The 200,922-nt window shown below is 45.1% G+C and carries 193 protein-coding genes, 4 tRNA genes, 8 pseudogenes and 4 riboswitches (1 of these 209 cut by a window edge); of the genes and pseudogenes, 57 read left to right on the plus strand and 148 right to left on the minus strand.

Going from position 1 to position 200,922, the window contains the following annotated elements:
• Positions 1 to 215, minus strand: partial view of a PucR family transcriptional regulator gene (locus tag G4O42_RS18785; protein WP_032875645.1) — the start only. The gene continues 679 nt to the left of window position 1, outside the view; only the first 215 of its 894 coding nucleotides appear in the window; its start codon is at positions 213 to 215; its stop codon lies off the left edge, out of view.
• Positions 216 to 380: 165 nt separating this feature from the next.
• Entirely contained in the window at positions 381 to 1,217 is an 837-nt protein-coding gene (locus G4O42_RS18790) for a YitT family protein (protein ID WP_003150818.1), read from the minus strand.
• Between the two features lie 65 nt (positions 1,218 to 1,282).
• Positions 1,283 to 1,384, minus strand: a riboswitch (guanidine-I (ykkC/yxkD leader).
• A 347-nt stretch (positions 1,385 to 1,731) separates the two neighbouring features.
• On the opposite strand from G4O42_RS18790, the gene G4O42_RS18795 reads away from it, so the two are divergent.
• Entirely contained in the window at positions 1,732 to 2,271 is a 540-nt protein-coding gene (locus G4O42_RS18795) for a DUF4352 domain-containing protein (protein WP_119834765.1), read from the plus strand.
• Between the two features lie 46 nt (positions 2,272 to 2,317).
• Here the strand turns inward: G4O42_RS18795 and galE are convergent, their stop codons facing one another.
• A complete protein-coding gene (gene galE, locus G4O42_RS18800; RefSeq protein WP_014419237.1) occupies positions 2,318 to 3,334 on the minus strand; it encodes a UDP-glucose 4-epimerase GalE in 1,017 nt (338 codons plus the stop codon).
• A 210-nt stretch (positions 3,335 to 3,544) separates the two neighbouring features.
• Between galE and pepT the strand changes: the two genes are divergently transcribed.
• From pepT to G4O42_RS18820, 4 genes are all read left to right on the plus strand, one after another.
• The gene (pepT, locus tag G4O42_RS18805; protein ID WP_025285494.1) at positions 3,545 to 4,777 is read left to right on the plus strand and encodes a peptidase T; all 1,233 of its coding nucleotides are present in this window, start codon (positions 3,545 to 3,547) and stop codon (positions 4,775 to 4,777) included.
• 576 nt (positions 4,778 to 5,353) lie between these two features.
• Positions 5,354 to 5,521: a hypothetical protein gene (locus G4O42_RS18810; RefSeq protein ID WP_003150808.1), complete on the plus strand. Its 168-nt coding sequence runs from the start codon at positions 5,354 to 5,356 to the stop codon at positions 5,519 to 5,521.
• 103 nt (positions 5,522 to 5,624) lie between these two features.
• Positions 5,625 to 6,101, plus strand: a complete 477-nt coding sequence (locus G4O42_RS18815) for an LURP-one-related/scramblase family protein (RefSeq protein ID WP_032875642.1) — start codon at positions 5,625 to 5,627, stop codon at positions 6,099 to 6,101.
• An 83-nt stretch (positions 6,102 to 6,184) separates the two neighbouring features.
• Positions 6,185 to 6,271: riboswitch (SAM riboswitch) on the plus strand.
• Between the two features lie 78 nt (positions 6,272 to 6,349).
• Positions 6,350 to 7,486, plus strand: a complete 1,137-nt coding sequence (locus G4O42_RS18820; protein WP_029972954.1) for a 5-methyltetrahydropteroyltriglutamate--homocysteine S-methyltransferase — start codon at positions 6,350 to 6,352, stop codon at positions 7,484 to 7,486.
• A 35-nt stretch (positions 7,487 to 7,521) separates the two neighbouring features.
• Here G4O42_RS18820 and G4O42_RS18825 read toward each other — a convergent pair whose 3' ends face one another.
• Positions 7,522 to 8,403 (minus strand): methyltransferase domain-containing protein, encoded by an 882-nt coding sequence (locus G4O42_RS18825; protein ID WP_032875639.1) that lies wholly within the window; start codon positions 8,401 to 8,403, stop codon positions 7,522 to 7,524.
• Positions 8,404 to 8,766: 363 nt separating this feature from the next.
• Positions 8,767 to 8,867: riboswitch (purine riboswitch) on the plus strand.
• A gap of 135 nt (positions 8,868 to 9,002) precedes the next feature.
• Here G4O42_RS18825 and G4O42_RS18830 point away from each other — a divergent pair.
• On the plus strand, positions 9,003 to 10,196 hold the full coding sequence (locus G4O42_RS18830) for a NupC/NupG family nucleoside CNT transporter (protein ID WP_032875637.1): 1,194 nt from the start codon (positions 9,003 to 9,005) through the stop codon (positions 10,194 to 10,196).
• Positions 10,197 to 10,243: 47 nt separating this feature from the next.
• Here G4O42_RS18830 and G4O42_RS18835 read toward each other — a convergent pair whose 3' ends face one another.
• The 3 genes from G4O42_RS18835 to G4O42_RS18845 form a co-directional block, all read right to left on the minus strand.
• Positions 10,244 to 10,918 (minus strand): DUF3298 and DUF4163 domain-containing protein, encoded by a 675-nt coding sequence (locus G4O42_RS18835; RefSeq protein ID WP_032875635.1) that lies wholly within the window; start codon positions 10,916 to 10,918, stop codon positions 10,244 to 10,246.
• 140 nt (positions 10,919 to 11,058) lie between these two features.
• The gene (locus G4O42_RS18840; RefSeq protein WP_015418528.1) at positions 11,059 to 11,367 is read right to left on the minus strand and encodes a hypothetical protein; all 309 of its coding nucleotides are present in this window, start codon (positions 11,365 to 11,367) and stop codon (positions 11,059 to 11,061) included.
• 250 nt (positions 11,368 to 11,617) lie between these two features.
• Positions 11,618 to 13,669: a catalase gene (locus G4O42_RS18845; RefSeq protein ID WP_032875632.1), complete on the minus strand. Its 2,052-nt coding sequence runs from the start codon at positions 13,667 to 13,669 to the stop codon at positions 11,618 to 11,620.
• A gap of 200 nt (positions 13,670 to 13,869) precedes the next feature.
• On the opposite strand from G4O42_RS18845, the gene citH reads away from it, so the two are divergent.
• Positions 13,870 to 15,150 carry a citrate transporter CitH gene (gene citH, locus G4O42_RS18850; RefSeq protein WP_032875629.1) on the plus strand — a complete coding sequence of 427 codons (1,281 nt, stop codon included), beginning with the start codon at positions 13,870 to 13,872 and terminating at the stop codon, positions 15,148 to 15,150.
• 46 nt (positions 15,151 to 15,196) lie between these two features.
• Here the strand turns inward: citH and bglS are convergent, their stop codons facing one another.
• Together bglS and G4O42_RS18860 are read right to left on the minus strand one after the other, a co-directional pair.
• Positions 15,197 to 15,928 (minus strand): beta-glucanase, encoded by a 732-nt coding sequence (gene bglS / locus G4O42_RS18855; protein WP_032875626.1) that lies wholly within the window; start codon positions 15,926 to 15,928, stop codon positions 15,197 to 15,199.
• Between the two features lie 217 nt (positions 15,929 to 16,145).
• Positions 16,146 to 16,289, minus strand: a pseudogene (locus G4O42_RS18860) (CAT RNA binding domain-containing protein); the annotation flags it as partial.
• Positions 16,290 to 16,390: 101 nt separating this feature from the next.
• On the opposite strand from G4O42_RS18860, the gene G4O42_RS18865 reads away from it, so the two are divergent.
• Positions 16,391 to 17,641, plus strand: a complete 1,251-nt coding sequence (locus G4O42_RS18865) for an MFS transporter (protein WP_087920813.1) — start codon at positions 16,391 to 16,393, stop codon at positions 17,639 to 17,641.
• Positions 17,642 to 17,670: 29 nt separating this feature from the next.
• Here the strand turns inward: G4O42_RS18865 and G4O42_RS18870 are convergent, their stop codons facing one another.
• The 8 genes and pseudogenes from G4O42_RS18870 to G4O42_RS18905 all read right to left on the minus strand — a co-directional run bounded on the left by G4O42_RS18870 (position 17,671) and on the right by G4O42_RS18905 (position 23,737).
• Positions 17,671 to 19,110: a DEAD/DEAH box helicase gene (locus tag G4O42_RS18870; protein WP_015418533.1), complete on the minus strand. Its 1,440-nt coding sequence runs from the start codon at positions 19,108 to 19,110 to the stop codon at positions 17,671 to 17,673.
• A gap of 243 nt (positions 19,111 to 19,353) precedes the next feature.
• Positions 19,354 to 20,418, minus strand: a complete 1,065-nt coding sequence (locus G4O42_RS18875; RefSeq protein WP_032875623.1) for a polysaccharide lyase family 1 protein — start codon at positions 20,416 to 20,418, stop codon at positions 19,354 to 19,356.
• 141 nt (positions 20,419 to 20,559) lie between these two features.
• Positions 20,560 to 21,471 (minus strand): DMT family transporter, encoded by a 912-nt coding sequence (locus G4O42_RS18880; protein WP_004393303.1) that lies wholly within the window; start codon positions 21,469 to 21,471, stop codon positions 20,560 to 20,562.
• Between the two features lie 146 nt (positions 21,472 to 21,617).
• On the minus strand, positions 21,618 to 22,064 hold the full coding sequence (locus G4O42_RS18885) for a universal stress protein (protein ID WP_032875620.1): 447 nt from the start codon (positions 22,062 to 22,064) through the stop codon (positions 21,618 to 21,620).
• A 90-nt stretch (positions 22,065 to 22,154) separates the two neighbouring features.
• Positions 22,155 to 22,270: pseudogene (locus tag G4O42_RS18890) on the minus strand (family 1 glycosylhydrolase); the annotation flags it as partial.
• 93 nt (positions 22,271 to 22,363) lie between these two features.
• Entirely contained in the window at positions 22,364 to 22,510 is a 147-nt protein-coding gene (locus G4O42_RS18895; protein WP_024085986.1) for a hypothetical protein, read from the minus strand.
• A 41-nt stretch (positions 22,511 to 22,551) separates the two neighbouring features.
• Positions 22,552 to 22,731: a hypothetical protein gene (locus tag G4O42_RS18900; protein ID WP_032875617.1), complete on the minus strand. Its 180-nt coding sequence runs from the start codon at positions 22,729 to 22,731 to the stop codon at positions 22,552 to 22,554.
• Between the two features lie 829 nt (positions 22,732 to 23,560).
• The gene (locus G4O42_RS18905; protein WP_024085988.1) at positions 23,561 to 23,737 is read right to left on the minus strand and encodes a hypothetical protein; all 177 of its coding nucleotides are present in this window, start codon (positions 23,735 to 23,737) and stop codon (positions 23,561 to 23,563) included.
• A 133-nt stretch (positions 23,738 to 23,870) separates the two neighbouring features.
• On the opposite strand from G4O42_RS18905, the gene G4O42_RS18910 reads away from it, so the two are divergent.
• Positions 23,871 to 24,494, plus strand: a complete 624-nt coding sequence (locus G4O42_RS18910) for a hypothetical protein (RefSeq protein ID WP_032875613.1) — start codon at positions 23,871 to 23,873, stop codon at positions 24,492 to 24,494.
• A gap of 44 nt (positions 24,495 to 24,538) precedes the next feature.
• Here the strand turns inward: G4O42_RS18910 and G4O42_RS18915 are convergent.
• The 3 genes and pseudogenes from G4O42_RS18915 to G4O42_RS18925 all read right to left on the minus strand — a co-directional run.
• Positions 24,539 to 25,356 (minus strand): annotated as a pseudogene (locus G4O42_RS18915) (protein rep); the annotation flags it as partial.
• A 55-nt stretch (positions 25,357 to 25,411) separates the two neighbouring features.
• Positions 25,412 to 25,768: a YwqH-like family protein gene (locus G4O42_RS18920; protein ID WP_223204427.1), complete on the minus strand. Its 357-nt coding sequence runs from the start codon at positions 25,766 to 25,768 to the stop codon at positions 25,412 to 25,414.
• A 133-nt stretch (positions 25,769 to 25,901) separates the two neighbouring features.
• Positions 25,902 to 26,312, minus strand: coding sequence for a very short patch repair endonuclease (locus tag G4O42_RS18925; RefSeq protein WP_032875610.1), 411 nt, complete (start codon positions 26,310 to 26,312; stop codon positions 25,902 to 25,904).
• A gap of 169 nt (positions 26,313 to 26,481) precedes the next feature.
• On the opposite strand from G4O42_RS18925, the gene G4O42_RS18930 reads away from it, so the two are divergent.
• Entirely contained in the window at positions 26,482 to 27,588 is a 1,107-nt protein-coding gene (locus G4O42_RS18930) for a DNA cytosine methyltransferase (protein ID WP_032875608.1), read from the plus strand.
• 138 nt (positions 27,589 to 27,726) lie between these two features.
• Here the strand turns inward: G4O42_RS18930 and G4O42_RS18935 are convergent, their stop codons facing one another.
• The 3 genes from G4O42_RS18935 to abnB form a co-directional block, all read right to left on the minus strand.
• Positions 27,727 to 29,349: an AlwI family type II restriction endonuclease gene (locus G4O42_RS18935; RefSeq protein WP_032875605.1), complete on the minus strand. Its 1,623-nt coding sequence runs from the start codon at positions 29,347 to 29,349 to the stop codon at positions 27,727 to 27,729.
• Positions 29,350 to 29,369: 20 nt separating this feature from the next.
• Positions 29,370 to 29,813, minus strand: coding sequence for a hypothetical protein (locus G4O42_RS18940; RefSeq protein WP_049589291.1), 444 nt, complete (start codon positions 29,811 to 29,813; stop codon positions 29,370 to 29,372).
• Positions 29,814 to 29,980: 167 nt separating this feature from the next.
• Positions 29,981 to 31,387 (minus strand): arabinan endo-1,5-alpha-L-arabinosidase AbnB, encoded by a 1,407-nt coding sequence (gene abnB, locus G4O42_RS18945; protein WP_032875602.1) that lies wholly within the window; start codon positions 31,385 to 31,387, stop codon positions 29,981 to 29,983.
• A gap of 241 nt (positions 31,388 to 31,628) precedes the next feature.
• Here abnB and hutP point away from each other — a divergent pair, with 241 nt between their 5' ends.
• From hutP to G4O42_RS18975, 6 genes are all read left to right on the plus strand, one after another.
• Positions 31,629 to 32,075: a histidine utilization transcription antiterminator HutP gene (gene hutP, locus G4O42_RS18950; RefSeq protein WP_004393292.1), complete on the plus strand. Its 447-nt coding sequence runs from the start codon at positions 31,629 to 31,631 to the stop codon at positions 32,073 to 32,075.
• Positions 32,076 to 32,187: 112 nt separating this feature from the next.
• Complete coding sequence (hutH, locus tag G4O42_RS18955) at positions 32,188 to 33,726, plus strand: histidine ammonia-lyase (protein WP_032875596.1); 1,539 nt, start codon at positions 32,188 to 32,190, stop codon at positions 33,724 to 33,726.
• A complete protein-coding gene (gene hutU, locus G4O42_RS18960; RefSeq protein ID WP_032875593.1) occupies positions 33,723 to 35,387 on the plus strand; it encodes a urocanate hydratase in 1,665 nt (554 codons plus the stop codon). The genes hutH and hutU overlap by 4 nt, the downstream gene beginning before the upstream one ends.
• A gap of 1 nt (position 35,388) precedes the next feature.
• Positions 35,389 to 36,654 (plus strand): imidazolonepropionase, encoded by a 1,266-nt coding sequence (gene hutI / locus G4O42_RS18965; RefSeq protein ID WP_032875590.1) that lies wholly within the window; start codon positions 35,389 to 35,391, stop codon positions 36,652 to 36,654.
• The gene (gene hutG / locus G4O42_RS18970) at positions 36,647 to 37,597 is read left to right on the plus strand and encodes a formimidoylglutamase (protein WP_032875587.1); all 951 of its coding nucleotides are present in this window, start codon (positions 36,647 to 36,649) and stop codon (positions 37,595 to 37,597) included. Before hutI ends, hutG begins: the two co-directional genes overlap by 8 nt.
• A 70-nt stretch (positions 37,598 to 37,667) precedes the next feature.
• Positions 37,668 to 39,086 carry an amino acid permease gene (locus tag G4O42_RS18975; RefSeq protein WP_032875584.1) on the plus strand — a complete coding sequence of 473 codons (1,419 nt, stop codon included), beginning with the start codon at positions 37,668 to 37,670 and terminating at the stop codon, positions 39,084 to 39,086.
• A gap of 39 nt (positions 39,087 to 39,125) precedes the next feature.
• Here the strand turns inward: G4O42_RS18975 and G4O42_RS18980 are convergent, their stop codons facing one another.
• The 7 genes from G4O42_RS18980 to G4O42_RS19010 form a co-directional block, all read right to left on the minus strand.
• Positions 39,126 to 40,427, minus strand: coding sequence for a pyrimidine-nucleoside phosphorylase (locus tag G4O42_RS18980; RefSeq protein ID WP_007614811.1), 1,302 nt, complete (start codon positions 40,425 to 40,427; stop codon positions 39,126 to 39,128).
• A gap of 27 nt (positions 40,428 to 40,454) precedes the next feature.
• On the minus strand, positions 40,455 to 41,636 hold the full coding sequence (locus tag G4O42_RS18985) for a NupC/NupG family nucleoside CNT transporter (RefSeq protein ID WP_004393280.1): 1,182 nt from the start codon (positions 41,634 to 41,636) through the stop codon (positions 40,455 to 40,457).
• A 92-nt stretch (positions 41,637 to 41,728) separates the two neighbouring features.
• Positions 41,729 to 42,397 carry a deoxyribose-phosphate aldolase gene (gene deoC, locus G4O42_RS18990; RefSeq protein ID WP_032875581.1) on the minus strand — a complete coding sequence of 223 codons (669 nt, stop codon included), beginning with the start codon at positions 42,395 to 42,397 and terminating at the stop codon, positions 41,729 to 41,731.
• A gap of 90 nt (positions 42,398 to 42,487) precedes the next feature.
• Positions 42,488 to 43,429, minus strand: coding sequence for a DNA-binding transcriptional repressor DeoR (locus G4O42_RS18995; protein WP_032875578.1), 942 nt, complete (start codon positions 43,427 to 43,429; stop codon positions 42,488 to 42,490).
• A 70-nt stretch (positions 43,430 to 43,499) separates the two neighbouring features.
• Positions 43,500 to 44,312, minus strand: coding sequence for a sugar-phosphatase (gene yidA / locus G4O42_RS19000; RefSeq protein WP_015240895.1), 813 nt, complete (start codon positions 44,310 to 44,312; stop codon positions 43,500 to 43,502).
• A 68-nt stretch (positions 44,313 to 44,380) separates the two neighbouring features.
• Positions 44,381 to 44,905, minus strand: coding sequence for a hypothetical protein (locus G4O42_RS19005; RefSeq protein WP_015240896.1), 525 nt, complete (start codon positions 44,903 to 44,905; stop codon positions 44,381 to 44,383).
• Complete coding sequence (locus G4O42_RS19010) at positions 44,895 to 45,314, minus strand: lipocalin family protein (RefSeq protein ID WP_032875574.1); 420 nt, start codon at positions 45,312 to 45,314, stop codon at positions 44,895 to 44,897. The genes G4O42_RS19005 and G4O42_RS19010 overlap by 11 nt, the downstream gene beginning before the upstream one ends.
• 111 nt (positions 45,315 to 45,425) lie before the next feature.
• On the opposite strand from G4O42_RS19010, the gene G4O42_RS19015 reads away from it, so the two are divergent.
• Entirely contained in the window at positions 45,426 to 45,812 is a 387-nt protein-coding gene (locus tag G4O42_RS19015) for a hypothetical protein (protein ID WP_032875571.1), read from the plus strand.
• 160 nt (positions 45,813 to 45,972) lie between these two features.
• Positions 45,973 to 46,334 (plus strand): annotated as a pseudogene (locus tag G4O42_RS19020) (hypothetical protein).
• A 50-nt stretch (positions 46,335 to 46,384) separates the two neighbouring features.
• On the opposite strand, the pseudogene G4O42_RS19025 reads toward G4O42_RS19020, so the two are convergent.
• Positions 46,385 to 46,772: pseudogene (locus G4O42_RS19025) on the minus strand (hypothetical protein).
• 126 nt (positions 46,773 to 46,898) lie between these two features.
• On the opposite strand from G4O42_RS19025, the gene G4O42_RS19030 reads away from it, so the two are divergent.
• Entirely contained in the window at positions 46,899 to 47,861 is a 963-nt protein-coding gene (locus G4O42_RS19030; RefSeq protein ID WP_032875568.1) for an iron-hydroxamate ABC transporter substrate-binding protein, read from the plus strand.
• Positions 47,862 to 47,901: 40 nt separating this feature from the next.
• Here G4O42_RS19030 and G4O42_RS19035 read toward each other — a convergent pair whose 3' ends face one another.
• The 7 genes from G4O42_RS19035 to G4O42_RS19065 all read right to left on the minus strand — a co-directional run bounded on the left by G4O42_RS19035 (position 47,902) and on the right by G4O42_RS19065 (position 54,995).
• Positions 47,902 to 48,249 carry a YxeA family protein gene (locus tag G4O42_RS19035; protein ID WP_004393256.1) on the minus strand — a complete coding sequence of 116 codons (348 nt, stop codon included), beginning with the start codon at positions 48,247 to 48,249 and terminating at the stop codon, positions 47,902 to 47,904.
• Between the two features lie 13 nt (positions 48,250 to 48,262).
• A complete protein-coding gene (gene yxdM / locus G4O42_RS19040) occupies positions 48,263 to 50,131 on the minus strand; it encodes an ABC transporter permease YxdM (protein WP_032875565.1) in 1,869 nt (622 codons plus the stop codon).
• On the minus strand, positions 50,106 to 50,879 hold the full coding sequence (gene yxdL / locus G4O42_RS19045; protein ID WP_032875562.1) for an ABC transporter ATP-binding protein YxdL: 774 nt from the start codon (positions 50,877 to 50,879) through the stop codon (positions 50,106 to 50,108). The genes yxdM and yxdL overlap by 26 nt, the downstream gene beginning before the upstream one ends.
• A 144-nt stretch (positions 50,880 to 51,023) precedes the next feature.
• Positions 51,024 to 52,001, minus strand: a complete 978-nt coding sequence (yxdK, locus tag G4O42_RS19050; RefSeq protein ID WP_032875559.1) for a two-component system sensor histidine kinase YxdK — start codon at positions 51,999 to 52,001, stop codon at positions 51,024 to 51,026.
• The gene (gene yxdJ, locus G4O42_RS19055) at positions 51,998 to 52,687 is read right to left on the minus strand and encodes a two-component system response regulator YxdJ (protein ID WP_032875556.1); all 690 of its coding nucleotides are present in this window, start codon (positions 52,685 to 52,687) and stop codon (positions 51,998 to 52,000) included. The genes yxdK and yxdJ overlap by 4 nt, the downstream gene beginning before the upstream one ends.
• 149 nt (positions 52,688 to 52,836) lie before the next feature.
• Positions 52,837 to 54,276, minus strand: a complete 1,440-nt coding sequence (locus G4O42_RS19060) for a sensor histidine kinase (protein WP_032875552.1) — start codon at positions 54,274 to 54,276, stop codon at positions 52,837 to 52,839.
• Positions 54,273 to 54,995: a response regulator transcription factor gene (locus G4O42_RS19065; RefSeq protein ID WP_007614840.1), complete on the minus strand. Its 723-nt coding sequence runs from the start codon at positions 54,993 to 54,995 to the stop codon at positions 54,273 to 54,275. The genes G4O42_RS19060 and G4O42_RS19065 overlap by 4 nt, the downstream gene beginning before the upstream one ends.
• Positions 54,996 to 55,237: 242 nt before the next feature.
• Between G4O42_RS19065 and G4O42_RS19070 the strand changes: the two genes are divergently transcribed.
• From G4O42_RS19070 to G4O42_RS19080, 3 genes are read left to right on the plus strand one after another with little or no spacing between them, the layout of a single operon-like run.
• Positions 55,238 to 56,149 (plus strand): ABC transporter ATP-binding protein, encoded by a 912-nt coding sequence (locus G4O42_RS19070; protein WP_007614842.1) that lies wholly within the window; start codon positions 55,238 to 55,240, stop codon positions 56,147 to 56,149.
• The gene (locus G4O42_RS19075) at positions 56,146 to 56,904 is read left to right on the plus strand and encodes an ABC transporter permease (protein WP_032875549.1); all 759 of its coding nucleotides are present in this window, start codon (positions 56,146 to 56,148) and stop codon (positions 56,902 to 56,904) included. The genes G4O42_RS19070 and G4O42_RS19075 overlap by 4 nt, the downstream gene beginning before the upstream one ends.
• 16 nt (positions 56,905 to 56,920) lie before the next feature.
• Positions 56,921 to 57,655: an ABC transporter permease gene (locus G4O42_RS19080; protein ID WP_223204429.1), complete on the plus strand. Its 735-nt coding sequence runs from the start codon at positions 56,921 to 56,923 to the stop codon at positions 57,653 to 57,655.
• 314 nt (positions 57,656 to 57,969) lie between these two features.
• On the opposite strand, the gene iolJ is transcribed toward G4O42_RS19080, so the two are convergent.
• From iolJ to iolA, 10 genes are all read right to left on the minus strand, one after another.
• On the minus strand, positions 57,970 to 58,842 hold the full coding sequence (gene iolJ / locus G4O42_RS19085) for a 6-phospho-5-dehydro-2-deoxy-D-gluconate aldolase (protein ID WP_032875546.1): 873 nt from the start codon (positions 58,840 to 58,842) through the stop codon (positions 57,970 to 57,972).
• A gap of 20 nt (positions 58,843 to 58,862) precedes the next feature.
• On the minus strand, positions 58,863 to 59,699 hold the full coding sequence (gene iolI, locus G4O42_RS19090) for a 2-keto-myo-inositol isomerase (protein WP_032875544.1): 837 nt from the start codon (positions 59,697 to 59,699) through the stop codon (positions 58,863 to 58,865).
• A gap of 87 nt (positions 59,700 to 59,786) precedes the next feature.
• Positions 59,787 to 60,656: a sugar phosphate isomerase/epimerase family protein gene (locus G4O42_RS19095; RefSeq protein ID WP_032875540.1), complete on the minus strand. Its 870-nt coding sequence runs from the start codon at positions 60,654 to 60,656 to the stop codon at positions 59,787 to 59,789.
• Between the two features lie 19 nt (positions 60,657 to 60,675).
• Positions 60,676 to 61,710: a bifunctional inositol 2-dehydrogenase/D-chiro-inositol 1-dehydrogenase gene (iolG, locus tag G4O42_RS19100; protein WP_032875537.1), complete on the minus strand. Its 1,035-nt coding sequence runs from the start codon at positions 61,708 to 61,710 to the stop codon at positions 60,676 to 60,678.
• Positions 61,711 to 61,732: 22 nt separating this feature from the next.
• Positions 61,733 to 63,028, minus strand: coding sequence for an MFS transporter (locus G4O42_RS19105; RefSeq protein ID WP_032875534.1), 1,296 nt, complete (start codon positions 63,026 to 63,028; stop codon positions 61,733 to 61,735).
• A gap of 12 nt (positions 63,029 to 63,040) precedes the next feature.
• Positions 63,041 to 63,937 (minus strand): myo-inosose-2 dehydratase, encoded by an 897-nt coding sequence (iolE, locus tag G4O42_RS19110; protein WP_032875530.1) that lies wholly within the window; start codon positions 63,935 to 63,937, stop codon positions 63,041 to 63,043.
• Positions 63,938 to 63,952: 15 nt separating this feature from the next.
• Entirely contained in the window at positions 63,953 to 65,866 is a 1,914-nt protein-coding gene (gene iolD / locus G4O42_RS19115; protein WP_032875527.1) for a 3D-(3,5/4)-trihydroxycyclohexane-1,2-dione acylhydrolase (decyclizing), read from the minus strand.
• Positions 65,867 to 65,890: 24 nt separating this feature from the next.
• Positions 65,891 to 66,883 carry a 5-dehydro-2-deoxygluconokinase gene (gene iolC / locus G4O42_RS19120; RefSeq protein ID WP_032875524.1) on the minus strand — a complete coding sequence of 331 codons (993 nt, stop codon included), beginning with the start codon at positions 66,881 to 66,883 and terminating at the stop codon, positions 65,891 to 65,893.
• Between the two features lie 23 nt (positions 66,884 to 66,906).
• Positions 66,907 to 67,722 (minus strand): 5-deoxy-glucuronate isomerase, encoded by an 816-nt coding sequence (iolB, locus tag G4O42_RS19125; protein ID WP_032875521.1) that lies wholly within the window; start codon positions 67,720 to 67,722, stop codon positions 66,907 to 66,909.
• A 73-nt stretch (positions 67,723 to 67,795) separates the two neighbouring features.
• Entirely contained in the window at positions 67,796 to 69,259 is a 1,464-nt protein-coding gene (gene iolA, locus G4O42_RS19130) for a methylmalonate-semialdehyde dehydrogenase (protein WP_032875519.1), read from the minus strand.
• Positions 69,260 to 69,704: 445 nt separating this feature from the next.
• Between iolA and G4O42_RS19135 the strand changes: the two genes are divergently transcribed.
• From G4O42_RS19135 to G4O42_RS19145, 3 genes are all read left to right on the plus strand, one after another.
• On the plus strand, positions 69,705 to 70,460 hold the full coding sequence (locus G4O42_RS19135; protein WP_007614879.1) for a DeoR/GlpR family DNA-binding transcription regulator: 756 nt from the start codon (positions 69,705 to 69,707) through the stop codon (positions 70,458 to 70,460).
• A 77-nt stretch (positions 70,461 to 70,537) separates the two neighbouring features.
• Entirely contained in the window at positions 70,538 to 71,470 is a 933-nt protein-coding gene (locus tag G4O42_RS19140) for an aldo/keto reductase (RefSeq protein ID WP_032875516.1), read from the plus strand.
• Between the two features lie 124 nt (positions 71,471 to 71,594).
• A complete protein-coding gene (locus G4O42_RS19145; protein ID WP_032869301.1) occupies positions 71,595 to 72,983 on the plus strand; it encodes a sugar porter family MFS transporter in 1,389 nt (462 codons plus the stop codon).
• 42 nt (positions 72,984 to 73,025) lie between these two features.
• Here G4O42_RS19145 and htpG read toward each other — a convergent pair whose 3' ends face one another.
• Together htpG and G4O42_RS20050 are read right to left on the minus strand one after the other, a co-directional pair.
• The gene (gene htpG / locus G4O42_RS19150) at positions 73,026 to 74,906 is read right to left on the minus strand and encodes a molecular chaperone HtpG (protein WP_032875513.1); all 1,881 of its coding nucleotides are present in this window, start codon (positions 74,904 to 74,906) and stop codon (positions 73,026 to 73,028) included.
• A 171-nt stretch (positions 74,907 to 75,077) separates the two neighbouring features.
• Entirely contained in the window at positions 75,078 to 75,326 is a 249-nt protein-coding gene (locus G4O42_RS20050) for a hypothetical protein (protein WP_032875510.1), read from the minus strand.
• A 127-nt stretch (positions 75,327 to 75,453) separates the two neighbouring features.
• On the opposite strand from G4O42_RS20050, the gene G4O42_RS19160 reads away from it, so the two are divergent.
• On the plus strand, positions 75,454 to 76,275 hold the full coding sequence (locus G4O42_RS19160) for an SDR family oxidoreductase (RefSeq protein WP_032875507.1): 822 nt from the start codon (positions 75,454 to 75,456) through the stop codon (positions 76,273 to 76,275).
• A gap of 56 nt (positions 76,276 to 76,331) precedes the next feature.
• Here the strand turns inward: G4O42_RS19160 and G4O42_RS19165 are convergent, their stop codons facing one another.
• The 4 genes from G4O42_RS19165 to G4O42_RS19180 all read right to left on the minus strand — a co-directional run bounded on the left by G4O42_RS19165 (position 76,332) and on the right by G4O42_RS19180 (position 80,632).
• A complete protein-coding gene (locus G4O42_RS19165) occupies positions 76,332 to 76,931 on the minus strand; it encodes a response regulator transcription factor (protein WP_032875505.1) in 600 nt (199 codons plus the stop codon).
• The gene (locus G4O42_RS19170; protein WP_032875502.1) at positions 76,928 to 78,064 is read right to left on the minus strand and encodes a sensor histidine kinase; all 1,137 of its coding nucleotides are present in this window, start codon (positions 78,062 to 78,064) and stop codon (positions 76,928 to 76,930) included. The genes G4O42_RS19165 and G4O42_RS19170 overlap by 4 nt, the downstream gene beginning before the upstream one ends.
• A 118-nt stretch (positions 78,065 to 78,182) precedes the next feature.
• On the minus strand, positions 78,183 to 79,232 hold the full coding sequence (gene desA / locus G4O42_RS19175; protein WP_032875498.1) for a Delta(5) desaturase DesA: 1,050 nt from the start codon (positions 79,230 to 79,232) through the stop codon (positions 78,183 to 78,185).
• A gap of 242 nt (positions 79,233 to 79,474) precedes the next feature.
• The gene (locus tag G4O42_RS19180) at positions 79,475 to 80,632 is read right to left on the minus strand and encodes a TetR/AcrR family transcriptional regulator (protein WP_032875496.1); all 1,158 of its coding nucleotides are present in this window, start codon (positions 80,630 to 80,632) and stop codon (positions 79,475 to 79,477) included.
• A 141-nt stretch (positions 80,633 to 80,773) separates the two neighbouring features.
• Between G4O42_RS19180 and G4O42_RS19185 the strand changes: the two genes are divergently transcribed.
• A complete protein-coding gene (locus G4O42_RS19185) occupies positions 80,774 to 82,111 on the plus strand; it encodes an aldehyde dehydrogenase family protein (RefSeq protein WP_032875494.1) in 1,338 nt (445 codons plus the stop codon).
• Between the two features lie 37 nt (positions 82,112 to 82,148).
• On the opposite strand, the gene G4O42_RS19190 is transcribed toward G4O42_RS19185, so the two are convergent.
• Positions 82,149 to 83,396 (minus strand): outer membrane protein assembly factor BamB family protein, encoded by a 1,248-nt coding sequence (locus G4O42_RS19190; RefSeq protein ID WP_032875490.1) that lies wholly within the window; start codon positions 83,394 to 83,396, stop codon positions 82,149 to 82,151.
• A 103-nt stretch (positions 83,397 to 83,499) separates the two neighbouring features.
• On the minus strand, positions 83,500 to 83,919 hold the full coding sequence (locus tag G4O42_RS19195) for a DUF5391 family protein (RefSeq protein WP_007614895.1): 420 nt from the start codon (positions 83,917 to 83,919) through the stop codon (positions 83,500 to 83,502).
• 142 nt (positions 83,920 to 84,061) lie between these two features.
• Here G4O42_RS19195 and G4O42_RS19200 point away from each other — a divergent pair, with 142 nt between their 5' ends.
• From G4O42_RS19200 to G4O42_RS19210, 3 genes are all read left to right on the plus strand, one after another.
• Complete coding sequence (locus tag G4O42_RS19200) at positions 84,062 to 84,373, plus strand: ArsR/SmtB family transcription factor (protein WP_007407855.1); 312 nt, start codon at positions 84,062 to 84,064, stop codon at positions 84,371 to 84,373.
• A 78-nt stretch (positions 84,374 to 84,451) separates the two neighbouring features.
• A complete protein-coding gene (locus G4O42_RS19205; RefSeq protein ID WP_032875488.1) occupies positions 84,452 to 85,618 on the plus strand; it encodes an MFS transporter in 1,167 nt (388 codons plus the stop codon).
• Between the two features lie 69 nt (positions 85,619 to 85,687).
• A complete protein-coding gene (locus tag G4O42_RS19210; RefSeq protein WP_004393190.1) occupies positions 85,688 to 86,143 on the plus strand; it encodes an RDD family protein in 456 nt (151 codons plus the stop codon).
• A gap of 36 nt (positions 86,144 to 86,179) precedes the next feature.
• On the opposite strand, the gene G4O42_RS19215 is transcribed toward G4O42_RS19210, so the two are convergent.
• The gene (locus G4O42_RS19215) at positions 86,180 to 86,866 is read right to left on the minus strand and encodes a VOC family protein (protein WP_032875485.1); all 687 of its coding nucleotides are present in this window, start codon (positions 86,864 to 86,866) and stop codon (positions 86,180 to 86,182) included.
• A gap of 298 nt (positions 86,867 to 87,164) precedes the next feature.
• Here G4O42_RS19215 and ahpC point away from each other — a divergent pair, with 298 nt between their 5' ends.
• Together ahpC and ahpF are read left to right on the plus strand one after the other, a co-directional pair.
• The gene (ahpC, locus tag G4O42_RS19220; RefSeq protein WP_004393188.1) at positions 87,165 to 87,728 is read left to right on the plus strand and encodes an alkyl hydroperoxide reductase subunit C; all 564 of its coding nucleotides are present in this window, start codon (positions 87,165 to 87,167) and stop codon (positions 87,726 to 87,728) included.
• A gap of 13 nt (positions 87,729 to 87,741) precedes the next feature.
• Positions 87,742 to 89,271 (plus strand): alkyl hydroperoxide reductase subunit F, encoded by a 1,530-nt coding sequence (gene ahpF / locus G4O42_RS19225; RefSeq protein ID WP_007614902.1) that lies wholly within the window; start codon positions 87,742 to 87,744, stop codon positions 89,269 to 89,271.
• 45 nt (positions 89,272 to 89,316) lie between these two features.
• Here the strand turns inward: ahpF and G4O42_RS19230 are convergent, their stop codons facing one another.
• Both G4O42_RS19230 and G4O42_RS19235 read right to left on the minus strand, forming a co-directional pair.
• On the minus strand, positions 89,317 to 90,549 hold the full coding sequence (locus tag G4O42_RS19230; RefSeq protein ID WP_032875482.1) for a Fic family protein: 1,233 nt from the start codon (positions 90,547 to 90,549) through the stop codon (positions 89,317 to 89,319).
• Between the two features lie 139 nt (positions 90,550 to 90,688).
• On the minus strand, positions 90,689 to 92,035 hold the full coding sequence (locus tag G4O42_RS19235) for an amino acid permease (protein WP_032875479.1): 1,347 nt from the start codon (positions 92,033 to 92,035) through the stop codon (positions 90,689 to 90,691).
• A gap of 145 nt (positions 92,036 to 92,180) precedes the next feature.
• A riboswitch (glycine riboswitch) is annotated at positions 92,181 to 92,261 on the minus strand.
• A gap of 298 nt (positions 92,262 to 92,559) precedes the next feature.
• Here G4O42_RS19235 and fbp point away from each other — a divergent pair.
• Complete coding sequence (gene fbp / locus G4O42_RS19240) at positions 92,560 to 94,485, plus strand: fructose-1,6-bisphosphatase (RefSeq protein ID WP_032875476.1); 1,926 nt, start codon at positions 92,560 to 92,562, stop codon at positions 94,483 to 94,485.
• Positions 94,486 to 94,537: 52 nt separating this feature from the next.
• On the opposite strand, the gene G4O42_RS19245 is transcribed toward fbp, so the two are convergent.
• From G4O42_RS19245 to G4O42_RS19270, 6 genes and pseudogenes are all read right to left on the minus strand, one after another.
• Entirely contained in the window at positions 94,538 to 95,002 is a 465-nt protein-coding gene (locus G4O42_RS19245) for a (2Fe-2S)-binding protein (RefSeq protein WP_014419315.1), read from the minus strand.
• Positions 94,995 to 95,837 carry an FAD binding domain-containing protein gene (locus G4O42_RS19250; protein ID WP_032875473.1) on the minus strand — a complete coding sequence of 281 codons (843 nt, stop codon included), beginning with the start codon at positions 95,835 to 95,837 and terminating at the stop codon, positions 94,995 to 94,997. The genes G4O42_RS19245 and G4O42_RS19250 overlap by 8 nt, the downstream gene beginning before the upstream one ends.
• Positions 95,824 to 98,155, minus strand: a pseudogene (locus G4O42_RS19255) (xanthine dehydrogenase family protein molybdopterin-binding subunit). Before G4O42_RS19255 ends, G4O42_RS19250 begins: the two are co-directional and overlap by 14 nt.
• Before the next feature lie 5 nt (positions 98,156 to 98,160).
• Positions 98,161 to 98,781 carry an NTP transferase domain-containing protein gene (locus G4O42_RS19260; RefSeq protein ID WP_032875470.1) on the minus strand — a complete coding sequence of 207 codons (621 nt, stop codon included), beginning with the start codon at positions 98,779 to 98,781 and terminating at the stop codon, positions 98,161 to 98,163.
• A complete protein-coding gene (locus G4O42_RS19265; RefSeq protein ID WP_032875467.1) occupies positions 98,778 to 99,794 on the minus strand; it encodes an XdhC family protein in 1,017 nt (338 codons plus the stop codon). The genes G4O42_RS19260 and G4O42_RS19265 overlap by 4 nt, the downstream gene beginning before the upstream one ends.
• A gap of 69 nt (positions 99,795 to 99,863) precedes the next feature.
• Positions 99,864 to 100,871, minus strand: a complete 1,008-nt coding sequence (locus tag G4O42_RS19270; RefSeq protein WP_032875464.1) for an FUSC family protein — start codon at positions 100,869 to 100,871, stop codon at positions 99,864 to 99,866.
• A gap of 311 nt (positions 100,872 to 101,182) precedes the next feature.
• Here G4O42_RS19270 and G4O42_RS19275 point away from each other — a divergent pair, with 311 nt between their 5' ends.
• Both G4O42_RS19275 and G4O42_RS19280 read left to right on the plus strand, forming a co-directional pair.
• Positions 101,183 to 101,737, plus strand: coding sequence for a hypothetical protein (locus G4O42_RS19275; protein ID WP_032875461.1), 555 nt, complete (start codon positions 101,183 to 101,185; stop codon positions 101,735 to 101,737).
• Between the two features lie 58 nt (positions 101,738 to 101,795).
• A complete protein-coding gene (locus G4O42_RS19280) occupies positions 101,796 to 101,957 on the plus strand; it encodes a hypothetical protein (protein WP_017418518.1) in 162 nt (53 codons plus the stop codon).
• Positions 101,958 to 102,376: 419 nt separating this feature from the next.
• Here G4O42_RS19280 and G4O42_RS19285 read toward each other — a convergent pair whose 3' ends face one another.
• The 8 genes from G4O42_RS19285 to G4O42_RS19320 form a co-directional block, all read right to left on the minus strand.
• Positions 102,377 to 105,469, minus strand: coding sequence for a DEAD/DEAH box helicase (locus G4O42_RS19285; protein WP_032876905.1), 3,093 nt, complete (start codon positions 105,467 to 105,469; stop codon positions 102,377 to 102,379).
• A 345-nt stretch (positions 105,470 to 105,814) separates the two neighbouring features.
• Positions 105,815 to 107,191 (minus strand): SIR2 family NAD-dependent protein deacylase, encoded by a 1,377-nt coding sequence (locus tag G4O42_RS19290; protein WP_045555133.1) that lies wholly within the window; start codon positions 107,189 to 107,191, stop codon positions 105,815 to 105,817.
• Positions 107,192 to 107,218: 27 nt separating this feature from the next.
• A complete protein-coding gene (locus G4O42_RS19295) occupies positions 107,219 to 108,568 on the minus strand; it encodes an SIR2 family protein (protein ID WP_032875458.1) in 1,350 nt (449 codons plus the stop codon).
• Positions 108,569 to 108,687: 119 nt separating this feature from the next.
• Positions 108,688 to 109,167, minus strand: coding sequence for a 23S rRNA (pseudouridine(1915)-N(3))-methyltransferase RlmH (gene rlmH, locus G4O42_RS19300; RefSeq protein ID WP_025650077.1), 480 nt, complete (start codon positions 109,165 to 109,167; stop codon positions 108,688 to 108,690).
• 80 nt (positions 109,168 to 109,247) lie between these two features.
• Entirely contained in the window at positions 109,248 to 109,418 is a 171-nt protein-coding gene (locus G4O42_RS19305) for a CxxH/CxxC protein (RefSeq protein WP_004393147.1), read from the minus strand.
• Between the two features lie 94 nt (positions 109,419 to 109,512).
• Positions 109,513 to 109,728 (minus strand): hypothetical protein, encoded by a 216-nt coding sequence (locus G4O42_RS19310; protein WP_032875455.1) that lies wholly within the window; start codon positions 109,726 to 109,728, stop codon positions 109,513 to 109,515.
• A 289-nt stretch (positions 109,729 to 110,017) separates the two neighbouring features.
• Positions 110,018 to 111,181: a hypothetical protein gene (locus tag G4O42_RS19315; RefSeq protein ID WP_032875452.1), complete on the minus strand. Its 1,164-nt coding sequence runs from the start codon at positions 111,179 to 111,181 to the stop codon at positions 110,018 to 110,020.
• Positions 111,182 to 111,191: 10 nt separating this feature from the next.
• Positions 111,192 to 111,941, minus strand: coding sequence for a YiiX/YebB-like N1pC/P60 family cysteine hydrolase (locus tag G4O42_RS19320; RefSeq protein ID WP_032876896.1), 750 nt, complete (start codon positions 111,939 to 111,941; stop codon positions 111,192 to 111,194).
• A gap of 181 nt (positions 111,942 to 112,122) precedes the next feature.
• Between G4O42_RS19320 and G4O42_RS19325 the strand changes: the two genes are divergently transcribed.
• On the plus strand, positions 112,123 to 113,103 hold the full coding sequence (locus G4O42_RS19325; RefSeq protein ID WP_032875449.1) for an aldo/keto reductase: 981 nt from the start codon (positions 112,123 to 112,125) through the stop codon (positions 113,101 to 113,103).
• A gap of 29 nt (positions 113,104 to 113,132) precedes the next feature.
• Here the strand turns inward: G4O42_RS19325 and G4O42_RS19330 are convergent, their stop codons facing one another.
• The 8 genes from G4O42_RS19330 to G4O42_RS19360 all read right to left on the minus strand — a co-directional run bounded on the left by G4O42_RS19330 (position 113,133) and on the right by G4O42_RS19360 (position 119,964).
• A complete protein-coding gene (locus G4O42_RS19330; RefSeq protein ID WP_007614944.1) occupies positions 113,133 to 113,606 on the minus strand; it encodes a GNAT family N-acetyltransferase in 474 nt (157 codons plus the stop codon).
• Between the two features lie 47 nt (positions 113,607 to 113,653).
• Complete coding sequence (locus G4O42_RS20135; RefSeq protein WP_007407881.1) at positions 113,654 to 113,788, minus strand: hypothetical protein; 135 nt, start codon at positions 113,786 to 113,788, stop codon at positions 113,654 to 113,656.
• Positions 113,775 to 114,890 (minus strand): response regulator aspartate phosphatase, encoded by a 1,116-nt coding sequence (locus G4O42_RS19335; RefSeq protein ID WP_032875447.1) that lies wholly within the window; start codon positions 114,888 to 114,890, stop codon positions 113,775 to 113,777. The genes G4O42_RS20135 and G4O42_RS19335 overlap by 14 nt, the downstream gene beginning before the upstream one ends.
• Positions 114,891 to 115,021: 131 nt before the next feature.
• Positions 115,022 to 115,912, minus strand: coding sequence for an arginase (gene rocF / locus G4O42_RS19340; RefSeq protein ID WP_007407883.1), 891 nt, complete (start codon positions 115,910 to 115,912; stop codon positions 115,022 to 115,024).
• A 73-nt stretch (positions 115,913 to 115,985) separates the two neighbouring features.
• A complete protein-coding gene (locus G4O42_RS19345) occupies positions 115,986 to 117,386 on the minus strand; it encodes an amino acid permease (RefSeq protein ID WP_012118885.1) in 1,401 nt (466 codons plus the stop codon).
• 223 nt (positions 117,387 to 117,609) lie between these two features.
• Positions 117,610 to 118,815 (minus strand): ornithine--oxo-acid transaminase, encoded by a 1,206-nt coding sequence (locus G4O42_RS19350; RefSeq protein WP_032875444.1) that lies wholly within the window; start codon positions 118,813 to 118,815, stop codon positions 117,610 to 117,612.
• Positions 118,816 to 119,044: 229 nt separating this feature from the next.
• The gene (locus tag G4O42_RS19355; protein ID WP_032875440.1) at positions 119,045 to 119,680 is read right to left on the minus strand and encodes an SdpI family protein; all 636 of its coding nucleotides are present in this window, start codon (positions 119,678 to 119,680) and stop codon (positions 119,045 to 119,047) included.
• Positions 119,677 to 119,964, minus strand: coding sequence for an autorepressor SdpR family transcription factor (locus G4O42_RS19360; RefSeq protein ID WP_032875437.1), 288 nt, complete (start codon positions 119,962 to 119,964; stop codon positions 119,677 to 119,679). Before G4O42_RS19360 ends, G4O42_RS19355 begins: the two co-directional genes overlap by 4 nt.
• Before the next feature lie 174 nt (positions 119,965 to 120,138).
• On the opposite strand from G4O42_RS19360, the gene G4O42_RS19365 reads away from it, so the two are divergent.
• On the plus strand, positions 120,139 to 121,554 hold the full coding sequence (locus G4O42_RS19365) for a sigma-54 interaction domain-containing protein (protein WP_007614954.1): 1,416 nt from the start codon (positions 120,139 to 120,141) through the stop codon (positions 121,552 to 121,554).
• Between the two features lie 41 nt (positions 121,555 to 121,595).
• Here the strand turns inward: G4O42_RS19365 and G4O42_RS19370 are convergent, their stop codons facing one another.
• The 20 genes from G4O42_RS19370 to dnaB all read right to left on the minus strand — a co-directional run bounded on the left by G4O42_RS19370 (position 121,596) and on the right by dnaB (position 141,112).
• Complete coding sequence (locus tag G4O42_RS19370; RefSeq protein WP_032875434.1) at positions 121,596 to 122,315, minus strand: cupin-like domain-containing protein; 720 nt, start codon at positions 122,313 to 122,315, stop codon at positions 121,596 to 121,598.
• A gap of 13 nt (positions 122,316 to 122,328) precedes the next feature.
• A complete protein-coding gene (locus G4O42_RS19375; protein ID WP_007614956.1) occupies positions 122,329 to 123,954 on the minus strand; it encodes an ABC-F family ATP-binding cassette domain-containing protein in 1,626 nt (541 codons plus the stop codon).
• A 27-nt stretch (positions 123,955 to 123,981) separates the two neighbouring features.
• A complete protein-coding gene (locus G4O42_RS19380) occupies positions 123,982 to 125,172 on the minus strand; it encodes an MFS transporter (protein WP_012118887.1) in 1,191 nt (396 codons plus the stop codon).
• An 18-nt stretch (positions 125,173 to 125,190) separates the two neighbouring features.
• Entirely contained in the window at positions 125,191 to 126,513 is a 1,323-nt protein-coding gene (locus G4O42_RS19385; protein ID WP_032875431.1) for a periplasmic substrate-binding domain-containing protein, read from the minus strand.
• Positions 126,510 to 127,517: a ThiF family adenylyltransferase gene (locus tag G4O42_RS19390; protein ID WP_032875428.1), complete on the minus strand. Its 1,008-nt coding sequence runs from the start codon at positions 127,515 to 127,517 to the stop codon at positions 126,510 to 126,512. The genes G4O42_RS19385 and G4O42_RS19390 overlap by 4 nt, the downstream gene beginning before the upstream one ends.
• Before the next feature lie 231 nt (positions 127,518 to 127,748).
• Positions 127,749 to 129,167 carry a sensor histidine kinase gene (locus G4O42_RS19395; RefSeq protein ID WP_032875425.1) on the minus strand — a complete coding sequence of 473 codons (1,419 nt, stop codon included), beginning with the start codon at positions 129,165 to 129,167 and terminating at the stop codon, positions 127,749 to 127,751.
• Entirely contained in the window at positions 129,164 to 129,376 is a 213-nt protein-coding gene (locus tag G4O42_RS20300; protein ID WP_032875422.1) for a winged helix-turn-helix domain-containing protein, read from the minus strand. Before G4O42_RS20300 ends, G4O42_RS19395 begins: the two co-directional genes overlap by 4 nt.
• Positions 129,377 to 129,904: 528 nt before the next feature.
• Complete coding sequence (locus G4O42_RS19405) at positions 129,905 to 131,101, minus strand: S1C family serine protease (protein WP_007614967.1); 1,197 nt, start codon at positions 131,099 to 131,101, stop codon at positions 129,905 to 129,907.
• Positions 131,102 to 131,187: 86 nt separating this feature from the next.
• A complete protein-coding gene (locus G4O42_RS19410; RefSeq protein ID WP_007614969.1) occupies positions 131,188 to 131,982 on the minus strand; it encodes an MBL fold metallo-hydrolase in 795 nt (264 codons plus the stop codon).
• 14 nt (positions 131,983 to 131,996) lie between these two features.
• On the minus strand, positions 131,997 to 132,836 hold the full coding sequence (locus G4O42_RS19415; RefSeq protein WP_007614971.1) for a two-component system regulatory protein YycI: 840 nt from the start codon (positions 132,834 to 132,836) through the stop codon (positions 131,997 to 131,999).
• On the minus strand, positions 132,823 to 134,181 hold the full coding sequence (gene yycH, locus G4O42_RS19420) for a two-component system activity regulator YycH (RefSeq protein ID WP_032875419.1): 1,359 nt from the start codon (positions 134,179 to 134,181) through the stop codon (positions 132,823 to 132,825). The genes G4O42_RS19415 and yycH overlap by 14 nt, the downstream gene beginning before the upstream one ends.
• Positions 134,171 to 136,006 (minus strand): cell wall metabolism sensor histidine kinase WalK, encoded by a 1,836-nt coding sequence (walK, locus tag G4O42_RS19425; protein WP_004393106.1) that lies wholly within the window; start codon positions 136,004 to 136,006, stop codon positions 134,171 to 134,173. The genes yycH and walK overlap by 11 nt, the downstream gene beginning before the upstream one ends.
• A gap of 6 nt (positions 136,007 to 136,012) precedes the next feature.
• Positions 136,013 to 136,720 carry a cell wall metabolism DNA-binding response regulator WalR gene (gene walR / locus G4O42_RS19430; protein WP_004393104.1) on the minus strand — a complete coding sequence of 236 codons (708 nt, stop codon included), beginning with the start codon at positions 136,718 to 136,720 and terminating at the stop codon, positions 136,013 to 136,015.
• A 337-nt stretch (positions 136,721 to 137,057) separates the two neighbouring features.
• Positions 137,058 to 137,130, minus strand: a tRNA-Phe gene (locus G4O42_RS19435).
• 36 nt (positions 137,131 to 137,166) lie between these two features.
• Positions 137,167 to 137,243 (minus strand) — tRNA-Asp (locus G4O42_RS19440).
• Between the two features lie 84 nt (positions 137,244 to 137,327).
• Positions 137,328 to 137,399, minus strand: a tRNA-Glu gene (locus tag G4O42_RS19445).
• Between the two features lie 8 nt (positions 137,400 to 137,407).
• Positions 137,408 to 137,483 (minus strand) — tRNA-Lys (locus tag G4O42_RS19450).
• Between the two features lie 202 nt (positions 137,484 to 137,685).
• On the minus strand, positions 137,686 to 138,978 hold the full coding sequence (purA, locus tag G4O42_RS19455; protein WP_012118894.1) for an adenylosuccinate synthase: 1,293 nt from the start codon (positions 138,976 to 138,978) through the stop codon (positions 137,686 to 137,688).
• 238 nt (positions 138,979 to 139,216) lie between these two features.
• Positions 139,217 to 139,630 carry a VOC family protein gene (locus G4O42_RS19460; RefSeq protein ID WP_032875416.1) on the minus strand — a complete coding sequence of 138 codons (414 nt, stop codon included), beginning with the start codon at positions 139,628 to 139,630 and terminating at the stop codon, positions 139,217 to 139,219.
• Between the two features lie 117 nt (positions 139,631 to 139,747).
• A complete protein-coding gene (gene dnaB, locus G4O42_RS19465) occupies positions 139,748 to 141,112 on the minus strand; it encodes a replicative DNA helicase (protein ID WP_004393100.1) in 1,365 nt (454 codons plus the stop codon).
• Between the two features lie 170 nt (positions 141,113 to 141,282).
• On the opposite strand from dnaB, the gene G4O42_RS19470 reads away from it, so the two are divergent.
• The gene (locus tag G4O42_RS19470) at positions 141,283 to 141,480 is read left to right on the plus strand and encodes a DUF2188 domain-containing protein (protein ID WP_007407900.1); all 198 of its coding nucleotides are present in this window, start codon (positions 141,283 to 141,285) and stop codon (positions 141,478 to 141,480) included.
• A gap of 30 nt (positions 141,481 to 141,510) precedes the next feature.
• Here the strand turns inward: G4O42_RS19470 and G4O42_RS19475 are convergent, their stop codons facing one another.
• Complete coding sequence (locus tag G4O42_RS19475) at positions 141,511 to 141,720, minus strand: hypothetical protein (RefSeq protein WP_015418617.1); 210 nt, start codon at positions 141,718 to 141,720, stop codon at positions 141,511 to 141,513.
• A 118-nt stretch (positions 141,721 to 141,838) separates the two neighbouring features.
• Between G4O42_RS19475 and G4O42_RS19480 the strand changes: the two genes are divergently transcribed.
• Complete coding sequence (locus tag G4O42_RS19480; RefSeq protein ID WP_014306172.1) at positions 141,839 to 141,982, plus strand: YycC family protein; 144 nt, start codon at positions 141,839 to 141,841, stop codon at positions 141,980 to 141,982.
• Positions 141,983 to 142,064: 82 nt separating this feature from the next.
• Positions 142,065 to 142,289 (plus strand): annotated as a pseudogene (locus tag G4O42_RS20060) (mannosyltransferase YkcB-related protein); the annotation flags it as partial.
• A 79-nt stretch (positions 142,290 to 142,368) separates the two neighbouring features.
• Here G4O42_RS20060 and G4O42_RS19490 read toward each other — a convergent pair.
• The 10 genes from G4O42_RS19490 to G4O42_RS19535 all read right to left on the minus strand — a co-directional run bounded on the left by G4O42_RS19490 (position 142,369) and on the right by G4O42_RS19535 (position 152,476).
• Positions 142,369 to 143,661 (minus strand): glycosyltransferase family 4 protein, encoded by a 1,293-nt coding sequence (locus G4O42_RS19490; protein WP_032875409.1) that lies wholly within the window; start codon positions 143,659 to 143,661, stop codon positions 142,369 to 142,371.
• A 22-nt stretch (positions 143,662 to 143,683) separates the two neighbouring features.
• Positions 143,684 to 144,739 (minus strand): phosphotransferase, encoded by a 1,056-nt coding sequence (locus tag G4O42_RS19495; RefSeq protein ID WP_032875406.1) that lies wholly within the window; start codon positions 144,737 to 144,739, stop codon positions 143,684 to 143,686.
• Positions 144,732 to 145,919, minus strand: coding sequence for a carboxylate--amine ligase (locus G4O42_RS19500; protein WP_032875403.1), 1,188 nt, complete (start codon positions 145,917 to 145,919; stop codon positions 144,732 to 144,734). Before G4O42_RS19500 ends, G4O42_RS19495 begins: the two co-directional genes overlap by 8 nt.
• Entirely contained in the window at positions 145,909 to 147,243 is a 1,335-nt protein-coding gene (locus tag G4O42_RS19505) for a glycosyltransferase family 4 protein (RefSeq protein WP_032875399.1), read from the minus strand. The genes G4O42_RS19500 and G4O42_RS19505 overlap by 11 nt, the downstream gene beginning before the upstream one ends.
• Positions 147,240 to 147,896: a PIG-L deacetylase family protein gene (locus G4O42_RS19510; RefSeq protein ID WP_004393067.1), complete on the minus strand. Its 657-nt coding sequence runs from the start codon at positions 147,894 to 147,896 to the stop codon at positions 147,240 to 147,242. Before G4O42_RS19510 ends, G4O42_RS19505 begins: the two co-directional genes overlap by 4 nt.
• Before the next feature lie 87 nt (positions 147,897 to 147,983).
• Positions 147,984 to 148,682, minus strand: coding sequence for a protein kinase family protein (locus tag G4O42_RS19515; RefSeq protein ID WP_077723107.1), 699 nt, complete (start codon positions 148,680 to 148,682; stop codon positions 147,984 to 147,986).
• 6 nt (positions 148,683 to 148,688) lie between these two features.
• On the minus strand, positions 148,689 to 149,138 hold the full coding sequence (gene rplI, locus G4O42_RS19520) for a 50S ribosomal protein L9 (protein WP_004393063.1): 450 nt from the start codon (positions 149,136 to 149,138) through the stop codon (positions 148,689 to 148,691).
• On the minus strand, positions 149,135 to 151,114 hold the full coding sequence (locus G4O42_RS19525) for a DHH family phosphoesterase (RefSeq protein WP_007407911.1): 1,980 nt from the start codon (positions 151,112 to 151,114) through the stop codon (positions 149,135 to 149,137). Before G4O42_RS19525 ends, rplI begins: the two co-directional genes overlap by 4 nt.
• 30 nt (positions 151,115 to 151,144) lie before the next feature.
• A complete protein-coding gene (locus G4O42_RS19530) occupies positions 151,145 to 152,080 on the minus strand; it encodes a YybS family protein (protein WP_032875396.1) in 936 nt (311 codons plus the stop codon).
• Positions 152,081 to 152,323: 243 nt separating this feature from the next.
• A complete protein-coding gene (locus G4O42_RS19535) occupies positions 152,324 to 152,476 on the minus strand; it encodes a hypothetical protein (RefSeq protein WP_004393059.1) in 153 nt (50 codons plus the stop codon).
• 133 nt (positions 152,477 to 152,609) lie between these two features.
• Here G4O42_RS19535 and G4O42_RS19540 point away from each other — a divergent pair, with 133 nt between their 5' ends.
• On the plus strand, positions 152,610 to 153,095 hold the full coding sequence (locus G4O42_RS19540; protein WP_007407913.1) for a spore coat protein: 486 nt from the start codon (positions 152,610 to 152,612) through the stop codon (positions 153,093 to 153,095).
• Between the two features lie 36 nt (positions 153,096 to 153,131).
• On the opposite strand, the gene G4O42_RS19545 is transcribed toward G4O42_RS19540, so the two are convergent.
• Entirely contained in the window at positions 153,132 to 153,503 is a 372-nt protein-coding gene (locus G4O42_RS19545) for a winged helix-turn-helix transcriptional regulator (RefSeq protein ID WP_007615010.1), read from the minus strand.
• Positions 153,504 to 153,709: 206 nt separating this feature from the next.
• On the opposite strand from G4O42_RS19545, the gene G4O42_RS19550 reads away from it, so the two are divergent.
• The 5 genes from G4O42_RS19550 (at position 153,710) to G4O42_RS19570 (ending at position 159,863) form a co-directional block, all read left to right on the plus strand.
• Positions 153,710 to 154,639, plus strand: a complete 930-nt coding sequence (locus G4O42_RS19550) for a manganese-dependent inorganic pyrophosphatase (RefSeq protein WP_004393053.1) — start codon at positions 153,710 to 153,712, stop codon at positions 154,637 to 154,639.
• Positions 154,640 to 154,817: 178 nt separating this feature from the next.
• Positions 154,818 to 155,735 (plus strand): DMT family transporter, encoded by a 918-nt coding sequence (locus tag G4O42_RS19555; RefSeq protein ID WP_278251236.1) that lies wholly within the window; start codon positions 154,818 to 154,820, stop codon positions 155,733 to 155,735.
• Positions 155,736 to 156,082: 347 nt separating this feature from the next.
• Complete coding sequence (locus tag G4O42_RS19560; protein ID WP_032875393.1) at positions 156,083 to 157,504, plus strand: glycoside hydrolase family 68 protein; 1,422 nt, start codon at positions 156,083 to 156,085, stop codon at positions 157,502 to 157,504.
• A 73-nt stretch (positions 157,505 to 157,577) separates the two neighbouring features.
• Positions 157,578 to 159,122 (plus strand): glycoside hydrolase family 32 protein, encoded by a 1,545-nt coding sequence (locus tag G4O42_RS19565; protein WP_032875390.1) that lies wholly within the window; start codon positions 157,578 to 157,580, stop codon positions 159,120 to 159,122.
• A 78-nt stretch (positions 159,123 to 159,200) separates the two neighbouring features.
• Entirely contained in the window at positions 159,201 to 159,863 is a 663-nt protein-coding gene (locus G4O42_RS19570) for a GntR family transcriptional regulator (protein ID WP_032875387.1), read from the plus strand.
• A gap of 77 nt (positions 159,864 to 159,940) precedes the next feature.
• On the opposite strand, the gene G4O42_RS19575 is transcribed toward G4O42_RS19570, so the two are convergent.
• The 7 genes from G4O42_RS19575 to G4O42_RS19605 form a co-directional block, all read right to left on the minus strand.
• A complete protein-coding gene (locus tag G4O42_RS19575) occupies positions 159,941 to 160,450 on the minus strand; it encodes a DinB family protein (RefSeq protein WP_032875384.1) in 510 nt (169 codons plus the stop codon).
• A 50-nt stretch (positions 160,451 to 160,500) separates the two neighbouring features.
• Positions 160,501 to 161,718: an MFS transporter gene (locus G4O42_RS19580; protein ID WP_032875381.1), complete on the minus strand. Its 1,218-nt coding sequence runs from the start codon at positions 161,716 to 161,718 to the stop codon at positions 160,501 to 160,503.
• 348 nt (positions 161,719 to 162,066) lie between these two features.
• Entirely contained in the window at positions 162,067 to 162,435 is a 369-nt protein-coding gene (locus G4O42_RS19585; protein ID WP_004393040.1) for a DUF1304 domain-containing protein, read from the minus strand.
• Positions 162,436 to 162,465: 30 nt separating this feature from the next.
• Positions 162,466 to 163,092, minus strand: a complete 627-nt coding sequence (locus tag G4O42_RS19590) for a nitroreductase family protein (RefSeq protein ID WP_032875378.1) — start codon at positions 163,090 to 163,092, stop codon at positions 162,466 to 162,468.
• A gap of 13 nt (positions 163,093 to 163,105) precedes the next feature.
• On the minus strand, positions 163,106 to 163,540 hold the full coding sequence (locus tag G4O42_RS19595; protein WP_032875377.1) for a MarR family winged helix-turn-helix transcriptional regulator: 435 nt from the start codon (positions 163,538 to 163,540) through the stop codon (positions 163,106 to 163,108).
• Positions 163,541 to 163,677: 137 nt separating this feature from the next.
• Positions 163,678 to 164,556 carry a YitT family protein gene (locus G4O42_RS19600; protein WP_032875374.1) on the minus strand — a complete coding sequence of 293 codons (879 nt, stop codon included), beginning with the start codon at positions 164,554 to 164,556 and terminating at the stop codon, positions 163,678 to 163,680.
• Between the two features lie 182 nt (positions 164,557 to 164,738).
• Positions 164,739 to 165,191 (minus strand): MarR family winged helix-turn-helix transcriptional regulator, encoded by a 453-nt coding sequence (locus G4O42_RS19605; protein ID WP_007615031.1) that lies wholly within the window; start codon positions 165,189 to 165,191, stop codon positions 164,739 to 164,741.
• A 120-nt stretch (positions 165,192 to 165,311) separates the two neighbouring features.
• Here G4O42_RS19605 and G4O42_RS19610 point away from each other — a divergent pair, with 120 nt between their 5' ends.
• Together G4O42_RS19610 and G4O42_RS19615 are read left to right on the plus strand one after the other, a co-directional pair.
• The gene (locus G4O42_RS19610; protein WP_032875371.1) at positions 165,312 to 165,743 is read left to right on the plus strand and encodes a GNAT family N-acetyltransferase; all 432 of its coding nucleotides are present in this window, start codon (positions 165,312 to 165,314) and stop codon (positions 165,741 to 165,743) included.
• Positions 165,744 to 166,131: 388 nt separating this feature from the next.
• On the plus strand, positions 166,132 to 166,998 hold the full coding sequence (locus tag G4O42_RS19615; RefSeq protein WP_032875368.1) for a DUF1259 domain-containing protein: 867 nt from the start codon (positions 166,132 to 166,134) through the stop codon (positions 166,996 to 166,998).
• 180 nt (positions 166,999 to 167,178) lie between these two features.
• On the opposite strand, the gene G4O42_RS19620 is transcribed toward G4O42_RS19615, so the two are convergent.
• Both G4O42_RS19620 and G4O42_RS19625 read right to left on the minus strand, forming a co-directional pair.
• On the minus strand, positions 167,179 to 167,580 hold the full coding sequence (locus tag G4O42_RS19620; protein ID WP_007615035.1) for a carboxymuconolactone decarboxylase family protein: 402 nt from the start codon (positions 167,578 to 167,580) through the stop codon (positions 167,179 to 167,181).
• A 104-nt stretch (positions 167,581 to 167,684) separates the two neighbouring features.
• A complete protein-coding gene (locus G4O42_RS19625) occupies positions 167,685 to 168,593 on the minus strand; it encodes a LysR family transcriptional regulator (RefSeq protein WP_032875365.1) in 909 nt (302 codons plus the stop codon).
• A 118-nt stretch (positions 168,594 to 168,711) separates the two neighbouring features.
• On the opposite strand from G4O42_RS19625, the gene G4O42_RS19630 reads away from it, so the two are divergent.
• Positions 168,712 to 169,497 (plus strand): 3-hydroxybutyrate dehydrogenase, encoded by a 786-nt coding sequence (locus G4O42_RS19630; protein ID WP_032875362.1) that lies wholly within the window; start codon positions 168,712 to 168,714, stop codon positions 169,495 to 169,497.
• Positions 169,498 to 169,681: 184 nt separating this feature from the next.
• Here G4O42_RS19630 and G4O42_RS19635 read toward each other — a convergent pair whose 3' ends face one another.
• Positions 169,682 to 171,130 (minus strand): aminotransferase-like domain-containing protein, encoded by a 1,449-nt coding sequence (locus G4O42_RS19635; protein ID WP_032875359.1) that lies wholly within the window; start codon positions 171,128 to 171,130, stop codon positions 169,682 to 169,684.
• 128 nt (positions 171,131 to 171,258) lie between these two features.
• On the opposite strand from G4O42_RS19635, the gene G4O42_RS19640 reads away from it, so the two are divergent.
• The 4 genes and pseudogenes from G4O42_RS19640 (at position 171,259) to G4O42_RS19655 (ending at position 173,570) form a co-directional block, all read left to right on the plus strand.
• Positions 171,259 to 172,170: a DMT family transporter gene (locus G4O42_RS19640; protein ID WP_032875356.1), complete on the plus strand. Its 912-nt coding sequence runs from the start codon at positions 171,259 to 171,261 to the stop codon at positions 172,168 to 172,170.
• 150 nt (positions 172,171 to 172,320) lie between these two features.
• A pseudogene (locus tag G4O42_RS19645) lies at positions 172,321 to 172,497 on the plus strand (DUF255 domain-containing protein); the annotation flags it as partial.
• Positions 172,498 to 172,658: 161 nt separating this feature from the next.
• Entirely contained in the window at positions 172,659 to 173,135 is a 477-nt protein-coding gene (locus tag G4O42_RS20065; protein ID WP_023357232.1) for a hypothetical protein, read from the plus strand.
• Positions 173,136 to 173,222: 87 nt separating this feature from the next.
• Entirely contained in the window at positions 173,223 to 173,570 is a 348-nt protein-coding gene (locus G4O42_RS19655) for a hypothetical protein (protein WP_032876887.1), read from the plus strand.
• Between the two features lie 418 nt (positions 173,571 to 173,988).
• Here the strand turns inward: G4O42_RS19655 and G4O42_RS20070 are convergent, their stop codons facing one another.
• Together G4O42_RS20070 and G4O42_RS19665 are read right to left on the minus strand one after the other, a co-directional pair.
• Complete coding sequence (locus G4O42_RS20070; protein ID WP_229023903.1) at positions 173,989 to 174,093, minus strand: hypothetical protein; 105 nt, start codon at positions 174,091 to 174,093, stop codon at positions 173,989 to 173,991.
• A gap of 301 nt (positions 174,094 to 174,394) precedes the next feature.
• Complete coding sequence (locus tag G4O42_RS19665; protein ID WP_032875349.1) at positions 174,395 to 174,976, minus strand: hypothetical protein; 582 nt, start codon at positions 174,974 to 174,976, stop codon at positions 174,395 to 174,397.
• Between the two features lie 601 nt (positions 174,977 to 175,577).
• On the opposite strand from G4O42_RS19665, the gene G4O42_RS19670 reads away from it, so the two are divergent.
• Complete coding sequence (locus G4O42_RS19670; RefSeq protein WP_032875346.1) at positions 175,578 to 177,647, plus strand: thioredoxin domain-containing protein; 2,070 nt, start codon at positions 175,578 to 175,580, stop codon at positions 177,645 to 177,647.
• Here G4O42_RS19670 and G4O42_RS19675 read toward each other — a convergent pair.
• Positions 177,644 to 178,540, minus strand: coding sequence for a CPBP family intramembrane glutamic endopeptidase (locus G4O42_RS19675; protein ID WP_032875344.1), 897 nt, complete (start codon positions 178,538 to 178,540; stop codon positions 177,644 to 177,646). The genes G4O42_RS19670 and G4O42_RS19675 overlap by 4 nt on opposite strands.
• 214 nt (positions 178,541 to 178,754) lie before the next feature.
• Between G4O42_RS19675 and G4O42_RS19680 the strand changes: the two genes are divergently transcribed.
• Positions 178,755 to 180,086: an MFS transporter gene (locus G4O42_RS19680; RefSeq protein WP_032875341.1), complete on the plus strand. Its 1,332-nt coding sequence runs from the start codon at positions 178,755 to 178,757 to the stop codon at positions 180,084 to 180,086.
• 31 nt (positions 180,087 to 180,117) lie between these two features.
• Here G4O42_RS19680 and G4O42_RS19685 read toward each other — a convergent pair whose 3' ends face one another.
• From G4O42_RS19685 to G4O42_RS19740, 12 genes are all read right to left on the minus strand, one after another.
• Positions 180,118 to 180,498, minus strand: coding sequence for a VOC family protein (locus G4O42_RS19685; RefSeq protein WP_032875338.1), 381 nt, complete (start codon positions 180,496 to 180,498; stop codon positions 180,118 to 180,120).
• A gap of 56 nt (positions 180,499 to 180,554) precedes the next feature.
• A complete protein-coding gene (locus G4O42_RS19690; RefSeq protein ID WP_032875335.1) occupies positions 180,555 to 181,493 on the minus strand; it encodes a LacI family DNA-binding transcriptional regulator in 939 nt (312 codons plus the stop codon).
• Between the two features lie 62 nt (positions 181,494 to 181,555).
• On the minus strand, positions 181,556 to 182,314 hold the full coding sequence (gene xth, locus G4O42_RS19695; RefSeq protein WP_032875332.1) for an exodeoxyribonuclease III: 759 nt from the start codon (positions 182,312 to 182,314) through the stop codon (positions 181,556 to 181,558).
• Positions 182,311 to 182,868 (minus strand): methylated-DNA--[protein]-cysteine S-methyltransferase, encoded by a 558-nt coding sequence (locus tag G4O42_RS19700; protein ID WP_032875329.1) that lies wholly within the window; start codon positions 182,866 to 182,868, stop codon positions 182,311 to 182,313. The genes xth and G4O42_RS19700 overlap by 4 nt, the downstream gene beginning before the upstream one ends.
• A complete protein-coding gene (locus G4O42_RS19705) occupies positions 182,865 to 183,446 on the minus strand; it encodes a bifunctional transcriptional activator/DNA repair enzyme AdaA (RefSeq protein ID WP_032875326.1) in 582 nt (193 codons plus the stop codon). Before G4O42_RS19705 ends, G4O42_RS19700 begins: the two co-directional genes overlap by 4 nt.
• A 187-nt stretch (positions 183,447 to 183,633) precedes the next feature.
• Entirely contained in the window at positions 183,634 to 183,873 is a 240-nt protein-coding gene (gene rpsR, locus G4O42_RS19710) for a 30S ribosomal protein S18 (RefSeq protein ID WP_029325793.1), read from the minus strand.
• 43 nt (positions 183,874 to 183,916) lie between these two features.
• Positions 183,917 to 184,435 carry a single-stranded DNA-binding protein SsbA gene (gene ssbA, locus G4O42_RS19715; protein ID WP_007615071.1) on the minus strand — a complete coding sequence of 173 codons (519 nt, stop codon included), beginning with the start codon at positions 184,433 to 184,435 and terminating at the stop codon, positions 183,917 to 183,919.
• Positions 184,436 to 184,474: 39 nt separating this feature from the next.
• On the minus strand, positions 184,475 to 184,762 hold the full coding sequence (gene rpsF / locus G4O42_RS19720; RefSeq protein WP_004392977.1) for a 30S ribosomal protein S6: 288 nt from the start codon (positions 184,760 to 184,762) through the stop codon (positions 184,475 to 184,477).
• A gap of 111 nt (positions 184,763 to 184,873) precedes the next feature.
• The gene (gene ychF / locus G4O42_RS19725; RefSeq protein ID WP_004392975.1) at positions 184,874 to 185,974 is read right to left on the minus strand and encodes a redox-regulated ATPase YchF; all 1,101 of its coding nucleotides are present in this window, start codon (positions 185,972 to 185,974) and stop codon (positions 184,874 to 184,876) included.
• A gap of 126 nt (positions 185,975 to 186,100) precedes the next feature.
• Positions 186,101 to 188,104 (minus strand): molybdopterin-dependent oxidoreductase, encoded by a 2,004-nt coding sequence (locus G4O42_RS19730; RefSeq protein WP_032875323.1) that lies wholly within the window; start codon positions 188,102 to 188,104, stop codon positions 186,101 to 186,103.
• Between the two features lie 46 nt (positions 188,105 to 188,150).
• Positions 188,151 to 188,357, minus strand: coding sequence for a DUF951 domain-containing protein (locus tag G4O42_RS19735; protein ID WP_004392973.1), 207 nt, complete (start codon positions 188,355 to 188,357; stop codon positions 188,151 to 188,153).
• Between the two features lie 85 nt (positions 188,358 to 188,442).
• Positions 188,443 to 189,468: a YkvI family membrane protein gene (locus tag G4O42_RS19740; RefSeq protein WP_087920784.1), complete on the minus strand. Its 1,026-nt coding sequence runs from the start codon at positions 189,466 to 189,468 to the stop codon at positions 188,443 to 188,445.
• A gap of 143 nt (positions 189,469 to 189,611) precedes the next feature.
• Between G4O42_RS19740 and G4O42_RS19745 the strand changes: the two genes are divergently transcribed.
• Both G4O42_RS19745 and yyaC read left to right on the plus strand, forming a co-directional pair.
• Positions 189,612 to 190,115 (plus strand): GNAT family N-acetyltransferase, encoded by a 504-nt coding sequence (locus G4O42_RS19745; protein WP_032875313.1) that lies wholly within the window; start codon positions 189,612 to 189,614, stop codon positions 190,113 to 190,115.
• A gap of 174 nt (positions 190,116 to 190,289) precedes the next feature.
• Positions 190,290 to 190,904 carry a spore protease YyaC gene (yyaC, locus tag G4O42_RS19750; RefSeq protein WP_032875310.1) on the plus strand — a complete coding sequence of 205 codons (615 nt, stop codon included), beginning with the start codon at positions 190,290 to 190,292 and terminating at the stop codon, positions 190,902 to 190,904.
• A gap of 29 nt (positions 190,905 to 190,933) precedes the next feature.
• Here yyaC and G4O42_RS19755 read toward each other — a convergent pair whose 3' ends face one another.
• The 10 genes from G4O42_RS19755 to rpmH all read right to left on the minus strand — a co-directional run bounded on the left by G4O42_RS19755 (position 190,934) and on the right by rpmH (position 200,303).
• Positions 190,934 to 191,785 (minus strand): ParB/RepB/Spo0J family partition protein, encoded by an 852-nt coding sequence (locus tag G4O42_RS19755; protein ID WP_032875307.1) that lies wholly within the window; start codon positions 191,783 to 191,785, stop codon positions 190,934 to 190,936.
• Positions 191,778 to 192,539 (minus strand): sporulation initiation inhibitor protein Soj, encoded by a 762-nt coding sequence (gene soj / locus G4O42_RS19760; RefSeq protein ID WP_007409899.1) that lies wholly within the window; start codon positions 192,537 to 192,539, stop codon positions 191,778 to 191,780. The genes G4O42_RS19755 and soj overlap by 8 nt, the downstream gene beginning before the upstream one ends.
• A 298-nt stretch (positions 192,540 to 192,837) precedes the next feature.
• Positions 192,838 to 193,689: a nucleoid occlusion protein gene (noc, locus tag G4O42_RS19765; RefSeq protein WP_007615083.1), complete on the minus strand. Its 852-nt coding sequence runs from the start codon at positions 193,687 to 193,689 to the stop codon at positions 192,838 to 192,840.
• A gap of 121 nt (positions 193,690 to 193,810) precedes the next feature.
• Positions 193,811 to 194,530, minus strand: a complete 720-nt coding sequence (rsmG, locus tag G4O42_RS19770; protein WP_007409901.1) for a 16S rRNA (guanine(527)-N(7))-methyltransferase RsmG — start codon at positions 194,528 to 194,530, stop codon at positions 193,811 to 193,813.
• A gap of 13 nt (positions 194,531 to 194,543) precedes the next feature.
• Positions 194,544 to 196,430: a tRNA uridine-5-carboxymethylaminomethyl(34) synthesis enzyme MnmG gene (mnmG, locus tag G4O42_RS19775; RefSeq protein ID WP_007615086.1), complete on the minus strand. Its 1,887-nt coding sequence runs from the start codon at positions 196,428 to 196,430 to the stop codon at positions 194,544 to 194,546.
• Positions 196,431 to 196,446: 16 nt separating this feature from the next.
• Positions 196,447 to 197,826, minus strand: a complete 1,380-nt coding sequence (gene mnmE, locus G4O42_RS19780; protein WP_007615094.1) for a tRNA uridine-5-carboxymethylaminomethyl(34) synthesis GTPase MnmE — start codon at positions 197,824 to 197,826, stop codon at positions 196,447 to 196,449.
• A gap of 289 nt (positions 197,827 to 198,115) precedes the next feature.
• Positions 198,116 to 198,757: an RNA-binding cell elongation regulator Jag/EloR gene (jag, locus tag G4O42_RS19785; RefSeq protein ID WP_032875304.1), complete on the minus strand. Its 642-nt coding sequence runs from the start codon at positions 198,755 to 198,757 to the stop codon at positions 198,116 to 198,118.
• Entirely contained in the window at positions 198,754 to 199,503 is a 750-nt protein-coding gene (gene spoIIIJ, locus G4O42_RS19790) for a YidC family membrane integrase SpoIIIJ (RefSeq protein ID WP_007409906.1), read from the minus strand. Before spoIIIJ ends, jag begins: the two co-directional genes overlap by 4 nt.
• A gap of 160 nt (positions 199,504 to 199,663) precedes the next feature.
• A complete protein-coding gene (rnpA, locus tag G4O42_RS19795; protein ID WP_004392944.1) occupies positions 199,664 to 200,014 on the minus strand; it encodes a ribonuclease P protein component in 351 nt (116 codons plus the stop codon).
• 154 nt (positions 200,015 to 200,168) lie between these two features.
• Complete coding sequence (rpmH, locus tag G4O42_RS19800) at positions 200,169 to 200,303, minus strand: 50S ribosomal protein L34 (protein WP_003178075.1); 135 nt, start codon at positions 200,301 to 200,303, stop codon at positions 200,169 to 200,171.
• Between the last annotated feature and the right edge of the window lie 619 nt (positions 200,304 to 200,922).

The following is a 200,922-nucleotide window of genomic DNA, read 5'->3' on the forward strand; positions in this document are numbered from 1 at the left end:
CTCTTTGCTGCCGCCGTCTCCGGAAAAAAATCGCCTTTTTCTTCAGCGGGCGTCAAAAATGATTCCAGAAGCAGTTTCTCCTTCGGGGCAATATCCTCCTTCGGAATGGTGACATAGACCCGCCTTTTCTCATCATAAAAGCAAAAGACATCCTCCGCCGTACAGCACGTATCAGACAACACAGCCCTCGGGTAAATTGCCAATAACGGGTTCATATGCGCTCCTCTCTATCGCTCTATCATATTTTCAGTATAAAACGTCCGGCCGATTGTATCCACTTCGTTTTAAGAAACAGCTTTCAGGCTATTTCCCGGGAAACGGATCATAACAGCTTCTGCCGGCATAAGAAAAAACCCTCCGCGCCGGCAGAGGGATCCTTTTTATTTAGAGATATCGACGAAGCCTTCACCAAAGACGTCACGCACATCATGAACAATGACAAACGCTTTTGTATCACAGCTTTTAATAATTTTTTTGAGCATGGAAAGCTCTTGTTTCTGGATGACGATATATAAAATTTCCTTCGACTGCCCCGTGTAATTTCCTTTACCCGACAGCAGCGTAACCCCTCTGTCCATAAGCGTGTTGACCTGTTCAGCGATTTCGTGCTTATGCTCAGATATAATCGTCACCGCTTTTTTCGTATTCAGGCCTTCAATGATAAAGTCCATCACCTTCGTTCCGATGTACAGCATGACAATGGTAAACATCATTTTTTCCGCACCGATGATGAAATAAGAACTGAAGACGACAATCAGATCAAAGAACAAAAGCGCATAGCTGATATTCCAATCGAGATATTTGTTCGCAATCCTCGCCAAAATGGCAGAACCCGCAGTCGTTCCTCCGACTCGAATAATGATCCCGATTCCGACACCGGCAAACACACCCGCAAAAATAGTATTAATAATGAGTTCATGTGAAGGCGAGTGCCAATCATGCGTCAGATGCAGAAACAGTGAATTGGCAACAACGGTAATGATCGTATAAAGCGTTGTTTTTCCGTCTAAAAATTTATATCCGATAATCAATAAGATCCCGTTCAAAATGATATTCGTCACCCCGGGCGACCATTCAAACACATAGTACAAGATCAGGGTGATTCCCGTTACCCCGCCCTCTCCAAGATCATTCGGAATGGCGAATAAATTAACGGCCAAAGCAAAGATAAAAGCCCCAATAATCAGCATCAGCACATCCAGCAATCTCTTTTTCATCCCAGACACTCCCTTTATATAAAATCAAAAAAGCCCGGGAGAGCACTCTTCATTAAAAGAGCAGAAACTCCCGGGCTTTTATCCCAACGTGTCACAGCAGGAACCTGCTGTGTGTTTTCTCTCGGTCCAGACCAATTCAGCATTGCGGAACCCTAGAAAACCACTGTTTTTTATGTTCAGTTTTTGTATATCTTTCAAGATTATACGGGAAATCACGAACATGTTCAACCACTCTTTTTTTCAATAAACATATAAAAAATTCGAACGATCTGCCGATACTAAAAAAGGCCCTTAAAATACATGACTAAAAAATCATTAAAATACTTTTTTTCTCAAAATATTATTGACTATAGGTTATTTTACAGGCATTATAGTATGTAGTTTTTAAGAAATAGTTTACATAGGAGGAAATATTATGGCAGGCAACCTGGTGTCTTGTAAGGCATGCGGCAAAGAAATCGCTAAAGGCGTTAAAAAATGCCCAAACTGCGGTAAAGATCAGAGAAACTTTTTTATGAGACATAAAATTATCACATTGCTTCTGGCGGTAGTGGTTATTATCATTCTCGTAAACATCGGCGGCGGAGGCGGATCTTCATCATCTAAAACCGCGTCTTCAAAAGCTGCGGAATCCAAGGAAAAACTGTATAACATCGGTGACACTGTTAAGACTGAGAAAACTGAAGTTACCGTTACCAAAGTGGAAAAAAGAGATTCAGTAGGCTCTCAATTTGTCGAGAAAAAAGCGTCTGACGGCGGCGTTATCGTAGCTGTTCAATACACAGTTAAAAATGTTTCAAACAAGCCGTTAAGCTCTTTCTCCATTCCAAGAGCGAAATTAGTAGATTCTAAAGGAACATCCTATGATTCAGATATTGATGCTTCTTCAAGCTATGCAACAGAAACAAAAGTAGACAACAGTAAAATTTTAAGTGACTTGAACCCGAACATTAAAGTTACTGACGTAAAAGCTTTTGAAGTTGATAAAAACGCATACTCTAAAGGCACTTGGAAATTAAAGTTCAGCAACGATGTTGAAGTGAAAATTAAATAATGACCGTAAAAAAAGAGACCTTCATCATTTGAAGGTCTCTTTCTTTTTACACCTTTTGGTACCCGTTCACATTGGAGGACTGCCACTTCCAAGAGTCGGCGCACATTTCTTCAAGCCCGCGCTTTGCTTCCCAGCCTAATTCAGCCTTCGCTTTTGCCGGGTCTGCGAAGCATGCGGCGATGTCTCCCGGGCGCCGGGCGGCAAAACGGTACGGCACTTCTTTTCCTGATACTTTTTCAAACGCCTTGACCATCTCAAGAACGCTGTAGCCTCTTCCCGTGCCGAGATTATAGGCATCCGCGCCTGTTGTGTTCAGCACCTTCTCAAGCGCTCTGACGTGGCCCTCGGCAAGGTCAACGACATGGATGTAATCCCGCACGCCGGTGCCGTCCTTTGTCGGATAATCATTGCCGAACACCTGCAATTGCTCAAGCTTGCCGACAGCGACTTGGGCGACGTACGGCATTAAATTATTCGGGATGCCGTTCGGGTCTTCTCCGATCCGGCCGCTCGGGTGCGCGCCGAACGGATTAAAGTAGCGGAGCAGCGCAATGCTCCATTCAGAGTCCGCTTTATGCAGATCGCGTAAAATCTGTTCCAGCATCAGCTTTGTCTGCCCGTAAGGATTGGTCGCGCTTAATGGAAAATCCTCAGTGATCGGCGTTGTTTCCGGAACGCCGTAAACCGTCGCTGAAGAACTGAAGACGATTTTTTTCACACCGTGTGCCTGCATGGCTTCACATAAAATAAACGTCCCCGTCAGATTATTATGATAATAACGAAGCGGAACAGCCACAGACTCACCGACCGCTTTTAATCCCGCAAAATGAATGACGGCTTCAATCTCATTTTCAGCAAACACCCGGTGAACGGCGTCACGGTCAAGGAGATCCGCTTCATAAAACACAAGCCCTTTTCCGGTAATATCTTTCACACGCTCCAATGCTTCCGGTGAACTATTTGACAGATTATCCAAAACCACGATGTCATAGCCGCCGTTTAACAGCTCGACACATGTGTGGCTTCCGATATAACCCGCTCCGCCTGTCACTAAAATCGCCATGAAGAAAGCCTCCCCTATTGAATGAATTGACCATATTATATCGGTTTTTTCTTCCTCAATCATCCATTTCCAAAAAGTTTAATCGTTTAGTCATCGTTTCTTCATAATTTATTTTCATTCGCGTAAAAAACAGAGCCCTCGATTCAAAACGGTTGCGAAATAGAAATCCCTCCCCCGCGCATGGTAAGATAAGACAAAGGAGATGACGGTATGAAAAATGAAATCATTGAACGCTTTACCTCTTATGTAAAAGTCGATACACAGTCTGACGAAAACAATGAAAACTGCCCTTCAACCCCCGGCCAGCTGACATTGGCCAACATGCTGGCAGATGAATTAAAGTCGATCGGCATGACAGACATCACAGTCGATGACAATGGGTACGTCATGGCGACTCTGCCGGCAAATACGGATAAAGACGTGCCGACTGTCGGTTTTCTGGCTCACGTGGACACCGCGACCGATTTTACCGGAAAAAATGTGAATCCTCAGATTATTGAGAGCTACGACGGACATGATATCGTTCTGAATGACAAACTCAATGTCGTCCTGTCGCCTGAGCAATTCCCAGAGCTCTCCCGCTATAAAGGCCAGACGCTGATCACAACAGACGGCACGACGCTGCTCGGAGCCGACAACAAAGCGGGCATTGCTGAAATCATGACGGCAATGGCGTACTTGATCAAACATCCGGACATCAAACACGGAACGATCCGGGTCGCGTTCACGCCCGATGAAGAAATCGGCAGAGGCCCTCACAAATTCGATGTCGGCCGCTTCAACGCCGCATTCGCCTACACGATAGACGGAGGCCCCCTCGGCGAACTGCAATATGAAAGCTTTAACGCAGCAGCCGCAAAGCTTACTTGTTACGGAAAAAGCGTCCACCCGGGAACGGCGAAAAACAAAATGGTCAACGCTTCAAAAATCGCGATGGAATTTCACCACGCGCTGCCGAAAGAAGAAGCGCCGGAATATACGGAAGGGTATGAAGGCTTCTATCATTTACTTTCCATGAACGGAGACGTTTCTGAAGCCGCCCTGTCGTACATCATCAGAGACTTTGACAGAGACCGCTTTGCAGAACGAAAAGAATATATGCAGAAAACCGCCGATGCGCTGGCGGCCAAATACGGCAACGAAAGCATCAAGCTTGAACTGCGTGATCAATATTACAACATGAGAGAAAAAATAGAACCGGTCAAAGAGATAGTCGATGTCGCCTATCAAGCCATGAAAAACCTCGACATCGAACCGATTATCGAACCGATCCGGGGCGGAACCGACGGATCACAGCTCTCTTACATGGGACTGCCGACACCGAACATTTTTACGGGCGGCCAAAACTTCCACGGAAAATATGAATACATTTCCGTCGATCATATGGAAAAGGCGGTAAACGTCATTGTTGAAATCGCCAGGCTCTTTGAAGAGCGCGCTTAAAACCAAAGCCCCATGCTTTGGTTTTTTTCTTTCACATGAAACCTTTCCTTCTTTCTTTCCGTATATAAGGTATGAATTGGAAAGAAGGAGTGAAGACTATGGCAAGAGGGACTGTAGCGAAAGAATTGAAAAAAACCTTAAAAGACCCGCGTGTTCTGGAGACAAAATCAAACCCTTTTAAAAAACTGCGGAAAATGTTCAAACGATTTTTTTAAGATAACATCTCGTTTTCTTTAAAAAAATAAAGAAAGCGCTGTCAACTCGCAGTCATCTGTTAGAAGCAGTTATTTTGCATATTATAAGGTTTTTTAGGGTACTGAATAACACAAGGCAAACGAAAACACTGAAATAGTTATTTAGACACTTACAAAAAATAGTGAAAAAGTTATATAAACGATCATCATCCATCAGCCGATACAATCTATAGAACCACAACAAGAGCAAAATTTCTTCAACCCATAGTTATTTTTACGGAAAATGACGTTATTTTTTAAAAAAGTGACAATTGTTTGAATACTTTTCGTTTGTTTTTTCGTACAATAATAATACCAAAACTTTTTTTGGGAGGTATGTAAAATGATGCTACTTATTTTTGCTGCTTTGACAGGGTATCTTGTTTTCTCTTTCAGTAAGGACAACCGCCGGAAAACGCCAAAGACAAGCCCGCTGGTGACAGCTGCCGACACGAATAACATCATTGATTTAAATGCGATCCGTCAAAAACGCCGGATGCCGCTATCATAAAAACGACAGCTGCCGCAAAATCGGCAGCCTTTTTTTTATGCACCCGGCCGATATGAAACCAACCGCCTCCTTTTTTCGTACAACATAAAAAAGGAGTTTTTTTATGTACCATTTTTACATCAAAGAGCGAATGTTTACGTTTAAGAATCGTTTTCAAGTGTTTCTTGAAAGCGGAAAAGAAGTCTACAATGTTGAAGGAAAGCTGTTTTCATTCGGTGATGAACTGAAGCTGACTGATTTGGACGGCCGCACGCTCGCCAGCGTCAATCAGAAACTGATGTCGCTCGTTCCCCGTTACGAGATTTCCGTCAGCGGCAAACCCGTCTGCCAAGTCATCAAGAAAGTCACGTTTTTCAAACCGAAATTTGAAATTTCCGGGGTCGGCTGGGACCTTACCGGCGATGTGTGGGGGCGGAATTTTCAAGTGACAGACGGAAAATCAAACCGGATGACCGTCACCAAATCATGGATGAGCTGGGGCGATTCCTATCATTTGCAGATTGAAAAGGAAGAGGATATTGCTCTTTGTCTTGCGATCGCCATCGTGATAGATATGATTCTATTTGAGGGTGACAAATAAAAATATTTATCGAAATATATTGACAATATGAGAAAACATACTAAGATTAGAGTATTACAGTTTATTCTGAAAAATAGCATATTTCCTTATCAAGAGAGGTGGAGGGACTGGCCCTATGATACCCGGCAACCGCTGTTCAGCAGAATGGTGCTAAATCCTGAAGATAAGGTTGAGATTTGCGGACGCAAGCTCTTCCCTATCCGAGGGAAGAGTTTTTTTATATTTCATCAGGAAAGAAGGAATCGTTCATGTCACAGCAAAACACAGAACAACCATTGCATACTCTTCTAAGAAAAAACCCGCCGTTTCGCGCAGATCAGGTCGGAAGCCTGCTGCGGCCGGCGGCTGTGAAGCAAGCCCGCCTGCAAAGAGCGGCAGGTGAGATTTCAGCAGAACAGCTGCGCGAAATCGAAAACAGAGAAATCATCCGCAGCGTGGAAAAGCAGAAAGAAACCGGCCTCAATGTCGTGACTGACGGCGAATTCCGCCGTGCCTGGTGGCATTTTGATTTTCTCGAAAATTTAGACGGGGTTGAGGCATTTACGCCTGAAAGCGGCATTCAGTTTCACAACGTACAGACGAAAGCGCGCGGCATTAAAGTAACGGGAGATATTGATTTTTCTCAGCATCCGATGCTCGAAGATTATAAATTCCTGCACAGCATTGCCGGCGATGCTGTTCCGAAAATGACCATCCCCAGTCCGAATATGCTGTTTTTCCGCGGAAAATTGGAAAAAGCGTCCTACCAGAATGATTACAAACAATTTCAGCACGATGTGTCAAAGGCGTATAAAAAAGCGATTCAAGCTTTCTATGACGCCGGGTGCCGCTACCTTCAGCTCGATGACACCGCATGGGCCGTTTTCTTATCGGAAGCGGGGCTTCGTCAGATTGAAGCTTTCGGCACAACGCCGGATGAGCTGCGCAAGCTGTTTGCAGCTTCCATTAATGACGCCATCAAGGACCGCCCTGACGATCTGAAGGTTACGATGCATATCTGCCGCGGCAACTTCCAATCCACATGGACGGCTGAAGGCGGCTATGATGCAGCGGCTGAAACGATTTTTGACGGGCTTGATCTTGACGGATTGTTCCTGGAATATGATGATTCCCGCTCCGGCGGCTTTGAACCGCTTCGTTATGTCAAACGCTCTGATCTTCAGCTTGTGCTTGGATTGATTACGTCGAAACATGGCGAACTTGAAGACAAGGACGCGATTAAACGCCGGATTGAAGAAGCTTCACAATATGTCAGTCTGGATCAGCTTTGCCTCAGCCCGCAATGCGGATTCGCCTCCACTGAGGAAGGAAACCTGATCACAGAAGAACAGCAATGGGCGAAACTGCGCCATGTCGTCAACATTGCCGGTGAAGTCTGGAAATAAAAAAAAAGACACGCGATCAGCGTGTCTTTTCCGTTTTACAGCGGATCGGTCCCGATTAAAATATCGATATCTATCGTGACAGCAGCCTCTTTCCGGCTGATAAACCGCCGGATGCTGTCATCAGTACATTTCCATGTTAAGGGCGTCATTTTCACAAGCCGCTCGAGGTCAGGCTGCGCTAAGGTCTTCGTGTAACACAGCCGTTTGCGCTCAAAGGTTTGAAAGCCCGCTTGGAATCGTCCGGCCGCAGAATCGGCGGTGTCTTTCCGCCGAGGGCTGTCTCCGAAGAAAAATTCCCTTACTTCCTTCAAATAATCACGCCGCGGCACCGCTTTAATGACTGTGCCGCCCTTTCGTAAAAGTCTGCTGCATTCCTTGTAATTCCAAGGTGATAAAACAGACATCACGACATCAAAACAGCTGTCGGCAAACGGCGCATCCGCCACATCAGCGACGGCAAAAACCAAATGATTCCCGAAGGCCTTTGCGGCATGCAGCACACCTTCTTTCGAGAGATCAATGCCGATTCCCGTCACGGAAAAAGCGGGCTGAAGCAATTTGCATACGGCGGCTAAATGAGAGCCTTCTCCGCACCCCGCATCCAATATCGCCGCCGGTTTATGCGGAGATTGCTTACGGCTGATGACGGCGGCGATCTCCTTTTGAACCGGCCCAAAAAATTCCCGGCTGTCAAAAAGCTCGCGTCTCGCTTCGAACAGCTGCCTGTCATAGCGGGTTTTGACCGATTTATTGAGGAAATTCACATATCCCTGCTTTGATATATCAAATGTATGCCCCTGTCCGCAAATCAAGCTTCGGTATCGTGAGACCGCCATGGCCGACCGGCATAGCGGACACCTGAACACGGATTGGCATGATTGCAGTAATTCCGCGCGTTTTCTTTTTATAGACGTCAAAAAAAACACCTCATTCATTCGTTATTCCGATGAAATGAAAAAGGCATAGACAAATAAACCTTGCCAAATTGGAAGGTTTTACCTATTTATCTATACCTCTCATTATCTGTAACGAATGAATTGGATGATCACGAAAATGACCCCTTTTCTGCCGTCTTTTGAAGGCTGTGCCCTCAGATCCATTTTATCAGCTGCATCCCGTCTTTACAATGAACCGGAACGGTTTTTAGGAGTTTTTTACACCTTTATTATCCAATTACTTATAGACATCCTTTATTTTCTTTATTTATAATATAAATTTATTATTTTGAAAATATCTAAAAAGGTTGATTTTCAAAAATTGAAACGATAAAATACTGCTATCTCATGTAATATCGTTATTCTTGTATATGATCAGTAATATGGTCTGATTGTTTCTACCTAGTGCCGTAAAAGACTAGACTACAAGAAAGTTTGCATAAATTTGAACGAGTGAAAAGCATATGACGCTGTCTATTCTTTTCTTTTGGCTCTTATTTATCACACTTTCTGGCTTTCAGGAATTTGTGACGAATAAGAGCTTTTTTTATTTCCATAATACCCTTATAGGAGTTGCTCACATGTACTTTTTATTGAACATTGTCGGTCTCATTGTTGTCATGGCTGTTGTTTTCTTATGCTCTCCCAACAAGAAGAAGATTAAATGGCGTCCGATTGTCATGCTCCTCGTCTTTGAGTTTCTGATTACTTGGTTTATGTTAGGGACAAAAATCGGCGGCTTTGTCATCGGGAAGATCGGCGCGTTCTTTACATGGCTGATTTCCTGCGCCAGTCAAGGGATTGCGTTCGCTTTTCCGTCTGTCATGGCGAACCCGACGGTTGATTTTTTCTTCAGCGCATTGCTGCCGATTATCTTCGTCGTGACCTTCTTTGATATGCTGTCGTATTTCGGTATTCTGCCGTGGCTCATTGATAAAATCGGCTGGCTGATTTCTAAAATATCCCGTCTGCCGAAACTGGAGAGCTTTTTCTCCATCCAGATGATGTTTTTAGGAAATACGGAAGCTTTAGCCGTCATCCGCCAGCAGCTTGCCGCCGTCAGCAACAACCGGCTTCTGACATTCGGGCTGATGAGCATGAGCAGCATCAGCGGCTCGATCATCGGATCGTACTTGACGATGGTTCCGTCCACTTATGTGTTTACAGCCATCCCGCTGAATTGCTTAAACGCGCTTTTAATCGCCAATATGCTGAATCCTGTGGACGTTTCTAAAGAGGATGATATTATTTACGTTCCTTCAAAAGCGGAGAAAAAAGACTTCTTCTCCACGATTTCTAACAGTATGCTTGTCGGCATGAACATGGTCATTGTCATTTTAGCGATGGTAATCGGCTATGTGGCGTTAACGGCCGCGTTAAACGGCGTACTCGGACTGTTCGTGCACGGTTTGACCATTCAAAAGATTTTCTCATACATCTTCAGTCCGTTTGCCTTCCTTCTCGGATTAGGCGTACATGACGCGATGTATGTCGCACAGCTGATGGGCATCAAGCTCGCGACGAATGAATTTGTGGCAATGGCCGATCTGAAAGGGCAGCTGAATTCACTCCCGCCGCACACGATTGCCGTGGCTACGACATTCCTGACATCATTCGCAAACTTCAGCACCATCGGTATGATCTACGGATCTTATCAATCTCTGCTTGATGGTGAAAAATCAGCCATCATCGGAAAAAACGTCTGGAAGCTGCTTGTCAGCGGAATTGCCGTTTCCTTATTGAGCGCGGCGATTGTCGGATTGTTTGTCTGGTAAAAGAAAAAAAGCGATACCGCTCCGTTTTGGAGTGATATCGCTTTTTTTTATTGATAGACGGATGCAGGTACGAAAACGTCCCGGATTCCTGCCGCGTACGGTCCGAGATCATATTGTCCGAACACAACGGCAATGCCGTTTTTCGTAAAGAAGAAAGGTCTTTCGTTATTCAGGATGATCTCCTGTTTTTTAACGTCCTGATCGAACAGATCGTCATGTTTCTTGATGTAGCCGTAAAGATAGTCTCTCGTCTTGTTAGCTTTCGTTTTTGTATTCAGCACATCATTGAGTGTGACCCGTTTTTTTGCGGCCAAGTCGTAATTAAAGGTCTGAACGGATGTCAGCCCGTGTGCGCCGCCTGTGTAACTGTAGTCTTCCGTCTGAATGCTGAGCTTGCCGTCTTGATTATACTTCACCTTGAAATCTGCCTGGTATTCCGCTTTGTAGCCTTGTTTTTCACCGTCTTTTTTGTTTTTCACATATTCTTGATACGATTGTTCAATATAACGTTTGAAGTCCTGATTGATTTTCTTTTCAAAAGATGCGTTTCCCGTATTTGTGACCTCGGGGTATGTCAGCTGTTTTACATGCTTATACGTATGGCTTTTGACAACGGGCTTTGCGGTTTGCGCGGCCTCGGCTGAAGGCGCGAAACCTCCGAACGGCGCGGCTGTCAGCACGGTTAAGAGCACGGCCGCCATCATTTTGAATGCCTTTTTCATCACAACTCCTCCTTTTCATTACCGTTCCCTTTTTGAAAACGGGTTACACTCTATAGACAGCGCGGATCAGCAAATTGTTTCTGGGCCTTCTTTCACATTTTCTCCATAAAAAAAAGAGACATGGAAAATCCACGCCTCTTTTACCGTGAAGGTCTTTGCGCAATGGCTTCATAAACGGCTTCTGCCAAATCGGAGTTGCCGAACATCTCCAAAACGCCGATGACAGTTTGATCAGGAATCGGTTCTGATTCCTCCTTCGGCACGACAAGTTCTTCAGCCGTTTTTCGCAGCTCTTCGTTTAAAGGCTGTCCGGGATAAGCCTTGCTGTAAATGGCCATCGGATCAAGGTCATGATTGACGCACCATTGGGCAAACACCAAAATCATCATGTTTTCGTCACGCCGGTAATATTCTTCAAGTTGTTTTTCGGTAAACGGCTTCACTATCATTCGCTCCTCCAGAAAATCTACCCCTAAGATACACAAACACAGAGCGGAAGTAAACCAAAGAGGGTGAAACATATTATTTCATCAACCCGCCTGCTTTAAATGGCGCATGCCCTGACTCTCTAAAACTGTTGTCTGAATGTCCCGGACAGCGGAAGGTACGGATTTGCACGGAAGCATTTTCGTTTTCTCCTCAGATATTTCACTCTCACAAGAAAAAAGCGCCTCCTTCATAAAAGGCGCTTTTTCATTCTTATATGTTTCTGTCCCAATGCCGATGCTCAGCCACGGCTTTCAGAAATTGTTCGCAGTTTCCGTCCGGAACAAGACCGGGGCCGCTTTCGGTTCCGGCGGCGAGGGCGAGAAGTTCTTTTCCTTCACCGGAGGCGCCGATCGCTTTGTAATGGCTGAAAGCTTCGCTGACGAAGTCTCTGGCCGATTTTTGGGCTTTGAGGCTGTCTGTGCTTTGTTTTCCGCCCGGAATGAAAACAGCGTCGTACAGGACGGAATCCGCTGTCAGGAAAGTGGCTGACGCTTCCAGCTCCGTACCGTTTTCTCCCTTGATAGTTCCCAGCGCGGGGCTGATGATATCGGCTCTGACTCCCGCCTGTTTGCATGCGTCAAGCACTTGTTTGACTTTCTCATCAGAAAACCCGTGGTCGGTTAAAACCGCAACCTGCCTTGTCGCTGCCGTTTTCACCGTGTTTTCCTGGCTTAAGGCCGGGGAAGTGAACGTTTCGTCAGATTCACGATCCTTCGGCGGCGGGTTCACGCCGATTCCTTTCGCAACACACTCGGCAAGCCCTGCGTCGACATGACTGAAGACATCAATCACCTGCTGCTGCACATCCTTGCTGTTCACTTTTCCGACCTCAAAACAGAACGCGGAGATGATATGTTCTTTCTCGGCGGGAGACATGCTGTTCCAGAACATCTTGGCCTGAGAAAAATAGTCATTGAAACTCTCACTGCGCTGGCGGATTTTTCTGCCTTCTACTTTTTCCTGGTAATGAACGTATCCGCCTTCTTCTTCTGAGGCCGGCGACGGATCATTGTTCTGCAGGGAATTTTTATGATAGGCGACAGGGCCCTTATTAATCGTCATCCGATGGTAGCCGTCGTATTGGTTGTTATGGAACGGGCAGACCGGCCGGTTGATCGGAATCTCGTGAAAATTCGGCCCGCCAAGACGGATGAGCTGTGTATCCGTATAAGAGAAAAGCCGGCCTTGAAGAAGCGGGTCATTGGTAAAATCGATGCCCGGCACGACATTTCCCGGGTGGAATGCGACCTGTTCTGTTTCCGCAAAGACATTGTCCTGATTGCGATCGAGGGTCATTTTTCCGATCAGCTTGACGGGAACCAATTCTTCCGGCCACAGTTTTGTCGGATCAAGGATATCAAAATCAAATTTGAACTCGTCTTCTTCGTCTATCATCTGAACACCGAGCTCATACTCGACTTTGCCGCCGTTTTCAATCGTTTCCCACAGGTCGCGGCGATTGAAATCGGGATCTTTCCCGGCAATTTTCTGCGCTTCATCCCATACGAGGGAATGAACGCCGAGCACAGGTTTCCAGTGGAATTTTACAAAGCGCGCTTTTCCTTTCTCGTTGACGAAACGGAACGTATGCACGCCGAAGCCCTCCATCATCCGATAGCTTCGCGGGATGCCGCGGTCAGACATCGTCCACATGACCATGTGCGCGGATTCAGGATTGTTTGCGACAAAATCCCAGAACGTATCATGAGCCGTCGCGGCCTGCGGCATTTCATTGTGCGGTTCCGGTTTTATGGCGTGAACGAGATCCGGGAATTTGATCGCGTCCTGAATGAAGAACACCGGAATATTGTTTCCGACGAGATCATAGTTCCCTTCTTCAGTATAAAACTTCGTCGCAAATCCCCTGGCGTCACGGACGGTGTCGGCTGACCCCTTGGAACCCGCCACTGTTGAAAAACGGACGAAAACAGGCGTTTTGACGGACGGGTCCTGCAAAAATTTCGCCCGTGTATATTCCGTCATCGGTTCGTACACCTGAAAATGCCCATGAACGCCGTACCCGCGCGCATGAACGACCCGTTCCGGAATCCGCTCGTGGTCAAAGTGCGTCATTTTTTCACGAAAATGAAAATCCTCCATCAGCGTGGGGCCGCGGACGCCCGCTTTTAAAGAATGCTCATCCTCAGACACGCGAAGCCCCTGATTGGTCGTCATTTTTTTGCCGCTGTTACCAGACCGGTACTGCTCCAGCTGTTCGTCCTTTGAGTGTTCATTTACTCGTTTGTTTTGATCATCACTCATGTCAGTTCCCCCTTTTAAAACGAAACATTCTATAGCACATTTACCCGCGGCGTTCTTCATATAAACTGCTGATCCGCTCATTAGGATTTTAGGTCTGTATTTACATATGCGGTCATACACATTTTGAAATAAGCCATTTTCACAGAAATAAATCGTGAAAGCGCTTACCAATACAGCTGTTGAACAGGGGAGGTCATATCGTGCTTGCCATACTCGGTTTTGTGATGATGATTGTCTTTATGTATCTTATTATGTCTAACCGGCTTTCCGCTCTTATTGCTTTGATTGTCGTTCCTGTTGTGTTTGCCCTGATCAGCGGATTTGGCAAAGATCTCGGCGAGATGATGATTCAAGGCGTTACAGACCTCGCTCCAACCGGGATCATGCTGTTATTCGCCATCCTGTATTTCGGCATTATGATTGACTCAGGTCTGTTTGATCCCCTCATTGCCAAAATCCTATCGCTTGTCAAAGGGGATCCGTTAAAAATCGCCATCGGCACAGCGGTTCTGACGATGACCATTTCGCTGGACGGAGATGGAACAACAACGTATATGATTACGATTGCGGCAATGCTGCCCCTTTACAAACGGCTCGGCATGAACCGTTTGGTGCTGGCGGGAATTGCGATGCTCGGTTCGGGGGTCATGAATATTATTCCGTGGGGCGGGCCGACGGCGAGGGTTTTGGCTTCCTTGAAATTGGACACGTCAGAAGTTTTTACGCCGCTGATTCCCGCTATGATCGCCGGCATTCTCTGGGTGATCGCCGTTGCTTATCTCCTCGGAAAAAAAGAACGGAAGCGGCTCGGCATCATTTCGATTGAACACGCGCCGTCTTCTGATCCGGAGGCAGCGCCGCTGAAGCGTCCCGCTCTCCAATGGTTCAACCTGCTGCTGACTGTCGCTCTGATGGCCGCGCTGATCACCAGCCTGCTGCCGCTCCCTGTTCTTTTTATGATTGCGTTCGCCATCGCCTTGATGATCAACTATCCAAATGTCAAAGAGCAGCAGAAACGGATTTCGGCACATGCGGGTAATGCGTTAAACGTTGTCTCAATGGTGTTTGCGGCAGGCATATTTACAGGTATTCTCTCAGGCACAAAAATGGTCGATGCGATGGCGCATTCTCTCGTTTCCCTCATCCCTGATGCCATGGGCCCGCATCTGCCGTTGATCACTGCGATTGCCAGCATGCCTTTCACCTTTTTCATGTCGAATGACGCCTTTTACTTCGGTGTGCTTCCCATCATCGCTGAAGCCGCTTCCGCTTACGGAATAGACGCCGCTGAAATCGGAAGAGCCTCCTTGCTGGGCCAGCCGGTGCATCTGCTCAGCCCGCTTGTGCCATCCACCTATCTACTGGTCGGAATGGCGGGCGTCAGCTTTGGCGATCATCAAAAATTCACTATTAAATGGGCCGTGGGGACAACGATTGTGATGACGATTGCGGCGCTTTTGATTGGGATTATTTCGTTTTAATTAAAAAAGGATTTCCGATGGCGGAAATCCTTTTCTGTACATTACATTATTTTTTTGTATAGCGCACCCAGTCATAATGAGCGTATAGCGGATTTACACCATTGTAGGAACCGAGCCAGTCATCGACACCTATCCCATTCCATAAGTTCATCATGATTTTTCCCGGTGTTGTCGGGATTTGGCTTGTCGCAGTATGTTTTAATTGCCCATCGACATACCATTTAATAGAGTTTGGCTGCCAATCGAACGCATACGTATGATAGGCATTGGCCGCATCAAATCCGAGATCCGCGACCTTCTCATGATTTCCCTTTCCATTTGTATAATAATTAAATTGAACCTTTGTCGTGTCTTTTCCTAAAAATTCGATATCAATCTCATCCCAAGGAGTACCATCCGTTGGACCTGTATAAGTGAAGAACGATGAAACGATCCCTGTGTTTTTAGCCGGTTTCATTCTGACTTCATAAAGTCCATAGCCATAGGTTTGAGCGGAGCGGTTCTCCCCGCAGTCAAACTTGTTATAAGACGGGCTTGTCAGCGCCAATCGCATTTCACCTGATGACGTCACGGACACATTATTTGCACGCCACGTGCAGTTGAACATATCTCCATTGGAGTAACCATTTGCTTTTTGCCATAATCCGGAGTTATAGCTGTTAAAAGGTTCAAAAAACGATCCGCCTGTTTGAGCTGATGCAGTAGAAGTGATCGCACACAAACTCAAAAATAATCCAGTGACAAGAAGCAGCAGCACTCGTTTCATACGATAAAACATGTTGGCATTCCCCTTTCTTTGAAAGCGATTTCTTTATCGATCATACATGATTCTGTAAAAGGGAACATCAGTCAGAATAATGATAAAAACGAAACTTAAAAAGACCTAAATTACCATCAGCACAAACAGAGATGATCTGCGCTCATTGTAATTTAGGTTTTGCCTGCCTTAACCAAGTCATATGTGAATGTAAGACAAAATAAATACAAGGAAACTAAAATGGAATGCCCCGGCCCATGATGACCAATTCCTGATTGCCTTCTTTGAGCACACTGACGACATTATTAATGACTTTCGCAATCTTGAATTCTGTCTCCCTCCCGCCTGACCATTTACCTGCTACACATTTAAAGTAGTTCAATATCTCCAGGTCAATCAGAAAACGCCGTTCAGAAATCTTTGTCCAACGATGCGGATGAGGCGCATATAATGCAGAGAACCGTTTTTTGGGAAGGAGCGTGTGTGATGAAACGGTTTTCGAAAGAAGAAAGCAGCTGGATGCTGTATGATTGGGCCAATTCAGCTTATTCGGTCATTATTATGACGGCTGTTTTCCCCTTGTTTTTTAAAGCCGCGGCGGCGGAAAACGGTGTCAGCGCGGCTGATTCCACCGCTTATTTGGGCTATACGATTGCCGCCGCGACTTTTATTTTGGCGATGCTCGGTCCCGTCTTAGGAACGATTGCCGACTACAAAGGATGCAAGAAACGGTTTTTTGCCTTCTTTCTTCTGATCGGTGTGGCGGGTACAGCCGCGCTGGCTTTGATTCCCGGCGAATCTTGGATGCTGTTATTAATTTGTTATACGATTTCCACGATCGGCTTTGCCGGGTCTAATGTGTTTTATGATGCGTTTCTCGTTGATGTGGCCGCAAAGGAGCGGATGAATATGGTGTCCGCCAGGGGATTTGGACTGGGCTATATCGGCAGCACGATCCCTTTTCTCCTCAGCATTGCCGTCATTCTTTCAGCCCAAGCGGAGGTGATTCCGCTGTCCGCCCAGGCTGCCGGCCGCATTGCCTTTTTGATTACGGCGGCATGGTGGGGGCTGTTTTCGATCCCGCTCCTTCTCCGCGTCCGCCAGCGCTATTATATCGAGAGGGAGCCGCGGCTTGTATTCAGCAGTTTTATACGGCTGGCCGGCACGCTGAAGCAGATCAGGAAGCACCGGGCACTGTTTTTGTTTCTGCTCGCCTATTTCTTCTACATCGACGGGGTCGGCACCATCATTACGATGTCCACGTCATACGGGGCTGACCTCGGCATCAGCGCGGCAAATCTGCTGATTGTTTTATTTGTCACTCAGGTCGTCGCCGCGCCTTTTTCGATTTTGTACGGACGGCTGGCCGAACGATTTAAAGGAAAAACGATGCTTTATGCCGGAATCGGCGTGTATATGATTGTCTGCACGTATGCTTATTTTATGGATTCCGCTTTTGATTTCTGGGTCTTGGCTATGCTTGTCGCCACTTCCCAAGGAGGCATTCAGGCGTTGAGCCGCTCTTACTTTGCCAAGCTTGTCCCCAAACAGAACGCCAATGAGTTTTTCGGCTTTTATAATATCTTCGGCAAGTTCGCTTCGATTATCGGCCCTCTTTTGATTGCCGTGACCGCCCAGCTGACCGGAAATTCGTCAGCCGCCGTGTTCAGCCTGATTTTGTTATTTGTGATCGGCATTGCCATCCTTGCGTTCGTGCCTGAGGAGACGACGTAAAAAAAGCCTGCGCGCGGCAGGCTTTTTTTTTATTTCTTGGCTTTATGGACTTTCAGTTTTTTGCCTTTGACCGTCGTATTTTTCATGATGTCAAGAACGTGCGGGCCTTTGCCGTTCAGAATTTCGACGTACGATGCGTTGTCCAAAATCGTGATAATCCCGATATCATCGGCTGAAACGCCGTCGATTTTCGCAATCGTTCCGACAAAATCGACCGCTCTGAGTTTTTTCTTTTTCCCGCCGTTAAAGTACAGCTTCATGATGTCTTTGTTTAACTGTTCGCTTTTGTCTGTTTTGACATCGGGGCGGGCGTTCAATTTTTCCGCAAAAGCCGCTTTCCGTTCCGCTGTTTCTTTCTCAGACGGCGCCTCCCGCTTCTGGATGCGGAAACCGATATATGTCTCAATGTCATTCAGAAACCGCGATTCAGACGGTGTCACAAACGTAACGGCCAGTCCGCGGTGTCCGGCGCGGCCCGTTCTGCCGGTGCGGTGTACATAGCTTTCTTTTTCAAGCGGAATATCATAATTGATGACGAGGCTGATGTTTTCAATATCAATTCCTCTGGCGGCAACATCGGTCGCAATGAGATAGCGGAACTCGCCGCGCTTGAATTCATTCATGACGTCAAAGCGGTCTTCCTGCACCATGCCGCCGTGAATTTTATCGCAAGGGTAGCCCAGCCTGTCCAGCTCATCGGTTAACTGGATGACTCTTTCTTTTGTCCGGCAGAATATGATGCAGCTGTCCGGGTTTTCGGTGATCAGGACATCTCGCAGCAAGGATGTTTTGTCCTCTTCTTCTGTTCTGGTGACAAAATGCTCAATGTCTTTTGTCGTCAGGCCTTCCGCTTTTACTTCAATCAATTCAGGGTCTTTCATATATGTGCGGCTCAGCTTCTCGACGTCATCCGGCAGCGTCGCTGAAAACAGCATGGTGACTCTGTTTTTCGGCAGATGCTGAATGATGGCTTCCACCTGTTCAATAAATCCCATATTCAGCATTTCATCCGCTTCGTCAATCACTACATACGCCAGCCGTTCAAGCGGCAGCGTCCCTTTCTCTATATGATCAAGCACACGCCCCGGCGTTCCGGCAACGACGTGGCTTTTTTGCTTCAGTTCGGTTTTCTGTTTGTCAAAAGAAGCTTTTCCGAAAACCGCCGTGGCTTTTATCCGTTTGAAACGGCCGATATTCGTGATATCTTCTTTAATCTGCGCCGCAAGCTCGCGGGTCGGCGTTAAAATCAGCGCCTGCGGTTTGTTTTCCTCCCACTCCGCAAGCTCACAGATCGGAATGCCGAAAGCCGCGGTTTTGCCGCTGCCCGTCTGCGATTTGACGACGAGGTCTTTTTTTTGCAGCGCGGCGGGGATGACGCGCCGCTGCACTTCAGTCGGCTCGGTGTATTGCAAGCCATTCAGCGCCCGTCGGATCTCGGGGCTGATCGCATATTCATTAAACTCATTCATGACTAAACTCCTTCTCTGTCCGGCTCCCTTCATTATACGCGAAATGCCGCCGCTTTACCCTGACGTTTTGCCGGGCCATTCGGGGGACTGCTTTTTCACTTGTTCTTTTTTAAAATTTCACAGATACCCCACTTGTAATACAAATCCATAATACAAGTAGACATTAAAGGTTATTTTAGATATAACTGGAACTTCTAACCTTTTATCATAAAAAAAACCGCCGGCTGCCGGCGGTTTTTCGTATTATGGATAGCGGAGATTTGTATTTTGCGCTCCCGCATAGGATTTGGCGAAGTTTTTGGCGTCCTGGGCTGAAAGGGTGCCGTAGCTGTAATTTGATCTCGGATTCCAGCCGGTGCGCGGTGATTTCGGGGCTTTGAGCGACGGGAATGAACCGATGTCGGTGAATTGGGCCGTCCCGTAGTCGTCTATCATTCCGCCTTTTTCATTTCCGTTACCGAAATAGTTGGCTTCTGAGAAGACAGTCGCGTTTGTATGAATGGTGAATCCTAAATTGAAATTGGTCACATAGTTGTTTTTCGCATGAAAATAGCCGTATCTCATCAGGCCCGGTGAACGGACATAGACGTTATTAAAATAGTTGTTGGTGATCGTCATATGCGGATAGCCGATATAATTGCGCCCTTCGTTATCATCATTCGGATAACCGAGAATCAGGCCGTACAGATGGTCTGTGAATTTAGAGTTAGACAGCGTCACAAAATCCGCTTTAGCGCCGACATACAGAAGCTTTCCCAAATCACTGTGGCTGTTCGGATTGTAGCTGTGTCCTTCAAACCACACGTGGTCAATCCAGTAATTCTGTCCGTTCGCTATGTACACCGGAATGTCGTTGTTGCCCGTAATGGCGGCACTATGGCTGATAATGAGATTTTTGAAAATCACATTGTTTGAGCCGGAGCCGGTGGTCAGATAGATGTTGGTCAGCCTGTGGCTGGTATAAGAGCCGACGATCGTTTTATTGGCGCCGACTGTCACAACGGCTTTACCCGGGGAAGAAATATCACTTGTGATGACGATGGTTTTGCGGTCCGTTCCGCCCGCATTGTTATTCAGATCATTAAGATTGCTGACGTAGACGACGGGGCCGCCCTGGCCTCCCGATACGGCGGATTTTGCTTTTCCGTTATGATCCTTCGCATTTCCCGCGAATCCGGTAAGTCCCTGCATCACATCCGGATAAGCTGCTGCCGCTTCTGCCTGTTTTGATACGGAACATACGATGGTCAGACAAAGCGCAAAGCCGAGTGCAGCCAAGAAAGCGAGATGACGCGTCTTCTTTATCATGCCCTTCACTCCTTTAATCTCTTAAATTGTAAGCACAAGAAGTATTATACAATTACCATCCTCTTTTTCCATGATCTGTTTGTCTGCTTTTTCGTTATGGCTGAAAAGCCCCAAAACAAAAAAAGCAGCCGATACGGCCGCCTATATACGGGTGCTGTCTGCCTGAGTTTCCGCCGGCACGGCTTTTTGCTTTCGAATCAGGGACAGCGCCATTCCCGCAAAAATCAATACAATCCCCAAAGATTGATAAAGGTCGGGGCGAAATCCCGTAAATACGGTGTCAAGCACAATCGCCACCGCCGGATCAAGAAATACGATGATTGAAATAAACCGGGTGGATAAAAACCGCAAGCTGTCAAAAAAGAGCAAATACACAATTCCCGTATGAATGATACCGGTTGACACAATCATGATCCAGTTCACATGCGACAAATCAGAAAAAGCGCCGAAACGGACGAACGGGAGAAGAATGATAACGCCCAATCCGGTCTGCAAACAGGTGACGGCGTATGGGCTGAGGCTGTTGATGCCTTTCCCGGCCAGTGTCGTAAAAGCGTAAAAAAGGGCGGCCAGCACGGCCCAAATAATACCCGATCCCATCAGCTGAGAAAATGATGTATTTCCGTTGATGCCGGAAATCAGGGCGGTGCCCAGAAAACAAATCACGATGGAAGTGACGGACACAATATGCAGTTTCTCCCGGTATATAAGGCTCCCTAGAAGAAGGACGAGAACCGGAGCCAAATGATAAACGGAAATCGCTATCGTCACTGATGTCTCCTCAAATGATTTAAATAAAAACACCCAGTTCAGCACGAGAAAAAATCCGCAGGCCAGTGTCTGCAGCACCTCACGCCGGTTCCATTGTTCGGTGCGGTGCCGTCCGGAACCAAACCAGCAAACGCCCAGAAACAATGAGGCGCACAGACATCTCACAAAGACCAGTTCAATTGAAGGCACATTCGTATGTTCCGAGAAAAAGCCGATTGATCCGAAAATGACCATGGAAATGACCATTTTGATGACGGCATTTGATGTTTGTTCAGCTTGCATTGATTTGCTTCCCCCATATCATTGACTGTTTATTCAGACAAATACTAACAGCCATTTTACTTGATTCAGAGGAAGATTTCATCCTATTTTTCGAAAGACGGGGGTCTTTCTCATTAAAAAAACCCCGCATCAGCAGGGTCTTCCGTTTAATGAACGATCAGTACAGGACAAGGAGACAATTGTGAGACCTTATGGCTCACGCTTCCGAGCATCATTTCTTTAAATCCGCTGATTCCGCGGCTTCCGACGACAATCAGATTGAAATGCTGTTCTTTCGCTATGTTTAAAATTTGATGCGCAGGTTCGCCTTGGACGTACAGGCTTTCCGCGTTTACCCCGCTTTCAGCCGCTTTCTGCTTGGCCTCTTCCAGAATGGCCGCTCCTTTTTGCTCGACTTCATGTTTAATGTCTTCAATGAAGTTTTCCGGAACATAGACAATCCCTGTTAAGGCTGATGTGGAGACAACGGCTTCACGTCCCGCATAGAGAATGGTGAGTTCAGCCTGCTGTTCTTTCGCCAGATGGATCGCTGCTTCCAAAGCTTTGCCGCTCATGTCTGAACCGTCTACTGCTGCAAGAATTTTTTTAAACATATGAATCCCGCCTTTCTGCTTTTATTGTCCTCCTCTCTTTGCTGAATGTCAATTTTGCCGGCTTGCTTTGGAACATTGCGTTTACAGACTTTATCCGTTTGTAGCGATGACGTCTTTATACCAATAAAAACTTTTCTTTTTCTTTCAAACGTGCCTTTTCCATCATTACCGCGGTCGGCATAGATATAGCCGTAGCGTTTTTTCATTCTAAAAGGGTTCGGGTGGCGCTGAGTGAGTCAACTCCTTAATCCTCCCTACGGTCCGGTTACCGTTGACTCATGCCCTATTCGCTTGCTTCCCTAAAATCCTTTAATAACGCAATTCAAAAAAATAATTAACACAACAATCGCAGTAACAACCACTGCTTCTACAGTGTAGGTCACTTTTTTCCTTCGCATTTGCTCTTTATATTTTCTTTGGATTTCCCTCTTCTTATCAACATTCATTTTTTCGGCTCCTTCCCAACCCCTCGAAAACTTCACATCCCTTATTTTGAACTACCGGAATAAGACAGCTCTAGCGCTTTTCGTATGTATTCTTCTTCTGTGATTTCTCCATGAAACCGCCTTTCTAAGAGCTTTTCCTCTTCTTCCGTCAGCACTAAGCCCTCAAAGCCAAGGGTTGCTCTTACATATTTCATCCCTATTTCAAAATCAATCTCTTGCATTACTACCCCCTCCTCTTTATCAAAAGGCCCTGCGGGTCATTTTCGCCAGTACGCTCCAATTTATTTGGTGCGTATAACTGGGCACTCGGACCGCTCCTAAATTCCAAAACAAACTCAAACACAAAAGAACCCAGTCAGTCCCCTGTCATGACTGGATTTTTCCTCTCGTTTAGGTATGCAGCGCCTTTTAAAATGCACCCTTTTCAAAACAACTCAAATCATAATAAAGGGTGCAACACTTAAAGGTGTCTGACCTCGCCATAGCGAACCTATTTTACGAGGTGATTCGTGATGGATTCGGGAGTCAAATTATCGTCCGAGGATGACGTAAAGACTTTAGAGTATCTATGTACAATGACTAAGATCAATGGACACTCATTCGACGAAACGGTAAAGCATATAGCAAGCCTGCATCGTTCAAAACTGACCATATCGGATACCGCTACATCGCTACAGGACAATCCTTTGGTGGAATTCATGAAGCGACAGGAAGAATTCAACCAAAGAATGGCAGAACGGATGGAACAATTCGAAAAAAGACAGCATGAAAGACACGAGACACTCACTGCGGCATTACGGAAGTCGCTAGAGACACAAAAAAGGATCGCAGCCACTAAACAAAAAAAGTAGTGGCAATTTTGGAAATAGAACACACGGAAAATGGCGCACTTATACACACAACCCTGTGTACATGCTAAATCTCTCGATTTCCGTCAGGCGTGTTACAAAAAAGGAGACTTTCACCGAGTCCACTTTTTTATTTTTTCACTCATGCATAACAATTTTCTCTCTTTTGCACCGCAATAAAAAAACAGGCCTGAAGGCCTGCTTAATCTATTTTAGCTTTTTTCCATGTACTCCTAACAATTCCCATGATCACTATGTATACAATCGCAATACCAACAGTTACACCCTCAATTTTTGTAAAAAAGCTATTCAAAATTATTAATAAAAACGCTAGTACTGACGCAAACCAGTGTATAGATTCATATTTTTTGTCACTCATTGCTGATCCCCTCACTCTTTCTGTTAAACACTTTATATACCTAAATCCATCATGACACAATTTCCGCTATGGAATCAAGCGGTAAAATGGTTTATAATTTACAAGGTATTTTTAAGTAAAAAAGGGGGATAATATGAAATTTGTTCTAAAGTACAGAAGTAAAATTATTTTGGCAGTTGTTTCAGTGTTTTTATTTTCAATCCTTGGAACGACAGCCGCTGAAGCCGCTGAATCACCGAATAATCAATCATTAGTTCGAGACACTAATCTCGAAAAAGAATTTTCAAGTTTGCTTTCTAGTCAAAAAGCATTATACGCAATTGAAAACATACCTGACTCAGTGGTCAACCAAGGTTCTGATGCAATTTTAGATTGGTTCAGAAATAACATCGATGATCAATCGCTAATCAATGATATGAACGCCGCTGCAACTGAGCTTCATCAATCGGACAAACCATTCAAGACTCAAGGTGTACTAGGTTGTATAAGTGCTGTTGGTACCGCACTTGCCAGCCTAGCTTTCGCTCCTGCAAAATTGTTAAAGATCAAAAAGGCAATAAAAGCCTTGGGTGGAGTAAAGACATTCGTCACTAAAACATATCAGTACTACAATTATTACAAGAAAAAATACCGCAGTAAAAAAACCGCTTGGAACAAAGCAGTCTCCAAAGCAGCTTCAAAAGCCAGCCCTGAAATAAAAGAGGCGATAATGGACTTCTTTGGCATTACGGCCATCGTTTCTGCTTGTATTGAATAACGGTTCTACAAAGTAAGAGAGCAAGCCACATGGCCTGCTCCCTTTCACTTGATTATGTAATTTTTGATGCCGGGATGCCAATAAGCCATGACCTCAAAAGCGCTGTTTGCCACCTCATCGTCTTCCTCATCAATCTTAACCAGATCGCCGTCTTCCGCATCTTCAAGGTTCAGATCTCAGATCTTTATGTATCTCCTATCTCCTTCAAAATGCCGCCGTACCCGATCAGCCTTCGCGCAGAAAGCGCATCATCCAAGTAAAACACAGTATTTAAGTTATCATCCGTCACCTTGCTGCCACGCACCACATCCGTGTCCTTAACAGGATATTTAGAAATTTCGAGAACTGCTTTTTGCTCCATCATGGCTTCTCGCACATCGCTCTCAATTTGCTCAGCATCAATTTTAGCTCTTCCCTTGACTCTTCGAATGTCAACAATCGGCGTATAGTCCAGTTTCATCGCCCTTTTCCAAAGACTTGTCCATTCTGCCTGCTTGATATAATTTTTGCCAAAATAACTTCTCTTCACAGGCAATAACACATGAAAATGCGGATGATATGTATCTTCTTCATGATTTTTAGTAATCTCTAAAGCTCTAAAATAGCCAAGTACCGCTGTATCGACCCTTTTGTATTTCATGAGACGATTAAACCCTTTCATCATGTCAGAAATCTTAGACTTCAGCTCTTCTCCTGCTATATTTCTGACAGTCAGCGTGAGAAAAATCCACCCGCAACCGTACTGCCGGTTAGCTTCTTCTACAATTAATTTATTATGATAAGCAATTTTTAACGACCGGCGCCACGCACACATAGGGCATAACCTCACTTTGCAAAAATGGGCTTGATACAGCTTCAGTTTGTCCCCTGCTTTACCATATGGAAATCCATCTTGATCTCCTGTCCCATATCGCACCTCATCTCTTCTCTTTTTGTTTTCGGATCTCATTCTCAATTGATCGTATTCTGTGCTGAAGTGTATGCACGTCACCCTCTAATATAGAAATCTTTTCATTAATGCGTTCAATTATCCCGTTCACCTGGTCCTTTTTGATATCAGCCCAGGCATGTGCCATATCTTCGCGACACTCTTCAAAGGCCTTTGCATGGCTCCCTTTCCACGTATGCGGGGATAAATGAGGCTGACTGATCAAATGGTTGATATCTGCAAACTCATGTTTTAAATTTGTTATTTCATGTCTGACTTGTTTCAGGGCATGAATGTGCTCTTGTTTTATATCAAAGTCGGCTCTTGCCGAATGTAATGCGTTCATCTCTGCTAGTATAAGTAAACACCTCGCTTGTAAATTTTGGGCATTATAGACTATTTTCATGTTACACTATGGGTTTATTTGGATGAAAAGGAAAAAGGAATTATTTATCACCGGAAAATTTATAATCAGTTATCTACATATTCGTTTTTATAAAAGTTTCTATCTCATCTATTGTTCTTTCAAAATTCTCTTTAAAAGCATGTTCCCAAACCCTTAATATATGCCAGCCATGTTTTATATAGTAGGAAGTAACCTTTTGATCTCTTTCCTTATTCCGCTTCAGTTTTTTCTCCCAATACACTTTGTTGCTTTTTGGCTGATTTCCGTGAGAGCTGCATCCGTGCCAAAAGCAAGAATCAACAAAGATAACAATTTTGTATTTTTTAATAGCTATATCTGGCTTACCAAAAAGAGATGAAACATTTCTTCTGAATCGCAGCCCCCTGTTCCATAAGGCTGCGGATACTTTATCTTCTAATTTTGATTTTGCTTTAATCGCCTGCATATTCTTTCTTCTTTGTTCTTTTGTATGAGTGTCAGCCATACGATTCCCCTCCCGATTTGTAAAAGTTTTCCCTCAATGAAAACATTTAAATCTTCTATTAAAACAAAAGTTTTCTCCTTTTAAATTCGCGAAACAAACGTTCTCTTTTTAGCGTTAAGATGTGTTATAGTTTATAATGTGTATGAGATCAACAAATGGAGGTTTTTATATGATCTTCCGAAAAGGAGAATTGTTCAGCGGACCAGGAGGACTGTCTTTAGGAATTACAAGTGCCCGTGTCGTTGACAGTTCCGGTAATGAATACAGCATAAAACATGAGTGGTCTAATGATTATGACGAATCTGCATGTAAAACATACAGAAGAAATATCTGCAAAAATATTGATGACCCGTCAGTAATTGAGGGTCCTGTGCAAGAATTGGATATAGAAAGCCTCCCTCCTATAGATGCATTAGCCTTTGGATTCCCTTGCAATGATTACAGTATAGTTGGAGAACATAAAGGAATGAGCGGAGATTACGGCCCTCTTTACTCATATGGTGTAAAGGTGCTCAATTATCATAATCCGAAATTTTTTATTGCTGAAAATGTGGGCGGTCTGCAAAGTGCAAATGAAGGTAAAGCTTTTATTCAGATATTGAGAGAACTGGGAGAAGCGGGGATGGGTTATACAATCACTCCTCACTTATATAAATTTGAGGAATACGGCGTACCGCAAAAAAGACACCGTATTATTATAGTAGGTATCAGAAAAGACCAGAATTTAGAATTCAAAATTCCTGCTCCTACTACTCCTAATCAGTATGTTACTGCATACGACGCACTCAATAATCCGCCTATTCTTGATTTTACTGAAAATCATGAGCCTACGAAACATAATCAAAAAACTATTGAGATGCTGAACTATATTCCTCCCGGAAAGAACGCCTGGTATGAGGGCATCCCGGAAGAATTACGACTCAAAGTGAAAGGTGCCCGAATGAGTCAGATTTATAAACGTCTTCATCCGGATGAACCATCTTATACGGTGACTGGAAGCGGGGGCGGCGGCACTCACGTATACCATTGGGAAGAGCCTCGCGCCTTAACCAATAGAGAACGGGCACGCCTGCAAACCTTTCCTGATCATTTTGTATTTGAAGGAAAGAAAGAAAAGGTAAGACAGCAAATCGGCATGGCTGTCCCTCCAAAAGCTGCTCAAATTATTGCAGAAGCGATACTAAAAACGTTTGCTGGTATTGAATATGACTCTATTGAGCCAAAATGGACTTTTAAAGAGTTAGTTAAAGAGGAAAAAGTTCCTTATATGATTTAAGGAAAAGGAATCTGCAGTCAGATTCCTTTTTCTAATTCAGGCACTCTATAAATATAAGCACAACTCTGTAAGCACGCTTAAAAACATAGTACTAATAGATAATTTAAAGTTTCTACTCTAAATGCATAATTCAATCTCTTAACCTTTGTTGACTTCTTTTAGTAATTGTTCAAATGATGAAAAACTCTTATTTTTTACTGCTCCGAGAAAAATACTTACTCTTTGTTCAGGCATTAATTCATTTTCTATACAATAATCCAGTAATCCTAATAAAGTTTTAGAATTCAGCATAATACCATCAACAGAGTATCCCTGAAGATTTCTTTCAGTTAATCTTTTTATTTTTTCTAAATTTTTAACACCTCTAAATTCATTTGATGCTGTTACGTACCCATAAAAAACCATTTCTTTATCCTCGTAACCTTTATAATTTGGTATATATTCCGAAGCCATATGAGAGGCAAAAGAAGCACTTAATGTAAACTTATCCTTGTATCTCTTTGCATCTATTATTCCATACACGTTACCATAACTGATTAAAATATCAATTTCTGTTCTTTCCCCATTTAAAGCTTTAGGATGCATTGTGACCTCAAAACCCAACGCTTTAAAAATGTTTCCCGTACTTTTTTCAAATTGATGATCGCTGTTCTCATTTAAGTAGCTCTCGACAAAGTTAATATTTAAGGCTTTATATTGAATATCAGCCAGGATTTCATCAGCATACTCTTCTGCATCACTCCGAGGAAATTCTTCATTTAGAATTCCAACAAGATCTTCTTTATCAAGCATAGACGGAGTAGGTATATTTTTAAGAATACTTTGAAGCTTCCTTTTTGTTTTTAATGAATTAGTTGCAGGTTTTATGTTATGGAAGGAGCTTGCTTTGTAGCTGTCAACATCTAATCCGTTATTTTCAAACATTCTTTGCAAAGAAATGAGATAGCGTTTATTAAACGGATACTTTGCATCCAATATTTCCATCTCATTTTTTATTTCCTCTTTTTTGGAATTTTCAACTATTAATGCTTTGCCTCGAACATATTTCACCAATCCTGTATATTCGCTTATCAGCATAAAAGTATGCGCAACATCAGAATGAGCAGTATTGAAATCTCGAGCTCCTTTATCTGACCTCTCTCTATGTTCGAACTTTTCAGCTATATTTTGTTTTAATTTATTTTGTTCTTCAACACTAGAATTTCGGAAATTGATAATACTTTCTGTTATTTCTTTTATTTGATTATCTTTTTGGGCCACCATTACAAAATAGGTAATTTCTTCTTTTGTAACATAATAATCTAGCGATTCTTGATTAACTAATTTAATTAAAAATCTTACGGGACGTATTTGAAAGTCCTCATGAAACTTAGGTTTAAATCCTTTTTCTAAGAAGTATGCATTTGGATATTGAAAGGTGAGTATCTGCTTCCGAATATTTTGATATACTTTTTCCTCTTTTAGTATAGACCTTCCGGCTTTAGTCAGTACAACCTTTCCCTCTTCATCTAAATAACAATAAGCAAAAGTCCTTAGTAATGCCATCCATGTTCTCCCGCCCGATCCGCTCTCACTTATATTCTGTCTTTTAATACCTATATCTGCTAACTCTTGTTCATATCTTTTGTGTACTTCTCTATTACCTGACCAAGTCAGTTTTAATTCATCAGTTGCTTTATATAAAGCCTTTATGGCTTCCTTGTGAAACTTTGGATCCCTTTCCGGCCTTGTAATGAACCAAATAAGTCTTTCTGCTGCCATATCTCAGTCTCCATTTCTGTTTATAATTCTTTAATTTTCATATAAAGTTTTTCTTCTTCAATACTCATTATTTTTTTCTTTTTCATAATTTCAAAATAGAACGTTATACCTTTTAAAAAATCCTTATTGTGTTCAATATAACTGTCAAAATCGCCATCTGTAATGTTATTTGTTCTTCTCACTATTTCTAGAATTTCAATATCCAAAAGCTCGTCTATTGTTATTTCATTCATTTTATTTTCTTTCAGCAGCTCATTAGTAGCATCGAGGTATCTCAAAACTGTTGATATTTTAGGAACCTTCATTTCATTCAGCATTTTGTTAAAAGCATTATCACTCTTACCGGCTTTTGTACTTAAATGAGTTTGTTTAATATTACTATTATCCCGGATACTATTTAACTTATCTAAAATCTTTTTCGCTATAACCTTTTCTAAAAAGCTTTGAAGTACAACATTACTCATATTTCTCCTCTTTCAAAAAATAAACTTGTTTTAAAAGAACTTACAACTATAATAAAACAATCTCTATAACAATATTATACTCTATAGAGTATTAATTACTTTTCAAGTGCTTTTTTATATTACAAAAAAAAGAACCTTCTTAATTAAAAGAAGATTCTGAGTCCACCTCACTTCACTCCCCAAACAGCCTCCCCATCACCGCTCAGCACACTAAACGTCACAACTTCTTTCTCTCTCGCCGAGTCCCATTCTTTCAGGAAGACGCCGTCATAATTTGTGCCGTTCAGGTTGATTCGGGCTTTGCTGCTGTCCGTTATTGTCCAGGTTCCGGTCATTTCCCCGGAAATGGTGCCGTCGTTGTTAAGCCGGATGTTTTTTGGGGTTTTGATCGTAGCTGTGATGTCTTTTCCGTGCTGGATGAGTTTGTAGGTTCCGGATACGGCGGCCGCCGATATGTGTGTATCCGGTTCTCCCGCATAGCGGTATGGCGCTGCAACGGGCCATCCGTCTTTGTTCATGTACAGCCGATGCACTCTGACTTCGTGCTCTTCGCCTCTGTTCGGGAAACGGGTGTGGAAAATGAGGTATGATCGTTTCGTTTTCCCGTCGTAAAACACGGAGTTGTGTCCCGGCGATACGTAGCCCGTGCCTTTTTCAGATTGTGAGGCGAAGCTGTAGCCGCCCATGAGTTTGACCCCGTACGGTTCAATTGCTTTGTCATCGAAGAAGCTGCCGTCTTTTCCTTTGGCATCAAGCATGTTATGGCCTGCGGCGTCATAGTACGGACCGTCCGGATTTTTGGAACGCGCCACACGCATATGATAACCGCCGGCTGTGTCAAGTCCGCCGAATGACAGATACAGATAGTAATATTTCGTTTCCGGATTGTAGCTGATGTACGGGCCTTCGATTCTGCTGTGATTTCCGCCGAGCAGTTTTTTTCCGTAGCCTTGGTTCGGGAGCGGGAAACCGGTTTTCGGATTCATTTCTAGTATAAAAATCCCCCCGGAGTAAGAGCCGTACACCATCCAGAGCTTGCCTTTATGGTCAAAAAACGTTTGCGGATCTACGACATTCGGATGAACGTTTGCATTGTACCTCGTGCCGTCTTCGCTTTTTCCTTCCATGCCCGATTTCAAAAAGATGCCTTTGTTTTTGTAGGGTCCTTCGATCTTGTCACTCACGGCGACACCGAGAGCGGATCTCGGTGAGTCTCCTTTACAGGCGTTATAGTACATGTAATATTTCCCGTCAGACAGCTGGGCGACATCCGGCGCCCACAGCGTATCAGACTGGGCCCAGTCGAATGTCTCTTTTAATTCGGTGTAGACGTTCGGGATCAGGGGATTATTGGGATTGACGCTCGAAGACATCTGCTGCCACTGCATCAGGTTTTTCGACTTGGCGGAAGCCAAATGCGAGCCGAATACATAATATGTATCGCCTGTTTTGATGACGGACGGATCATGCACGCTGACCTCTGAAAAAACCGGATGCTGGGCTTTTGCCTGCGGCAGAGTGAACCCGATGACCGCTGCTGAGACCAGGCACACACGAAAGAAACTAGTTTTCATTTTCTGAAATCGCCTCGCTCTCTTCTTTTCTTAAAACGCTTTCAAGACAACGCTCCATTTTATGATGCGGATGGCGGAAATATGTGATCAACAGCGCCGACTTCACGATGTACCGCTTTACTTCGATAGCAATCTGATTTGTGAAAGACTGGAAAAAAAGTTTTGACTTCTGATTCGCAAACACTTAATATAAAAAACAGTTACTAGTTATCAGAATATTTAAGAATTGAGTGAAGCATATATGACCTTACACAAAGACCGCCGCATCGGGCGATTGTCCGTCCTTCTTCTGCTTCATGAGACTGAAGAAAACCAGCAGATCAGCCGGCTGGAACGGGACGGCTGGAAAGTCTGTCTCGGCAGGGTGGGTTCAATGGATGCGCATAAGGTAGTAGCTGCAATTGAAACCGCTTCCAAAAAGAGCGGTGTCATTCAATCTGAGGGTTATCGCGAATCACATGCGCTGTATCATGCCACAATGGAAGCTTTGCACGGAGTGACGCGGGGCGAAATGCTGCTTGGCTCGTTGCTTCGTACCGTGGGCCTGAAGTTTGCCGTCTTGCGGGGAAATCCGTATGAAAGCGAGGCGGAAGGCGATTGGATCGCCGTTTCACTTTACGGCACGATCGGGGCTCCGATTAAGGGGCTTGAGCACGAAACATTCGGGGTCGGAATTAATCACATATGAATCAGCCCATAGATTTCAGATGATAGGGGGCTATGCGTGAAATATCATTTTCATGGCATAGCTCCTTTTTGTATGGGCGCTTTACCAAAGTAAAGGAAAAGGGGTTGAAATGATGGTGACGTTAGACGGTTCCTCACTGACAACCGCAGATGCCCAGCGTGTGCTGTTTGATTTTGAAGAGGTTCAAGCATCTGCCGAAAGCATGAAACGTGTGAAAAAAAGCAGGGCGGCGGTTGAACGGATCGTTCAAGAAGAGAAGACCATTTACGGGATTACGACGGGATTCGGCAAGTTCAGCGATGTGCTGATTCAAAAAGAAGACGCCGCGGATCTGCAGCTGAATCTGATTCTTTCTCACGCGTGCGGCGTCGGTGATCCGTTTCCGGAATCTGTATCGCGGGCCATGCTGCTTTTGCGAGCCAATGCCCTGCTGAAAGGCTTTTCCGGCGTGCGGACTGAGCTGATTGATCAACTGCTCGCGTATCTCAATCATCGCATTCACCCGGTCATCCCGCAGCAAGGGTCACTGGGGGCGAGCGGAGATTTGGCGCCGCTTTCTCATCTCGCACTGGCGCTTATCGGGCAAGGCGAAGTCTTTTACGAAGGGGCCCGGATGCCGACAGCTCATGCTTTAGAAAAGACAAACCTTCAGCCGGCCGTCCTGACCTCTAAGGAAGGGCTCGCGCTGATCAACGGAACGCAGGCCATGACCGCGATGGGGCTGATCGCTTACCTCGAAGCCGAAAAGCTGGCCTATCAGTCGGAACGGATCGCGAGCTTAACGATCGAAGGCCTTCAGGGCATTATCGATGCGTTTGACGAGGACATTCATGCCGCCCGCGGTTATCAGGAACAGATGGATGTCGCCGAGCGAATCCGCTATTACTTGTCAGACAGCAAGCTGACGACCGTCCAAGGGGAGCTGCGTGTCCAGGACGCCTATTCAATCCGCTGTATTCCTCAAGTCCATGGCGCATCATGGCAGACATTAGCGTATGTAAAAGAAAAATTAGAAATTGAGATGAATGCCGCGACAGATAACCCGCTCATTTTCGAAGACGGCGCCAAAATCATCTCAGGCGGAAACTTTCACGGACAGCCGATCGCCTTTGCCATGGATTTTCTCAAAGTGGCGGCGGCCGAACTTGCGAATATTTCTGAACGCCGTATCGAACGGCTTGTGAATCCGCAGCTGAATGACCTGCCGCCCTTTCTGAGCCCTCAGCCCGGCTTACAATCCGGAGCGATGATCATGCAATATGCGGCGGCCTCCCTCGTGTCAGAAAATAAAACCCTGGCCCATCCCGCCAGTGTCGATTCAATTCCTTCATCGGCAAACCAGGAGGATCACGTCAGCATGGGAACCATCGCCTCAAGGCACGCCTACCAGATCATTGCGAATACGAGACGGGTGCTTGCCGTTGAAGCCATTTGCGCGCTGCAGGCCGTGGAATACCGGGGTGCGGAACATTGCGCCTCGTACACAAAACAGCTCTATCACGAAATGAGAAACATCGTGCCGTCCATACAAGAAGACCGCGTGTTTTCTTATGACATCGAGCATCTGAGTGACTGGCTGAAGAAGGAGTCTTTTCTGCCGAATGAGCATCACCAAAAACTGATGACCAATGAAGGGGGACTTACAAGATGACTGATGTAAAGAAATCAATCCGCGCCGGCCGCGGCACCGAACTTGAATGCTTAGGATGGGAGCAGGAAGCCGTGCTCCGCATGCTCCGAAACAACCTTGACCCGGAGGTTGCCGAAAAGCCGGAGGAATTGATCGTATACGGCGGCATAGGCAAGGCCGCGCGAAACTGGGATGCTTTTCACGCGATTGAGCGCTCCCTCAAAACGTTAAAAGATGATGAAACACTGCTGATTCAATCCGGAAAACCGGTCGGACTGTTCCGCACGCACAGCCGCGCGCCCCGCGTCCTGCTGGCTAATTCGGTTCTCGTGCCGAAATGGGCGGATTGGGAGCATTTCCATGACCTTGAGAAAAAAGGGCTGATGATGTACGGGCAGATGACGGCCGGCAGCTGGATTTATATCGGCTCACAAGGTATTTTGCAAGGCACCTATGAAACCTTTGCGGAGCTTGCGAGACAGCATTTCGGCGGCAGTCTGAAAGGAACCCTAACGCTGACGGCCGGACTTGGCGGAATGGGAGGCGCCCAGCCGCTGTCCGTCACGATGAATGACGGCGTCGTCATCGCCGTTGAAGCGGATGAAACACGGATTGATAAACGGATGGAAACAAACTATTGCGACCGTAAAACCGCATCAATTGACGAAGCGCTGCGCTGGGCCGAAGCAGCCAGACAAGCCGGAGAACCTTTATCAATCGGCCTTCTCGGCAATGCGGCTGAGGTGCATCATGAGCTTTTGAACCGCGGCGTCCATATTGACATCGTAACCGATCAGACTTCCGCTCACGACCCGCTGATCGGCTATATTCCGGCAGGATACTCACTTGAAGAGGCCGACTGCCTGCGCCGGGATCAGCCTGAATTATACGTAAGGCTTTCCAAGCAGAGTATGAAAAAGCATGTGGAAGCCATGCTCGCCTTCAAGAAAAAAGGGGCTATCGTCTTTGATTACGGCAACAATATCCGCCAAGCTGCCAAAGATGAGGGGCTCGCCGATGCTTTTGATTTCCCGGGATTCGTTCCCGCCTACATCCGGCCGTTATTTTGTGAAGGAAAAGGGCCGTTCCGCTGGGCTGCGCTGTCGGGAGACCCTGAAGATATATACCGCACGGACGCTTTATTAAAAGAGCTGTTTCCAGAAAATCAAGCCCTTCACCGCTGGATTGACATGGCGCAGAAAAAAGTCACATTCCAAGGCCTGCCGTCCCGTATTTGCTGGCTCGGCTACGGTGAACGGGAAAAGATGGGGCTCGCCATCAATGAATTGGTCAGAAACGGCGAGCTGAAAGCCCCGATCGTCATCGGAAGAGACCATTTAGACTGCGGATCTGTCGCCTCTCCGAATCGGGAAACAGAAGCGATGAAAGACGGAAGCGACGCGGTCGGCGATTGGGCGGTGCTGAACGCGCTGATCAACACGGCCTCAGGCGCAAGCTGGGTTTCTTTTCACCACGGCGGGGGCGTCGGCATGGGGTATTCCCTTCACGCGGGAATGGTCGCGGTCGCTGACGGCAGCATCCTTGCGGAACAGCGGCTTTCCCGCGTTCTGACAAGCGATCCGGGAATGGGCATCATCCGCCATGCGGACGCAGGTTATGAAAAAGCGGCTCAAGTCGCCGAGGAACAAGACATTATGATACCGATGAAAAAGGAGCGGTAACATGCCGAAACAAATAGATACCATACTCACCAACATCGGCCAGCTGCTGACGATGGAATCCGGCGGCCCCCGATCAGGCGGAAGCATGCAAGATCTTCGTGTCACGGAAGATGCCGTCATCGGCATTCACGACGGGCGCATTGTTTTTGCCGGACATCAAGGAGCGGAGGAAGGATACGAGGCACGAGACATCATCGACTGCGGGGGACGGCTCGTCACCCCCGGCCTCGTCGATCCCCATACCCATCTTGTATTCGGGGGGTCCCGGGAAAAAGAACTGAATTTAAAAATTCAGGGCATGTCCTACTTGGATATTCTGGCGCAAGGCGGCGGTATTTTGTCAACGGTCAAAGACACGAAAGCCGCTTCCGAAGAAGAACTGATTGAAAAAGGGCTTTTCCACCTCGGACGCATGCTGTCATACGGCATCACGACCGCGGAAGTAAAAAGCGGGTACGGACTCGACAAAGACACGGAGCTGAAACAGCTGACCGCAGCGAAAAAACTGGGCGGGCGCCAGCCGATCGACCTTGTCACGACCTTTATGGGGGCACACGCCATTCCGCCTGAGTACCGTAACAGCCCTGACGAATTTCTGAATCGCATGCTGCAGCTTTTGCCTGAAATAAAAGAAAAAGGCCTCGCGCAATTTGCCGATATTTTCACAGAAACAGGCGTCTTTACCGTCAGCCAGTCACGGGACTACCTGAAAAAGGCGGCTGAAGCTGGTTTCGGCCTGAAAATCCATGCTGATGAGATTGACCCGCTCGGCGGCGCGGAATTGGCGGCAGAGCTGCATGCTGTTTCTGCCGATCATTTGGTGGGGGCGTCTGACGAAGGCATCGAAAAGCTAGCGGAGTCCGGAACGATCGCTGTCCTGCTGCCGGGCACGACTTTCTATCTCGGCAAACACACTTATGCGAGAGCCCGGGAGATGATTGATGCGGGCGTACGGGTCAGTTTGGCGACTGACTTCAACCCGGGCAGCTCACCGACGGAAAATCTCCAGCTCATCATGTCGATTGCCGCGCTTCATTTAAAAATGACCGCAGAAGAAATCTGGCACGCTGTCACCGTTAATGCCGCGTATGCGATCGGAAAAGGCGAAGAGGCCGGACAAATTAAAGCCGGACGGGCGGCTGACATTGTCATTTGGGAAGCGCCGAATTACATGTATATCCCGTATCATTACGGCGTCAATCATGTACACCGTGTCATCAAGAACGGAAAGACGGTCGTTTCAAGGGAGGGAGCCGCTCTTGGATAAGTATCCGTTTCTGCAAAAAGCCGGCTCCCTCTTCAACGACCGCCATGTGACAAGGATCGGCGATGTGACGGAAGCGTGGGCGGGACAAACGATCAAAGGGCCGGCTTTGATCGGCGTTCCGCTTTCTAAGTCGTCAATCAGCCATTCCGGTGCCTGCTTTGCCCCCGGTGCGATCCGCCGGGCGCTCGGCGGGATTTCCGCATATTCCGCAGAGCTGCGGGAGCATGTCATTGACCATCTGTACGATATCGGTGATATTCAGATTCATGTCACGGATGTCGTTAAATCTCACGAACACATTTATCGGACCATTCATGACATTCTGACGGACCAGCCTGACTGGGTGCCCGTCATTCTCGGCGGCGACAACTCCATCAGTTATTCCACCATTAAAGCCATTGCGGAAACGAAAGGAACAACGGCCGTCTTTCAATTCGACGCCCACCACGATGTCCGCAACACAAAAGACGGAGGGCCGACAAACGGCACGCCATTCCGCCGGCTGTTAGATGAAAATATCATAAGCGGACAAAACCTGATTCAGCTTGGAATCAGGGAGTTCAGCAACAGCTTGGCATATGAACAATATGTAAAAGAGCGGCAGGCAGAAGTGTATACAATGGAGATGATCCGGGAGAAAGGGCTCCTCCGAACGATACAAGAGGTCTTGCCGGCCGTTCAAAAAAGAACCGACACCATTTTTATTTCGGTTGATATGGATGTGCTGGATCAAGCTCATGCGCCCGGCTGCCCCGCGATCGGCCCCGGAGGTCTGTATACCGAAGAACTGCTTCAGGCGGTCAGGTTTTTAGCCCAGGAGGCTGACATCTCGGGTATTGAGATCGTTGAGGTTGATCCGACACTTGATTTTCGCGATATGACAAGCCGGGCAGCCGCACACGTCATTTTACATGCATTAAAGGGATTTAAATTGTCACGTTAAAGTCAATTCCGGCACGCGTGCTCTCTGCTGCCGGAAGATTCTCACGCCACGCAAAAAGGGGGAGATCACGATGGATGTTGATCAAGGCGGCAATCAACTAAAGCGCACGATGAAAAGCAGGCACTTATTTATGATTTCATTGGGAGGAGTCATCGGCACGGGGCTGTTTTTGAGCACAGGGTATACATTGAGCCAGGCCGGGCCGGGCGGGACGATCGCCGCTTACCTGATCGGCGGCTTGATGATGTATCTTGTCATGCAGTGTCTCGGAGAATTGTCAGTAGCCATGCCTGTGACCGGTTCATTTCAAACGTATGCGACAACGTTTATCGGACCGTCCACAGGTTTTATGGTCGGTATCATGTATTGGGTGAATTGGGTGGTGACGGTAGGATCGGAGTTTACAGCTTCCGGTATCCTTATGCAGCGCTGGTTTCCCCACAGCAGCGTCTGGATGTGGAGCGCGATTTTCGCGGCTCTCCTTTTTGCCGCCAATGCATTCTCCGTTAAATTGTTTGCAGAAACAGAGTTTTGGTTTTCCAGCGTCAAAATCGTCACCATCCTTTTATTTATCATCTTAGGCGGCGCCGCGATGTTCGGTTTGATTTCATTGCACGGTTCGAGTGAAGCTCCAATGCTGTCGAATTTCACCTCAAACGGCGGACTGTTTCCGAACGGCTTTCTTGCGGTTTTCATCGCAATGATTTCCGTAAGCTTCGCCTTTTCAGGGACGGAGCTGATCGGAATTACGGCGGGTGAAACCGCCAATCCGGCAAAAGATATTCCGCGTTCGATCCGGAATGTCGCCTGGAGAACGGTTATCTTTTTTATCGGCGCCATTTTTGTGCTGTCCGGACTGATCTCCTGGAAGGAAGCCGGTGTGATTGAAAGTCCGTTTGTCGCGGTCTTTTCCCAAATCGGTATCCCATACGCCGCAGATATCATGAACTTCGTGATTTTAACGGCTTTGCTTTCTGTCGCCAACTCCGGACTGTATGCTTCCACCCGGATGCTGTGGTCTCTGGCGAATGAAAACATGATCAGCGCCCGGTTCAAAAAAATCACGTCGAAAGGCATTCCGCTGAATGCTCTGCTCGCCAGCATGGCCGTATCCTGCATATCCTTGATCTCAAGCATCGCCGCCCCGGGCACGGTCTACGTGGTGCTTGTGGCAATAGCCGGATTTGCCGGCGTCGTGGTGTGGATGAGTATCGCCCTGTCTCAGCTGTTATTTCGAAAACATTATGTAAAAAATGGCGGACGCGTCTCGGATCTGACCTTCCGCACACCGTTATACCCTCTCGTTCCGATCGCCGCTGTGATCTTATGTTTCGCTTCATGCGTAGGCCTTGCATTTGATCCCAATCAAAGAATCGCCCTCTTCTGCGGAATTCCTTGTATGATCCTGTGCTATCTCATTCGTTTTTTGAGAAAGAAACAGCCGAAACAATCCGTCCGTGACATTCATTTGGATAAAACCATGCCATAAAAAAAGGCACATACTGATGAGGTATGTGCCTTTCTTCTCTTATTCCGTAATCAGCGTATGAATCAGTTTCGGCGCTTCCGCTTTTTCTGAGATGCGGATGTTGTCATAGACTTTGGCGGTCACGTCATCAACGTTTTCGCGGTTGGCGTAAAGGGTGACGAGCGGCTCGCCTTTTTCGACGTTGTCACCGACTTTTTTGCGGAGCATAATGCCGACGGCAAGATCGATTTCGTCCTCTTTTGTCGCACGTCCCGCGCCTAACAGCATCGCTGCGACGCCGATTTCGTCGGCGACGATTTCTGAAACGACACCCGCTTCTTTCGCCGGAACGTCAATTTTGTACGCCGCCTGCGGAAGTTTGGACGGATCGTCAACGACAGAAGCGTCTCCTCCCTGATTGCTCAGGAACTCTTTGAACTTTTCAAGCGCTTTGCCGTTTTTCATGACTTCCTGCAGCTTCGTTCTCGCTTCTTCCAATGTCTCGGCTTTTTTCGCCAATACGACCATTTGGCTGCCGAGCGTGAGGACGAGTTCGTTTAAGTCTTCAGGCCCTTCCCCTCTTAACGTATCAATGGCTTCTTGTACTTCCAGAGCATTCCCGATCGCAAAACCGAGCGGCTGCGACATGTCAGAAATCACGGCCATCGTCTGGCGGCCGACGTTGTTTCCGATGCGGACCATTGCTTTGGCGAGGTTCACGGCGTCTTCATCCGTTTTCATAAACGCGCCGGCGCCCGTTTTGACGTCAAGCACGATGGCATCTGCTCCGGCTGCGATTTTTTTACTCATAATTGAGCTTGCGATCAGCGGGATGGAGTTCACCGTACCCGTTACATCACGCAGCGCATACAGCTTTTTATCGGCAGGCGTCAAATTGCCGCTTTGTCCGATGACCGCTACTTTGTCGCGGTTCACAAGCTTGATGAATTCATCTTTTGACAATTCCACGTGGAAGCCTTCGATCGCTTCCAGCTTATCAATGGTTCCCCCCGTATGGCCAAGACCGCGGCCGGACATTTTAGCAACGGGAACGCCGAGCGCCGCGACGAGCGGTGCGAGTACGAGAGTTGTCGTGTCGCCGACCCCGCCCGTAGAGTGCTTGTCGACCTTAATGCCTTCAATGGCGGAAAGATCAATCGTTTCCCCTGAATTCACCATCGCCATTGTCAGATCGGCGCGCTCCTGATCCGTCATATCCTGAAAGTAAATCGCCATAGCCAGCGCGCTTGCCTGATAATCAGGGATGCTTCCGTCCGTGTATCCTTTTACGAAAAATTGAATTTCTTCTGTTGTCAGTTCTTTTCCATTTTGTTTTTTTACAATAAGATCTACCATTCTCATGATCTATCACCTGTCCTTCATTTATGTTCAGTGAATCAATCCGACGATCGCCGCTGTCAGGAAGCTGACGAGCGTTGCGCCGTACAGCAGCTTCAGCCCGAACCGCGCGACGACGTTTCCTTGTTTTTCATGCAGCCCTTTCACCGCACCGGTAATGATCCCGATAGAGGAGAAATTCGCGAATGAGACAAGGAATACAGATACCACTGCCTGTGTATGCGCACTGAAATGGAAATCGCCGGATGAGAGTGTCTGCATCGCCACAAATTCATTCGATACCATTTTCGTCGCCATAATGCTTCCGGCGCTCACCGCTTCATTCCACGGAATACCGGTTAAAAACGCAAACGGCGCGAATACATATCCGAGCAGCGCCTGGAATGTAATGCCGAAGACCGCGTTAAAAACGCCGTTGACCAGGGCAATGAGTGCAACAAATCCGATCAGCATCGCCGCTACGACGACGGCGACTCTGAATCCATCCATTATATACTCACCGAGCACTTCAAAAAAGGATTGCTTTTCTTCTTCAGGAACGACGATCAAATCCTCTTCTTTGCTGACGGTGTACGGGTTGATGATAGAAGCGATGATAAATCCGCCGAATAAGTTCAGCACAAGCGCCGTCACGACGTATTCAGGCTTCAGCATCATCATGTAAGAACCGACGATCGACATTGAGACCGTCGACATTGCGGACGCGCAAAGCGTATATAAGCGCTGTTCAGTAAGATAACCGAGCTGTTTTTTCAAACTGATAAAGACTTCTGATTGCCCTAAAATCGCAGATGCGACAGCGTTGTAAGATTCGATTTTCCCCATTCCGTTCACCTTGCTTAACGCAAGACCGATATACTTCGTGATGAAGGGGAGGACCTTCCAGTGCTGCAGAATTCCGATTAAAGCGGATATAAAAACGATCGGCAGAAGCACGCTCATGAAGAACGTCGTCTGTTTCGCATTCACAAGCCCGCCGAATACAAAGTTAATCCCTTCTGATGCATATTCCAGCAAGTAGTTAAATCCTTTTGCAAAACCGCCGACAAGAAAATTCCCGATACCGGTGTTGAGGAGAATATAACCGAGAATCAGCTGCAGCACGAGCATGACGGCGATCGGCCGGATTCTGATTCTTTTTTTGCCGTTGCTGGCAAGCCAGGCAAGACCTAAAAACACAATGATTCCGATAATTCCGATGAGATACTTCATATGTGTTCTCCTTTTATTTGTATTCGCTTACAATTTTTTATGCATCAACAAAGAAAGAGGATGGCGGAAGCTTTCAGCTTCCGCACTGCTGATTAATAGTCGCTGCTGCCGCTGTCTCCGCCGCTCACGATAGAGACGCCCGCACTTGCGCCGATCCGGCTCGCGCCCGCAGCGATCATGCTGTCAACATCAGCTTTTGTTCTGATGCCGCCTGATGCTTTGACCCCGATGTCCGGTCCGACTGTTTTTCTCATAAGAGCGATATCTTCAGCCGTTGCCCCGCCTGTAGAAAAACCGGTAGACGTTTTGACGAAATCGGCGCCTGCTGATACCGCTAAGCGGCACGCGCGCTCTTTTTCTTCATCTGTCAAAAGGCATGTTTCGATGATCACTTTGACGAGCGCTTTTTTATCAGCTGCTTCAACTACCGCGCGGATATCAGCTTCAACCACTTCATCATCGCCGTCTTTTAATGCGCCGATATTGATGACCATGTCAACCTCAGTGGCTCCTTTTGAGATGGCATCCTTCGTTTCAAATGCTTTTGTTTCCGATGTCGTTGCGCCGAGAGGAAATCCGATAACGGTGCAAACGTCAACTCCCGTGCCCTTCAGTTCCTCCGCTGCGAGTTTGACCCAAGTTGGGTTTACACAAACGGAAGCGAATTTATATTCTTTTGCTTCTTTTATCAGTTGTAAAATATCTGCTTTTTGTGTATGCGGTTTCAAAGCAGTATGGTCTATTTGACTTGCAATTGACATTGTATGCACTTCCTTTTTCCTAGGATACGTTTAGAATAACCGAATTTTGAACATATGTAAATTGGTAATTGAAATTATGTTCATGAATTGTCACAATTCTTGAATGAGTTTTTTGGCCGTATGCTGATCGGTAATCAAAACGTTGGCGTACTTTCCTCTCAGGGCACCGTGAATGGCCTTGCATTTTCTGCTGCCGCCCGCCACCAGAATCGAACGCTCTTTCATTTTCAAGTCGCTGAGCTCGACTCCGATCGTCCGGCCGTTAATGCTGCTGCTGCAAATCCTGCCTTCCGCGTCAAAAAAGCGCGAACAAATATCGCCGACTCCGCGTGCTTTCAGTAATTGTTTCTCTTCTTCCCGGAAATAGCCGAGTCTGAAAAGCAGCGCCTCATCCCGGACGGTTCCGACCGTAAACAGGGCGATATTAGCTTGTCTGCCCATTTCAATGATCCGCTTAATATGTCTGTCCCGATCGACCATCTGTTTCACATCGGCGCTGTCAAATATAACCGGCAGCGGCAAATACCTCGGCATCGTCTGAAATGCTTCGGCGAACAGCTGAATCGTTTCTGACGAATACGTATTGACATTGGAATGACTGATGCCGCCTTTCAACTGCACAACTTCAACGCTCTTTACCTGCTTCGGCTCCATGCGGCTTGCGATCTGGTACATCGTCGTCCCCCAGCTTACGCCGAGTATATCGCCGTCCTTTACGGTTTTATGCATATAGTCTGCGCCATAGCGGCTTAAGTAATGTGTAATGGCCTGGTAATCGTCGCTTGGAGAAAAGACGACGTGCGCCTCAAGCAGCCCGTATTTTTCTTCCAGCTTCGCGCCGAGTTCGTCCAGATCCTCAAATGGGTCCATGACGCGAATTTGCACATACCCTTTTTCCTTTGCGTACTGAAGCAGCCTTGAAACGGTAGGGCGTGACAGATTAAGCCGTTCGGCGATCTGCTGCTGGCTGTAATCTGATTGATAATATAGTTTTGCCGCTTCTATGCTGAGCTGCTGTTTTTCACGATCCATGTCGCGCCTCCCCTCTCCGCTTATCATATCACCAAAACACGCGGTAAAAAAGCACCCTCTCATGGGGTGCCTATTTTTTCAGCACAAGCTCCTGAATCGCATGCGCCACGCCGTGTTCGTTATTTGATTTTGTTTCAAAATCGGCAATCTCCCTTACTTCCGGGATGGCATTGGCCATTGCCACACCGCAGCCGGCCCACTGAATCATGGACATGTCGTTGCCGTTATCGCCGATTGCCATGACGTCTTTCTGTTCAATGCCGAGTTTTTCGGCCAGCAGCTTAACCGCGTTTCCTTTACTGACTTTCGGGTGAAGAATCTCATGGAAGAATGGCGCACTTTTGACCATTGTGTATGTTTCTTTGAATGATTCCGGAATGGAAGCGATCGCTTTCTCCAGCTTGTCCGGATCGTCAATGAACATGACTTTCGGAATCAGAATATCCTTCGGCACTTCATCGATCGTGCGGAAATGAAGCGGCACTTTCGTAATGTATGATTCGTATACCGTGTATTCACTGATATCCCGGTTCGGCGTGTACAGATTGGCTGTGTCAAAGTAATGCATCGGAGTATCCAGCTGTAAGCTCAGCTCGTAAAGCGACTTCAAATCCTCATAACCTAATGACTGCTCGGCCACGACACCGTTTGTATACGTATTTTGGACGAGTGCGCCGTTATAGGCAATCACAAAGTCGCCTTCTTCCTGTAAGTTCAGCTCTTCCAAATACCGACGCACGCCGCCGATCGGCCGGCCCGTGCACAGGACGATATTGACCCCTTCCGCTTTGGCGGCATCAAGCGCCCCGCGGACTTCAGCCGTCACTTCATGATGATCGTTTAGTAGTGTTCCGTCCATATCTATTGCGATTAACTTGTACATCCTGCATCTCCTTTGTATCCTTTTCTTCTTATGCTTTCATCATATCGTTTTTTCGTTTCAATGAAAAATCAAACGGACGAGTTTCTCCGCCTTCTCTTCGTATACCGGGCCTGCCTCCGGATGCGGGGCCGTCTTTTCCCCTTGTCAGCTTGTTCGCCGCCGTCATCTGTTTTCTGCTTCAAGAGCATCAGCCCCGCCGCAAAGAAAGGGACGGCCGCTATGTCCAGAAGGGCAAGCTTTATTCCCATCGCTGCGGGAAAGTATGCCCATAATGAACGGCTGTTCCGCCTGATCATGATATAAGAAACGATTTCCAGCAGGATAAACAGAGCGTTCACCCACAAGTAAATGAGCATTGCCGCAAACAGAAACAGCAGAAGCGTATTCCGCAGCGTGCCGGAAAACAGAAGAGCGCGCATCATATCAAAGAATGAAAAAGACTGCATGCTGCCGTTGACGACATTGGGATTGTAAATGGTAAAACGCCCGAACTGATCAAAAAGCATAAAAAATAACCATAACAGTGAAAACCATTGAATGATATGTACGATGACACCCGTCAAAACGAGTCTGTCGGCAGCCTTATTTCTCATGTGCATCCTCCCCGCCGGTTTTTATTCTTGTCATTGTTTTTGTTTCTCCGTATATCTTCCAAATGAGCGTACCGTTTTTTCCTCTTTTCAACGTGCTTTTGACGGGGTGCGGATGTCCGAGGTATTCAATCTCGATCGTTCCGTCCGTGTTTTGTGAGATCACCTTGTACACATCCGAGGGCATGGGAACCTCGCCGCGGCCTTTAATGACCTGCTTTGTCAGCACGCTGTCTTTCGTAAACGTGACGGTTTCAGATCTGACCCCGTCCATCGGGCCCGGTTTCAGCCCCGCATCCCATGTCCCGTAATAAAAAGGGGTATCGTCTGCTTTCTTTTGCGAGCAGCCTGTTATCATGACGCATCCGAAAACAAGAACCGTCATGATGAAAATCCGTATGTTCCGCAACATGATCACCTTCCTTTGAAGCTTTTTTTACGTCTGTAAGTTAGGCGGATGCCGTGGCACTGTGCAATTGACTACATAGTGTATAAAGACTTCACTAGATAAGGAGAATGATGAATGAACCCATATCAGTACTACACCCCGACTGCCTATTTCCCTCAGCAGCAGGAATACGAAGTGAACCGCGTTGAGTATGAGCCGTATCAGCAGCAGGAAAGCTATTATTATGCGCCCCCTCAGTCCGAAGAGCGGCAGCCGACGGCTTTAGAACGGAGAGTCGCCCAGCTTGAAAGACAAAACGCCCAGCAATCGAGAGAGCTCACCCGCCTCTCAAATGAAGACCAGCGCCAAAACCGGGAAATCACGCGTATGAATGAGCAGATCAGACGGCTGAGCCAGTCCATTGATATCCATACCCGCCGCTTAAACCGTTTGAATCAGCGCCTGCGCGCAGTCGAAAACAGACTCAATATTCCTTTTCAAGCTACAGAAGGCGGCTTCTGAGAAAAAGGGCCGGAATACAAAGCTCGACAGGCCATCCCGAGCCTTGTATTCCGCTCTGTACATAATAGGTAAATATTTGAATCCTTTTCTTGCATGAATGCCTCTCCAATTCTTTCACATGATAAATGTGTAAAATCAATCACTCCGGGAGGTCTTCATGATGTACCAAAACCAATACAGCGGAAATCAGCTGCAGCAATGCCGCCAAACAGCACAGCAGCTTATTCAGCAGACACAGCAAAGCAGTCAGCAGTACAAGCAAATGCTCCAGCAGGAACAGCAAAACATTCAAATGCTTCAGCAGATGCTTAACCATGAACAGCATGCCGTTCATACCATTCAGCAAGCGCTGCAGGGGCATGAAGGGCCATTCAGAAATGCCAGCAAATCGTAAATGTGTGCAATCAGCTTCAGCAGGAAGTAAGCGGACACATGCCTGCACCGATGGCGAACACTAATGTTTCTTCATTCCCGCAAACACAGCATCACACACCGTTTCAGCAGCATTCATACCAGCAATAGGCCGGTCATGCAAATGACAAAGCGCGAGATACCGGCTTTGTCATTTGTTTTTATCTCTGTTTTGTCAGATCAATGCGATGAGCGGGTTTTCCGCCGAATTTTGCTTCAGCCTCATGCCTTACCGCTTCAAACGCTCTTGCTTCGACGTTTTGTTTAAACACATCAAGCTGTATTAAATAAGCCGCCCGCACTTTCAGCCCGTGGATAATGGAGATGATCCATAAAGGCAGCACGATATACACGCCCGGCGTGCTCGGCAGCACAAAAGCAATTGCTAATAAAATAGATAAGTCCGTATTTCAGCCATTTTTTGTTCTTGGCCCGGTAGCCGATATAGAAAAAGGCCAAGAAAGCGGTCAGCGCAAACGGCGCAAAAGTCAGCAGCAGCCACCAGCTGTGCAGCACTTCCCACCAAATCCCTCTTTTCGTAATCAACATTCATTCCTCCTTTACTACTATAACATGGATAATCAAGGAAGGTTTTCTATAAAAAACATAGACGGAATGACGACTTCCTGCTATATTAATAATGATAATCATTATCACTGAAATAGGGGGATCATTATGAAGAAACAATCATGGCTGATCGGCCTGGCACTTCTGCTTGTTTTCGCATTAAGCGCTTGCAGCGGCGCGAAGGAGAACAACGGATCGGCATCAGGCAAAGGAAAGACAGACATGCGTACATATGAATCAACAAAAGGAAATATTGACATACCCGCACATCCGAAACGGATCGTCACTGACTTTTATGCAGGTGAGCTGCTGTCCGTTGACGCAAATGTCGTCGGGGCGGGCTCATGGACTTTCAAAAATCCGTTTATCAAAAAACAGCTGAAAAACATTACTGACATCGGCAATCCCGTCAATGTGGAGAAAGTGATGCAGCTGAAGCCTGATTTAATCGTGCTGATGAAGGAAGACCAATACGAGAAACTATCAAAAATCGCGCCGACGATTGTCATTCCTTTTAACACCGCAAAGAATACGAAAGATACGGTCAGCCTATTCGGCGACATTGCCGGAGCGAAGGATAAAGCCAAAAGCTTTATGGCAGACTTCAACAAAAAAGCCGAAGCGAATCAAAAGCGCCTCAAAAACGTGATCGGCAAAGACGAGACAGTCGGCCTTTATGAAACGACGGATAAAGGCGAGATCTGGGTTTTCAATGACAATTCCGGCCGCGGCGGCCAAGCCGTTTATAACGCGCTCGGATTGAAAGCGCCGGCCAAAATTGAAAAAAACATCATGAAAACGGGCGCCATGAAACAGGTTTCCCAAGAGGTCATCCCTCAATATGCGGCTGATTATATGTTCATTACCGATTACAATCCGAATGGAGAAAGCAACACATTTGAGCGTCTGAAAGATTCATCCGTTTGGAAAAATCTCGATGCCGTAAAACACAATCGTGTCTTTATTAACGATTTCAACACCTTCTATCCGTATGACCCGATTGCCGTCAGCAAACAGATGGATATCATCACCGACATGCTGATCAAACGGGCTGAAGAAAATAAAAAATAAAAAAAGCGGCACAGTCATGACACTGTGCCGCTTTTCATGTTCACTTTAATTTTGACTGTACGGAGCCCGGCATATCTTCAAATCTGACTTCTTCCCAGGTCTCGACATACTTTCCTTTCGCCTTCACCTTCAAATACGCGTTCTTTCGAAGGTCTTTCCCGGCGAAAAAGGTCACTTCTTCTTTTTTCCCGGATGCATTATATCCGTCTAATGTATACTCAGTACCGCCCGGGCTAAGATGTTTGCCATCTCGATCAATCTGCACATAGACATCTTGCTGGTGAATAAACGGATTAAATCTGTCTGTAACATCATTATGAAAAAAGAGAAGTCCGTATATGACGGCAGCGGCCGCCAAGACGGCCAGGATTGCCAATGCTTTTTTCATCTGTGCACTCCCCTTACTTGTTCATTTTTTTCAAATAGCTTGTCCGCACCGCGAGGAAGAACAGAAGCTGAAAGATGAAAAACCCTCCGATGGTCAGACTGAGCGGCCCCGCTACATCGGAATAGCCTTCCACGGCCAATGTTCTCAAAGCAAACAGCGTATGCATGACGGCAATGACAAATGGGAAGAAGAACAAAATCGCCAATTGTATCGTTACGCTTTGTGCCATTTCACGCTCACTCAGGCCAATTTTGGCCAGTGAACGGTAGCGCTCCCGGTCTTCATCTAAATCGGTGAACAGCCTGAAATATAAGAAACTTGCTGCCGCGACAAAGAAGACGATCGCGATAAACAGGCCGATGAATAAACTCAGGCTCGGCAGCTGCACCGTATCATAGTACGTCCCAGCTTTTGCCATAAAATCAGAATGGACGTCGATATAGTTGCCGTAAATCTCATTTTTCAAGGATTGGCTGATCCCTAGACTGTCTTTCCAATGATCATAGCTGTAGCCGTATAATGACGCTTTCTCACCGAGTGATTTCAGCTGATCAAAGGTTTGATCGTTCACCGCGATGATGGCATTCAATGAGATCAGCGGTTTTTTGACTTCTTTTACCGTCAGTTTTTGGTCAGACGGCTTGCCTTTTTGGTTCAGCAGCTTCAGCTGATCCGGCGCTTCGTTTTTGAAATTGCGGTCATACGTGCCCGGGAAATAGACGGCCTCGCCATGTTTCAGGCCGTTTAGATTAACATGGAAGTACTTCGCCGCCTCCGATTCGCTGATCATGTAAACAGGCGGAACAGTATCCCCTTTCTGATAGCGGACATAGGAAACATCTATTTTGTCTTTCTTATACGTAAAGCCGTGTGTTTTCAGTTCATGGTCAATATCTTTCAAATGAGTCTGTTCTTTTGGATTATTGCTGAAAGATACATACTCCATCTCATAGGCGGACTCTTCTGCTCCGACGGTCGATTTGTACATCGCGAGCACGCCTGTCGCAGTAAACGCTACCGCGGAAATAATGCTGACGATAAAGAACAGGCGGGCGTTGTCTTTTAAACGATAGACAAGGTCAGAAACCCAAATGACATTTTTCCCGCGCAGATAAAAGGTTTTCCACTTCTTCAGCGCGCGCAGAATCCAGATGCTGCTTTGGCTGAAAAAGAAATACGTGCCGATAACGGTAAGCAGTAAAATGATGAACGGCTCGATCCCGTGGACATTGCCTTTTAAAACCATGCCGTACCCGCCGCAAAGACAGGCGATGCCGAATAAGGACAGAAGCACGGACGGCTTCGGCTCCGGCTTGATCTTGTCAGTGCCCTTTATTAATTTGATCACCGTATTTGATCTGACAAAAAGGATCGTGAACTGCGATAAAAGGAAAAATAAGAGCAGAAATCCGCCGGCCGTAATACCGAGCGCTTTCCAAGGCATGTACAGAGGCAGCGCGTCCATTTCTAAAATATAAGCGCCGACCGTAAAGAACGTTTTCGAAAAAATGAAGCCTCCGATAATCCCGGCTGCGATCGACATGACGCCGATGATCATGTTTTCCGCCGTAATGAGCTTTCTCAGCTGCACCGGCGTGATGCCCTGCATCAGCAGAATACCGAATTCTTTATTTCTCGATTTCAAAAATGCGTTAACCGAATACAGAACAAATAAGAAAGAAAAAACAAAGATCATCCATTCCGCGGCGGTTAAGCCTTTTCTGGCGATGTTATTCAGGTAGCCTTCCTTTAGTGCCGGATGAAACAGGAACATCGCAAAGGTAAAGAAAATCAAAACGGAAAAAGCGCTGCTCAAGAAGAATGCAAGATAGGCCCTTTTGTTTCTCGTGACGTTTTTATAAGCGAACTGAAGAAAGGTCATTTGCGTTTCCCCCCAGCATAGACAGCACATCGAGAATTTGTTCATAAAAGACTTGGCGGTTTTCCCCGCGGTAAATCTCATTAAACAGTTCGCCGTCTTTTATAAAGATGACGCGGCGGCAGTAGCTTGCCGCAACCGGATCGTGGGTCACCATCAAAGCCGTGACATGATCATCCTGATTCAGGCTCTGCATCGTTTCCATGACGTCTTTTGACGCTTTGGAATCAAGGTTTCCCGTCGGTTCATCGGCCAGAATGAGTGACGGCTTATGAATGACCGCCCTTGCGATGGCGGCCCGCTGGCGCTGTCCGCCGGATACTTCAAACGTCCGTTTGTTGAGCAGGTCTTCGATTCCGAGCTTTGCCGCGATGCCGTGCAGTTTTTCTTCCATGACAGACGGCGCTTCTTTTTCAAGCGTTAACGGCAGCATGATATTTTCACCGACGGTCAGTGTGTCCAGAAGGTTGAAATCCTGAAACACAAATCCGAGCTGCTTGCGGCGGAAATGAGCGAGCTTTGTCCGCTTCAGCCGGTGCGGGTTTTCTCCGTGAATCAGGATATCGCCTGAATCCGGACGGTCAATCGTTGAAATGATATTCAAAAGCGTTGTTTTTCCGGACCCGGATGGCCCCATCACCGCCGTGAACCCGCCTTCTTCTATTGAAAACGAAATTTGTTTTAAAGCTTGATAGGACACTTGTCCTTTATAGGTTTTATTTATATGTTTGACTTCAAGCATATTCGCCATGAAAATCCTCCTTATGGTTTTATTCTTGTTAATCTGGGCTGCTTTCATGTAGCGCCGGGGCGTTCAGCATAAAAAATCCCCTTGACATAAATCCATGTTATCAAGGGGAAACAGAACGAGCTATGTTGTTTTCTTAACGCAGTCTTACATTTTTGTAAGAAATGAAAATCGGACCGATGTCCCTTCACCGGCGGAAGAAGTGATGTCCACCGTATGATTGAGCTTGCCCGTAATTTCTTTGACGAGATGGAGGCCGATTCCCGTAGATTCTTGGAAACGCCGTCCGTTTTCACCGGTGTAATAAGGATCAAACACCCGCTTGATGTCCTGCGAGGGAATCCCGACACCGTAATCTTTGACTTCAAGCACCGTCCTGTCTTCATCGCGGAAGACATTCAGCTCCAGTCTGTCACTCTTGCCTGCCGAATACTTGACCGCATTTGTGACCACTTGGCCGATCGCAAATTTGAGCCATTTCGCATCGGTGTAAATCTGATGATCATCGCGAATATCCATTTTCGGATAGACGCGGTATTGAATAAAAAATCGTTTATAGCTTTGAATGACCGATTGGAGAAGCTCTGCTAAGGAAACCGCTTCAACTTTAAAATCCCGCTCAAACAGGTCGAGCCTTGATGAATAAAGAAGCGTCTCCAGCCCGAATTCAATCTGCCGGACTTCTTTTTTGATTTGTTCAAAGACGGGCTCATCCTCTTCCTGAATGATTAAATTAATGACTGACAGCGGCGTCTTTACTTGGTGCACCCATTGGTTCATATACGTCACCCGCGCGTCAAGCTTGGCTTCGGTCTCATGGAGCTTCTGGTGCTGCAGCCGGATCAGCTCCATCTGCTTTTCATACAGCTCTGAACAGAATACTGAAGAACCGAGATACGGGATGTCCGTCCCTTCCTGCTCCGAGCTGAGCCAATGATACACGCCGCGGTCTTTGTACCAGCGGTAGGCAAGATAACCCGCCAAAATAAGAAGCTGCACGCCCAATATGTAAAACAGGTGGGAAAAAGAATGAAGACCCGCAAACCAGTAATAAAAGAAGACAAACAGCCCTTGAAGGAGAAAAAGCAGAATCAGCACGGCATGAGACCGGAGAAACAGCTTCATGACAGCGCCCTCAGCTGGTAGCCTTCGCCCCGCACCGATTCAATGGAAACAGGCGCATTCAGCTCCCGCAGTTTTTTTCTGAGCCGCGTGATATACACGTTAAGTGTATTATCATCGACGAAAATGTCGGTGTCCCACGTTTTTTCCATGAGACGGTCCCGACTCGTCACCTTTTCTCCCCGCTCAAGCAGCACTTCTAAAAGCTTGCTTTCTTTTTTAGAAAGCTCGCTTTTTTCGTCCTGAAAGCGCAGTTCAAACCGTTCCACAAAGAGCTGCACACCGGCATATTCAACCACTTTCTCTCCCTGCTTGGCGGCGTACTCTCCGTATGCCCTGCGGATCTGGCTTTTGATTTTCGCCAGCACAATATCATAAGAAAACGGTTTTTCGATATAATCATCTCCGCCGTTTTCAATCGCCATCACTTGATCCATTTCCCCGCTTCTGGCTGAGATGAAAATGATCGGGCTTGTAGAATGCTGGCGGATCTGGCGGCACCAATAATAGCCGTCATAAGACGGCAGATTGATATCAAGCAGCACCACATCAGGCTTTTCCCGCAAAAAAACATCAAGAACAGCCGTGAAATCCGCGGCGGCCACGGTTTGATATCCGTATTTTTCAAGGTAATTCTGCAATAGTCCGCGAATGTCTTCACTATCTTCCACAATCATGATTTTATTCATGCAACCATCCTCCAAAAGGATACGGCTTTTCGGAGCCCTCATTATTTGATGCCCCCATCATAATGCTTTCATCGGTTCTCTGCAACATGAGAAAGCGGGCCTTTATAAAAGACCCGCTTCTCCCTTTCTCAATGTAAGATCGATTATTTCTAATTGACATTGTTATACTTAGATGGCGGACTCGGAAAGGTAATTTTAAATCTTGTGCCAATTCCCGGCTGACTATATATATCAATATTTCCCCCATGTGCCTTGATAATTTGCTGAGCAATAGCCATTCCTAATCCAGTCCCTGAGTTATTTGACGTAGCGCTTGTCCCTCTGAAATACCGATCAAATAAACATTCGACCGTCTCTTCGTCCATTCCTATCCCATCGTCTTCTATTATAATTTGTATTTCATTGTCATGTAACACGTCCTGATATAATATGACCTTTATTTTAGTGCCCGGAGGATTATGTTTAATACAATTAGCAATCAAGTTTTCAACTGCGCGCTTTAGGTACCTTTCATCCATATTAAAAAGTATCTTATTGTGACTGGATTCTATAGCGAATCTCTTATTTTCTGACTCCGGTAGCAACTTCATTTTTTCTAAAGTGTCATGAATTACTTTCACTACGTTTTTTTCTTCAAGATCGATTGGAAGCGACTCATTTTTCAATTGAAAAGTTAAGTTGAAATCTTCAATCAGCTTTTCCATATATTCGACACGTTCTTCCATTATTAAGGAAAAATCACGCACTTGCTGATTTTCCCACTCATATTCATTTGAAGATAAAAGAACCGTATATCCCTTAATAACCGAAAGAGGGGTTTTCAAATCATGTGAGACACCGGCCATCCACTCTTCTCGTGTCTTTTCCAATAATTCTCGCTCAGCCTTATTCCTTTGAAGCGTTGAGGTAAGTTCAGACAGAGCCTGCATTAATTCTTGATAGGTCTTATATCCAGATTTATTATGTCTATATTTGCTTGAATGAAACTTCCAATCATAAGGTTCTTCATATTTTTCTTTAGACAAATTCTCAATCCAAGATACAATAAACAGCAGGGGAGCACCTAGTTTTTTTCCGTAAAATATTGCAATTACAATCCCTGCCATAATAATAGAAACTATCCACAAGTTATTCACCCAATAGAAAAAAGGGTTATTTTTTTCCATCGGCTTTCCCAATACCCATGTTAAATCCTGATTGTTTTTCGTTTCGTACCACGTAGATAATTGATAACCTTTTTTGGCAGGATACATGTAATCTGATATTAACTCTCCAAGAATATAATGCTTAGGTATATTTTTAGGTTTATTAAAAGAAAAAACCTCATCTCCTTGTTCATCTAAAATTTGAATCCACATTCGGTTCTCTAATAAATCTTCTTTTGCTTTCGTATTTATTGAAAATTGTTTATCTGCAACAACTGTTTGGTCAACAATTTTTTTTAAGGATAAGTGCGGCGTTTCCATTTTATTCTGACCTAAGACGAGGCTGAAAAATATGATACTGCCCACAATGAGCAGACCCCAAATAAACATGAGTAAAAAAAGTCTCGATACGAAGTAAAATGCTATCCTATTTCTCAGCTTCAAAATAAATCCTCATCTATAGGCTCTGCTTCAAATATATAGCCCTGTCCTCGAACCGTTTTAATCCATCTTGGTCTGCTCGGGTCTTCTTCTAATTTTTCACGTAATCGTCTTACATGTACCATTACAGTACTATCTCCGCCGTAAAACTCCCCCCACACATCTTTATAAATTTGGTGTTTACTTAAAATTTGATTGGGATGTTCACAGAAATAAATCAGAAGTTTCATTTCCTGAGCAGGGCAATCGATTCTTGTCCCGTTAACAACAAGTCTTCCGGTATTGGGATCTATTTTAAAATGTTCATAATCGTATACCTGTTTTAGATGGTAAGAAGAAGAGATCTGAGTCGTTCTCTTTAATTGGGCTTTTACACGAGCTACAATTTCCAGTGGATTAAATGGTTTAGTAATATAGTCATCTCCCCCAAAACTAAACCCTTGCAATTTATCTAAATCTGTTGTTTTTGCTGTTAAGAAGAGTATCGGCACATTTGTATGGGAGCGTATTTTGCTGCATAAGGTGAAGCCATCAGTGTCCGGAAGCATGACATCTAACAAAATAATATTTGGAAGTTCCTGATCGATTTTCAGAAGGGTTTCGCTCCCTGTCATAGCTGTGGAAATATTGCTGAAACCTTCCTTTTCAAAGCAAGTTATTAATAAGTTTAAGATATGTTCGTCATCATCCACCATGAGGATTTTGTTCTCTTCTAACGTCATAAGTTATCCTCCTTTTTATTTCTTATTTTATATGAGATCAATGACATAAAGGTCGGAAAAGGAAAGAATTTAACTTTCGTTAAGGGTTCAGAATATTCTTTTGATATTTTAACCTTGATATTCAGGGATCAATATAACTACATACAGAAAATAAACAAGGGATGTCGTTAAGTGAATGTTTAGGAAGAGTTTCGTTTGTGTTTAAAGAACATCGCTTATGATAAAAGTGAGGTGAGAGACAAATGAATGATCAAATAGTGGTAACACACGATCTAACTAAAAAGTATAAAAAGCATACTTCTGTTGATGGATTAAACTTAAGGATGAGGCGCGGCGAAATTTATGGTTTTCTTGGACCGAATGGTGCTGGTAAAACAACAACCATCCGAATGTTATTAGGTTTAATTAAACCAACAAAAGGAAACATCGAAATCTTTGGCCAAAACCTAAACAAGAATCGTTTGCAGATATTGCAAAGAATCGGGTCACTGGTAGAATCTCCAACTTATTATGGTAATTTAACAGGTTACGAAAACTTAGAAGCTGTTAGGAGGTTACGAGGACTTCCGGAACAACGGGTCAATGAAGTATTGGAAACTGTAAGGTTATCTAAAGTAGCAAATCGACTGACTAAGGAGTATTCCCTTGGAATGAAACAACGTTTGGGAATTGCAGTTGCCCTGTTAAGCAGTCCTGATTTATTAATTCTGGATGAACCGACAAACGGTTTAGATCCATCCGGTATCCAAGAAATAAGAGAGCTAATTAAAGAATTGCCTAAATCGGGAATGAGTGTTATTGTATCCAGCCACTTATTGAGTGAAATAGATCAAATGGCTACTCAAGTGGGAATTATCAACAATGGAAGGATGATTTTTCAGGACTCGATTGCAAGTTTACATCAAAAACGAAAACCACTATTAAAAGTCGGTGTTAGTGACGTAATCGAAGCAAAAACAATACTAAACAGGAAAGGATTAAAGGTTGATTTACAAAAAAATTATTTGTGGCTGTCTCAAACAGAACCGGAATTTGTTTCAGAAATCAATTCCATACTTCTTCATTCAGGGCTGTCTGTATTTCGACTTGAAGAAAAGACACGATCACTTGAGGATATTTTTTTAGAATTAACCGGTACAGAGGGAAGTCTATGAAAAAGTTATTATGGGCAGATCAATTAAAACTGAAACGTTCGTCGTTATTGATTGTAGTCTTATTGGTTCCCTTACTCATTATAGCATATGAGTTGGTAAATCTTACTTATCGATCTGAATACGTGGAAAAACAAGCTGAAATGTTCCATGCTGGATCAATGTGGATGTATTTACTGTATGATAACAGTTTGTTATTTGGTCTGGGTTTTCCATTAGCCGCCACACTTTCTGCGTCAATAATAGCAAATATAGAGCATCAAGCAAACGGATGGAAGCAAACCCTTTCTTTTCCCGTATCTAGAATGCGAATTTATGTAAGCAAATTTATTTACTTAGTAGTCAGTTTATTTATTTCGTCAACAATCTTCTTGCTCGGCATGGTACTGCTGGGCAAACTGGTAGGTTTCGAAGGTAGTGTACCTTGGGGACTTTTGTTTGGAGATAGTTACAGCATGTTAGTTACAGTACTGCCTATAATGGCCTTCCAGATATGGTTATCTATGGTGTTTAGCAACCAGGCATTCTCAATTCTTGTAGGATCAGTATCATCTATAATGGGTTTGTTTTTGGCAGCTGCTCAATCAACGAGGTGGTTTCCACTGGCTTATCCTAGTCAATCTTCGACAGTCATTCTGCAGTATGAAGGGATAGGATATAACCCAGATCTTTCATCTTACCTTTGCATTAGCCTTTTCTTAGGGATAATTATATTATTTCTAGGCTCTATTCATTTTGCTAAACGGGATGCTTTGTAAAAAGGAGGCGAAATACTTGAAAAACATTTTATTTGTAGAACGTTTAAAGCTTAAGCGATCAAAGTTATGGATCATCTATTTATTAGGGCCTTTGTTAGGTGTATCCCTGGCATACACTAACTTTATTAAAAACTATAACCTTTTTATGAATCCTGGAGACAATCCCTGGGTAGAGGCTTGGACACAAGTTGCCTTATTTATGGGCCCTTTTGTATTGCCTATCGTAGTGGGAATTTTCGCCGCCCTTGTTTGCAGGGGGGAACATGTAGGAGGCGGTTGGAAACAGCTTCTAGCCTTACCAGTCAAACACTCAGATATCTTACTGGGAAAGTTTCTGACAGTGGTCCGCATGATATTCATTAGTATGTTCATTTTAATCCTCTTATTTATTGGATTCGGTTATATGTTAGGCATAAGCGGGACTCTTCCTTTACTTACAATTCTAGGTTATGGAATTAGAGGGATCTTAGCTTGTTTACCATTAATTTTATTGCAGCTTATTGTTTCAATCAGGTCTAAAACATTTGGCATACCACTCGCTGTTAGCATTGTTTTTACATTACCGGCCATTATTATTGCCAGTACACCATTAGGTCAAGTATATCCATGGACACAGCCTATGTTAGCAATGTCACCCGAAGATGAATCACCGATTCAATCAAGCTTCCTATTTTACTCAATTATGGTAATAACATGTCTCGGTCTCCTGGTTTACGGAATAAGAAATTTTACTAAACGAGACCTTACGTAGGGTATATGCGGTATAAACTTATGAGAATTCGAGACAAGGTAATAATGAAATCACTGCGAAAGATAAAGATACATGACTTATAGATTATTTTAACAAAAAAGACAGTTACCGACGTCATCGATAAAGAAAAGGAAAATAACGAATTCTAGTTTTCATAACTATAGTAAACGAGGGGGCAAGCTGTATACAATTCGCTTGGATTGAAAGTGCCTGAAAAGGTTGAACAGGTTGATTTGATTGTGATACTTTGGTGAAACGCGAGAAGGAAATAAACGGAAAGACGAAAGCACTCACGATGTTGTGAGTGCTTTTCATCAGCCGACCTGCTGCTTTACGGCTTTACCGGCTGATCCGAACTCTCTCATTTTGCTTCGCACCGTCTCTTCCACGGCTTCAATGCCGGGTGTCATGTAGCCGCGCGGTTCGTACAGATCGCTGTTTTTCTGAAACATGCGGCGTGTTTCGTCTGTCCAGGCTGCCATACATTCCGTATTGATATTGATCTTCGCGTGGCCGAGCGTGATGGCTTTTTTGATCTGATCCTGCGGAATCCCGGATGCTCCGTGAAGAACGAGAGGAATATCAGTCATGCGGGAGATAGCCTCCATTTCTTTAAATCCGAGATTCGGTTCACCTTGATATTTGCCGTGGACGGAGCCGAGGGCGGCGGCCAGCGCGTCGATATTGGTTTCTTTGACGATCCGCTCACATTCGGCGACATCGGCATAGCGGACACCGCCGACCAGCCCGTCTTCCATGCCGCCGACCGTACCGACTTCTGCTTCTACTGAGACGCCGTGCTTAGCGGCATAAGCGGTAACTTCTTTTGTCATCGCGATGTTCTCATCAATCGGATGATGGGAGCCGTCAATCATCACTGAGCTGAATCCGGCGTCAATGGCCTGTCTGCAGCGTTCCGCACTGCTTCCGTGATCAAGATGGAGCACGACGGGAACGGTAATCGCCATTTCTTCCATTAACGCGCCGACCATGGCGGAAATCGTTTTAAATCCGCCTAAATAGTCGACCAGACGATCGGAAGCCGCGGCGATGACCGGCGATTGCTCCTTTTGCGCCGCTTGCAGAATCGCCTTCGTCCATTGGAGGCCGTTGATATTAAACTGGCCGACTGCATAATGCTCCCGTTTCGCTTCTGCAAGAAGATGTTTCATGGTGACAAAAGCCATGTTCACCCCTCCTTTTTCCATTAGATATTGAAGTATTTTGATACGACGTCCACTGTTGTTTTTTTCGCTGTTTGAATGGCTTCCTCAGCACTCAGCTTATAGTATTCAGGGCGGAAGAGCTCAACCGATACAACATCTGAAAAACCGATTTCCTTCAGTGCTGATAAGTGGGCATCTAAGTCAATCGCCCCTTGTCCCGGCCAGACGCGGTCTTCATCCGTTAAAAAGCCGATCGGGAAGTCTTCTGTATCGTCGATATGATAGATGAAAATTTTCTTTCCGTCCGCCTGCTTCAAGCTCTCAATATTGGAGCCCATCGCGTGGAAATGGAAGCTGTCAAACACCAGTCCGACATTATCGCGGCCGACAGCGTTCACGATGTCATACGCCTGTTCAAATGTATTGACCGTACATTGCGGGTGGCCGACAAATTCAAGCGCGATTTTTACGCCGTACGGCTCCGCGATATCTGAAAGCTCAGTCAGCACCTCTACACTGCTCTTTTTGATCTCTTCTTTTACAATCTTCTGCTCTGTCACAAGCGGCACGGCCACCACATATTTCACGCCGAGCGTCCTGCAGGTTTCCATCATGCTTTTGAATTCCGAAATGATTTCCCTATAGCCCTTCTCATCACGGTTGTTGAAAAAAACCAATGCGTTCAGGGCAAGCGGTTTAATGTGATGGGTTCGAAAATATTCCGCCAGATCGGCCAGTGAATGGTCTTTTAAGTATTCCGGCAGCTTATCCATTGTGCGGATTTCAATATAATCATAGCCGTGCTTTTCGCACAGTTCTAAATCCTGTTTCAGGTTTGAATTCTCCAGCGTAGTCGCTTCATTAAAGCAAAGTTTCATGTCAGCCTCTCCCATCCGCGTTTTCGATATGAAGGGAGTCCGGCTGGAGGGCTTGTTTGCCCCGCTCCACCGAACTCCATACTCAGCTTATGCCATACCCAGTTCTTCCTTTAATTTCTTAAGCGTGGTCCGGCTTGATTCATCCGCTCTTTCGCCGACCCAAGCAAAAACGGCGTTCGTCGCGATTCCGTCGAATTTCATCTCTCTCATCTTTCTGAAAATCGTCTCAAAATCGACCTCGCCTTGCCCGATGTCCAAATGCTGGTGAACCGTTACTTTCGCGTCAGGCGGGTTGACGATGTAGCGCAGGCCATGCGCCGCTTTATGATTAAAAGTATCTGCAAATAAAACATGTGTGAGGCGGTCGCCGGCTTCATCAAACATGGTCGCAATATCGCCTTTTCCGTCATCATAGAAGAACGTATGCGCAGTCGAGTAGACAAGATTGATCCAATCCTTGTCAAGCGCGCGGATCATATCCATCGCGCCTTTGTGCGTTTCGATAAAATCATACGGGTGAGCTTGAAGATTGAGTTTAACGCCTTCTTTTTCAAAGACGGGCAGCAGTTCATCCATGGATTTGATGAATTTTTCTTCACTTGTCAACGGATCATATTTTGAACCGCTGAATTCACTGTTCATCAAATCCACTTCAAGTTCAACCGCAATTTCGATCGCCCGTTTCCAGTTGCGCACGGCGGCCTGTCGGCGGTCTTCATCAGGACCCGCCCAGTGGTAAAGCGGAAGAAGAGAAGACAGCTTCACACCTGTATCTTTTAAAAGGCGCTTCAATTGTTTGATTTTTGCTGAATCGACTTTCGGATATTTATAGAAAGGACAAAAATCCTCGCGCGGAGACAGTTCGATATATTCGTATCCGAGTTCCGCCGTTTTATAGACCGTTTCCTCCAAAGTTAAATCATCGCGGTACATGGATGGATCTAAGGCCAGTTTCATTTCTTTCACTCCCGATCTATTATTTGTTCACAGTCGTAAATGATTGGTAGAATGCCGGTTTCTCTTGAAGCGCCACTGGCTCTTTCTGGCCGGATTCCTGAGCTTTTACGCACGCGTCAGTTGTCACCGCGGCAATATAACCGTCCCATGCCGTCGGACCGCTGACTTCGCCTTTATTCCGGATCGAATCAATGAAGTCTTGAATTTCCACATCATACGCAGCCACAAATCGGCGCTGCCAGTCCATCAGGATATCGGTGCTGAATGTCCCTTCTTTTCTCAAGCTGATGCTTGACGGTTCCGGAAGCTTGATAACGCCGTCTTCCCCGACGATTTCACATTGAATGTCATAGCCGTATTTACAGTTCACGTAGATTTCGGCATTGATGACGATGCCGCCTTTTGTTTCGATGATGACCATCTGCGGATCTTTCAGATGCGGCAGCGCATTTTTTGATTTCTTCGGATAGATCACCTGTACGGATTCATAGTCGTCATTGACGAGCCAGTGGAGGACATCAATTTCATGAACGAGCGTATCGACGACGGCCATGTCCGTTGAATAATTCGATGCGACTGTCGGGTTGCGGTGCGCACAGTGAATCATCAGCGGCTCGCCGACCACGCGGTTGTCAATCGCTTCTTTCAGCTGAACGTAACCGCTGTCATATCTGCGCATGAAACCTACCTGCACCAATCGTTTTCCCGTCTTCATTTCTTCCTCGACAATGCGCATACAGCCTTCTGCCGTTGTCGCAAGCGGCTTTTCACAAAACACGTGCTTGCCGTGCTGAATCGCTTTCAAAACGCTGGACTCATGAGCCGGGCCCCAGCTTGTCACTAAGACGGCATCCACATTTTCAGCAGCGAGGAGGCTGTCGTCATCAGGATAAACGGAGGCGTTCAAATTGAAATCCTGAACGGTCTGCTGCGCGGCCTCCTGATTCACATCTGTGACAGCGGTAATTTCCGCACCTGACAGCTTATTTGTGATGCGGTTGATGTGCTCTTTTCCGATAGCACCGGTTCCGATAACACCTATACGTAAATTCATTGATCGCCACTCCTTCTGATAATCAAATAATGGTTCTCGTCTTTCTTTTCCCGCTGCCGTCCTGAGGAGCGCCGTACAGTTCCTCCTGTATCTGTTCAAGCGACTTGCCGGACGTATTCGGCGCGAAGACAAGCCCGATGATCATACTGGCCGTCACACATATGAGCAGAATACCGGCCATAAAACCGATGCCGAATTGTGACATGATGACCGGCACAAATAAACTCCAAATGCCGATTGAAATACGGACGAGAAAGAACATGAGCCCTTGTGCTGACGCTCTGTGTTCTGTCGGGAACAGCTCGCTTGCCCACAGCTGGTAGTTCGCCTGCTGGCCGGCTCCGTTATTGATGCCGATCGCTAAAACAAACAAAAGCAGCATCGGGAGTCCCCGAAACGGCAGCAAAAACAGCGACCAGCCGACAACGGCCATACATGCGCAGATTCCGAACACCGTTTTCCGATATTTATCTGCAAAAGGCATGAAGATACAGACGACGCCGAGCCCGGTGAAGATAAACAGGGCCATCTGCAGAATGTTGGCCGTATTTGCGGATACGCCGCCGACCTGCTGGTAGATGTACGGCATGAAGAATCCCATGACGCCCGCTGCGAGATTCCATACGAGAAACACACCCATTAAAAACAAAATGTTCTTGAAAAATTTCGGCTGAAGCAGGTCAAAATAAGATGTTTTTTTTACGGCAACAGGCCGCTCTTCACTGTTTTTCCAGGCATCCGACTCAGGTAAACGCTTTCTTATCACATATGTGATCAGGGCGATCACCAATAGATGCGCAAAGACAATTTTATTTCCTAAAAGCCCGAGGTCACCGACCAAAACGGATAACAGCAGAACCACAACGGCTCCGGCGGCCCACGCCACCTGCGCCACTCCGCAATGCCTCGCCCGGTTTTTCTCAGGGGCGTTTTCCGCGATAATGGTCCATGAAGCCGTAATATCCGCGCCTACAGAAATCCCGACAATCATGTATCCGCATAACAACATGGGAAAGTTGAATCCAAACAAAACCAAACAAATTCCTAAGGCGTAGACGAGCATACTGTTTGTGTATACAGCTTTTCGGCCGACCTTATCAGCCAAATACCCGCCGAGCAGCGCTCCGACGGCCGCTGATATCGCATTTGCGCTGAAGGCGCCGAGCAATCCGATCTGACTGTCGGACAGCTTCAAGTAGCTGACCCACATAGATAAACCCGCTGATCCTGCCACAATGGAACCTGCATCAATGTAATTTGCTAATGCTGCGGCGATAGTCCTTTTGCTGAAAGCTGATTCCGCCTTGGCACTATTCATATAAGTCCCCCTCTAATTTGCAGGATCAAGCAGTTCACTGTCGATGTACTTTCTCGCAATCAGCGCGTACTCAAGCGGATTGGCGACTGCCGGGTCTTGTTCGGCTTCGATGACGATCCAGCCTGAATAATCATGACGGACGAGCGCTCGGTACACTTCGGTAAAATCGATGCATCCGTCTCCGGGAACCGTAAAAATGCCTTGTAAAAACGACTGCCTGAATGACTTGCCTTCCTGTCTGCACCGCTCCATAATGTCAAACCGCGCGTCCTTGAAATGAACGTGTCTGATCCGATCCATATGCTTGTTGAGAATCGTCATATAGTCTCCGTCCGAGATATAGGCATGGCCGGTATCATATAGTAAATGGACATACCGCGGGTCCGTTCCATCCATCAGCCGGTCAACTTCTTCCGCCGTCTGGACGCCTGTGCCGAGATGATGATGAAACGTGAGATCCAGCCCGTATTCGTCAGCGATTTTCCCGAGACGGTTCAAGCCTTGGCACAGCGTATCCCATTCTTCATCTGAGAAGTGCGGTTTTTTCTTAAATACATCAATGTCCAAGCCTTGAACACTGTACGTCTGTTCAGAAACGGTGGCGACATCCGCTCCGACTTTCTGCAAATAATCACAGTGTTCTGTAAATTGTTCAGCCGTTTTTTCAATACCGTCTTGTATGATAAAGCTGCTGAACCATTTCCCCGCAATCCGCAAGTTCCGGAGAGCCAGCTCCTTATTGAGGACGGAGGGTTCAGGGAAAAACCCTCCCACTTCCGTACCTTGAAAGCCGGCGACAACAATATCGCTTAACAAATGCTGCAGCGTATTCCCGGCTCCGATTTCCGGCATATCGTCATTGCGCCACCCAATAGGAGCGATGCCCCACAGAATATCTTGTTTGCCCATCGTGATGCCTCCCCTCTAGTACTGCTTCGCAGACTTCAGCTTCGTCTCTTTCGCTTCGTATGCCCGCTGAACGCTTTCCTGCTCTGACACTTCCGCCACGCCGACATGCCACCAGCTGTCATAGCCGTCCGTCATCGTTTTCGGCAGAACCTTCATTTCAATTAAAGTGGATACATCTTGCGTTTTCGCATCTTCAAGCGCCGCTTTCAGTTCTTCAACCGTATTGGCTCTGTAAGTTTTAGCGCCGTAGCCCTCTGCCACCTTCGCGTAATCAACGTTTAAAATCTGATTGTCCTCGGTGCGGAACTCGCAGAAATAACTGCCGCTCCCGTGATCCATCTGCAGGTTGTTGATACAGCCGAATCCCGAGTTGTCAAAGAGCAGGACATTGATTTTTTTGTTATATTGAAGCGCGGTAATCAGCTCTGAGTGCAGCATCAGAAAGCTTCCGTCACCGACGAGAGAATAGACTTCTTTGTCGGGATGAGCCAGCTTGAGGCCGAGTGTGCCCGATACTTCATACCCCATGCAGGAATAGCCGTACTCGAGGTGGTACGTATTCGGGACGTTGGAATGCCACAGCCGCTGCAAATCTCCCGGAAGAGACCCCGCCGAGCTGATGACGACGCTGTCTTCAGGAATCGTGTCATTGATGGTCAACAGCGCCGTTGTCTGCGGCAGCTCAGTCTCGAGCGCGTCGGCATACTCGTTTAACACGTCCTGTGAGAAATGGTTTTTAATTTCCGGTTTGAACGCGTCACGTGTAAAAGTGACCTTGCCGAGCCGGTCCCGTTCAGCCAGCCATTCATCTTTCCAATCTTTAATCGCCGTGCCGAATGCACTTTTATATCCGTCTAATAAGCCGTGCAGCCTGCCGAGCGTCACTTTCGCATCGGCTACGACCTGAAACGCGTCAAGCTTGTAAGCCTGCATGCGGCTGACATTGATATTCAAAAATTTTGCTTTGTCAAAATCAAACGCCGTTTTCGAGGATGTCGCAAAGTCCGTGTACCGTGTGCCGACACCGATGATCAGATCAGCCTGGCGGGCGGCTTTGTTTGCGGCGAGTGTGCCCGTGATGCCCATGCCGCCAAGATTGTTGGCGAAATCAGCTTCAACCGTTGACTTGCCGGCCTGCGTTTCGACAAGCGGAATGCCGTATGTTTCAGAAAGCGCGATTAATTCCTCACGCGCGCCGGAGTACTTCGCGCCTCCGCCCACTAAAATGACGGGACGGCTGCTCTCCTTAATTCTCTCTGCGGCGCCTTTCAGCTCACGCTCGCTCGGCTGCATCCGGTCAATGTAATGAACGCGTTTTTCAAAGAAGCTTTCATCAAAATCAAATGCTTCTCCCTCTACATCCTGAGAAATGCAGATGGTCGCCGGACCCGCTTTTGCCGGATCTGTCATCACTTCAAATGCCCGGATTAAGCTGCTCATCAGCTGCTCGGGGCGGGTGATGCGGTCCCAATAGCGGGACACGGGCTTTAACGCATCGTTTGTCGTGACGGCGGCACTGTATTCCTGCTCCACCTGCTGAAGCACCGGGTCAGGCTGCCTCGTCGCAAAGGTATCGGCCGGAAGCAGCAGCACCGGGATATGATTGGCCAGCGCCGTACCCGCGGCAGCCGTCAAGTTAGCGGCACCCGGACCGACCGAAGTCGATACCGCGTAAATTTTTCTTCTCAGCATCTGCTTGCTGTATGCCATCGCGGCATGCGCCATGCCTTGTTCGTTTTTGCCTTGATAGACTTTCAGGTGCCCGGCGTCCTGCTCAAGCGCCTGCCCGATCCCCAACACATTTCCATGGCCGAAAATCGTGAAGATGCCCTCAACGAACGGCTCTTCTTTTCCGTCAACATGAATGTACTGCCGGTTCAAGAATTTTATCAGCGCTTGTGCTGTCGTTAAGCGAATTGTATTACCCACAAACGATCCCACCTTTTATACGTTCTATTTACCGTTAAGACTGTGCTGCGCTTCAATCAGTTCGATGATTTCACCGGCAGCCGGCATTGCTTCTGAGGAGCTGTGTCTGCTGACGACGATGGAAGCGGAAGCGCTCCCGTATTTTAAAGCCGTTTCAATATCCCGGCCGCTGACAAGTCCGTAGATGAAGGCTGACGCATAGGAATCACCCGCTCCGAAGGTCTTCAGCACCTTTGTTTTATAGGCATGCGCCCGGAAAACTTCTCCCGATCTGCTGTATGCGTATGATCCGTCAACGCCATGCTTAATGACGACAAGATCAGCGGAGTGGGCAAACAAATAGCGGACGGTTTCATCGTTATCTCCGCCGCTGCGGTTTTCCATTACGTCAAATTCGTCACGCGTACCGATGACGATATCGGATTGTTCCGCCGCCAGCGTGTAGTACACGGCTGTTTCTTCTGCCGATTGCCATGTATACGGACGGTAGTCGAGCTCAAACACGACTTTTACGTCATGTTTTTTTGCGATATGCACCGCTTTTAAGACGGCTTCGCGCGACGGGCTTTTCGCAAGCGCCGTACCTGAAACGAGCAGCATTTTCGCGTTTGCGATGTAGCCTTCATTGACTTCGGACGGCTCAAGATACAAATCCGCCACGTCATCCCGGTACATCAGAATGCTGCACTCTTCGGGACTGAGAATTTCCGTAAAAGCGAGCCCGGCTTTGCGCCCTTCTCTGTCAACGGTCATTTGTGACGTATCAACGCCCTTTTCCTGCATATAGGAAACGATGAATCTGCCGTGCTGGTCATCCGGGATTTTGCCGATAAAACCTGCTTTTAATCCGAGCTTGGCGCTGCCGATCGCAATATTTGCCGGGGAGCCGCCGACATATTTAGAAAACGTCATCGTTTCTTCCATCGGCCGGTTGTATTCCGCCGCGTTCAAATCAATACACGCGCGTCCGATCGCGACAATATCAAACTCTTTTTCTTCATTAAACGTATATTTCATCGTTATCTGCCACTCCTCACTGGTTAGCGTTTCAGGATCCATTCATGGGCCGGATCATTATGAAACTTCCATTTTCGTGTCGGTCCCGCCATTACATTCAGGTAGTAAGAGGTATACCCGTCCGGAACACCAACCGGGTGATAGCCCGCCGGGACGATGACAACGTTTTCATTTTCTGCGGTCATCGTCTCGTCAATCGAGCGGTCGTCCGTGTACACACGCTGGAAGACAAACCCCTGCGGCGGGTCCGTTTCATGGTAATAGGTTTCTTCTAAAAAGGATTCAGCCGGCAGATTGTCTTGGTCATGTTTATGAGGCGGGTAGCTCGACCAGTTGCCGCTGTCCGTGTAAACTTCAACAACGAGAAGGCTGTTTGCCGATGGATCTGAATCGGGGAGAATATTATGAACGGTTCGTTTGTTTGCCAGCTTGCCGCGATGTTCCACACCGTTGTCTTCCGCTTTAATCAGCTTTGTCGGAAGCTGGCGTTCGGACGGAGAATAGCACAGCGCGACCCTCGCCCCGCTGACCGCTGTGATTCCAAAAGAGCGGTCATTGGACACATAAACGCTGTCCGTCGGTTTTCTTTCAAATACGCTTTCACGGGTGCCGATGCTTTCAAATGTCTGATCATAATCAGTGACGGTGATTTTTCCCGTTACCGCAACGATGCAGCACTCCGTCTTTTTCAAATCTTCTGTATATGCGGAACCGGGAGTGAGGTCAACGACTTTAAATCCGACGTATTTGAGGTCTGAATTGGCTGAAGTGACGTCATGTATGATGTTCACGCCTTGAGAAATCTCATCGGCCTGCGGTTTGCGCAGCAAATGACTCATGTTTATTCCTCCTTAATTGATGGTAAAAGAAAACCCGGACGGAATCACAAAGCCGTCCGGGCCGGCTGTCAGATCAATTGAAGTCAGGAGACGGGTATCGTGCCGTCACGACTTTTTTACGTGTATAGAAGTCGACGCTGTCTTTTCCGTTTGCGTGCAATGTGCCGAAGAAAGAAGACTTCCAGCCAGAGAACGGGAAGAATGCCATCGGCGCCGGGACGCCAAGGTTGATGCCGAGCATTCCCGCATCAATATTTTCACGGAAGTAGCGGATCGCGTTCGCATTTGAAGTGAACAGACACGCGCCGTTCGCAAATTCAGACTGGTTGGCGATGTCCACCGCTTCTTTTAAGTTTTTCACGCGGATGACCGACAGAACGGGCGCAAAGATTTCATCTTTCCAGATCGTCATATCCGTCGTCACGTTGTCAAAAATTGTCGGTCCGACGAAATAGCCGTCTTCCGTTGCGTTTTCACGCCCGTCACAAAGAAGTCTCGCTCCTTCTTCGATGCCTTTTTCAATATAGCTGTGCGTCCGTTTTTTGTTGTCCTCGCGGATGACCGGGCCTAAGAACACGCCGTCATCCAGTCCGTTTCCGATCTTGATGTCTGCGACCTTTTCCTGTAATTTCGCCATAAACTCATCGGCGATTCCCTCTTCAACCGTCACAACCGCGCATGCCATGCAGCGCTCTCCTGCCGAACCGAATGCCGCGCCGATAATGTTTGTCACCGTATCTTCAAGGTGGGCGTCATTTAACACGATCGTATGGTTTTTCGCGCCCGTTAACGCCTGCACGCGTTTCAAATGTTCGCTGCCTTTTTTGAAAACATACTCGCCGACAGGTTTTGAACCGACGAATGAGATGGCTTTAATCTCCGGATGTTCAAGAACGCCGTTTACGACGTCATGCGCGCCGTGCACGACATTGAAGACGCCCTTCGGCAGACCGGCCTGTTCAAACAGCTCTGCCAGTTTTTCCGTTAACAGCGGCGTGCGCTCAGACGGCTTCAGAATGAAAGTGTTTCCTAATGAAATCGCCATCGGGAACATCCAGCACGGGACCATCATCGGGAAGTTGAACGGTGCGATACCGCCGACCACCCCGATCGGATAGCGGTAGTTCGCCGCCTCTACATCCGTCGCGATGGAGGCGAGTGAATCGCCCATCATGAGTGACGGCGCTCCCGCTGCGAATTCGACGTTTTCAATTCCGCGTCCCACTTCACCGAGTGCTTCCGTCGTGTTTTTACCGTTTTCCAAAGTGATCAGACGGGCAAGCTCTTCTTTGTTCTGCTGGAGAAGCTGCTGATAGTTAAATAGAATTCTCGCACGGCGCGGCACTGCCGTCTTTGACCATGTTTGAAACGCCTCTGACGCTGAGCGGACGGCGTATTCCACATCCTCCCGCGTAGAAATCGGAACCTGGCACATCACTTCTTTTGTAGCCGGATTGACAACGTCTTCATATTGATCTGTCTTACTTTCAACCCATTCACCATTGATGTAGTTTTTCAGTTTTCTGATCTCTGCCATTCTCATTGCCTCCTTAAATAGTAAGCATCCTGTTCAACTGGGTAATAACGGATGAATATATTCATCTTTTACATATAAAAGACATGAATTAAACGCTTACAAATGCTAAAATGATGGTGACTCCCAATCTTTCCATGTAAAAGTTGATCATGTGACGGAAAAAAGCAAACGGTTACATCTTTCACTTTTGATTTTATAGGTTATATTTTGGTCATTTCTTGGTTACATTGTAAGCCCAACAAACCTTCAAGTCAATCTAAAAAATCAAAATTTTTTCATTATTTTTATCATGCTTTTTTTGAACGGGAAAACAGGAACTTGGAGAACCGTGTCGAATCGTACGGTGTGAACCCTCTTTTTTATCATTTGTTAAGTAACTATTGATTAACTTCTGGTGTTTATTATATATTTTAATTACTTTAAGAATTCTAGAAGGAGTTTTTTTATGAAACTGATGCGGATTCAGGAGATGGAAGAATACATTCTCAAACACGGAGCCACTTCGCTGGATGAGCTGTGCGAGGTATTCAACGTCTCTAAAAACACGGTCAGACGCGATATTAATAAGCTTGCGGAAAAAGGGGTTATCAAAAAGGTATACGGCGGCGTGACGTCAGCCGAAAAATCTGTGCTCGTCCCTTTTGAAAACCGCACCATTCAACATCAGGATGAAAAAATCAAAATCGCCCGCTATGCGTCACGATTTATCGAGGATCATGATCTTGTGTTTATTGATTCCGGCACGACGACCAAATCGATGCTGGAGACGCTTGATCCCGATAAGAATGTAACGGTTTTGACGAACAGCCTTGATATTATTAACGCGGCTTCATCCATGAAAAATATCGACCTGATCATCATCGGCAATAACTACAAACGGAAGACAAGGTCGTTTGTCGGCATTGATGATCCGAGCACACTCAATAAATACAACATTAACAAGGCGTTCATGTCCGCTACCGGGACAACGATCACCCACGGCCTGACGAATTCCGACTTACTGGAATACGAGGTGAAAAAGAGAATTTCCGAAAAGGCGAACGAAGTGTATCTGCTCGCGGATCATTCCAAATTCGGCAAATCCACGCTTTTGACATACGCGCCTTTCGACCGGCTTCACAGCATCGTCACTTCTCAGCAGCTCGATGAGGAATATACGAAGTATTGCCAAGAGCATCAAATCGACATTCACTTGGCATAGCGTTATAGTTAATAGAGAACGCTGCCGTATTTTTCCGGCAGTCGCTATGATATCCAATTTTTTCAGGGGGCGAAAACATGAGCAAAGTAACAATCGGCAAAACTGACCTACAGGTATTTCCGATCGGTTTGGGAACAAATGCGGTCGGCGGACACAATCTCTATCCGAATCTGAATGAAGAAACAGGAAAAGAATTGGTCCGGGAAGCGATTAAAAGCGGCGTTACCATGTTAGATACCGCCTATATTTACGGTGTGGGCCGTTCTGAAGAATTAATCGGCGAGGTGCTGAAAGACTTTAACCGCGAGGATGTCTTCATCGCCACAAAAGCCGCTCACAGAAAAGAAGGCGATGACTTTGTTTTCGACAACTCACCGGCCTTTTTGAAACAATCGGTCGAAGACAGCCTGAAACGCCTGCAGACTGATTACATTGATTTATTCTACATCCATTTCCCGGATGAGCACACGCCGAAGGACGAAGCCGTTCAAGCATTGAATGAGCTGAAAAAAGAAGGAAAAATCCGTTCCATCGGCGTATCCAATTTCTCATTGGAGCAGCTGAAAGAAGCCAATAAAGACGGCTTAGTCGACGTGATTCAAGGAGAATACAACCTGCTGAACCGTGAGGCGGAAAAGACTTTCTTCCCTTATACGACAGAACACGGCATCTCATTCATTCCGTACTTCCCGCTCGTATCCGGACTGCTGGCCGGCAAATACGACGAGAACACAACCTTCCCTGAAGGCGACCTGCGCAATGACCAGGCGCATTTCCAAGGGGAGCAGTTTAAAGAAAACATCAAAAAAGTCAACCAGCTCAAACCAATTGCCGAAAAGCACAATGCCGATACGGCGCATATCGTGCTTGCCTGGTACTTGGCGAGACCTGAAATCGATATCCTGATTCCGGGCGCCAAACGTGCGGATCAATTAAAAGACAACATGAAAGCAGCCTCCATTACGCTATCTGCTGAAGAAATCGCGTTTATCGACAAGCTGTTTTCCTAAGAAAGAAAAAAAAACACGCCTTTTAAAAGGGGCGTGTTTTTTATGTTTATATTTTTCTCTTCGGGGAATGAAATAGTTATCTAAATAAACTATTATGCGTTCCAAAAGATGAGGAGGATCATCTGTGAAGAAAAACACCAAAAAATACCTGATTTACTTTTTCGGAGCATTAGGCGGGCTGCTTTACGGCTATGACACCGGTGTGATTTCAGGGGCTTTGTTATTTATTAACAATGATATTCCTTTAAACACGCTGACCGAAGGATTGGTCGTCAGCATGCTGCTGCTCGGTGCGATTTTCGGGTCCGCCTTAAGCGGGACATGCTCTGACCGATGGGGCCGGAGAAAAGTGGTTTTCGTCCTTTCACTCATTTTTATTATCGGCGCGCTTGCGTGTGCGGCTTCGCAAACCGTCACCATGCTGATTATCTCCCGTGTCATTCTCGGGTTAGCCGTCGGCGGCTCAACGGCGCTGGTTCCCGTTTATCTATCTGAGATGGCGCCGACAAAAATACGCGGAACGCTCGGCACATTGAATAACTTAATGATTGTAACCGGAATTTTACTCGCATATATTGTGAATTACATATTCACCCCGTTTGAAGCTTGGCGCTGGATGGTCGGTCTCGCCGCAGTACCGGCGGCGCTTTTATTAATCGGAATCGCGTTTATGCCGGAATCTCCGAGATGGCTCGTCAAACGCGGCCGTGAGAAGGAAGCCAGACAAGTCATGGAAATGACTCACGACAAAGAGGATATCGCCGTTGAATTGGCGGAAATGAAACAAGGTGAAGCCGAGAAAAAAGAATCTACACTCGGCTTGCTGAAAGCCAAATGGATCCGCCCTATGCTGCTGATCGGGATCGGCCTCGCCATCTTCCAGCAGGCGGTCGGTATCAACACGGTGATTTACTATGCGCCGACCATCTTTACAAAGGCCGGACTCGGCACTTCGGCGTCCGTTCTCGGCACGATGGGCATCGGTGTCTTAAACGTCATCATGTGTATCACCGCCATGATCTTAATTGACCGGATCGGCCGGAAAAAACTGCTGATGTGGGGAAGTGTCGGCATTACCTTGAGCCTGGCGTCACTATCAGCCATTCTCCTTCTGGCCGGCCTGTCAGCTTCAACGGCATGGCTGACCGTGCTGTTTCTCGGCATCTATATCGTTTTCTATCAGGCGACATGGGGTCCCGTTGTGTGGGTCCTGATGCCGGAGCTGTTCCCGTCAAACGCACGCGGAGCCGCAACAGGATTTACGACATTGATTCTGTCGGCAACCAACCTGATCGTTTCACTGGTATTCCCGCTTATGCTGAGCGCCATGGGCATCGGCTGGGTATTCGGAATATTCTCAGTCATTTGCCTCTCATCCTTCTTCTTCGCCGCTTACATCGTTCCTGAAACGAAGGGCAGAAGTTTAGAAGAAATCGAAACGCACTTGAAAAAACGGTTCTCCTTAAAGAAGCGCAGCAAACAAAATCAAATTCTTAAACAGCGCACACTGTAATAAAAAAAGGAATCGCCCCCGCCGGGCGATTCCTTTTTAGCGTCATACCATGACTTTGCAGATGTCATTCGTAAACTCGACCGGATCATGGATCGGCAGCCCTTCAATCAGAAGCGCCTGATTGTAGAGAAGGTTTGTGTATAATGCAATCTTTTCCCGATCTTGTCCGTGAGCGTTCTTTAACGTCTCAAACACTTCGTGATTCGGGTTGATTTCCAGCACTTTTTCCGCTTTGACCTGCTGGCTGTCAGGCATGGCGTTCAACACTTTTTCCATTTCGATCGTCACTTCGCCGTCTGTCGCAAAGCAGACCGGATGGGATTTTAAACGTTTCGATGCTCTGACGTTCTTTACTTTATCCGCAAGAATCTCTTTCATGCTTTCGAACAGGTCTTTATATTCGTTCTCTTCGGCTTCAGTCTGCTTTTCATCTTCGTCACTGTCGATGCCTAAGTCGGCGCTGGATACGGATTTGAACTCTTTTTCCTCATAGCTTGTCAGCATTTTGATCGCGAATTCATCAATATCTTCCGTGAAATATAAAATCTCGTAGCCTTTGTCCGCCACCATTTCAGTTTGCGGCAGCTTTTCAATCCGCTCATATGAATCGCCGGACGCGTAATAGATATATTTTTGATCCTCAGGCATTCTGGACACATATTCGTCCAGAGTGACGAGCTTTTTCTCCTTAGATGAATAGAAGAGAAGCAGATCTTTTAATACGTCTTTATTCGCGCCGAAATCATTATAGACACCGAATTTCAGCTGTCTGCCGAAAGATTCATAGAAAGATTCGTATTTTTCCCTTTTGTTCTTCAGCAGGCTCTTCAGCTCGGCTTTGATTTTTTTATTGATGTTTTTCGCAATCAGCTTCAGCTGGCGGTCGTGCTGCAGCATCTCTCTGGAAATGTTCAGCGACAGATCCTCAGAATCCACCATGCCTTTTACAAAGCTGAAATGATCCGGCAGCAGGTCGGCGCATTTGTTCATGATCAGCACGCCGTTGGAATACAGCTCCAATCCTTTTTCGAATTCCTTCGTATAATAGTCAAACGGCATGTTTTCCGGAATAAACAAAATCGAATTGTAGCGCACCGCTCCATCGACGCTGATATGCACATGGGTCAGCGGTTTATCAAAACCGTAATGCTTCTCGGCGTAAAAAGCCTCGTAATCCTCATCCGTCAGCTCGCTTTTGTTTTTTCTCCAGATCGGCACCATGCTGTTGACCGTCTGTTCTTCCTGAACTTCTTCAAATTCGTTCTCGCTGCCCTCTTTCGGCTTGTTGACCGTCTCTTCCATTTTGATCGGGTAGCGGATAAAATCAGAGTACTTTTTCACGATCGCTTTGATGCGGTAGTTTTCTAAAAACTCATCATAGCTTTCATCTTCTGTGTTTTCTTTTATTTTCAAGGTGATTTCCGTACCGACGGTTTCCTTGTCACACGGCGCGATCGTGTAGCCGGCAGCCCCTTCCGACTCCCACACATACGCCTCGTCACTGCCGAGCGCTTTACTTTTCACCGTGACTTTATCAGCCACCATAAACGCCGCATAAAATCCGACGCCGAACTGGCCGATAATGTCATGGCCGTCTTTCGAGTCATTTTCTTGCTTGAAAGCGAGTGAACCGCTTTTCGCAATCGTGCCGAGATGCTGTTCAAGCTCGTCTTTTGTCATCCCGATACCGGTGTCTGTGACGGTGAGCGTTCTCGCTTCTTTGTCCGCCGTCACTTTTATGTAGTAATTGTCTTGATCAAACGTTAATGAATCATCGGTTAACGCCTTGTAATAGATTTTGTCAATCGCATCGCTCGCGTTGGAAATTAACTCGCGGAGAAAAATTTCCTTCTGCGTGTAAATGGAGTTAATCATCATGTCCAGCAATCGCTTGGATTCTGCTTTAAACTTTTTTTTCCGCACTTCAGATCTCTCCTTTAATTATGCTTTGATGTTATGTAAAATCTTTTCAGCATCTATTTATCATATACAGTGACAATTGTCAACTAGCATTAGCAGATGCATATATTGTAAATTTAACATGTTAATGGATTCATTTCACCCATTTTATTAATAAAAAAGAGAGAATGTTGATCATCCTCTCTTCTCTGCTTCTTTCCGGCGGCCGAATTCCTTCTTCATCCATATGTATGACGGGTAGAAAAACAAACTAAATAAGATAAGAGATCCCAAGTTTCGCAAAGACTCATGCAGAACATTTCTTACAGTGAGAGGAAATGTGATGTCCTGAAATAGAATAGAGATAACGGTGTAAATCACAAATCCCATAGGAACAATGGCATAACAATAAAACGCTATCTCCTTCTTATGCTGTATCTTCAAAATATGTAAACCTCCCAATGATATATATACATAATATTAACATATTTAATAGGTATTTAGAAATAGACCTCCATATGTTTATCCCCCTATTCAGCGGGAACAGATATAAAAAAGGAGGAATCGCAATATGGGAAGATTAACAGACAAAACCGCAATCATCACAGGGGCCGCGACAGGCATCGGACAAGCGACGGCACGGGTTTTCGCCGATGAAGGCGCCCGCGTGATCTGCGGTGACATCAATGAAAGCGAACTGAACGAAACCGTCAGCGCCATCAGAAAAAACGGCGGAGAAGCAGAAGCCTTTCACCTTGATGTATCAGACGAAGAAAACGTAAAGTCTTTTGCGGACAGCATTCAGCAAAAGTACGGAGCAATTGATATTCTGTTTAACAATGCCGGTGTTGACCAAGAGGGCGGAAAAGTCCATGAATACCCGGTCGACCTGTTTGACCGGATCATCGCCGTCGATCTGCGCGGCACATTTCTGTGCAGCAAATACCTGATTCCGCTCATGCTCGAAAAAGGAGGCTCCATCATCAACACCTCCTCCATGTCCGGCCGGGCCGCAGACCTTGACCGCTCCGGCTATAACGCCGCAAAAGGCGGAATCACGAACCTGACGAGAGCGATGGCCATTGATTACGCCAGAAGCGGAATCCGCGTCAATTCCTTATCGCCGGGGACGATTGAAACGCCGCTCATTGATAAATTGGCAGGCACGACAGAAGACGAAATGGGCGAAGCGTTCCGTGAAGCCAACAAATGGATCACGCCGCTCGGCCGGCTCGGAAAACCGGAAGAAATGGCAGCCGTCGCGCTCTTCCTCGCTTCAGACGACAGCTCTTACGTCACGGGAGAAGACATCACCGCAGACGGCGGCATCATGGCATACACTTGGCCGGGGAAAATGCTGATTGATAAGAAGTGGAAGGAAGAGACGGAGTGACGGTGAAAAAGAAACAAGCCAGTGCAAAAACACTGGCTGAACAAGCTGAGGGCGGGTTACTTAAACCAGCCCTTTTCCTTTGATCGGGTAATGGCTTCAATTCGATTTTTCACTTCTAATTTATCAAGGATCATCGAAACGTAATTGCGGACTGTGCCGCTTTTAATGCTGAGGGCGTTTGCGATTTCTTTCGTGTTTTTTCCGTCTGCCACAAGCTCGAGCACCTCTTTTTCCCGTTCGGTCAGCGGGTTCTCTTCACTATAGATGTCCTCCATTAATTCAGGTGCGTAGACGCGTCTTCCTTTCATGACGCTGCGGATGGCGCTGACGAGCTCATCGCTCGGGCTGTCCTTGAGCATGTACCCGCTGACGCCTGCTTTTAGCGCCCGCTGAAAATAGCCGGAGCGGGCAAAGGTCGTCAAAATGATGATTTTCACACCGCTGTCCTTGAGTTCTTCTGCCGCTTCAAGGCCTGATTTCCCGGGCATTTCGATATCCATCAGACAAATGTCGGGCGCATGTTTTCCCACGAAATCGATGGCATCCTGGCCGCTTGTGCCTTGGCCGACAACCGTCATATCCTCTTCTAAATTCAACAGTGAACCGAGTGCGCCGAGCAGCATTTGCTGATCCTCGGCAATGAAGATGTTGATCATCTGCTACCATCCTTTTCTTTTGATTTTGAATCATTCGGGATTCTCATGGTCAGCTTTGTTCCGGCGGCTGTATCGACGGCTAAACTGCCGTTTGCGAATTCAAGACGTTCCCTCATTCCAAGCAGGCCGTGCCCCTTTGAAAAAAAGCGGTCTTCTTTGCATTGAAAGCTGCCGTCATCTTCCACCGTAATGACAACCTCTTTCCAAAGCTGCTGAATGGTGATATGGCATACTTTGGCGCCGCTGTGCTTCACGACATTGGTGACGGCTTCTTTTATGCACATGCTGACGATGTTTTCGTTCAGCAGAGAGATATGTTTTGGCGCTTCTTTTTCTTCATACACAAATTCAATTCCTGCCGCTTCAAGAATTTGCCGAACATTGCCGAGCTCATCCTTCAATCGGATGCCTTTCATCGATGAGACGATTTTTCTGACCTCATTTAAGGAGGTGCGGGCCGTCTGCTGCACGCTTTTCAGCTCAGTGCGGGCCTGTTCAGGGTCCTTGTAAATCAGCTTTCGGGCGAGGTCGCTTTTCAGTCCGATTAAGGAGAGCTTTTGTCCAAGTGTATCGTGAAGATCCCGGGCGATGCGCTGCCTTTCTTCCAGCTTCACAAGATCGGCGATTCGCTCATTTGCATATTCTAATTTCTCTTCAAGGCGCTCCCGTGCCTTTCTGCTTCGAATGCTGAGCGGGAGCAGGATGGCACTGATCAGTGTAATGACGATAAACGGAATCTGTGTCAAAAACCACTCTTTTTTCAGAACAAGGCTGAAGTTGACGGCAACCGCCGCACTGATGATATGAATGTAATATAAGATGTAAAATGGAACTTTGTCTCGGATATGGCCGATGAAGTAGGCGATAAAGAAGGCGAAATAAATATAGCTGAACAGCATGGCTGAGCCGGTCGAAATGCCGATCAGAAGAAGCGCCCATAAGTAAAGCGGCCAGCCTTTTGCAACAAATGCGAAGCGGTATGCGCCAAAGAAAACAAGTGTGAAAATGATGCCGGCCACGATGACAAAGGTAGAAGAGCTTTTAAAAATAAAATAAAAAGGCAAGATGAAAAAAATCATCCATATATAAGGAGAAATCCCGTTCAGTTTTTGAAATTTAAAATACTTCTTCATCTTTGTTCCACCTTCTGCTGCTTGTGTCTACCATCACTTTATCAAAACACCGCCTTCATTGCATCCTCACGCATGAAGAGAAGGCTCTTTCTGATAAGAGAAAGAGCCGCGCGCCATATCAGGCATTTTTCTTTAAAGGTTCTTTCGGCACCGGATGGGGCGCCGGTTTTTTCCGCGCCTCCCGAAAGGTGACAAATTGCTTTTCGTCCTCATCCCACAAACGGAATTTCATGGATTCAAGACTTGTTTTAAGCGTAATGGTCGGTACGTTTTTTAAAGGCTCGTGCCCCTCATGAGCGGCTTCCAGCTTGTAGTTCGGCACTTTCGGGCTTAAGTGGTGGACATGATGGTAGCCGATATTGCCCGTCAGCCATTGCAAAAGCTTCGGAAGCTTGTAAAAGGAGCTTCCTTCTACCGCGGCCTGCACATAATCCCAATGCTCATCTGCTTCAAAATAAGAATCCTCAAACGTGTGCTGAACATAAAAGAGCCAGACGCCGATTGACCCCGAAATAAGGAAAATCGGACCCTGAACAAGCAAAAAGTTTTCCCAGCCGACAAGCAGGCACGTCGCAGCAGCCAATAAGACAATCGCCGCGTTCGTGAAATAGGTGTTCCAGCGCTCCTTGCGGCGGGCGCCTTTTACATTAAAACGGTTTTGAATCAGAAATACGTAAATCGGTCCGAGAATAAACATAATAAACGGATTGCGATAAATTCTGTAGCGTATTTTTGTCCAAGCTGAGGCTTCGTTGTATTCCTTGACAGTCATCATCCAAATATCGCCGGTGCCCCGTTTATCTAAGTTGCTGCTTGTCGCATGATGAATGGAGTGGCTGCGTTGCCATTGAAGGAACGGAAACAGTGTCAGCACACCTGAAATAAACCCGAACAGCCGGTTCAGCTTCTTTTGTTTGAAAAAGGATTGATGGCAGCAGTCGTGGAAAATAATAAAGATTCTTGTCAAAAATCCCGCTGCTATAACAGTAAAGGCGAGGGTCAGAAGATAGGAGACATCAAGGCTGAGGTAAGCAAGAAACCAAAGGGCAAAGAACGGCACAAACGTGTTGAAAAGCTGAATGACACTATGCTTTGTATCGGCGCCGGAAAATGCGGCAACCTGCTTTTTTAAAGACGCTTGTTTTTGAGTTGCGGCATGATTGATCATAAATGTCATGTCCCTTCTTTTTCATTATGATCCCAAGTATAACGGGGCGCCAGACGCTTTTGTAGTAGCAGCCATCATGCCCCGAATATGACATTTGTCATGTTTGGCGGCAGAATGCTGATCAGGCGTCATAAGGTTTCTTTTTTATAAGGGATAAAGCCGGACACTTCATATCGGCACTTCTCAAAGAAAACAGCAAAAAAGAACCCGCCTGTTTTCGGCTGAGTTCTTTTTCATCATCCTCACAGCAAAATCACCCGATACTTCTTCACATCCAAAAACTGCAGAAACTCCCGGGCCAGCATGTCCGGCGCGTGGTCTTTTCCTTCATGAAGACGATATTGAATCAGACCGACGAGCATGGACGCGACATAATATGCATAGAGCTTTTTCCCCGCCTGAATGTGCAGGGGCTGATGAAGATAAAACGATTGCAGCGCTCTGAACATTTCCGGGATGACGTCAGGCACTCCGGAACCCTCTCTCAGAAAATGGACGAGCGGCATGCCGTCCGACAGTGCGGAAAAGAGACGGACGAGCGCGGCTTCCGCTTCTTCCATGGAACAGTCGGCAGGCTCTCCTTTTACGGTCAATAATCCGATCAGATCCCGGCATGATTGATGGATGATCGTTTTCAGCAATGCTTCTTTGTTGGCGTAATGGTCATAAAAAGTGGCACGGCGGAGGTTGCTTTGACGGGCAATATCGGAAATCGTAATCGCCGCGTACTCTTTTTTTTCCGCCATTAAGCCGATCATGGCTTCTTGCAAGGCCTGCCTCGTTCGGGTCACCCGGCGGTCGGCGGGCTTTTTTTCTTCTTGTTCCGGTACCCGGCGGCCGAACAGCCAGTAAAACCGTTTTTGAGAAATCAAATCCCACACCTGTCCGCTGATCGCTTCCGGGGATGCCCCGGGCTCCTCATTCAGCCAGTACAACACAATGGCATATGTGTATAACGCGCGGTAATGAATGTACATATCCTGTTCAGTCGGTGAGAAATCCGCATTGACCGGTGACAGCAGCACATCATGCCGGAACACATCTTTTAAAAAAGCATGAAAGTGAAAATACGGCATTTTATGACGGTCCATCATCGTTTGAAAAAACTCCCGATGCCGGTCAACAAAAGACAGGGTCGGATGCACTTTTTGCCATCCGCCATGTAAATGAAGAACATCTTTATTCTTCAGTGAATCATAAAGCGCTTCGCTCAGTCCGTCTTTCATTTCTTCTTCTATATCCTCTAAAATCGCATATTTATCCTCGTAATAAAGGTACAGTGTCCCCCGGCTCACGTGCGACCGTTCGGCGATGTCCTTCATGGTCACACGGCGGATATCCCGCTCTCCAAGCATGGCCAAAAGCGCTTGTTTGATGTCAGTTGTCACAGAATCCGGCATAAGAGACACTCCTTTCATTAGACAGATCACCGCAATTTGTACGGTAACGTATAGATGTGTTTACGCTGTCTTTGCCGCAAAAACACATCACATTATAATAGGCCCTGAAGAAACAAAAAAGCAACCAGAGGAGGAAGACCGATGGATCAGCATATAAAAGCAGACATCAAACGCGTCTTTGAGCTTCAGAAAAAAAATCAAAAAACGCTGCGTGCTTCAACAGCCGGGCAGCGCAGAGAAAAGCTTCAGCGCTTTTTAGATGCCGTCACCGCACATGAAGAAGAAATCATCGAGGCGATCAGACGGGACGTCCGCAAGCCTTATCATGAGGTGAAAAGAGCGGAAACGCAGGGAACGATCAAGGCGATTAAAGATAATATGAACAATCTCGACACCTGGATGGCGCCGAAACGCGTCGGCTCATCCGTCAGCCCCGACGCTGACGGCGTATTAATGTATGAGCCAAAAGGCGTCACCTTAATTCTCGGCCCATGGAATTATCCGTTTATGCTGACGATGGCTCCGCTTGCGGCTGCCATTGCGGCCGGCAACAGCGCGATTGTGAAGCTGTCTGATTTTACGATGGAGACGAGCCATATCGCCGCGACAGTTATTCGCGAGGCATTTCACGAAGAAGAAGTCGCCATTTTTGAAGGTGAGGTCGATGTCGCCACAGAACTGCTCGACCATCCGTTTGACCACATTTTCTTCACCGGAAGCACGAATGTCGGTAAAATCGTCATGACGGCAGCGGCGAAGCACTTGTCGTCCGTCACGCTTGAGCTTGGCGGAAAAAGCCCGACGATCATCGACAGCGGCTATGATTTGATGGACGCGGCGAAAAAAATCGCCGTCGGCAAATTTGTCAATGCGGGGCAAACATGTATCGCACCTGACTATCTCCTTATGAAGAAAGAAGTGCAGAGCATCTTTACAGATCTCTTGCAAACCATTGTCAATGCAGGTTTTATGGAGGATGATCATACGGTTGACCGCAATAAATTCACGCAGATTGTCAACGACCGCAACTTTAACCGTGTCAAAGCCCTGTATGATGATGCCATTGAAAAAGGGGCGAAAACGGCGTTCGGCGGCGTATTCGATGCGCATGACCGCACGATTTCTCCGACCGTGCTGACAAACGTCACGCCTGATATGAAGATCATGCAGGAAGAAATCTTCGCACCGATTCTGCCGATTATGAATTACGAAGATATCAGTGAAGCCGTTGATTACATCACTGAACGGGACAAGCCGCTTGCCTTGTATGTATTCAGCCATAATCAGGAGCTGATCGATTATGTGCTGCAGCATACGACGTCCGGCAATGCTTCTGTCAATGATGTCGTCGTTCATTTCACTGACGTCAACCTTCCGTTCGGCGGTGTCAATACGAGCGGGATCGGTTCATATCACGGTGTGTACGGCTTTAAAGAATTCTCTCATGAAAAAGGCGTATTTATTCAAGCCTCTAAATAAAAAAAGAATCCGCGCAGACGACGCGGATTCTTTTTTATTATTTTTTTGCTCCGAATGCGAGCAGTTTCGTATAAGTGCCGACATAGAGCGTGCCGTCTTCAGCCAGAACCGGGGAGGAAATGACATTGCTGTCTGTTTGATAGCGCCATTTTTCATTGCCGTCAGCGTCAACCGCATAGACATTTTTATCGTCAGAACCGAAGTACACATTGCCGTCCGCATCAATCAGCGGCGCCGTTCTCACAGGCCCGTCCGTATAGAAAGACCAGTTCATATTGCCGGTTTTGCTGATGGAAAACAGCTCGCCGCTTCCGGAACCGATATACACATTGCCGTTATGGTCGATCGCTAATGAAGAGCTGGAGAAACCGTTTAACGGGAACGTCCACTTTACAGCACCCGTTGATGTATAGGCGTATAAGTTGCCGTCCTGGTTTCCGGCGTAAACGGTGCCGTCTCTATCAATAACCGGATAACCTTTAAACCCGTTGGACGTCGTTTTTGACCATTTCACTTGGCCCGTTCCGGAATTGATCGCGTAAAAGATATTATTGTACGTTGCCGTATACAGAGTGCCGTTTGATGCTAACACGGGAGCGGAGCCGACCACGCCGTTTGTTTTAAACTTCCACTTTTGCGTCCATGTCGAAGCCGACGTCGGTTTAATCGCATAGATATAGTTATCCAGCGTCGACACATACAGCGTGCCGTCAGAGCCGATAGCCGCATCGGAACTCGGCGCTCCGCTCAGCGGAACCGATGTTAAAATGTTTCCGGTTTCTTTGTCGATGAAATATAGTTTTTTATCGTGAGAAGGAAGATAAATGACACCGTTTGTTCCGAGCACCGGAGTCAGCGTATAGGTCGTCCCAAGGTTTTCCGTCACCCATTTCACAGTACCGTTCGGATGATACGCCGTGAGCTTCCCGTCTTTTGATTGAATAAATACGGTGCCGTCCCCATCAACCGCGGCTCCCGCACCGTTTTGAGGATTGGCCGGAACATTCTTTTCCCATTTTAATGCGCCATCGGCAGTGCTTGTAAACCGGCTTTCTCTTGACCAGTTGAACATCGTCGGAGACATCGCCTGCGCGTCATACCGTCCCGCCAAGAAACCGGATGCCGCATGATTTTGTTTAAATACCGTTTCCGCGGCTTGAGCAGCCGCCGGATGCAGCCATTTTGCCCCCGGCAGATCAGTAACCGCTCCCACAGATAAAGCCGCAGCAACCGCAGCGCCGGCCGCCAATGTTTTCACTCGCAATGAAGCTGTCTTTTTTTTCAATGTCAGTTCCTCCCGTTTCTATTAAAAGCTGCTATACCACTTTGATCATACCATAATTAACCTATGAAATATTTGTATTTTCGGTAGATTTATAGAACAAATGTCACATAGCCTGCTGATGCTTCGGGGATGATCGAAACGCGGCAATATACCACACCACATTGACGATAAAAGCCGCGCCTGACCAAACGAAAAGGCCGTAATAAAGAGACAGCTCCTGCCCTAAGGAAATTGCGGTCAATAACGTCACCAACAAGACAGCCGCGCAAATGATAAGCCCGATTCCGCAAAAAACGGCCATGATGATTTTCATGACACGAATACCGAGAATATACAAAATGAGCGGGACCGCATATATCACAAGGATCTGGCCGACGGCGGCCCACATGCCCGCGGAATTAAAACGATTCGCGTTCGGCCCCGTTTCCGCAAGCGGAGAAAGCGAGACGAGGACCGGCAATAAACAAAACAGCAGAGCGGAAAGCAAGGTCACCGCAACCGCACCTTTTTTCTTTTGATTCATGTGAATATCCTCCTGACAATAACCCGGCTTTTTTACCGGTAATCTGATAATATGTTATATTTTAGCACGATATTTACTTAATTTGAGAATGTTTTCCCAAAAACGAATTTACAAATCCAGAAAAATAGATATAATAAACGTTATGGAACCGATATTGATTCATAAAGCGTTATCTAACAAAACACGAAGTGATATTATGACGTGGCTTAAACACCCGGAGGACCATTTTGATGAAAGACCTTATCTTGATCAGGGACTCAGTTTCCGCACCGGAATTTGCGTCGGTGATATTCAGGCAAAGTCGGGGCTTGCGCAGTCCGTCATCTCCAGCTACCTGCTGACCATGCAAAAAGCCGGCCTGCTGGAATCCGAACGAATCGGAAAATGGACCTATTACAGAAGGAATGAAAAACAAATTAAAGCCTTTGCTGACTATGTTCAGCACCAGCTATAACCATGAAAGGAGGGCTTTTTTTGTTATAACATATCTATTTATCTATATATGTAGTTATAAAAGGAGGCATACATAACAATGAAAAAAAGCAGTTCCATCTTCATTCTGTTTTTGGCATTAGGGGTTTTCGGAATTATCACGACCGAAATGGGCATTATCGGCGTTCTTCCGCAAGTGGCGGACAGATTTCATATTTCTGCTTCAAAAGCGGGGTGGCTTGTCAGTATTTTCGCGTTCATCGTTGCTGTGTCGGGACCGTTTTTGACCTTGCTTGCTTCAGGCATAAACCGGAAATACATTCTGCTTTTGGCGGTGCTGATGTTTGCCGTTTCAAATGCGGTCTACGCGTATACGGCGCATTTCAGTGTCATGCTGGCGTTTCGGATCATTCCGGCTTTATGCCACCCGGTGTTCTTTTCTGTAGCGCTTGCGGCCGCGGCCCGGCTTGTCCCCGCCGGCCAATCCGGAAAAGCAGTAACGAAAGTCTTTTCAGGCATCACCGCCGGCTTTGCGTTCGGCGTGCCTTTCACGTCTTATCTGGCGGATCGTCTCTCCCTTGAAGCCGCCTTCTTATTCGGCGCTATCATCAGTCTCATCGCGTTCACGGGCATTCTTCTCTTTTTGCCATCCATGCCGGTCACAGAAAAAATGTCTTTCAGAAGCCAGCTCGGCATCCTTCGCAAACCGGCTTTGTGGCTCAATATCGCTGCCGTCACCTGTCTCTTTGCGGCCATGTTTTCTGTCTACAGCTATTTTGCGGAGTACCTCGGACGGGTGTCCCATATGAATGGTACATGGGTCAGCTTCATGCTGATGGGCTTCGGAGTGATTATGATAGCCGGGAATTTCGTCTTCGGTGCTTTGTTATATAAAAATATGAAAAAGACCGTCATCCTGTTTCCGCTTCTTTATACAGCCGCCTACTTGCTCATATACGGGTTTGGGACGTCTTTCGCGCCGATGGCCGTCCTCGTCTTCGTATGGGGCGCCGTTCATTCCGGCGGGCTCATTGTCAGCCAGACATGGCTTACTGCGGAAGCAAAGGAGGCCCCCGAATTCGGCAACAGCCTGTTTGTCTCCTTTTCCAACCTCGGCATCACCATCGGAACGGCGGCGGGCGGCTGGTTTATTTCACATTTGGGAGTCCATCAGCTGATGTGGTGCGGCATCATGTTTGCCCTTCTGGCTTTCGGACTGATCATGGGACGCTTGGCATGGAGAAAGAGGCTGCTCGCAGAAGCTTAAGCTCCATTGCAAAATCCGGAATGATTACGTATAATATTCCAGATTAAAGCAAGGGAGAGAAAAAGATACATGGAAAGACCGGCAGGATTTTGGATTCGGTTTCTGGCTTACGTCATTGATCAAATCATCATAGGAATTCCGATTTTTATCATTCAATTTATGGTCTCTTTTTTATTTGCGGCAGGCGTTGCGGCGGCTGACCCCTTCATGACCGAAAATCAGTTTAACATCTCTTTTCTGGTGTTCGGCGTCATCCCGATTCTTGTGAGCTCTTTTGTGATCAGTATCTTATATTTCAGCCTGCTCACGGCCTCAAAGATGCAGGGGACTCTGGGAAAAGCATTGCTCGGCCTTAAGGTCGTCAATGAGGATGGCGGACGGATATCCATCGGCCAGGCCTTCGGACGCGCTTTCGCATATATCATATCTAAGCTCATTCTTTATATCGGATTCATCATGGGCGCCTTCGGAGAGAAAAAAACGCTGCACGACATCATGTGCAGCACCCGTGTTGTCTATAAATAATGACCTCAAGTCCGGGCCTTTTGAGCCCGGGCTTTTTTATGACGGCTGTGCCCGCCTGATGTCAATGCCGCCCTTTCCGTCAGCCTCAATGCGGACCGTCCCGTTCACAATGACAGACAGCGGATGGAACTCCGCATGCTGATCAGAAAAAATCCAGCGGCGGCCGCTCGCCCCTAAAAGCAAAAACGCCCCATCATTGTAATCACCCATAAAATGAAACCCGTCTTCCCTAAGGGGCGCATGCTTTCTCACCGGAATGCCGAAACGCTGCAGCTCCCTCCCGGTTGATACGACCCCGGCAGCCGTCAGATTCACCTCACCGATATTCAGAACGGACTCAATCGAAAAACGTTCCGCGCTTGGCGGCGATGTTTCTCTCGCGATGAATTCCGCCAGATTGTTGGACGGATCTTTGAAATAAAAGGAACGCGCCTGAATATGAGAGAAATACACCTCATCCTCCCCATCTTCCGTTTGAAAAACGACTTTATCCTTTATCCACGCCTTCGCCTCATCAAAACGATTATTCGGAATGTTAAACGCGAAATGATACGTCGGATGAGAGTGAGAATCGGCGCGCCTGAATTCCAACTCACTTTCTCCCGCCTTGATTGTAAACGAATCACCGGACTCATCAATTAAAGGAAAACCTAACACCCGTTCATAGAAGTGTTTCGTCTCCTCCAACGCACAACTGTACAAAGTAATGTTATTTATTTGCATGATCATACCCCCTTTGGTTTATACTGCCATATAGAAGGGTTGATTCCTACTGTTTCAATGCACCAATTGAGAATCCCCCTTTCGCCCGGCGCTAAACAGGACAAACAGCGCCAAACCGCTTATACCAGGTGTTTTTGAACGTCTAAAGCAAAAAAAGCAGAAAATAATACCCCATATAGCTTGACAAAAAATAAATGTTATTTAATAATCTATATATAATTAGAATTATTATTGAAAGATAAAGTGAATGCTTTGTCTTTTTAATATATTTCAAATCACATTTCAGGAGGAAGATATTATGTCTTTAATCGGAAAAGAAGTACTGCCATTCGAAGCAAAAGCTTTCAAAAACGGTGAATTCATCGATGTAACTAACGAAGATTTGAAAGGTCAATGGAGCGTTTTCTGCTTCTACCCAGCGGATTTCTCTTTCGTTTGCCCGACTGAACTTGAAGATCTTCAAGGACAATACGCTGCACTGAAAGAATTAGGTGTTGAAGTATACTCTGTTTCTACAGATACTCACTTCGTACACAAAGGCTGGCATGACAGCTCTGAAAAAATCGGCAAAATCACTTACGCAATGATCGGTGACCCATCTCAAACGATCTCCCGCAACTTCGACGTTCTTGACGAAGAAACTGGTCTTGCTGACCGCGGAACATTCATCATCGATCCTGATGGCGTCATCCAAACAGTTGAAATCAATGCAGGCGGTATCGGCCGTGACGCAAGCAACCTTGTAAACAAAGTAAAAGCAGCTCAATACGTTCGTCAAAACCCAGGTGAAGTCTGCCCGGCTAAATGGGAAGAAGGCGGCGAAACACTTACACCTAGCCTTGATTTGGTAGGTAAAATCTAAGGAGTGCATTCCATTGGTACTTGATGCAAATATCAAAGCACAATTAAATCAATACATGCAGCTAATTGAGAACGACATTGTTCTCAAAGTAAGCGCCGGTGACGATGACACTTCTAAGGACATGCTGGCTCTCGTTGACGAGCTGGCTTCCATGTCATCTAAAATTTCAGTTGAAAAAACTGAATTAAACAGAACACCGAGCTTCAGCGTTAATCGTACCGGAGAAGACACAGGCGTTACATTCGCCGGTGTTCCTCTCGGCCACGAATTTACATCATTAGTGCTGGCATTGCTTCAAGTCAGCGGCAGAGCGCCTAAGGCTGATCAAAAGGTCATTGACCAGATTAAGAACATCAGCGGAGAATACCGCTTTGAGTCTTATATCAGCCTGACGTGCCACAACTGCCCTGATGTCGTCCAAGCATTAAACATGATGAGCGTGCTCAACCCGAATATCACACATACAATGATTGACGGCGCGGCATTCAAAGAAGAAGTAGAAAGCAAAAACATTATGGCTGTTCCGACTGTTTTCTTAAACGGTGAATCTTTCGGAAGCGGCCGTATGACCATCGAAGAGATTCTCGCAAAAATGGGCAGCGGCGCAGATGCGTCTGAGTTTGCCGACAAAGAGCCGTTTGACGTTCTTGTTGTCGGCGGCGGACCTGCCGGCGCAAGCGCGGCGATCTACACGGCGCGTAAAGGCATCCGCACCGGTGTCGTCGCTGAACGCTTCGGCGGCCAGGTACTCGACACCATGAGCATCGAAAACTTCATCAGCGTCAAAGCGACTGAAGGACCGAAGCTCGCTGCAAGCCTTGAAGAGCACGTGAAAGATTATGATATTGACGTCATGAACCTTCAGCGTGCGAAACGCCTTGAGAAAAAAGACCTCTTCGAACTTGAACTTGAAAACGGCGCTGTACTGAAAAGTAAAACAGTGATCCTTTCAACAGGTGCCCGCTGGCGCAATGTCAACGTACCTGGTGAGCAAGAGTTCAAAAACAAAGGTGTCGCTTACTGCCCGCACTGTGACGGACCATTGTTTGAAGGCAAAGACGTAGCGGTTATCGGCGGCGGAAACTCCGGAATCGAAGCGGCGATTGACCTTGCAGGTATCGTCAATCACGTGACTGTGCTGGAATTCGCGCCTGAACTGAAAGCAGACGAAGTCCTGCAAAAACGTCTCTACAGCCTGCCAAACGTCACTGTGCACAAAAATGCACAAACGAAAGAAATCACAGGCGACCAAAACGTAAACGGCATTACGTTCGTTGACCGTGAAACAGGCGAAGAAAAACACGTTGAACTTCAAGGTGTATTCGTCCAAATCGGTCTCGTGCCTAATACAGAATGGTTAGACGAAACTGTCGAACGCAACCGCATCGGCGAAATCATCGTCGATAAGAGCGGCGCGACAAGCGTTCCCGGCCTATTTGCCGCAGGGGACTGCACAGACGGCCCGTACAACCAAATCATTATCTCCATGGGATCAGGTGCAACTGCCGCTTTAGGCGCATTTGATTATTTGATCCGGAATTAATGTAAAAAAGCCGCCATATGAATGGCGGCTTTTTAAATATACTAATTAAGAAGGCAGTATTTCCTCTAAACAATCCTCGCTGATTTTATAAGATTTTGGCCTTCTGCTTACCAGCTCAACAAATCCTTGCTGTTCTAAATAATCCATTACTCTGTTAATTTTATGTCTCGATTTATTTGAGAGCTCCATTAAATCTTGCACCGACAGCGTAACCTGATCATTTACAAATACATTAATCGTGATAATGATATTAAAAATATCACGTTCATCCTTATAATCAGCCCATTGATCGCTATCAATATAGTTCCTAATTCGTTTCAGTTTCATTAAATTAAATTCAAGATCCTCAATAATCCCTTTTTGTCCTGACAGAAGCAATTCCAGCATATCCATTAAATAAAAAGTCAGCTCTCCCCGGTTTAAAGGTGCGGGAATTTCCTCTAATGCCTTGTAATACTTATCTTTGTTCTTATTAACTGCGTAAGAAAAAGTGATGGCTGAATATTTTTCTAAGTATCGGGACAAATAACTCCCAACGATAAGGCGTCCTGTTCTTCCATTGCCGTCATAAAAAGGATGAATGTATTCGTAGTAGTAATGAGCTGTCATGTAACGATACAGCTGGGGATGTGTTTCATCATGAAGATAAGCAATTAAAGCCTCAAGCGCTTCTGTTATCTTCTGTTCAGAATTAACGCCGATATGGGTGGTCATGTTCCCATCGTTCACTTCAACATAGCCTTTTCTGAATAGCTCACCATCCGGCGCATCTTCTGCTCCGATTTCATCTGCGACCAGCTCGTCATATAATTCCCTAAAGTCATGAATGCTTGTAAACGACGGAATTCGGTCTATAAATTGATATGTTTTCATCAATCCAACAAACCGCTTATGTGAGGGCTCGGATTGTTCTAACGCTTTAAGAGCCTCTTTCAATTCTTTTTTTGTACTGCGGATTCCTTCAATTTCATTATTACTCTGGGCTTCATTAATAATTAATTTATCAAAATACGGTTTGACGGCAAATTCGGGGAGCTGACTGATAAGGGATGAAATTTTGGAACTGTTTAACAACACTTCATTATTCAGCTTCATGAGTTTATGTGTATTCACATAAAATAGCTCAAATGAATCGTCCGTGGGTCGGCCTTTTCGGAACCCCCGTATGTTTAGTGATGTTGAATAACTGCCATAGCTGCTTGTTCTCTTTTTACATTCTTTCTCATATGAATCAGCATCCATTTTATAAAAAAGCTTAGATAACTTCTCATACTTCATATTATCACCTCGCTTGATTTAAAATTATACACTTTTTTAAATTATACAATCATTATAGCCTGAATTCTAACAAATATTCCCGCTTTCCAATCAAAACAAAAAACGGCATACTGCATGGCAGTACACCGTCTGAAGCAATTCAATCTGTCTTTCTCCCTCTCGCCCGATAGATAAGAAACAGTCCAATAAACCACAGCGGCGTCAGCAGCAAAGCCGGGCGCGTCGCATCCGCAAACAGCATAATCACCAGAATGACGGCAAACAGCGCCAGCACGGCGTAATTGATAAACGGTGCAAACGGCGCCTTGAAAGACGAGCTTGCGTGTAAGTCCGGACGGGTTTTCCTGTATCTGATATGACAGACCAGAATCACGCCCCACACCCAAATGAAACAAATCGCGCTGATGGTTGTCACGATGCCAAAAGCCGCTTCCGGTATCAATTTGCTTAAAAGAGCGCCAGCTGACAGCACAATAACCGATATCCATAATGCGCGGCTCGGCACATGATTTTTATTCAGCTTCGCAAAACTTGCAGGCGCTTGTTTCGTTTTGCTTAAGTTATACAAAATCCGGCTTGTTGAAAACATCCCGCTGTTACAAGCAGAAGCGGCAGACGTTAATACGACAAAATTAATGATTCCCGCGGCTAACGGGATGCCGACCAGACTGAAGGTCTTCACAAAAGGACTTTCCGCCGCATTCAGCTGCATCCACGGGTTAATACATAAAAGAATGAGCAATGCCCCGACGTAGAAAAATAAAATCCGTAAAGGAATTTTATTGATAGCGGACGGAATATTTTTTTTCGGATTTGACGTTTCCGCCGCCGACACACCCACTAATTCCACACCGACATAGGCGAAGATCACCATCTGGAACGAAAGCAAAAAGCCTGAAAATCCGTTCGGAAACAAACCGCCGTGATCCCACAGATTCGCCGCTGAAACCGTTCCGGTATGCGTTTTGAACCCAATCACCAGCAGAACCACCCCGATGACAATTAACGCGAGAATCGTGACTACCTTAATTAAGGCGAACCAAAACTCCAATTCTCCAAAAATCTTAACCGTTAACAGATTAAGCCCTAATAAAATGAGCAAACAGATAAGTGCCGGAATCCACTGCGGAATATCAAACCAATATTTCACATACACACCGACGGCGATCACATCCGCCATAGCCGTCATAATCCAGCAAAACCAATAGGTCCAGCCGGTGACAAACGCTGCACGCGGCCCTAAATACGCCTCGGCAATATCCGTTAATGATTGGTAGCCCGCTTTAGATAACAGCAGTTCTCCCAGCGCCCGCATGACGAAAAAAAGCGCAATACCTACAATAAAATACGCAAAGATGATAGAAGGACCCGCCAGCTGAATCGCCTTACCAGACCCTAAAAACAATCCGGTGCCGATCGTGCCGCCAATGGCGATCAGCTGCACGTGCCGATTCGATAAGTCCCTCTTTAGCTCTCGCTGCTCCACATCTGACTCCTCCTTACCTCTCTAGTGAACGACGAGCAAAAAAAGCCAATAAAAAAAGAGATTGGATGCCCTCCAATCTCATGGTCATAAGAATATCAAATTATATCTGCGCCGCTGACAATCAACAGCATGACAAATACATATTCGGTACTCTTCTGTCCTTTTGCCTGAGATTGTGAACCCTTCGGCGCCGCGGAAAATCCGCGGTCTCTCCAGAAGCCGCTCCTGCTGTAGTGCGACCCACAGCAATCATAGCCTGCTACGTATTGAGTTTATGATAGAAATACCTATCAGCTAACTTTTTATTTTAATGGAAGTTGAATTCATTGTCAATAGGGGGATGAGCTCACGGCGTTATCCCGGTCCAATTTTCGATGCCTGAAGCGCCGTATTTTCCGTTTTCATTGTCTCAAAAAGGCGATTTGCGGTACTATCATATAAGGTCTAATGATGTAAACTTTATGTCATACTTTAAATTCACCTTACCATACAATGGCTCGTAAATAAAAAGGGGATGGACGAGATTGGAAACCAAATATTTAGATCTGCTCGCACAAAAATACGATTGTGAAGAAAAAGTGGTCACGGAAATCATTAATCTGAAAGCGATACTGAACCTGCCGAAAGGAACCGAGCATTTCGTCAGTGATCTGCACGGGGAGTATCAGGCATTCCAGCACGTGCTGCGGAACGGTTCAGGAAGAGTAAAAGAGAAGATCCGCGATATTTTCAGCGGCGTCATTTACGATAGACAAATTGATGAACTGGCGGCTTTGGTCTATTACCCTGAGGACAAACTAAAGCTGATCAAACATGACTTTGATACGAAAGAGGCATTAAATGAGTGGTATAAAGAAACGATTCATCGGATGATTAAGCTCGTTTCTTATTGTTCTTCCAAGTACACCCGCTCCAAATTGCGCAAAGCACTGCCCGCCCAATTTGCTTATATTTCTGAAGAGCTGCTGTACAAAACAGAACAAGCCGCCAACAAAGAACAATACTATTCCGAAATCATAGAACAGATCATTGCGCTCGGTCAGGCCGATAAGCTGATCACCGGTCTTGCCTACAGCACGCAGCGATTGGTGGTCGACCATCTGCATGTTGTCGGCGATATTTACGACCGCGGACCACAGCCGGATAAAATCATGGAAGAACTGATCAACTATCATTCAGTGGATATTCAATGGGGGAATCATGATGTTCTCTGGATAGGCGCTTATTCCGGCTCAAAAGTATGCCTGGCAAACATTATCCGCATCTGTGCCCGCTATGACAATCTGGACATTATTGAGGACGTTTACGGCATCAATCTGAGACCGCTATTGAACCTTGCCGAAAAGTATTACGATGATAACCCGTCTTTCCGTCCGAAAGCGGACGAAAACAGACCGGAAGATGAGATTAAACAAATCACAAAAATTCATCAGGCGATCGCGATGATCCAATTCAAGCTTGAGAGCCCGATTATTAAGAGACGGCCGAACTTTAATATGGAGGAACGGCTGTTACTGGAAAAGATCGATTATGACCGCAATGAAATCACGCTGAACGGAAAAACATATCAACTGGAAAACACCTGCTTTGCGACGGTGAATCCTAAACAGCCTGACGAGCTGTTAGAAGAAGAAGCAGAAGTCATGGACAAGCTGCTGTTCTCTGTTCAGAACTCCGAAAAGCTGGGCCGCCATATGAATTTTATGATGAAAAAAGGCAGCCTTTATCTAAAATATAACGGCAACCTGCTGATTCACGGCTGTATTCCCGTCGATGAAAACGGCAGCATGGAAACGATGATGATAGAGGATAAAGCTTATGCGGGCCGTGAGCTGCTCGATGTATTTGAACGGTTCTTACGGGAAGCGTTTGCCCATCCGGAAGAAACCGATGATCTGGCGACAGATATGACGTGGTACTTATGGACAGGCGAATACTCCTCCCTCTTCGGAAAACGCGCCATGACCACCTTTGAGCGGTATTTCATTAAAGAGAAGGAAACGCATAAAGAAAAGAAAAACCCGTATTACTATTTGCGTGAAGACGAAGCAACCTGCCGAAACATCCTGAAGGAATTCGGCCTTAACCCGGATCACGGCCATATCATCAACGGCCATACACCGGTAAAAGAAATCGAAGGCGAAGATCCGATCAAGGCAAACGGAAAAATGATCGTCATCGACGGCGGCTTCTCCAAATCCTACCAATCCACAACAGGCATCGCCGGCTACACGCTCTTATACAACTCCTACGGCATGCAGCTCGTCGCCCATAAACACTTTAACTCCAAGGCCGAAGTGCTGAACACCGGAACCGACGTCTTAACAGTGAAACGATTAGTCGACAAAGAGCTGGAGCGGAAGAAAGTGAAAGAAACAAACGTCGGTGAAGAACTGATGAAAGAAGTGGCGATTTTGGAGAAACTGCGGGAGTATCGGTATATGAAGTGAAGAATATGGAGTTCAGGGATGATTCTCTGGGCTCTTTTTTTACGGTTGCGAACTAAGAAGTCCCTTTCCCTGTATGTAAAACGGATTTAACCGCTTCTTCAATCTCCCTATAACCCGTGCATCTGCAAATATTGGACTCCAGCCAATTTTTTATCGTGTCATCACTTGCATTCGGCTCAGTATTCACTAAAGCATGACAATTCATGAGAAAACCCGGTGTACAATAACCGCATTGAAACGCGAATTTTTCAATAAAGGCCTTTTGAATCGGTGTATTGATCAGTCCTTCAATTGTCGTAATGTCCTTTCCTTCCCCTTCTGCCGCAAGCATTAAGCAAGATTTCATCGGCACCCCGTCCGTTAATACCGTACAGGCGCCGCAATCCCCATTTAAGCAGCCCGGCTTTGCACCAGTTAATCCGAGACGAAGACGAAGAGCAAATAATAAAGTATCAGCCGGTCTGACCGTAATCTGTCTTTCCTCGCCATTTACTTTCAACGTAATAGGATCAGACATTTGGACCTCCTTCTAATTCCCATAAGGCATCTAAAATTGTATTTTGCAAGACAAATATTCGGTATTCACTTGAGCCTTCTGCGTCATCAAGAACGGGTTTGGGTACATACTGTAAAGACCGGTGCACTCTATCTTCTAATGAATAGCTTTTATCGTTAAGCACAGCCTCCATTTCAGCAGAACGAAACGGAAATGGACATACGCCGCTGAAGGCCATTCTGATCTCATCATCTTTTTTCAGCGCACAGACTGTCACCAATGGATACCCGACATTCCACTGCTGTCTTCTTTTGATACTGACAAATGGCAGGTCAACATACGCTCGATCGACAACGACATGAAATAAAAAATCTCCTTTTCGCAACTGTATTTCCCTGTTAAATACTTTATTTATGGGGCGATAATGAATCCCCGCTCTCCCTGCAATCCCTAGCAAACTATCAGAAATCAGCAACGGCAGCACGGCCTCACGGTAATAGATGCCCCCGCATATGTTTCCGCCCAGGCTGATTTTATTTCGAGTCGTCCGATCCGCAATTTCACTTACCGTTTTACTTAATAGCGGAAATGGATTTTCTTCCTCCAGTTTCGTTAATGACACGCCTGCTCCGATCACCAGATCATGTTCATAAAATCGGATGGTTTGAAATCCCGGAAGCGCGTTCATATCTATCACCGCATCCGTATAGATGATATTCAGCCTTCCTAACGTGATAATTTCCGTGCCGCCGGAATAATACATTGGTGTTTTCTTTTCGGCCGCAAGCGAGTGAAACAGGCCGGTTGTTTCTTGAATGGTCTTCGGTTTAAAATAATTAAAATCAAACGGTATCATCTTTCCACCCCTCTTGCGTCCTCCATAATTGTTCGGGAATGAGAGGAAGTTGATTCAATTGGACACCTAAAGCGGCGGAAAGGCAATTTCCCAATGCTGCCGGCATCCCCAACAGTCCGTGTTCCCCGCCGCCGCGCGCTCCATAAGGCGCGATCACATGCGGGGTTTCAACAAATTCAATGATATATTCAGGCTGCTCTCCATAGTGAAGGGGGCGGTATGTTCTAAGCTGAGGATTTAATACTCTGCCATACGGATCAAATACAAAGGTTTCTCTTCCTCCAAATGCGATTCCCATACTCATCCCCCCCATCACTTGACCCCTTGCAGCTTTTTCATTCAATACAGTTCCTATATCCACAACAGAATAGGCTTTTGTAATTCGGTACGTATAATCCCGTTTATCCAACTCAACTTCAATTCCCTGAGCACCGACAGCCCATTCGGGTCCCGGCTTTCCTCTTCCCGTTTCCCGGTCTAAATTCGTCATCCGGGTTAATGTGTAATTGCCGCTCGCAATGATTTGGCCGCCAATGGTATTTCCATTTGGAAACGTATATCCGTAAGCAATGTCTTTTATGTCAACATGTACAGAAGGATGATCTATAAAATAAACCTTTCCGTCGGCCACTTCCAATTCCTCGACAGGAACCCGCAACACACATGATGCCACGTCTTTCAGCTTTCGAATGGCTTCCTCCGCTGCATTCAGTACGGCATTTCCGGCCATTAACGTCCCTCTGCTCCCCACGGTTTTCCAATGCTCGGGTGTTGTTTGTGTATCTATAAGCATTTTTACATGAATTTTGTTTATATCCATTTTCATTCGTTCCGCCAGGATTTGGGCTAGCACTGTTTTTGTCCCTGTTCCAATTTCCACTACGCCTGACATCAAATTAATGCTTCCATCGGGATTAAAGGTTAAAAGAACCCCGGACGTTGCATTTGTATCAAATGTTGAAGTTTTCCAAATGCAGCTGATTCCCTTCGCCCGTATCTTCCGGCCATCGATTTCAATTCGCTGTCCCTCGTCCCAATTCATTAATTCCTTTAATCTTTCAATGCACTTCGGCACATTTCCGACCGTGCTTGAATTGAGAAGAACTTGAGTCGGTGTGGTGTCACCGGGGCGAATGGCATTTTTATAGCGGAGTTCTAACGGGTCCATGTTCAGCTTTTCCGCCAATACATCCATCGTCCGCTCAAAGGCGAATAACACTTCAGCATGGCTGTAGCCCCTGAATGCACTTGGATATGGATGATTCGTATACATACAATATGAATCACACCGTATATGGTCGATAGCGTACGGACCCGTACAATCAACCACCGCAGCCCGGCTGATGTCCACTCCTTTATCAGAATACGCTCCGCCATCAAATAAAAACTGAATGTCTGCCGCCTTTAAGATTCCATCCTTTGTAGCCCCTAATTTGACAATAGCATCCAATCCTACATGAACGGGAGATGTGATCAGATCCTCTTCTCTCGTATTAAACAATTTGACGGGCCGGCCTCCGACTGCTTTTGATGCCAAATAGGCAATCACCTCTAACTGAACGGCTGCTTTTCCCCCGTACGCTCCTCCTACTAAAGGCGTTTTGACGATAACCTTTCCGGGTTCGATTCCAAAATACCACTGCATTAATTTTTTAATGGCAAAAGGAGCTTGAGAGGATGTGGTAATGATAATCTCCTCATCCGCGCGAATTTCAGCGATCGAGCATCTTGTCTCCATCGCAGCGTGATCAGAAGGGTTAAAGGAAATCTGGAATTCTGCTGTCACATCACTTTCCCTAAACCCGTCTTCAATATTTCCTTTTCTAACCTTATCCAGGTTTGCGATATTTGTCTTCGGAACCGGGAATACACCTTTTGTCTTCTCATAGCGGTCCGCATGTTCATGGACGAGCGGCGCATCCTTTTGAAAGGCCTCACGGGGGGGAATTGACGACGGGAAGAGGTTTATAGGATACTTTGATGGCATCCGCTGCCTTTTTAGCTGTAATCGGATTTTCCGCAACAACAACAGCAACCGGCTCACCATGGTATCTGACCCTTTTATAAGCAATCGGCGACCTGTCTTTAATTTCCTCACCTGCAAGCGGAAAAGGTTCATCTCCCAATATCGCTCTCACTCCGGGAATCTTCCAAGCTTCTGAAAAGTCCATAGACACAATATCGGCATGAGCATATGGACTGATCAGCATTTTTGCGTGTAATGTGCCTGTTTCTTGAAAATCATCCGTATATTTCGCTTTACCCGTCACTTTTTCAAGGGCCTCTTTCCGAATGACACTCTTCCCGATATACTCCAACTCATTCACTCCCCGAATTTATTCAGCAGCAGCGTATAATCTTCAGCTGTATCGACGTCATAAAAAAGCAAAGGGTCTTGAAAGCTGATCATTTTTCCCGTATTGATCATACTTTCACGGATGACATGCCGGGCGCCCTGGTCTCCCTTTAACTGATGCAATACCGGAAAACATTGATTGGAGAATAAAATGGGGGGCATAGGAAGATGATGATTTTCAGCGGCGATAAATGAATAACGGCGCTCCTTTTGATAGGAATCAATTAACGTATTGATGATATCTGCGGTGACAAACGGCTGATCTGCAAGGAGAATGATAACGGCGTCAGCCTCGTACTCTGCCGCTTTTTTCACACCGCATTGTATAGAATGGCCTTGGCCTTTACCCGCTTGCTCACATTCTGCCTGACTCCACTTATTTGATATGGGATCTAAAAAGAAAACATCCGAAAGCCAATGCAGTGAATCTCCCTTTCTCGTAATAACGAAAATATGATCTAATTCAGATAACAAGGCATTTTTAAGTGCCATACTTCCCAGAGAGACGCCATTGAGAACTAAACTGCGCTTATCCGTCCCCATGCGTCTGCTTGTACCGGCTGCCAGGTAAATGGCTGCTGTTTTCATAAGCGAGACCTTTGTTTTCGCATTTTTTGAATCATCTCGCCGACAATACTTACAGCAATCTCCTCAGGGCCTTGTGCCCCGATGGGAAGTCCGATAGGGGAATGTATATCTTCCGGAATCTCAGCCCCGCCTAAAAGCCGCTCCGTACGCCTTCTGGGGCCTAATACGCCTTTATAAAATACATTCTTATTTTTAAATGTATGTAAAATGATCTGATCTTTTTGAAAGCTGTGCGTCATAATGACAACAAAATCCCTTTTTGTCATGCTCAGACCTTCCATGACTTCTTCCGGTGCTCCTGTAATCAAACGTCCGGCTTCAGGAAAATGGCCGTGATGACATAAAGCGGGGCGCCAGTCAATCACCGTCACATGAAAACCCGCACGAGCTGCCAACGAAACTAACGGCTTCGCATCTTCCCCTGCTCCGAAGACATATAAACAAGGTTTTGGCACCATCTGATGGATAAAAAATAAATCAGAGGTATGTTCATCCCTTTTGATTCCCTTTTCCGTCTGTCTCAGTTTTTGAATACGGCCTTGTTCCATAACATCCCCGGTTCCAAACACGCTGCCGTCTTCAGCTATATACAGATCTTCCTTCGGCTCTAACGTTTTAGTGAATCGTTTCATTCGGGTCACAGACTTTTTTTCATCTAAGCATGTCTTGACTGTTATCAGATTTCGTTCCAATTCCCCTTTTACAGGCTCAAGTAAAACCGTCAAAACACCATTACAGCCAACGCCCTGTCCCCAGGATAAATCGTCTTCCGAGCTCATATCAAAGCGGACAATCAACGGCTCTCCTGCAGTCCAGACCTGTTCCGACCGTTCAACGAGGTCTTCTTCCAGACAACCGGCGGATAACATTCCGACTCTTGTTTTATCCCCTAAAATCAGCATCGAAGCCCCTTCTTTCTTATAAGCGGACCCCTCTGTTTTAATGATGGTAGCCAGTACCTTAGCTTTTTTAGAATTGGCGATGACATCCAAAATCCGGTGTATATCATCCATTTCATGTCCCCCGCTTTTACCTGATCATATCTGCATCTGTATATCCGTATTCTTTTTTTCCGGAAAACATTACAAACGCTTCAGCAATTTCTTCGTTTCTAAAAAAAAAGAGTCTTTATAGACCTTATGACCGGGCGGCGGGTGCGACAGCATGTCGGAACGGAGAGATTCCAACAACACGCTCTGTTCCTTCTGTTTCCAGTTGCCTGTTTCACCCTGCTGTATTCCTTTAAAACCCGCAAAGTATTCACTTAACACTTGTAAATCATTCCCCAGCTCCCTTTTGTCACTGGCAGATAACTCCCCCTCTGTTTCCCATTCTTTTAACGTTTTCACTATATTTGATAGATACTCAAATCCGGCGTTCAACTTTTGCATCTCTATTTGATAGCTTGAAATGATGTGTTTTCTGACGGGGTTGAATTTTAAGCTGTCAGAGGCTGTTTGCAGCATCTCTTTTGCCGTATGCAGCTCCTGCAGAAGATTGTTCATTTTATATTCCATAAGGTTCCCTTTTCCTTGTCCCCACTCTGATTGAACCCATTTGGAAAGGTCTGAAAGTGTGCCGGAAAGCTGACGAGCCAATGTTTGAAAAGAGTCCGCTGCCTTTTTTGTGTAGTCCGGCGGAAAAAGGAACATGTGAACCAGAATGGCGATGATGACGCCGATCACCGTATCGATTATTCGGTCGAATGCATAATCTTTAGAGTTCCGTTCAAACGTAAAGACCAATAAAATGGTGAGCGCTACCTGATGCAGAACCGTTACATCTATTCGTAACCACTTTGCAATATAGGTCCCGCCTAACAGGAACAGCCCCAGCATCCAGCCATTCATTGGCAAGTGACTGACAAGATAGGACGTTAACATGATCCCAATCGCAGTTCCCGCAATACGATGAAAAGAAAAGCGAATCGACTGATCTATCGTTGGCTGCAAACATAAGATAACAGATAGCGGCGCTAAATACGGGTGATCAGAGCCCGCCAGTTTTGCCGCTTCCCAAGAAACCGCAGAGGCAATCGCCATCTTCCAAACCAAAGATGTTTTGTTTTGAATTTTTTCACCTTTCATCATACGCCCCCTCCTTTCAGAAACCTTTTCCACTAGGTTTCCGTGACGGAAAGGGATTTATACTGTTGTATGGAAAAAGCGAAAGAAGCTGTTGTCGCAATAAAGGTGCTTCTCTGGGCTCTTCTGGTTTCTTCCCTCCTTGATAACTTCGCATCAGATATGAACCCTGCTCTCCTATGACTTTCGAAGGGAAACATACAAACCTTGTTGGTTAATGTGATGAAATTGGGTGAATTTTTTATCATTTTATATGGTAAGGGTTTAAGAAGCAGAATGCCTTTGTTAGTATGGCAACCAAAGGAGGAGGATCAATTATGCAAAGCAAAATGAAGCTAACCGCAGTGAAACTGGCAGCCTTGGTATTCCTAGCAGGTGCCTTTGCCCTCCCGGTTTTACCCCATTCTGCGGCTGCCGCAGAATCCCAAGCTACATACAAAGTTGAAAACCTCAACGACAGTGAGCTGAAGATGACGTTCAATCATGCAGATGTTCATATTGACGCTAAAGGCAATGCAACCCTAAAAGACAACATAACGGGCGAGGAGCAGGCTCTTCCGAAAAGCTCTACTGACAAAAATGGTGAACCCGTTACACTGAAATATGAAAAAATTAAAAATGGCGTTTTAGTCAAAGTCATGAACAAAGACGCTGGAAAAACGAGCGGTTCAATCAGCACCCAATCAGTCGGGAAATGTATTTTAGGTACTGGCGGCGGTGCGGTAACTGGAGGCGGCACACTGGGTCTCGCAGGAGCTGCTGTAGGAACAGTCACAATACCCGGCATCGGAACAGTAGGAGCGGGTGCCGTTGGAGCAATTACCGGCGCTGTTGGCGGTGCAATGACAGGAGCTGCCGCATCTTGCTTTTAACCATGAAGAAAAAGGGGCCCGCGCCCCTTTCTCTTACTAACTATGGAAGGTGGTCGACATGTACAAAATCATCATTCCTTCAATACTAGCCATCTTCATTCTCTGGATACTCTTACAGATTTCCCTGGAGATAAACATCGTTAAGAATCCATTGAATTATTTTATTGTATTCATTGTCTTCTTTCTCTTTATAAAGATGGTGAAAGAGAAGCAACAGTAGGTTGCTTCTTTTACCATGTGTAGGAAATAAAAATGAATTCTATAAGCAGAAACCAGGCTATTATTCTCTATTGTACCTTGAGAGCAGGTAAAGGAAGCTTAGGTTTTGAACACTATGTTTGAGCGGAAGTTTAGTTTCAGCGAGAAAATAATCCTATTTAATCTTAAAATGAAGCTTAAACAGTAATACAGTAATGATCGGATTCAAGATTATTAAAAATGTATGTTTACCTTTATGATTTAAAGCGGTTCAACAATAGAGTTTATTCTATTCTTGGTTAGTATTAAAAATGATATTTCCATTACATTTTAATTTGGCAGATGACTACAATACGTTTCTCTGAACTTTTCTACATCACAATAAAAAGGATATTTTAAGGACTTAAGGCCAGTTACATTTCACTAGAATACTACCGCTGATTACCTGTTATAGTCTTCAATAATCGAAATCGTTTTATTTGCCACTTCACTCCCAAGTGAGGCATACAATTTCTTATCGCCAATAACATAAAATTCTTCTTTAGCTCGTGTAGCTGCAACATTCATCATATTTGGATCAGAAACAGCCCATCTTGCTGCCCCACTGCTATTAGTGTCCGCTCCAAGAACAAAATAGACAATTTTTGCTTCTTTTCCTTGAAAAGTATGGACAGTTCCAATATTTGTTGTTTTCCCATTTTCGTGTTTCGTAAAGTTAATTTCATCTAAAACTTGTGCAAGTTTATAAGCCACATTTCTAAATGGAGATATAACATAGATTTCTTCAGCTAAGTCTGGATTTTCCTGCAAACGCTTATCAATCAGACTTTTCAGTAAGTCAGCTTGTTCTTTAACAAATTTGTCATTTGCTTTTCCGGTTGAATCATACCATTGTGATTTTCCTTGTGACTCATCTTCTGATTTACCTTGTACCATCAACCCATCATACGAGATTTCATTTGAAATCGTAAACATCGGATAATTTGAACGTCTGTGCACCCAAAGTGGTATGCCAATCCATTCATCCTCATTTTTTTGAAAACCATACTGACTTGCGGCATCCACAATCGTTTGAGTAGAAGCATCAGCAGAGACAAATTTTTCATCAACTTTATAATATCTTCCAATCAATGTCAGGACATTTGAATCTAACGTCAATACTGGTTTTATTTGTGATGGGTCCCCAACCACCATAACCTTTTTACTTCTAAAAATTGCGCCAACACTTGCCTGCGGTAGTGCTTGACCTGCCTCATCTATGAATAGGTTACCTATTGAGTTTTCATTAAGGTTTTTAAACATCCTGCCAAAGCTGGCAAAGGTAGTACTGACAACAGGGATAGCGAAATTCAACCATTGCCATGATTCTGAAATTAACTGATATCCATTCTCTTTTCCAATGTATTCGGACTGTTTATTCCAAATAATTCTTGCCGCTCTCAAATTCTTTCTGTTTACATACAGGAATTGCTTTCTAACCTTTAAGGCTGAAATAAATAATTCTGATTGTAAAATACGAAAGCGCTTGGTAAACCATGGATTAGACTTTTGAAGTTCATCATATGATAGTGAGAAATCTAGTTCTTCTATTCCACTTTGAAATTTGAGTTTTTCCAATAACGCAATTTCTTGTTCCAATTTCTTAAAATCATTTTGTTGAGTAGTCATCCATTGTTCGAAATCAGCTTTTATGTCCTGAATTTGTTGCCGAGTATATTCGATTTTAACAGCATTTACCTTTAGTGCATTTTCGAATTTCATGCGCTCATTTAACAATTTAGTCTTTTGTTGAGAAAGATGATTTAAATAGGCATTCGTATTATTGAGATTTTTGAAATACAGCTCAACTTTTGATTTATTAAATATTTTCTGGAACCATAAAAAACTTGGCTTTTGTGAAGTAACTACATCATAATTTCGTTCAGCTTGAGCTTGTAAATCATTCAAATTTTTGATTTCAATGGAACAATCCGATAACTTTTTTTGGAGATTTACGCTTTCTTGTCCCAGCCTTTCAAGTTCACGCTGTGCTTCTTCCTCCTGTGAAATCAAATTTGCTCGTTTCTCTGTTACTTCTTGTTCAAAAGCAATGGTTTGCTCCTTATGCTTGGTTTTAAATTTTTGAAGAGAATACATTTTCTCGCTATATTCTTGAATTTTTTCTCTTTCAGTTTTTAATTCATCATAGAGACGTGAGAATTCTTGATATACACTTACATCTGTATTCGCTTCATAATTTTCTCCTAAATCCTTTTCAATTACTTCGATAGTTAAAAGTAACTTGTTAATGTTTGATGATGCTCCGCCTTCCAACGAAAATGTACCCCAATTATCCTCATTTAAAAGCTCACTTTTTATCTTGCGATTTTTTCCGAAACCTTCACCGGTTAATTTAGAATTAGAAATATCTTTAAAATAATTCGCTTCCTCTAGTTGCTTTTGAAAATCATCAGCAATCTTCTCTTTCTTTGGTAGCTCCTTAACAATGTTTTGGACTGCCCCATTGTTTGAACTTGCTACAATAATATTCTTATCTGAAATGGAATGCGGTAAAACACCAAGTTTAGCACTCTGCCAATAAACTAGACTACCTTGAATATTTTTATCAGACAGCTGTGAGATTTCCGCTGCCTGTTGCACTACTAAATCAGCGAAAATATCTTTTAACAGTGTTGTTTTCCCTGTTCCTGGCGGTCCATTGACACTACGAATATCATTTTCATCATGTAAAGCAAGATTTACCGCAACCTGTTGCATGAATGAAAGCGCAAAATCAGGATTACTTGGGAAACGTCCCGACGGATAAAATTTAGGTTGCAAAATCATCTCGAAAATATGTGAATTAAAATGAGTTGATTCTTTTTTACCATCTAAATTTTTTCTGTATCCAGAAAAGCCATTAAAATATCTATCCAAATTTTTATTAGTGATTGTCTTTGCTTTGTTCAGATCTCCAACAAAGAACGAATGTAGATTCACATCTCCATTATCCAAGTTTTTCACAAATGCATAGCGGAAATTTTCTGTATTAACATTATAATTTTGTAAGAGTTCAGAAATTGCGGTATTAAAATCCTCATCAAATTTCCTGTTCAAGTCTTCTCTAAATGAGTTTTCAACTTTTAAAATATCTTTCGGTAAATCGCCATGTCGGCGGATATAACCGCTCATCGTATAGAACAATTTTTCTGCTATAAAATTTAACTGGTTATCAAAATATACAGAGAAGGTGAATTTGTCAGAGTTACTAACTTCTTCGTAGTTCTTAGCGATCTTATATTTCTCCCTCAATATGTCAACAATCTCTTGAAAATTGAATATATCAAAATATAATACTAATCCCGACTTCTTAAAGATCTTATCTGATACCTTTTGCTGTTCTTTTTGTTTACTTAAAAAGTCTAAAAAAAACTTATTCCAGTCCTTCTCCACCGTATGTAAAGGCTTTAGCGCTTTATCTTTTTTATTAATAGAACCTTCTGATAGTTGCTCTATCGTAATCCAAGCACTTAATATGTCTTTCCTTCCGTTCATACTATCCCCCATCATCATCCATATATAGAAAACTTGAATTATAAGTTGCATTTGTGTATTTCATTTTAAAAATGCAGAGTTTTTCATGGACAAAATTAGATTTCAACTAGAAGTCTTTCGAACAAGTGGTACTGTTTGGATTTAATGAGGCTGATCCATTTCATCAACTTTATATCATTAATTTTACATTTTTCGAGAATTTTCATCACTTTCTTTAACATAGTAGACATTATAATTTCTACCTAAACAAATATCCTTTTAGATTAGTTTGTAATCAAAAGGATATTTGTCTTATAAAACTTCGCTCACTTCTGTTAAAGTTTTCCGTGATGTATCTAAATGAGGTTATCTATCATCTTCTGCAACAAGTTCCTTTAATTGTCGATTTAGGTTAGTAAGAATATGTTGCTTAGAATAATGATACAATTGATGTATCATTTCTTGAGGAACATCTTTCTTTCTGATGTGCCATGATTCTGTGGCCGACCAACTATGTCCGTATAACATCCTAGATATACTTGAACTTACATAGTTTAGAACCCTATCTAACGATTGTGCAGTTAGCTGAAATAGCCTTGGTGACATTTTTCTGTAATCATAATTAACTACAATGTCTAAAATTATAGTTAAATATTTATCATACATTTTAAATGCTCCATTTTCAGAAGTTTTTTCCCAAACCTTACTTATACAAACTGTGAGGAACTGTATATATGGAGAAATCATATGGTGTTCAAATCTTGATAAAACATCAATTAATTTTAATCTGACCTCCCTATTGTCTATAAAGGATTGTACGAACTCTTCATTCCCTCCTTTTAACTTACCTATCAGCTTATTTAATTGAGCTAATTTATTATCATAATCTTCTTGTTTTGCAACAATAAAGACAATCAACTCATTTAAAAACTTTTCTAAGTCACTTATTTCAATGATTACATTTCCATTTTCATCTCTGTAGGCTTCCTCTTTTGGTGAGGATGTCCAAAGAGCTTGTATGATTTCATAAGGGTATTCGTTTTCTTCTGTGTAAATATTTTTAGACCAATCAACTGCTGACAAAACATTTACATCCCCTAACCCATAACCCAGAATTAAGGTAGTAGATTCTCTTATCGTCATTGCTAATTTAGCCTGCCTATATTCATTGGGTCTAAAAAGCGGTATATAATCTTCCTGAGTAATAATAATTGATTCAGAATCTAATCTAGTTCCATGTAGATGATAAATGGGAACAATACTTTTAGGAGCAGATAAATAATTCATCGGACTAAGACTCTTACTCTTCCCCGTAAGAATAGTTTCAAGAACTAAATCGTAGTTTGTGGTAACTATCCATGAAGGGCTTAAGATATCAAAGATTTCTCTAAACTCTAAGGTCCTTTCTTCACTCGGAAGCCAGTTAGATAAATTACAAATTTCTTTTTTAAATATACGTTTAGCTTCAACATAATCGATACTTCGCTTAATCGCTAACCTTTTACAAATCAAAGTTGCTAACTCAGGTAATGAAACACCAATTAATTCTTCATCGTTCGGGAATTCTATCTCAAATTCTCCACTTGCTTCTTTAATTAATTCAAACCAACCTAAAGCTGGTGGAAAATCATCACCAATAGCAGCCTTAGAAAACCCCGCTCCAATGAACATCCCTAAATTTCCATAGTTAAATGCATTAAATAGTTTCTCAAAAACTATCTCTCTTGGTATAACTTCACTCACTTTAAAAAGCCTCCATATAAAAATTTTTTATAAAAAGGGTGTGTGATGAAATACAGTATCTCCGTTTTTATTATCAATTTTATTGGCAATATTCAAAGCATATTTATAAGATTCAGGATGTATAATTTCTGAATTTACTATAATTTCTAGAAACTCTTCAAAATCAAAAATATCCTCCTCATGACCAAACACATAATAACAAGGTAGGCAATCCAATTCTTCGTTATACAAGAAGTATATTAATCCAGTGATATAACCATCAATATAAGCCACATCATGATAAACACCTTTATTATATTTTTGTTGTTTTATATTTTCATAGTTATTTATTATTATCCTTACTTGTTGAGGGTTTGAATAATCACCTGTCTTCCTCATTGCTAAAATTCTTTCAAACGAGTGAATAAGACCATCTTGATAACATAAGGTTAAAATTACTTGAGGATTTTCTTTTATGTTAAATGAAGATGAAATTCTAGTATGTTCCTCTTGGACCAACTCTAAAACATCATATATATCTTCAAAGTTTTCATCAGGTACTATTAAATTCAAATGTATTAAATGTTCTTTTAATACCTTTATGAAAAATGTTGCATCTGTTATAACAGGTGTAATATTTATATTGCTAAATTTTTCTTCAGCTTTTTTATCTAAGGTAACTATATATGCATGTGGAAGAAAATCCTTCATTTCTTCTATTAAAGAGTAATGAATCTTATTAAAATCCTCGTCTCCAAATGAATAACCTATAAAGACAACACATTTTGTAGCAAGCATAGTCTTTAACGAGCTTCCAATAATTCCACTATTTAAAGATTGATAGCATTTATCATAATCTTCCTTAGTCGCTATAACTGTCCCATAGTTATTTATTGAACCATGGATTTTCAAAACCTTTCTTCCTGGATTATTCCAAAATGCAAAATCTTGAACTGTAACAATAGGTACAGCTCCACATTTTCTTTCAAACAAGTCGTCCCAATTCGTAGTAATTATTTCTGTAATTTGATGTATTGTTGAAAGCTCATTATGGAATTTCGAAGCTCTTCTTTCTAGTTCTGGGAAAGAACCTACATAATCAAGTCTATCTTTAATTTTTCTTAGGAGCTTTGCACGTCCATTTGGTTGCTTACAAAATTGACTCATTAATTCAGAAAATGACAAATTTGCACCTTTGTCTAAATTTAATAAATCTTTTATTTCCTCATATAGTGTATAGTTATACACACTTCTGGATTCAGTACTTACTCCTGCTCCTGCAAAAATTACTAGATTTCGATTTTGAACTGCTTCAATAATATCTCTGGGAAGAATAAATTCATGATTATTTTTACAAACTTCACACTCACAGTTTTTACTTTCTAAAGATTGTGCCATTGATATACTTCAACTCCCCTCATATTATTTCATTACATTTATGGGTATGTATGTTTTTTATCATAACTCCACTTTCCATTAATACCTATAATAAAAAAGGAATCTTTTAAAAACCCCACTCACTTATGATAAGGCTCCCCACGATTAATCCGAAAAGCCCGATAAACCTGCTCCACTAAAATCAGACGCATGAGCTGATGAGGAAACGTCATTTTTGAGAATGACAGTTTGTCGTCTGCGCGCTTCATGACGGCGTCGCTTAGGCCGAGTGAGCCGCCGATGACGAAGGTGATTTTGCTTTTTCCATATGTCGCCAGCTTATCTATTGTATCGGCCAGTTCTTCGGATGTTTTCATTTTTCCTTCGATGGCGAGGGCGATGACGTGGGTGTCCGGGCTGATTTTGGCCAGGATGCGTTCGCCTTCTTTGTCTTTGACGATTTTCATGTCTTGGTCGCTCAGGTTTTCCGGAGCTTTTTCGTCCGGGAGTTCGATGATGTCGATTTTTGCGTAGGCTGAGAGTCGTTTTTTGTATTCTTCAATGCCTTGCTTGAGGTATTTTTCTTTTAGTTTTCCGATGGTCACAATATTGATATTCACAGGTCATCCCCACTTTAGAAACAAGTTATTCATATATATTGTCCACAATTGTGGATATCTTTTCTGTATTTTGTGTAGGATCATTCGTTCCCTACTAGATATGTTGCAGTGTCCCCACATAATTCACAGGCTGTGGATAAACTGTTAGTATGTTCGATTTTTCTGATTTCGGGCGGAAGCTCATGATCATCTATGTACATGTCCAGCACGGTTTCGATATGTTCTTCACAAGAATAATAAGCGGTTTTCATAGTTACGTCCTCCGGTTTTCTTTTGCGCGCGGCAATTGTTCTCTTTTCAATATAACCTATTTATACACATGTTAGTAGTGCTTCGGGCTGAGTTTTATCCACAATTCGGCAAATCACGCGCAAAAAGAGCCGGTGTTTTCAGCATCCGGCTCTTTACGTGTTTTCTCTTTTTTCTAAGCGAAGGACGAACAGAATTCCTAATAGATACGCCAGCAGTGTAGAGCATACATCTATCCAGTCCAGCCTTCCGCCGTTTAAAAAAGAGTTGGTTATTACGGGTGACGGTCACCGCGGCAAGCTTTTTCTTCATCGGCTCCCTCCTAAATTCCTCTATCTCTATGTTCGGTCGGCTTTTCTCTTGTTATATTGCCTTATCATGAGGGTCACAACGATATATACAATCATAATCAATGCCCCGTTACTCACCTCAGGGTATCCAATCAACATATTCATTATGACAAAAACAATGGTTATACAAATGACGGACAACAATAAGAAGATACTGAATGATTTCAAATGAACCCCTTCTTTCTTGCAGTAACGTTTCATTATAAAAAGCTTACCAAAAGCGGCAAGCTCTTCCGAAATGTTTATACTCTTCAAAACCCACCCATCACCTGCACATCGTACAGCTTAAGATGGCTTTTCGGCGTGACGATGTCTTGCAGGTTTGGAATGGCCAGATCGTTCAGCTTTTTGCCCGTTTTCAGGTCGAAGGATTCGATTTTGGCGGGCTTTTTGTAGCTGTATGTGAACAGATACAGCTTTCCGTTTTGATGGGTCAGCTCCTTGAAGTCGGCTTTCATTCGTGATGCGGGGAGGATGAAGGCCTTTTTGCTTTTTCCGGTCTCAGGGTTGATGCGGTAGACGGTTCCGAAGCCGTCAACGAAATAGAAGCTGCGCTGCTCCATGAAAAAGCTTTTTTTGAAGCTGAACGGCATGGAGTCATAGATCGTCTGTTCGTCATTTTTATAAGTGGCGATGTCATATGTTTTGATAGCGCCGCTGTGTTTCATGACTTTCACCATTTGATAGATGTGATCGGCTTTTTCCCCTCTGGTGACAAAGCAGATGGCGCTGTCGTCCGCGGCGAGCTGGGATTCGACAGACGTGCCTTCTTTATACGTCCATGTCGCGATTGATGTTGTATGGAGCTTCTCTTTATCGGCCTGAATGTCTTGGATGTGATAGCCTTTTTCGTCATCTGTCGGCGTGAGCGCGAAAAGATGATCTTTAAAAAAGCCTGAAGCGCGGATGTAGTGCGGAATGACGTCTTGCTTCCACCTGCCGTCAATCTGGCGGTACAGCTCTGAGCGATAGCTGCCGCCGCTCTTGTCGTAGCCCGAATTATACAGCGTGTAAAAGCCTTTCGCCCGCTCGATATATCCCGCGCTGTCTCCCGTATGCTGGTACGCTCTTTTATACGTGTGAAGGCCGCCCTGAACGGTGTAGATTCCTTTTTTGTCCTCCAGCAGCACGCTTTCGTCATGCACTTTGGCCGATCCGAGCTCAAGCCCCTTCATTTGATAAGAAGAGAGCCGCCCTTTTTCATCGGCGAAGAGGGCGTAGCTTTTTCCGCCGCCGAACGTGTCTTGGTCAGCGGCAGTGGAGAAATACAGCAGCGCCTCTTTATCTTTCAGAAAATCAGGGTCATTTAATGTGTTTCTCGCGACCTCCGCAGGATCTTCCGTGCGAAAATAGAAGAAGCATAAGACCGCTGCGGCGGCGATGATCACTAAGGGTATCCAGATGATTTTTTTCACGTTATTCTCCTTAGTGAATGGTCAGAATCGTGGTTGTGTAGGACGAGCTTGTGATGTCGCGCGGATATACGCCTAAGCCGCCGTTAGAGTCGATATCAATCCCGGCTTTTAAAAGGAATGCCGACCACAGCAGTTTTGAGCAGTTTTTGGCGCCTTCATGGCCCGTATTTCTGTTATTGACGAAGTTGAAGGAGTACTCATCACCCACTCTTGATACGGCCCAGTCAGCGGCGGCTTGTTTTTGGGCATCAGTGACTTTCACGGTCTGAACGATTGAATTGTCTTCGACTTCTCTGCCGTTATAAGCAATCTGGCGGACGCCGTCTCCCGGCACGGATTCAACAATTTTATCAGCGGATGAATACATGCCGACATGCCCGTGGTTGTAATAAGCCGTGTATGAGTTCGTGTAATAAATATTGCCTTTTGTGCTTTTCGGAAGTTTTTTTGTGCCTGATGATCCGCCCATTGTAGAGAGCCCTTCTTTGGAAGCGATTACATTTCCTTGCACCTTGTCTGCCGTGATTTCTTGATGAAACTGCTTGAGAATTGCTTCTGTTGAAACGTGCTTCTGTTTGGCAAGCTCTTTGGCGGATTGGAGAACGTCTTGAGGAGTCGTGCCCTGCTGAAGGTCTGCGATTTCTTTTGCGTAGCGGGCTGCTTCTGTTTCTTTCGCTTTTACATTCATACCGGAGAACGACAGAACCATGGTGAATGACAGGGCAAACGGGAGAACGGCTTTGAACAGCTTTTTACACATTGACTTCGCCTCTTTTCTTTGAGTATAATTTTTCCACATTTTCATTATATGACGAAATTGTGATGAAAAAATATATAATTTACAGATTTTTAAAAATTTTATAACAATATGTAAATCATATGCATAAATCATTTTCAAATATCAGGAAATCCGGTTATCATACAAGAAAGGGGGAGGACATATGAAGGACAGAACGATCGGTTCGATGCGGGTTTCCGCAATGGGGTTAGGGTGCATGGGCATGTCGGAATACTATGGCAGCCAGAGTGAGGAAGAGTCGATTTCCACACTGCATCATGCCGTTCATCTCGGCGTGAATGTGTTTGATACGGCTGATCAATACGGATTGGGTGCGAATGAAGAACTTGTCGGCAGAGCGCTCGCCCCATTCAGAAAGGAGCTGTGCCTCGCGACGAAATTCGGTTATGTCCGAAGTAAAAAGGGTGAGTTTATCGAAATTAACGGACGGCCCGATTATGTGAAAAAAGCGTGTGACGCCAGTCTGAAACGCCTTGGGACGGATTATATCGACCTTTATTATCTGCACCGGGTTGATCCGCGGGTGCCGATTGAAGAAACCGTCGGCGCCATGAAGGAGCTGATAGACGAAGGAAAGGTGAGATTTATCGGATTGTCAGAGGCTTCCGCAGAAACGATCAGGCGCGCCGTCCGCATTCATCCGATTGCCGCGCTTCAATCGGAATATTCTTTATGGAGCAGGGAAGCGGAGGAGCATGTGCTGCCCGCCTGCCGTGAGCTCGGCATCTCATTTGTGCCTTACAGTCCGCTCGGCAGAGGTTTTCTTTCCGGAAAGATGACGTCGACCGAGCAGCTGGATGCCGATGATTACAGAAGAAGAACGCCGAGATTCCAGGGAGACAATTTGGCGGTGAATATAGGGCTCGTCCAAAAACTTACCGCCATTGCCCGGGAAATGAATATCACCGCGCCTCAGCTTGCGCTCGCATGGGTTCTCGCAAACGGCGATGATCTCATTCCGATCCCGGGAACAAAAAAGAAACACTACTTGGAAGAGAACCTCGCCGCTCTCGACATTGTGCTTCCCGAGGATGTGAAGGCACGATTGGATGAGATGTTTCCGATCGGCACCGCGGCCGGCGAGCGTTATCCGGAACACATGATGACATTGTTAGATGAATAACAAAAGAGGCCCAGCGTGCGGGCCCCTTTTCACGACAGCTTTTTGCTCATGATGACATCCGTCTCCAGAAATCCCGTCTTCTCATACAGCTTCCGCGCCGTTTCGTTATGAGCGAACACATGGAGAGAAATCTTGCGGACACCCAGGTCTTTGGCTTTGTCCTCCAGCCTTGCGAGTGCCTCTTTTGCATAGCCTTTGCCGCGGAAAGGCGGATGAAGGCCGAAATCATAAATAAACGCGTCCTGCTGCGGGTGGTCCGGATCGGCGTGCAGCCACAGCCAGCCGGCATTTTCCTTTCCGTCCAATGTCAGCGTCCATAAATAGTGATCGGCCGTCTCCAAGCCGTCAGGAAGCAGGTCTTCAAACGCCAGCTTCGCTAACTCCGGCGCTTCGTCAGGCAGCCACGTTCCCGCTTTTACCTTTTCTTCAGCGTAATGCTTGGTTGAATGGGCGAGATAGGACTGAAATTCTTGTCCTGTCATCGGCTGCAGCGTGATAGCCATTGAATCACTCCTTACAAAACACGGATTGAAAGCGGTATCATGAAGTATTATCCGAAGGCTCCGTTTTCCGCCGGTTTTATGATTTGTTCGGCTTGTGCCGTTGAACCAGTTTGCGCAAATAATCCAATCGAAATGAGACTTGCCAAGGCTGCTGAGAGTACAATGAATTTACATGTTTTCATTACGAATCCCCTCCGTTAATCTCAAAATTTGGTCATTGGCATCAATTGATTCCTGAAAATACTTCGCCGCCAGTTTGTAATTCTCCTGTTTTTTAAAATGCGCCGCGGCCTGATACGACAAATCGGAAACGTCACTCCACAGCTCTTTCCTTCTTAACTCGGCGAAAGCTGATTCAAGCGCTTCTTCATTGCGGTCAATAAAGACATGCTGTAAGATGCGCAGCTTTTGGGTGTATACGGGCTCGTTTTTTTCTTCAGCGGCATTCAGCGCTTTATGCAGCCAAAACCGGCCCTCATCCATCTGTTCCTGTTTCAATAACACTCTGGCCAGCATGTACAGACTCCGCACCGAATATGCTGATTGCAAATGCTCCTTTTGATCGAGAGCCGTTTCAAACTCGACCCGCGCCTCCTCAAGCTTTTCCTGTCTTTCATAGCAAATGCCTGCGTTAAAGTGGGCGAGCGCCTCAATATGCGGATCGCCCGCTTTGGCGGCTTGATGAACCGCCGTCTGCAGGAGCTCTTCGGCTTTCTGGTAGTGAAACAAGTCCATTCTGTTACAGCCGATCACCATTAAACACTGTGCTTCTCTGACCGCGTACATTTCATTGGCTTTGTAGATCTCCAACGCTTTTTCCGCATGGTTCATCGCAAAGTAGTTTTGGCGGATTTCATAGTAGGCAATCGCCACTTGATAATTAAACTCGGCTCTTTCAATCTCATTCGGTATGTGCCGAAGCCTGCTTTCAGCAATCCGGTAAAAATTAATGGCGTTCATAAACCGTTTACGGTAAAACTCGTGCATTCCGGAAAAGAAATAATAATAGTATTGAATCATCTGGTCTGTTTTTTCTTTATCGGCGTTCAGCTGGATCGTTTTTAAAATGCCGTCTGTTTTCTCATACTCTTCCATCAAAAGCTTATAGCGGGAATCAATTAAATTAAAATAAAGGAGCACCGTTTGATTTTGTGTCATATTTTGCAGATCCGTAAGCAGTTGTTCTCTTAACGCCTCAGCCGATTCAGTGTTGTGCTTTTTGATTTCCTCATACCAGTCACTGATTTTTTTCGCAACTGTTTCGTGGGCCATCACTTCAGCCATCTGTCAGGACACCTCCCTTTCCCATTTTGTGTAATAAATATATCATATTTACAGGTCTAAAAAGAGGGTGACAGCCCGCTAGTTTCCTCGTGGCAACAAAAAAAACCCCCGCAAGTGCGGAGGCGTATATTTTATAATAGTTTTTTTCCCAACAAAGATTCCACCAGCTCGACCGCTGTTTTGCCGGTTTTGTTTTTGTGATCGAGGATCGGGTTGACTTCGACAAATTCAGCTGAAGTGATGATGTCGGCATCATACAGCATTTCCATTGCCAAGTGGCTTTCACGGTAGCTGATGCCGCCGACGACAGGCGTGCCTACGCCGGGCGCGTCGCTCGGATCAAGGCCGTCGAGGTCAAGGCTGAGGTGAACGCCGTCACAGTCTGACAAGTAGTCAATCGTCTCTTCAATGACCTTTGTCATGCCGAGGCGGTCAATCTCATGCATCGTATAGACCTTCATGCCTGTTTCCTTAATGTATTCACGCTCGCCTTCATCAAGCGATCTCGCGCCGATGATGACGACGTTCTCCGGCTTGATTTTCGGAGCATACCCGCCCAGGTTCACCAGCGTGTCGTGCCCGACGCCAAGGCTGACGGCCAGCGGCATTCCGTGAATATTGCCTGACGGCGATGTTTCCAGGGTGTTTAAGTCGCCATGCGCGTCGTACCAGATGACGCCGAGCTGTTTATAGTGCTTTGCCGTTCCTGTCAGCGTTCCGATCGCGATGCTGTGATCGCCGCCCAGGACGAGAGGGAACCGCTCATTCTCAATGACGCTGTCCACCTTTTGGGCGAGCTGCTCGTTCCCCGAGAGCACAGAGTTCAAATTTTTCAGCTCTTCATCATTTTTGAGTTTTTCACGATTGACGGGGATGTCGCCTAAGTCTTCCACCGCATACCCCATGTCAGATAACCGTTCAATGAGATGCGCGTAGCGGATGGCGCTCGGGCCCATGTCCACTCCGCGTCGTGCTTGTCCTAAATCCATCGGCATTCCAATAACTGAGATATTCTTGTTCATCCGTTTTTCCACCTCAACATGTTGTATGTTGTCCTGTGCGGGTTTCTCAAAGATGACTTGGACACGAAAAGATTTAAAGCTCTATCTGTTTTTCTGACTGCTTATGCTTTTTTACATACAGATGATAAACGATAACGCACACCGCCATGAACGGGATGCCGCAATAAAGGGCGAGCCGCTGTTCTGAATCAAATGCGAGACTGATCAGAACAACCGTATTTAACGTCAGCCCGATAATAGGCAGCACCGGGTACAGCGGTGTTTTAAACTTCAGGTCTTCCACTTTGCCGCCTTCGCGGATGTATTTCCGTCTGAACATCAGCTGCGACAGGGAAATCGTAATCCAGCCGACCTGCGCGCTTAGTCCGGCTAATGATAAGAGAAACATATAAACGACTTCCGGCGCTGCCACCTTAGACAGCAGGGACAGGCAGGCGACGGCCAGCGTCACGATCAGAGCGTTCATCGGCACGCCGCGTTTATTTATTTTGCCGAGCGATTTAAAGGCTTGTCCTTCGTTCGCCATGGCATATAGGATACGCGTCGATGCAAACAGGCCTGAGTTGGCCACTGAGAGCAGCGCAATTAAGATAACAAAGTTCATAATATCGGCCGCATATGGAATACCGATTTGTTCAAACACCACGACAAACGGGCTTTCGACCACTCCCGCCTGCTTCCACGGAATCATCCCGGCAATGACGATGATGGAGAGAACGAAAAAGACAAGCGTTCTCCATACCGTCTGCCGGATAGAGCGCGGAATCGTTTTCTCGGGATTTTCACTTTCTCCCGCGGCAACCCCGATCAGCTCCGTTCCCTGGAACGCGAAGTTTACGGTAATCATCGTAATAAGCATAGCCTTAATGCCGTTCGGAAACAATCCATCCTCATAAAAATGAGAGAAGAAAGGAGCCTGCTCGCCGTGTTTCATGTCAATCAGGCCGAACATGGCGGCGCCGCCCAAAATAATAAACAGCAGAATGACTAAAATTTTAATACCGGAAAACCAAAATTCCGACTCAGCGAACGCTTTTGTGGTAATGGCGTTCAAAAGAAACATCAGTCCGACAAACACGAGGCACCATACCCATACGGGAACATGCGGAAACCAGCGGAGCATCAATTGTCCCGCAGATAAAAACTCAATGGCGCATGTTACCGCCCAGCCGAGCCAGTACAGCCAGCCGAATGCGAAACCGAAAGCGGGGCTGATGAATTTGGTTGCGTACGTCTGAAACGACCCTGATACAGGAAGGGCAACCGCAAGCTCGCCTAAGCAGAGCATTGTCAAAAACATAATAAAACCGCCGACCAGATAAGACAGAACCGCGCCCAGCGGTCCCGCCTGGTTAATTGTAAATCCGGTACTCAGGAAAAACCCGGTGCCGATCACTCCGCCCAAAGAAATCATAAACAAATGGCGTGATTTCATTGTGCGCTGAAGCTGATTCTCTTTTTGATTTGTATTCACTATTCTGCACCCCTTCAGCAACTTGTATTGGAACCAAGCCGGTGCTTTGAAACCGATTTGCTGTCCAAAGAGCCTCTATTTGTATATGAATGTTATATGAAATTCATTTTCGTACATAAAGATACATTATACTAAAATACTGTCGCCGCGCAAATAGAGTGTGCTGAATTTTTTATTTGTAAATTCCATACAAGCCGAGGGAAAGCATTGCCGCATCAAGGTTTTACGCGTTTTGAAGCACATTTGTGATCTTTTGGATCGCCCAGTCCAAGTCTTCCTTGGAAATCATTAACGGCGGTGCAAAACGGATCACGGTATCATGTGTTTCTTTGCATAAAAGCCCTTCGCCTTTCAGCTTTTCACAGTACGGGCGGGCCGCTTCTGTCAGTTCAACGCCGATAAACAGGCCGCGACCGCGCACGTCTTTTATGATCGGGTTATCAATTTTCTCAAGCTCTTCTTTAAAATAACGGCCAAGCTGAAGGGAACGCTCTGCCAGCCCTTCTTCCTCAAGGAGTTCAAGAGATGCGAGCGATACCGCGCAAGCGAGCGGGTTTCCGCCGAATGTTGAGCCGTGGGAGCCCGGGTTAAACACGCCGAGAATGTCACGATTCGCCGCGATGCACGAAATCGGGAAGACGCCCCCGCCGAGCGCTTTGCCTAAGATGAACATATCCGGTACGATATTTTCCCAGTCAACCGCGAATGTTTTCCCTGTGCGGCCGAGTCCCGTCTGAATTTCATCAGCGATCAGAAGTACATTTTCTTCCTTACAAATGGCGGCCGCTTCTTGTAAAAATCCTTCCGGCGGAATGACGATGCCCGCTTCTCCCTGAATCGGTTCGAATAAGAAAGCGGCTGTGTTCGGCGTAATCGCCCGGCGCAGCGCTTCTGCGTCTCCGTATGGAATTAATTTTATACCCGGAAGCATAGGTCCGAAACCGCGTTTATACTCATCTTCTGAAGAAAGGGATACCGCAAGCATCGTTCTGCCGTGGAAGTTGCCGATACACGCAATGATTTCCGCCTGATTATCCGCTACTCCTTTGACCTCATATGCCCAGCGTCTCGCCGCTTTGACAGCGGATTCAACGGCTTCTGCCCCCGTATTCATCGGCAGAATCATATCTTTTCCGGTCAGCTTGGCTGTTTTCTCATAAAACGGACCGAGCTGATCATTATGGAACGCGCGTGACGTCAGAGTGATTTTATCCGCCTGATCCTTCAGCGCCTGAATGATCTTCGGATGTCTGTGCCCCTGGTTCACCGCAGAATAAGCACTCAGCATATCCATATATTGATTGCCTTCAGGGTCTTTTACCCAAACACCCTGCGCTTCGGAAATAACAATCGGCAGAGGATGATAATTGTTCGCGCCGTAATGTGAAGTTTGGCTGATAATTTCTTGAGATTTTGTGAAAGCTGACATAATCTGATTCCCCCTTGTTTTGTAATCATTCAACATTAGATCTTGCTTTCCCTTTTTATAAAGCAAGTTCCGTGCCAATCCGAAAAAACGGGATGTTTCGCCAGCATTCTTTCTTTTCCTGCAAAATATTCCGGCAGTTTGCGTGCAAACTTCAGCCAAGCGCAAAATTTTTTTGCGTTTCCCGCTGACAAAATAGGAGCAATCCAATTAGATTGCTCCTATCCAACAATTATTTATTCAATTGTCTCTGATATACAATGTAAGAATATAGTAAAGATAATATGATACAGCCGATTGCCGCAATGAAAATGACTGACACTCTATATACCGGCGGCAAAAAAGCTGCAAGCATCATGAGTATGCCCGCTAAGACAAAAATTTTCGAACTAACCCTGTGTGTATCCTTCCAAACTCTTTCACTGCTCAGCGTCCAAGGTGTTCTTATCCCTAAAAAGAAATTAGGCTTAACGATCTGAATGAAGTTTCCAAACACCATGAAAATGACTCCCACTATAAAGTTTCCTAAATAAGATATAGAGAGATCATATCCCAGGCCGGTCAAGATGGTCATCAGATTAATGACAAACAGAACCGCAAACATTGTATTAAATATAGCCATATATGGCCGGGTAAATGTTTTGTAGTTATTTTTAGGATCAATCTTAGGGGTGAGAACCATTAAAATATATAGAATAATCATGATGCCAATAAGCATCGTCATCGCATTAGCTTTCGTTTGGTAATCATTTGCACTTCCGTTTAATCCCCAGTGTGTCGCCAAATTGTCCGGTAAAGATGAATATGTGCAAACCCATGTGAAAACAGTTAAAACTATGATTCCTGCTGAAAAGAGATATTTTTTCATGATTCCCCGCCTTTCTTATTATCATGTTCTGAATCAGTCAGAGAAAAGAACCAGCCTATAAGATCCTGTAATACAGTGGTATTTAATGAATACATAATAAATTGGCCTTTCCTCTCATCGTGAACCAAATCAGTATTTTTCAATATGGTAAGGTGATGAGAAATACTGGGTTTTGACATGTCGAAGTGTTCCGCAATTTCGCCAGCTGTCATGTCTTGTTTCTTTAACAAATCCAAAATTTTTCTCCTTGTAGGATCGGCCAGTGCTTTAAAAGCTTTATTCAAAAACTTTCCCCCTCTCATACGTACATGATTTAGATATTTAAGTATATATCTAAATATCAATCATTTCCCTAAAAAAGTCAATGGTTTTATTACCTCAATTTCCATTTATTTTTAAACATCGTCCAAGCGCAAAATTTTTTTGCGTTTCCCGTTCGATTTATTTTAAAATAATGAATGTTAAGACGATTGAGAGGGGGAATTGACCTGCACACAACCAGCGAATTTTACACACTCGTGTTACAAAGCATTCTGGAAGAGATTGATGTCGGGCTGCATGTGGTGGACGAGAAGGGCAGCACCGTCATTTACAATAAGAAAATGATGCAGATTGAAGATATGGATGAACGGGACGTCCTGCATAAAAACCTGACTGATGTATTTATGTTTTCCAATCAGCAGGACAGCACGCTCGTTCAGGCCCTTCAAGAAGGCAAAACGATTAAAAATGTAAAGCAAAGCTATTTCAATAACAAAGGCCAGGAAATCACGACGATCAACCACACCTTCCCGATTGTGCAAAACGGCGAAATCAAGGGAGCCGTGGAAATCGCCAAGGACGTCACCAAGCTCGAACGGCTGATCAGGGAGAACATGCACAGGAAAGAACAGAACAGCTACACGTTTGACAGTATTCTCGGCAACAGCTCGGTTATTCGGGAAGTCATCGAAAACGCAAAACGGGCAACCCGCACCTCATCATCGGTGCTTTTGGCCGGCGAGACGGGAACGGGCAAGGAACTGTTCGCCCAAAGCATTCACAACGGCAGCCAGCGCTCAGGCGCCCCGTTCATCTCACAAAACTGCGCCGCCCTGCCGGACAGCCTGGTCGAAAGTATTTTATTCGGCACGAAAAAAGGCGCCTTTACCGGAGCCATCGACCAGCCCGGCTTATTTGAGCAGGCGCAGGGAGGCACCCTGCTCCTTGATGAGATCAACTCGCTCAATCTCAGCCTGCAGGCAAAACTGCTCCGCGCCCTGCAGGAAAAGAAAATCAGGCGCATCGGATCAGCTCAGGACAAACCGATTGACGTCCGCATCATCGCCACGATGAATGAAGACCCGATCACCGCCATTTCAGAAGAGCGGCTGCGCAAAGATTTATACTACCGCTTAAGCGTTGTCACGCTGATCATTCCCCCGCTCCGGGAGCGAAAGGAGGATATTCTGCCTCTGGCCGAAGTCTTTATCCAGAAAAACAATCACCTGTTTCAAATGCATGTCGATTCGATCAGTGACGATGTGCAGCGATTTTTCCTGGAATATGACTGGCCAGGCAACATTCGCGAGCTTGAACATATGATTGAAGGCGCCATGAACTTTATGACGGATGAAACGACGATTACGGCGGCCCACCTGCCTTATCAATACCGGATGAAAATCAAACCCGCTGACACGGAAAGCAAAGCCGCCGCAAGCACCCAGCCCGGCACAGATTTAAAAGACAAAATGGAAAACTTCGAAAAATACATGATCGAAAAAACCCTGAGAAAACACGGCAATAACATTTCCAAAACGGCAAACGAGCTCGGAATCAGCAGACAGAGCCTGCAATACCGCCTGAAAAAATTCGGTCTGGACCGGATGAAATGAATCCATACAAAAAAAGGCTGAGATGCTCCTCAGCCTTTCGTTTATACCTGATTGGCAAGCCGCTCTCCGGTAAACCAAAAGTTCTCACTCACTGCCAGTGTATGTTCCGTATTCTCGACTTGATGCCACCAATGGCGCGGTGCGTAAATGATTTCTCCCGCCTTTTGTCTGAAGCGGATCGGAGACGCCTTTTGCACCAGCGGTTTTTGCTCAATGTCTTTTTCATCAAAGACATTGATATTTCCTTCGTACAAATACGGAGAGTCGTCCGGATGATAGAAGATCCATTCCTTCTCCCCGAAAATGACGCCGTTCCACGCGTGCGTGTTGTTAAAATCCTGATGCAGCGGTGTGCCTGTCTGCTTAGAACCGAGAAAGAACCATTTCCAATCCCGTCCCGTTTCTTCATCCGCTCTCAATGTGTCTTTTGTAAAATATTCGGGTGCGGAATAGACAAGGTCTAAGTCATTTTGGTTCAGCTGCGTAAAATTCCAGTCACAGTACCATTTGTCATCATTCTGATCAATGTACTCGATATAGTTGGAAAGCTTTACTTGTTTAAACGTTTTGACCCCTTCGATATCTGATTTCCGGATGGTGACCATTCTGTCTCCATAGTGTTCATCAATGTATTCAAGCGTCCACGGCCTGCATTCCCAGTGATCCATTGCCCCCGTCAAAATAAAAGGTTTCTTATCAGCATACTCGCTTACAAAAAGATCGTACGATAACTCATTGATTGTCAGTCTGTCAATGGTCATATCCATTCCCCTTTTATTCGGCAATCTGCCGTTTTTTTTGTTTGGCGTAACTGTATGGACCTGAAAAGATGGTGACGTTTTGATTCTCAAGCCAGAAAATCTTGTTGAACTTCTCCAGCAGGTTTCTGTCATGAGAAACGCAGATGATGGTGCCTTGAAACTGCATCAGGCTGTTTTCGAGAATTTCCTGAGATTCAATATCCAAGTGGTTGGTCGGCTCATCCAGGATCAGGACATTCAGCTTTTTTTCCATTAAGATGGACAGCTTCAGCCTGATTCTCTCACCGCCCGACAGGACGGAAAGTTTTTTAAAGACCGACGACCCGTAAAATCCGTACTTGGCCAGCATATTCCGGGCCATGCCCTCTTCAGTCAGCAGATTTTCTTTAAAGAATTGCAGAATCGTCTGGCTCGAATCTCCTACATGGCTCTTTTGATCAATGTAGCCTATTTTAAGATTTTCCCCCACTTTAATGGTGCCGTCCGACAGTTCTCTTTCCCCGATGATGCAGCGGATCAGCGTTGTTTTGCCGACGCCGTTTCTGCCGACGATGCCGATTCTGTCTTTATGCTTTATGCGCAGGTTCACATTTTGATATAAAAGGGAAGATCCGTTGGTCACCTTTCCGTTTTCAATGAACACAATATCTTTTGAACCGGCGCCCGCTTCCTGAAATGCGTTTTTTAATTTTTGCTCCGTCCGGACCGGCTTATTAATCAGCTCAATCCTTTTCAGCGCCTTTTCCATATTATTCGCGCGTCTGTGCAGGCCGACAGACGGCGGATTTGAACGGTTGGCCCAATCTCTCAGCTGGGCGATGGATTCCTTCATCTTCTGTATTTTTCTCTGCTGTTCTTCATATTTCTCAAACTGGGCGATGATGAATTCTTCCCGCTTTTTCAAGTATTCGCTGAAACCGTAAGGCCAAATCTTCACCTCGGTATCGTCAATCTCGAGCACCTTCATCGCCGTTTGGTCGGCAAACGTTTTATCGTGGGTCGTAAACAGAATGGTTTTGTTCGATTTTTTAATAAACCCTTCAAGCCACTCAATCGCATGGACGTCCAAATGGTTGGTCGGCTCGTCCAGCAATATAACGTCGTCGTTGCGGATTAAAATTTCGGCAAGGCCGGCTTTTGTTTTTTCGCCGCCGCTCAGCTTTGAAAACGGCTGATCCTTTAATTCGCTGAGGCTGAGCCCGTTGCATACCTCGTCAATCATCGCATGCATCTGGTAGCCGTTGTTCCGCTCAAATGTTTCCGTGTATTGACTGTATTTTTCCAATAAAGCAGTCAGCTCGTCATCACTCATCGGTTCCGAAAGTTTCAGCTCAATGGCCTTCATTTCCTTCTGGATCGCCGCGAGAGCTTCAAACGATTTTTCCAGATATTGATACAACGTCAGATCCTCATGGGGATCAGCGATCTGCTTCAGCAAACCGACTTTCGCCCCTTTGTTGATCGCAATCGTTCCTTCATCTGCCTCAAGCTCTCCGGAAAGCACCCTGAACAGCGTGCTTTTGCCGGAACCGTTCGGCCCGGCCACAAGCACTTTTTCGCCTTCATTGATGAAAAAAGAAACTTGTTTGAAAATCGTATCCCCTGCTAAATTTACCGTAAGATTATGAATATTCAGCAACTCACATCATCCCTTTGTCATTCTGGTTCAAAGCTCGACTTTATTCTGGATGGCGACGCTCGCTTTCAGTTTGTAAAAGCTGAGCATCATAAACAGCGACAATAAGATGGATAATACCCCGATTGCGGTCAGCAGCAAAGCTGAATCAAAATAGTCCGTTAAGAATCCGATAAACGGAAAGGCAATGAACATGAAGAGCGAGGTCATCAAACTGATAATGGACAGCAGCGTGGCTCTCGTTCTGGACGGAATCTCATTATTCACCACCTGACTGGATACGGGTTCTATCACATCATAGAGCGCGTTAATGACGACAAAAGCTGCAATCGTCACGTACAGACTGCCCGAAGGTATAAACAGATAGGCCGCCCCGATGATGCAGAATGTCAGCAGAAGCACGCGCCTCGGCGTGAATTTTTCCGCCGGCTTGGAAGAAAAGATGGAGCACAGCGCCTGCAAGATGGACAGTCCCGCAAAAATAATGGATATATTGCGCACGGACAGCCCTTCCTGACTTAACAAATCTTGTCCGTACATATAAAAAACCGATGTAATCGCAAAGAAAACGGAGAGTGACAGCACCAGATATTTAAAGGCTTTGTTCAGTCTGAAGAAATCTTTGACTTCTTTTAAGATGTCACCGACCGTCTGCGTTTCGTGTTCACTGTTTTCAAATTTGATTTCCGTCAGCTGTGTAATGACCGCCATTGCAATCAGCTGAGTGACAATCCCGGCGATAAACACATATGACCATGATATTTCCTGCAAGTAGCCGCCGATGCCCATGGCAATCGCAAGACCGAGGATGACAAGTCCGTTATAATTTCCGATGGATTTGCCGTACCACTTTTCTTTCCCTTGTTCTTTCAGTGAATCAAACAAAAAGGCGTGATCCGTTCCTGATATAAACGTCAGCCCGATACCGTATATAATATGGGCGATGAAGAGGGCGATGAAGTTATGGAAGCTCAGGAACATCACCAAATAGATAATGACCATAAAATGGCCGAGCAAGAGCGATTTTTTTCTCCCGATTCTGTCCGAGATGACGCCGCTCGGCACTTCCGCCAGAAACATCGCCAAATTCAGGACCGATTGCAGGATGCCCACAAGAAACAATGAATAATTCATGCTTGTTAAATATAAAATCCAAATTCCCCGTTCGAAAAAGAAGTTTCCGAAAAAACCGGAGAAGTAAAGCAAATTTCGATTCCGCAAATGAATACCCCTTTCCAGCTATCTGCATTTAACATCATGAACAGAAAGGAGCCCGTCAGTCTTTACACTAAAACCCTCTATACATGGATCTTGCAGATACAGACTTTTCCCAAAACAAATTGGGCAATAATGAGTTGTATTCTCGAATAACCCAAAAAGTTCCTTCTTTTTTTCAGATCCTATGGCATCAATGATCGTTTTTTTCTTCTCCGGATCGCTGATGTCGCGGATGAAATATTTGATATAGCTCAGCTCATGCATGTAAGCCGGCAGGAACAAATGGAGTTCAATATCAAACCCGCTTTTATCCATATGATAATAATCATTGAAATGACTGACGCGTGAGACGGATACGTCCGCTCCGGCCCGCCGAAACAGATCAGCCAGCCTTTCAATGATCTCTCCGTTGGGATAATAATCGGCATAAACGATTCGGATCGGCTCTTCTCTTGTCAAAAGGGGCGGATCTTTCTGCGGTGTCCTCCCGCTTTCCCATATACCGATCAGTGAATCAGTCGGTGTGATGATATGCCCCAAATCCCCGGCCAGCTTTTGTCTATCAAAATAATGCTGAATGAAAGTTCTCAGCATGCCGTCCTTTACCTTGAAGGTAAATAACATCGGCAAATGATTTTCTTTAAAATCAGCATACTGCCGATACCTCATGTTTGAATGATGAAACTGGGTGTGGCAGGTCACGTCCGTTTGATTCGCTTCGTACAGCCCGATGCTTTTTTCCAGATCATCATTCAAAATAAATTGGATGGTCTGAACCGTGCGGTGATCCGCGGGCGTCATTTTATATTGCGGATTCCGCTCAAATTCCAGCCCCTTCTCAAACGTTCGCTTGAATCGGTACGGGCCGTTTTCCGGCACATCGCCCCCGGCGGTCCCCGGAATCAGAAAGCTGCTCTGCAAAACGGCTTCTATCTCATCAGACGGCTCGTCCAAGGTGACTTCAAAGCGTTTATCGCCTGTTACGTTCACCCCGAGCTGATCGGATGAGACAAGGCCTTTTACATACGGAACGGCCTGTTTTATGTTCAGGAAACTGCCGAGATGGGGGCTTTGATTTTCTTTCGTCAGATGATAGATGATCGTTTGAACCACACCCTCGGCGTCACCTAAATAGTCCGGGTGAATGTCCACCTGACAGGTGCGGGGATCTTTGCGGATGATCCGGCAGTTATAGCCGTCCTGCAGGCTTTCATACATAATGCTGCAAATCATCTTGCTTGTGTAATCCTGCGTATCTAATGGGTTCAAGCGTATCGGGCTTGTGTCGATTTCTATTTTCAGAGGGTCGCCCGGTTTTCTCGCCGTACGATGCATCGTCTTCATAAAGCGCTTTCCTTTTGAGAAAGCTTCGTTTCTGTAATATGAAGTCCGTCAAAGTCCAGGCCGATGCGGGTATTCAGGGATTTCGGGCTTCCGCCTGCAAGGTATGTGATAATGTCATGAGACATAAACGAGGATATAATACCGTTTGTCGCTCCTAAGGAACCTTTGATCGGCTCATCGGGGTAACAGTTCAGAAGTCCGGCCGGCATGTTTTTTTCATAGGTGATGCCGGATTGATAGGATTCAGGCGTGAGCAGAGGCCCCCATTGGCCGCTGAAGCTGCCGACACCCCCGGTCATAAACGCGATATTCCGCTCCTTGCAATACCGGTAAACCCATTCAGAAATGTTATGGGGTTTGTCAGCGGCATTTATGACGATATCAATTTCATACGGATCTAACACACGCAGGTCCTGCGGCTGTGTAATTTCCTTATGGTAAAGTGCTGCGTCCGCATGGGGATTGATACCCGCAATATAATCTCTGCATTCTGAGATCTTTAATTTGCCTACAGAAGATTTATTATAGACGAATTGTCTGTTCAGGTTATGTACTGATACGGCATCGAAATCAATGAGAATAAAATGCTGCATGCCCGCCGCCAAAAGGTTTTGAAGAATGATCGTTCCGACGCCCCCCAGACCCACGATCGCTGCCCTGCTGCCGTCTAATCTCTCTTGGATCAGATTGGGGTTTTGGTTGTATTTCTCAAAATGGTACAGCTGCTTTTCAGTGATGCGGCCTTCACGGCTGTTTTGCCATGGCTCTATTAAAGCATCCAATTTCATTAACGCATCGAAAAACTGGTTTCCCGCTTCCTCCCCCAGAAGATCAGAAAGCTCTTGTTTTTCACAGCCGGTGATCAGCCGTTCAACCGCCTCTTTGATCTCACTCGTATGCGCAAGCTTAATCGCCTTTCGATATTGAATGATAATATGCGCCGTGTAGGTCAGCACCTGCACGCTGTCTTTAAACTTCCAGCGCTTACAGTCAGTTGACATCATGACATACCCCCTGAAAGATAATAACTCCCCAATGAGGGGAGTCACGGCTTTACTAGCAGCGATGCACCAAGCTTGCTGTTTCTGTATCAAGATCAAGTTCTTCAATCTTCATCAGTACACACCCCCTTTACCAATAACTAGATATTATCATCAATATTGGAAAAGGACAAGTTATTTTTTGAAAATTTAGAATTTATATATAAATTGTGATATTTCTTCCTGCTTCCCGGTTTATCCCGGCAGCCGGATGATGAACACGGAGCCTTTTCCCTGCTCACTTTTCACTTCAATTGTTCCGTTATGGCTGTCGATAATGGTTTTTGTAATGGCAAGACCCAGCCCCGCGCCGCCGGATTGACGGGATCGGGAGGTTTCCGCCCTGTAAAACCGGTCAAACAAATGAGGCACATGCTCCGGAGCGATTCCCGTTCCGTTATCCGCAATCATAAGCATGATTCCTCCGTCTTTCTGCAGGGAGACGGTGATGACACCCGTGTCTTCATCCGTATGCTGCACCGCATTGTAAAATAGATTGAGAATGACCTGCTTCATTTTGTCTTTGTCAAAAACGGCTTCTATCTTTTGATCGACAAAGAACTCGAGCTTCCGGTTTCTCGCGAGCAGCTTCAGCTGAGCCTCCATTTCCAAAATGACGTCTCCCAATGCGCCTTTTTTCATTTCAAAGCTCGGCACCCGGTCAATCTTCGCGAGAAACAGAAGATCCTCTATCAGCTTATTTGCCCTGGCGGATTCCGCGTACATGCTTTGAAGCGCTTTTTCTTTCTGCTCCGGCTTCTCCGCCGCTCCGCGCATTAAAATTTCGATAAAGCCGTGAATGGAGGTAAGCGGCGTTCTCAGCTCATGTGATGCGTCTGATACAAACTGCCGGATTCGTTCCTTCGCTTCTTTTTCCGCTTGAAAAGAGGTTTCAATCCGTTCCAGCATCTGATTGATGGAGATGCCCAATGACTCAATTTCGGCCTGCTTCCTGTCGATCGGCAGCCGTTTATCGAGACTTCCGGCATGAATGTCACCCATCATACGCACAATGCGGGACAGCGGCTTGAGTGTGAGCCGGATCACCGGCAAGAAAACAAACAGTCCGATGACCAAAGCCGCAAAGGAAAGCACCGCGAAAATGCTGATCTGGCGGAAAAGCGAATCATTCAGAGGCTGGGTCAGCGTGCTCATCTGCACAACTCCCGCCTGCCTTCCGTCAACGGAAATCGCCTGAAACACGACGATGATTTCCTCACCCGCCTTATTGTGAGCCACCTGATAGTGAAGCGCCATTGTATCTTTCAGCGCATCCTGATACACTTTTTTCGGAAAAGAAGGAGCGGCCCCCGCGTGCGGGTCTTCTGATAAAACAGACATCTTGTATGATGGATTGATAAAAGCAACCGTCACCCCGGGGTAAATCAAATTCGGATGAGCCGGTGTTTCGGAACGGGCAAGGGTTGTGATTGACCTCCATACGCTTTGATCCATTGAATTGATATCACTCTGAATGCTGATCGCCTGATTTTCATACATCGTCCGTGTCATAAACATGTACTGAGTGCCGCCGATAAAACATAACAGCAAAGCCAAAATCGCCAGTGACCTGAACAGGAGCTGGAATCGCAGGGTTCTGTACAGCCGTTTCATGCCAGATCCACCCTGTACCCGGCGCCCCGAACCGTGCGAATCACCTTGTGTTCTTTGTCCTTCAGCTTTTCGCGCAAAGAACGGATGTACACCTCGACGATATTGTCTTCTCCGAGGACCGTTCCGTGATGAAGCCCCATCGTTAAAGAATCAATGAGTGCAGACTCGCCGTCTGCACTCAGCAGCTTGATGCCTTTCAACTTCTCCATGATGCAGTCTCTCCTTAGATGTATCAGCCTGTGTTTATTTTTTTCGCTTCCCCTTCTATTATTCGCTTTTATCTGAAACAAAACGGAATCTAAGCTGAATTGGTGAAAGTAAACGCTCAAAACGGAGCCATCTGCAAATAACAACAAAAAAGCTGCCGGCAGTTTCATCTGCCGCTTCAATTCAGCAGCACCAGTCTGTTTCAATCACAAAGTTCTAAGTTCATGTCTACCTTTTTCTAAATATACCCATTTTTTAACTGAACGTGTTGTGACCCGCGTTCAGTTCTTTTTTATGGCCTCTGAAAAAAGGCATAAAAAAAGCGCCCTGAAAAAGGACGTTTGGTATGACATGTTTCATGTTCTTAAATTCTGCATTCTAAAATAATTCTTCCTTCACATTCACCTTCAATTTCATTCAATACGATGATCACATCAGCCGTTTTCATGTGTTTCACCTCCCGTTTTCACAATAGTATAATATTAACAAATAAATCAATAAAAAACAGCCCGGATATCCGGGCTGTTTTTTTATTTTTGTAATCGATCCGCTTCTGTCAGTTTGACTTCCGCTGTTTTTTTCTTTCCCGAACGGTAGAACGTGATGTTCACACGGTCGCCGATCTTTTTGCGATACAGGCGCTCACGGAGATCCACAACGTCATTGACCTTATGTCCGTCGAACCCGGTAATCACGTCGAGCTTTTTCAAACCCGCTTTTCCCGCCGGTGAAAACGCGTCGACACCCATAATGACCGCCCCGGTTTTAACGCCTTTCGGAAGTTTCAGCGTCTGGCTCCAATGGTAACTCGCAATATCCGTTAAGGATTTCATCTCAATACCGAGGAAAGGCCGTCTGACTTCTCCGTATTTTTCTAAATCCTGAATAACGGGAATGACAAGCTTTGACGGGATGGACAGGCCGATGCCTTCAACGGCGGATTCAGCGATCTTCATTGAGTTGATGCCGACCACCTTGCCCGATATATCCATCAAAGCGCCGCCGCTGTTGCCGGGGTTAATCGCGGCATCGGTCTGCAGCACTTCCGCATTCCAATCCGGCTGTCCGTCGCCGTTTGAGTCAACAGGCACCGCCCTTTCCGTGCCTGAAATGATCCCCTGTGTCACTGATCCCGCAAATTCAAGTCCGAGCGGATTTCCGATCGCAATGACCGGTTCTCCGACTTTGACCTGATCGGAATTGCCGAACTGGGCGGCCGATTTGATCTTATCAGACTTCACCTTCAGCACGGCGAGATCCATCAGACGGTCGCTCCCGATCAGCTCAGCAGGCACGCGTGAGCCATCCTTCAGGCTGATCTCAATCTCAGTCGCACCTTCAATGACATGGTGATTGGTTACGATATAAGAAGTGTTTCCGTTCTTTTTGTAAATGACGCCCGACCCGCTTCCCGCTTCGCCGCCCTCTCCCCAAATATCGGTCTTTTGGATATTGAGAACGCCGACTACCGAATCCGATACACGGCTGACCATATTCGTGACAGCGTCATTGACATTTACGTTGACTGTTTTCACCTGTTCGCTGCCGAGACGCTGGCTGGTGCTTTTGCTGCTTTCCCCATGGTCTCCGCCTGTCCAGTACGGCAGCAGGAATGCCATGAGCGCGGCCCCGACGATGACGCCGATCAGACTTGATAGAAAGTACCCTCTCTTGCTGCGGCGGGGCTGTTCGGAGGCGTACTGTTCATCATCGCGATTATAATCCACCCTATCTCAAATCCTTTCAAGGTTACTCGATTTGCTTATAGTGTGGGTCAGATCGCGGATTAATAATCATGATTCATTTGGAAAAATTACACGGCGCACAGCGGCGTCGGGATTTTCGGATCGGTATCAAATAACTGAAACGTTTCCCCGGCGACAAATCCTTTCGCAGCCAATGTCTGCTGCACGGACATTCTCGCCAGTTCCTTCATATTGTTGTCTTGGCTCAGATGCGCCAAATAGATGCGCGATGTGCCGTCGCCAATGACATCAGTCATGGCGAGCGCCGCATCTTCATTCGAGACGTGGCCGACATCGCTTAAAATCCGCCGCTTAATGCTCCATGGGTATCTGCCCATTTGCAGCATGCCGACATCATGGTTGCTTTCAAACACAAACACATTGGCCGAACGGATAATGCCTTTCATTCTGTCGCTCACATACCCGGTGTCCGTCATCAGCGCGAGCTTTCTGCCTTGGTAGTGGAAAACATAAAACATCGGCTCGGCCGCGTCATGAGAGACGCCGAATGACTCGACATCAAGCCCGCCGAAGGATTTCACGCTTTCCATCGGGAACAGAAACTTTTGTCCGGTATCCAGCTTGCCGATCTGATTCTCCATCGCTTTCCACGTCTTTTCATTGGCGTAGACGGGAAGTCCGTACTTTCTCGCAATGACGCCGAGCCCTTTAATATGGTCGCTGTGCTCGTGAGTGACAAAGATGCCGTCGACGTCGTCTATCTTGCGGCCGATTCTCTCCATCAGCCCGTCCATCGCTTTACCGCTCAGGCCGGCATCCACCAGAAAAGAGTGCTCATCTGTCTCCAGATAAAACGCATTTCCGGTACTCCCGCTCGCAAGCACGCTAAATTGCAAGCCCATTGTGTCTCACTCCATTATTTATTTTGATTGTTATCAATGACTGTACTTTCCAATGCGTTCACAGTGTACGTTTGCAGTGTCTTTTTCTTCGTCCCTTTTGACTTATCTTCGATTGTAATTCTCCATACCGGCGCCAGCACCTGCGTACTTGTCAGCGGATATTGGGCAATATAGCCGAACTTAACGCTTTTAACGGCGCAATTCGCTTTTAAGTAATTTTGAGAATACAATAATTCGACCGCATCAAGCTCAGGAATCAGGCTCTCCGTCTGGATTCGCTTGAATGACTCCAGCATGGTCTGCTCGTAAGATACGACCTCGTTTTTATCGTTCAGATGCAGAATCACCTGTCCGATCGCATCCGTGGACGAGTCAAAATCCTGATATATAAACTGGCCGTCATACATCTGGTAAAAAATGATCTGTTTTTTATCCTTGTCGACTTTCCACAGTTTATATTTTTCACCGCCGGTTATTTTAGAGCTGACGAGCGATTCCGCATCCTCCTGCGGTTTTTGCTTCGATAAACCGACCGGATCGGTAAGTTTCATTTTCAGCGTCGTAACCTTATGATCATCCGCCGGCATCTCCATTAAAGGCTTTTGATCTTTCAAAGCATCAATATCTTCTGCGGTAAATACCTTTTGGCCCGCCGTCAGCCGGTAGCCCGTCGCGGAATCAGAAGACAGGTTGCCGAAAGTGATATGATCCATCTCCATGTCTTTTTCCACATTTGAATTTTTAATCACTTCGTATTCACTGCTCGAGCGTTTTTCAAAAAACTGATAGCCGAGAAAAATATCGAGGATGAGGAAGGCAATGATGAAGATCGTTTTTGTCTTATTCCACTCCATTATCGTCCTCCTCCTTCCCCAGCAGATCTTTCGTAATCGGGACGATCTTCCCGTTGATTTTCATACTCCAGACGGGTTCCAGCTCAACGAGATCATTCGTTGATGAAGAGACCATTTGATAGGACAGGAAGATCTGGTCGATTTTGTTCACGTCGTATTTATCCTGCTGCTCCAGCAGAGACACAACCTCATTGCCGTTCATCATTTTTACGTCTTTTGTTTTAATCGGATTCGGTCCGAGAACATAGTTCGGCCGCTTGTAGCTGAGAACCTCGTCATTGGCCCATTGCAGGGTCAAAACAGGTCCGGATCCGAAAGGCTTAGACATGCTGTTGATCACAGGCATTTGGTCTTTAAACATGTAGAAACTCAGCTGCTGGTTATCACTCACATTGAAAAATTGATAATGATCCGTCCAGCTTCCCGTATCCTCTAAATATTTATAGCTTTTCTTAATCAGCTCGCCTGTTTGATAAGAAGCGCTTTGTGCCAGGTTCCGATGCTGGAATTGAATCTGCCGCTGTGTCGAATTGATTTCCAGACGGCTGATTCCGTCAGTCAGCACATTCCGATTGTAATTCGGGTCTTCTCTGACCGTGCTCGGATCATTAAAAAGTGTCTGCTTAAACAGGTTCGTCTTAATGGTTTCAGTAATAAATTCTTTTTCCTTCATATTAAACCGCGCATTCGGCATGAGAAATTCTTTGCTTTTTCCGACCGAATAGAGGTGGTATAACGGCATACTCGACTTTTTGCTGTACAGCTCATTCATCAGATTGCGGTAATTCGCCGATTCCACAGTCACTTCCAAAATCAGCTGCTTGCTGTATGAGACCATGTAAATCTTTTTATTTGTCTTATTCTCATTAAATGGAATGACAATATGGTCAAATGAGCTGTATTCCATTGACGGATTCGACCATTTAAACATCGTTTGGAAGAAATCAATCGGAATGGTGTCATTGAATTGCAGATCGAGCTTTGCCGAGTTGCCGTTTCTGCCGTAAAGCCAATTTTTAAAACCGAGCTTGTCGTATTGATCGGAAATATCCTTCATCCCTTTTACTTCCCATTGCGGCAAATCCGCCCACAGGTCATTAAAGAGCGTCTCATCATTCACTTTGTAATGAGAGCCGTTTGTATGAATAAACATATCCCGGGGTTTTACCGTTTGCGATACTTTTTGGCTCGTTTTATCAATTTTATGCTTTTCCCGGACAGTCGATTTGGTTGAGGCCGTGCCTTCTGAAAAATTGGGCTGGAATGTCCAAATTCCCCATGTTAAAACAAGACTAATGACGACCAGCACTGACAGTATGACTGTTTTTATATTTTCACGCCTCATCCCAATCATCCTCTTGCTCTTCTTTATATGGAAGAGTAAATGTAATCTTCGTTCCTTTGCCTTCTACACTGTCGGCCCAAATGTCTCCGCCGTGAGCCTGAACCATCTCTTTTGCAATCGCAAGGCCGAGCCCGGTGCCGCCGAGTTTTCTTGTGCGCGCTTTATCCACTCTGTAGAAACGGTCAAAGACTTTTTCCACATCTTTTTTCGGAATGCCGATACCTTCATCTTTTACGCTGATATAAAGCAGCTCTTCTTTCTCATTCACATCGACTGAGAAAGTGACATGTCCGCCTTCCGGTGAGTATTTCAGTGCGTTAGAAATGATATTATCGAGAACCTGCGTCACTTTATCCTGATCAATCTCCACGTACAGATTTCTGTCCGGAAGCTCGCGGATAAATTCGACATGCTGTTCTTTCGTCATTTCAAAACGATCGATAATCAGTGACATAAAGCGGATCATATGAATCCACTCCCGATTAAACTGATAATCTTTGCTGTCGAATTTAGAAAGCTGGAGCAGGTCGTTCACCAATCTGATCATGCGCTCAGTCTCATTTTGGGTCACCATTAAGAAACGAGGAGCGATATCTTTGTTTTCCCACGCGCCTTCCGCAAGCGCCTCTAAATAGCTTCGCATGGTCGTCAGCGGTGTCCGCAGCTCATGAGACACGTTGGCAACGAACTCTCTGCGTTCCCGATCGAGTTTTTCCTGTTCGGTGACATCATAAAGAACCGCGATTAAACCGTCGATTTTTCCGTGCTCTCTCTGAATAACGGAAAAATTCACCCGCAGTACAGTCGTCTCATCGTCACGTTCGATCTCCAGCAGCATTGAATCCTGCTGTTCTACTAAATCCTCAAATGTAAAGTTCTCTTTTATGCCCAATAAAGACGTGATCGGCATCTCTAAAGCCGTTTCACGTGAAACATTCAGAAGCTCAAGCGCAGGGCTGTTTAAAAGAATAATAGCCCCGTTGCGATTCGTAGCGATAACACCGTCCGTCATATACGCGATAACGGAAGAAAGCTTTCTTCTCTCCCCTTCCGTCATGGCTTGGGCATCTTCAAGCTCTCTCGTCAGATGGTTGAATGTCGTTGCGAGCTGACCGATTTCATCATGCCCGTATTTCCGCACCTTTCTGGAGAAATTCCCTTTTGCCAGTTCCATCGCCTGCTTACGCATATCCGACAGCGGATGGGTAATGGTGCGGGCGAGAAATATACCGAGAAGAGCCGTCAGAACAAGGGCTAAGCCTGTTCCAGAAGCAAGAATCGAGTTGACGGTTTTCATCTGGTTAAAGGTATCTTCCATACTGGCCACGACATAAATCGCGCCGACAACTTCCTGATTCTCTGTGACGACAGGTTTCGCTGAAATCAGCACTCTGTTTTTGCTTTTAGGATCATAATATTTTTTTGAATAGGCCTGTTTTGTTGAGAAAATCCGTTTAAAAATCGGGTCAGTCGTCTGTTTCCCCGCTATTTCCTCGCCATAAGGCCTCGAAGAACCGACGACCTCATAGCTTTTATCAACAAATGTAATCTCCCGTATTTCATTATTCTTCGTAAAATCATTCAAAATCCGTTTGACGTCATCTTTAATGACGGTGCTGTCATTATCTCCTTTATATTCCTGCTCAATATAATAGGATAGATTGTCAATCCGCTGATTTAACGATAATTCATAGGACTTGAGAAGAGAATTCTCCACCTGTTTCACAAAGTACACGCCGATAATCTGCATGGCGATGATAATGAGAAGCACATAGATCAGCGTGATCTTAAACTGAATCGACCGAAAAAAACCAACCTTATTCATCGCCGGTTAGTCCTGTTCAGGGTTTCTCAAGTAATAACCGACACCCCGTCTTGTGACGATCCAGTTCGGATGGCTCGGATTATCCTCGATTTTCTCGCGAAGGCGGCGCACTGTTACATCCACCGTTCTCACGTCACCGAAATAGTCATAGCCCCACACAGTCTGCAGCAGATGCTCACGCGTCATAACCTGTCCGATATGTTTGGCTAAGTAATGAAGCAATTCAAACTCACGATGGGTCAGCTCGATCGTTTCTTCTCTTTTTGATACGACATAAGCGTCAGGGAAGATGACGAGAGAACCGATATGAATGTCATTAGAAGCTGATTCTTCCTCAGCCGGCGCAACCGTAAGCTGGCGGCGCAGGTTCGCTTTGACGCGGGCCAGAAGCTCACGCGTGCTGAAAGGCTTCGTGACATAGTCATCCGCTCCGATTTCAAGCCCGATGACCTTGTCAATCTCCGAGTCTTTTGCCGTCAGCATAATAATCGGCATATCATATTTTTTCCGGACTTCCCGGCACACTTCAACTCCGTCTTTATTCGGAAGCATAATATCTAAAAGAATTAAATCAGGCTGAAGCTCCTCCACCATTTCCACGGCTTCGTTTCCGTCGTACGCACAATGCACGTCATAGCCTTCTTTTCTTAAATTAAACTCTAATATATCTGCAATCGGTTTTTCATCATCGACTACAAGGATTTTCTTATCCATCATCTTGATTTTCCTCCTGCCAGAATGACTTCATTTCATCTATTGATGTTTCATGATGATCACAATTCGGATCGTGAAAAACGTTCCCCGTCTATTATAACGGTTTCAGGTCAAAAGATAAAAAAATTAAAGAGAACAGCGCAAAAACGTATTGAACTGCCATCCTTTTGTCATGTTTTTTATTTTCTTTTAAAAAATAATATTTTTTTGAAACCTCACGAAAAAAAACGCCGTCTAGTGTTTGACGTCTTCTTCTGGGCCGGCTGAAAAGCCGGCTCTCCCTTTTTTTATAACAAAAGAAAAAACGCACCTACTATTGCAGATGCGTTTGGGTAAGTGGCTCGGGACGGAATCGAACCGCCGACACACGGATTTTCAGTCCGTTGCTCTACCAACTGAGCTACCGAGCCAGATGTTTCTTTTCTATACTATAAAGTAAAGTAAAATGGCGGTCCGGACGGGACTCGAACCCGCGACCTCCTGCGTGACAGGCAGGCATTCTAACCAACTGAACTACCGGACCTTACAGTAATTTGTCCGGAGAGCCGTATCGTGGCGGCCCTCCGAGGACAAATAAGGAGTTAGCAATAACGCTAAAGTAAATCAATGACCCGTACGGGATTCGAACCCGTGTTACCGCCGTGAAAGGGCGGTGTCTTAACCGCTTGACCAACGGGCCATAAAAAGTGGTGAGCCATGAAGGACTCGAACCTTCGACCCTCTGATTAAAAGTCAGATGCTCTACCAACTGAGCTAATGGCTCTTGATGTGTCGGATTATGTATCATAGAGCATTGAGACAAAAGCTTTCTTGCAGTACTCTATTGAAGCTGTTCCGTAACAACGAGATTTATAATATCATAGAACATTCGAAAGTGGCAACTACTTTTTTGAAAAAAATCTATTATTTTTTTCCTACATAAAAAAACAAGCCTCCGTGACCGGAGGCTTGTTTGCTGCAAATTCTTAGTTAGCGCGGTATACACTGCGGATGACGTTCGTTTGTGAACGGTCGGGACCGACAGAGAAAATAGAAAGCGGAATACCTGTCAGCTGAGACACGCGTTCCAGATAATGGCGCGCATTTTCAGGAAGATCGCTTAATGTTTTTGCGCCTGTGATATCTTCCGTCCAGCCAGGCATTTCTTCATATACCGGTTCACACTCTGCGAGAGCTTTCAGACTTGCCGGAAATTCTTCAATCACTTCACCTTTGTAGCGGTAAGCGACACAGATTTTCAATGTTTCAATGCCAGTCAGCACATCGATTGAATTCAGAGAAAGATCTGTGATTCCGCTGACGCGGCGGGCGTGGCGGACAACAACGCTGTCAAACCAGCCGACACGGCGCGGACGGCCTGTCGTTGTGCCGTATTCGCGTCCGACTTCACGGATTTGATCTCCGATTTCATCTTTCAGCTCAGTCGGGAAAGGACCGTCACCGACACGGGTTGTGTACGCTTTAGATACACCGACGACGTGCTGGATTTTTGTCGGGCCTACGCCTGAACCGATCGTCACCCCTCCGGCGACCGGGTTGGATGAAGTGACAAACGGGTATGTCCCTTGGTCAATATCAAGCATAACCCCTTGAGCGCCTTCAAATAAAACGCGGCGGCCTTCATCCAGCGCGTCATTTAAGACGACGGATGTATCGCATACATACTTTTTAATCTGCTGGCCGTATTCATAATACTCATCCAGAATATCTTCAATTTTGAAGCCTTCCGTTTCATACATTTTTTCAAGCAGACGGTTTTTCTCTTCAAGGTTCCGTTCAAGCTTTTCTGCAAACACGTCACGATCTAGCAGGTCTGCGATCCGGATGCCGATCCGCGCCGCTTTGTCCATATAAGCAGGTCCGATGCCTTTTTTCGTTGTGCCGATCTTGTTGGCCCCTTTGCGTTCTTCTTCTACTTCATCCAGTTTCAGATGGTATGGAAGAATGACGTGGGCTCTGTTGCTGATTCTCAAGTTATCCGTGCTCACATTGCGTTCATGAAGATACGCAAGCTCCGTTATGAGCGCTTTCGGATCAACAACCATTCCGTTCCCGATGACACACGCTTTTTCTTTATAAAAAATTCCTGATGGGATTAAATGAAGCTTGTACGTGACGCCATCAAACTTGATGGTATGTCCTGCATTGTTTCCGCCTTGATAACGTGCGATCACTTCTGCATTTTCTGATAGGAAATCTGTAATTTTACCTTTTCCTTCATCGCCCCACTGCGTACCTACTACGACTACTGAAGACATATATCCGTGCACCTCCGTTAACCTTTCAAAACGATGTCTCATTCAAACAAATTAAGTGTATCAGTGCCGAAACAGAAAGTCAATCTTAAATCCGAACATTAAAATCTTATCAATCTATATTTGTTCGCCTTAAACATGATTAAAAGCGTTTTCTCTTTCATTTGCTATCTATTACTCCCGAAACTTTCATGCTTTAATAAGAAAAAGAACCCGTAATCAGGGTTCTTCAGACAGTCATTTATATGCCGCTTGTATTCATCAGGACGACCCGCCAGCCGTCAGGATCTTCGATGGTCACGCCTTTTTCTTTCCAGTACGGGTTTTCGGGTGCTTTCTCCTCATATCCCATCTGCTTTAATTTCGTGCTGATGCGAATGACCTCCTGCTGATCCTGGATGTAAAAGACAAGCAGGCTGTCGCCGTGCGGAACGGGCGCTGGTTGAGACGAGCCGGTTTCTTCGGTGAATTCTAAGTGATATTGCGTATGGGGCAGGCCGAACATGACACCGCTGTAGCCTCTATGTCCGGAAAAGCTGCCGACCCTCTTCAGCCCGAGGCCCTCTTCATAAAATCTGATGATTTCCTTAAGCTGTCCGGTCGGCCGGGCAATCCGGATTTGCGCCGCTTGAAATTGCGGAAATTCAATTGTCATCATCATCCCTCCCTTCATGCCATTATATAAAAGCGCTTTCTTTTTTTCGTCTGCCGAACGGACGGCATTCTCTCATTCTTTCGGATGAAAAAAAGCCTCAAGACATTGCTTGAGGCTTTACGCACCTGCCGGAACACCGCCGTCATCAAAGCGCCTTTCCAGGTTTACGAACTTATTATATTCTTTCACAAAAGCCAGTGAGACGGTGCCCACCGGGCCGTTACGCTGTTTGGCGATAATGATCTCGATGATGTTTTTGTTTTCGGATTCTTTATCATAGTAATCATCACGATACAGGAAGGCGACGATGTCGGCATCCTGCTCAATACTTCCCGACTCACGGATATCTGACATCATCGGACGTTTATCCTGCCGCTGCTCAACACCCCGGGAGAGCTGAGACAGAGCGATGACCGGGACTTCAAGCTCCCGCGCCAGCGCTTTTAGCGCCCGTGAAATTTCCGATACCTCTTGCTGGCGGTTGTCGCTCGAACGGCCGCTTCCCTGAATGAGCTGCAAGTAGTCAATTAAAATCATGCCCAATCCGTTTTCCTGCTTCAGCCGGCGGCATTTTGAACGGATTTCGCTGACGCGGATGCCGGGGGTGTCATCTATAAAGATACCGCTGTTTGACAGGCTTCCCATCGCCATCGTCAGCTTGCCCCAATCTTCTTCCGTCAGATTTCCCGTTCTGAGATTTTGGGCGTTAATATTCCCTTCGGCGCAGAGCATACGCATGACAAGCTGCTCGGCACCCATCTCAAGACTGAATATCGCGACGCTCTCATCCGTTTTGGTGGCCACGTTTTGCGCAATATTTAAGGCGAACGCCGTTTTCCCCACAGACGGACGGGCCGCGACAATGATCAAATCATTCCGCTGAAACCCCGCCGTCATCCGGTCAAGCTCGATAAAACCGGTCGGAATCCCGGTAATATCGCCTTTCCGGTTGTGAAGCTGCTCAATGTTGTCATATGTTTGCACAAGCACGTCTTTAATATTTTGGAAGGCGCCCGAATTTTTTCGCTGCGCGACCTCCATAATCGTTTTTTCCGCATCGCTTAATAAATCTTCAACTTCATCCTCGCGCGTATACCCGTCTTGAGCAATCGAGGTCGCCGTTCTGATTAAACGGCGGAGAATGGATTTTTCCTCAACGATTTTCGCGTAATATTCTATATTAGCCGCTGTCGGAACGGAATTCGCGATGTCCGTCAGGTAAGAGACGCCTCCCACCTCTTCTAACAAATCGGTATTCGCAAGCTCTGACGTTACCGTGACCAAATCAACCGGTTCACCGCGGTCTCCGAGCACGAGCATGGCATTGTAAATTTTTTGATGTGACATTCTGTAGAAATCATCCGGAATCAACACTTCAGAAGCCAGTGTCAACGCAGACGGCTGTAAAAAAACAGCACCTAACACGGCCTGCTCAGCTTCTATGTTTTGCGGCGGCAGCCGATCATTCAGAAGGTCTGTCATGCTAAGCACCGTCCTCTCCTTAAAAAATATCCAAACTCCATTTTACCATTTCTCATGAAAAAGAATAGAAAAATATCACTTTCCCTGTATTTGTCAAACAGCGGCTGCGTGTTTCGCCATTCTGAATGCCGGGAAACTGATAAATAAATCGAAACCAGGAGGTAAGAAGGATGAAAACATATGCAGTAACACCCAGTGTTGATGCGGACGGATGGTTTGTGAAGGTGGAAAATGTGGCGCCGACGGCTCTTTATACATCAAAGGACGCGGCGATCGAGAAAGCGGAGCAGACGGCTAAAGAGAACAGCCCGTCTAAGCTTGTCATTTATGATCAGCATAAAAACATTGAAGAAGAACGGTCCTTTTAAGAAAAGCCTTCGCCCGAGCGAGGGCTTTTCTTATTCGATGAAACGGATGTGCAGCACCGTCTGCGCCATGAGATCGGCCGTTTTTTGATACAGCTCCCATTCTTCACAGGCGGCGAATACTTTCATCATGTCCTGCAATGTCTGTTTCAGTATGATAAATTCGTCAATTGTCCGCAGTTCTGCGGCTTTTTTCTGATAATCAGCCAGCTTCAGCTGTAATAACATCAATGGCGATTGCATAAAAAACCTCCCCCATTCTGTTATAAAGCCCCGCTTTTCAAACCTCCATTCCTTTGTCATATCCTCTTACGATAGATTTCTGATTTTAGTACAATAAAGAAACGGAAGGAGTGATCACATGAAACCGCTGCAAATTTCCGCCGAAACGGCGCAAAAGCTCGCAGAATCACTGAATATGCCGCTTGAGAGAATCATGCACATGCCTCAGCACATTCTGCTTGCCAAATTAGCTGAAATCCAAAAAGAGAACGATCACAAATAAAGGCTGCTCTCTCATATATATGTGCGGGAGGCGGAAGCGATGGCTTTCCGCCTCTTTTTTCCGTAAAGAAAATTTTGGTAAAACAGTCTCACAGCTGAAAAAACTTGTTGATGATGGAAAAGTGAAGTATTTCTTATTATCCGGAAACAGTTCAGGCAACACGAAGCTTGTCTCATGGATTAAAAAGAACGGCACAAAAATCTCAGCTGACCAATACAGCACCGGAAAAACAAGCTCAGCCCGGCAAGGAATGACAGGCGGCCCGGGCGGACAAAGTCAGCAGACTCTGTATGAGATGAAAAAATAGTTCGGAAAGAGGCTGGATAGTTAAACACCGGCCTCTTTATTTTGCTCTTGAAGCACCTGTCATGCGGCGCCGGTATCATTCAGAAAAATGATTGATAAATCCTTTCTATTTTTGAAACCATCAGTTCCTGACGCAGATGCCGGCCCGCATAGGAGCGCGCTTCTTTTCCAAGCCGTTCCCTGAGAGACTGATCCGTAATCAGCATTACGAGAGCATCAGCAAGTTCGCGGCTGTTGCCGGGCTGACAGATAAGCCCTGTGGCCTCATGCCGGATCATCTCAGGGATTCCTCCGCAGTCAGTTGCGACAATGGCTTGACCTGAGAACATCGCTTCGATGATCGCTATAGGGAAATTATCATTCAATGTCGGCAGGACAAATATAGATGATTCAGCCAAAAGCGCCGGCACATCACGTCGTTTTCCGAGGAAAAACACATTTGAGAGGCCCAGTTTCCGTTTCTTTTCCTCCAGAAACCCTCTCATGTTTCCGTCTCCGATGATCCATATATCAACTCCGGATAAATGGTGCCGGATGCGGGCGAGAGCGTCCAACATCACATCATGTCCTTTTCGCTCGGTCAGACGGGAAACGCACGCAATCACGAGCTTTTCAGCACGTTTTGACTCAGGGGCATCCTGAATGTCAATGCCGGTATGAACAGTCGTCAGCTGAGCCTCCTTCGCTCCGTACTCCAGCAAGGGCTCGTGAAAGGAGTCGCTGATTGTAATGATTTTATCCGAAGCCCGAATACCCTGCCTTTCTATTTCACTGAAATATGCCTCTTCTATTGAACCCTTTTGGATTTTATGAAACTTCATCCGGCTTTTCGTAAAATGTCCGTGCGGCGTGAAAAAAAGAGGACGCCGATACGCTTGATTAAGGTATCCCAGCAAAAATACCGCAAATAAATCCTGCGCGTGAAACAGGTCATATTGTTCTAAGTCTTTCTCCTTCAAAAATCTTTGAAAGACATGTAAATAGCTGAGATTCTTCACAAACTTTTCATTTGCGGCGCCGTATCTGCCAACAAGAAACGCTCTGATCTCGTCAGCGGCCCGCGGGATATCTTCCTGAAAAAAAGTTGGCGGCATTTGGAGCGGCGAGATGACATCCGCCTGATGACCGATGCGCTCAAAACCGGTCTTAATTGATGTGATATAACTCGCCAACCCTCCGACATTCGGGTAACGGAGAAAGGTTGCGTACAGAATACGCAATGGCTTTTTTCGTTTGGGGGAGCTTTTTCCTTCCGCACAGAATGAATACAGCATCTCTGGCTCACCTTGATGTTCGATCCCGTAAGATTGATCCATGACGCGCAATAAGGCTGGAGGCACCAGACCGTTCGGCTTGCCAATCTCTTCTTTCAAATCCGCTCCCCCTCTCTCAAACTTATAATCCTAATTCCCGTCCCCATTTTGACACTTTGTCAACATGATACGGCAGCAGTTCCCCTCCCCGATTGTCGAAGATTCTCCGCAATTGGGTATGAAGCCCTTTCTCAAGTGTTCTCTGCAAATAAGCCATTTTATAAAGCGTCATAGGAGGGGTCTGAAAATGAATGCCCCGCTTTTTCATTTCTTTCGTATACACTTTTACGCAATACGTCCGAATATCTTCTGCGTGCCGGCTCCAATCTTTTCTGAAGCCAAGCAGAATTTCGACCAGCACCGTCATATCAAACCAAACCGGCGCGTATTTTGCGGATTCCCAATCGATGAATTGAATATCCCACGGTTCATGTCCGGACGCATCGTGGGTGCAGATATTCTGCATATGAAGATCACCGTGTGTGATGGCTGAGCCGTTTTGTATCAATTCAGGGAAAAAATCCGGCTCCTCTTGCTCAAGCAAGTTTGTGATTTGCCGATAATGAGGCTTCACGATATCTTTTGTGCGCTCATCTTTAAGAGCTCTATCCAATAATTCCGCTGTCTTTTTGATCTGCTTTTTACGCCCTTTTCTCATGGTTTCCGATTCGTATACCGGCAGCCACGACCGCCATTTACCGTCAGAAATATTCTTGTTTTCAAAGGTGCGGCTGTGCAGTTCTGCGACAGACGGAATAATATACTTGAAATGCTTCGGGTGAAATGTAAGCTGTCCCCTGATCTGGCTGACAAACTCCATAAATATCCACGTTTCATGGTCACTTTCTTCTATATGATAGATGTCCGGCAGCAAATCCCCTAAAACAGAACGGGCTTTCCCGTATATATTAATCTCGACCTTGTTTTTTTCACGGGAAGATTTATATACCTTCAATATCAGCGGAACAGTGCCGGATTTTTTCTTTACAGACAGTTTATAAATGGAGCTTCTGTCCGTTGATTTCAGGCATGTGATGTCATCCGGATTCACCGCAGCCCTTTCACCGAACGAATACGACAGTTTTTCGTCAATTCTCAGTTTTTGAAATGCGCCATACAAAATCTCCTTTTCATACATGCCGATCTTCCTTCCGCTTCCGTTTCCAGCTGTTTTTGAGATGAGACCAAGTGTTTCTGATAAATGGCATCGGGTCATTCCAAGCAAAAAGAGCGTACTCTTTTTTTCCTTTACACCCTTTCCAAAAATCCCGGAACGTCATTTCTCCTCTTTTTCGTTTCTTCAAAAACGTTAAGAAGTAACGCACCTCATAAATCCAGTTGATTCCGTCTTTTTGTTCGAGCTGGGGCTTCACATGTTGTCCGGTCAAATACAGATAGTACATGTAAACGAAATGAATGCCTGCCGGTTCTGTCAGGCTATGGCTGAGCCAAAAGCGCGGATTAATTTCGATAAACTTGTAAACATTGTCCCGGGGATCCTTTTTAAATTCCGCCATGCCTACTCCCTTCAGCTGAATCGCTTCAAAAAACGGCAGGGTCTTCTCGATTAAATCAGGAAGCCGTTTGCTGACGACGTGGGCCCCCGCGCCAAAATCAGCAGGGAATTGATGGTTCTTTTGCAGAGAGAATAAACCGATTAATTTCATTTGGTCATCATAAAAAGTGGCGACTTTATAAAAACACTGGTTGTCTCCGGGGATGATCTCCTGTACGAGCAGTTCTCCATTTTCTCTGTAGGAGCTGAACTCCTTGCGCAATTGTGCGGCATCCTTCATTACAATTGCTTTTTTGTTTACTTTTTTTCTGTATTCATGGCCGGCCACCGGTTTTAAAATACACGGGAAGTCAATATTGGCGATGGCCTCTTCCAGCTCATCCCGGTTGTTCGGAAAAAAGGTTTTCGGGCAGGGGATGTTATGCTTGACCGCTAATTCATATGCTTTGCTTTTATCTAAGACCGTTTCTAACAGAGAGCGGCTCGGGAGCAAAAATAAAAAAAAACCGGCTAATGTCTCGCGGAATTTAGATATAAATCCCGCATAATCATCAGATCCTGCGTACAGAACCGGCTTTGCTTGGAATCGCTTCCCGAAATCAGTCAGGAATGTCAGCAGTTCTTCCTCTTGTGTTAAAGGGCTGGGACATATCCCGCAATCTGCCAATCTTGATTTTCCGATACGATAAGGTCCCTCCGTGTCAAACGCGTAAACATCGATTCCTCTTCGGGCCAGACTGCGAATGATCCCAATCCCGTTTGCACTGAAATCAAGTACAACGGCTGCATGTTCATGTTTCATGATCTCCCTCCGAGCTGTTGGTATTTTGATAAATCGATTCGATATTTTTTATCATCGTCTCACTGCTTAAATATTTCTCCGCGTAGGCCTTTGCGTTTGAAGCAGCCTTCTCCCGCGCAGATTTGTTAGAGATAAAAAACGCTAAAGCCCGGGCAAGAACCTTTGCATTTCCCGGCTCGACAATAAGTCCCGTTTTGTTATGGCGGATCAGATCCGGAATACCCCCGCAATCGGTCGCGATGATAGCCGAGCCGCTGAACATCGCTTCAATAATCGAGATGGGCAGACTATCATTAATGGTCGGCAGTACGAATATATCCGTCATATTCAAAATAGCGGGAACATCATCTCTTTTTCCTAAAAAGGAGACCATAGATAGATTCAGTTTTCGAGCCTGTTCCTCTAAGGCGCTCCTCATCTCTCCGTCGCCCGCGATCAGCACTTGAACATGTTCAAGCACATCAGACGGAATTCGTGAAAGTGCGTCAAGCAAATGATTATGTCCTTTTCTCGGGCCTAATCTTGCAATACACGAGATGATGATCTTATTTTTCGGCAGCGGGATTTTTCTTTTCCCGCCTGTTTTTGCATCGTAATCGATTCCTGTGATCACCGTTGTCATGTCTTCCTGTTCGGCTCCGAGCTTCATGAGCGGGCTGCGGAACGTATCGCTGATAATAATCAGGCGATCTGCGTATTCAATGGCTTTCATCTCTAGTTTTTTATAATAAAACTCTTCTACCGATCCTTTTTTAAAGATGTGAAATTTAAGTCTGTTGAAAGTAAACATGCCATGCGGTGTGAAAAATAAAGGTTTCTTATAGATTTGATTGAATCTGCCTAATATATTGGCTGTAAATAAATCTTGAGCATGAAACACATCATATCTTTCCAAATGAATCTTTTGAAGCATTTGCTCGTATATAAACATCAGCCTATTATTTTTCAAAATATGATTGTTATAATCCCCATATCTGTCCTTAAAGAAATCTTTTAACTTCGGAACAACAGCCGCCCGCAGTTCTTTTACCTGTGCGGACGGAAACAGATTAGGGGAGATGACATCGACCTTATGACCCCTCTTTTTCAGGCCTTCACTAAGCGTTTTAATATAGTTTGATAAACCGCCCGTGTGCGGGTAGTCCCAAAACGTGGCAATCAAAATGGATAACTTCTTTTTTTTCCTGTATAACCGCGGAATATGATGTTCATGTTTTAACTGTGTCTTTACTGCCGCCTTTTTTTGAGGGAGCGTTTTGACCCCGTAGTAGCGGTCAAGCGTCTGAACCATATACGGATACGGGACGGAAAATGTCTTGATCATTTCCAGATCCTCCGCACGACTTCAAAAGCTTCAGCGTATTCTACACCCGCCGTCATCCCTCTGACTCTTCCTAAATGTTTAACGCCTTCATATGAACGGGGATGAGGGTAATCCCTCATTTCTACGTCATAGTGGTGAAGCGCCGCGAGTTTGGCATCCATTGTGTCTGTGATGTTAACGAAGTAATTAGGTTTGAAGAGTTTATCAGCCGTATTCCTCTCCCACTCGCTTGAAGATAGCGTTTCGAACGTAAGCAGTTCGATAGGCTTTTGATTCGGAAGCGGTCTGGCGGCTGTTAAAACTGCTTGGAATGTTCTCTGGTGGTCCATATTGATATCGCCGTAATGATGTGTAAAGATTTTATCAGGCTGATAGACGCGAATGAGCTGCTCTAATTCTTTGACAAGCTTATGAAGAGGGATACATTCCAGCTCTAAATTCGTATGCTCCAAAAAGATGACTTTCTCAATTCCAAGCTCTTGATTCGCGCGTTCGCCTAATTGTTTAATATGATGAGCTTCTTCTTTTCTTCCTAATGCCGTAATAATGGAAATCACTTTATATCCTTCATTGATCAGCCGTTTTATGGTGCCCGCTGCTCCCAATAGTTCATCATCGGGATGAGCGCCGATAACCATAATGTATTCTGCCATTTTTTCCACACTCCACCAAACAAATGTTACAAATATCATATGACGACCCTAAAAAAAGGAAACTTACATATGCGGATTTTCAGAAACTTACATGTGCGGCTGCCATTCCAGGTAACGTGACGGATTTAATTTTTTTATAGTGTTCAAAAACTCATCCGCCAAGCCGTATTTGTCCAGTCCTTTTAATAGTTTTACGGGAAACCGGGTAATGGCGGAAAAAGCTCTTTTATGGTCGATGACCTTAAGATTTCCGTGTTCGTTAATCAGAATGTGCCTGATTTCGGCATCCCATCTGGTAAAACCGATTCTTTTTAATTCATCCAGCATATTTAAAATATCAGCAGTCAGTTTGACGGACAGGGATTTTTCTTTTCTGATATGGCGGGCAAGAGAGGTGCCTTGGACATATTCCATCACAATATAACGATCTCCGTATTCATACAGTCTTGGAATCACCGGGGAACCTTGTCCGGTCTTTAAAGCCGCCAATTCCTTCTTGCATGTCCCTTTTTCAAAGAAGTATTTTATGCATTTGTTGTGTGTTAAGCGGTAGACTTCCCCGTCTTTTCCGTCTCCGATCAGCGGATAATGCTCCAGCGCCTTTTTATTCTCCGGATTATTAAAATATGTTTCAGAAAAAAATCGTTTCATACCGACACATCCTTCGTTATGATGTAATATAATATGCAATCTGGTAGCGATCGGAAATGAAACAATCTCATCATTTTCTTGCGCTGCGCCGTCTGCTGACATAAAAAAAACCCGCCGGATCGGCGGGTTTTTCATTGTGTGTTACGCTTCTTCTTTTACGTGAACCTTCAGCACAGCCTGAACTTCAGGGTGCAGCTTTACAGGAACGTTTGTATATCCCAGTGTGCGGATACCGTCTTGGAGCTCCAGTTTCCGTTTATCCACTTTAATCTTATGCGTTTTTTGCAGCGCTTCTGCGATCTGCTTGCTTGTGACAGACCCGAACAGGCGGCCGCCTTCACCGGATTTGGCACTCAGCTCAACAGTCAGCTGTTCAAGCGTTTCTTTCAAATCTTTCGCTCTTTCAAGCTCGGCAATCGCTTCTTTTTTCTCTTTTTCTTTCTGTCCTTTCAATGCGCTGATGTTTGTCGCATTTGCTTCGACAGCGAGGCCTTTTTTAATGAGAAAGTTATGTGCATAACCGTCTGCTACGTTTTTCATTTCGCCTTTTTTTCCTTTACCTTTTACATCTTGTAAGAAAATAACCTTCATCTCTGAACGCCTCCCTCAAAATATTCATCAATGGCTTCCTTCAGCCGGACGAGCGCTTCTGAGACAGAAATGCCCGATAACTGGGTTGCCGCATTGGTTAAATGCCCTCCGCCATCCAGCGCCTCCATAATAATCTGCACATTGACCTCGCCCAGCGATCTCGCACTGATGCACACCGTATGCTCATCCCGTCTGGCTACCGCAAATGAAGCTTCCACTTCACTCATCGATAAGAGGGAATCAGCCGCCTGCGCAATCAGCACCTGGTCAAAGTACTCCTCTTCGTTCTCAGGAAGAGAAGCAATCGCGATATGTTCTTTATAAAGAGACGTATGCTGGATCAGCTTCGCCCGCTTGATATAAGAACCGACGGATTCTTTGAGAACTTTCTGCACCAGAACCGTATCTGCGCCTTTCGCTCTCAAATAAGAAGCGGCGTCGAACGTCCGCGAGCCCGTGCGAAGGGAAAAGCTCTTCGTATCCACTATTATACCAGCTAACAGGGCCGTCGCTTCAATCATATTGATTTTGAGCCGCTTCGGCTGGTATTCAAGCAGCTCCGTCACGAGTTCTGCGGTGGATGAAGCGTATGGCTCCATATAAACGAGCAGCGGGTCTTTAATAAATTCCTCGCCTCTGCGGTGGTGGTCAATCACAACGATGTGCTCGATTTTGTTCACGAGACGCTCTTCCATCACAAGGGATGGTTTATGTGTATCAACGACGACAAGCAGCGTGTCATCATTTGAAATTTCCATCGCCTCTTCCGGCGTGATGAACCGCGACCACAGCTCTTCATATTTCTTAATTTCTTCAATCAGGCGCTGAACGCTTGATCCGATCTGGTTCGGATCAATGACGATGTAGCCTTCTTTGCCGTTGGCCTGCGCCACCTTCAATATTCCGATTGCGGCTCCGACCGCGTCCATATCAGGAAATTTGTGCCCCATAATAATGACATTGCTGCTTTCTGAGACAATTTCCTTGAGCGCGTGAGAAATCACCCGGGCGCGCACCCTTGTGCGCTTCTCCATCGGATTCGTTTTGCCGCCGTAAAATTTCACCTTGCCGTTCGGCATTTTGATCGCCACTTGGTCGCCTCCGCGGCCGAGAGCCAAATCGAGGCTGGACTGCGCCAGATCTCCAAGCTCCTTCAAGGAAGAAACCGATGCGCCGATCCCGATGCTGAGGGTCAAAGATACAGTGTGGACGGATGTTTTTTCTCGGATTTCATCCAAAATTGAAAATTTCGCGTTTTCAAGCTCCGTTAAAATGTGTTCATTTAACACCGCGATAAACCGCTCCGAGGACGTCCGTTTCAGAAAAATACCGTACTCCTGCGCCCACGCATTTAATAATGAGGTGACCTGGCTGTTCATCGTGCTTCTCGTTTGGTCGTCCAGCCCCTGTGTGACGTCATCATAGTTATCTAAGAAGATATATGCCAGCACGGTTCTCTCATTTTCGTACTGCTTTTCAATCTGAATCTGTTCTGTCACATCAAAGAAATAAAGCAGGCGCTCATCTCTTTTAATCACTACTTTAAACTTCCGCTCATTCAAGGTGATCGTTTCCGAATCGACCTCCTGCTTGATCAGCGGCACGACGGCCTCGCATGTGTCATATAGCGAGCGTCCGACGAGCGTGCTTTCATTAAAACAGGAAGACAAAAACGGATTCGCCCACTCAATGTAATATTGATCATTAAACAGCATAATCCCGATAGGCATTTCCATTAATGCCTCTTCGCCTACTTTTTTCAATCTATACGATAACGTGGAGATATAATCGTCAATTTCTTTTCTGATCAGAGAATCCGCACGCTTGATGAAAAACAAGATCACGGCGAGCAGCACAACACCGATGGCTCCTATCAGCCAGTTAAAGTAAATGCTGATGAGGATTATGATGATTGACAATGCAATCAATGCATAGATGGGATACCGAAACAACGGTTTTTCATAAAAACTAGGCATTTCTATCAACTCCCCACCTGTAAGTCACACTCAATTTCGCGTCACCTTATTTCTTATGTTAAAGCCTATGTCAATGATGCCTAAGAGGAGATACACGGACAAGATGAGCGGAAAAAGCACCCCCAGCACAATTGCTAATACAGGCACGGCTTTCGGCATCTCCATCTCATGGCAATAGAAAAAAATAAACGCTAATCCTTGAATACAAATCAGCAAGCTGAGAATAAATCCCCCATTCAATGAAACCGAATACAGCATATGCCCTTTTTCTAAAGGCAGAAACCCTAATATCGTCACAATAAAATACAGAATGACAACGCTTTGCGGGAGTTTGAGATCTCTAAAAGGCTTCATCTTCGGAAGATCAGGGGAAAATCGCCGTAAAAGCGGCCTTGCCATAGCATAACTGAGGAAAGAAAAAACGATGCCGGTCAATACGAGCACTGTCGGAAAAAGATATTGAACCGTGCTCAGCTGACTTTCCATCAGCTTGATCTGCTTCCCGAACTGGTCTCCGTAACCCAGCTGTTTTGACATGGTATCAGCCACAGACAGCGACTCCCGAAGCTGGGACATGGTGGTATCAACCACATTCATGTTAAGGAACACGATGCTGACCACAAAAAAAACGACGCCGCACAGCACATACGCCATAGCGCCGGCAGCAACCGCATAGCCGGGCTTTTTCTTTTTAAAATAATATCCCATGGCAATTCCCGTACAGGCCGCCGTAAAAGCGCCTGTAAGCCCGGTAAACGAACTTACAATAAAGCTGACAGGAAGGCTGGCAAGCCCCATCCATACCCCGGGCTTCAGACCGTTCCGAATGGTGTAAAGAATGATCGGCAGCGGCAAAGCAAAGAAAAGAATTGCCCCCAGTAAAGGGAGGTACACGACCAAAAGGGAAATGATTGCAAAAATACTGATCAAAATGGCGCCTTCTATTAGAGCCCTTGTATTTTTCACTTACTCACCTCAAACCTTGTATCATTCGAACATACGAATAGAAAAGAGCAGCTTAGACGACTGCTCTTTTGACGCCGCAATGTCTCTTTCAAGACCTGAATTTTCCATAAACTCTCCAAAATACACGTATATATTTTAACATAAGTCGAAATCGCAAGTAAAATGAGCGCGGACAGCCGCAATGTTCCATGTGAAACATGAAAACAGACAAACGGACATCCCAGTGAAAGAATGCCCGTTGTATCAGTGATCCTGATCATCCATGAAACCAGAAGTATCTCTGTTTTTCTTTTTGGTTTTTCGTACATATAACAAGACGATAACGATAAGTAAGAGAGTGGTCGCCTGCAAAACCCCGCTGCTGAAAAGGAAGAAGTTCTTTATCATGTCCCACATATAGTTTCACCTCTATTTCGTATTTCCTTTACATTGATTTTCCCTTTCTGGAAACTTCAAAACATCAGGAACAACATCGGAACCGGGGCATATGCTGAAAGTGAAAATGAAGGATAAAGGAGATTCTTACACCATGACTGAGCGGAGAACATTAGCATGGCATGAAACGTTAGAACTGCATGAGTTAGTGGCTTTCCAGGCAAACGGACTTGTGAAATTAAAAAGAACAGAGCGGGACGTAAGCGATGCCAGATTAAAACAGCTTTACAGATTTTCCATCCATTCGCTGGAACAAAATCTGCGTGAACTGCTTCCTTTCTTCCCTGAAGCTCCCGCTTTTCGTGAGGATGAAACAGAAGAGCGCGCTGATTCCTCCTTTTACAGCGGCGGCCTGCTCATCCTGGCCAAAACATCTGTCCGCAATTATGCCGGAGCCATTACAGAGACGGCCACACCTCAATTAAGACACGTTTTCGTCAAGCACTTAAACGCTGCCATCAAGTGGCATCAAATGGTCTTTGAGTATATGGAAGAACGCGGTCAATATCCGGCTTACAACCTGAGCGAATTGCTGAAGAATGATGTGCGCAACGCCAGAAAGGCCATCGCGATGAAATAAAAAAAAGCAGCAAGGAATTTAATCCTTTGCTGCTTCTTATTTTTGAGCGGACTGATCTTGAGGAGACGTTTTTTCCCGGTATGCCTCGAGAAACTCCCGGTTGGCATCTCCCCATTTCTTCATTTGCAAAACGATCGGTTCCAGCGACCTGCCGAATTCGGTAAGAGAATACTCCACCTTTGGAGGCACCTGCTGATATACTTCGCGATGCACGATGCCGTCCGCCTCAAGCTCGCGAAGCTGAAGCGTCAGCATACGCTGCGTAATGCTGGGGCAAATGCGCCGAAACTCATTAAACCGCTTTTTTCCGCCGATCATATGATAAAACAAAATACCCTTCCACTTTCCGCCGATAACGGAAAGCGTCAGTTCAACCGGACAACCTTCTTTATTCGGATATATGTTCATTTTTCATCCTCCATAGTACCTTTTTTGATACTATATGCTGATTAGCATCTGACTTACCCAGTATTTTACTCGCAACCCTCCCCAACTCTCAACAAAAATGCTTCTTTTTCACATCAATTTTTAAGGTTTTGAAGATTACACCCTCCTCAAGACGTGTTAAACTATAAAAAGATTGTTTACACTACAAAAAAGGACAAGGAGTTATTATGGAAAAAATTCTTATTTTCGGACATCAAAACCCAGACACAGATACCATTTGCTCTGCCATTGCCTACGCTGATCTAAAAAATAAACTCGGCTTCAATGCTGAGCCCGTCCGCCTTGGACAAGTCAACGGCGAAACACAATACGCGCTTGATTATTTCAAACAGGAAAGCCCGCGTTTGGTGGAAACAGCCGCAAACGAAGTAAACGGCGTCATCCTTGTTGACCACAATGAACGCCAGCAAAGCATCAAGGATATCGAAGACGTTCAGGTTCTTGAAGTTATCGACCACCACCGTATCGCCAACTTCGAAACAGCGGAACCTCTTTACTACCGTGCTGAGCCGGTCGGCTGTACGGCTACGATCTTAAACAAAATGTACAAAGAAAATAACGTGAAAATCGAGAAAGAAATTGCAGGCCTCATGCTGTCAGCAATCATTTCTGACTCTCTGTTATTTAAATCTCCGACTTGCACGGAGCAAGATATCGCAGCGGCAAAAGAGCTTGCTGAAATTGCCGGCGTAGATGCGGAAGAGTACGGCTTAAACATGCTGAAAGCGGGCGCCGACTTAAGCAAAAAAACTGTGGAAGAACTGATTTCTCTTGATGCGAAAGAGTTCACGCTCGGCAGCAAAAAAGTCGAAATCGCCCAAGTCAACACAGTTGATATTGAAGATGTTAAAAAGCGGCAGCCGGAATTAGAAGCGGCTCTTTCAAAAGTAATTGCCGAGAAGAACCTTGACCTGTTCCTTCTCGTGATTACGGATATTCTGGAAAACGATTCCCTTGCGCTTGCCATCGGTGATCAAGCGTCAAAAGTGGAAAAAGCATTCAACGTGACTTTAGAAAACAACACGGCTCTTTTAAAAGGCGTCGTATCCAGAAAGAAACAAGTCGTTCCTGTTTTAACAGACGCGATTGCAGAATAACCAACACACCCCGGAAACCCGCCGGGGTGTTTTTTTATTGCTCATTCATCAGACGGCCGTTTTGTAAGCGCTTTCTACGAAAATCATTTTGACGAAAACTAATATGTAATATATAATATATCACATGTAAGACGTTCATTTTCTAATTAAAGTTAATTTCGCAACATCAGAATCGGGGGTGTCTATCCTGGAAAAACACGCTGCTCTTTCTTATTCACGAACAACAGGCATTTGGCTTGTGCTGACAGGAGCTATCTTATGGGGGGTCTCGGGAACGGTTGCCCAGTATCTGTTCCAGCACCGCCATTTTAATACAGAATGGCTGACTTCGGTACGCCTTCTGGTGTCAGGGGCGCTTCTGCTCGGCATCGCATACCGCAAAGAAAAAGGACGGATATGGGCTGTTTGGAAAGACAGACGGGACAGAATTCCCCTTCTTTTATTCGGGATTTTCGGAATGTTAGGCGTTCAATACACCTACTTCGCGGCAATTGAGTACGGCAACGCGGCCGCTGCTACCGTTCTTCAGTATTTAGGGCCAGCGATCATTACATGCTTTTTAGCGATTCGCGCAAAGAGAATTCCTTCAGCAAAAGAGCTTCTGGCCGTCTTATTGGCGGTTGCCGGCACATTCATTTTGGTCACGCACGGGAATGTCGGAAGCCTGTCCATATCCGGTTTGGCCGTCTTTTGGGGCATCAGCTCGGCGTTTGCACTGGCGTTTTACACCCTTCAGCCGCATCGTCTGCTGAAGAAATGGGGATCGGCCATTATTGTCGGATGGGGCATGCTGATCGGCGGGGCCGCCCTCAGCTTGATCCGCCCGCCCTGGAAATTTGAAGGCGAGTGGTCCTTGCCGGCATACGCCGCGATTGTGTTTATCATCATTTTCGGAACGCTCATCGCTTTTTATTGCTACTTGGAAAGCCTGAAATATCTGAGTGCCTCTGAAACCAGCCTGCTCGCCTGTGCAGAGCCGCTGTCGGCAGCTTTTTTAGCTGTTATCTGGCTGCATGTTCCCTTCGGAATATCAGAATGGCTGGGTACTTTGCTGATTTTAGCCACCATCGCTTTATTATCTATCAAGAAAAAATAACCTCTCTTTTTTAGAGAGGTTTTTTCCTAGGCCCAGAGCACCCCTTAGTCTCAATTACCCATATATTAAAAGGCCTTTTTTCATTTTACTATCATCCAAAAGAGGAAAATAGACCAGTTGTCAATAGAATCAGAGTCTAATAGAATGATGTCGACAAGTAAATCATGCAGGATTGTTACTGATAAAGCAGGCAAGACCTAAAATGTGTTAAGGGCAAAGTGTATTCTTTGGCGTCACCCCTTACATATTTTAGGTCTTTTTTTCTGTAACAAACCTGCCATCCATGAATGCAGGAGGATCGAATCGGCAGATCGCAAAAAAAGGTACATACAAAAGGAGAAATGAACATGAACATCAAAAAATTTGCAAAACGAGCCACAGTTCTAACTTTTACGACTGCACTTCTGGCAGGAGGAGCGACTCAAGCCTTCGCGAAAGAAAATACCCAAAAACCTTACAAAGAAACGTACGGCGTCTCTCACATCACACGCCATGATATGCTGCAGATCCCTAAACAGCAGCAAAGTGAAAAATACCAAGTGCCTCAATTCGACCAATCAACAATTAAAAATATCGAGTCCGCAAAAGGACTGGATGTGTGGGACAGCTGGCCGCTCCAAAACGCTGACGGAACAGTAGCTGAATACAACGGCTATCACGTCGTGTTTGCTCTTGCCGGAAGCCCGAAAGACGCTGATGACACATCCATCTACATGTTTTATCAAAAAGTCGGCGACAACTCGATCGACAGCTGGAAAAACGCGGGCCGTGTCTTTAAAGACAGCGATAAGTTCGACGCCAACGATGAAATCCTGAAAGAACAGACACAAGAATGGTCCGGTTCTGCAACCTTTACATCTGATGGAAAAATCCGTTTATTCTACACTGACTTTTCCGGTACACATTACGGCAAACAAAGCCTGACAACGGCGCAGGTAAATGTGTCAAAATCTGATGACACGCTCAAGATCAACGGAGTGGAAGATCATAAAACGATTTTTGACGGTGACGGAAAAACATACCAAAACGTTCAGCAGTTTATCGATGAAGGGAACTATACATCCGGCGACAACCATACGCTGAGAGACCCTCACTACGTTGAAGACAAAGGCCATAAATACCTTGTATTCGAAGCCAACACGGGAACAGATAACGGATACCAAGGCGAAGAATCTTTATTTAACAAAGCGTACTACGGCGGCAGCACAAACTTCTTCCGTAAAGAAAGTCAGAAGCTTCAGCAGAGCGCTAAAAAACGCGATGCTGAATTAGCGAACGGCGCCCTCGGTATCGTAGAATTAAACAATGACTACACATTGAAAAAAGTCATGAAGCCGCTGATCACTTCAAACACGGTAACTGATGAAATCGAGCGCGCGAATGTTTTCAAAATGAACGGTAAATGGTACCTGTTCACTGATTCACGCGGTTCAAAAATGACGATCGACGGTATTAACTCAAATGATATTTACATGCTTGGTTATGTATCAAACTCTTTAACAGGTCCTTACAAGCCGCTGAACAAAACTGGTCTTGTACTGCAAATGGGTCTTGATCCTAACGATGTGACGTTCACTTACTCTCACTTCGCAGTGCCGCAAGCCAAAGGCAACAATGTCGTGATCACAAGCTACATGACAAACAGAGGCTTCTTTGAGGATAAAAAGGCAACATTTGCGCCAAGCTTCTTATTGAACATCAAAAACAAGAAAACATCCGTTGTTAAAAACAGCATCCTTGAACAAGGACAGCTTACGGTTAACAACTAATAACAACAAAAAGAAAATGCCGATACTTCATTGGCATTTTCTTTTATTTCTAAACAAGATGGTGAATTCAATCATGGCACGAAAATGGCCCATTGTAATATTGATCTTTTTGGGTGCGTTCCTGTTTGTCGGCTTACTGCCGCACAAAAGCCACAATTCCTCTGACACAAACACGGAGCATAAGAAAGATTACCGGGCGGCGTATCATTTTACGACCCCGGACAAATGGAAAAACGACCCTCAAAAGCCCATTTTTTTCGAGGGGAAATATCATTACTACTATCTTTATAATCGGGATTACCCGAACGGCAACGGCACAGAATGGCGGCACGCCGTATCAGAGGACTTGGTGCACTGGACGGACGAAGGCACGGCTATTCCGAAATACACCAACGAAAACGGCGATATCTGGTCCGGTTCTGTCGTCATTGATAAACACAACACCGCGGGCTTCGGCAAAAACGCGCTGGTCGCCGTCACAACGCAGCCGACAGCCAAAACAAAAGCCCAGGAACAATATTTATGGTACAGCACGGATAAAGGAAAAACGTTTACTTCCTATAGTGATCAGCCCGTGATGAAAAATCCGGGAACTAAGGATTTCCGGGACCCGAAAGTGATCTGGGATGAACAGGATGACAAATGGGTGATGGCCATGGCCGAAGGCGAAAAAATCGGTTTTTATGAATCACCCGATTTAAAAAATTGGACATACACGGGCGGTTTTATCACTCAGCAGATCGGCCTCGTCGAATGCCCCGACCTTTATATGATGCGTGCAGATGACGGAACAGCCAAGTGGGTTCTGGGCGTAAGCGCAAACGGCAAACCCGCAGGCAAACCGAATACGTACGCGTATTGGACCGGAAACTTTGACGGGAAGGAATTTACCGCCGATCAAGAAGAACCGCAATGGCTCGATTACGGCTTTGACTGGTACGGCGGCGTCACATTTGAAGACGGTAATAGCGAAGATCCGCTGACAAAACGCTATGCGCTGGCATGGATGAACAATTGGGATTATCCGAATGAAACACCGACACTAAAAAACGGCTTTAACGGCACGGATTCTATCGTCCGTGAAATCCGCCTTCAGCAGCAGGACGGCGGCACATACAGCCTTGTATCAGAGCCGGTTGAAGCATTGAACCAATTAACCTCTTCAACTGACAGCATAGAACACAAACAGGTGAACGGTTCAGAGACATTGGCGATCAAAGGTGATATATATCAGCTTGATATGGACATCGCTTGGTCAGATATCAAAAATGCAGGCGTCAGACTCAGAGAATCAGCAGACCAAAGCCGGCATATTGATGTCGGTATTTCAGCAGAAGACGGCTATGCCTATGTGAACAGATCGTTTACAGACCAGCCTGATAAAACCGGCGCATACGCCGAAAGCAAAGCCCCATTTGACGGAAACAAAGGGCGCGTCCACCTGAAAATTCTCGTGGACAAAACAAGTATTGAAGTATTTGCAGACGACGGAAAAACCGTTTTGACAAATGAAGTGTTCCCAAAACACGAAGATCAGGGAATCACGCTCTTTTCTGAAGGCGGCTCCGCTGACTTTCAGCATATTGAGATGAAGCATCTCGGTTCGATTCATTCTTAGACGCCCTCTTCATTTCTAACCAGCGCCCGGACTGTGGTAAAATGCAAATATGTATACTACGATTCATGAGGTGTTCCATTGGATAATCAAAACAAAGAACCTGTGCTGAAAAGAACCATCATGCGGGACGAAGTGTATCGCACACTCAGAGACTGGATCATAACGGGCAAGCTCAAACCGGAAACAAAGTTAAAGGACAAGGATTTGTCGGAAACATTGGGAATCAGCCGCACCCCGATACGGGAAGCCTTATTGCGGCTCGAAGATGACGGCTTGGTGATAACAAAAGCGAACAGATGGACGCTTGTCGCTCCGATTGAGTTAAAAGAAGCGGAAAACTTGTATTCCATCGTCTGGACGCTTGAAAAACTCGCATTGCAGCAAGCTCTCCCGCATGTGGACGATGCCGTGATTCAGGAATTGAAACAGCTGAATGAAAATCTTCTTCAAACAATGAAAGACGGCGATAAACCGGCCATCCTGGAAGCGGACAATGCATTTCACCAGCGCATCATTCTGCTTGCGGACAACACCGAACTTCACAAATTGCTTGTAAGCCTGAAAGTCAAAATTCAGAGAATGGAAATCCGCTATTTCAGTGAAAACGGCGCTTTAAACAGATCATATAATGAACACTCTGATATCATTCACGCATTAGAACAGCAAGATGCCGCCGCTGCTTTTACAGCGCTTGAAGCGAATTGGAAAAACAGTTTAGAACGGCTGCAGAACATGGCATAGCAAACGAAAAAGCCAAATCACTCATATGATTTGGCTTTTTTACTGATATCACAAGACAGCCGCGTTGGCTGTCTTGTTTACTTTTTGTTTATATATAAATACATACCGTAATCCGTCGGCACAGAAGCATACCCCATCTGTCTGAGCATGGCTGTTATATTCCCGCGATGATACGTTCCGTGGTTCACAACATGGAGGATCATATCGGCCGCTGCGGTTTTCATGATGTCACCTGACGGATGCTCTATTTCAAGGGGGCGACTGATATTTTCTTCCTTTTGCAAAAATAATTGATACCAGTCTGATAATTCCGAGAACATATCTTCCAGCTCTTCTATCTCTTTAGACAAGATGTCCTCTTTTTGCTGTTCAGCTGATTTCAGCGTATCCTCCAGACGCTCTCCGGAGAACACATCAAACCACCCCTTATCCGACAGATACACATGAGTCAATACACCGGCTATCGACGGAAAGACACTTTGAATCTCCTTACGGTACACATCCTCCGGAAGCTCTTTAAGCCGGGTGAATATTTGCTGATTTGCCCAAAGATGATAATCATACAATTGCAGTGCCAGATGTCCCACATTCCCCTCTCCTCTCTCGATATAGAACGTATGTTCCTAATTATACTACACTACATGCGGCTTTGTACCAACTTCTTCATTCGCAGCTGAGAAAATCCGAAAAAAGCCGAAATTAATAAGAGGAGGCCTGCGCCAATATAAATAAACCGCACGCCGAATACATCCGAGATGACCCCCGTTCCAATAATGGAAAACATAAAAATGAACTGAACTAAAGCTGATCTCGCTGCTAATATATTGACCCGTGTCTTTTCGGTCGTGATGTTTTGAAGTAATGTTTCCTGCGTGAGATCTCGTAATACACAAGCCGGCCCCATACACAGCACCAGAAAAAGGGCCGTAACGGCGCTTGTGATCAACCCATAAATAAACGTGAACACTCCATATGCCAAGGCTCCCGTCAGCATAAGCGGAATGAGATGATGCTGAAACTTACCGGATAACTTATAGATGATCAGTCCGCCGATCATCGTCCCTGCATAATAGACTCCGTTGACATACCCCCACCAAGCCTCTCCTTTATGAAGGACGTCATGCACATAAGTTAAGGACACAGACCCGATCCATATCATGCCTGCCCACGATTCGATCACATCCATCACAATGAGAACCCTCAGCTGTTTTTGCTGAAATAAATACACCCAGCCGCTTGCCGCATCTGCAAAAAGGGAACGTCCCCTGACTGCTGCCGGCGCACACATGCGTACTTGAAGAAACAGAATGATGCCCAAAAGCGAAGAAACCAATAACATAACAGTGACGATCATTGTATCGCTCTCTCCCAAGAAGGCTATGATGACGCCGCCCAGAGACCACCCCGCAAACTGAACGGTCTGATCCGCCGCAGATAATAAACTGTTCGCTTTCGCCCTTCGATCAGGAGGAATGATTTCCCCAATCAGCGCGCTTTTTATCGGAGCAAACCATCCGTTGCAAAAAGAAATGCCTCCGATCAGACAAAACAGCAGAAAAAAGAATGCGGATAAACCGGTTTGGATGACAAAAAACAAACAGACTAACAGTGTGATCTGTATCAATTGAGAACTGATTAACAAAGAACGAAGCGTGAACCGGCCGGTGACCAGCGGCAAAACGGCGCTGCCCAATACGCGGCATACAATGCTGACGAGCGTCATAAGAGAGGCCATCGCTGTCGAACCGGTTTTTGTAAACAAAAACAAGATAACGGCCATCGTATAAAGTGAAAACCCCAAGTTGATAGCGGTCTGGCTGTATAAAATAGCGTAATACGCTCTCTTCGTATTCATCCTCTGCAACCCCACTCCCTGATTATGTAAATCATACCATATTTGCCGATCAGCTTTTTTTCAAAAAAACAGATTGACATGGAGTCCGCTCCATCTATTTCAGCAAATAACAATTAAGAAGGAGTGACAGCTGATTTGACGCTTGGTTCAACTGAAAATTGACATAAGGATATATGTGTTGAAACGAGCTGATCACATCCGGAACCATACTCATTCCAAGCGACTGCAATCCATTGCTTGCCCCCGCTGATTTGACATTCCCCAATCTATAGTGATGTATATAAGAAATGATTTTCAAAACAGAATAAAAAAAGAGGGCTTCCTTTCCGGAAGCCCTCACTCCGTCTGCTACGCCAATAAAAGAAAAATAAGCGCTAGAACAGCCGGAAGTCCTTGTTTTACGATAATTGATTTGTTTGAAGTAAAGCCTCCGAAAATGGCCGCGATGACCACACAGATGACGAAAAACATTTGAATCATATGGCCAATCGGATCAGCTCCGAGGATCAGTCCCCAAATGAGGCCGGCAGCCAGAAATCCATTATACAGACCTTGATTTGCAAACATGACCGCCACATTCCGATCACCTTCTAAATGCTTCGGCAATTTGAAAGACCGCTTGGCAGCCTTCGAATTGATAAAAAACATTTCAAGTATCATGATAAATATATGTTCTAAAGCTACAATTCCGACGAAAACAGCCGCAATTATGTCCACTGTCCCTCTCCTCTCAGCTTCACTTCAACCTTATTTCCATTGTGCGATTGTTTCGATAGGAAGACGGTAGGAAGCATATCCTTCGTCTGCCGCTTTTCCGATTGATAACAGCATGACCGGTACATAACGCTCTTTATCCATTCCGAAAACCTCGGCAATCTTTTCTTTATCATAGCCGCCGATCGGGTTTGTGTCATAGCCGTGCGCGCGTGCCGTAAGCATCAGCTGCATGGAAACGAGACCTCCGTCAATCAGAATCGTTTCACGGTTCACTTGCTCCGGCAGTTTTTCAAAATGCGCCGTCAAAGCAGCGATTTGTCTGTCTTTTACTTCCTGCGGCATGTAGCCCAGTTCGACCGCTTTTGAATAAATTTCTTCTAAATAGTCATCACTGTTCATATCTGCGAAAACCGCGATCACCGCAGATGATGTGCTGACTTGTGTTTGGTTAAAGCTGGCAAGCGGCGCGAGTTTTTCTTTTCCTTCAGGGCTGTCAATGACGAGGAAACGCCATGGCTGCGCGTTGACTGAAGACGGCGCTGTCGTTGCTTCTTCAAGAATTTGAGTCATTTCTTCTTTGCTGATTTTTACGGCCGGATCGTAATTCCGAATGGAACGGCGCCCTTTCATAATGTCCATAAAGTCGTTTGTTTTCATGTGTAATACACTCCTATGCTTTCATATTTTCTATATTATTCTGCATCTGCGACAATACGTTTTTTAACATATTGCGTTCTTCCTCGCTGACACCGGCAAGCATTTCCTTTATGAAACGCTCCTTCTCCTTTTTGGAAGCCTCAATTCTCTCCCGCCCCTGATCAGTAAGCCGGACAAGTATAATTCGGTTGTCCTCGGGCTTCCGCCTTCTTGTGACCATTTCTTTGGCTTCAAGCTGTTTCAAGTGTCTTGTCACGGCTGCGCCATCAATATTCACCTTTTTCTGAAGATCGCTTTGGCTGATCTCGTCGACGTAAAAAAGCACGGCGAGAAGCTCAAGGCGGGATTGGCTGATTCCGGTGCACGCTTCAAACTTCGTGCCGATCACTTTGTGCAGTGATTGGAGCTGATACAAAATCTCGCCTTCCTCTGAACAACATGCTGTCAAAACCCATCCCTACTTTCTTTTGCGCAATTAATTGACTAGTCAATGATTGATATATCAATAATATACAGCCGCCATTCTTTTTTTGCAAGTTTTTTCTCCTTTTTTAAAAAAAGCTGCCGGTGAACGGCAGCTCCTTCTTAATGATTATGGATTTTTCTGAAATTACTGCCTTTTACTTCAGCGACATCATATACCGTCACAAAGGCTTGATTATCAATGTCATTAATAATTTCCTTCAGTTTGGTTTCTTCCAAACGGTTGATGACACATGTGATTTCTTTGAATTTTTCATGAGAAAAACCGCCGTATGCTTCTTTATACGTAGCGCTCCGGCCCAATTCTTCACGAATGGTCTCTACCATTAATGCAGGCTCGTTGGTGATAATCTGAAATGTTTTAGAACCGCTTAAGCCTTCCTCAACCACATGGATCACCTTGGATGCGATGTAGTAAGCAATGACGGAAAGCAATGCGCCTTGCAGCCCGAATACAAAAGAAACAAAAATAAACACAAAAATGTTTAAAAATAAAATGAGATCGCTCGTGCCAAACGGCAGTTTCCGTGACAGAAGCACAGCCAGCATATCAATTCCATCTAATGCGCCGCCGTTGCGCAATGCCAATCCCATTCCAAAGCCGAGAATAATCCCGCCGACAACGGTGATTAACAGGGTGTCTCCCTCGATGATAGCCGGTGTGTGGTGGAAAAAACTCGTGCCCGCGGCAAGTGAGATAATGCCGATAATTGATAGAAACGCAAAACCTTTCCCGATTTGCTTATATCCTAACCAGACAAACGGTATATTGATCACCGCAATTAAGATCCCAAGAGGCAAATGAAACAGCTGTGAACAGACAATGCTGAGTCCGGTTACACCGCCGTCAGATACACTATTCGGAATCAATACGGTTTCCAGTCCATACGCGGCAATAATTCCGCCGATGATGACCATGATGGCCCGTACGATTGATTTCGCTCTGATTTTCTTACGTCTTTGTTTTTCGATTGTACTCATATCATTCCCCGCTTCAATTATTTTTTCTTATTTAAATATACCATAATTGATACTTTTCGTTAAAAATAAGCCTATCGGCTAGTTGAAGCAGGAACCGAGGAAGGAGATTTCACAGATAACGTATCCATTTATGACTTTAATCATTCACAACGTAATCATTCACTAAAAGGAACTAATGACCATTAATAATCTCTTTTATTCCCCTTCTTCACATATTCCCAATCATGTTCTATATTTTTTCTCACCCGCTGAAGAAGGCTGAAAATGGTTTCTTTTTCCTCAGATGTAAAGCCAGACAGGGCTACCTCCGCAGAATGCTCTCCTTCTCTTTGCAATAATGGATAAACCTTTCTCCCTTTTTCAGTCGGAAACAGCTTTTTTATTTTTTTATTTTGATCATCAGGACGCTTTTCAATAAACCCTTGTATTTCCAGTTTTTTGATTGCCCTCGCCGCTGTTGTTCGGTCGACTTTAATCATTTCCGCCACTTTTTCCTGTATCACTCCCGGGTTTTCACATATACGCACAAGGTAGAGATACTGCCCTTTTGTTAAGTCTAATTCCTTAAATTCAATATTGCTGATGGAATCCAGTGCCCGTGCGATCATGCCGATTTCCCGCAAAATATCAGTCATATCTTTTCAAACCCTTCATGTTTTTGTTGCATATGCAATATAATTGTTTTACCGTTACTTCTATAAGACCACAAGCAAGCCGTGCAGTCCAGACTAATATGTGAAAAGGATTGATTGATCATGAGGATAAAAAGAATAACAACGGAAATTGATTTGCAAGCAGCGCTTGAGATTAGAAAAGCAGTATTCATTGAGGAACAGCAAGTACCTGAATCCGATGAATTTGATCAGTTCGATACGCTTGGGGAACAGTGCGGGCATGTCTTGGTTTATCATGAAAGTCAGCCTGCCGGCACAGGACGCGTCCGCATTGTAAACCATACAGGCAAGCTCGAACGAATCTGCATCCTGAAGCCTTACCGCAAATACGGGTTGGGCAAAGTAATCATAAGCGAATTAGAAAACATGGTAAAAGAAAAAGGCATCACCCAATGTAAACTGCATGGACAAACACATGCGGAAGGCTTTTATCACAAACTGGGCTATCAGACAGATTCACCGGAATTTATGGAAGACGGCATCCCGCATGTCTTAATGACAAAAGAGCTGTGAGCTGTCACTAATGAGCAGCCAAACGGCTGTATGAATTATTTACCGAAAGCCTTGTATAAAGGCTTTTTTTCATATTCTGAAACTCAGTCACAACTATAAGGTATGTGTGCGCAGCCGGTGCTTGTCACAAATGGCCGCCACAAAAAAATCAAAGCTGGAATAAAACCACCAATTTATAATGTTTTCATTTCTTAAATAGTCCGATCAAAAGCTTTTAATCTATTAAAAATTAACAGTTAAAGAGATTATAAAAAGGGAAGAAAACCTCAAATTATACAAGAAAGGCTGATTCTATCTAATATGGACTGCTGACGCGTTACATTCTTTCTATCTTCACATATCTTTAATACTAAGTACGTTGTAAATAGATTCCAGGAGGAGATATGAAGTGGAAGAAACGAGTATGGAGCCATCACGGCTCTGCAAAGAATTTGCTAGAATTCTCAATTCAACGCCCAGTGTCGTAAATGGCGTATGTACGGCGACAAGATTTCGAAGCAACATTCATCCGGTGGTACTCGGAAGAAGAGCCGAAGCATTTCCTTTTATTCCTCAGGCCTTTTCATTTGAAAGTATGGATCGGGAAGGCAGAGCTTTATGTTTAGGTGAGACTGTTTTACTGCAAGAAGAAGTGAACCCGTTAATGAGTGAGCTGCGCAAATTCGGTATCATCGTAACTGCCGTTCATAACCATTGGCTGTTTGATAAACCGCGTCTGATGTTTATGCATTTTGAATCAATTGATAAACCTCTCAATTTTGCAAGAAAAGTGAGAGAGGCCCTGAGAGTTCTGACTACTAAAACTGTGCGTGCGGTACCAAAAACTGACGGGGAAATGATTGAACGGCATGGTCTTTGTGACGAATTCAACGATATTCTAGGCGGAACCATGCATACGTTTGAAAATGGAATTTGTACAGTAATGAGATCACGAACAAATATAAAACCGGTTGTACTGGGACGGCCCGGAAGATCATTTTTGCTCATTCCGCAAATGTTTTCATTTGAATCAATGACAAAAGACGGCCGTGCTCTTTGCAGCGGAGAAACTGTAATTCTGCAAAAAGAAAGCAATCCATTTATCAGCGTCCTTCGGAAACATGATCTGATTGTAACGTCACTTCACAATCACTGGCTGTTTGACAAACCGAGACTGATGTATATTCATTTCGAAGCGATTGATAAACCTGTCAACTTCGCCTTAAAAGTGAGAGATGCTTTAAAAGTGCTTACTGATAAAGAGGTCAAAGCTTAGCATGTTTTGAAGTATCAAAAAGCGATTAATATAATCGCTTTTACATATGATCAACCGAAAAACAAAAAAGAGGTCAGACATTTTAATGTTAAAAAACAGCCTTATAGGCTGTCGTTTTGTGTATATTCTACTGATGAGTTTTTACTAAATATCGCGCATTCCATACAAGCTCTTTATTTCTCAATGGCTTTCTACATGTCGTTGTGCAAACACCTTCTTAGCCACTGAAAGAGCATTAAGTACACGCGGGAAGCCTGTATAAGGAACCAATTGGGTGATACTCTCTACAATCTCAGTCGGTGTTAATCCGGATGTAAGCCCTGTATTGATATGAAGTTCAAGCTGAGGCTCGGTTCCTTGCGTTACAAGGGATGAAATGGTAACAAGCGCACGCTGTTGATTGGTTAATCCCGGCCGTGAATATATATCTCCATAAGCAAATTCTATAATGTACTTACTTACATCTGGGGCGATATCTTTCAAGTCTTCAGAAATCTTTAAATGCGTAGAGATTTTATCATCGCTTGTTAAAGTGTACTCCATTAATTTGTCTAAACCTTGTTGGTAACGGCTTTGATCCATTTGAATTTCCTCCTGAAAGGTACTTATTTTCTGACATAAGATAATATATCGCAGCCCTCTCTAACCGTAAAATACATAAAAACTATAAAAACCATTCATTTTTTTCATGAGTTATCTTGATTTACGTAATTACTCTTACAAAAAAATGAAATATACCGGATAAATTCGCGTACTGCGTGTGAAACGTATTTACCTTTTTTTAAAATAATCGCCACTTTCCAAGGAATTGATGGATTAACAATGGAAATTGCCTTAACTAAACTTTGATCAGTCTTTTTCACTATAGACTGAGGGAAAATGGAGATACCTAGTTCTTCTCCAATCATTTCGCTGATAAAATCCCATTGAGAACTTTCATAAACAATATTTGGACGAAAACCGGCTCTAATACACTCTTGAATAATCCGATCGTGAAGAGAAAAGTCTTCACTAAACAGGATGAAAGGTTCATTTTTCAAGTCTTGCATTTCCACAATCTCTTTATGAACAAGCGGGTGAGCGGAATGAACGAAGAGCATCAGTTCTTCATTAAGCAATGGAATAATATCAAACTGCTCTTCGTCCACTGGTTCAATAACCACGCCAAGATCCAGTACCCCATCTTCAACCTCCTGTTTCACCTTGTTACCCCCATGTTCTATCAGCTTGATGTTCACATCAGGATACAATTGTTTAAATCCTTTAATGATTTTAGGAAAAAACAAGACACCGATAAGCGGCGGTATTCCAATTTTCACTTTTCCTTTTTTTAAATGTAAAAGATCGTATAAGTTCGTCGACAAGTCATCTATTGACTTCATAATCATTTGGCCTTGCTCAAATACAATTTCGCCTGCATCTGTCAAAGCGATTTGTCTAGCGGATCGATCAATGAGCTCAACCTTTAATTCCTCTTCCAAACTTTTAACCATCTTACTTAAGGCAGGCTGTGACAAATGCAGATTTTCTGATGCCTTAGTAAAACTGTTGGATTTAGCAACTTCAAGAAAGTATGTGATTTGGCGTATATCCATCGTATGATCTCCATTCCATAAGTTTAACGAATACATTATATTCTTTTTATTCATTTTACTTATACAATTGCCGGGTGTAAACTTTTAGGAGACCAAAATGTTTCCTGGAGGGGTTACTATGAGTGAATTATTGGAAAGTAAAGTTGCTCTTGTTACAGGCGCGGCTAGCGGAATTGGTTTAGAAATTGCACGTGAATTCGCTAAAGAAGGCGCAAAAGTGGTAATTTCCGATTTGAACGAAAAAGCCGTGCATCATGCAGCTGAGGAACTTAAGGGACAAGGATACGAAGTCCTCTCTGCAGTTTGTGATGTAACAAACGAAGAACAAGTTGAAAAAAGTTTCTCTAAGACACTTGAAACCTTTGGGCGATTGGATATTCTGGTAAACAATGCGGGGATTCAGCATGTATCGGATATAGAAAACTTCCCGACTGATAAATTTGAATTTATGCTGAAATTAATGCTTACTGCTCCTTTTAGTGCGACAAAAAGAGTATTCCCTTTGATGAAAAAACAAAAATTTGGCCGCATCATCAATATGGCTTCCATAAATGGTTTAATTGGTTTTGCAGGGAAGGCAGCTTATTGCAGCGCTAAACACGGTTTGATCGGTTTAACTAAAGTATCAGCATTAGAAGGAGCGGAATACGGAATTACTGTCAACGCCTTGTGTCCGGGATATATCGACACTCCATTGGTGCAAAACCAGTTAAAAGATATTGCAGAGACTAGAGGCATTTCTATAGAAAAGGTGTTTGAAGAAGTCATTTACCCCTTGGTTCCTCAAAAACGTTTGTTAACCGTGCAAGAAATCGCTGATTACGCAGTATTCCTCGCCAGTGACAAAGCTAAAGGTGTTACAGGGCAGGCCGTCGTAATGGATGGCGGTTATACAGCCCAATAATGAGTTTGAATAAAACAAGGAGAGTAGAAATTAACCTTTTTTTTACATTCGGCATCTTAACTTAAGAAAAGCCGCTTTGTTAGCGGCTTTTTTACTGGTTTTCATGAGGGGACAAGAAGCATTTGAAAAAGCGAAACGCGAAAACAAGCCGATTCTTGTCATTGATAGCATGTCTCTTATATATTTATCTGCTTGCCAATTCTTTAATCATCAAACCCAATTCATAAATTCCCTTTTGAAGGTCTTCAAGAGATGCATAAGCATATGATAAGCGAATATAATTCCCTTTTTCTTGAGCATAGATACTGCCGAGATTGAGAAGTATCCCTTTTGTCAAAGCTTTTGTATAAAGTAATTTCATAGATAGTGAAGGCAATATTTTGACCCAGACAAAGAATCCTCCCTTCGGCATATTCCATGCAGCGACATTCTTCAAATTGGTTTCTAAAAGACTCATGACCAATTGTCTTCTCACCTTTAATTGACTTCTCACCTGTTCTAGATGTTGCTGGTATTCACCGGATGTAAACCACTCTGCCGCTACTCTCTGGGATAACGAACTGGAGCCGTAATCTGTTTGCATTTTTATGTCGGATAAACGTTCAATCACTGGTTCCGGCCCGACAATCCATCCAATCCTCAAACCCGGACTTAATGTTTTCGATAAACTGCCTATGTAAAGCACATGCCCATTTTTATCAATTGTTTTAATAGGATCTGGAGGAATCTCATCTATCCATAACTCACGATAAATGTCATCTTCAATAATGGGAAGCTGTGCATTCTCACTTGCCGCAAGGATTTCTTCTCGTCGCCGTTCTGACATTAAAATACCTGTCGGATTATGAAAACAAGGATTTGTATATAAGATAGCCCTCCCCCGTTCCCCCCTTGCCATGTGGATATGTTCAGGCAAAAGTCCATCATTATCCATAGGAACTCCAGTCAGCTTCATACCGGCTGATTGAAATACGTGTAGTGAATAAAGATAAGACGGCTGATCGAGAAATACGGTCGATCCCCTTTGTAAAAGCCCCATTGATATCAGCTGTAAGGCTTGCAGTGCGCCTGAAACAATAAGAATGGAAGAAGGAGAAGCTTGAATCCCAATTGTTCTTAAATAGCCGCTTAATGCCTCTCTCAAAGGCAAATAGCCTTTTGGTTCCTCATACCCGAATGCCTCTATGTTTTGAGATACCTTTCCCATGATCTCTTTCATAACAGCTAAAGGAAAAATCTCATGTGAAAGTTCTCCTTTACTGAGCTGTATAAGATCGGAATTTGATTCTGATTTATTGATCTCTTGAACGATTTTTTGGCTTGGCTGCTGGATTCCGGAGGTTACATACTGATCCCAATCAGGGGCGGAATTCTTAGCCAAAAGTGTCCATGTATTGTTCGTAACAACTGTCCCTTTGCCCATTCTGCCTTCGATTAATCCATCCGCCATCAATTCCTCTAAAGCTGTAATGACTGTGCTCCTGTTCACCTCAAAGTGTTTGGCAAGCGTGCGCTGGCTTGGAATCTTACTTCCAATCGGCCATTCTCCATTTCCTATTTTCTCTTTTATAAATTGAATGATTTGTATGTACTTAGGAAGCTTTTTCATCTTTTTTTCTTCTGGAGCGCTCATAAAAAGTATCCTCCTTAAAGTGGTTGGGTCAAAATCTATTTAACTGGTTGAAGTCATATCATCAAATCTTTATTAATATAGAAACACATTAAATAACTGGTTGGTTTTTGTAAAGAGGAGTGAGAAAGATGCGAAAGAAAACAGTTCGAATCGGCATATCTTACAGTCTGATGATTGGGTTGTGGGCATCAGCTTTCCCGGGAATTCGCGCGGGCTTGGAGAGTTACACGCCGGAACACCTCGCTTTGTTTCGCTTGTTGATTGGGTCAATGGCACTGGTGGTTTTTGCTGTTTTGACTCATATGCGTTTACCTGATATGAAGGATATCCCTGCTATTTTATCTTTAGGATTTTTAGGTTTTGCACTATATCACATTTTGCTGAATATCGGAGAAAAAACAGTCAGCGCAGGGGTAGCAAGCTTACTCGTGACCATGACACCTATTTTTTCTGCAATGTTATCTCGTCTGTTTTTTGGTGAACATTTTGGGCTTTATAAATGGGTTGGCTCTATCATAAGTTTATTGGGTGTGTCGATCATTTCATTTGGGGCAGGAAACTATACAAATTCAGTGAACGGCATTTTGTTAATCCTGCTGGCAGCTTTTTCGGAGAGTATTTATTTCGTTTTTCAAGCCCGCTATATAAAAAAATATGGATTTATTCCATTCGTTACATTCACTATTTGGGGCGGGACAGTACCTATGCTTGTATTCTTGCCTGGCTTAGGGGAAGAGTTTTTGAACGCTTCAATGAACTCAACATTGTCTATCGTTTACTTAGGCTTATTACCAACGGTTGTGCCTTACTTTGCACTTGCGTATGTCACTTCACTCGTCGGTGCTTCAGAAGCAGCCATTTCACTTTATTTAACACCAGCCATAACCTTGGTCATTTCTTGGGTGTGGTTAGGTGAAGTACCCACGTTTATTGCACTGACAGGCGGGATGGTTACAGTCGCCGGGGTGTGTTTCACTTATCTAACAGTAAATAAAATGATAAAGATTTTAAATCCTTACTTCTTATCTAAAAAGCAATAAGGAAAGATGAAGTTTAACCCTGAAAATAGAGTCATAAGCAGTTCTCCTTTTTAATGACTTGGGTTTGGTTCACAAAGTTGAGTGTCTGAATTTTTTTAGAAGATTGTGGTATGTTAAACGTACAAATATGAATAGAAAGCAGGTGAGCCCATGCCAAACAATAGCAAACCAAACAGCTTAATCACAGAGAAGTCACCGTACTTACTTCAACACGCCCACAATCCAGTCAACTGGCACCCTTGGGGAGAAGAAGCCTTCGAAAAAGCAAAACGCGAAAACAAGCCGGTTCTTGTCAGCATCGGCTATTCGACGTGTCACTGGTGTCATAATTTGTTCTCAAAACAGGAAAATCTCTACAAAGGGTAATAAACCCTATATTTTTAGGTAATATTACCTTAATTTTAGCTTAAATTCCTCAATAATCAATAAAATACATCTCTCTTTTTTGTATAATTTTGAGTGATTACATGATTAAGGAGATGTTTGCATTGTTAAAATTTTTAAGTAAGTCATTAGTTATTATGATGACGATTGTATTTAGCTTTGCTGTTTTCTCAACTTCAATGAGCCAGTCAGCACACGCTGCTGGTGGAGAATGGGTAAACTTAGGAAAAGGTTATAAAGCTAGATTTGATGAGCCTCATGATAAAAAGACTGGTAAATGGCATGTACATGTATATAATGGAAAAAAAGAAATTGCCAGTGAAAACATGGATGGAACAAGCCATGATGGAAGTCACTTATCAAAAGCACCTAAATCAGCAGTCAAAAAATTAAAGAGTACTTCTCAATGGAAAAAGTATAAGAAAAAAGAAAATCAACTTTCTGAAGCTCGAAAACAAGTACATAAAAAAAGCTGGTGGCAGATGGTAATTGATCCTACACCTCTTATTGTATTAGCTATGGCATTAGGCATTGCATTTAAATCCCTTACTATGTTTCAATGGAAAGCGATAGTAGCTTAAATTAAGAAACGGAGATAAAGGAATATGAGAACTTTAAACACGAGATTTAAACGTTTATTGAGATTAAGAGATTTTGAATTCTTTCAAGTGGAATTAAACGATGATGACAGAACTGCTTTTTTGTTATTCATTGATGAAAGATTGCTAGATTCTGAAGAAGGTAATAATGTAAAAATATTTTTAATCTCCCATTTCGAGTTATCTGATTCGTCATATCAAGATGTACTAAGTTTTAATGATGATCTTTTGGGTATGAAATATAATTGTTCATATGTAATGGACACTTTAACTGTTAAAGAGGAGTTTGATTTCGATTTCCCATTTGACATGCTTGCAATTCGAGAGTATGTTCAAGAGTTATTGTCCACTTTAAAAATCGACAAAAAACTCCCTAAATTTAAAGAAACGGATTTTAATTATTTATCTCAAGAATAGTAAGTACGTTAGATAAAAAAGAAACATCTAAGTTTAGTTTTGATTTGCCTTTTTGCAAATTGTATTTATATGGCGATCTTGATATTGTGATAAGAAAACAGCAGATTTCTGAAGAAGTCTGCTGTTTTCATTCTGTTAATCTCCCGACAATGGATTTTTTTACATTCAGTAACATGTTATTAGTGCCACGTCTATTAGAGCAGATATATCTGATAATTTGGTTTCAGACAAACTAAACGCGGTTTATTGCAGAAACAAGTTCTTTTCTTCTGAATTCGTACATGCCCATAAAAAAGAAGAAATAATATTAATGCATTTTTTTAAAACACTGCCTTCTTTCTTTTTTAAAAAAATTTCGTAAGTATTCCTAACTTCTTAAACGTCTTTTGATCTCAAATAAATTAGCATTAGTTCATGTCTAAAAATCTAAAAGTTGATAATATAGGAGAACCTCTTGCTTCATTTCGACTTCTTCTAAAAGAGATTCAATTTTTGACTTCTTCTTTTTGGTTTCATCAATCATGTTTTTCCTTATGGTTGTATACCATGAATTCAACTTAGATATTAAAACTTCATATGGAATCCTTTCTTTTTTATAGATATATGATTCAAGCAAATCTCACCCCGCATATTTACAAAATTATTCGAATATTTACATTAATTGTATTATGTCAGATCAATTAGCCATTTACAATTCTTAATGTAAAAAGGTACATTTTGGCTGCACACAAACAATCTGATTGCGTTTTTTTTGCGGCAATAGTAATACTTTCGAGGCTTGACATGATATTAAAAAAATAAAAAGAGGATAACAAAAGTTATCCTCAATTATTATATTTTTGTTCATACTTATCCCAATCATTCAACAAGATATGTAAATAATCATTCTTATCACATTCTGTTTGACTGTATCCCAAATCTTTTCTTATTAAAACCATTAGTTCACCCAAAAGGACTATTAATCTTTCAGCTTCTGTGGGCTTATCACCTTTTATTTTTAAAGATTGCTTTCTATACTCAACAAACTTTTTAACTGTATCATCTGATGCAAAGAAAAAAAGTTTAGAACCTAACTCAGTCATGCTTTTACTATGCTCTTTCTTAACTTCTTCATTTGTTGTCAAGTCATTTATATAATCTTTATCAGTCAAATTCATAACAAGTAGCCTAATAAGTCTCACAAATTCTTCTGTCTTATGAATATGTAACTGAGCTTCATTGATTTTCATTAACTCTAGGTCAGTAGTCAGTTTATTTCTAAATTCTTCTAACTGAGTATTTAAATCGTGCTCAATTTTTTTAAAATTTTTGGCATGCACTTGATCAGGTAATTTTTTTACATAAGTAATTATAAACCAACCGACAAAAACCAATATTAACTGCAAAATTACGTTTAAAATCTCCATATACAAGTCCCCTTGTTTTCCCTAATTACACCACTTATTTGAAGTAAGAAGATAGTATAATCATAATGCTAAGATTTTAAAATAAAAAACAACGATATTTAGTCTTGATATCGTTGTGCTATATTAAATTCATTTTTTTTGTTTAAATTTTAGGCATGGCAATCATCACAATTTAAAACTTCCCATGCTTGATTAAAAACACTATTATCTGGTCCCCAAAGAGGACATGAATTGACTGCACATCTATACCGATAACCACGCCCATCCCAATACTGACAACATAAATTTTTCTGAAACACTGGATAATATGGAGGGATATCGCAATTTAATCCAGTGTTATGCCATTGGCCATTTTGACAAGACTGCACTGTAGCAAAGACGCACGTCCACGTTCCATCAGGATAGACTTGTTGTGTTTGAGGATGAATACAATCCCTATAAAAATAACTATGTTTCATTAAACTCCACCTCAATTTCTATAGTCATAAACATAGTTATTCGTTTATTAATTTTCTGTGCTTATACATGTTAAACATTGAAGTATTTTTTCAAGCAAATATGGTAAGTTAAATAAGTAACTTAAATGAAAGAAGGTGATCCCATGCCCACTAACAATAAACCCAATAGATTAATCGCTGAGAAGTCTCCTTATTTACTTCAACATGCTCATAACCCTGTGAATTGGTTCCCTTGGGGAGATGAAGCATTTGAAAAAGCGAAACGCGAAAACAAGCCGGTTCTTGTCAGCATCGGCTATTCGACGTGTCATTGGTGCCACGTAATGGCCCACGAATCTTTTGAGGACGAAGAGATCGCCGGTATGTTAAACGATAAATTCATAGCCATCAAGGTTGATCGTGAGGAGCGGCCTGATGTGGATTCCGTGTATATGAGAGTCTGCCAGCTGATGACGGGGCAGGGCGGGTGGCCGCTGAACGTGTTCGTCACACCAGATCAGAAGCCGTTTTATGCGGGGACGTATTTTCCGAAGACGAGCAAATTTAACCGTCCGGGTTTTATCGATGTGCTTGAACATCTGTCCGAAACGTTTGCGAATGACCGGCAGCATGTCGAGGATATCGCCGAAAACGCCGCCGCTCATCTTGAAGTCAAGGTTCACCCGGCTGAGGGCATGCTTGGCGAACAGGCGGTTCATGACACGTATCGCCAGCTGGCCGGCGGGTTTGACACAGTGTACGGCGGGTTCGGCCAGGCTCCGAAATTTCCGATGCCGCATATGCTCATGTTTCTGCTTCGCTACTACAGCTATACGGGCAAGGAACAGGCTTTGGCCGGCGTAACCAAGACACTTGACGGCATGGCGAACGGCGGAATTTTTGACCACATCGGGTTCGGATTCGCCCGCTACTCGACTGATAATGAATGGCTCGTGCCGCATTTTGAGAAAATGCTGTATGACAACGCCCTTCTCCTGACCGCCTATACGGAAGCCTACCAAGTCACGGGTAATGAGCGCTACAAACAGATTGCGATGCAGATCGTAACGTTTATTCAGCGGGAAATGATGCATGAAGACGGCAGCTTTTTCTCAGCTTTAGACGCTGATACCGAAGGCCGTGAGGGGAAATATTACATATGGTCTAAAAAAGAAATCATGAACCTTCTCGGTGATGAACTCGGCCTGCTTTACTGCAAGGTGTATAACATCACAGATCAAGGCAATTTTGAAGGCGAAAACATCCCGCACCTCATTTTCACGCGGCGTGAGGCCATCCTCGAAGAGACCGGCCTCACAGGACATGAGCTGGCCGAACGCCTTGAAGAGGCAAGAACAAAATTGCTGGAGGCCCGTGAAAACAGAAGCTACCCGCATACAGATGACAAAGTGCTGACCTCATGGAACGCGCTCATGATTGCCGGGCTGGCAAAAGCCGCAAAGGTATTTCACGAGCCTGACTTTCTCAGCATGGCGGAAACAGCCATCCGCTTTCTCGAACGGCACCTCATGCCGGACGGGCGCGTCATGGTCCGCTATCGCGAGGGCGAAGTGAAAAATAAAGGGTTTATCGATGATTACGCTTTTCTCATCTGGGCTTACCTTGAACTGTATGAAGCGGGTTTTCATCCGTCTTATCTGCAGAAAGCGAAAACGTTATGTACAAGCATGCTGGAGCTGTTCTGGGATGAACGGCACGGAGGTTTCTTCTTTACGGGGAATGATGCTGAGACCCTTCTTGTCAGGGAAAAAGAGGTTTATGACGGGGCCGTGCCTTCCGGAAACAGCGCGGCTGCCGTACAGCTGCTTCGTCTCGGCCGCCTGACGGGTGATATATCACTGATTGAAAAAGCCGAAGCGATGTTTTCCGTGTTCAAACGGGAAATAGAGGCCTATCCGAGCAGCAACGCTTTCTTCATGCAAAGCGTACTGGCACATACAATGCCCCAAAAAGAAATTGTTGTTTTCGGAAGGAAAGATGATCCGGACAGAAAACGTTTCATTGAGGCGCTTCAGGAGCATTTCACTCCCGCCTATACGATTCTCGCCGCAGAACATCCGGATGAGCTTGTTGGCATTTCTGACTTTGCCGCGGGTTATCAAATGATTGATGGGAAGACAACGGTCTACATTTGTGAGAATTTCGCCTGCCGGAGGCCGACGACGGATATTGATGAAGCGATGAACACCTTACAAATCAGCAGCAGAGCCTAGGCGGCCTGCTGCTTTTCTTTTTTCACAAAACGGAACGCGAGCCATACGAAGATGATATTGATCACCAGAGTCGATATGCAATCATATATTTCATAGCCGCCGGCTGCTGTTGTAAATATCGACGGAATGCCGCCGTACACCGAATGATCCTCTGTGAGAAAGATAAATAAAAACATATTATTGGCAGCGTGACCGCCAAGAGACATCTCCAGACTGCCCGTTTTAATCGTGATAAAGGTCCAGATCATGCCGATGGTGACATATCCGATTCCCGCCCAGAGAGCTCCATTTTCCATCTCCGGATTTCCGAAATGAAGCGCGCCGAATAATCCGCCGATAATGACTGTCAGAACCACCGCGTTTGCCGTCAATTTTCCGGCGAACTGAAGCAGAAGACCGCGAAAGAGAAATTCCTCCGCAGAGGTTTGAATCGGCACCAACAAGACGGCCGCCGCTAACAGGAGCAGAAAACGTGAAGCATGGAATTCCTGAAGCGAGAAACGATCCGGATGAATTGTAAAATCAATCAGCCCCGCGATAAACATCAGCACAACATATGTGCCGAATCCAAAGAAAATTCTCTTCCAGTTCAGCGACTGATTCGGTGTGATGATGGATAAAAACCGCCGTTTCATAATGAAACGAACCGCTATCCAAATGCCCGGGATCGCTATGAAATAGACGATATGCTGTAAATAAATATCCGCCAGCGGGTCACTTAATGCCCCCTCATCCCAATTTATCGTCAGTGAAGGATTGAAAGCGGACGTGAGAAACATATAAAACACGGTCAGTATGCTTCCGAAAAAGAACAAACCCACAATGACCAACAGAGAAAGAAGATATCTCCATACGCTATTTCTTCCCTCTGCTGGGCGTACAAACGTATTCATATTTATGCATCAACTTCCTTTCCTTCAACATTTTATAATATAAACAGAAACAGATATAGGAAATGTTATATATTTTAAGAAGAAAGCGCTATGCCGTTTCCTTTGGCTCTGGTTATTTACACTCTGTTTTTGCCAAAAAAAGACCTTTATAATGTATTCGTCAGATAAATTTACAGTATTTTCTGATTACAATTGCTAAGTCAGGGGGTTTTTTATGAAACATCAGACATTCTCAAATGTAGCGAACCGATTAGACCGTCTCCCCATTTCGCGTGTGCACTATCAAGTATTAACCGCTCTCGGAATCATCTATTTTTTCGATCTCGCTGATCTGTTTACGCTCAGCAACGTGGCTCCGGCGCTGATTGAGCATTGGGGCGTGAAGCTGTCCGTCATTGCCGACATCACGGCCGCATCCTTCCTGGGCATGTTTTTAGGCGCCTCCATCGGCGGAAGGCTGTCCGATCGGATCGGCAGGAAAAAAGCGCTGAATTGTTTTGTCCTTGTCTTTTCGATTTCATCTTTTCTGAATGCGCTGGCATGGGACATTCCGTCCTTAATGATTTTCCGCTTCTTGACCGGGCTCGGCGTCGCGGCCGCCATGATTGTGACGAACAGCTATTTGGCGGAATTTTTCCCATCATCCGTACGAGGAAAATACATCTCCTTTTGCGCCATGATCGGACTGATCGGCGTTCCCGTCACAAACGTTGTTTCCGCTTTTGTCATTCCTTTAGGCTCATGGGGGTGGCGGCTCGTATTCGTATGGGGAGCGGCCGGTCTCATTTATTTCTTTTTTATCCGCCGGCTTGAGGAATCGCCGCGCTGGCACGAAAATCGGGGCGCATATGATCAGGCAAACGCCATTATGAACCGTCTTGAAGCACGTGCAGAGAAAGAAAAAGGCCCGCTTCCCGCGCCAAAAGAGGCGGCAGAAGTACATACAGTGAAGCACGCAGGCTACTTAGGGCTGTTTCAGGGCAGGAATTTAAAGATCACCATCATCCTGTCAGCGGTATGGATTCTGGAAACCTTTGGCTTTTACGGCTTTGCTTCATGGGTGCCCAGCCTGCTGAAAAGCAACGGCATCACCATGGAAAAAACGCTGTGGTATAATGTGCTTCACTCTGTCGGCGCGCCGCTTGGCGCATTGCTCGGTTCCATGATATCCGAGACGTTCCAAAGGAAGTGGATTCTGGCCGCAAGCGCTTTTCTGACTGCCATTGCCGGACTGTTATACGGCATGACGTTTATTCCCGTCATGATTATTGTGTTTGGGTTTGTCGTCAACGTCACGGAACGGATCTTCACCTCAAACTTATACGCCTACACATCGGAACCGTATCCTACGGAATATCGCTCGGCCGGGAGCGGGCTGGCGTACGGGCTCGGCCGTTTTTCCAATATATTCGGCTCCCTGCTCGTCGGATTTATTGCCGTTAAGCTCGGCTACATCAGCGTCTTTTTGTTCATCGGCGGCTGCTGGCTTCTATGTTCCGTTCTGTTAATCCTCTTCGGCCCGAAAACAAATGCACAGCAAATTTAATCAATAAAACAGTGCGGGTTCCCCCGCACTGTTACACTGTGATTTCTATCAAATTGCCTTCCCCATCCTCTATCACGCTCTCATAATATCCGTCCCCCGTCACGCGCGGGCCGCTTACAACCTGAAATCCATCGTTTTTAAACGTCTCCGTCAATTCATTCACCCGCTCCTTGCTGCCTGTAGAAAATGCGAGATGCGCCCATCCGGTCATATTCTGTGACGGAACTTCATCAATGCCGCCTTTTTTCATAAGTTCCAGCCTGCATCCGGAGTCAAATGTCAGAAAATACGATTTGAAATCTTTTTTCTCATTATGATAAAGGTCATTGGCCTTGGCGCCGAAGTATTTCTCATAAAATTCTTTCATCCGTTCTAAATCTTTCACCCATATCGCTGCATGTTCAATTCGCATATGTCCGCCTCCCTTTTTTTCTCAATCTATTTATAAAGCATGAAACCCATTTCAGCTCAAGACTTTTTCCGCTGAAATTGATGCATAATTTGTTTTTTAGCCGTTTCTTCGTGAAAAAACAATAAAAATGCTTCCTTTCCGACCCGTTCCAAATGAAGTTCCAGGGATGGAATATTCAATGCCCGGCTGACGCTCAGATTTCCCTCTCCGATGATCTCCGCGTCCCATTTTTGTTCTTTCGCAAACTGGTACAAGCCGGCAGCCACGTCATCACTGTGCGCATAGATGGCCGTCGGCGCCTTGTCGAAACCCCAGAAGTGCTCACCCGCCCGCTTTCCGTCGTCCATATCATGGCATCCGACCAGAATGCGGGTTTCATCAAGAGAGCCGAAAACCGCCTTATAAGCGGTTACCTTGTCGGCCGTACTCGGGCTTTTTTCCGCTCCCCGCACACATGTAAAAGCAACGTCTTGATGTCCGCGGTTTTTCAAATACAAAAAGCTTTCTCTGTATGCTTCCTGCCTGTCATTATAAGCGCAGGGAATCTCTTGATGCTGTGTATATTCACAAGCGACAATGGGGCCGTATTCCAGGTAAGGCACGGCGGTTTCCCATTCATTCGCGTGGGACGTGACAATCAGTCCGTCAACTTTTTTCATTTTCAGCAGTTCGAAATAGGTCATCTCTATAGCGGGGTCATAGTTGGTGGGGAGAAGGGTTGTCACGTAATCATGGGCAAACGCTTCCTTCGTGATACCGTTTACAATTTTGTCAAAGCAGGGATGGTCGCTGTACGGCAAAATCACGCCGATTGTATTGGTCTTTCCGCGAATCAGATCAATGGCGGTTCGATTAGGGGTATAATCCAGCTCCTTCATCACTTGATTCACAAGACGCCTTTTCTCCTCAGATACATACGGGTGTCGGTTTAACACGCGTGATACGGTAGCCACCGACACATTCGCCAGTTTTGCAATCTCTTTTATATTTGCCATGTGCTCCTCCATTTTCGGTGATAAAAAAGCAGCAAGAGTGGATTTCTCTTACTGCTATCTCATCATAAATCCAATGTCATTTCAACAGGGCAATGGTCAGAACCCATGATATCGGCACAAATGGCCGCTTGGTTGATCCGCGGCTTCAGTCTGTCTGAAACAATGACGTAATCAAGCCGCCAGCCAATGTTTTTCTCACGTGCGTTCGTCCTGTAAGACCACCAGGAATAGGCGCCTTCCCGATCAGGATATAAATAGCGGAATGAGTCGGTAAATCCCGCGTTCAGCAGGGCGCTGAACGCTTCCCGCTCCTGCTCTGAGAAGCCGGCGTTCTTCCGGTTGGCTTTCGGCTTTTTTAAGTCTATCTCCCTGTGTGCGACATTCAGATCGCCGCATAAGATCACGGGCTTCTTCCGGTCAAGCTTCTGCAGATAATCCTTAAAATCGGCTTCCCATTGAAGACGGTAATCAATTCGCTCTAATCCGCGTTTGGCATTCGGCGTGTAACAGTTGACGACAAACACGTTCTCAAATTCAAGCGTGATCACCCGTCCTTCTTGATCATGATCGTCAATCCCCAGTCCATAGAACACGTGCAGCGGCTTTTCTTTCGAAAAAACAGCCGTGCCTGAGTAGCCTTTTTTCACCGCATAGTTCCAATAGGCGTGATATCCTTCAGGCTGTAATGATACTTGTCCGTCCTGTACTTTTGTTTCTTGCAGACATAGAATATCGGCTTCCGTTTCCTGAACGTAAGTATTGATATCTATTTTTTTCATCACGGCACGCAAGCCGTTTACATTCCAAGAAATCAGTTTCATGTGATCCCTCCTGTCCGGCTCAGCCGGTATTCCAGTGTTTCAATGTTTCCGCCCTCTAACGCCAGCAGCTGCTTTTTCATTTCTAAACCGCCTCTGAATCCGGTCAGTTTCCCGTTTTTTCCGATGACGCGATGGCACGGAACCGTAATCAATACCGGATTTTTTCCAATCGCTGCGCCCACGGCTCTTATAGCTGCCGGTTTCTGAATCATTTCTGCTATATTCGAATAGGAGTATGTCTCGCCGTACGGTATGTCCATAAGCGCTTTCCATACAGCAAGCTGAAATTCTGTCCCGTAAAGATCCACCGGCACTGAAAAAACTGATCTGCCATGTTCAATGTACTCGGACAGCTCTGCCGTATAAGGCGCCAGCTTTTCATCATCACGTGCCAATCGGTATTGCGGCAGTGATTTTTTTGCCCACTGCTCAAACTCTTCAAAGCTTCCATAATTTGAGCCTATAAAGCAAAGCCCCTTAGATGTGGCGGCTGTATAAAGGCTCCAATCATTCCGTGTGAAGAGTGTCCAATAGATCATAGGCTCTTTACTCATATTGAACCTCCCTGTCCCATTTTGGCGGTTTTTCGGTATTCTGTGGGCGAACTCCCGGTTCTCTTTTTAAAAAGAGTCGCGAAATGCGCTGTGTTTGGAATTCCGACAGTCAGAGCGATCTCCATGACTGTCATATCAGTATGCTTTAAAAGGTGTTCCGCCTTCGACAATCTTATTTTCTGTATATACTCAATCGGGGATATTCCCCTGATTTTTTTAAATGTCCGCTGTAAATGATAGGGGCTGCCGTGACACATTTCGGCCAGTACACTCAGAGTCAGGGATTCGTGATAATGGCGTTCAATGTATTCAATGATTTGAGCAATCCATTCTTCATCAGGAAGACGAAGACCGTTCGGCCGGCACCTTTTACAGGGACGAAAATGTTTATCGAGCGCTGCATCAGCCGTATCAAACACCAGTACGTTTTCTTTATTCGGAACTCTCGATTTACAAGAAGGCCGGCAGAAAATCCCCGTCGTTTTTACTGCATAATAAAATACTCCGTCATAAGAAGCATCATTGCGTATGATTGCGCTCCACTTTTCATCAGTCAGGATATTTCTGTCTGTCTCCATCTCAGCCACCCCCTGTTTTTCAGTATAAACAAATTCATTGCCTAAGTACGCGTTTTTGAATAGAGGAGCAAGATAACAAAGGTGTAAGAAGCACTTCCATGTTTCATGTGAAACATTCGGCAGGATGGAGGGGGACTGATATAAAAAAAGAGCAGGAGCCCGCGGGCTCTTGCTCTTTTCTTTCGGCTTACTCGCCAGTTACGTATGGAAGTAAAGCCATTTGACGTGCGCGTTTAATCGCGATAGTCAATTTACGTTGGTATTTCGCGTGTGTTCCAGTTACACGGCGAGGTAAGATTTTACCACGCTCAGAAACAAACTTTCTAAGAAGATCTACATCTTTGTAATCGATGTGCGTAATGCCGTTAGAAGTGAAGTAACAAACCTTACGGCGTTTCGCACGACCGCCTCTGCGTCCTCCTGCCATTGTCATTTCCCACCTTTCTCGTTATGAATATAGCGATAATCTATTAGAACGGAAGATCATCATCCGAGATGTCAATCGGCTTGCCGTCGTTGGCAAATGGATCATCATTAAAGCTGTTCCCTTGATTTCGTCTCTGGTTGTTCTGATTTCCGCCGAACGGATTATCATTTTGGCCTCCGCCAAAGTATTGGCCTCCGCCGCTGTTTCCTTCGTTGTATCCGCCTGATCCAGAACCGCCGTTGTTTTTAGGCTCAAGAAATTGAACACTTTCAGCTTGGACTTCTGTCACGAAGACACGCTGTCCTTGCTGGTTTTCATAATTTCTTGTCTGGAGTCGGCCGTCTACGCCGGCAAGGCTTCCTTTTTTAAGAAAGTTTGCAACGTTTTCGGCTTGTCTTCTCCAAGTGACACAATTAATGAAATCGGCTTCACGTTCTCCGGACTGGTTCGTGAATGTACGATTCACAGCAAGAGTAAACGTGGCGACAGCCGCACCGCTTGGCGTATAACGAAGCTCTGGGTCTTTTGTCAGTCTTCCGACTAATACAACTCGGTTAAGCATATGAAAGACCACCTTTTAACATTATATATTTCAAATTGCTTATTCTTCTTCTTTAACAACGATGTGGCGAATGATATCGTCACTGATCTTAGCTAAACGGTCGAATTCAGCAACCGCTGCAGCTTCAGACTGAACGTTTAAGATTTGGTAGAAACCGTCACGGAAATCGTTGATTTCGTAAGCAAGACGACGTTTACCCCAATCTTTTGTTCCAGTGATCTCCGCTCCGTTAGAAGTTAATACGTTGTTGAAACGCTCGATAACTGCCTTCTTTGACTCTTCGTCAATGTTCGGACGGATAATGTACATAACTTCGTACTTTTTCATCTGTTTGCACCTCCTTTTGGTCTAAGCGGCCCTATAATGGGCAAGGAGCAATAATTCTATTACTCACAAGTTTATATTATACCAAAGCTCTTGTCCCTTTACAACTGTGTCCTATACATTAAATCGGAAATGAATGACATCTCCGTCTTGGACTACATATTCCTTACCTTCCAGACGCACTTTTCCGGCTTCTTTCGCTCCGGACATTCCGCCGCCTGCCAAAAGGTCTTCATAAGCAACCGTTTCAGCGCGGATAAAGCCGCGTTCAAAGTCAGTGTGGATGATACCCGCACACTCAGGAGCTTTCATGCCTTTTCTGAATGTCCATGCGCGCACTTCCTGTTCGCCCGCCGTAAAGTATGTCGCAAGGCCGAGAAGAGAGTATGACGCTTTAATCAGCTGATCAAGACCTGATTCTTCGATGCCGAGCTCCTCAAGGAACATTTGCTTTTCTTCGCCTTCCAATTCAGCAATTTCAGACTCAATTTTCGCGCAGACGACGATAACTTCGGCGTTTTCACCCGCGGCGTACTCCCGGATTTTCGCAACATATTCATTATCTGAAGGATCAGCCACTTCATCCTCGCTTACATTTGCCACATAAAGCACGGGTTTTGACGTAAGCAAATGAAGCTGCTTCACAAGCTTTTGCTGTTCTTCCGTAAATTCAACGGAACGGGCAGGCTTTTCTTGTTCGAAAGCTTCTTTTAATTTAGACAGAATGTCAAATTCAAAAACCGCTTCTTTGTCTTTTTGCTTAGCAAGCTTGCTTACACGCGTGATGCGTTTTTCGACTGTCTCCATGTCGGCAAGAATCAATTCAAGATTGATCGTTTCAATATCGTCAATCGGATCGACTTTCCCTGACACGTGCGTAATATTGTCATCAGCGAACGCGCGTACAACGTGACAGATCGCATCAACCTGACGGATATGAGAAAGAAACTTATTTCCGAGTCCTTCACCTTTAGATGCGCCTTTTACGATCCCCGCGATATCAGTGAATTCAAACGCAGTCGGCACCGTTTTTTTCGGGTTCACCAATTCAGTCAGCTTTTGCAGACGTTCATCCGGCACTTCCACGATTCCCACGTTCGGATCAATTGTACAGAACGGGTAGTTGGCTGATTCGGCACCAGCCTGGGTAATTGCATTAAATAACGTCGATTTTCCGACATTCGGCAAACCGACAATTCCAGCAGTTAAAGCCATTCTTTCATCTCCTCTATATCAAACCATCATCATATAAACGTATTGTAAACCTAGAGCAATTATAAGGAGGTTCATAGGAAAAGACAAGCTGAGAAAAAAGCATTTCCCGCCCTCTCTCTCCTTAGATTATCCTTTTTTAACCGCTACCAGACAGTCAAAAAGCGTACTTCCCATTCCATTATCGGAATTTGAATCCTTTGTGAGCATGTTGACGGAGCCTCCGAATGCCGCCCACATGCCTTCATCTATATTTACTGTCTTCGGGTGAGCCTGCTTCATGATTTTCACCCTGCCGCGCAGACGGCCGCGGTCATTGTATACCTCTGCCGTATCTCCGTCTTGAAGTGAAAGCTCCTCGGCGATATCCGGCGACAGATCCACCTGAATCTGCTGAAGCTTTTCAATAAACGGCACGTGCTGTGAATGATTGGAGCGCTGCGGGTGAATGGACAGCAGCGTATACGGATATTTCCCGGCCAGTCCGGCGTCATGATAAACAGACTCCTCCGGCACTTCCAATTGAGGGAGGCCGCTGTATCCTTTCTCTTCTGCCAGTGACGAGACGAATTCAAATTTTCCGCTCGGGGTTAAAAATTGAAAATCACTCCACGGAACCTGTTTGACCGGAAGCGGCATATGTCCTTTTTCCTTTAATTGCTCAAGGGTGATTCCTTCTTTCTCCAAAGAAGAGAGCCCCATTTTTAAGAAATCTTCCGTACTGTAATCAAAGAGTTCCCCGAATCCGAGACGCTTTGCGAGTTCCGTCCAGATCCAGCGGTCTGATTTTGCCTCTCCCTGCGGTTCCGCAAGCTTCTTGCCATATTGAACATAGTGATGATACATGCTGGAATAATAAATATCTTCCTCTTCGAAAACAACGGCCGTCGGCAGCACATAGTCACAGAGCTTCGCCGTATCGGTCATGACTGAATCAATGGCCACTGTGACCGGTGTTTTTTCAAACGCTTCCTTCACTTTTTTTGTATTCGGCACCTGTGTCAGCGGATTGCCGCACGTCACGATGATCATCTCAATCGGCGGATCGGCTGCATTCAGCGCCTCTTCGGCTTGAGTCATCATCGAAAACGTTCTCGAACTTTTCTTCAAATCGGGACGGGTGAGCTCGGCCTTTGCAAAGCTTTCACCGACTTGCACATTTCCGAAGTTTGCGCCGCCGCCTTTGATACCGACATTTCCGCTCGCCGCAGCTAAAGCGTCAATCCACCGTATCGTCCCGCCCCCGTTTTTATATCTCTGCATCCCAAGACCCATAAAAGTGGAGGCGGGACCGTCAGCATATAAATCAGCAAGATATTCTAGCACTTCTAAAGACGTTTCTGTTTTCTCAATGATCTCCTCAAAAGAAATCGTCTGCAGAAGCTTTTCTATTTCTTCAAAACCGACCGAATGCCTTTGAATGAAATCAGAATCGGTTCTGCCGGTTTGGCATAATATTTTTAAAACACCCGCCGCAAGCCAGCCATCCATGCCGGGTTTGACGGATATATACCGATCGGCAAGCTTTGCAGTCGGGTTAAAAATAGGATCAATGACCGTCAGTGTCGCTCCTTTTTTCTTCACCTGCTGCAGATGATGATAGAGGTGCATATTCGTCCGGGACACGTTTCTGCCCCATACGATCACATGCTTGCTGTGATAAATATCAAGCGGTCCATGCCCGTAAGAACGCCCGAAATCCCAGCGCTGCGCTTCAATGCCGGAACCCCAGCAAATGCTGCCTGCAATCTCCGTCACACCGCCGTATCCATTGAAAAAACGCTGGTCGAGCGCCTTCAAAAGACCGTTATTGGCGTAATCATGACTGTGCAGCACTGCGGCAGTGCCCAACGTCTCCTTAATCACCGCCATTTTTTCCGCGATTTCATCTAACGCCTGCTCCCAGGAAACGCGGACAAATTCGCCGTCTTTCTTTTTTAAAGGAAAACGAAGCCGTTCCGGCGCATTCGTTTTCGTCTCCAGCATTCTGCCACGGCCGCAAATTTTCCCTTCTGTAATGGGATGATTCGGGTCTCCGTCTACTTTCGTCACCTTTCCATCCTCAACTGTCACCAAAAAGCCGCAGCTGTCCCAGCAATTCAGCGGGCACGCTGACTGATGCACTTTGCTCATCGGGCCTCTTCCTCTCCTCTATATGAAAAAGCATGAGCGCCAGCCCTTATGATGTAGGCTCCTCATGCTTGACGAGTACTTTTTTCAGCTTTCTCTCAAAATCTCTTCTCGGAATCATAACACTGTGGGAACAACCCGTGCATTTGATCCGAATATCCATTCCCATCCGAATGATTTTCCACCTGTTTTCACCGCAAGGATGCGGTTTCTTCATTTCAACAATATCATTCAGGCCAAAGTCTTTATCCGCCAAGACCCTTCACCTCTCTCCATAGACTGCTTTATTTATTGTACAAAAAAAGACAGGATAAGAGCAACGGCCGCACTCAAAATGAGCATTATACTTTTTTCCATCTCCCTAAAATAGGGTAAAGAAGAAGACATACCAGCAAATAAAGACTTAAAAGCCCGTAAATGGGATATAAAATGGCGATCAAATCTGAAAAACCGATTGTCGTAAAAGGCACCATCACAGCTAAAAGAAGAGATACGAGCGTCCATCTCGGCAATTTCACAAATGCAAGCATGCGGCTGGACAGCCCGAACAGACCGGTCACGGTTGTCGTATAGATGGCTAAAAAAAGCACGGCTGCCATACAAAGAAATAACGGATAAGGAGCGCCTTCAAGGACGGCGAAAAGAGGAATCTCATATTGTGTAAGACTGCCCGCAAGCTGTACAAGCGTTTCATTGTAAACAAATGAAATCATACCGAAAATCAGTCCGCTTGCAACGCTTGCGATTTTCGCTTCTCCCAGTCCCTTCATATCTTTCCCGATTGAAGAAAGAACAGCGACAACAGAAAGGATGTTTAAGGACGTGAAGGTAATGCTTGCCGGCCAATTATACTGGCGGGTCAAATCTATCGTCCACGTGTAATGATGGGTTGTCTGAAAAAAGACCAATGCATATAACAGCCCCGCTACAAGAATCGGTATCAAAATACTATTCAAAGATAATATTCCTTTTATATCCCAAAAGAATAAACCGACGGTCACAATGCAAAGAAGAAAAATACCGATCCAAAACGGCAGCTTGTACATTTGCAGCGTCACACCGCCGCCGGCAATCATAACCATCGTCATTGAAAACAAATAAAACATAATAAGCACATCATAGACTTTAGCAAGAGCCGGCCCCATCAAATGCTCAAGCACAGGTAAAAAGTGCGTTGATTGAACCCGATAGCTGATCTTCAACACAATATAAGCCGAAATCGTAAACATGACTGTAAACAATACAATAGCCAGTCCGCTTTCGACACCGAAAAACTGCCATATTTCCTGCCCGCTTGCATATCCAGCCCCAATCTGGCTGCTTAATATGAGCAGCATCCACTTCATCCCGGCTCTCCACACCCTCATCACCTCATAAAATTTCTGATCATCTCCGCATATTGCTACTATATTGAGTGACAGCGGCAAACATTCATACAAATGGGACAAATATGGTATGATAACGACGATTAACTATTCAGAAAATTTTATTTATATAAGGAGCTCAAATCATGTACATCAGGCGTTTAACCGCAAGTGATACCCAGCCTTACTCCGATATCAGGCTCAAAGCTTTAAAAGATCACCCCGACGCATTCGCCGTCAGCTATGAGGAGGAGAAAGAATGGCCGTCCGAAAAATTCAAAGCCAGGCTTGAAGCCGGCAATGCTATCGTGCTTGGCGCCTTTGAAAAAGACAGACTGATAGGAATCCTCAAGATCTCCAAGCATCCGCTGTTTAAACTAAGACACATTGCGGTTATCGGTTCTATGTATATTTCTCCCAAACACCGAGGGTCAGGCGCGGGAAAAGCTTTATTGACAGAAGCCATCGGCCAGGCAAAAAAGATGAAAGACACAGAACAGCTCCATCTCTCTGTTACTTCAACAAATGAACCCGCAAAAAAACTCTACGCTCAGTTAGGATTTATCCTCTTCTCTACAGAAAAAAGAGCGCTGAAATTAGATCATCAGCAATATGTCGACATAGATCAAATGGTCTTATTTCTTTCATGAACTTAGAGAATAACTGCTCTGAGTTCTTTTTTCTATCCCGCTCTTTTCAAACAACCGGCATGCTCATCATGACATAAGCATAAAAAAAGGCAGCGCTGGATATACTGTAAACAACCATACAACACCAAAAACAACAATGTATTACTCGTATGACATGACAAGGAAGTGAACCTTATGAATCGAAAAGGCGGGCTTTTTTCTCAAGAACGGGCAAAACAATATGTTTCTCATACGGATTCTTCTGCTGCGAATCAAATACAAGCGATCCTTACTTCATCTTTACGTAAAGCAGCCGGCAGACCGTTAGTCACCGTGTGTATCGGTACAGATCGGTCGACCGGAGATTCATTAGGTCCGCTCGTAGGAACAAAGTTAGAAAAAATGAATTTAGGCAGATTGCACGTTTACGGCACGCTGTCAGATCCTGTTCACGCCGTCAATATGAAAGACAAGCTGAAAGATATTCAACATCTACATAAAAATCCGTTTATTATAGCGGTTGATGCTTGTTTAGGCCGCGTCAAAAGCGTAGGGTCATTTCAAATCGGCGATGGGCCGCTGAAGCCCGGAGCAGGTGTTCAAAAAGACCTTCCTGAAATCGGTGACGTCCATATCAACGGAATCGTCAATGTCAGCGGGTTTATGGAGTATTTTGTCCTGCAGAATACGAGGCTTCATCTTGTTATGAGCATGGCAAATGTTTTAGCAGAGGGGTTACAGCTGACAGATAAATCAGAAGGCCTGCAGGAACGGCTCAGTCCGTTTCATAAGCTGACAAGACGTATATAAAAAACCATCTTTTTATAAAAAGATGGTTTTTACGCTTCTCTTTCAGACAATAGTTCCAGGATACGTTCAAGATCTTCATTTGAGAAAAACTCAATCTCAATCTTCCCTTTTTTCTTTTGTCTCTTAATATTTACTGTTGTTCCGAAGTAATTTTGCAAATACGATTCCCGCTCTTTTAACACAACATCTTGAACAGGTTCTTTTTTCTTTGTTTCACGTGGAACATTGCTGTTTAACTGCTGAATCAGCTGCTCAAGCTGACGGACGTTCAGCTGTTCTTCAACCACTTTCTTCACAAGCGGTTCAAGCTTGTTTTTATTTTTCAAACCAAGCAAGGTTCTGCCGTGTCCCATGGATAACGTACCTTCTGCAATGAGGTTCTGGATGCTTTCCGGCAGCGTCAGCAGTCTTAAATGGTTGGCAATATGAGGCCTGCTTTTCCCAAGCCGTTTAGCGAGCTGTTCCTGGGTTAAATCCAAATGTTTCAGCAGTGAGTCATATGCCAGAGCTTCTTCAAGCGGTGATAAGTCTTCACGCTGAAGGTTTTCCAAAAGAGCGATTTCCCGCATCAGCGATTCAGATAAATCCCGCACGATAGCCGGCACTGTCTCTTTACCGGCAAGTTTTGCGGCGCGGTAACGGCGTTCGCCGGCTACAATATCATAGCCCTTTAATGATTTTCTCACGATAATGGGCTGAAGAATGCCATGCTGAATGATGGATTCCTTCAGTTCAGCTAATGACTCATCGTCAAATTGTTTTCTTGGCTGATAAGGATTGGGACGTAAATCACTGATTTTAATCTCTTCCACTGTCTCTTCAGACAAATCAACCTGATTAAACAACGCGTTAATCCCTTTTCCGAGCCCGCCTTTAGCCATTCGCTGCCACTTCCTTTGCTAAATCTAAATATACTTCCGCACCTCTCGAACGCGGATCGTATAATATGATCGGCTTGCCGTGACTCGGCGCCTCACTTAAACGGACATTGCGAGGGATAATGGTTTGATACACTTTATCTCTAAAGTATTTCTTTACCTCCTCTATCACTTGAATGCCGAGGTTCGTTCTGGCATCAAGCATCGTCAGAAGCACTCCTTCTATCATTAAGTCGGTATTTAAATGTTTTTGCACAAGCCGAACTGTATTTAATAATTGACTCAATCCTTCAAGAGCGTAGTATTCGCACTGAACCGGGATAACGACTGAATCTGAAGCGGTAAGCGCATTAATCGTTAATAACCCGAGAGACGGAGGACAATCAATAATCATGTAATCGTAATTTTGTTTCACAGATTCTAATGCTCTTTTCAGCCTGACCTCCCGTGAGATCGTCGGAACCAATTCGATTTCCGCTCCCGCAAGCTGGATCGTGGCCGGAATGACATCTAAGTTCTCTACTGAAGTCGGTTTAATAATATCTGTAACATCTGCATCATCTACTAAAATGTCGTACACACAATGATCCACATCGGCTTTTTCAATCCCTAATCCGCTCGTTGCATTGCCCTGCGGATCAATATCAACAAGAAGAACCCTTTTACCTATGTAAGCCAAGCAAGCCCCCAGATTAACAGAAGTCGTCGTCTTTCCGACTCCGCCTTTTTGGTTCGTAATTGCTATGATTTTTCCCACGATGTCACCTACCTTCACATGAACATGTACTGTCTTGTTTCTATCTTATCAAAAAAAGAGTAAAGCGTTTTATTTTTTTCATAATTTGTTTATCAGCAAGTGAAAAAAATGTAAACGAAAAAGACACTTTCTAATATAAGTTCTCCGATAAAGTGACTTTTTTGACTGTAAAAAGACAATTCACGACATAAAAAGATAAATTTTTACATATATAATGTATAGTGCACAATAAATCTATCATTATCTCAAAATAGTTTTTTGATTAAAATAAAAACTCCCCTGCTGATCAGGAGAGTTTTTATTTAGGTATCCGAATGGTAAGCTGGATGTACTCTTCGAATTCTTCTTCTTCAGTATTCAGTCTGACTCCGCTGTCTTCTACCATAGACAGTGACTGACGAATCGTATTCATCGCAATTCTTGTATCCCTGCTGAACGCTTTGCGTCTCGGCTTTGGTTTCTGCTTATTCTGTTCAAGCATTTTTACCACTCTGTCTTCCGTCTGCTTAACGTTTAAGCTTTTCTCAATGATTTCCGCAAGCAATGTGACCTGAAGCTCCGGCTGTTTGAGCGGAATCAGTGCTCTTGCATGACGTTCCGTAATTTTTTTCTCCATAATCGCATCCTGGACGGGTTCCGGGAGCTTTAACAATCGGAGCTTGTTCGCAATCGTTGACTGGCCTTTTCCTAAGCGCTGCGCCAAGGCTTCCTGTGTTAAATCATGAAGTTCTAACAGCCTTGCGTACGCATGAGCTTCCTCAATGGAGGACAATTCTTCCCTTTGCAGGTTTTCAATCAAAGCGACAGATGCTGTTTCCGTATCAGAAAAATCTTTAATAATTGCGGGAATCTTCTCCCATTCAAGCGTCTGTACCGCTCTCCAGCGCCTTTCACCCGCAATGAGCTCATATTGTCCTTCATCTTCTGTATGTCTGACAACAATCGGCTGAATGATGCCGTGTGTATGGATAGTCATTGCTAACTCTTTGATTTTTTCATCTGAGAAAATGGTGCGTGGCTGAAAACGGTTGGGAACGATAGCATGTACCGGTATTTCGAGTATCTCTTCTTTGTTTGTATCATGCTCAGCTATCTCCGGTTCCTCTTCCTTCTCACCAAACCCGAAGAAACGAGAGAATGAATGCTTCATGTACCTACACCACCTTTAAAAACTGCCATTTTTATAATTCTATTTTCTCATGGTTTTTCCTGCTGTATCTTCATCAATTTTGCAGAAAATATGATGGAATTGTCACATCAGGCTGTCTAAATTACCCTTCAATTGGCGATTTATTTGGAGTACCCGGTTTTCTCGGATATTTTTTCGGAGTGCTTTTCGTCTTGCGAATGATCATAATGTTCCGTTCACTTTCTTCAACAGGAAGTGTAAAGGAATGAACTTGTTCAAGCTCTCCTCCCAATACTTTAATCGCCTTTTGCCCCGCTTTCAGCTCTTCATCAGCTGCTGCTGCTTTTAGTGCCGCAAATACGCCGTTTTTCTTGGCCAGCGGCAGACAAAGCTCACTCAGGACCGACAGACGCGCCACCGCACGGGCCGTCACGAGATCGAAGCTTTCCCGGACGTCTTTCCGCTGTCCGAATGTCTCCGCTCTGTCATGGACAAATGTCGTATGCTCTAATTGTAAAGCATCAGAGAGAGTTTCCAAAAACGTAATCCGCTTATTCAGTGAATCGACGATGGTGACATGCAGATGCGGGAAGCAGATTTTGATGGGCAGGCTTGGAAAACCGGCGCCGGCGCCAACATCACAAAGAGTGGTGACCTTTTCAAAATCAATATAAAATGCCGCCGTTATCGAATCATAAAAATGCTTGAGATAAACTTCCTTTTTCTCAGTGATGGATGTCAGATTCATTTTTTCGTTCCATTCCACGAGCATCCGGTAATACAACTCGAATTGCTCCAGCTGGCGGTCAGAAAGGGAAATCCCTTTCTCCGCTAAACTGGATGTAAATTCCTCTATATTCATGCCGTCATCCTTTCTATTCAGCTACCTTGGCAATACGGCCCTGCTCCAGGTATACCAGCAGGATTGAAATGTCTGCCGGATTGACGCCGGAAATACGGGACGCTTGAGCAACTGATAAAGGACGCACTTCTTTCAGCTTTTGACGGGCTTCAGTAGCAATTCCTTTAATGGCGTCATAATCAATCCGATCAGGGATTTTTTTGTTTTCCATTTTCTTCAGCTTTTCCACTTGCTGCAAGGATTTTTCGATATATCCTTCATATTTCACCTGAATTTCCACTTGTTCCGCCACATCTTGCGGAACCGGAGAATCTGCAGGCGCAAGTTTTGTCACTGTTTCATAGTTCATTTCCGGACGTTTCATTAAATCTGTGCCGCGCACTCCGTCTTTCAGCTCACTTCCACCGAGTGAACGGATATATTCCTGATTCTCAGGAGACGGCTTGATAATAACAGACCAGAGACGTTTTTTCTCCGCCTCGATCGCCGCTTTTTTCTTCTCAAATGCTTCATAGCGCTCATCAGAAATTAAGCCGATATCGTGGCCGATTTCCGTCAGACGAAGATCCGCGTTGTCGTGACGGAGCAGCAGTCTGTATTCCGCCCGTGAAGTCAGCAGACGGTACGGTTCATTGGTTCCTTTCGTTACCAAATCATCAATCAATACACCGATATAAGCATCGGAACGGCTGAGGATCACTTCTTCTTTTCCAAGCGCTTTGCGGCCTGCGTTGATCCCTGCCATAATTCCTTGCCCGGCCGCTTCCTCATAACCTGATGTACCGTTAATTTGACCGGCTGTGTACAGGTTAGGGATTTTTTTCGTCTCCAGTGTAGGCCAGAGCTGCGTCGGTACAATCGCGTCATACTCAATCGCGTATCCGGCTCTCATCATCTGCACCTTTTCCAGTCCCGGAATGGTCGCCAGCATCCGCTGCTGCACGTCCTCAGGAAGACTCGTGGATAAACCTTGAACGTATACTTCCTGCGTATTTCTGCCTTCCGGCTCGAGGAAAATCTGATGACGCGGTTTATCATTAAACCGAACGACTTTATCTTCAATCGAAGGGCAGTATCTCGGTCCCGTTCCTTTAATCATACCGGAATACATTGGCGAACGATGCAGGTTGCTGTCGATGATCTCATGAGTCTCAGGACTCGTGTAAGTCAGCCAGCAAGGCAGCTGATCGGTAATGTATTCAACCGTTTCATATGAGAAAGCGCGCGGAACCGGGTCCCCCGGCTGGATTTCTGTTTTGCTGTAATCAATGGAATCGCTTGACACACGAGGAGGCGTGCCCGTTTTAAAACGGACGAGATCAAAACCAAGCTCCTCTAAGTGCTCAGAAAGTTTAATAGACGGCTGCTGGTTATTCGGGCCGCTTGAGTAAGACAAATCACCGAGAATGATCCGCCCTCTTAAATACGTTCCGGTTGTCAGCACGACCGTTTTTGCCTTGTATTCAGCACCGGTTTGCGTAATGACACCGCGGCACTCTCCGTCTTCAATGATTAAACGCTCGGCAATCCCTTGAAGAAGTGTCAAATTCGGTGTTTTTTCCAGCGTATGCTTCATTTCGTGCTGATATTGGAATTTATCCGCCTGCGCACGCAGCGCCCGTACGGCCGGACCTTTTCCTGTATTCAGCATTCTCATTTGAATATGAGTTTTATCTATATTTCTAGCCATTTCTCCGCCGAGCGCGTCAATTTCGCGGACGACAATCCCTTTCGCGGGGCCGCCGACAGACGGATTACATGGCATAAACGCAACCATATCAAGATTAATCGTCAAAACAAGCGTTTTGGCTCCCTGGCGCGCGGATGCGAGGGCAGCCTCAACACCGGCATGCCCGGCGCCGATGACAATCACGTCGTATTGGCCTGCTTCATACCCCATGGTTTTTTCCTCCCTTTTATTTACCTAAACAAAATTGTGAAAAGAGCTGATCAATTAAGCTTTCGTGGACGGCATCACCGATGATTTCGCCCAGCAGCTCCCAGCACCTTGTCAAATCAATTTGGACCATATCAATCGGAACATCCTGTTCAATTCCGTTCAGCGCATCATCAATCGCTTGCTTTGCCTGATGCAGAATCGAGATATGACGGGTGTTGCTGACATAGGTGAGATCTCCGCTTTCGATCGCTCCTGTATAAAATAGCGACTGAATCGCTTCCTCTAAATCTTGAATGCCTTCTTCTTTCAGCAATGAGGTCGTGACGACAGGCCGGCCTTTCGCCAGTTCCTTGACGCGTTCAGCGTCAATCTTAGCCTCAAGGTCCGTCTTATTCATAATGACAATGACGTCCATTCCCTCAACCGCTTCAAACAATTTCACATCTTCTTCAGAAAGCTCTTCGCTGTGGTTAAGCACAAGCAAAATGAGATCCGCTTCCTTCAGAACCTGCCGTGACCGTTCCACACCGATTCTTTCGACGATGTCTTCTGTCTCACGGATTCCCGCGGTATCGACAAGCCGAAGCGGCACGCCTCGCACGTTGACATATTCCTCAATCACATCACGCGTCGTTCCCGGAATATCGGTTACGATCGCCTTCGTTTCATGGACAAGGCTGTTAAGCAGAGAGGATTTTCCGACGTTCGGACGGCCGATGATCACGGTAGACAGTCCCTCACGCAAAATTTTCCCCTGCTCAGACGTACGGAGCAGCGCCTCGATTTCTTTCTTCACGCCGCTTGCCTTCTCCACTAAAAGCTGATGCGTCATTTCTTCGACGTCATCATATTCCGGATAATCTATATTAACCTCAACATGGGCAAGTGTTTCTAACAACTCATCACGCAGACGGCGGACAAGTGCGGAAAGCCGTCCTTCCATCTGGTTCATGGCGACATTCATGGCACGGTCCGTTTTGGCCCTGATCAGATCCATCACCGCTTCCGCCTGTGATAGGTCAATCCGTCCGTTTAAAAATGCGCGCTTCGTAAACTCACCGGGTTCTGCCAGTCTCGCACCTTCTCTTAAAGCAAGCTGGAGCACCTGATTAACCGTCACAATACCTCCGTGACAATTGATTTCAATGACATCTTCCCTTGTGAATGTTCTGGGCGCTCTTAAAACAGACACCATGACTTCCTCAATAATCCGTCCCGTCGTGCTGTCCGCGATATGCCCGTAATGAATGGTATGCGATTCTGCCGAACTGAGCGTTTTGCCTTTCGGACCCTTGTACATTTTGTCGGCGATCTCTACGGCTTCCGGGCCGCTCAGCCGAACGATCGCGATCGCGCCTTCACCCATCGGAGTTGAAATCGCTGCAATTGTATCCATGCTGTTCACCTCTCTTTATCTCTGTTTCCATCTATATAAAAAATTTTATTTACGCCAAAATTAAAAGATAACATAGTTTGGTTTGAAGTGGAAGATACGTTATCCACAAAGGCAGAAATTCATCCCTTATTACTTTAACTTATCCACATGTGAATAACAATTAATTTTATTTCCTAAAACCTTTTTTATCAACAGCATAGACCGAAAAAGAAAAAACTTAAACGCAAAAAATGCGATTCTGCTTAGGAATAGAGCCATTTTTACCAATAAAAAAACCGAAGTTCCGATTTTACCCGGACTTCGGTTTTCTGCTATCTTTATGGGAAATAACGAGATGGCGGTACCGGCCTTCACCGGTAGAAAAAGTTTTGATATTTGGATGCTTTGACAGCGCGTCATGGATGATTTTTCTTTCACCTGACGGCATCGGTTCTAAATGCATATCTTTTTTCGTTTTCGACACTTGCTTGGCCAGCCTGTTTGCCAGCTGATCCAGAATTTCTCTTCTTTTCCGCCGATAATTCTCAGCGTCGACAACGGCTTGGCGATACTGGCCGGAGCCGCGGTTCAAAACAAGCTGCGTCAATGTTTCCAGGGCATTGAGTGTTTGTCCTCTTTTGCCAATAAGCAGCGCCGCTTTTTCACCTTTAATGTGAAAACAGACTGTTTTCTTGTTTTCTTCCGTAACAATCTCAGAAGGTCCGGCAATGGAATGGATGATTTCTTCCAAATACGCTTTCGCTTCCTGAACAGGATTTCTTTTCTCTTCCAGTTCTACGATCGCATTCTTTTTCCCGAAAATACCCAAAAACCCTTTGTATTCTTCTTGCACCACCGTTATTTCTATTTGATCTTTCGTCAGTTGAAGTTCCTGAAGGCCTGATTGAACTGCTTCTTCGACATTCCGTCCCGCAGCAGTCACCTTCTTCACTTTTTCTTTCCTCCCGCTTTCTGCGTTTCCGGATCGTGTTTAATGTCAGGTCCTTTAATAAGGAATGTCTGAGCAATCATAAACAGGTTTCCGACTACCCAATACAGAGAAAGCGCGCTCGGGAAGTTGATCGCAAATACGATGATCATAATCGGCATAATCCATACCATCATTGCCATTTGAGGATTCTGAGTCGGATTTCCGGCCATCATCAGCTTCTGCTGGACAAAAGTGGCCACACCGGCAACGATAGGAAGAATATAGTAAGGATCCTTCTCTCCTAGGTCAAACCATAAAAAGCTGTGCTGTGAAATGGCTTGCGTACGCATAATGGCGTGGTAGAATCCGATCAAAATCGGCATTTGAATCAGGATCGGGAAACATCCCGCCAGCGGGTTCACCCCGTGCTTTGAAAACAGGGCCATCGTTTCCTGCTGAAGCTTCTGCTGCGTTTTTTGATCTTTAGAGCTGTATTTTTCTCTGAGCTTCTGCATTTCAGGCTGCAGCGCCTGCATTGCTTTTGAGCTTCGAAGCTGCTTGATCATCAGCGGCAGAATCAGCAGACGAATTAAAATCGTAACGATGATGATCGATAAACCATAGTTATCGCCCGTCAGTTTCGCTACGTACGTAATGACTTCTGACAATGGATACACAACATATTTGTCCCAGAAATGCGGACTATTCGCCGTAATCGGCTCTTTCACACTCGAGCACCCGGCCAGCAGCACGAGCATACCGACCATACTCAGTAGTAACCATATTCTCCTTTTCAAGAACGTTTCCTCCTATACCAATCTTTATGAACCTTGTATGTATTTTAGCATCTTTCAGTTTCAAATGGCGTTCATTTTTCGCCAAATAAAAGGAAGCGCTTTTAAAAACGTGAAGAAAACAAAATATGAGCTATTTTGACGAAGATTTCTTATATAATGAGGTTTTTCTGAATAAGTGCTGCAGACTCTTTTTCGTTTCTTCAAAACTGAGGTCGCCGGCGGGTTTTCTTGCGATAATAATAAAATCTTTCGGCTTGAGCAGCTCTTTTTCCTCCTGAACAGCCTGTCTGATTAACCGCTTCACCCGATTGCGCACGACGGCATTGCCGATTTTTTTACTGACAGAAAGCCCTACCCGGAGCTCTTCCTGTTTCGGCTGATCAAGCGTATACAGCACGAACTGGCGGTTTGCCATAGACGTTCCGCGTTTAAACACTTTTTGAAAATCTTCATTTTTCTTTAACCGATTTCGCTTCTTCACTTTAATTCACTCCGATATTCACTCGCAGAAACTTTTATTTCTATCTAAAAAAAACGGGCCGCCGGAATACTGAAGAAATTTCTCCAGTACCGGGCGACGCATGACATCACTTTTCTCTTAATGTGAAAAAAGACCACTGACATTATTCAGTGGCCTAAGCTGATAATACTTTTCTGCCTTTGCGGCGACGGCGTGCTAATACTAGACGACCGTTTTTTGAACTCATACGGCTTCTGAAGCCATGAACTTTACTGCGTTTACGGTTATTCGGTTGGAATGTTCTTTTCATTTATGACACCTCCCTCGAGGAATAGCTGTTAAAGACAGTCTTACTTATTATATTTGTGCTGCCTATTCATTGTCAACTTCAGCAGTGCTTTTATTTCTTACAACCATAATAGGATAACATACCTTAACCAGTTTAGAAACCTTATTTTTCATATTCCTTTTTTTAACGCAAAAAAAGCCGCGCTCCCCCGAAAAAACGACATGTGGATAATTTTTTTGCCTTTTTTTAATATCCACAGTCGTTATCGACAACATTTTCACATTGCTAACTCCTGTGGACAAAGATTTTTCAACAAGTTGTCAGGTTTGTGGATAAGATTACGAGAACCATTGCAAGTCCTCGCTTAATTTGATATTATATTTGTGTTTTAACTCTTAATTACTTATCCAGCCCATTCTCTTTATCCACAAACTGTGGATAAGTTGTGGATTGTTTTCACACAGCTTGTGTAGATTGTTGTCCACAACTTGTGGAATTTGTCGAAAAGCTGTTTTTCTACTATACTATATGTTTTCAACATTTCGTGTGTACGAATGGTCAGAGCCATATGCTCTTTTTTTGTGTTCTATAACAGGGAAAGGGCGCTGATTTTTAAAGAAAAGGAGGGCTGTGCCGGATA

It is taken from the genome of Bacillus sp. LUNF1 (assembly GCF_011008975.1).
In the GTDB taxonomy this organism is placed as follows: domain Bacteria; phylum Bacillota; class Bacilli; order Bacillales; family Bacillaceae; genus Bacillus; species Bacillus velezensis.

Bases quoted from the DNA above. Each gene is read 5' to 3' on its own strand.
- G4O42_RS18790 (WP_003150818.1), bottom strand. From the start codon at position 1,217: ATGAAAAAGAGATTGCTGGATGTGCTGATGCTGATTATTGGGGCTTTT.
- G4O42_RS18795 (WP_119834765.1), top strand. From the start codon at position 1,732: ATGAGACATAAAATTATCACATTGCTTCTGGCGGTAGTGGTTATTATC.
- galE (WP_014419237.1), bottom strand. From the start codon at position 3,334: ATGGCGATTTTAGTGACAGGCGGAGCGGGTTATATCGGAAGCCACACA.
- pepT (WP_025285494.1), top strand. From the start codon at position 3,545: ATGAAAAATGAAATCATTGAACGCTTTACCTCTTATGTAAAAGTCGAT.
- G4O42_RS18810 (WP_003150808.1), top strand. From the start codon at position 5,354: ATGATGCTACTTATTTTTGCTGCTTTGACAGGGTATCTTGTTTTCTCT.
- G4O42_RS18815 (WP_032875642.1), top strand. From the start codon at position 5,625: ATGTACCATTTTTACATCAAAGAGCGAATGTTTACGTTTAAGAATCGT.
- G4O42_RS18820 (WP_029972954.1), top strand. From the start codon at position 6,350: ATGTCACAGCAAAACACAGAACAACCATTGCATACTCTTCTAAGAAAA.
- G4O42_RS18830 (WP_032875637.1), top strand. From the start codon at position 9,003: ATGTACTTTTTATTGAACATTGTCGGTCTCATTGTTGTCATGGCTGTT.
- G4O42_RS18835 (WP_032875635.1), bottom strand. From the start codon at position 10,918: ATGAAAAAGGCATTCAAAATGATGGCGGCCGTGCTCTTAACCGTGCTG.
- G4O42_RS18840 (WP_015418528.1), bottom strand. From the start codon at position 11,367: ATGATAGTGAAGCCGTTTACCGAAAAACAACTTGAAGAATATTACCGG.
- G4O42_RS18845 (WP_032875632.1), bottom strand. From the start codon at position 13,669: ATGAGTGATGATCAAAACAAACGAGTAAATGAACACTCAAAGGACGAA.
- bglS (WP_032875626.1), bottom strand. From the start codon at position 15,928: ATGTTTTATCGTATGAAACGAGTGCTGCTGCTTCTTGTCACTGGATTA.
- G4O42_RS18870 (WP_015418533.1), bottom strand. From the start codon at position 19,110: ATGAATGAGTTTAATGAATATGCGATCAGCCCCGAGATCCGACGGGCG.
- G4O42_RS18875 (WP_032875623.1), bottom strand. From the start codon at position 20,418: ATGATAAAGAAGACGCGTCATCTCGCTTTCTTGGCTGCACTCGGCTTT.
- G4O42_RS18880 (WP_004393303.1), bottom strand. From the start codon at position 21,471: ATGCAAGCTGAACAAACATCAAATGCCGTCATCAAAATGGTCATTTCC.
- G4O42_RS18885 (WP_032875620.1), bottom strand. From the start codon at position 22,064: ATGTTTAAAAAAATTCTTGCAGCAGTAGACGGTTCAGACATGAGCGGC.
- G4O42_RS18895 (WP_024085986.1), bottom strand. From the start codon at position 22,510: ATGAATGTTGATAAGAAGAGGGAAATCCAAAGAAAATATAAAGAGCAA.
- G4O42_RS18900 (WP_032875617.1), bottom strand. From the start codon at position 22,731: ATGCAAGAGATTGATTTTGAAATAGGGATGAAATATGTAAGAGCAACC.
- G4O42_RS18905 (WP_024085988.1), bottom strand. From the start codon at position 23,737: ATGAGTGACAAAAAATATGAATCTATACACTGGTTTGCGTCAGTACTA.
- G4O42_RS18910 (WP_032875613.1), top strand. From the start codon at position 23,871: ATGAAATTTGTTCTAAAGTACAGAAGTAAAATTATTTTGGCAGTTGTT.
- G4O42_RS18920 (WP_223204427.1), bottom strand. From the start codon at position 25,768: ATGAACGCATTACATTCGGCAAGAGCCGACTTTGATATAAAACAAGAG.
- G4O42_RS18925 (WP_032875610.1), bottom strand. From the start codon at position 26,312: ATGGCTGACACTCATACAAAAGAACAAAGAAGAAAGAATATGCAGGCG.
- G4O42_RS18930 (WP_032875608.1), top strand. From the start codon at position 26,482: ATGATCTTCCGAAAAGGAGAATTGTTCAGCGGACCAGGAGGACTGTCT.
- G4O42_RS18935 (WP_032875605.1), bottom strand. From the start codon at position 29,349: ATGGCAGCAGAAAGACTTATTTGGTTCATTACAAGGCCGGAAAGGGAT.
- G4O42_RS18940 (WP_049589291.1), bottom strand. From the start codon at position 29,813: ATGAGTAATGTTGTACTTCAAAGCTTTTTAGAAAAGGTTATAGCGAAA.
- abnB (WP_032875602.1), bottom strand. From the start codon at position 31,387: ATGAAAACTAGTTTCTTTCGTGTGTGCCTGGTCTCAGCAGCGGTCATC.
- hutP (WP_004393292.1), top strand. From the start codon at position 31,629: ATGACCTTACACAAAGACCGCCGCATCGGGCGATTGTCCGTCCTTCTT.
- hutH (WP_032875596.1), top strand. From the start codon at position 32,188: ATGGTGACGTTAGACGGTTCCTCACTGACAACCGCAGATGCCCAGCGT.
- hutU (WP_032875593.1), top strand. From the start codon at position 33,723: ATGACTGATGTAAAGAAATCAATCCGCGCCGGCCGCGGCACCGAACTT.
- hutI (WP_032875590.1), top strand. From the start codon at position 35,389: ATGCCGAAACAAATAGATACCATACTCACCAACATCGGCCAGCTGCTG.
- G4O42_RS18975 (WP_032875584.1), top strand. From the start codon at position 37,668: ATGGATGTTGATCAAGGCGGCAATCAACTAAAGCGCACGATGAAAAGC.
- G4O42_RS18980 (WP_007614811.1), bottom strand. From the start codon at position 40,427: ATGAGAATGGTAGATCTTATTGTAAAAAAACAAAATGGAAAAGAACTG.
- G4O42_RS18985 (WP_004393280.1), bottom strand. From the start codon at position 41,636: ATGAAGTATCTCATCGGAATTATCGGAATCATTGTGTTTTTAGGTCTT.
- deoC (WP_032875581.1), bottom strand. From the start codon at position 42,397: ATGTCAATTGCAAGTCAAATAGACCATACTGCTTTGAAACCGCATACA.
- G4O42_RS18995 (WP_032875578.1), bottom strand. From the start codon at position 43,429: ATGGATCGTGAAAAACAGCAGCTCAGCATAGAAGCGGCAAAACTATAT.
- yidA (WP_015240895.1), bottom strand. From the start codon at position 44,312: ATGTACAAGTTAATCGCAATAGATATGGACGGAACACTACTAAACGAT.
- G4O42_RS19005 (WP_015240896.1), bottom strand. From the start codon at position 44,905: ATGAGAAATAAGGCTGCCGACAGACTCGTTTTGACGGGTGTCATCGTA.
- G4O42_RS19010 (WP_032875574.1), bottom strand. From the start codon at position 45,314: ATGTTGCGGAACATACGGATTTTCATCATGACGGTTCTTGTTTTCGGA.
- G4O42_RS19015 (WP_032875571.1), top strand. From the start codon at position 45,426: ATGAACCCATATCAGTACTACACCCCGACTGCCTATTTCCCTCAGCAG.
- G4O42_RS19030 (WP_032875568.1), top strand. From the start codon at position 46,899: ATGAAGAAACAATCATGGCTGATCGGCCTGGCACTTCTGCTTGTTTTC.
- G4O42_RS19035 (WP_004393256.1), bottom strand. From the start codon at position 48,249: ATGAAAAAAGCATTGGCAATCCTGGCCGTCTTGGCGGCCGCTGCCGTC.
- yxdM (WP_032875565.1), bottom strand. From the start codon at position 50,131: ATGACCTTTCTTCAGTTCGCTTATAAAAACGTCACGAGAAACAAAAGG.
- yxdL (WP_032875562.1), bottom strand. From the start codon at position 50,879: ATGGCGAATATGCTTGAAGTCAAACATATAAATAAAACCTATAAAGGA.
- yxdK (WP_032875559.1), bottom strand. From the start codon at position 52,001: ATGAAGCTGTTTCTCCGGTCTCATGCCGTGCTGATTCTGCTTTTTCTC.
- yxdJ (WP_032875556.1), bottom strand. From the start codon at position 52,687: ATGAATAAAATCATGATTGTGGAAGATAGTGAAGACATTCGCGGACTA.
- G4O42_RS19065 (WP_007614840.1), bottom strand. From the start codon at position 54,995: ATGACGTTAGAAGAGAACAAAATCCTCATGGTGGATGATGACGAACAT.
- G4O42_RS19070 (WP_007614842.1), top strand. From the start codon at position 55,238: ATGAATGATCAAATAGTGGTAACACACGATCTAACTAAAAAGTATAAA.
- G4O42_RS19075 (WP_032875549.1), top strand. From the start codon at position 56,146: ATGAAAAAGTTATTATGGGCAGATCAATTAAAACTGAAACGTTCGTCG.
- iolJ (WP_032875546.1), bottom strand. From the start codon at position 58,842: ATGGCTTTTGTCACCATGAAACATCTTCTTGCAGAAGCGAAACGGGAG.
- iolI (WP_032875544.1), bottom strand. From the start codon at position 59,699: ATGAAACTTTGCTTTAATGAAGCGACTACGCTGGAGAATTCAAACCTG.
- G4O42_RS19095 (WP_032875540.1), bottom strand. From the start codon at position 60,656: ATGAAACTGGCCTTAGATCCATCCATGTACCGCGATGATTTAACTTTG.
- iolG (WP_032875537.1), bottom strand. From the start codon at position 61,710: ATGAATTTACGTATAGGTGTTATCGGAACCGGTGCTATCGGAAAAGAG.
- G4O42_RS19105 (WP_032875534.1), bottom strand. From the start codon at position 63,028: ATGAATAGTGCCAAGGCGGAATCAGCTTTCAGCAAAAGGACTATCGCC.
- iolE (WP_032875530.1), bottom strand. From the start codon at position 63,937: ATGGGCAAACAAGATATTCTGTGGGGCATCGCTCCTATTGGGTGGCGC.
- iolC (WP_032875524.1), bottom strand. From the start codon at position 66,883: ATGAAATATACGTTTAATGAAGAAAAAGAGTTTGATATTGTCGCGATC.
- iolB (WP_032875521.1), bottom strand. From the start codon at position 67,722: ATGAGTCATTTGCTGCGCAAACCGCAGGCCGATGAGATTTCTCAAGGC.
- iolA (WP_032875519.1), bottom strand. From the start codon at position 69,259: ATGGCAGAGATCAGAAAACTGAAAAACTACATCAATGGTGAATGGGTT.
- G4O42_RS19135 (WP_007614879.1), top strand. From the start codon at position 69,705: ATGAAACTGATGCGGATTCAGGAGATGGAAGAATACATTCTCAAACAC.
- G4O42_RS19140 (WP_032875516.1), top strand. From the start codon at position 70,538: ATGAGCAAAGTAACAATCGGCAAAACTGACCTACAGGTATTTCCGATC.
- G4O42_RS19160 (WP_032875507.1), top strand. From the start codon at position 75,454: ATGGGAAGATTAACAGACAAAACCGCAATCATCACAGGGGCCGCGACA.
- G4O42_RS19165 (WP_032875505.1), bottom strand. From the start codon at position 76,931: ATGATCAACATCTTCATTGCCGAGGATCAGCAAATGCTGCTCGGCGCA.
- G4O42_RS19170 (WP_032875502.1), bottom strand. From the start codon at position 78,064: ATGAAGAAGTATTTTAAATTTCAAAAACTGAACGGGATTTCTCCTTAT.
- desA (WP_032875498.1), bottom strand. From the start codon at position 79,232: ATGATCAATCATGCCGCAACTCAAAAACAAGCGTCTTTAAAAAAGCAG.
- G4O42_RS19180 (WP_032875496.1), bottom strand. From the start codon at position 80,632: ATGCCGGATTCTGTGACAACTGACATCAAACAAGCGCTTTTGGCCATG.
- G4O42_RS19185 (WP_032875494.1), top strand. From the start codon at position 80,774: ATGGATCAGCATATAAAAGCAGACATCAAACGCGTCTTTGAGCTTCAG.
- G4O42_RS19195 (WP_007614895.1), bottom strand. From the start codon at position 83,919: ATGAATCAAAAGAAAAAAGGTGCGGTTGCGGTGACCTTGCTTTCCGCT.
- G4O42_RS19200 (WP_007407855.1), top strand. From the start codon at position 84,062: ATGGAACCGATATTGATTCATAAAGCGTTATCTAACAAAACACGAAGT.
- G4O42_RS19205 (WP_032875488.1), top strand. From the start codon at position 84,452: ATGAAAAAAAGCAGTTCCATCTTCATTCTGTTTTTGGCATTAGGGGTT.
- G4O42_RS19210 (WP_004393190.1), top strand. From the start codon at position 85,688: ATGGAAAGACCGGCAGGATTTTGGATTCGGTTTCTGGCTTACGTCATT.
- G4O42_RS19215 (WP_032875485.1), bottom strand. From the start codon at position 86,866: ATGCAAATAAATAACATTACTTTGTACAGTTGTGCGTTGGAGGAGACG.
- ahpC (WP_004393188.1), top strand. From the start codon at position 87,165: ATGTCTTTAATCGGAAAAGAAGTACTGCCATTCGAAGCAAAAGCTTTC.
- G4O42_RS19230 (WP_032875482.1), bottom strand. From the start codon at position 90,549: ATGAAGTATGAGAAGTTATCTAAGCTTTTTTATAAAATGGATGCTGAT.
- G4O42_RS19245 (WP_014419315.1), bottom strand. From the start codon at position 95,002: ATGTCTGATCCTATTACGTTGAAAGTAAATGGCGAGGAAAGACAGATT.
- G4O42_RS19250 (WP_032875473.1), bottom strand. From the start codon at position 95,837: ATGATACCGTTTGATTTTAATTATTTTAAACCGAAGACCATTCAAGAA.
- G4O42_RS19260 (WP_032875470.1), bottom strand. From the start codon at position 98,781: ATGAAAACAGCAGCCATTTACCTGGCAGCCGGTACAAGCAGACGCATG.
- G4O42_RS19265 (WP_032875467.1), bottom strand. From the start codon at position 99,794: ATGGATGATATACACCGGATTTTGGATGTCATCGCCAATTCTAAAAAA.
- G4O42_RS19270 (WP_032875464.1), bottom strand. From the start codon at position 100,871: ATGATGAAAGGTGAAAAAATTCAAAACAAAACATCTTTGGTTTGGAAG.
- G4O42_RS19275 (WP_032875461.1), top strand. From the start codon at position 101,183: ATGCAAAGCAAAATGAAGCTAACCGCAGTGAAACTGGCAGCCTTGGTA.
- G4O42_RS19280 (WP_017418518.1), top strand. From the start codon at position 101,796: ATGTACAAAATCATCATTCCTTCAATACTAGCCATCTTCATTCTCTGG.
- G4O42_RS19285 (WP_032876905.1), bottom strand. From the start codon at position 105,469: ATGAACGGAAGGAAAGACATATTAAGTGCTTGGATTACGATAGAGCAA.
- G4O42_RS19295 (WP_032875458.1), bottom strand. From the start codon at position 108,568: ATGGCACAATCTTTAGAAAGTAAAAACTGTGAGTGTGAAGTTTGTAAA.
- G4O42_RS19305 (WP_004393147.1), bottom strand. From the start codon at position 109,418: ATGAAAACCGCTTATTATTCTTGTGAAGAACATATCGAAACCGTGCTG.
- G4O42_RS19310 (WP_032875455.1), bottom strand. From the start codon at position 109,728: ATGAAGAAAAAGCTTGCCGCGGTGACCGTCACCCGTAATAACCAACTC.
- G4O42_RS19320 (WP_032876896.1), bottom strand. From the start codon at position 111,941: ATGTGTAAAAAGCTGTTCAAAGCCGTTCTCCCGTTTGCCCTGTCATTC.
- G4O42_RS19325 (WP_032875449.1), top strand. From the start codon at position 112,123: ATGAAGGACAGAACGATCGGTTCGATGCGGGTTTCCGCAATGGGGTTA.
- G4O42_RS19330 (WP_007614944.1), bottom strand. From the start codon at position 113,606: ATGGCTATCACGCTGCAGCCGATGACAGGACAAGAATTTCAGTCCTAT.
- G4O42_RS20135 (WP_007407881.1), bottom strand. From the start codon at position 113,788: ATGAAAACATGTAAATTCATTGTACTCTCAGCAGCCTTGGCAAGTCTC.
- G4O42_RS19335 (WP_032875447.1), bottom strand. From the start codon at position 114,890: ATGGCTGAAGTGATGGCCCACGAAACAGTTGCGAAAAAAATCAGTGAC.
- rocF (WP_007407883.1), bottom strand. From the start codon at position 115,912: ATGAACAAGAATATCTCAGTTATTGGAATGCCGATGGATTTAGGACAA.
- G4O42_RS19350 (WP_032875444.1), bottom strand. From the start codon at position 118,815: ATGTCAGCTTTCACAAAATCTCAAGAAATTATCAGCCAAACTTCACAT.
- G4O42_RS19355 (WP_032875440.1), bottom strand. From the start codon at position 119,680: ATGAAAAAATATCTCTTTTCAGCAGGAATCATAGTTTTAACTGTTTTC.
- G4O42_RS19365 (WP_007614954.1), top strand. From the start codon at position 120,139: ATGTTAAGACGATTGAGAGGGGGAATTGACCTGCACACAACCAGCGAA.
- G4O42_RS19370 (WP_032875434.1), bottom strand. From the start codon at position 122,315: ATGACCATTGACAGACTGACAATCAATGAGTTATCGTACGATCTTTTT.
- G4O42_RS19385 (WP_032875431.1), bottom strand. From the start codon at position 126,513: ATGAAGACGATGCATCGTACGGCGAGAAAACCGGGCGACCCTCTGAAA.
- G4O42_RS19390 (WP_032875428.1), bottom strand. From the start codon at position 127,517: ATGATGTCAACTGACTGTAAGCGCTGGAAGTTTAAAGACAGCGTGCAG.
- G4O42_RS19395 (WP_032875425.1), bottom strand. From the start codon at position 129,167: ATGAAACGGCTGTACAGAACCCTGCGATTCCAGCTCCTGTTCAGGTCA.
- G4O42_RS20300 (WP_032875422.1), bottom strand. From the start codon at position 129,376: ATGGAGAAGTTGAAAGGCATCAAGCTGCTGAGTGCAGACGGCGAGTCT.
- G4O42_RS19410 (WP_007614969.1), bottom strand. From the start codon at position 131,982: ATGGGCTTGCAATTTAGCGTGCTTGCGAGCGGGAGTACCGGAAATGCG.
- G4O42_RS19415 (WP_007614971.1), bottom strand. From the start codon at position 132,836: ATGGAGTGGAATAAGACAAAAACGATCTTCATCATTGCCTTCCTCATC.
- yycH (WP_032875419.1), bottom strand. From the start codon at position 134,181: ATGAGGCGTGAAAATATAAAAACAGTCATACTGTCAGTGCTGGTCGTC.
- walK (WP_004393106.1), bottom strand. From the start codon at position 136,006: ATGAATAAGGTTGGTTTTTTTCGGTCGATTCAGTTTAAGATCACGCTG.
- walR (WP_004393104.1), bottom strand. From the start codon at position 136,720: ATGGATAAGAAAATCCTTGTAGTCGATGATGAAAAACCGATTGCAGAT.
- purA (WP_012118894.1), bottom strand. From the start codon at position 138,978: ATGTCTTCAGTAGTCGTAGTAGGTACGCAGTGGGGCGATGAAGGAAAA.
- G4O42_RS19460 (WP_032875416.1), bottom strand. From the start codon at position 139,630: ATGACAATTGAATTTCCGCAATTTCAAGCGGCGCAAATCCGGATTGCC.
- dnaB (WP_004393100.1), bottom strand. From the start codon at position 141,112: ATGACAGACCTTCTGAATGATCGGCTGCCGCCGCAAAACATAGAAGCT.
- G4O42_RS19470 (WP_007407900.1), top strand. From the start codon at position 141,283: ATGAAAACATATGCAGTAACACCCAGTGTTGATGCGGACGGATGGTTT.
- G4O42_RS19475 (WP_015418617.1), bottom strand. From the start codon at position 141,720: ATGCAATCGCCATTGATGTTATTACAGCTGAAGCTGGCTGATTATCAG.
- G4O42_RS19480 (WP_014306172.1), top strand. From the start codon at position 141,839: ATGAAACCGCTGCAAATTTCCGCCGAAACGGCGCAAAAGCTCGCAGAA.
- G4O42_RS19495 (WP_032875406.1), bottom strand. From the start codon at position 144,739: ATGTATGAAAAGGAGATTTTGTATGGCGCATTTCAAAAACTGAGAATT.
- G4O42_RS19500 (WP_032875403.1), bottom strand. From the start codon at position 145,919: ATGAAACATGAACATGCAGCCGTTGTACTTGATTTCAGTGCAAACGGG.
- G4O42_RS19505 (WP_032875399.1), bottom strand. From the start codon at position 147,243: ATGATCAAGACATTTTCCGTCCCGTATCCGTATATGGTTCAGACGCTT.
- G4O42_RS19510 (WP_004393067.1), bottom strand. From the start codon at position 147,896: ATGGCAGAATACATTATGGTTATCGGCGCTCATCCCGATGATGAACTA.
- G4O42_RS19515 (WP_077723107.1), bottom strand. From the start codon at position 148,682: ATGAAAAACCCGCCGATCCGGCGGGTTTTTTTTATGTCAGCAGACGGC.
- rplI (WP_004393063.1), bottom strand. From the start codon at position 149,138: ATGAAGGTTATTTTCTTACAAGATGTAAAAGGTAAAGGAAAAAAAGGC.
- G4O42_RS19525 (WP_007407911.1), bottom strand. From the start codon at position 151,114: ATGCCTAGTTTTTATGAAAAACCGTTGTTTCGGTATCCCATCTATGCA.
- G4O42_RS19535 (WP_004393059.1), bottom strand. From the start codon at position 152,476: ATGTGGGACATGATAAAGAACTTCTTCCTTTTCAGCAGCGGGGTTTTG.
- G4O42_RS19540 (WP_007407913.1), top strand. From the start codon at position 152,610: ATGACTGAGCGGAGAACATTAGCATGGCATGAAACGTTAGAACTGCAT.
- G4O42_RS19545 (WP_007615010.1), bottom strand. From the start codon at position 153,503: ATGAACATATATCCGAATAAAGAAGGTTGTCCGGTTGAACTGACGCTT.
- G4O42_RS19550 (WP_004393053.1), top strand. From the start codon at position 153,710: ATGGAAAAAATTCTTATTTTCGGACATCAAAACCCAGACACAGATACC.
- G4O42_RS19560 (WP_032875393.1), top strand. From the start codon at position 156,083: ATGAACATCAAAAAATTTGCAAAACGAGCCACAGTTCTAACTTTTACG.
- G4O42_RS19565 (WP_032875390.1), top strand. From the start codon at position 157,578: ATGGCACGAAAATGGCCCATTGTAATATTGATCTTTTTGGGTGCGTTC.
- G4O42_RS19580 (WP_032875381.1), bottom strand. From the start codon at position 161,718: ATGAATACGAAGAGAGCGTATTACGCTATTTTATACAGCCAGACCGCT.
- G4O42_RS19590 (WP_032875378.1), bottom strand. From the start codon at position 163,092: ATGAAAACAAACGACTTTATGGACATTATGAAAGGGCGCCGTTCCATT.
- G4O42_RS19600 (WP_032875374.1), bottom strand. From the start codon at position 164,556: ATGAGTACAATCGAAAAACAAAGACGTAAGAAAATCAGAGCGAAATCA.
- G4O42_RS19605 (WP_007615031.1), bottom strand. From the start codon at position 165,191: ATGACTGATATTTTGCGGGAAATCGGCATGATCGCACGGGCACTGGAT.
- G4O42_RS19610 (WP_032875371.1), top strand. From the start codon at position 165,312: ATGAGGATAAAAAGAATAACAACGGAAATTGATTTGCAAGCAGCGCTT.
- G4O42_RS19620 (WP_007615035.1), bottom strand. From the start codon at position 167,580: ATGGATCAAAGCCGTTACCAACAAGGTTTAGACAAATTAATGGAGTAC.
- G4O42_RS19625 (WP_032875365.1), bottom strand. From the start codon at position 168,593: ATGGATATACGCCAAATCACATACTTTCTTGAAGTTGCTAAATCCAAC.
- G4O42_RS19630 (WP_032875362.1), top strand. From the start codon at position 168,712: ATGAGTGAATTATTGGAAAGTAAAGTTGCTCTTGTTACAGGCGCGGCT.
- G4O42_RS19635 (WP_032875359.1), bottom strand. From the start codon at position 171,130: ATGAGCGCTCCAGAAGAAAAAAAGATGAAAAAGCTTCCTAAGTACATA.
- G4O42_RS19640 (WP_032875356.1), top strand. From the start codon at position 171,259: ATGCGAAAGAAAACAGTTCGAATCGGCATATCTTACAGTCTGATGATT.
- G4O42_RS20070 (WP_229023903.1), bottom strand. From the start codon at position 174,093: ATGATTGATGAAACCAAAAAGAAGAAGTCAAAAATTGAATCTCTTTTA.
- G4O42_RS19665 (WP_032875349.1), bottom strand. From the start codon at position 174,976: ATGGAGATTTTAAACGTAATTTTGCAGTTAATATTGGTTTTTGTCGGT.
- G4O42_RS19670 (WP_032875346.1), top strand. From the start codon at position 175,578: ATGCCCACTAACAATAAACCCAATAGATTAATCGCTGAGAAGTCTCCT.
- G4O42_RS19675 (WP_032875344.1), bottom strand. From the start codon at position 178,540: ATGAATACGTTTGTACGCCCAGCAGAGGGAAGAAATAGCGTATGGAGA.
- G4O42_RS19680 (WP_032875341.1), top strand. From the start codon at position 178,755: ATGAAACATCAGACATTCTCAAATGTAGCGAACCGATTAGACCGTCTC.
- G4O42_RS19685 (WP_032875338.1), bottom strand. From the start codon at position 180,498: ATGCGAATTGAACATGCAGCGATATGGGTGAAAGATTTAGAACGGATG.
- G4O42_RS19690 (WP_032875335.1), bottom strand. From the start codon at position 181,493: ATGGCAAATATAAAAGAGATTGCAAAACTGGCGAATGTGTCGGTGGCT.
- xth (WP_032875332.1), bottom strand. From the start codon at position 182,314: ATGAAACTGATTTCTTGGAATGTAAACGGCTTGCGTGCCGTGATGAAA.
- G4O42_RS19700 (WP_032875329.1), bottom strand. From the start codon at position 182,868: ATGAGTAAAGAGCCTATGATCTATTGGACACTCTTCACACGGAATGAT.
- G4O42_RS19705 (WP_032875326.1), bottom strand. From the start codon at position 183,446: ATGGAGACAGACAGAAATATCCTGACTGATGAAAAGTGGAGCGCAATC.
- rpsR (WP_029325793.1), bottom strand. From the start codon at position 183,873: ATGGCAGGAGGACGCAGAGGCGGTCGTGCGAAACGCCGTAAGGTTTGT.
- ssbA (WP_007615071.1), bottom strand. From the start codon at position 184,435: ATGCTTAACCGAGTTGTATTAGTCGGAAGACTGACAAAAGACCCAGAG.
- rpsF (WP_004392977.1), bottom strand. From the start codon at position 184,762: ATGAAAAAGTACGAAGTTATGTACATTATCCGTCCGAACATTGACGAA.
- ychF (WP_004392975.1), bottom strand. From the start codon at position 185,974: ATGGCTTTAACTGCTGGAATTGTCGGTTTGCCGAATGTCGGAAAATCG.
- G4O42_RS19730 (WP_032875323.1), bottom strand. From the start codon at position 188,104: ATGAGCAAAGTGCATCAGTCAGCGTGCCCGCTGAATTGCTGGGACAGC.
- G4O42_RS19740 (WP_087920784.1), bottom strand. From the start codon at position 189,468: ATGAGGGTGTGGAGAGCCGGGATGAAGTGGATGCTGCTCATATTAAGC.
- G4O42_RS19745 (WP_032875313.1), top strand. From the start codon at position 189,612: ATGTACATCAGGCGTTTAACCGCAAGTGATACCCAGCCTTACTCCGAT.
- yyaC (WP_032875310.1), top strand. From the start codon at position 190,290: ATGAATCGAAAAGGCGGGCTTTTTTCTCAAGAACGGGCAAAACAATAT.
- G4O42_RS19755 (WP_032875307.1), bottom strand. From the start codon at position 191,785: ATGGCTAAAGGCGGGCTCGGAAAAGGGATTAACGCGTTGTTTAATCAG.
- noc (WP_007615083.1), bottom strand. From the start codon at position 193,689: ATGAAGCATTCATTCTCTCGTTTCTTCGGGTTTGGTGAGAAGGAAGAG.
- rsmG (WP_007409901.1), bottom strand. From the start codon at position 194,530: ATGAATATAGAGGAATTTACATCCAGTTTAGCGGAGAAAGGGATTTCC.
- mnmG (WP_007615086.1), bottom strand. From the start codon at position 196,430: ATGGGGTATGAAGCAGGCCAATACGACGTGATTGTCATCGGCGCCGGG.
- mnmE (WP_007615094.1), bottom strand. From the start codon at position 197,826: ATGGATACAATTGCAGCGATTTCAACTCCGATGGGTGAAGGCGCGATC.
- spoIIIJ (WP_007409906.1), bottom strand. From the start codon at position 199,503: ATGGTCGGTATGCTCGTGCTGCTGGCCGGGTGCTCGAGTGTGAAAGAG.
- rpmH (WP_003178075.1), bottom strand. From the start codon at position 200,303: ATGAAAAGAACATTCCAACCGAATAACCGTAAACGCAGTAAAGTTCAT.